This is a genomic window from Microbacterium sp. HA-8, assembly GCF_046111165.1.
Classification (GTDB): domain Bacteria; phylum Actinomycetota; class Actinomycetes; order Actinomycetales; family Microbacteriaceae; genus Microbacterium.
Window position 1 is genome coordinate 1882605 of sequence record NZ_CP162025.1, and the last position, 230686, is coordinate 2113290.

The 230686-nt window shown below is 67.0% G+C and carries 199 protein-coding genes, 3 tRNA genes, 12 pseudogenes, 1 riboswitch and 1 other annotated feature (2 of these 216 only partly in view); of the genes and pseudogenes, 132 read left to right on the forward strand and 82 right to left on the reverse strand.

The window, feature by feature from the left end:
* Positions 1-75, reverse strand: the 5' end (the start) of a protein-coding gene (locus AB2L57_RS08975) for an NADP-dependent oxidoreductase (protein WP_409046858.1). The gene continues 912 nt to the left of window position 1, outside the view; the window shows 75 of its 987 coding nt (coding positions 1-75); the start codon lies at positions 73-75; the stop codon falls past the left edge of the window.
* 472 nt (positions 76-547) lie between these two features.
* On the opposite strand from AB2L57_RS08975, the gene AB2L57_RS08980 reads away from it, so the two are divergent.
* The 3 genes from AB2L57_RS08980 (at position 548) to AB2L57_RS08990 (ending at position 5073) form a co-directional block, all read left to right on the forward strand.
* Positions 548-2122, forward strand: a complete 1575-nt coding sequence (locus tag AB2L57_RS08980; protein ID WP_409046859.1) for a glycosyltransferase family 2 protein — start codon at positions 548-550, stop codon at positions 2120-2122.
* On the forward strand, positions 2115-3590 hold the full coding sequence (locus AB2L57_RS08985; RefSeq protein ID WP_409046860.1) for a glycoside hydrolase family 26 protein: 1476 nt from the start codon (positions 2115-2117) through the stop codon (positions 3588-3590). Before AB2L57_RS08980 ends, AB2L57_RS08985 begins: the two co-directional genes overlap by 8 nt.
* 121 nt (positions 3591-3711) lie before the next feature.
* The gene (locus AB2L57_RS08990; protein ID WP_292812069.1) at positions 3712-5073 is read left to right on the forward strand and encodes a UDP-glucose/GDP-mannose dehydrogenase family protein; all 1362 of its coding nucleotides are present in this window, start codon (positions 3712-3714) and stop codon (positions 5071-5073) included.
* A 139-nt stretch (positions 5074-5212) separates the two neighbouring features.
* Here the strand turns inward: AB2L57_RS08990 and AB2L57_RS08995 are convergent, their stop codons facing one another.
* Together AB2L57_RS08995 and AB2L57_RS09000 are read right to left on the reverse strand one after the other, a co-directional pair.
* Entirely contained in the window at positions 5213-5767 is a 555-nt protein-coding gene (locus AB2L57_RS08995; protein WP_292812032.1) for a hypothetical protein, read from the reverse strand.
* A 44-nt stretch (positions 5768-5811) separates the two neighbouring features.
* Positions 5812-6627 (reverse strand): inositol monophosphatase family protein, encoded by an 816-nt coding sequence (locus AB2L57_RS09000; RefSeq protein WP_292812071.1) that lies wholly within the window; start codon positions 6625-6627, stop codon positions 5812-5814.
* 157 nt (positions 6628-6784) lie between these two features.
* On the opposite strand from AB2L57_RS09000, the gene AB2L57_RS09005 reads away from it, so the two are divergent.
* Positions 6785-6857, forward strand: a tRNA-Lys gene (locus AB2L57_RS09005).
* Between the two features lie 123 nt (positions 6858-6980).
* On the opposite strand, the gene AB2L57_RS09010 is transcribed toward AB2L57_RS09005, so the two are convergent.
* From AB2L57_RS09010 to AB2L57_RS09025, 4 genes are all read right to left on the reverse strand, one after another.
* Positions 6981-7904, reverse strand: a complete 924-nt coding sequence (locus AB2L57_RS09010) for a transposase (protein ID WP_409046861.1) — start codon at positions 7902-7904, stop codon at positions 6981-6983.
* Positions 7905-7993: 89 nt separating this feature from the next.
* Positions 7994-8491, reverse strand: a complete 498-nt coding sequence (locus tag AB2L57_RS09015; RefSeq protein WP_409046862.1) for a hypothetical protein — start codon at positions 8489-8491, stop codon at positions 7994-7996.
* A 114-nt stretch (positions 8492-8605) separates the two neighbouring features.
* On the reverse strand, positions 8606-9232 hold the full coding sequence (locus AB2L57_RS09020) for a hypothetical protein (protein WP_409046863.1): 627 nt from the start codon (positions 9230-9232) through the stop codon (positions 8606-8608).
* On the reverse strand, positions 9229-9966 hold the full coding sequence (locus AB2L57_RS09025; RefSeq protein WP_409046864.1) for a DUF6994 family protein: 738 nt from the start codon (positions 9964-9966) through the stop codon (positions 9229-9231). Before AB2L57_RS09025 ends, AB2L57_RS09020 begins: the two co-directional genes overlap by 4 nt.
* A gap of 205 nt (positions 9967-10171) precedes the next feature.
* Between AB2L57_RS09025 and AB2L57_RS09030 the strand changes: the two genes are divergently transcribed.
* Together AB2L57_RS09030 and AB2L57_RS09035 are read left to right on the forward strand one after the other, a co-directional pair.
* Complete coding sequence (locus AB2L57_RS09030; RefSeq protein WP_409046865.1) at positions 10172-10612, forward strand: 5' nucleotidase, NT5C type; 441 nt, start codon at positions 10172-10174, stop codon at positions 10610-10612.
* Positions 10609-11187 (forward strand): phosphohydrolase, encoded by a 579-nt coding sequence (locus AB2L57_RS09035; RefSeq protein WP_409046866.1) that lies wholly within the window; start codon positions 10609-10611, stop codon positions 11185-11187. Before AB2L57_RS09030 ends, AB2L57_RS09035 begins: the two co-directional genes overlap by 4 nt.
* Here AB2L57_RS09035 and AB2L57_RS09040 read toward each other — a convergent pair.
* From AB2L57_RS09040 to AB2L57_RS09050, 3 genes are all read right to left on the reverse strand, one after another.
* The gene (locus AB2L57_RS09040) at positions 11174-12088 is read right to left on the reverse strand and encodes a hypothetical protein (RefSeq protein ID WP_409046867.1); all 915 of its coding nucleotides are present in this window, start codon (positions 12086-12088) and stop codon (positions 11174-11176) included. The two genes, AB2L57_RS09035 and AB2L57_RS09040, sit on opposite strands and share 14 nt — an antisense overlap.
* A 7-nt stretch (positions 12089-12095) precedes the next feature.
* The gene (locus tag AB2L57_RS09045) at positions 12096-13511 is read right to left on the reverse strand and encodes a M48 family metallopeptidase (RefSeq protein WP_409046868.1); all 1416 of its coding nucleotides are present in this window, start codon (positions 13509-13511) and stop codon (positions 12096-12098) included.
* 399 nt (positions 13512-13910) lie between these two features.
* Complete coding sequence (locus tag AB2L57_RS09050) at positions 13911-15044, reverse strand: 3'-5' exonuclease (protein WP_409046869.1); 1134 nt, start codon at positions 15042-15044, stop codon at positions 13911-13913.
* Between the two features lie 172 nt (positions 15045-15216).
* Here AB2L57_RS09050 and AB2L57_RS09055 point away from each other — a divergent pair.
* Together AB2L57_RS09055 and AB2L57_RS09060 are read left to right on the forward strand one after the other, a co-directional pair.
* A protein-coding gene (locus AB2L57_RS09055) for an IS3 family transposase (RefSeq protein WP_409046870.1) occupies positions 15217-16481 on the forward strand; the annotation gives its coding sequence in 2 pieces (ribosomal slippage) (positions 15217-15508 and positions 15508-16481; 1266 coding nt in all).
* Positions 15501-15629: a sequence feature (AL1L pseudoknot), on the forward strand. (Overlaps the previous gene by 129 nt.)
* A gap of 14 nt (positions 16482-16495) precedes the next feature.
* Positions 16496-17524, forward strand: a pseudogene (locus AB2L57_RS09060) (IS256 family transposase); the annotation flags it as partial.
* Between the two features lie 232 nt (positions 17525-17756).
* Here the strand turns inward: AB2L57_RS09060 and ltrA (AB2L57_RS09065) are convergent.
* The 14 genes and pseudogenes from ltrA (AB2L57_RS09065) to AB2L57_RS09130 form a co-directional block, all read right to left on the reverse strand.
* Positions 17757-19124: a group II intron reverse transcriptase/maturase gene (gene ltrA / locus AB2L57_RS09065; protein ID WP_267189910.1), complete on the reverse strand. Its 1368-nt coding sequence runs from the start codon at positions 19122-19124 to the stop codon at positions 17757-17759.
* 602 nt (positions 19125-19726) lie between these two features.
* On the reverse strand, positions 19727-20215 hold the full coding sequence (locus tag AB2L57_RS09070; RefSeq protein WP_409046871.1) for an IS3 family transposase: 489 nt from the start codon (positions 20213-20215) through the stop codon (positions 19727-19729).
* Positions 20212-20505, reverse strand: a complete 294-nt coding sequence (locus AB2L57_RS09075) for a transposase (protein ID WP_409046872.1) — start codon at positions 20503-20505, stop codon at positions 20212-20214. Before AB2L57_RS09075 ends, AB2L57_RS09070 begins: the two co-directional genes overlap by 4 nt.
* Before the next feature lie 26 nt (positions 20506-20531).
* On the reverse strand, positions 20532-21176 hold the full coding sequence (locus AB2L57_RS09080; protein ID WP_409046873.1) for an IS110 family transposase: 645 nt from the start codon (positions 21174-21176) through the stop codon (positions 20532-20534).
* A 191-nt stretch (positions 21177-21367) separates the two neighbouring features.
* Positions 21368-22165: pseudogene (locus tag AB2L57_RS09085) on the reverse strand (IS256 family transposase); the annotation flags it as partial.
* A 202-nt stretch (positions 22166-22367) separates the two neighbouring features.
* On the reverse strand, positions 22368-23393 hold the full coding sequence (locus tag AB2L57_RS09090; protein WP_409046874.1) for an ABC transporter ATP-binding protein: 1026 nt from the start codon (positions 23391-23393) through the stop codon (positions 22368-22370).
* Positions 23390-24949 carry an ABC transporter permease gene (locus AB2L57_RS09095; RefSeq protein ID WP_409046875.1) on the reverse strand — a complete coding sequence of 520 codons (1560 nt, stop codon included), beginning with the start codon at positions 24947-24949 and terminating at the stop codon, positions 23390-23392. Before AB2L57_RS09095 ends, AB2L57_RS09090 begins: the two co-directional genes overlap by 4 nt.
* A gap of 56 nt (positions 24950-25005) precedes the next feature.
* The gene (locus AB2L57_RS09100) at positions 25006-26058 is read right to left on the reverse strand and encodes an iron ABC transporter substrate-binding protein (RefSeq protein ID WP_409046876.1); all 1053 of its coding nucleotides are present in this window, start codon (positions 26056-26058) and stop codon (positions 25006-25008) included.
* Positions 26059-26140: 82 nt separating this feature from the next.
* Entirely contained in the window at positions 26141-27439 is a 1299-nt protein-coding gene (gene hemL, locus AB2L57_RS09105) for a glutamate-1-semialdehyde 2,1-aminomutase (RefSeq protein ID WP_409046877.1), read from the reverse strand.
* Positions 27436-28410 (reverse strand): porphobilinogen synthase, encoded by a 975-nt coding sequence (gene hemB, locus AB2L57_RS09110; protein WP_409046878.1) that lies wholly within the window; start codon positions 28408-28410, stop codon positions 27436-27438. Before hemB ends, hemL begins: the two co-directional genes overlap by 4 nt.
* Positions 28407-29201: a uroporphyrinogen-III synthase gene (locus tag AB2L57_RS09115; protein ID WP_409046879.1), complete on the reverse strand. Its 795-nt coding sequence runs from the start codon at positions 29199-29201 to the stop codon at positions 28407-28409. Before AB2L57_RS09115 ends, hemB begins: the two co-directional genes overlap by 4 nt.
* Positions 29198-30112 (reverse strand): hydroxymethylbilane synthase, encoded by a 915-nt coding sequence (hemC, locus tag AB2L57_RS09120; RefSeq protein WP_409046880.1) that lies wholly within the window; start codon positions 30110-30112, stop codon positions 29198-29200. The genes AB2L57_RS09115 and hemC overlap by 4 nt, the downstream gene beginning before the upstream one ends.
* A complete protein-coding gene (locus tag AB2L57_RS09125) occupies positions 30109-31206 on the reverse strand; it encodes a ferrochelatase (RefSeq protein ID WP_409046881.1) in 1098 nt (365 codons plus the stop codon). The genes hemC and AB2L57_RS09125 overlap by 4 nt, the downstream gene beginning before the upstream one ends.
* A pseudogene (locus AB2L57_RS09130) lies at positions 31203-31502 on the reverse strand (chlorite dismutase family protein); the annotation flags it as partial. The pseudogene AB2L57_RS09130 and the gene AB2L57_RS09125, both read right to left, overlap by 4 nt.
* Positions 31503-31688: 186 nt before the next feature.
* Positions 31689-31796, forward strand: a riboswitch (TPP riboswitch).
* Between AB2L57_RS09130 and thiC the strand changes: the two are divergent.
* Positions 31792-33525 carry a phosphomethylpyrimidine synthase ThiC gene (gene thiC / locus AB2L57_RS09135; protein WP_409046882.1) on the forward strand — a complete coding sequence of 578 codons (1734 nt, stop codon included), beginning with the start codon at positions 31792-31794 and terminating at the stop codon, positions 33523-33525. (Overlaps the previous riboswitch by 5 nt.)
* A gap of 227 nt (positions 33526-33752) precedes the next feature.
* On the opposite strand, the gene thiE is transcribed toward thiC, so the two are convergent.
* Positions 33753-34391: a thiamine phosphate synthase gene (gene thiE, locus AB2L57_RS09140; RefSeq protein ID WP_409046883.1), complete on the reverse strand. Its 639-nt coding sequence runs from the start codon at positions 34389-34391 to the stop codon at positions 33753-33755.
* Between thiE and thiO the strand changes: the two genes are divergently transcribed.
* From thiO to AB2L57_RS09180, 8 genes are all read left to right on the forward strand, one after another.
* Positions 34376-35638, forward strand: coding sequence for a glycine oxidase ThiO (thiO, locus tag AB2L57_RS09145; RefSeq protein WP_409046884.1), 1263 nt, complete (start codon positions 34376-34378; stop codon positions 35636-35638). The genes thiE and thiO overlap by 16 nt on opposite strands.
* Positions 35635-35874, forward strand: coding sequence for a sulfur carrier protein ThiS (gene thiS / locus AB2L57_RS09150; protein ID WP_409046885.1), 240 nt, complete (start codon positions 35635-35637; stop codon positions 35872-35874). The genes thiO and thiS overlap by 4 nt, the downstream gene beginning before the upstream one ends.
* Before the next feature lie 2 nt (positions 35875-35876).
* A complete protein-coding gene (locus AB2L57_RS09155) occupies positions 35877-36650 on the forward strand; it encodes a thiazole synthase (protein WP_409046886.1) in 774 nt (257 codons plus the stop codon).
* On the forward strand, positions 36647-37825 hold the full coding sequence (gene moeB / locus AB2L57_RS09160; protein ID WP_409046887.1) for a molybdopterin-synthase adenylyltransferase MoeB: 1179 nt from the start codon (positions 36647-36649) through the stop codon (positions 37823-37825). Before AB2L57_RS09155 ends, moeB begins: the two co-directional genes overlap by 4 nt.
* A gap of 34 nt (positions 37826-37859) precedes the next feature.
* Positions 37860-38669 carry a bifunctional hydroxymethylpyrimidine kinase/phosphomethylpyrimidine kinase gene (thiD, locus tag AB2L57_RS09165; RefSeq protein ID WP_409046888.1) on the forward strand — a complete coding sequence of 270 codons (810 nt, stop codon included), beginning with the start codon at positions 37860-37862 and terminating at the stop codon, positions 38667-38669.
* Positions 38666-39313 carry a TenA family protein gene (locus tag AB2L57_RS09170; protein ID WP_409046889.1) on the forward strand — a complete coding sequence of 216 codons (648 nt, stop codon included), beginning with the start codon at positions 38666-38668 and terminating at the stop codon, positions 39311-39313. The genes thiD and AB2L57_RS09170 overlap by 4 nt, the downstream gene beginning before the upstream one ends.
* Positions 39314-39585: 272 nt before the next feature.
* Complete coding sequence (gene istA, locus AB2L57_RS09175; RefSeq protein ID WP_409046890.1) at positions 39586-40794, forward strand: IS21 family transposase; 1209 nt, start codon at positions 39586-39588, stop codon at positions 40792-40794.
* Positions 40794-41312, forward strand: coding sequence for an ATP-binding protein (locus AB2L57_RS09180; RefSeq protein ID WP_409046891.1), 519 nt, complete (start codon positions 40794-40796; stop codon positions 41310-41312). The genes istA (AB2L57_RS09175) and AB2L57_RS09180 overlap by 1 nt, the downstream gene beginning before the upstream one ends.
* 55 nt (positions 41313-41367) lie before the next feature.
* Here AB2L57_RS09180 and AB2L57_RS09185 read toward each other — a convergent pair whose 3' ends face one another.
* Both AB2L57_RS09185 and istA (AB2L57_RS09190) read right to left on the reverse strand, forming a co-directional pair.
* A complete protein-coding gene (locus AB2L57_RS09185; RefSeq protein ID WP_036301803.1) occupies positions 41368-42138 on the reverse strand; it encodes an ATP-binding protein in 771 nt (256 codons plus the stop codon).
* On the reverse strand, positions 42135-43718 hold the full coding sequence (gene istA, locus AB2L57_RS09190) for an IS21 family transposase (RefSeq protein WP_036301801.1): 1584 nt from the start codon (positions 43716-43718) through the stop codon (positions 42135-42137). Before istA (AB2L57_RS09190) ends, AB2L57_RS09185 begins: the two co-directional genes overlap by 4 nt.
* A gap of 144 nt (positions 43719-43862) precedes the next feature.
* On the opposite strand from istA (AB2L57_RS09190), the pseudogene AB2L57_RS09195 reads away from it, so the two are divergent.
* Positions 43863-44186, forward strand: a pseudogene (locus AB2L57_RS09195) (ATP-binding protein); the annotation flags it as partial.
* On the opposite strand, the gene AB2L57_RS09200 reads toward AB2L57_RS09195, so the two are convergent.
* Positions 44183-45304: a UvrD-helicase domain-containing protein gene (locus tag AB2L57_RS09200; protein ID WP_409046892.1), complete on the reverse strand. Its 1122-nt coding sequence runs from the start codon at positions 45302-45304 to the stop codon at positions 44183-44185. The pseudogene AB2L57_RS09195 and the gene AB2L57_RS09200 sit on opposite strands and share 4 nt — an antisense overlap.
* A gap of 234 nt (positions 45305-45538) precedes the next feature.
* Here AB2L57_RS09200 and AB2L57_RS09205 point away from each other — a divergent pair, with 234 nt between their 5' ends.
* The 8 genes and pseudogenes from AB2L57_RS09205 to AB2L57_RS09240 form a co-directional block, all read left to right on the forward strand.
* Positions 45539-48847 carry a hypothetical protein gene (locus AB2L57_RS09205; protein WP_409046893.1) on the forward strand — a complete coding sequence of 1103 codons (3309 nt, stop codon included), beginning with the start codon at positions 45539-45541 and terminating at the stop codon, positions 48845-48847.
* Positions 48844-52995 carry a DEAD/DEAH box helicase gene (locus tag AB2L57_RS09210; protein ID WP_409046894.1) on the forward strand — a complete coding sequence of 1384 codons (4152 nt, stop codon included), beginning with the start codon at positions 48844-48846 and terminating at the stop codon, positions 52993-52995. Before AB2L57_RS09205 ends, AB2L57_RS09210 begins: the two co-directional genes overlap by 4 nt.
* A gap of 230 nt (positions 52996-53225) precedes the next feature.
* A complete protein-coding gene (gene istA, locus AB2L57_RS09215; protein WP_409046895.1) occupies positions 53226-54788 on the forward strand; it encodes an IS21 family transposase in 1563 nt (520 codons plus the stop codon).
* The gene (locus tag AB2L57_RS09220; protein WP_409046896.1) at positions 54785-55531 is read left to right on the forward strand and encodes an ATP-binding protein; all 747 of its coding nucleotides are present in this window, start codon (positions 54785-54787) and stop codon (positions 55529-55531) included. The genes istA (AB2L57_RS09215) and AB2L57_RS09220 overlap by 4 nt, the downstream gene beginning before the upstream one ends.
* Before the next feature lie 101 nt (positions 55532-55632).
* Entirely contained in the window at positions 55633-55956 is a 324-nt protein-coding gene (locus AB2L57_RS09225) for a transposase (protein ID WP_409046897.1), read from the forward strand.
* On the forward strand, positions 55953-56438 hold the full coding sequence (locus AB2L57_RS09230) for a hypothetical protein (protein ID WP_409046898.1): 486 nt from the start codon (positions 55953-55955) through the stop codon (positions 56436-56438). Before AB2L57_RS09225 ends, AB2L57_RS09230 begins: the two co-directional genes overlap by 4 nt.
* A 602-nt stretch (positions 56439-57040) precedes the next feature.
* Entirely contained in the window at positions 57041-58408 is a 1368-nt protein-coding gene (ltrA, locus tag AB2L57_RS09235; protein WP_267189910.1) for a group II intron reverse transcriptase/maturase, read from the forward strand.
* A gap of 106 nt (positions 58409-58514) precedes the next feature.
* A pseudogene (locus AB2L57_RS09240) lies at positions 58515-58991 on the forward strand (IS3 family transposase); the annotation flags it as partial.
* Positions 58992-59017: 26 nt separating this feature from the next.
* Here the strand turns inward: AB2L57_RS09240 and AB2L57_RS09245 are convergent.
* Both AB2L57_RS09245 and AB2L57_RS09250 read right to left on the reverse strand, forming a co-directional pair.
* Positions 59018-59152: pseudogene (locus tag AB2L57_RS09245) on the reverse strand (IS3 family transposase); the annotation flags it as partial.
* A 34-nt stretch (positions 59153-59186) separates the two neighbouring features.
* A complete protein-coding gene (locus tag AB2L57_RS09250; protein ID WP_409046899.1) occupies positions 59187-59357 on the reverse strand; it encodes a hypothetical protein in 171 nt (56 codons plus the stop codon).
* Positions 59358-59530: 173 nt separating this feature from the next.
* Here AB2L57_RS09250 and AB2L57_RS09255 point away from each other — a divergent pair, with 173 nt between their 5' ends.
* Entirely contained in the window at positions 59531-59863 is a 333-nt protein-coding gene (locus AB2L57_RS09255) for a hypothetical protein (RefSeq protein WP_409046900.1), read from the forward strand.
* A gap of 33 nt (positions 59864-59896) precedes the next feature.
* Here the strand turns inward: AB2L57_RS09255 and AB2L57_RS09260 are convergent, their stop codons facing one another.
* Positions 59897-63001, reverse strand: a complete 3105-nt coding sequence (locus AB2L57_RS09260; RefSeq protein ID WP_409046901.1) for a type I restriction endonuclease subunit R — start codon at positions 62999-63001, stop codon at positions 59897-59899.
* Between the two features lie 48 nt (positions 63002-63049).
* Between AB2L57_RS09260 and AB2L57_RS09265 the strand changes: the two genes are divergently transcribed.
* On the forward strand, positions 63050-63727 hold the full coding sequence (locus tag AB2L57_RS09265; protein ID WP_409046902.1) for a DUF433 domain-containing protein: 678 nt from the start codon (positions 63050-63052) through the stop codon (positions 63725-63727).
* A 58-nt stretch (positions 63728-63785) separates the two neighbouring features.
* Entirely contained in the window at positions 63786-64139 is a 354-nt protein-coding gene (locus AB2L57_RS09270) for a hypothetical protein (protein WP_409048607.1), read from the forward strand.
* Positions 64140-64155: 16 nt separating this feature from the next.
* On the opposite strand, the gene AB2L57_RS09275 is transcribed toward AB2L57_RS09270, so the two are convergent.
* Positions 64156-65388 (reverse strand): restriction endonuclease subunit S, encoded by a 1233-nt coding sequence (locus tag AB2L57_RS09275; RefSeq protein WP_409046903.1) that lies wholly within the window; start codon positions 65386-65388, stop codon positions 64156-64158.
* Positions 65385-67436, reverse strand: coding sequence for an N-6 DNA methylase (locus AB2L57_RS09280; RefSeq protein ID WP_409046904.1), 2052 nt, complete (start codon positions 67434-67436; stop codon positions 65385-65387). The genes AB2L57_RS09275 and AB2L57_RS09280 overlap by 4 nt, the downstream gene beginning before the upstream one ends.
* Before the next feature lie 157 nt (positions 67437-67593).
* Here AB2L57_RS09280 and AB2L57_RS09285 point away from each other — a divergent pair, with 157 nt between their 5' ends.
* On the forward strand, positions 67594-68916 hold the full coding sequence (locus tag AB2L57_RS09285; protein WP_409046905.1) for a hypothetical protein: 1323 nt from the start codon (positions 67594-67596) through the stop codon (positions 68914-68916).
* A gap of 67 nt (positions 68917-68983) precedes the next feature.
* Here AB2L57_RS09285 and AB2L57_RS09290 read toward each other — a convergent pair whose 3' ends face one another.
* From AB2L57_RS09290 to AB2L57_RS09300, 3 genes are read right to left on the reverse strand one after another with little or no spacing between them, the layout of a single operon-like run.
* The gene (locus AB2L57_RS09290) at positions 68984-69892 is read right to left on the reverse strand and encodes an FRG domain-containing protein (RefSeq protein ID WP_409046906.1); all 909 of its coding nucleotides are present in this window, start codon (positions 69890-69892) and stop codon (positions 68984-68986) included.
* A 39-nt stretch (positions 69893-69931) separates the two neighbouring features.
* Positions 69932-71404 (reverse strand): ADP-ribosylglycohydrolase family protein, encoded by a 1473-nt coding sequence (locus AB2L57_RS09295; RefSeq protein ID WP_409046907.1) that lies wholly within the window; start codon positions 71402-71404, stop codon positions 69932-69934.
* A 20-nt stretch (positions 71405-71424) separates the two neighbouring features.
* Positions 71425-72318 carry an ARPP-1 family domain-containing protein gene (locus AB2L57_RS09300; RefSeq protein ID WP_409046908.1) on the reverse strand — a complete coding sequence of 298 codons (894 nt, stop codon included), beginning with the start codon at positions 72316-72318 and terminating at the stop codon, positions 71425-71427.
* Between the two features lie 82 nt (positions 72319-72400).
* Between AB2L57_RS09300 and AB2L57_RS09305 the strand changes: the two genes are divergently transcribed.
* Positions 72401-73051 carry an NUDIX hydrolase gene (locus AB2L57_RS09305; RefSeq protein ID WP_409046909.1) on the forward strand — a complete coding sequence of 217 codons (651 nt, stop codon included), beginning with the start codon at positions 72401-72403 and terminating at the stop codon, positions 73049-73051.
* Positions 73052-73298: 247 nt separating this feature from the next.
* Here AB2L57_RS09305 and AB2L57_RS09310 read toward each other — a convergent pair whose 3' ends face one another.
* On the reverse strand, positions 73299-74546 hold the full coding sequence (locus AB2L57_RS09310) for an IS256 family transposase (RefSeq protein ID WP_409046910.1): 1248 nt from the start codon (positions 74544-74546) through the stop codon (positions 73299-73301).
* Positions 74547-75008: 462 nt separating this feature from the next.
* Between AB2L57_RS09310 and AB2L57_RS09315 the strand changes: the two genes are divergently transcribed.
* The 4 genes from AB2L57_RS09315 to istB (AB2L57_RS09330) all read left to right on the forward strand — a co-directional run bounded on the left by AB2L57_RS09315 (position 75009) and on the right by istB (AB2L57_RS09330) (position 78634).
* Complete coding sequence (locus AB2L57_RS09315; RefSeq protein ID WP_409046911.1) at positions 75009-75221, forward strand: helix-turn-helix transcriptional regulator; 213 nt, start codon at positions 75009-75011, stop codon at positions 75219-75221.
* Complete coding sequence (locus AB2L57_RS09320; RefSeq protein WP_409046912.1) at positions 75214-76395, forward strand: hypothetical protein; 1182 nt, start codon at positions 75214-75216, stop codon at positions 76393-76395. The genes AB2L57_RS09315 and AB2L57_RS09320 overlap by 8 nt, the downstream gene beginning before the upstream one ends.
* A 239-nt stretch (positions 76396-76634) precedes the next feature.
* Positions 76635-77843, forward strand: coding sequence for an IS21 family transposase (gene istA, locus AB2L57_RS09325; protein WP_409046890.1), 1209 nt, complete (start codon positions 76635-76637; stop codon positions 77841-77843).
* Positions 77843-78634: an IS21-like element helper ATPase IstB gene (gene istB / locus AB2L57_RS09330; protein WP_409046913.1), complete on the forward strand. Its 792-nt coding sequence runs from the start codon at positions 77843-77845 to the stop codon at positions 78632-78634. Before istA (AB2L57_RS09325) ends, istB (AB2L57_RS09330) begins: the two co-directional genes overlap by 1 nt.
* Before the next feature lie 123 nt (positions 78635-78757).
* Here istB (AB2L57_RS09330) and AB2L57_RS09335 read toward each other — a convergent pair whose 3' ends face one another.
* From AB2L57_RS09335 to AB2L57_RS09345, 3 genes are all read right to left on the reverse strand, one after another.
* Entirely contained in the window at positions 78758-80599 is a 1842-nt protein-coding gene (locus tag AB2L57_RS09335; RefSeq protein WP_409046914.1) for a hypothetical protein, read from the reverse strand.
* A gap of 329 nt (positions 80600-80928) precedes the next feature.
* The gene (locus AB2L57_RS09340; RefSeq protein ID WP_409046915.1) at positions 80929-81387 is read right to left on the reverse strand and encodes a hypothetical protein; all 459 of its coding nucleotides are present in this window, start codon (positions 81385-81387) and stop codon (positions 80929-80931) included.
* A 149-nt stretch (positions 81388-81536) separates the two neighbouring features.
* A complete protein-coding gene (locus tag AB2L57_RS09345; protein ID WP_409046916.1) occupies positions 81537-81932 on the reverse strand; it encodes a hypothetical protein in 396 nt (131 codons plus the stop codon).
* A gap of 329 nt (positions 81933-82261) precedes the next feature.
* On the opposite strand from AB2L57_RS09345, the gene AB2L57_RS09350 reads away from it, so the two are divergent.
* A complete protein-coding gene (locus AB2L57_RS09350) occupies positions 82262-82792 on the forward strand; it encodes a hypothetical protein (RefSeq protein WP_409046917.1) in 531 nt (176 codons plus the stop codon).
* A 110-nt stretch (positions 82793-82902) separates the two neighbouring features.
* On the opposite strand, the gene AB2L57_RS09355 is transcribed toward AB2L57_RS09350, so the two are convergent.
* On the reverse strand, positions 82903-83940 hold the full coding sequence (locus AB2L57_RS09355; protein WP_409048608.1) for a DNA N-6-adenine-methyltransferase: 1038 nt from the start codon (positions 83938-83940) through the stop codon (positions 82903-82905).
* Between the two features lie 795 nt (positions 83941-84735).
* Between AB2L57_RS09355 and AB2L57_RS09360 the strand changes: the two genes are divergently transcribed.
* Both AB2L57_RS09360 and AB2L57_RS09365 read left to right on the forward strand, forming a co-directional pair.
* Complete coding sequence (locus AB2L57_RS09360) at positions 84736-85554, forward strand: hypothetical protein (protein ID WP_409046918.1); 819 nt, start codon at positions 84736-84738, stop codon at positions 85552-85554.
* Complete coding sequence (locus AB2L57_RS09365) at positions 85547-85924, forward strand: hypothetical protein (protein ID WP_409046919.1); 378 nt, start codon at positions 85547-85549, stop codon at positions 85922-85924. The genes AB2L57_RS09360 and AB2L57_RS09365 overlap by 8 nt, the downstream gene beginning before the upstream one ends.
* A 31-nt stretch (positions 85925-85955) precedes the next feature.
* Here the strand turns inward: AB2L57_RS09365 and AB2L57_RS09370 are convergent, their stop codons facing one another.
* Positions 85956-87134 carry a hypothetical protein gene (locus AB2L57_RS09370; RefSeq protein ID WP_409046920.1) on the reverse strand — a complete coding sequence of 393 codons (1179 nt, stop codon included), beginning with the start codon at positions 87132-87134 and terminating at the stop codon, positions 85956-85958.
* 1346 nt (positions 87135-88480) lie between these two features.
* Here AB2L57_RS09370 and AB2L57_RS09375 point away from each other — a divergent pair.
* From AB2L57_RS09375 to istB (AB2L57_RS09430), 12 genes and pseudogenes are all read left to right on the forward strand, one after another.
* Positions 88481-88750 carry a hypothetical protein gene (locus AB2L57_RS09375; RefSeq protein ID WP_409046921.1) on the forward strand — a complete coding sequence of 90 codons (270 nt, stop codon included), beginning with the start codon at positions 88481-88483 and terminating at the stop codon, positions 88748-88750.
* 100 nt (positions 88751-88850) lie between these two features.
* Positions 88851-89261, forward strand: coding sequence for a hypothetical protein (locus tag AB2L57_RS09380; protein ID WP_409046922.1), 411 nt, complete (start codon positions 88851-88853; stop codon positions 89259-89261).
* 369 nt (positions 89262-89630) lie between these two features.
* A pseudogene (locus AB2L57_RS09385) lies at positions 89631-89875 on the forward strand (hypothetical protein); the annotation flags it as partial.
* A gap of 404 nt (positions 89876-90279) precedes the next feature.
* Positions 90280-90624 (forward strand): hypothetical protein, encoded by a 345-nt coding sequence (locus AB2L57_RS09390; RefSeq protein WP_409046923.1) that lies wholly within the window; start codon positions 90280-90282, stop codon positions 90622-90624.
* A 726-nt stretch (positions 90625-91350) separates the two neighbouring features.
* Positions 91351-91812: a hypothetical protein gene (locus AB2L57_RS09395; RefSeq protein ID WP_409046924.1), complete on the forward strand. Its 462-nt coding sequence runs from the start codon at positions 91351-91353 to the stop codon at positions 91810-91812.
* Positions 91813-92113: 301 nt separating this feature from the next.
* Positions 92114-92317: pseudogene (locus AB2L57_RS09400) on the forward strand (transposase); the annotation flags it as partial.
* Between the two features lie 142 nt (positions 92318-92459).
* Entirely contained in the window at positions 92460-92648 is a 189-nt protein-coding gene (locus tag AB2L57_RS09405) for a hypothetical protein (RefSeq protein WP_409048682.1), read from the forward strand.
* Positions 92641-93054, forward strand: coding sequence for a DDE-type integrase/transposase/recombinase (locus tag AB2L57_RS09410; protein WP_409046925.1), 414 nt, complete (start codon positions 92641-92643; stop codon positions 93052-93054). Before AB2L57_RS09405 ends, AB2L57_RS09410 begins: the two co-directional genes overlap by 8 nt.
* The gene (locus tag AB2L57_RS09415) at positions 93020-94231 is read left to right on the forward strand and encodes an integrase (RefSeq protein ID WP_409046856.1); all 1212 of its coding nucleotides are present in this window, start codon (positions 93020-93022) and stop codon (positions 94229-94231) included. The genes AB2L57_RS09410 and AB2L57_RS09415 overlap by 35 nt, the downstream gene beginning before the upstream one ends.
* A gap of 132 nt (positions 94232-94363) precedes the next feature.
* A pseudogene (locus tag AB2L57_RS09420) lies at positions 94364-94572 on the forward strand (IS3 family transposase); the annotation flags it as partial.
* A gap of 260 nt (positions 94573-94832) precedes the next feature.
* Entirely contained in the window at positions 94833-96392 is a 1560-nt protein-coding gene (gene istA, locus AB2L57_RS09425) for an IS21 family transposase (protein ID WP_409046926.1), read from the forward strand.
* Positions 96389-97168, forward strand: a complete 780-nt coding sequence (istB, locus tag AB2L57_RS09430; protein ID WP_198159083.1) for an IS21-like element helper ATPase IstB — start codon at positions 96389-96391, stop codon at positions 97166-97168. The genes istA (AB2L57_RS09425) and istB (AB2L57_RS09430) overlap by 4 nt, the downstream gene beginning before the upstream one ends.
* Before the next feature lie 660 nt (positions 97169-97828).
* On the opposite strand, the gene AB2L57_RS09435 is transcribed toward istB (AB2L57_RS09430), so the two are convergent.
* Complete coding sequence (locus tag AB2L57_RS09435) at positions 97829-98425, reverse strand: hypothetical protein (RefSeq protein WP_409046927.1); 597 nt, start codon at positions 98423-98425, stop codon at positions 97829-97831.
* Positions 98426-98871: 446 nt separating this feature from the next.
* On the opposite strand from AB2L57_RS09435, the gene AB2L57_RS09440 reads away from it, so the two are divergent.
* The gene (locus AB2L57_RS09440) at positions 98872-98997 is read left to right on the forward strand and encodes a hypothetical protein (protein WP_409046928.1); all 126 of its coding nucleotides are present in this window, start codon (positions 98872-98874) and stop codon (positions 98995-98997) included.
* Positions 98998-99606: 609 nt separating this feature from the next.
* Here AB2L57_RS09440 and AB2L57_RS09445 read toward each other — a convergent pair.
* From AB2L57_RS09445 to AB2L57_RS09460, 4 genes are all read right to left on the reverse strand, one after another.
* The gene (locus AB2L57_RS09445) at positions 99607-99807 is read right to left on the reverse strand and encodes an integrase core domain-containing protein (protein ID WP_409048609.1); all 201 of its coding nucleotides are present in this window, start codon (positions 99805-99807) and stop codon (positions 99607-99609) included.
* A gap of 13 nt (positions 99808-99820) precedes the next feature.
* Positions 99821-100897: an IS110 family transposase gene (locus tag AB2L57_RS09450; RefSeq protein ID WP_100812876.1), complete on the reverse strand. Its 1077-nt coding sequence runs from the start codon at positions 100895-100897 to the stop codon at positions 99821-99823.
* Between the two features lie 198 nt (positions 100898-101095).
* Complete coding sequence (locus AB2L57_RS09455; RefSeq protein ID WP_409046929.1) at positions 101096-101803, reverse strand: IS3 family transposase; 708 nt, start codon at positions 101801-101803, stop codon at positions 101096-101098.
* Positions 101800-102114 carry a transposase gene (locus AB2L57_RS09460; RefSeq protein WP_409046930.1) on the reverse strand — a complete coding sequence of 105 codons (315 nt, stop codon included), beginning with the start codon at positions 102112-102114 and terminating at the stop codon, positions 101800-101802. Before AB2L57_RS09460 ends, AB2L57_RS09455 begins: the two co-directional genes overlap by 4 nt.
* Before the next feature lie 178 nt (positions 102115-102292).
* Here AB2L57_RS09460 and AB2L57_RS09465 point away from each other — a divergent pair, with 178 nt between their 5' ends.
* The 7 genes and pseudogenes from AB2L57_RS09465 (at position 102293) to AB2L57_RS09495 (ending at position 111484) form a co-directional block, all read left to right on the forward strand.
* Positions 102293-103423: a hypothetical protein gene (locus AB2L57_RS09465; protein ID WP_409046931.1), complete on the forward strand. Its 1131-nt coding sequence runs from the start codon at positions 102293-102295 to the stop codon at positions 103421-103423.
* 1367 nt (positions 103424-104790) lie between these two features.
* Positions 104791-105366 (forward strand): helix-turn-helix domain-containing protein, encoded by a 576-nt coding sequence (locus AB2L57_RS09470; RefSeq protein ID WP_409046932.1) that lies wholly within the window; start codon positions 104791-104793, stop codon positions 105364-105366.
* Positions 105367-105742: 376 nt separating this feature from the next.
* On the forward strand, positions 105743-106051 hold the full coding sequence (locus tag AB2L57_RS09475; protein WP_409046933.1) for a transposase: 309 nt from the start codon (positions 105743-105745) through the stop codon (positions 106049-106051).
* The gene (locus tag AB2L57_RS09480) at positions 106048-106533 is read left to right on the forward strand and encodes a hypothetical protein (protein WP_409046898.1); all 486 of its coding nucleotides are present in this window, start codon (positions 106048-106050) and stop codon (positions 106531-106533) included. The genes AB2L57_RS09475 and AB2L57_RS09480 overlap by 4 nt, the downstream gene beginning before the upstream one ends.
* A 602-nt stretch (positions 106534-107135) precedes the next feature.
* A complete protein-coding gene (gene ltrA, locus AB2L57_RS09485; protein WP_267189910.1) occupies positions 107136-108503 on the forward strand; it encodes a group II intron reverse transcriptase/maturase in 1368 nt (455 codons plus the stop codon).
* 106 nt (positions 108504-108609) lie between these two features.
* A pseudogene (locus tag AB2L57_RS09490) lies at positions 108610-109086 on the forward strand (IS3 family transposase); the annotation flags it as partial.
* A 757-nt stretch (positions 109087-109843) separates the two neighbouring features.
* Complete coding sequence (locus AB2L57_RS09495; RefSeq protein ID WP_409046934.1) at positions 109844-111484, forward strand: hypothetical protein; 1641 nt, start codon at positions 109844-109846, stop codon at positions 111482-111484.
* A gap of 4 nt (positions 111485-111488) precedes the next feature.
* On the opposite strand, the gene AB2L57_RS09500 is transcribed toward AB2L57_RS09495, so the two are convergent.
* The 3 genes from AB2L57_RS09500 to AB2L57_RS09510 form a co-directional block, all read right to left on the reverse strand.
* Entirely contained in the window at positions 111489-112763 is a 1275-nt protein-coding gene (locus AB2L57_RS09500; protein ID WP_409046935.1) for a hypothetical protein, read from the reverse strand.
* A gap of 755 nt (positions 112764-113518) precedes the next feature.
* The gene (locus AB2L57_RS09505; RefSeq protein ID WP_409046936.1) at positions 113519-113713 is read right to left on the reverse strand and encodes a hypothetical protein; all 195 of its coding nucleotides are present in this window, start codon (positions 113711-113713) and stop codon (positions 113519-113521) included.
* A gap of 712 nt (positions 113714-114425) precedes the next feature.
* A complete protein-coding gene (locus tag AB2L57_RS09510) occupies positions 114426-115547 on the reverse strand; it encodes a hypothetical protein (RefSeq protein WP_409046937.1) in 1122 nt (373 codons plus the stop codon).
* 883 nt (positions 115548-116430) lie between these two features.
* Here AB2L57_RS09510 and AB2L57_RS09515 point away from each other — a divergent pair.
* Together AB2L57_RS09515 and AB2L57_RS09520 are read left to right on the forward strand one after the other, a co-directional pair.
* A complete protein-coding gene (locus AB2L57_RS09515; RefSeq protein ID WP_409046938.1) occupies positions 116431-116946 on the forward strand; it encodes a hypothetical protein in 516 nt (171 codons plus the stop codon).
* A 162-nt stretch (positions 116947-117108) separates the two neighbouring features.
* Complete coding sequence (locus AB2L57_RS09520; protein WP_409046939.1) at positions 117109-117510, forward strand: hypothetical protein; 402 nt, start codon at positions 117109-117111, stop codon at positions 117508-117510.
* Here AB2L57_RS09520 and AB2L57_RS09525 read toward each other — a convergent pair.
* The 5 genes from AB2L57_RS09525 to AB2L57_RS09545 all read right to left on the reverse strand — a co-directional run bounded on the left by AB2L57_RS09525 (position 117492) and on the right by AB2L57_RS09545 (position 122076).
* Positions 117492-117752, reverse strand: coding sequence for a hypothetical protein (locus AB2L57_RS09525; protein ID WP_409046940.1), 261 nt, complete (start codon positions 117750-117752; stop codon positions 117492-117494). The two genes, AB2L57_RS09520 and AB2L57_RS09525, sit on opposite strands and share 19 nt — an antisense overlap.
* Positions 117753-117929: 177 nt before the next feature.
* The gene (locus AB2L57_RS09530; protein WP_409046941.1) at positions 117930-119441 is read right to left on the reverse strand and encodes a hypothetical protein; all 1512 of its coding nucleotides are present in this window, start codon (positions 119439-119441) and stop codon (positions 117930-117932) included.
* A gap of 90 nt (positions 119442-119531) precedes the next feature.
* Entirely contained in the window at positions 119532-120224 is a 693-nt protein-coding gene (locus tag AB2L57_RS09535) for a vWA domain-containing protein (protein WP_409046942.1), read from the reverse strand.
* A 29-nt stretch (positions 120225-120253) separates the two neighbouring features.
* A complete protein-coding gene (locus tag AB2L57_RS09540; protein WP_409046943.1) occupies positions 120254-121471 on the reverse strand; it encodes an OmpA family protein in 1218 nt (405 codons plus the stop codon).
* Between the two features lie 65 nt (positions 121472-121536).
* Positions 121537-122076, reverse strand: coding sequence for an NYN domain-containing protein (locus tag AB2L57_RS09545; protein ID WP_409046944.1), 540 nt, complete (start codon positions 122074-122076; stop codon positions 121537-121539).
* 1819 nt (positions 122077-123895) lie between these two features.
* Here AB2L57_RS09545 and AB2L57_RS09550 point away from each other — a divergent pair.
* A complete protein-coding gene (locus AB2L57_RS09550) occupies positions 123896-124432 on the forward strand; it encodes a hypothetical protein (RefSeq protein WP_409046945.1) in 537 nt (178 codons plus the stop codon).
* A 17-nt stretch (positions 124433-124449) separates the two neighbouring features.
* Here the strand turns inward: AB2L57_RS09550 and AB2L57_RS09555 are convergent, their stop codons facing one another.
* The 3 genes from AB2L57_RS09555 to AB2L57_RS09565 form a co-directional block, all read right to left on the reverse strand.
* Positions 124450-125721: an IS110 family transposase gene (locus tag AB2L57_RS09555; protein ID WP_409046946.1), complete on the reverse strand. Its 1272-nt coding sequence runs from the start codon at positions 125719-125721 to the stop codon at positions 124450-124452.
* 214 nt (positions 125722-125935) lie between these two features.
* Positions 125936-126869, reverse strand: a protein-coding gene (locus AB2L57_RS09560) for an IS5 family transposase (RefSeq protein ID WP_409046947.1) whose coding sequence is annotated in 2 segments (ribosomal slippage) — positions 125936-126493 and positions 126495-126869 — 933 coding nt in all. Because the reading frame shifts where the segments join, the coding sequence is not laid out codon by codon here.
* A 66-nt stretch (positions 126870-126935) separates the two neighbouring features.
* A complete protein-coding gene (locus AB2L57_RS09565) occupies positions 126936-127247 on the reverse strand; it encodes a hypothetical protein (RefSeq protein ID WP_196382795.1) in 312 nt (103 codons plus the stop codon).
* Positions 127248-127561: 314 nt separating this feature from the next.
* Here AB2L57_RS09565 and AB2L57_RS09570 point away from each other — a divergent pair, with 314 nt between their 5' ends.
* Both AB2L57_RS09570 and AB2L57_RS09575 read left to right on the forward strand, forming a co-directional pair.
* Positions 127562-128968 carry an IS1380 family transposase gene (locus AB2L57_RS09570; RefSeq protein WP_196382794.1) on the forward strand — a complete coding sequence of 469 codons (1407 nt, stop codon included), beginning with the start codon at positions 127562-127564 and terminating at the stop codon, positions 128966-128968.
* Between the two features lie 144 nt (positions 128969-129112).
* Positions 129113-129511 carry a hypothetical protein gene (locus AB2L57_RS09575; RefSeq protein ID WP_409046948.1) on the forward strand — a complete coding sequence of 133 codons (399 nt, stop codon included), beginning with the start codon at positions 129113-129115 and terminating at the stop codon, positions 129509-129511.
* A 468-nt stretch (positions 129512-129979) separates the two neighbouring features.
* Here AB2L57_RS09575 and AB2L57_RS09580 read toward each other — a convergent pair whose 3' ends face one another.
* Positions 129980-130261, reverse strand: coding sequence for a hypothetical protein (locus tag AB2L57_RS09580; protein ID WP_409046949.1), 282 nt, complete (start codon positions 130259-130261; stop codon positions 129980-129982).
* A 165-nt stretch (positions 130262-130426) separates the two neighbouring features.
* On the opposite strand from AB2L57_RS09580, the gene AB2L57_RS09585 reads away from it, so the two are divergent.
* Entirely contained in the window at positions 130427-130888 is a 462-nt protein-coding gene (locus AB2L57_RS09585) for a DUF5663 domain-containing protein (protein ID WP_409046950.1), read from the forward strand.
* 410 nt (positions 130889-131298) lie between these two features.
* Positions 131299-131943: a hypothetical protein gene (locus tag AB2L57_RS09590; RefSeq protein ID WP_409046951.1), complete on the forward strand. Its 645-nt coding sequence runs from the start codon at positions 131299-131301 to the stop codon at positions 131941-131943.
* 29 nt (positions 131944-131972) lie between these two features.
* Here the strand turns inward: AB2L57_RS09590 and AB2L57_RS09595 are convergent.
* Both AB2L57_RS09595 and AB2L57_RS09600 read right to left on the reverse strand, forming a co-directional pair.
* Positions 131973-133183: pseudogene (locus AB2L57_RS09595) on the reverse strand (integrase core domain-containing protein).
* Positions 133184-133674: 491 nt separating this feature from the next.
* Positions 133675-133911, reverse strand: a complete 237-nt coding sequence (locus AB2L57_RS09600; RefSeq protein ID WP_409046952.1) for a hypothetical protein — start codon at positions 133909-133911, stop codon at positions 133675-133677.
* A 54-nt stretch (positions 133912-133965) separates the two neighbouring features.
* Between AB2L57_RS09600 and AB2L57_RS09605 the strand changes: the two genes are divergently transcribed.
* From AB2L57_RS09605 to AB2L57_RS09620, 4 genes are all read left to right on the forward strand, one after another.
* Positions 133966-135075, forward strand: a complete 1110-nt coding sequence (locus AB2L57_RS09605; RefSeq protein WP_409046953.1) for a hypothetical protein — start codon at positions 133966-133968, stop codon at positions 135073-135075.
* A gap of 677 nt (positions 135076-135752) precedes the next feature.
* Positions 135753-136778 carry a hypothetical protein gene (locus tag AB2L57_RS09610; RefSeq protein WP_409046954.1) on the forward strand — a complete coding sequence of 342 codons (1026 nt, stop codon included), beginning with the start codon at positions 135753-135755 and terminating at the stop codon, positions 136776-136778.
* Between the two features lie 403 nt (positions 136779-137181).
* On the forward strand, positions 137182-138903 hold the full coding sequence (locus AB2L57_RS09615; RefSeq protein ID WP_409046955.1) for a hypothetical protein: 1722 nt from the start codon (positions 137182-137184) through the stop codon (positions 138901-138903).
* Positions 138900-140555 carry a hypothetical protein gene (locus AB2L57_RS09620; protein ID WP_409046956.1) on the forward strand — a complete coding sequence of 552 codons (1656 nt, stop codon included), beginning with the start codon at positions 138900-138902 and terminating at the stop codon, positions 140553-140555. The genes AB2L57_RS09615 and AB2L57_RS09620 overlap by 4 nt, the downstream gene beginning before the upstream one ends.
* Here AB2L57_RS09620 and AB2L57_RS09625 read toward each other — a convergent pair.
* Positions 140536-144591 (reverse strand): CHAT domain-containing protein, encoded by a 4056-nt coding sequence (locus AB2L57_RS09625; RefSeq protein WP_409046957.1) that lies wholly within the window; start codon positions 144589-144591, stop codon positions 140536-140538. The two genes, AB2L57_RS09620 and AB2L57_RS09625, sit on opposite strands and share 20 nt — an antisense overlap.
* Positions 144592-145728: 1137 nt before the next feature.
* Between AB2L57_RS09625 and AB2L57_RS09630 the strand changes: the two genes are divergently transcribed.
* The 14 genes from AB2L57_RS09630 (at position 145729) to AB2L57_RS09695 (ending at position 160689) form a co-directional block, all read left to right on the forward strand.
* On the forward strand, positions 145729-146427 hold the full coding sequence (locus AB2L57_RS09630; protein WP_409046958.1) for a hypothetical protein: 699 nt from the start codon (positions 145729-145731) through the stop codon (positions 146425-146427).
* Positions 146424-147569: an AAA family ATPase gene (locus AB2L57_RS09635; protein ID WP_409046959.1), complete on the forward strand. Its 1146-nt coding sequence runs from the start codon at positions 146424-146426 to the stop codon at positions 147567-147569. The genes AB2L57_RS09630 and AB2L57_RS09635 overlap by 4 nt, the downstream gene beginning before the upstream one ends.
* Positions 147566-148810 (forward strand): DUF2201 family putative metallopeptidase, encoded by a 1245-nt coding sequence (locus AB2L57_RS09640; RefSeq protein WP_409046960.1) that lies wholly within the window; start codon positions 147566-147568, stop codon positions 148808-148810. The genes AB2L57_RS09635 and AB2L57_RS09640 overlap by 4 nt, the downstream gene beginning before the upstream one ends.
* Positions 148811-149211: 401 nt before the next feature.
* A complete protein-coding gene (gene istA / locus AB2L57_RS09645) occupies positions 149212-150420 on the forward strand; it encodes an IS21 family transposase (RefSeq protein ID WP_409046890.1) in 1209 nt (402 codons plus the stop codon).
* Positions 150420-151211 carry an IS21-like element helper ATPase IstB gene (gene istB, locus AB2L57_RS09650; protein ID WP_409046913.1) on the forward strand — a complete coding sequence of 264 codons (792 nt, stop codon included), beginning with the start codon at positions 150420-150422 and terminating at the stop codon, positions 151209-151211. Before istA (AB2L57_RS09645) ends, istB (AB2L57_RS09650) begins: the two co-directional genes overlap by 1 nt.
* Positions 151212-151969: 758 nt before the next feature.
* Complete coding sequence (locus AB2L57_RS09655; RefSeq protein ID WP_409046961.1) at positions 151970-153172, forward strand: substrate-binding domain-containing protein; 1203 nt, start codon at positions 151970-151972, stop codon at positions 153170-153172.
* Positions 153173-153179: 7 nt separating this feature from the next.
* The gene (locus tag AB2L57_RS09660; protein WP_292812037.1) at positions 153180-153944 is read left to right on the forward strand and encodes an ABC transporter ATP-binding protein; all 765 of its coding nucleotides are present in this window, start codon (positions 153180-153182) and stop codon (positions 153942-153944) included.
* Complete coding sequence (locus AB2L57_RS09665; protein WP_292812039.1) at positions 153941-154726, forward strand: ABC transporter ATP-binding protein; 786 nt, start codon at positions 153941-153943, stop codon at positions 154724-154726. Before AB2L57_RS09660 ends, AB2L57_RS09665 begins: the two co-directional genes overlap by 4 nt.
* A complete protein-coding gene (locus AB2L57_RS09670) occupies positions 154723-155598 on the forward strand; it encodes a branched-chain amino acid ABC transporter permease (RefSeq protein ID WP_292812041.1) in 876 nt (291 codons plus the stop codon). Before AB2L57_RS09665 ends, AB2L57_RS09670 begins: the two co-directional genes overlap by 4 nt.
* Complete coding sequence (locus tag AB2L57_RS09675; protein WP_409046962.1) at positions 155595-156725, forward strand: branched-chain amino acid ABC transporter permease; 1131 nt, start codon at positions 155595-155597, stop codon at positions 156723-156725. Before AB2L57_RS09670 ends, AB2L57_RS09675 begins: the two co-directional genes overlap by 4 nt.
* Positions 156722-158320: a class I adenylate-forming enzyme family protein gene (locus tag AB2L57_RS09680; RefSeq protein ID WP_409046963.1), complete on the forward strand. Its 1599-nt coding sequence runs from the start codon at positions 156722-156724 to the stop codon at positions 158318-158320. Before AB2L57_RS09675 ends, AB2L57_RS09680 begins: the two co-directional genes overlap by 4 nt.
* Positions 158307-158987, forward strand: coding sequence for a TetR/AcrR family transcriptional regulator (locus AB2L57_RS09685; RefSeq protein WP_409046964.1), 681 nt, complete (start codon positions 158307-158309; stop codon positions 158985-158987). The genes AB2L57_RS09680 and AB2L57_RS09685 overlap by 14 nt, the downstream gene beginning before the upstream one ends.
* On the forward strand, positions 158984-159736 hold the full coding sequence (locus AB2L57_RS09690; protein ID WP_292812051.1) for a 3-hydroxybutyrate dehydrogenase: 753 nt from the start codon (positions 158984-158986) through the stop codon (positions 159734-159736). The genes AB2L57_RS09685 and AB2L57_RS09690 overlap by 4 nt, the downstream gene beginning before the upstream one ends.
* A complete protein-coding gene (locus AB2L57_RS09695) occupies positions 159733-160689 on the forward strand; it encodes an alpha/beta hydrolase (protein ID WP_409046965.1) in 957 nt (318 codons plus the stop codon). The genes AB2L57_RS09690 and AB2L57_RS09695 overlap by 4 nt, the downstream gene beginning before the upstream one ends.
* A 10-nt stretch (positions 160690-160699) precedes the next feature.
* Here AB2L57_RS09695 and AB2L57_RS09700 read toward each other — a convergent pair whose 3' ends face one another.
* On the reverse strand, positions 160700-161488 hold the full coding sequence (locus AB2L57_RS09700; protein WP_409046966.1) for an IclR family transcriptional regulator: 789 nt from the start codon (positions 161486-161488) through the stop codon (positions 160700-160702).
* Positions 161489-161591: 103 nt separating this feature from the next.
* On the opposite strand from AB2L57_RS09700, the gene AB2L57_RS09705 reads away from it, so the two are divergent.
* Genes AB2L57_RS09705 through AB2L57_RS09715 form a run of 3 tightly spaced genes read left to right on the forward strand, consistent with a single transcriptional unit; the run spans position 161592 to position 164232 of the window.
* Entirely contained in the window at positions 161592-162392 is an 801-nt protein-coding gene (locus AB2L57_RS09705; protein WP_409046967.1) for a CoA transferase subunit A, read from the forward strand.
* A 2-nt stretch (positions 162393-162394) separates the two neighbouring features.
* Positions 162395-163051 carry a CoA transferase subunit B gene (locus AB2L57_RS09710; RefSeq protein WP_409046968.1) on the forward strand — a complete coding sequence of 219 codons (657 nt, stop codon included), beginning with the start codon at positions 162395-162397 and terminating at the stop codon, positions 163049-163051.
* Positions 163048-164232: an acetyl-CoA C-acetyltransferase gene (locus AB2L57_RS09715; protein WP_409046969.1), complete on the forward strand. Its 1185-nt coding sequence runs from the start codon at positions 163048-163050 to the stop codon at positions 164230-164232. Before AB2L57_RS09710 ends, AB2L57_RS09715 begins: the two co-directional genes overlap by 4 nt.
* Positions 164233-164253: 21 nt before the next feature.
* Here AB2L57_RS09715 and AB2L57_RS09720 read toward each other — a convergent pair whose 3' ends face one another.
* The gene (locus AB2L57_RS09720; protein WP_292812062.1) at positions 164254-164505 is read right to left on the reverse strand and encodes a hypothetical protein; all 252 of its coding nucleotides are present in this window, start codon (positions 164503-164505) and stop codon (positions 164254-164256) included.
* A gap of 143 nt (positions 164506-164648) precedes the next feature.
* Here AB2L57_RS09720 and AB2L57_RS09725 point away from each other — a divergent pair, with 143 nt between their 5' ends.
* The 9 genes from AB2L57_RS09725 (at position 164649) to serA (ending at position 175060) form a co-directional block, all read left to right on the forward strand.
* Entirely contained in the window at positions 164649-166082 is a 1434-nt protein-coding gene (locus AB2L57_RS09725) for a trehalose-6-phosphate synthase (protein WP_409046970.1), read from the forward strand.
* The gene (gene otsB, locus AB2L57_RS09730) at positions 166079-166945 is read left to right on the forward strand and encodes a trehalose-phosphatase (RefSeq protein ID WP_409046971.1); all 867 of its coding nucleotides are present in this window, start codon (positions 166079-166081) and stop codon (positions 166943-166945) included. Before AB2L57_RS09725 ends, otsB begins: the two co-directional genes overlap by 4 nt.
* A gap of 9 nt (positions 166946-166954) precedes the next feature.
* Complete coding sequence (gene ilvD, locus AB2L57_RS09735) at positions 166955-168673, forward strand: dihydroxy-acid dehydratase (protein ID WP_409046972.1); 1719 nt, start codon at positions 166955-166957, stop codon at positions 168671-168673.
* Positions 168674-168754: 81 nt separating this feature from the next.
* Positions 168755-170557 (forward strand): acetolactate synthase large subunit, encoded by a 1803-nt coding sequence (locus AB2L57_RS09740; RefSeq protein WP_292813847.1) that lies wholly within the window; start codon positions 168755-168757, stop codon positions 170555-170557.
* A 2-nt stretch (positions 170558-170559) separates the two neighbouring features.
* Entirely contained in the window at positions 170560-171069 is a 510-nt protein-coding gene (ilvN, locus tag AB2L57_RS09745) for an acetolactate synthase small subunit (RefSeq protein WP_409046973.1), read from the forward strand.
* Between the two features lie 49 nt (positions 171070-171118).
* On the forward strand, positions 171119-172144 hold the full coding sequence (gene ilvC / locus AB2L57_RS09750; protein WP_409046974.1) for a ketol-acid reductoisomerase: 1026 nt from the start codon (positions 171119-171121) through the stop codon (positions 172142-172144).
* Positions 172145-172388: 244 nt separating this feature from the next.
* A complete protein-coding gene (locus AB2L57_RS09755) occupies positions 172389-172907 on the forward strand; it encodes a DNA polymerase III subunit gamma/tau (RefSeq protein ID WP_292813855.1) in 519 nt (172 codons plus the stop codon).
* Positions 172904-173269, forward strand: coding sequence for a bacitracin resistance protein (locus AB2L57_RS09760; RefSeq protein WP_292813857.1), 366 nt, complete (start codon positions 172904-172906; stop codon positions 173267-173269). Before AB2L57_RS09755 ends, AB2L57_RS09760 begins: the two co-directional genes overlap by 4 nt.
* Positions 173270-173455: 186 nt before the next feature.
* The gene (gene serA / locus AB2L57_RS09765; RefSeq protein ID WP_409046975.1) at positions 173456-175060 is read left to right on the forward strand and encodes a phosphoglycerate dehydrogenase; all 1605 of its coding nucleotides are present in this window, start codon (positions 173456-173458) and stop codon (positions 175058-175060) included.
* 206 nt (positions 175061-175266) lie between these two features.
* Here serA and AB2L57_RS09770 read toward each other — a convergent pair whose 3' ends face one another.
* On the reverse strand, positions 175267-175812 hold the full coding sequence (locus AB2L57_RS09770; RefSeq protein WP_292813863.1) for a TetR/AcrR family transcriptional regulator: 546 nt from the start codon (positions 175810-175812) through the stop codon (positions 175267-175269).
* 93 nt (positions 175813-175905) lie between these two features.
* Between AB2L57_RS09770 and AB2L57_RS09775 the strand changes: the two genes are divergently transcribed.
* From AB2L57_RS09775 to AB2L57_RS09820, 10 genes are all read left to right on the forward strand, one after another.
* Positions 175906-177501, forward strand: coding sequence for an MFS transporter (locus AB2L57_RS09775; protein ID WP_292813867.1), 1596 nt, complete (start codon positions 175906-175908; stop codon positions 177499-177501).
* Complete coding sequence (locus tag AB2L57_RS09780; RefSeq protein ID WP_292813869.1) at positions 177464-178516, forward strand: 3-isopropylmalate dehydrogenase; 1053 nt, start codon at positions 177464-177466, stop codon at positions 178514-178516. Before AB2L57_RS09775 ends, AB2L57_RS09780 begins: the two co-directional genes overlap by 38 nt.
* A 57-nt stretch (positions 178517-178573) precedes the next feature.
* Complete coding sequence (locus tag AB2L57_RS09785) at positions 178574-179680, forward strand: branched-chain amino acid aminotransferase (protein WP_409046976.1); 1107 nt, start codon at positions 178574-178576, stop codon at positions 179678-179680.
* Positions 179681-179701: 21 nt separating this feature from the next.
* Positions 179702-180466: a fumarylacetoacetate hydrolase family protein gene (locus AB2L57_RS09790; protein WP_409046977.1), complete on the forward strand. Its 765-nt coding sequence runs from the start codon at positions 179702-179704 to the stop codon at positions 180464-180466.
* A gap of 22 nt (positions 180467-180488) precedes the next feature.
* Complete coding sequence (locus AB2L57_RS09795) at positions 180489-181739, forward strand: MFS transporter (RefSeq protein ID WP_292815090.1); 1251 nt, start codon at positions 180489-180491, stop codon at positions 181737-181739.
* A 207-nt stretch (positions 181740-181946) separates the two neighbouring features.
* The gene (gltX, locus tag AB2L57_RS09800; protein ID WP_409046978.1) at positions 181947-183458 is read left to right on the forward strand and encodes a glutamate--tRNA ligase; all 1512 of its coding nucleotides are present in this window, start codon (positions 181947-181949) and stop codon (positions 183456-183458) included.
* Between the two features lie 78 nt (positions 183459-183536).
* Positions 183537-183608: transfer RNA gene (locus AB2L57_RS09805), tRNA-Gln, on the forward strand.
* A gap of 237 nt (positions 183609-183845) precedes the next feature.
* Entirely contained in the window at positions 183846-184631 is a 786-nt protein-coding gene (locus AB2L57_RS09810; protein WP_292815120.1) for a DeoR/GlpR family DNA-binding transcription regulator, read from the forward strand.
* Positions 184628-185629 (forward strand): 1-phosphofructokinase family hexose kinase, encoded by a 1002-nt coding sequence (locus AB2L57_RS09815; protein ID WP_292815122.1) that lies wholly within the window; start codon positions 184628-184630, stop codon positions 185627-185629. Before AB2L57_RS09810 ends, AB2L57_RS09815 begins: the two co-directional genes overlap by 4 nt.
* Entirely contained in the window at positions 185622-187682 is a 2061-nt protein-coding gene (locus AB2L57_RS09820) for a fructose-specific PTS transporter subunit EIIC (protein WP_409046979.1), read from the forward strand. The genes AB2L57_RS09815 and AB2L57_RS09820 overlap by 8 nt, the downstream gene beginning before the upstream one ends.
* A 77-nt stretch (positions 187683-187759) precedes the next feature.
* On the opposite strand, the gene AB2L57_RS09825 is transcribed toward AB2L57_RS09820, so the two are convergent.
* Positions 187760-188398, reverse strand: a complete 639-nt coding sequence (locus AB2L57_RS09825) for an MBL fold metallo-hydrolase (protein ID WP_409046980.1) — start codon at positions 188396-188398, stop codon at positions 187760-187762.
* A 108-nt stretch (positions 188399-188506) separates the two neighbouring features.
* On the opposite strand from AB2L57_RS09825, the gene AB2L57_RS09830 reads away from it, so the two are divergent.
* The 3 genes from AB2L57_RS09830 (at position 188507) to AB2L57_RS09840 (ending at position 191167) form a co-directional block, all read left to right on the forward strand.
* Positions 188507-188579: transfer RNA gene (locus AB2L57_RS09830), tRNA-Glu, on the forward strand.
* Between the two features lie 277 nt (positions 188580-188856).
* Entirely contained in the window at positions 188857-189435 is a 579-nt protein-coding gene (locus AB2L57_RS09835; RefSeq protein WP_292814759.1) for a PadR family transcriptional regulator, read from the forward strand.
* 37 nt (positions 189436-189472) lie between these two features.
* Positions 189473-191167, forward strand: a complete 1695-nt coding sequence (locus tag AB2L57_RS09840; RefSeq protein ID WP_292814751.1) for an AarF/ABC1/UbiB kinase family protein — start codon at positions 189473-189475, stop codon at positions 191165-191167.
* Between the two features lie 63 nt (positions 191168-191230).
* Here AB2L57_RS09840 and AB2L57_RS09845 read toward each other — a convergent pair whose 3' ends face one another.
* On the reverse strand, positions 191231-192202 hold the full coding sequence (locus tag AB2L57_RS09845; RefSeq protein WP_292814753.1) for a lytic transglycosylase domain-containing protein: 972 nt from the start codon (positions 192200-192202) through the stop codon (positions 191231-191233).
* 247 nt (positions 192203-192449) lie between these two features.
* Here AB2L57_RS09845 and AB2L57_RS09850 point away from each other — a divergent pair, with 247 nt between their 5' ends.
* On the forward strand, positions 192450-193148 hold the full coding sequence (locus tag AB2L57_RS09850; protein ID WP_409048610.1) for an NUDIX hydrolase: 699 nt from the start codon (positions 192450-192452) through the stop codon (positions 193146-193148).
* A 140-nt stretch (positions 193149-193288) separates the two neighbouring features.
* Here AB2L57_RS09850 and AB2L57_RS09855 read toward each other — a convergent pair whose 3' ends face one another.
* The 3 genes and pseudogenes from AB2L57_RS09855 to AB2L57_RS09865 all read right to left on the reverse strand — a co-directional run bounded on the left by AB2L57_RS09855 (position 193289) and on the right by AB2L57_RS09865 (position 196957).
* Positions 193289-194695: an IS1380 family transposase gene (locus tag AB2L57_RS09855; RefSeq protein WP_409046981.1), complete on the reverse strand. Its 1407-nt coding sequence runs from the start codon at positions 194693-194695 to the stop codon at positions 193289-193291.
* A gap of 1417 nt (positions 194696-196112) precedes the next feature.
* Positions 196113-196328 (reverse strand): annotated as a pseudogene (locus tag AB2L57_RS09860) (IS1380 family transposase); the annotation flags it as partial.
* 122 nt (positions 196329-196450) lie between these two features.
* Entirely contained in the window at positions 196451-196957 is a 507-nt protein-coding gene (locus AB2L57_RS09865; protein ID WP_409046982.1) for a flavodoxin family protein, read from the reverse strand.
* 166 nt (positions 196958-197123) lie between these two features.
* Between AB2L57_RS09865 and AB2L57_RS09870 the strand changes: the two genes are divergently transcribed.
* Positions 197124-197270, forward strand: coding sequence for a hypothetical protein (locus tag AB2L57_RS09870; protein WP_292814442.1), 147 nt, complete (start codon positions 197124-197126; stop codon positions 197268-197270).
* Between the two features lie 135 nt (positions 197271-197405).
* Here the strand turns inward: AB2L57_RS09870 and AB2L57_RS09875 are convergent, their stop codons facing one another.
* Complete coding sequence (locus AB2L57_RS09875) at positions 197406-198434, reverse strand: LLM class flavin-dependent oxidoreductase (RefSeq protein WP_409046983.1); 1029 nt, start codon at positions 198432-198434, stop codon at positions 197406-197408.
* Positions 198435-198521: 87 nt separating this feature from the next.
* Here AB2L57_RS09875 and AB2L57_RS09880 point away from each other — a divergent pair, with 87 nt between their 5' ends.
* A complete protein-coding gene (locus tag AB2L57_RS09880; RefSeq protein ID WP_292814448.1) occupies positions 198522-199070 on the forward strand; it encodes a hypothetical protein in 549 nt (182 codons plus the stop codon).
* On the opposite strand, the gene AB2L57_RS09885 is transcribed toward AB2L57_RS09880, so the two are convergent.
* Positions 198994-199806, reverse strand: a complete 813-nt coding sequence (locus tag AB2L57_RS09885) for an SGNH/GDSL hydrolase family protein (protein ID WP_292814451.1) — start codon at positions 199804-199806, stop codon at positions 198994-198996. The genes AB2L57_RS09880 and AB2L57_RS09885 overlap by 77 nt on opposite strands.
* A 99-nt stretch (positions 199807-199905) precedes the next feature.
* Here AB2L57_RS09885 and msrA point away from each other — a divergent pair, with 99 nt between their 5' ends.
* Positions 199906-200451: a peptide-methionine (S)-S-oxide reductase MsrA gene (gene msrA, locus AB2L57_RS09890; RefSeq protein ID WP_292814454.1), complete on the forward strand. Its 546-nt coding sequence runs from the start codon at positions 199906-199908 to the stop codon at positions 200449-200451.
* Positions 200452-200460: 9 nt separating this feature from the next.
* Here msrA and AB2L57_RS09895 read toward each other — a convergent pair whose 3' ends face one another.
* Positions 200461-201582, reverse strand: a complete 1122-nt coding sequence (locus AB2L57_RS09895) for a DUF4349 domain-containing protein (RefSeq protein ID WP_292814456.1) — start codon at positions 201580-201582, stop codon at positions 200461-200463.
* Positions 201579-202136 (reverse strand): RNA polymerase sigma factor, encoded by a 558-nt coding sequence (locus AB2L57_RS09900; protein ID WP_292814459.1) that lies wholly within the window; start codon positions 202134-202136, stop codon positions 201579-201581. The genes AB2L57_RS09895 and AB2L57_RS09900 overlap by 4 nt, the downstream gene beginning before the upstream one ends.
* A gap of 316 nt (positions 202137-202452) precedes the next feature.
* On the opposite strand from AB2L57_RS09900, the gene AB2L57_RS09905 reads away from it, so the two are divergent.
* The 7 genes from AB2L57_RS09905 (at position 202453) to AB2L57_RS09935 (ending at position 210116) form a co-directional block, all read left to right on the forward strand.
* Positions 202453-203538, forward strand: coding sequence for a TerC family protein (locus AB2L57_RS09905; RefSeq protein WP_292814462.1), 1086 nt, complete (start codon positions 202453-202455; stop codon positions 203536-203538).
* A gap of 190 nt (positions 203539-203728) precedes the next feature.
* Entirely contained in the window at positions 203729-205240 is a 1512-nt protein-coding gene (gene leuC, locus AB2L57_RS09910; protein WP_409046984.1) for a 3-isopropylmalate dehydratase large subunit, read from the forward strand.
* A gap of 1 nt (position 205241) precedes the next feature.
* On the forward strand, positions 205242-205853 hold the full coding sequence (leuD, locus tag AB2L57_RS09915) for a 3-isopropylmalate dehydratase small subunit (protein WP_292814467.1): 612 nt from the start codon (positions 205242-205244) through the stop codon (positions 205851-205853).
* An 11-nt stretch (positions 205854-205864) separates the two neighbouring features.
* On the forward strand, positions 205865-207244 hold the full coding sequence (gene murA, locus AB2L57_RS09920; protein ID WP_409046985.1) for a UDP-N-acetylglucosamine 1-carboxyvinyltransferase: 1380 nt from the start codon (positions 205865-205867) through the stop codon (positions 207242-207244).
* Positions 207241-208005, forward strand: coding sequence for a 1-acyl-sn-glycerol-3-phosphate acyltransferase (locus AB2L57_RS09925; protein ID WP_292812751.1), 765 nt, complete (start codon positions 207241-207243; stop codon positions 208003-208005). The genes murA and AB2L57_RS09925 overlap by 4 nt, the downstream gene beginning before the upstream one ends.
* Before the next feature lie 25 nt (positions 208006-208030).
* The gene (locus AB2L57_RS09930) at positions 208031-209122 is read left to right on the forward strand and encodes an NAD(P)H-dependent glycerol-3-phosphate dehydrogenase (RefSeq protein ID WP_409048611.1); all 1092 of its coding nucleotides are present in this window, start codon (positions 208031-208033) and stop codon (positions 209120-209122) included.
* On the forward strand, positions 209028-210116 hold the full coding sequence (locus AB2L57_RS09935) for a D-alanine--D-alanine ligase family protein (RefSeq protein ID WP_292812755.1): 1089 nt from the start codon (positions 209028-209030) through the stop codon (positions 210114-210116). Before AB2L57_RS09930 ends, AB2L57_RS09935 begins: the two co-directional genes overlap by 95 nt.
* Before the next feature lie 15 nt (positions 210117-210131).
* Here AB2L57_RS09935 and AB2L57_RS09940 read toward each other — a convergent pair whose 3' ends face one another.
* Positions 210132-210608 carry a DUF3515 family protein gene (locus tag AB2L57_RS09940; protein WP_292812758.1) on the reverse strand — a complete coding sequence of 159 codons (477 nt, stop codon included), beginning with the start codon at positions 210606-210608 and terminating at the stop codon, positions 210132-210134.
* 22 nt (positions 210609-210630) lie between these two features.
* On the opposite strand from AB2L57_RS09940, the gene thiL reads away from it, so the two are divergent.
* Complete coding sequence (gene thiL, locus AB2L57_RS09945; protein WP_292812760.1) at positions 210631-211641, forward strand: thiamine-phosphate kinase; 1011 nt, start codon at positions 210631-210633, stop codon at positions 211639-211641.
* Between the two features lie 41 nt (positions 211642-211682).
* On the opposite strand, the gene rsmD is transcribed toward thiL, so the two are convergent.
* Complete coding sequence (gene rsmD, locus AB2L57_RS09950) at positions 211683-212246, reverse strand: 16S rRNA (guanine(966)-N(2))-methyltransferase RsmD (RefSeq protein WP_292812762.1); 564 nt, start codon at positions 212244-212246, stop codon at positions 211683-211685.
* 75 nt (positions 212247-212321) lie between these two features.
* On the opposite strand from rsmD, the gene AB2L57_RS09955 reads away from it, so the two are divergent.
* From AB2L57_RS09955 to mutM, 6 genes are all read left to right on the forward strand, one after another.
* Positions 212322-214502, forward strand: coding sequence for an ATP-dependent DNA helicase RecG (locus tag AB2L57_RS09955; RefSeq protein WP_409046986.1), 2181 nt, complete (start codon positions 212322-212324; stop codon positions 214500-214502).
* A 73-nt stretch (positions 214503-214575) separates the two neighbouring features.
* Positions 214576-215073 carry a pantetheine-phosphate adenylyltransferase gene (coaD, locus tag AB2L57_RS09960; protein ID WP_292812766.1) on the forward strand — a complete coding sequence of 166 codons (498 nt, stop codon included), beginning with the start codon at positions 214576-214578 and terminating at the stop codon, positions 215071-215073.
* Between the two features lie 109 nt (positions 215074-215182).
* Positions 215183-215665 carry a DUF177 domain-containing protein gene (locus AB2L57_RS09965; RefSeq protein WP_292812790.1) on the forward strand — a complete coding sequence of 161 codons (483 nt, stop codon included), beginning with the start codon at positions 215183-215185 and terminating at the stop codon, positions 215663-215665.
* 25 nt (positions 215666-215690) lie between these two features.
* Complete coding sequence (rpmF, locus tag AB2L57_RS09970; RefSeq protein ID WP_248149085.1) at positions 215691-215900, forward strand: 50S ribosomal protein L32; 210 nt, start codon at positions 215691-215693, stop codon at positions 215898-215900.
* A 4-nt stretch (positions 215901-215904) separates the two neighbouring features.
* Positions 215905-216597, forward strand: a complete 693-nt coding sequence (rnc, locus tag AB2L57_RS09975; protein WP_409046987.1) for a ribonuclease III — start codon at positions 215905-215907, stop codon at positions 216595-216597.
* 46 nt (positions 216598-216643) lie between these two features.
* Positions 216644-217567 carry a bifunctional DNA-formamidopyrimidine glycosylase/DNA-(apurinic or apyrimidinic site) lyase gene (gene mutM, locus AB2L57_RS09980; protein ID WP_292812773.1) on the forward strand — a complete coding sequence of 308 codons (924 nt, stop codon included), beginning with the start codon at positions 216644-216646 and terminating at the stop codon, positions 217565-217567.
* A 4-nt stretch (positions 217568-217571) separates the two neighbouring features.
* Here mutM and AB2L57_RS09985 read toward each other — a convergent pair whose 3' ends face one another.
* From AB2L57_RS09985 to AB2L57_RS09995, 3 genes are all read right to left on the reverse strand, one after another.
* The gene (locus AB2L57_RS09985) at positions 217572-218666 is read right to left on the reverse strand and encodes a GNAT family N-acetyltransferase (protein ID WP_409046988.1); all 1095 of its coding nucleotides are present in this window, start codon (positions 218664-218666) and stop codon (positions 217572-217574) included.
* Positions 218667-218709: 43 nt separating this feature from the next.
* Complete coding sequence (locus AB2L57_RS09990; RefSeq protein WP_292812778.1) at positions 218710-218976, reverse strand: hypothetical protein; 267 nt, start codon at positions 218974-218976, stop codon at positions 218710-218712.
* 199 nt (positions 218977-219175) lie between these two features.
* Complete coding sequence (locus tag AB2L57_RS09995) at positions 219176-219304, reverse strand: hypothetical protein (RefSeq protein ID WP_292812781.1); 129 nt, start codon at positions 219302-219304, stop codon at positions 219176-219178.
* 166 nt (positions 219305-219470) lie between these two features.
* On the opposite strand from AB2L57_RS09995, the gene smc reads away from it, so the two are divergent.
* The 3 genes from smc (at position 219471) to AB2L57_RS10010 (ending at position 224487) form a co-directional block, all read left to right on the forward strand.
* Complete coding sequence (gene smc / locus AB2L57_RS10000; protein WP_409046989.1) at positions 219471-223019, forward strand: chromosome segregation protein SMC; 3549 nt, start codon at positions 219471-219473, stop codon at positions 223017-223019.
* Positions 223020-223028: 9 nt separating this feature from the next.
* A complete protein-coding gene (gene ftsY / locus AB2L57_RS10005; protein WP_292812785.1) occupies positions 223029-223901 on the forward strand; it encodes a signal recognition particle-docking protein FtsY in 873 nt (290 codons plus the stop codon).
* An 82-nt stretch (positions 223902-223983) separates the two neighbouring features.
* Entirely contained in the window at positions 223984-224487 is a 504-nt protein-coding gene (locus AB2L57_RS10010; protein ID WP_292812787.1) for a DUF2004 domain-containing protein, read from the forward strand.
* 107 nt (positions 224488-224594) lie between these two features.
* Here AB2L57_RS10010 and lipA read toward each other — a convergent pair whose 3' ends face one another.
* A complete protein-coding gene (gene lipA, locus AB2L57_RS10015) occupies positions 224595-225584 on the reverse strand; it encodes a lipoyl synthase (protein ID WP_409046990.1) in 990 nt (329 codons plus the stop codon).
* A complete protein-coding gene (lipB, locus tag AB2L57_RS10020; RefSeq protein ID WP_409046991.1) occupies positions 225581-226231 on the reverse strand; it encodes a lipoyl(octanoyl) transferase LipB in 651 nt (216 codons plus the stop codon). The genes lipA and lipB overlap by 4 nt, the downstream gene beginning before the upstream one ends.
* Before the next feature lie 85 nt (positions 226232-226316).
* On the opposite strand from lipB, the gene AB2L57_RS10025 reads away from it, so the two are divergent.
* The 3 genes from AB2L57_RS10025 to AB2L57_RS10035 all read left to right on the forward strand — a co-directional run bounded on the left by AB2L57_RS10025 (position 226317) and on the right by AB2L57_RS10035 (position 229571).
* Positions 226317-226907: a TetR/AcrR family transcriptional regulator gene (locus AB2L57_RS10025; protein ID WP_409046992.1), complete on the forward strand. Its 591-nt coding sequence runs from the start codon at positions 226317-226319 to the stop codon at positions 226905-226907.
* Positions 226908-226944: 37 nt separating this feature from the next.
* On the forward strand, positions 226945-228513 hold the full coding sequence (ffh, locus tag AB2L57_RS10030) for a signal recognition particle protein (RefSeq protein ID WP_409046993.1): 1569 nt from the start codon (positions 226945-226947) through the stop codon (positions 228511-228513).
* Positions 228514-228713: 200 nt separating this feature from the next.
* Positions 228714-229571, forward strand: coding sequence for an endonuclease domain-containing protein (locus AB2L57_RS10035; RefSeq protein WP_409046994.1), 858 nt, complete (start codon positions 228714-228716; stop codon positions 229569-229571).
* Positions 229572-229697: 126 nt separating this feature from the next.
* Here the strand turns inward: AB2L57_RS10035 and AB2L57_RS10040 are convergent, their stop codons facing one another.
* Positions 229698-230686, reverse strand: the 3' portion of a protein-coding gene (locus AB2L57_RS10040) for a glutamate--cysteine ligase (RefSeq protein ID WP_409046995.1). The gene runs 190 nt beyond the window's last position; 989 of the gene's 1179 nt are visible here — the last part of the coding sequence; the start codon falls outside the window, past its right edge — the gene reads right to left on this strand; its stop codon occupies positions 229698-229700.

Below are 230686 nucleotides of genomic sequence, written 5' to 3' on the forward strand. Positions count from 1 at the left end.
CTCCCGGAGGACGAGCACGTCCGGTTCGCCCGGATTGTCGTACTCGACGACGGTGGCGGTGGTGGGGATCTTCATGGGCCCGTCCCTTCGCTCGACGATGAGCGCTCTCATGGTACGGCCGCCGCCGGGGGTCGAGGGTCGATCGACCGCATCGCGGGCCCGCCCGAGGCTCGGGATCCGGCCGTCCGCCCGTGTCCGCCGCCCGGGGGACAGTGTCCCCCGAAGGGGAGGGATGCTGTCCCCCAAAAGGACGACAGACCCTAGTCAGGGACTGTTTCCGGCTCGGAGCGCCTCGATGACGAACAGATGAAGCCTTGCTGGGAACGCCGTGAAAGCGCGAGACCACCGATCGCTCGGAAAGGGCCGCCCGGCCTGCGAGATATATCGGGCCTGTCCGCCGGACGGTGGACGAGCGGGCAGGGTTACGGTCCTGTGAATCCTGGTCGGACGGTCTTTGCATGCGCCCCGGCGGGGTCACACTCGAGTCAACTTCACAACCCCCAGCGTCGCGGGACCCACAAGGCCATCGATCACACGAGGGGTGCGGATGTTCATCTTCCTGCTGCAGGTGCGGCACATGCTCGGGGGGTACCCCGAGCTCTACCTGTTCGCGGTGTACTCACTGCTCATCTGGGGGCTGTGGCTCACGAAGCTGCTGCTCAGCCAGCGCTACCGCCCGTACACCGAGCCCTACGCCATCGGCACGAGCGTGATCATCCCGGTCGTCGACGAACCTCTGGATCTCTTCCGTGACGTCCTGCGCCGCATCGTGGAGCAGAAGCCCGACGAGATCATCGTGGTCATCAACGGCGCCCGCAACCTCGCGCTGGAGGGTGTCTGCGCCGAGTTCGCGCCGCAGGTGCACTGGGTGCACACGCCGATCGCCGGCAAACGCAACGCGGTACGCGTGGGTGTCGAGATGTCGACGTACGACATCTCGATCCTCGTCGACTCCGACACGGTCTGGATGCCCGGCACCCTCGAGGAGCTCATCAAGCCCTTCGCGGACAGCCGTGTGGGCGGAGTCACGACGCGACAGCGGATCCTCGAGCCCGAGCGTTCGTGGATCACCCGCTGGGCGGACTGGCTCGAGAACTCGCGCTCGCTGTACGCGATGCCCGCGCAGAGCGTGCTCGGCCAGGTGGGCTGCCTTCCCGGGCGCACGATCGCGTTCCGGCGCAGCATCCTGATGCGGGTCATGGAGAAATTCATGACCGAGAAGTTCATGGGGGTTTTCCTCGAGATCTCCGACGACCGCACCCTGACCAATCTGACACTCAAAGAGGGCTACCGCACCGTCTACCAGCACACGAGCCTCGTCTACACCGACGCTCCCCTGAAGGTGAAGAAGCTGTTCAAGCAGCAGCTGCGCTGGGCTCGCGGCAGCCAGTACAACACCCTGCGGATGATGCCGTGGATGCTGGGACACGCTCCCATGCTCGCGGTGTTCATGGCGATGGACATCGTGCTGCCGTTCCTGCTCGCCGGTGTCATCGGGGGATGGATCTACCGCGCCGCAATCGGCGAGGGATACAACTTCTACGAGGCGATCCTCGAAGAGTTCGGCTTCGGATCGGGCCTGATCTGGGTCATCGCCCTCATCGTGGTCTCGTCGGTGCTGAGCATGGCGATCCGCCAGCTGCGCCACCTCGCCGAGAAGCCCGGCGACTTCCTCAGGCTGCCGGTCTTCATCATCGTCTCCACCGCCTTCCTGATGCCGATCCGCCTGATCGGGTTCTTCCGCATGGGGCACGCCGCGGGCTGGGGCACGCGAGCCGGCGCGTACGCCGGCGGCGATGCTCCGGTCACGGAGGCGGCCGCCGGTGGGACCGACCCCGAGAGCGAGCGTCTGCACCGGGAGCTCGACGGGTTCGATTCTCCGATGCGCGCCGGCGCGTCGACGGACGGCGTGGACGAGCTCTTCGGACCTCTGGCGGACGACCGCGTCGCGGGCCCCACGACCGGCACGACCCTGCTCACCCGCAGCTCGACCCGCACGATGACCCGCAAGACGGAGACGGCGCCGGCCGCCGCCCCGCGCCGACGCCTCAACCCGAAGGCGGCCTGGCCCTACGTCATCGGCTTCACCATCTTCGCTCTGGAGGCGTTCCTCATTGTCTAGGTCACACAAGAACTGGTGGGCGGACACGCCCGCCGCGGGAAAGAGAGCGGCGCTCGGCGGAGGCCTGCTGGTCGTCGCCCTCGTCGTCACCGGCGCTGCGGTCTGGGCCAGCCCCGGCGCGGCCGATCCCTTCGTGACGGTCGACCAGCAGCTCGCCGCCAGCGTCGCCGAGAACGAGGCGCTGCGTGAGGAGCTCGCCGCCGCGGAGGCGAGCGCGGAGCGCGCCCGGTCCGCTGCGAAGAAGGCCGCCGCATCCCCGAGCCCGACGCCGACCGCCACGCCCACGCCGACCCCCACCCCCACGCCCGAGCCGGTGCCCGACGACGGAGGCGAGGTGTCGGGTCCCGACACGGTCGTGGTCTACCGCGACTCGCCGGCCCAGCCGCGCCCCGCGGCGCCCTCGACGCCGGCGCCCGCCCCGGTTCCGGCGGCGGTGACCGCGCCCGCGATCGAGACCCTCATCAGTCCGAATCAGCGCTACTTCGGCATGTACACCACGCAGGCACCGTTCAACTTCGCGACGTTCGACGACGCCGCGATGAAGGCCGGCAGCCGCCAGGGCATGGTGGGGTACTTCGGCGGGTGGGACGAGCCCTTCCGAGGCGACGCCGTGACGCGTTCCTGGGAGCGGGGCCTCGTGCCCATGCTGACGTGGGAATCGCGGCCGATCGCCGCCCAGAACGACGTCGTCGTCGAGCCCGACTACTCGCTCCCGCGCATCATCGGAGACCCCGAGAACGGCGTCGCCGGAGCCTTCGACGACTACCTCCGGCAGTACGCGCGCGACATCGTCACCACCGGGCTGCCATTGGCGATCCGCCTCGACCACGAGATGAACGGCACCTGGTACCCCTGGGCCGAGACCAAGAGCGACGGCACCTCCCTCAACGGCAACAGCCCGGGCGATTTCGTCGCCATGTGGCGTCACGTGCACGACATCTTCGAAGCCGAAGGCGCCAACCAGTTCGTCATCTGGACCTGGTCGCCGAACATCGTCAACAACCTGCCTGCCCGCAACAAGTCGGTCGAGTTCCTGGCAGCGCTCTACCCCGGCGACGAATACGTCGACTGGGTGGGTGTCTCCGGGTATCTGCGCCCGAGGTTCGACAAGGCCTCGCAGACCTGGTCGTACGACGAAGGGCAGACGTGGACGTTCGACTACACCTTCGGTCGCACACTCGAGCAGCTGCGCCAGATCAGCGACAAGCCGATCATCCTCACCGAGATCGGCGCGTCCGAGATCGGTGCGCACAAGGTCGAGTGGGTCACCGACCTCTTCGATGCCTTCACCCGGCCCGAGAACGCCGACATCATCGGCTTCTCCTGGTTCAACCTGGCCGTCACGACGATCAGCAACGGTGAGCGCGTCACCAACGACTGGCGCATCGACTCCCGGGCCGACACGCGCCAGGCGTTCCAGGACGGACTCGCTGATCCCGCCGGAAACTTCGCTTTGATCCCGTATTGAGCCTCCGACGGCCGACACCGACACCGACAGCATCCCACCTCGTAAGGAGCATCCCGTGAAGAACTCCCGCCCCGCTCTCCAGCCCGCCCCGCCGCTGCCCGAAGACGGCGCCGATCAGCCGCTGCGCGTCAGCGTCGTCGGCACCGGATACCTCGGTGCCACCCACGCCGCCGCGATGGCCGAGATGGGGTTCGACGTCATCGGCATCGACACCGACCCCGCCAAGGTCGCCGCCCTCGAGCGCGGCGAGGTGCCCTTCTTCGAACCGGGGCTTCCCGAACTCATCGCCACACACGTCGCGACGGGCCGCCTGCGCTTCACCACCGACCTGCCCTCGGCGATCGCGGTCAGCGATGTGCACTTCATCTGCGTCGGCACCCCGCAGAAGGCGTCGAGCCATGCCGCCGATCTGCGATTCGTGGATGCCGCCACGCGGGCGGTCGCCGAGAACCTCACGCACGACGCCCTGATCGTCGGAAAGTCGACCGTGCCCGTCGGCACCGGTGAGCGGCTGCGCGGCATCATCGCCGAGGCGGCGCCCGCCTCGGTGCACGCCGAGCTGGTGTGGAACCCCGAGTTCCTGCGCGAGGGACTCGCCGTCGAAGACACCCTGCGTCCGGACCGCATCGTCATCGGGGGCGCCGGCCCCTGGGCCGAGGAGCGCCTGCGCCGTCTCTACGCCCCCGCGATCGCGCACGGCGCACCGGTCGTGACGTGCGACCTGCCCACGGCGGAGCTCGTCAAGGTCAGCGCCAATGCGTTCCTCGCCACGAAGATCTCGTTCATCAACGCGATCGCGGGTCTGTGCGAGAAGGCGGGCGCGGATGTCGGGGTGCTGGCGGACGCGATCGGCTACGACGCCCGCATCGGGCGCAAGTTCCTCAACGCCGGACTGGGCTTCGGCGGGGGATGCCTGCCCAAGGACATCCGTGCCCTCATGCACCGCGCGGGGGAGCTGGGTGCCTACTCGGCCGTCGGGCTCATGCAGCAGGTCGACGAGATCAACATGGAACAGCGCCAGCGGGTCATCGACCTCGCGACCGAGGGCGCCGGGGGATCCGTGCTGAACGCGCGGATCGCGGTGCTCGGCGCGGCCTTCAAACCCGACACCGACGACGTGCGCGACTCTCCCGCGCTCAACGTCGCCGCCGCGCTGCACCTGCGCGGCGCGCACGTGAGCGTCTACGACCCCGAGGCCGGCGCCACGGCCAAGAAGCTGTTCCCGACCCTGTCGTACGCAGGCTCGACGGCCGACGCGGTCAGGGACGCCGACGTCGTGCTGGTGCTGACGGAGTGGAACGAGTTCCGCACCGCCGACCCCGTGGAGATCGCGGCGCTCGTCTCGCGCCCCGTCGTGATCGACGCGCGCAACTGCCTGCCCGCCGATGCCTGGCGCGCGGCCGGCTGGGACTATCGCGGGCTCGGTCGCGCGGCGGCCGGAAAGACGGCCGAGGTCGCGGGAGCGGCGCGCGTCGCGGCATAGGCCGCAGCATCCCGTCTCTCGCGCAGCGCCGTCGGTGCCGGCGGTGCCCAGAACAGGACATGCGCCGGGGATAGGAGGATCGGACGCCGATCTGCCTGTTCTCGGCGCATCTCCTGTTGTGGCGACCGAAGGAGGCCGGTCAGGGAGTGGGCAGCACGATGACGAGCAGCCCCTCCTTGGTGTCGGAGACCGTGACCCATCCCTCGCCGAACTGCAGCGTCATGCCGTAGCCCTGCGCGTCGGTCGACACGGTGGTGTCGGGATTCTCGGTGATGAAGACGACCGCGTCCTCCTCCTCGCGCACCCAGCCGTCCGAGACCAGCGCCGACTGGGTCTCTGCGGCGGTCTCCTCGTCGATGGGCGCCCACCCGTAGATCTGCACGTTGTCGCTGGCCGCGCCGGCGAAATCTCCCCACGTGCACCAGTGCCCGCTCTCGAGCTCGATGTCGGCCACGCGGAACGGGTCGTCGCGCACCGTCCATCCCGCGGCGGTGAAGGTGTCGATGAGGTCGGCGGGAATCAGCGACTCGCAGGTCACGGCCGCCGCATCGACGGTGGGTGCGGGGCTGGGGGAGGCCGGGGCGGCGGTGGCCGTCGCGCTCGGCTCGGGAGCGGTGGATGCCGAGGGCGGCGTCGATTCGCCGGCACAGGCCGCGAGGGTGAGCGCGAGCGCGCCCACGGCGAGGCCCGACACGGCGCGCCGCCGCGGGGAGCGGGAGGGCCAGGACAGACGGGGCATCAGGCGGTGGCCGGCGTCGGGGCGGAATGCAGCAGATCGAGGAACGCCTCGTGCAGCACGCCGTTCGTGGCGAGCGAGGAGCGGGCGGCGAGCGTGTCGTCGCCGTCGAACGAGGTGAATCGTCCGCCCGCCTCGGTGACGATGGGCACCACGGCGGCGATGTCGTACTCCTTCACGTCGAACTCGGCGACGAACTCGAGCCGCCCTTCGGCGAGCAGCATGTAGGGCCAGACATCGCCGTAGCCGCGGTCGCGGCGCACCGCGCGGGTCAGAGCGATCAGGGCGTCGAGCCGCCCCGCGTCATCCCACTGGCCGATGCTCTGAAAACTCGCGCTGGCCTCGGCGATGTCGTCGACATCCGACACCCGCAGGCGGCGTTCGCCGCCGTCGGGGGTGTTCGTGAACGCGCCGAGACCCTCGGCCGCCCACCAGCGTCGCCCGATGCCCGGAACCCCGACGACGCCCACGACAGGGCGACCCTCGACCGCCAGCGCGATGAGGTTGCCCCACATCGGGATGCCGCGCATGTAGTTCGCGGTGCCGTCGATCGGGTCGATGATCCACTGCCGGGCGGCATCTCCGGTCGTGCCGAACTCCTCGCCGAAGACGCCGTCGCCGGGCCGTTCCAGGGACAGGATGTCTCGGATCGCGCGCTCGGTGGCGAGATCGGCCTCGGTCACGGGCGACGAATCGGCCTTGGTGCGGATGTCGAGGTCGGCGGCGTCGAAACGGGCCATCGATGCTGCGGCGGCAGCATCCGCCAGTCGCAGGGCGAGGGCGAGATCGTCGGCGCGCGACGTCGACGCCGAGGCGATGACGGCCGGGGACTCGGACGCGAGCGGGGGAGTCGAACCGGCGGGGAAGGTCACACGGTAAAGGATACCGGCGACCCCTGTCTCGATTGGCGGTGAGCGTCATCATGATGGTAACGTTGACCCTCGGTTCGCCCGGCTCCACCCGGGCGTTCCCTTTGCACCTCTAGCTCAATCGGCAGAGCAACTGACTCTTAATCAGTGGGTTCTCGGTTCAAGTCCGAGGGGGTGCACTGGGAAGCCCGGAAACTCTCGCCAGTTTCCGGGCTTTTCTCATGCTCAGAGCGGTCTTGACGGTCGGACGAGAGCGAGATTCCGGTTCAACTTGTCCCACTTATGTCCCCGATCGGGCGCTGTCAAGCTGCCTGGAGTCGTTCGGGCTGTGGTTCGGTGTCGGTCTTGGGCAGGTTGATGCCGACGATGCCCGCGGGCAGCGGGGTGGTCGGGCGGCGTCGGAATCGTTCGGGATGCTGCTGGTAGTAGGCCAGCTGTGTCTGCTCGCGCCTTCCCCAGGCTTGTTCCCAGGTGCCGTCGTGGACCTCGTCGGGTGAGAACAGGGCGATCCCGGAGTGTTTGTGCTCGGCGTTGTACCAGGGCACGTACCAGGCCATGAACGCTCTGGCCTGCTCGAGGTCCTCGAACGTGCCGGGGTAGTTCGGTCGATACTTCATGGTGCGGAACTCCGACTCCGAGTACGGGTTGTCGTTGGAGACCCGGGGCCGGTTGTGCGTCTGTGTGACCTTCAACTTGCCGAGGTAGTCCTTCAGGACGGTGGACCGCATTGCCGGCCCGGAGTCCGCGTGCACGACGTCGGGTCTGCCCTCGCGGGCGATCGCGGCGCGGAACATCTCGACGGCGAGGTGGTCTGCTTCGCGGTCTTCGACCCGCCAGCCGACGAGCTTGCGGGAGTAGATATCGATGATCGAGTACGCCTTGAACGCGACACCTCGCCACGGGGAGCGCAGGTCGGTGATGTCCCAACTCCAGACCTGCCCGGGGCCGGTCGCTTCCAGCACCGGTGCCTCGCGCGGCGGTCTCGTGCTGCCTCTGCGTGTCGGGGCGACCGGGCGGATGGACTGATCCTCGATGTCTGCGGCGACACGCCACCAGGAGCGGCGGGAGCCGAGCATCACCCCGGCGTCCCAGGCGTCCGCGAACGTGTGATCGACGGAGACGCCCTCGACCCAGCCGGCGGTGATCAGCTCCGCGATCTGATCCCTGTCGGCCTGGTCGATGCGAGACGGATACGCCCGGTCCTTCTGCGGGATCGGATTGGTCACGCCGGGCCGCGGGCTGCGACGGTAATGCCACGTGGACCGCGACAGGCCCGCGATCTGCAGCGCCTGACGCTGCGATCCGGTCGCGGCGGTCAGCTCTCCGACGAGGGCGTTGTCGATGTCGAGGAACCAGACCGACCGGTCTTCGGCTGGAGCGCGTCGGGCTCTTGCTCGTTCATCTGATGCAAGAGCCCGATAGCTTTTCCCAGCGCGGCGTTGGTCTCCTCAAGCTCACGGATCCGCGCCTGCAGCCTCTCCGTCTCGGCCTCGTGCTCGGCGCGTTCCGCGGCGCGCTGCTTCGCCAACTCCGTGCGCTGTTTCGGGGGCAACGTCATCCCCCTAGCCTGCCTGGGCACCAGCCCGCGGTCGAGGTTCCCGCCGAACACCGCCTTCCGCCACTTGATCACATGGTGATACCGCAACCCACGCTCCGCCAGCCACGCCGCCTTCTGCCCATGCGCCACCAGCTGATACTCATGCACGAGCTCGCGGATCTCCGCCGTCGTGAACCCCGGAGTGATCGACACCCCGCACCCCCTACCGATCGTGAACTGACTCACAACCAGCCTGGCGAAGAGGGGATACTCCAAAAACTGCACACATTGGGCGGTGGCGAAGCCCGGAGGCTCTCGCCTTCACGAGACCCGCACCGTCACCAGCCTCATGACCGCGTGCATTGCGCCAGTGGCGCTGCCGCTGCGAGGTCATTTGGTGAACTCGAACTTGACGGTGATCGCCGGGTCGACGCTGGCGATGATGCGCGAGTAAAAATCTCGAGCTGAGGCCGTCAGGGTTTCCTCGTACTTGGCGAGGTAATCGCGCTGTTCCTCCGCGTCCAGGATGCGGTTAACCATCTCGAGCTTGTCGATCCCGGGGGTGGTCCAGCTGAGCACGCCATTGTTTTCCGCGGCGACTTCAAAGCTCGGCTCGTCGTAACCAATGAAGACGAAAGCAGGAATCGACACCGTGAAAGAGTTTTCGCCTGTCTGCTCGATATCCACATCGCCGCCGTCGATCCCCAACTTCGCCTCGAATGCGTACCGGATGAATGTGACCCGCTCGGTTCCCGGTATCGCCACACCGAAAACGGTGCCGCTCTCCGCGCGGTCGACGATGCCTTCGATACCCAGACTGACGAGTGCAACTTCCTCCTGCTGCTTGACGGACTGAACGAGCTGCGAGTTCCTCTCCTCGGTATTGCTGCCGAAAAGTGGACCGAGCGCCAGGGCGTTCATTCCTCCGAACCCGAAGGCTGCAACGGTAGCCGCCAAGAAAAGAACGCTGACGAGAAGGATGGGCCACAACAGGACCTTCGCCCTGAAGAACATCACGGGGTTTCCGGCTCTCTCTCGGTTGAAATCTCGCGGCGGACACGCGCGAGTATGCGCTGGTTTCGCGCGGCGACGAATTCAAGCTGACGGTTCCGAAATTCCTCGTAGGAGGGAAGCGTGCTGGGCAGCACGGGTCCGGTGAATTCGTCGAACGGCCCGTAGAACTTCACGGTCCCGTCTTCGACGAGATCCTGCAGCAAGAAAAATTCCACGTACCCGGCAAAACTGCCGAACAAACTGAAGAAACCGCTATATGTCGCGAACGTTCCACTCAAGGGATGGGGTTCGCCCGCGTAGTGGCGCCGTATCGCTTCCAGGGTGAGATCGAATCGGTCACGGATGCGCGGATGAGTTCCGCGCGCCTGATTGATGGTCTGCTTGCCGTCTACTCGATTACGCGGAAAAACGAGCCGCCCGCCGATCGCGCCGCCGCGCAGATGCCAGAGCTGGTTCGATTCGGTACCCATGGCGGCATAGAAAGCCGGCAAGGCGCCTCGGCTCGAGTTGGCGAGGGTGTCGCTCGAAAGAACGAAGTCCCCGAGGGCAGACCGATGCCTGAGCACGCGCGCGGCACCGACCTTCTCTGGTGTGAGGTCGAAGACCTGTCCGTTCGGGAGTGGCTTGCTCCACAACCGCTGGTGATAGCTCTGCAGAAGCGGGCTGTACAGGTCTGGATCCCGGCGACCGGAGTCCTCTTGGAAGTCGGTCGTCACATCGATGGGGTCGTGGCTCACGGGCTCACGCTATCGGTTGGTTCAGACATTTCGGCGCGGCGAGTCGAACGTCCTCGTGAAGAGGCGAGCGCCCGCGACCTAGGGGCGAGCGGGCGACGATCAGGCTCTAGGAAAGTGACCATCGTCTATGCTCCCGAATATGTCTGCCACGTCGAGCGGAAGCGGAAGCGGGAGCGGAATGACGAAGAAGGTTCTGTACGTCGACATGGACAACACCCTGGTGGATTTCAGCTCAGGACTCGCTCGCATGCCCGACGCGCTGGCGCGCGACTTCGTGGGACATGAGGATGACATTCCCGGTGTCTTCGGTCTGATGGATCCGATGCCGGGCGCTATCGACTCATTTCATGCGCTTTCTGAGGTGTATGACACCTACATCCTCTCGACGGCGCCGTGGCACAATCCGACGGCGTGGAGCGACAAGATCGGCTGGGTACAGAGGTACCTCGGCGTCGACGCCGACGGTCCCGCGTACAAACGCCTGATCCTGTCGCATCACAAGCATCTGAATCGCGGTGAGTTCCTCGTCGACGACCGTCCGGGCCACAATGGAGCGGATCGCTTCGAGGGTGAGCTGATCGCTTTCGGATCCGCCGAATTCCCGGACTGGGACAGCGTCTCCGCGTACCTGCTGGATCGCGCATGACGGCGGTCATGCAGGAGGGCTGGAGTCACGGTCCTTTTGTCTCGCTCGATGAACCGGGCCGCGTCGAGCAGGTGTCTCGGGCGCAAGCGGTCGCCGTGATCGCACACCGAAGGCGCCGCGAATACGGCGAGCGCTTCATCCATCACGCCGCGAGGGTCGCTTCCGGGTTCGACCCGATGACGGAAACGTTGCAGCATTGCGCCGCCTGGCTCCACGCCGTCCTCGAGACCACCGACATCTCCGAGGAGGTGCTCTCGTTGGCCGGGGTGCATCCCGAGGTCATCGATGTCGTCCGTGTGCTGACGCGCCGGAAAGGCGAAGCGGATGACTACTACGAAAGGATCCGCAGCGATCCTGTCGCGCTCGCGGTCGCGTACGCCGCAATTGCGGACAACGCCAACCCGAGCCGTCTGGATGATCTCGACGCGGAGACCCGCGAGCGGATCAGCCACGAGTACGTCAGGGCGCTAGGGCTACTCAACCTGCCCGAGCCGGACCACTGGATGTCGGATACGGCCGGCGGGTATCAGGTCGGCAACGTCGGCAGATTCGGACCACTTTTCACCTACGGGTAGGCGACCGATTCTCGATTTCTCTGCGTAATCGGCCGACGCCGCACCGCGCGGTCGCGGCGAGCAGGGATGCCGGGCTTCCGGCGATCGGGCGTAGATCCCGACCGCCGAACAGCTCCAGGAGCTCGAAAAGGTCGAACGACTCGGCAGATCGCCTCTGTTCGACGGATCGGACGAGCACAGCCACGGCGTCGGCAAGCGACTCCGGTTCCGTCTCGTCTGAACGTGCATCGTCAAGCAGCGGGTCTCGGACGTGACGTTCGTCGCTGGGAAAGTGGATGCGTCCGCCCTCGTCAGCCACGATCGCGGGCTCCCCGTCGCGGAGGATCAGCCAAAGCGGCTCGTGCCAGAGCCCTTCCTGGCCCCGGCGGCCGGCACGGCGGGCCGTCGCGACAAGACCTTGGGCGTGCCAATCGATCGTCGGCTCGAGCGTAGGGAACTGCTCGCCGAGAGAATAGGCAGAGTGTGGGTCACTCTCTTCCGTAACGAACTTGGCGGTCGTTACGGACCACTCGTGGCCATCGGACTCCTCGATGTCGCGAGGCGCGACGACGGCGCTGATGAATGAGTAAACGGCGGACCTGGCGGTATGAAGCCCGTCCCCGGCGGCCGTCCAGGCCGCGGAGCCAGCGGAAGCGACGAGCTTGGAAAGTCCGTCGGCCTCGAGCTCGTTCCAGCTGACCGCTGTGATCCCGCCATAGGCGTCGCGCCAAACCGGACCGTCCTCGTCATCGAAGAACAGTGCCGCGCCATTCGGATCATCGTGCACGGCGAGGGTGGCGGAGCCGTCCGGCTCGACGAGAAGACTCACCGTGAGCAAGGGATACGCGCTCAAGATGCTGCCGATGAGGCGCCACGCAGACGACGCGAGTCGGGCCTCGCTCAGTCGGGGATCGATAGTCACGAAGTCCCTATCGCTGATGCGTCACGTGTGACGGAAGGGCGAGCGGGCGCCGTCCAATGTGGTCGGTGAGTCCGCGCTCGAGACTGGCAACGAGGCGCGCCCGAGATCCGCTCTGTTCGGCGAGAGCAAGGTCGAGGAATGCCTCCAGCCTCGCAGCGTCGCGACGGTGCACCCAGACCCCGCTGTGACGCTGTCGGTTCTGAACGGCGATCAGCAGAATCCTGCCTCCGTTCGCACCCGCGATCCACGTCGTGTCGTAGGTTTTCGCCCAGAGCCATTCGACTTTGCCGGTTGGCCCGGTGAAAACCGCACGCTCTGTCGTCAGGAGGAAAGCGCCGATTTCTCCCGCCGTCAGACCGGTCTCGCCTCGAACGGTTTTGGGCGAGATTCGCAGTGCGGGCATCGACACCCACAATTGTTCGCCGCGAGCCGGTGTGAAGGGGAGTGCGGACGGGAGGGGTTGGGGTTGCACCGTCCGGGCGAACTCCACGGCGCTCTGATGGTCTGCGGCTTCACGTTCCCACTGAGCGACCGCTGCCGACCGTCTGCTCTGTTCCGCTTGGGCGGGGCCGACGAGTCGTTCAAGTCTCGCAATCCGCTTCGCGGTGCTCGGATGGCTCGTAACCAGTCCTGAGTAGAAGGCGGATGCATAGGGTGGGACGATGCATCTGGCGGCCACCGTTACGGGAACGGTCCCAACCTCCCATCGTTCGCCCACCCTCGCCAGCTTTTCGAGCGCCCGCCCCAGAGCGAGGGGGTCCGGATGGGACTCGGCACAGAGTCGGTCGGCCGCATACTCGCGCGAGCGTTGCCCGGCACAGATAAGGAGGTATGCGGCGCCCGAGCCGACAGCCACGAGCCCCGCCCCGAAGGCTGCTCCGGCCTCGGCGTCGTCGCGTCGTCGCGCGCCGGCTGACAAGGCCAGGGCGCAGCCCACAGCGAAGAAGAAGAAGATCACCATCAGCGAGCGACGCACCGCGTCGAAGAAGAGCATGTACGCGACATCACGGTTCTTGATGTGACCCACTTCGTGAGCGACGACCGCGCTGAGCTCATCCTCGGTGAGAGCGTCGATCGCGCCTTGGAACACACAGATGTAGCCGCCTGCGCGATCATTACTTGCGAATGCGTTTCCGACGGGCGACGGACTGACGTAGACGTCTGGGGCGGGGATGCCCATCGTCGCGGCATATGTCTTGACCTGGGCGATCATTGTCGCGTGACGTGCCGGATCAGCGGGGCGCGCGCTCACCGGCTCCAGCGATCGCCGACGGTCGAGCAGCAGCCAGCTGAAGAAAATGATCCCCACGGGCAGGAGAAGCCACCATGGCGAGAGCGCGCCGGCGATCAGTACGAAAGTCAGCAATGCGAGGGCGATCGAGAGAATGCTGCCCGTGCCCCATCGCGCACGCACGGCGGTCACGTTGTCTCGCCGCTGCCGCTTCGGGGGGCGCGATCGTTTGATCTCCGACGGCGCCTGTTCCTGTAGGGCACGATAGTCTCGGCGGCGCATGGGCGCGTCGGCGGGTGACAGGTCCGTCGCCGCAGACGAATCGGTGCCTCCCTTGGTCGGACCGCGGCGCGCGTCCGGCGCGGGTGCGTTCATCGTTGACCCGGGAGTCGTGGTCGACTCGGCGCGCTCGATCTCGGCCCACCACCATTCGTCATGCACCCTCCCTGATTCAGAAGGGTAACGGGTGTATCGCCAAGAACCGGTGTCGGAAACTTCAAGAACCACCTGCTGTGAGGACCGCAGCTGGTTTTAGCAGCCGTGGTGGACGTGCGGCCCATCACGGCACCCGGTCCGGCCAAGGCTCGGTGATCAAGCCCCGCCGACCAGCAGCTGGGACGGCTTGCCGGCCCACGTCACGACCAGCTCGTCTCGCGCACGGCTAGCCGCGACGTACAGCAGCGACCTCTCCTGCAGAAGCTTGTCAGGCATGTCTTCCTGAGCAACGTCCTTGTAGAAGTACATGTTCGGAATTGCGCCCTCGGACACGTCGTAGAGGAGAACCCGCGAGAACTCCATTCCCTTCGCGCTGTGCATAGTCATGCACACAACCCGGCCATCCACGATGTCGTCGACGTCTTTGGCCGCAGTGGCTTTCACATCTCCCACGCTCAAAAGACGCGCAACATGATCGCGCAGCTTCTGGGAGCGGGCGAGTACAGCGATTGTTTCGGGCTTCGCACCTTCGTCGAGCCACGCGGTGACGGTGGCTTCGACGGCCGAGTCCTGGTCCGCCCGACTCTTCGAGGCCACCGCCCGCGGAGCGGGTCCCCGTCGCGACGAACGATACGCTCCACCTGACTCCACGGTCTCCTCGGCATCGACGTACTCAGCTCCAGAAAGCACCCCGAGCGCGTATCCGAGGTTCTGCTGAGTGGTGCGGTAGTTGAGCGTCAGACGCCGCGACCTACCGGTGACCTTGATGTCGTACCGGGACAGAACCACACGCTGCCCATAGATCCGCTGATGCGTGTCGTCCGCAATGAAGAGATCGTTCTGCCCATCCGGCACCAGCGCCCGCAAAAGCTGCCACTGCGAGGGGCTGAGGTCTTGGGCCTCGTCGATTAGCACGTGGTCGGCAACCTTCGCTGCGGATGCGGCGTTCAGGTAGGCGGCCGCTACCTGTGCAATTTCCGCGTAGCTCAAGCTGCCATTGCGGCGGGCAGCTTGACGATAAGCCTGCACGACCGACCAGACGGCGTCCCTCTTCCGCCTGTCGAGGGAGACACCGCGCCCAGGCCGACGCGCGGCGAAGTACTGCTCCCGAGTGTGAAGCTGGTTGGGGAGGATGATCTGCAAATATTCCGCACTCATGAACGTCACGTTGCGTGCCGCATCCGGGACATCATCGCCCGCCTGGTCCAGCGCCTCAGACCAGCCATCGTCGGTGGACGCGACGCGCTTGACAGATTCGAGGGGCGCGCCGAATACGGAGGATGCGGCCATGTTGAAGGCAGAGCCCGCGGCGGTGCGTACGGACGCCGCGATGGCGTCGATTGTGGAGTTTGGCGCTTTTTGGCGGTGTTATGTGATCGTTTCGTGTCGCTAGTTGCCGATGACAAGGATTGAATCGCCCCGGTTTTGATGGAGGGTCTGATTCCCCGAGAGGATGATGACTATGCCAGCACTGAGGAAGTATCCGCCGGAGCTTCGCGAACGTGCGATGCGGCTTGTTGCCGAGGCCAGGAAGGAAGATCCGGAGCTGTCGCTGAACGCGGCGGTGACCCGGATCGGGCAGCGTGTCGGGGTGAACCCGGATACGTTGCGGGGCTGGTGCAAGCAGGCGTCGATCGACGCGGGCGAACGCCCAGGCACGACGACGAGCGATGCTGCTCGGATCAAGCAACTGGAGGCGGAGAACCGTGAGCTCAAGCGTGCCAACGAGATTCTGTTGGCGGCGTCCTCGTTCTTCGCGCGGGAGCTCGACCCGCGACTGCCGTGGTAGTTCAGTTCATCGACGATCATCGTGACCGGTTCGGGGTCGAGCCGATCTGCCGCGTGCTCACCGAGCACGGCGTGCCGATCGCCCCGTCCGGCTACTACGCATTCAAGAAGCGCCCACCGTCCCGGCGCGCCGTGCGGGATGCGGAGTGGATCCTCGAGATCGAACGGGTGTTCTGGGACCGGTCGCTCGGTCGCGGGATTAGTGGCGCTCGTAAGATCTGGCGCCTCCTCAAACGTGAAGGTGTCATCGTGGCCCGCTGCACGGTCGAGCGCCTCATGCGTCAGCAGGGGCTGCGCGGGATCCGCCGGGGGAAGCAGTTTGTCACCACGAAGGCCGACGGTGCCGCGTTCCGGCCCGCGGATCACGTGCAACGCTGCTTCCGCGCGGATCGTCCGAACGAGCTTTGGGTGGTCGACTTCACGTATGTTCCAACGTGGTCGGGGATGGCGTTCACCGCGTTCGTGACCGACGTCTACTCCCGCCGGATCGTGGGGTGGCGCACGATGGACCGGATGCCCACCGACCTGCCCTTGGACGCGCTGGAGATGGCGCTCTGGATCCGCGACCGCGCGGGGCACGACGTCACCGGCGTCATCCAGCATTCCGATGCCGGAGCTCAATACACCGCTTTGCGCTACTCCGAGCGGCTCGCCGACGTCGGTGCGATCGCATCGATTGGAACCGTGGGTGATTCGTTCGACAACGCCCTCGCAGAGACGGTCGTGGGGCTCTACAAGACGGAGTGCGTGAAGATCGATGGCCCGTTCCGCACCGTCGATGAGCTCGAACTGGCGACGCTGTCCTGGGTCCACTGGTTCAACGAGAGCCGACTGCACTCCTCGATCGGATACCTCACGCCGGTCGAGAAGGAGAACGAGTACTACCGTGAGATGAACCCCCAGCACCAGCCGGCGCTGGGAGAACTCGCCCTCCACTAAACCCGGGGCGATTCACGATCGACGTCGCGATCCCGAAGCTACGGCAAGGCACCTACTTCCCCGAGTGGTTGCTCGAGCGCCGCAAACGCGCGGAGTCCGCGTTGATCACCGTGATCGCGGACTGCTACCTCGCCGGGGTCAGCACCCGGCGGATGGACAAACTCGTGAAGACCCTCGGCATCCATTCCCTCTCCAAATCCCAAGTGTCCCGGATGGCGGCGGACCTCGACCAGCACGTCGACCAGTTCCGCCACCGCCCCCTGGGTGACGCGGGCCCGTTCACGTTCGTCGCCGCTGACGCGCTCACCATGAAGGTCCGTGAGGGTGGCCGGGTGATAGGTGCCGTGGTGTTGATCGCGACCGGCGTCAACGCCGACGGACGCCGCGAGGTCCTTGGGCTGCGCGTGGCGACCAGTGAGACCGGGGCTGCGTGGAACAGCTTCTTCGCCGATCTCGTCGCCCGCGGACTTTCCGGAGTGCGCCTGGTCACCAGCGACGCGCACGCCGGGCTCGTCGAGGCGGCCGCCGCGAACCTGCCCGGCGCCACGTGGCAGCGATGCCGCACGCATTACGCGGCGAACTTGATGAGCGTGACACCGAAGAGCATGTGGCCGGCGGTCAAAGCGATGCTGCACTCCGTCTACGACCAGCCCGACGCGGCCGCCGTGCATGCTCAGTTCGACCGGCTGCTGGACTACGTCGACGGCAAGCTCCCCGACGCGCACGAGCACCTCGACAATGCGAGAGCGGACATCCTCGCGTTCACCGGGTTCCCCGAAGGGCTCTGGCAACAGATCTGGTCCAACAACCCCAACGAGAGGTTGAACAGGGAGATCCGCCGCCGCACGGACAGCGTCGGCATTTTTCCCAACCGCGATGCGATCACTCGGCTCGTCGGCGCCGTCCTCGCCGAGCAGACCGACGAATGGGCCGAAGGCCGCCGCTATCTCGGCCTCGACATCCTCGCCAAGTCCCGCCTCGCCCTCGTTCCCGACACCGGACCCGAGGAGGTGACCGACACCATCCTCGAACTCAGCGCCTAACCGAAATCAACATCCGAAGGATCACCGACCGCTACACCACTCCCAGGGGCTTGACCCGATACGGCCGCTGAACACGTCCTTCACCGCACACAAGTACAACTTCCCCTCCGCGGTGCGGTGCTCGGTGTAGGGTCGGCCAGCAGCGCCCTGTCTGGCTTGCGCCGGGTGGGTTTCTGCTGGCCGCCCTCCGAACCGGACGTGCCCATTCCTGAGCATCCGGCTCTCCATGCGATCACGCCGTGACGCTCGCCCAGGGGTTCGGGATGCGGGTTCCTCGGTAGCGGTAGCGGGTCACGGGGACCTGCCAGGCACGGAAGAACTCGATCCCCTCGGCGCGGATCTGCCACCGGGGCAGGTGCCGTCTGACGAGGGTGCGCATATTCAGCTTCGGGTGCCGCTTCTTCAGCCAGCCCACGATCCGCCAGAAGGCGAAGTGATCGATGACGGTGAAGACGCGTTTGACCACGCCGTGCTGGAAGTAGGCGCACCAGCCCCGCAGCGCCGGGTTGAGGCGGCGCAGCAGGTCGGCGAGCGTTCGATGGGATGCCCGGCGGGTCAGCGTCCGCACCTTGTCCCGGATGGAAGCCAGCGACTTCCGTGACGGGTAGGTGTAGATCGCGGTCTTCCCGCCATGACCTCTGATCCGGCGGCGCTGGATGCGCCACCCGAGGAAGTCGAACCCGGTGTCTATGTGCGTGACCGTCGTCTTCTCGACCGACAGGCGCAAACCCATCGGCGCGAGCACGGTGGCTGTTTCGTCCCAGAGCGCTTCGGCATCCTCGCGGGTGCCGCGGACGAGGACGACGAAGTCGTCCGCGTAGCGGACCAGCTTCATCGTCGCGCCCCCGGCGCGTTGATGCTTCGTGCGCGACCATTGCGGGCCGAGCATGTCCCACTTGCGTTGGAAGTGCTCGTCCACCACGGACAGGGCGATGTTCGCCAGCAGTGGCGACAAGATCCCGCCTTGCGGGGTGCCGGTGAACGTGTCCCTGTTCACGCCGTCCTCACTGAGGACGCCCGCTCTCAGGAACCCGCGGACCAGACGCAACACACGCTTGTCGACGACCCGCGCCCTGACGCGCTGCATGAGCGCGTCGTGGTCGATCTCGTCGAAACACGCGGTGATATCCGCTTCGAACACCTGCACGTAGCCACGTGAGGCGTAGTAGTGGATCTCCGCGATCGCGTCCTGCGCCCGCCTGCGCGGCCGGAACCCGTACGAGGACGGCTGGAAGTCGGCCTCGAAGATCGGTTCCAGCACCAGCTTCAAAGAGGCCTGAACGATCCGGTCCGTCATCGTCGGAATCCCGAGCTTGCGGACCTTGCCGTTCGCTTTCGGGATCGACTTCTGACGCACCCGCTCTGGGACGAACTCGCCGTGCTTCACGCTCTCGCGCAGCTCGGCGAGCATCCCGTGCACCTTCTCCGGCGGGACGGATCGCGGGGCGATTCCGTCGACTCCGGCGGTGCGGCCTCCCTTGTTGCCCGCCACCCGGCTCCACGCCGCAACGAGGAACCCGGGGTCATAGACCAGGTTGAACACATCATCGAAGCGACGACCGGGGTCGGTCGTCGCCCATTGGTGCAGTTTCGTCTGCATTCTCAGTACCCGCGCCCACGCCTCCTGAGTATCGGCTGGCCACGGAACATCCGCATTCACGGTTGTGTCTCCCTTACTGCTTGTCGATCCTGCGATCACACTGGACCCCTTCGCCATGCGGCCGGCTTTCCCGGCCTCGGACTACTACGGGCCCTCCGTCCCATCCCGGCCCGATCAGCAGGCCGTGCGCTCAGCCCTCGGTGTCGTCGCTGGCGGCGACGCACCTCCGGCGAGGCCGGGATAGTTCCCACGTTCACTCTCGAACCCTTCGACGGGATCGGCACCCAGTTATGCCCCAGCATCCTCGCCACGGCTACGCCGCAGGCTTTCACCGTGGCCTCCCGACCGGCGACATCACCCAGCCCAGGAGTTCCCCTCACCGCCGAAGCCGTGAAGGTGCGCGATGCAACCCGACCCGCATCCGCCAGGTTGGAGTCGGTGGTCTCGTATTGAGAGGCTTTCAGCCACTGGTTCCTATCCGTATGCCTCTCCGTCTCGCTAGCCGAGCCCGCACCATCTGGCAGTTCTGGCACGACTCGTCGTTGTCGAGGACTGCTCCACCCAACCCGCTCACGCCAACGGGCCAGATCGTCCTCCAGCTATCACACGCCTGCTGCGACAGGCGCCGAGCGGTGTCCTTTCACCACCGCAAGGTTCAAGAGCGCCTCGTGGCGCTCGATGTCGGTGAGCCACAACAGGTTCGGTGCATCGGCGGTGAAGTCCCGCATCACGTGATCATCGTGCACCGCAGGTCCCGGCCGGCGGTGCTTCTTGCGGCCTTTGCGAGGGTGCGCAGCCGAGAACATGCCTTCCTGCGAGCACACCCGCCACACCCGCCGCTCCGACACCTCCCACCCGTCATCAATGAGCTCATCCGCGATGAACCGGTACCCCTGGCAACGGTCCTCGTCCCATACATCACGGGCCGCGTTGATCAGATATGCCTCCTCAAAGTCACGATCACTGATCGGATCGCGTCGCCACTGGTAATACGCCTGCTTACTGAAGCCCAGCACCCGGCACGCCACCGTCACCGGCACGCGCACAGAGGCACCGGGTGAGGCCATCTCTTGGACGAGCGGGTAGATCATTTTGGGGACGTGATGTGAATCTGGGACAAGTACGCCGCTGCGCGCCTGAGCACCTCGTTCTCTTGCTCGAGGAGCCGGTTCCGGCGCATCAACTCACGAATCTGGGCGTCCTCGGCAGCAGACACATCACCGGCCGCGGGCAGACCCCGATCAGCCCGGTCAGCATCCGTCACCCACTTCGATAACGCTGACTTCGACACCCCAAGATCACGACACACCTCACGCTGGGACGCACCCTGACGCACCATCGAAACCGCGTCGCGCCTGAACTCTTCTGAATACCTCATCATTGATCATTCTCTCCAACCCCACCCCCTCACGAGGATGGACAGGAGTCAACCAAACCTTCAGCATTCCCCATCCTCGTGGTCTTCACTCGGGACGCGTTCGCCGGTGTCGGGTAGTCCGTGACGAACGACAGCGTGATCTGCCGGTCGACGGACGAGAACAGCCTCACCGGCGCGGGGTGGTACGCCTCGAGGATCATCCGCAGCTGACTCTCGGTCGCCTGCTGCGTTTCCAGAAGCCGGTCCCTGTCACGGGTGAGTGCTTTGATCTCCGCGAGGAGCGGCGATGGGACAGACAATGGGCGCCAGCGCGCGTGGTCGAACCGGAGCGTGTCCGCGAGCACGAACGCGTCGAACCGGTCATCCTTGACTGCGGCGACCTTGTAGCGCTCGCGCGCGCGAGCGGAGATCCGCGGGGACACGGGGAACACCGCGTGCCCGGCCGCTTGGAGATGCTCGACGAGGAGACCTTCGGAGCGTTCGATCGCGATTGGAACCTGGGCGCCGAAGCCGTTCAGATGGTGGTCGAGTTGGCGGAGTCCGTCGACGTCGTGACTGACACGAGTCTCGAGCAGCCGCTTCCCGTCTGGCGCGACAACGCAGAGTTGATGGTTGTCACCGCCCCAGTCGACGCCGGCGAACACCGGCCAAGTCCGTTGGATGGGGTCTTGCATGAGTGCTTCTCCTTCGAAGACGGGTTCACCTCGTGACGAATCCCGCTGGACGCTCACTCAGGTGCTCCCGAACTCGGGGCACGACTCCCACTAGCCAGTCGGAATCCGCCACCGCCGGGAGGGACAGGTCTGCCGCTGGACCTCGAAGGTCACGCTGCCAAGGTCCTCTCCCGACGGTGAGGATGAACCAGCGGGACGATCCCGCCACTACCTATGTTGACGAGTGATCGCTGCCAGGCAGTGCCGGGCAGGTTCGCTGCGATCGCCTCGACCAGTCCCGGGTGGGCGTCGCTGGTGACCAGGCGGGCCCCGGTGAGGCCACGGGCGACAAGGTCGGCGAAGAAGGTGTTCCAGGCTGCACCGGTCTCAGAGGTGGCAACTTTCAGGCCGAGGACTTCGCGGCGTCCGTCGTCGTTGACGCCGGTGGCCACCAGCACCACAGCATTGATCACTCGGCCGCCTTCGCGGACCTTCATCGTGAGCGCGTCGGCGGCCACGAAAGTGAACGGCCCGGCTTCATTCAGCGGGCGGTTGCGGAACTGGTCGACGTGCTCATCGAGCTCGGCCGCCATCCGAGAGACCTGCGACTTGGATAGCGCGTGAATCCCCAAGGTCTTCACGAGCTTGTCCATCCGGCGAGTCGAGACGCCAGCCAAGTAGCAGTCGGCCACGACGGTGATCAACGCCGATTCGGCACGCTTGCGGCGCTCCACCAGCCACTCCGGGAAGTAGGTGCCCTGGCGCAGCTTCGGGATCGCCACGTCGATGGTCCCGACCCGGGTATCCAGCTCGCGGTGCCGGTAGCCATTGCGCTGCGCGAGACGGCCCGGGGTGGGCTTACCCCACTCCGCACCGACCACGGCATCCACGTCGGCGGACAACAGCGCGTTGATCATCGTCTGCAGCAAGTTACGCATCAAATCCGGCGACGCATCGGTGAGGGCTTCTGCAAGCAGGCCAGCAGGGTCGACAATGTGGGGAGCGGTCATCGTGATGACTCCATTCGAGTGAGAAGTAGAGAGCTTTCTCGAAGGATCACACGGTGACCGCACTCACGACGTGAGCGACGAGCCGATCACCGGGCTACACCACGCTACGGGGCACTACTTTCATCGCCGCCATGCGAAGAAGCCGATCTTCTGCGTCGCAGCGGTATGCAGTCTTATCATCCGCGGAAAAGTCTCCACCGCGTCAGAGGTAAGCGAGGGCCGGTCGCCGTACCGAAACGCGCACACGGTCTCCGGGTTCTGGCAGGTCGGGCGCGGCCAACCGTGAGCGCACGCGAGCGCCGCCGTCGAGTTCGAGGGTCACGAGCGCGTCGTGACCCGCATAACCGATCGAGATAACGGTGGCGTTCGCGCCATCCAGATGCACTGTCAACCATTCGGGGCGCAGCACGATGCGAACCCCATCTCCATCGCTAATCCCCCCGTCGAGAAGAACCGCGTCGAGACCTCCGAGTGCGCACTGCGCCTCCCCCTCTCGCCAGTATCCCGAAAACTCGACGGTGTCGCCGACAAAGCGCGCAACCCACGGCGTGGCCGGCCGCTCGTACACCTCGACGGGCGATCCCCACTGCAGGATGCGGCCGCCCATCATCACCGCGATGTGATCCGCGAGCGACAACGCCTCCTCCTGGTCGTGGGTGACCAGCAGCGCGGTGGAGTCCTGGCTGCGCAGTAGCTCGGCGACCTCCGCACGCAGTGCCGTACGAAGCATCGGATCAAGTGCGGCGAATGGTTCGTCGAGCAGCACGACGTCTGGCCGCGGGGCCAGCGCCCGGGCGAGGGAGACACGCTGCGCCTGCCCGCCGGAGAGCTGTGAGGGAGCCCGGCCGATGTGGTCGGCGAGCCCGACGAGCTCGGCGAGCTCGGCGATGCGCTCCGTGCGAGCGCGACCCTTGGGCAACCCGAACCCGATGTTGTCGCCGACGCTCAGGTGCGGGAACAGCGAGGCGTCCTGCGGCACCCAGCCGATGCCGCGCTTCTCGGGGGCGATGCGTCTCGTTGCCGTGGAGAGTTCGCGATCGCCGACACGGATGCTGCCCCCCGCCACCGGAAGCAGCCCGGCGATGGAGCGCAGCAGCGTGGTCTTGCCGCATCCGCTCGGCCCCAGCACGGCGACGATCCCCCCGTGCGGGATCTGGAGGTCCACCCCGTCGAGCACCGTCTGGGAGCCGTAGTTGACGCGCAATCCGTCTACGGTGACCCAGCTCACTCTTCCTCCTTCGCGAAACCCCGGATGCCTGACAACACGAATGCGGGCACGGCGGCCAGCAGCACGAGCGCGGCGGCGTAGGGCGCCGCACTGCCGAACTCGAGCACTGCTGTGCGGTTCCACAGCTCAACGGCGAGGGTTGAGATCCCGGTGGGACGCAGCAACAGGGTCGCAGGCAATTCTTTCATGATCGCGATGCCGACGAGTAGCGCACCGACCCCGATCGCGGGCGCCGCTATGCGCCCGATGACGCGCCACCAGGTGGCGAGGGGCGAGAGCCCGAGCGACCGGGAGACGTCGATGAGGCCCTCCGGCACGGCCGCGAGCCCGCTGCGCGCCGAGCCGATCGCCTTCGACATGAACAGCACGCAGTAGGCGAAGACCAGCATGACGACGGTCTGGTAGAGCGTGGGCAGCACGGCGAGGGAGAAGAACACGAGGGAGAGCCCGACGACGATGCCCGGCAGCGCGTGACCGAGGTAGCCGACGGATTCGATCGCGTTCACGATCCGTCCGCGGTAGCGCGCGGCGAGCACCGCGATCGGCAGCGCGAGGATGACCGCCACGAACGCGCCGGCGACCGCGAGCCCGAGTGTCGCACCGATCGCGCCGAGCAGCCGGGGCACGTCGATGCCGCGGATCGTCTCGGCCTCGATGAGCTTCGAGACGAGTCCGGCGACGGGAACGAACACGCCGCCGACCGGTGAGGCGAGCACGAGCACCGCCACCACCGGGAGCCAGCGCCGGCGCACGGTGTGCATCGGCACGGTGCGGGTCGCCGTCGCCGTGACCTGCCCCCTGGTCTTGCGCTCCCCCGCGACGACTGTGAGGGCGAGCACGACGAGCACAAGCGCGAGCAGTGCGGCCTGATTGCGGTCGAAGCTCGCCCCGTATGCCGAGTTGATGCCCCACGTGAGCGTCTGGAAACGCAGCATCGACACGGCCCCGAAGTCGGAGAGCGTGTAGAGCGCCACGAGCAGTGCGCCCGCCGTCGCCGCGGGCCGCACACGCGGCCAGGTCGCGGCACGGAAGGCGCCGACGGGTCCGCTCCCGAGGGTGCGCGCCACCGCCTCGAGGTCTCCGGATGCGCCGCGCAGCGCCGCCGCCACCGGCAGCGCGACGTACGGCAGGCACACGGCCGTCATGACGAGCCAGCTCGCGAAAAAGCCGTTGAACGACGGGATGGCGACCATCCAGCCGTACGCGGCCAGGTATGACGGCACGGCGAGCGGCAGGGCCGTCACGAGCAGCCAGGTGGGACCTCCCGGCATCCGGATGCGGCTGATCACCCACGCGACGGCCGTGCCGAGCACGAGGCACGACGCGGTGACGGCGACCGCGAGCCCCACCGAGTTGAGGGTGAGGCGCAGCACGCGCTCTCGCAGGAGGGTGTCGACCAGTTCGGCGAGACCGGCATCCGCGGCGCGCACGACGAGGTAGACGAGCGGTATCGCGGCCACGGATGCGCAGAGCGCCGCGACCACGAGCAGCCACGGCGGCGCACCGGCAGCGGGACGGGGCGCCGTGCGCCTCCGCCCCGCCTTCAGCAGCGTCATGAGTCCACCACGGTCAGGGTGTCATGGGTCTAGCGTCATGCTGGCAGTCGTCATGGCTAGATGAGGCCGTGCTTCGCGAGCAACGCCTGGGTGGCCTCGAGGCTCTCGAGGTCGGCGAGGTCGAGGTCGGGGTTGACGAGGCTCTCGAGCGCCGGCAGGCCCTCGGGCGCGTCAACGCCGGCGACAAACGGGTACTCGAAGGTCTCCTCGACGAAGTACTTCTGGGCGTCGGCAGAGACGAGGAACTCGATGAACTCGAGCGCGTCGGCGTCGGTCGCCCCCGCGCTGAGCAGTCCGGCCCCGGTCACGTTCACGATCGAGCCGGCGTCTCCCGCCGCAGGATAGGCGAGCTGTGCGCGCATGTTCGCCTCGCCGGCTTCGGCGGCCTGCCGGAACCAGTAGTAGTGGTTGATGAGGCCGGCGTCGATCACTCCCTCGCCGACGGCGGTGAGGATCGCGCCGTTGTTCTCGAACAGCTGCGGGTCGTTGGCGACGATCCCGGCGAGCCACTCGTCGGCGGCGGCCTCGCCGTTCAGCACGCGATACGCGGTGATGAACGACTGGAAACTGGCATTCGTCGGTGCGATACCGAACCTGCCCGACCACTCGGGATCGGTGAACGCGTCGACGCTTGCGGGCATCTCCTCGGGCGTGAACTCATCGCCATCGTAGACGATGACGCGGGCGCGTCCGGTGACGCCGACCCACGAGTCGTCGGTCGAGGTGAAGCCCGCAGGCACGCGGTCGGTGATCTCTGCCGGCAACGGGGCGAACAGGCCCGCGTTGGCAAGCGCGCCGAGCGCGCCGGCATCCTGCGACAGGAAGGCGTGGGCGGGGGTGCGCTCGCCCTCCTCGAGGAGCAACGCGCCGAGCTCGGCCGTGTTGCCGTATCGCACGTCCACCGTGATGCCGGTCTGCTGCTCGAAGATGTCGATGAGCGGTTGCACGAGGGTCTCGCTGCGGCCCGAGTAGAGCGTGAACGTGCCGTCACTCACGAGCTCGTCGCCCGCGGGTTCGGGGCTGTCGGCCGGGGTGGTGCTGCATCCGGCGAGGAGGATGGCTGCGGTTGCGGTCAGCGCGATCAGACGGGTGTTGCGGGTGCGGCGCATGTGTGGCTCCGAGGAGGTCGAGGGAAAGGTGCTTAGTTAGGTTAGGCTAACATTGCCTGCTGCGCCAGTCCTGACCGGAATCTCATGCCGAGGAAGCTGCCTTCGCCGCCGCGGGGAGGGCATCGAGGATGCGGTTCACCGCAGTGTCATCGTGCGCGGCCGTGACGAACCACGCCTCGAACACCGACGGCGGGAGGCTCACTCCGGCATCGAGCATCCCGTGGAAGAACGGCGGATAACGCAACGCCGCCTGCTGCTTCACCTGCGCGTAGTCCCGCGGCGCCTCGGCCGCGAAGGCGAACGAGAAGAGTGTTCCCGCCCGCTGGACGACGTGCTCGACCCCTTCCGCCGACAGGGCGGCGGAGACCGCATCCGAGACCTCCTGCGCGACCGTCGCCAGGCGCGCATAGACGGCGTCGTCGGCCGCGCGCAGGGTGGCGATCCCGGCGGCCACCGCCACCGGGTTCCCACTGAGGGTTCCCGCCTGGTAGACCGGGCCGAGGGGGGCGAGGCGGTCCATCACGTCGGCGCGACCGCCGAGCGCAGCGAGCGGCATGCCCCCGCCGATGACCTTGCCGAAGGTGAACAGGTCGGGCGCCCAGGGCGCTCCCTCCGCGGTCTCGATGCCCCACCATCCGCTCGGCCCCGCACGGAACCCGGTGAGCACCTCATCGAGGATGAGCAGCGCGCCGTTCTCCCGGGCAAGCTGCGCGAGACTCCGGTTGAATCCGGGGTCGGGCGGGATCACGCCCATGTTCGCGGCTGCCGCCTCGGTGATGACGGCGGCGATGCGGTCGCCGTGGGTCTCGAACGCGGCCCGTGCCGCGTCGAGATCGTTGTAGGGCAGCACGAGGGTCTGGGCGGCGACGGTCGCCGGAACGCCGGCGGATCCGGGCAGCGACAGCGTCGCGAGGCCGGAGCCGGCCTCGGCCAGCAGCGAGTCGGAGTGCCCGTGATAGTGCCCGGCGAACTTCACGAGCAGATCGCGGCCGGTGAATCCGCGTGCCAGCCGGATGGCCGTCATGGTGGCCTCGGTGCCGGTCGACACGAGTCTCAGCTTCTCCACGGCGCCGACCCGGGCGCGCACCAGCTCGACGAGCTCGGTCTCCCCCACCGTCGGCGCGCCGAACGACAGTCCCTTCGCCGCGGCATCCTGCACCGCCGCGACCACCTGCGGATGCGCGTGGCCGAGCAGCGCGGGCCCCCACGACCCGACGAGGTCCACATACTCGCGGCCCTCGACATCCGTCACGTACGGCCCCCGCGCGCTCGCCACGAAGCGCGGGGTGCCGCCGACGGAGCCGAAAGCCCGCACCGGCGAGTTGGTGCCGCCAGGGATGACCGTTCGGGCGTGCTCGAATTCCTGCTCGTTCGTCGTCATCGCGTGATCGCCTCCGCCGCCTCGATGGCCCAATAGGTCAGTACGGCGTCCGCGCCCGCGCGACGGATGCCGATGATGCTCTCCATGATCGCCCGCTCGCGGTCGATCCAGCCGTGCGCCGCCGCCGCCTCGATCATCGCGTACTCGCCGCTCACCTGGTAGGCCCACACCGGCACCGGGCTCATCGCGGCGACATCGGCCAGCACGTCGAGGTAGCCCATCGCGGGCTTGACCATGATGACGTCGGCGCCCTGCTCGATGTCGAGTGCTGCCTCGCGCAGCCCCTCACGGCGATTCGCCGGATCCTGCTGGTAGGTCTTGCGGTCTCCGGCGAGCGACGAGTCGACCGCTTCACGGAACGGGCCGTAGAACGACGAGGCGTACTTCGCCGCGTAGCCGAGCACGGCAGTGTCGACGAGGCCGGCGTCATCGAGTGCCTCCCGCACGACGGCGACCTGACCGTCCATCATGCCGCTCAACCCCAGCAGTGCAGAGCCTGCGTTCGCCTGGGCGAGCGCCATCGCGCAGTAACGCTCGAGGCTCGCATCGTTGTCGACGCGCCCCTGCGCATCCAGTACCCCGCAGTGGCCGTGGTCGGTGAACTCATCGAGGCACAGGTCGGTCTGCACGACGAGCGCGTCACCCACCTCGGCGACCGCGAGGCGCGTCGCGACGTTGAGGATGCCGTTCTCATCGGTCCCGCCCGATCCGATCGCGTCCTTGTGCTCCGGCACGCCAAACAGCATGACGCCGCCGATGCCTGCGGTCGCTGCCGTGGCGAGCTCGGTCTTCAGCGAGTCGAGCGAGTGCTGCACGACACCCGGCATCGAGCCGATCGGCACCGGCTCGCTGATGCCCTCCCGCACGAACATTGGCAGGATGAGCTCGGCGGGGTGCAGCCGGGTCTCGGTGACAAGGCGCCGCATCGCGTGCGTCGTGCGCAGGCGTCGCGGTCGATCGGGGAAGCTCATGGGGTCTCCTCGGTGTTGGGGGAATCCGGGCTGTTGATGGGATCCGGGCTGTTGGGAGAACCCGAGCCGTCGATGAGGGAACGGATCATGGCGTCCACCGAGCGACGTCGGGCGACGACATCGACGCGGAGGCCGACCTCTCTGGCGTCCTCGGCGGTGCGCGGCCCGATGCACGCGACGATCGTGCCGGGAGGTATGGCTCCGAATTGCTCTGCAACCTGTCGTGCCACGCTGCCCGAGGTGACGAGAATCGCGCGCACCTCCCCCGCGCGTACGGCCTCCACGACGGCTACGTCGGCGGTGACGGGCACGGTGCGGTACGCGGTCACGATGGTGACGTGGCAGCCTCGGGCGCGCAGGCCGTCGACGAGGGTGGCGTCGGCGAGAGCGGACTGCGGCACGAGCACCCGGGCGCCGTCTGCCGGCCACTCGTCGACGAGAGCGCGGGCCGAGGCATCCACGATCGGCTGGAAGTCAACGCGGAAGCCGGCCTCTTCCAGTGCCCTGGTGGTCGCATCGCCCACCGACGCGACACGCACGGTCTCCGGCGGTCGCGGGGTGCCGATCGCTTCGACCGTGGTGGCACTCGTGACGACGAGCCAGTCGAATTCTGCCGCCTCGAGCCGCTGCATCGCGTCGGCGACCGCCGCCGGATGCTCGGGACCGGTGAAGTCGATGAGGGGGGCAATCAGTGGCTCGGCACCCTGCGCCCAGAGCCGCGCGGCGACATCGTCGCCCCAGGGCCCGCCGCGAGGGACCAACACCCGCCAGCCGTTCAGTGGGAGGGTCACGCGCCACCCAGCGGCGCCAGATCGGCGGCGCCGTTCGCGAGCAGCTCGCCGACGATGCGCGATGCCAATTCCGCCACCGGGTCTTTCGTGTCGGCCGGGTACAGCGCGTGCGAGCTCGTGAGCATCGCCGTGCCGTCGAGCGCGTAGACGCGGGCGGAGACCAACAGCAGCCCCGCGTCGACCGACGCCGTCACGCCGACCGGGGCGGCGCACCCCGCCTCGAGCTTCGCGAGCACCGCCCGCTCGGCCTCCACCAGGAGGCGGGTCGGAGCATGGTTGAGCACCGAGACCTGGCCCTCTTCGCCCGCGCGCACCTCGAGCGCGAGCGAACCCTGCCCGGGCGCGGTGGGCCAGGCGGAGAGCTCGAGCAGCTCGGTGACCTCGCCGGAGCGGCCGAGTCGATCGAGGCCGGCGGCGGCGAGCACGACCGCGTCGAGGTCTGCGGATGCGACGCGACCGAGCCGCGTGTCGACATTTCCCCGGATGTCGACGACCTCGAGGTCGGGTCGCTTCGCGAGTGCCTGTGCGCGGCGACGCGGCGATCCGGTTCCGACCCTGGCACCGTCAGGGAGGGTCGCCAGTGTGAGGCCGTCGCGTGCGCACAGGGCGTCGCGGGCATCCGCCCGCTTTGGGGTGGCCGCGATTGTCAAGCCGGGCAGGGGGGTGGTCGGCAGGTCTTTGAGCGAGTGCACGACCATGTCGCACTCTCCTGCGAGCAGCGCCTCGCGCAGTGCGGCAGCGAATACGCCCGTGCCGCCGATGGAGGCGAGCGATGCCATGTTGCGGTCGCCGTCCGAGGTGATCGGCACCAGCTCCACCTGCGCCCCGGTGCTGCGTTCGAACTGATCCGCGATCTGCCGAGTCTGCGTCATCGCGAGCGCACTCGCGCGGGTTCCAATGCGAAGGGTCACGGTGCGACCCCCGCCACGGCGGGCTTGAAGCCCGCACGCACGTTCTCGCAGCACGCGGGCCGGCAGACGTCAAACCAGGGACCGAGTTCGGTGAGCGCCGGGCGGTCGGCCTCATCGACACCGTTCATGCGCTCCTGTACGAGGTCGATGAGACCCGAAACGAATGCGGGATCGACGCCCGGGGTCGGGGTACGCACGACCCTGAAGCCGCGTTGCTCAGCCGCCTCCCTCGCCTCGGTGTCGAGGTCCCACATCACCTCCATGTGATCGCTCACAAAGCCGAGCGGCACGATAACGATCGCATCGACAGCCTCACGGTCGAGGGAATCGATCGCGTCCACGATGTCTGGTTCGAGCCAGGGCATGCTCGGTGGCCCCGAGCGGGACTGGTAGACGAGCTGCCACGCCGGTCGCGTGCGCTGCGCGGCCATCACCACCTCGGCGACCGCCCGGTGCTGCGCCGCGTATGCGCCACCAGGTCCAAAGTCAACGTCGCGCGGGCCGCTGCGTTCGGCATCCGTGATCGGGATGCTGTGGGTGGAAAACAGCACATGCACACGGCCCGGGTCGATGCCGTGGTCTTCGAGCTCGGCGAGCGCATCGCTCACGCCCGCGATGAACGGCGCGACGAAACCGGGGTGGTCGAAGAACTGGCGCACCTTGTCGATCGTGATGACGCCGGCCATGCCGGTGTCATCGAGGGCTGCGGCGAAGTCTTCTCGGTACTGGCGGCAGCTTGAGTAGGAGCTGTAGGCGCTCGTGGCGATCCCGAGCAGTCGGCGGTAGCCGCGCTCGTGAGCGTCCACGACGGCGTCTTTGAGATAGGGGGCCCAGTTACGGTTGCCCCAGAGTACGGTCAGATTGACTCCGCGCGCGGAGAGCTCAGCTTCAAGGGCGGCCTTAAGCGCGCGATTATGGTCGTTGATCGGGCTTATCCCGCCGAAGTGGCGGTAATGGGTCGCAACCTCCTCAAGTCGCTCGTCGGGGATGCCGCGACCGCGGGTGACGTTCCTCAGAAAAGGGATCACATCGTCCTGGCCTTCCGGGCCGCCGAACCCTGCCAGCAGGATGGCGTCGTAGTGCGGTGCGGTCACGCCAGCACCTCGGGCAGCTCGTCGAGCCGCACGCGACGGCCGGTGTAGAACGGGACCTCTTCGCGCACGTGCAGTCGCGCCTCGGTTGCCCGCAGGTGGCGCATGAGATCGACGAGGTCGATGAGGTCGTCCGCCTCGAGGCCGAGCATCCACTCGTAGTCGCCCAAGGCGAAACTCGCGACGGTGTTCGCGAGTACCTGCGGAAACTCGCGCCCCAGACGACCGTGGTCACCGAGCATCCGGCGACGATCCTCCTCGGGAAGGATGTACCACTCGTAGGAGCGCACGAAAGGATAGGTTTTCGGGGCAGCTGACGAGCACGGTTGAGGTCCCCTCATCGGCCTGCACCACTGCCGCCTTTGGCATCTTCAGCCTCGTCGCCTCGTCGCCTGGGCTGGTCCACCTTGGGGGTGATCAATCTCGGCCCTGCCCGTCGCGGAGTTGGGGAGGTGCTATCGACGCCAGTGGAAGTGTTATCGTTTCAGCATCCACACGGGTGCCCTTGCAGGGGCTGAGATCGGGCTGACGCAGCCTGTGACCGTTGAACCTGTCCGGGTAATGCCGGCGAAGGAAGTAGGAATCTTCATGAGCTCTGCCATGTCCTCGCACGCACTCGCGTTTCTCCACGATTCGGAGCACGAGATCTCGGTCCCTGTGACGAAGATCGCCTTGGGGGTCAGTCCTAATGGGCGAGAGAACGACGCGTTCATTTCTTACCGGACCGAAGGCCCTGGAAGCGACCCCGTCCATGGTCTCGACCCGTTCCGGGCCCCGTGGATCGAAGACCGTCAGGACACGGAGGTGTATGTGGGTCGTGAACGCAACCTTCAGGACGATGGGCGCTCTGCAGAGCGTCGAGGTGCTGCGTCCGTTGAATGGAAAGGCACGAAGCCGGTCACTCGCCGAGCCGCGGCTGGCCGCGTCGTGACGCAGATGCATTACGCCAGAAACGGTGTCGTGACCCCCGAAATGCGTTTCGTGGCGCTGCGTGAAGGCTGCGACGTCGAGCTGGTTCGGTCGGAGGTCGCGGCCGGACGCGCGATCATTCCTAGCAACATCAACCACCCCGAGTCCGAGCCGATGATCATCGGCAAAGCCTTCCTCGTGAAGATCAACGCGAACATCGGCAACTCCGCCGTCACGAGTTCGATCCAGGAGGAGGTCGACAAGCTGCAATGGGCGGCGAAATGGGGTGCGGACACTGTCATGGACCTCTCGACGGGGGACGACATCCACACCACGCGCGAGTGGATCCTGCGCAACTCGCCGGTCCCGATCGGCACGGTCCCGATCTACCAAGCCCTCGAAAAAGTCAATGGCGAGGCCAACGATCTCACCTGGGAGATCTACCGCGACACCGTCATCGAACAGTGCGAGCAAGGCGTGGACTACATGACCGTGCACGCAGGCGTCCTCCTCCGATACGTTCCTCTGACAGCCGAACGCGTCACCGGAATCGTCTCGAGAGGGGGCTCCATCATCGCCGGCTGGTGCTTGGCGCACCATGAAGAAAACTTCCTCTACACGCACTTCGATGAACTGTGCGAGATCTTCGCGCAGTACGACGTCGCCTTTTCGCTCGGCGACGGGCTCCGGCCCGGTTCGACGGCTGACGCGAACGACGCTGCACAGTTCGCGGAACTCGACACCCTGGCAGAGCTGACCAAGCGGGCATGGAAGTTCGACGTTCAGGTGATGGTGGAAGGGCCCGGCCACGTCCCGTTCCATCTGGTGCGAGAGAATGTTGAGCGTCAGCAGAAACTCTGCGACGGAGCCCCGTTCTACACCCTTGGGCCCCTCGTCACGGATGTCGCTCCGGGCTACGACCACATCACTTCCGCAATTGGAGCGACCGAGATCGCTCGCTACGGAACGGCGATGCTCTGCTATGTCACCCCGAAGGAACACCTCGGCCTGCCGAACAAGGACGACGTCAAGACGGGGGTCATCACCTACAAGATCGCCGCGCACGCCGCCGATCTCGCCAAAGGCCACCCCGGCGCCCATGAACGCGATGATGCCCTCTCGAAAGCGCGTTTCGAGTTCCGGTGGCGTGATCAATTCGCGCTTTCTCTGGACCCGGTGACGGCAGAGGAGTTCCACGACGAAACACTCCCTGCTGAGCCTGCGAAAACGGCCCACTTCTGTTCGATGTGCGGGCCTAAATTCTGCTCCATGCGGATTTCTCAGGACATCAGGGATCAGTTCGGGGGCTTGTCCAGCCAGCAGATCGCAGCCGGCATGAAGCAGAAGTCCGCTGAGTTCACGACCCTCGGTGGGAAGGTCTACCTGCCCGCACCGACCGTCGGAGAACGCTGACCGTCGGCGTGGACCACTAGCCGGCCTTTTCACACTCTCTCATCGGGCCCGCTGCTCGACCTCTCACGCGTACTCGTCGGGGTTGGGCTGTGCAGAACGATCGAAACGCGCGAAGGATACGAGGGATGACACCCGAATGCTTAGTTGGGCCATCGGCGTCGACGATTTCTGATCGATCCGACGACCGCGAACGGCAGGTCGGGGTCCTCGGCGCTGCCGTTGGAGTGTCAGGTCGTAAGAGCAGGAAGCGCTGCCCGCAGGGCCTGCGCGGCCTCGAAGGGGTCCTTGGCGTCCGTGACCGCTCGGACGACGACGACGCGTCGAGCCCCCGCCTCAACGACCTGCTCCACATTCGTCAAATCGATGCCACCGATCGCGAACCAGGTTCGGCTTCCCGGAGTGACAGAGGCCGCATAGTCCACGAGTTCGGTGCCGACCGCGTCACGTCCCGGCTTCGTCGGTGTAGCCCAGACGGGTCCCACGCAGAAATAGTCGGCTTCGGGGTCCGCACTGGCTCGGTCGACTTGGTCGGTCGTGTGAGTCGACAGCCCAAGGGTCACTCGGGAACCGAGAAGCGAGCGTGCCGCGGGAAGAGGCAGATCGTCTTGGCCGAGGTGCAGGATCGGGCTTCCCGAACCCGCCGCGACGTCGGCGCGGTCGTTGACGGCCCACAGCTTGCCGTGCCGCTCGGCGGCATCCTTCAAAACCTCCAGGACGCGCAGCTGGGGCGCCGCTTCGAGTGTTTTGTCGCGAAGCTGAATGATGTCGACACCCCCGCTGAATGCGGCGTCGACGAAGTGGGCGAAGTCGCCCTGGCGGGTACGAGCATCCGTGCAGAGATACAGCTGTGATGACATCACGTTCATATCCCGAGCCTAATCCGCAGCACACCCCGACCTCGTCGACGAAAGGCGCATCGCGCGTCGATGTCGCCGTGGTTGGTGCAGGCATCATCGGCCTCGGCATCGCGTGGTCGCTCGTCCGGAGCGGTCGGAGTGTCTGCGTCATCGACCCGGATCCGGCGATGGGGGCGACTCGTGCTGCGGCAGGAATGCTGGCCCCCGTCAGCGAATACCACCATCAAGAGGAGGAACTCCTCGGACTCACCCTCCGATCAGCGCTTCTCTACCCGGAATTCGTGCGCACCCTCGCAGATGGCGGGAGAGAGACCGGGTATCTGACGACGGAGACACTGCTCGTCGGCATCGACGCGGGCGACCGCCAAGCCCTCCGGGATCTTTACGACAAACAACTCTCGCAGGGCCTTCCCATCCTCCCCATGACGATCCGGGAACTACGAACCCAAGAGCCCTTGCTGTCTCCCCGGCTATCGGCCGGGTATCGGGCCGCCGACGACCGTCAGGTTGACCCCCGAATCCTGTCCGCATCCCTCCTCGACGCCCTGGCAGACCCTGACGCGCACTCCGGTAAAACATCCTTCGAACGACGACCCGCGAAGGGGCTCCTGCACGAGCGTGCCGACGATTCGTCGTCACGAGTGGTCGGCATCCAGTTCGACGATGGTGACACCCTCACTGCAGACGAAGTCATCGTCGCAAACGGCACCGCCGCGGGCGACCTGCACGGGCTTCCTCGAGGGTTGTCCATGCCTCTCCGTCCCGTCTTCGGCGACATCATTCGCATCACCGTCCCCGGGACCCTACGGCCTTTGCTCCATGCCACGATTCGCGCCGCTGTCCACGGCAATTCCGTCTACATTGTTCCGCGGTCCGACGGCACCGCGGTCGTCGGAGCGACGCAGCGAGAAACAGGAACAGCAGGAGTCTCGTCCCGGGGCATCTTCGAACTTCTGCGGGATGCCCAGGACGTCGTGCCGGCCGTCGCCGAGGCCGACATCGCAGAAATCATGGCTAGGGCGCGTCCCGCAACCCCCGACAACAAGCCCCTTCTCGGCCGGGTTCGCCATCCGGACGGCTCCAACATCGCAGGCCTCATCATCGCGACGGGATTCTTCCGCCACGGAGTCCTTCTCACCCCTGTCGCCGCCGAAATCTGTCAGCGCCTCGTCGAGGGACCCGACGACACGCAATGGGCACCCTTCCGGCCCGACCGGTTCCGCCTCACATCCACTTCTCCGAAGGAGCATCAGTGACTCGCATCACTATCAACGGGGAAGCCCGAACTATCCCGAGAGACACCAGCCTCGGCGACATAATCTCGGCAGAAACCGGGCGAGACCTCCGGCCCGACGGGCGACCGCACGACGGCAGCCGCCTCGGGATCGCGGCCGCGAAAAACGCGGAAGTGATCCCCCGCAGCCAGTGGTTCAGCGAAGTCCCCACCGAGGGCGACACCATCGAGCTCGTCACCGCCACTCAGGGAGGCTGACCATGGCCACCGATTCATTGACCATCGACGGCATCCAGTTCGGATCCCGACTCATCATGGGAACCGGCGGCGCACCGAGCCAGTCGGGACTCCGAGAGGCTCTTAAGGCCTCAGGCACCGAACTCACCACGGTTGCGCTCCGCCGCCATCAACCGGGACGCGGAACGTCGCTTTTCGACCTGGTCACCGACCTGGGCATTCGACTTCTCCCCAATACAGCAGGGTGCCTCACTGCTCGGGAAGCCGTCCTCACGGCCGAACTTGCCCGGGAAGCTCTCGAGACCAACTGGATCAAGCTCGAGGTGATCGCCGACGAGCGCACCCTGCTGCCGGACGCCGTCGAGCTGACTGACGCGACCGAACAACTCGTCGCCCGCGGGTTCACGGTCCTGGCCTATACGAACGATGACCCCGCACTCGCCCTACGACTGGAGGGACTCGGCGCTGCAGCTGTCATGCCTCTCGGTGCCCCCATCGGCACCGGTTTGGGGATACTGAATCCGCACAACATCTCCATGATCGTCGCCCGCGCCGCCGTCCCCGTGGTCCTGGATGCGGGGATCGGTACCGCGTCCGATGCCGCGTTCGCGATGGAACTCGGCTGCGACGCGGTCCTGCTCGCCACGGCGGTGACTCGGGCGCAAGACCCTGTCGGTATGGCAACAGCATTCCGCCATGCGGTGCTGGCCGGTCGACTCGCCCACCTCTCAGGACGCATCCCGCGCCGACACACGTCGCTGGCCTCGTCCGACATGGAAGGACGGCCCGACCTATGAGTGCCACGGACACCCCGGCGTCGCCGCCGCCTTTGGTCCAAGCAGGCGGTCCCCTCTCGGCTGCTGACAGAGAACGCTATTCACGTCACATCATGCTGCCCCCCATCGGCACGGTCGGGCAGCAGCGGATCAGGAACGCGCGCGTGCTCGTCATCGGAGCAGGAGGCCTCGGCTCACCGATCCTCCTGTATCTCGCAGCCGCCGGGATCGGAACCATTGGGATCATCGACGACGACACCGTCGAGATCAGCAACCTCCAACGCCAGATCATCCACACGACCCCGAACGTCGGCCGGCCCAAAGTTACCTCCGCCCAGGAAGCCATCCACGCCATCAACCCTGGCATCAGTGTCGTCGAGCACCGATACCGACTGACCGAGGGCAACGCACTCCGGATCATCGACGAATACGACGTCGTCATCGACGGTGCCGACAACTTCGCCACCCGGTATCTCGTCAGCGACGCGACCACCCTTCTCGGCAAACCCAGCGTCTGGGGATCCCTCCTGCAATTCGGCGCCCAGGTGAGCGTTTTCTGGAGCGCGCACGGACCGACCTATCGGGACCTCTATCCTGATCCGCCGGATCCGGGTTCCGTTCCATCCTGCGGGGAAGCTGGGGTTCTCGGCATGCTCTGCGGCATCGCCGGAGCCCTCATGGCCGCCGAAACGATCAAGGTCATCACCGGGATCGGCATCCCCCTCGTCGGCCGTGTCGCCCGCTACGACGCCCTCGACGCACGCTGGCAGGAATACCAGCTCGCGAAGGACCCCGAAACACCCGAGATCACTGCGCTAGAAGACTACGAACAGTTCTGCGGCACTGCTGAACCAGCAGAAGAGAGCATCAATCTCATCAGCGCTGATGAGCTCGGCTCGCTCCTCCGACAACGGGACGAGGGCTCCATCGCCTTCGAATTCATCGATGTGCGAGAGAAATGGGAACACGACGCGAACCCCCTTCCCGGGTCGCGCCTTCTCCCTCTCGGGCTCCTGAATCAGCTTCCCGAACTCGCCGGAACGAATAAGGAGACCCCGATCGTCCTCCACTGCCAAAGCGGCGCGCGTTCCGACCGAGCCGCACGGATCCTGAACGATGCCGGATACACGGCCCTCCGCAGTCTTGCCGGGGGTGCCGCTGCGTGGACCACGGCATTTCAAGCGAGAAAACCATGACGACCCTGCTGCGAACTCGTGAAGGGGAGCCGAGATGAGCGCTCTTATCGCTCTGAGCATCGCAGGAAGTGATCCCTCCGGAGGAGCCGGTATCCAGGCAGATCTTAAGACCTTCAGTGCCCTCGGCGTATACGGGACGGCGGTGATCACGGCATTGACCGCCCAGAATACCCGCGGCGTCTCGGGGGTCCACCCTGTTCCCGCGGATTTCGTGCTCGAGCAGCTGGAGACGCTCGTCGACGACGTCCGCATCGACGCCATCAAGATCGGAATGCTCGCAAACCGCGACATCACCGAAGCAGTCACCGACTTTCTTCGAGGCCACCGCTTCGAGCATGTCGTTCTCGACCCGGTGATGGTCGCCACCAGCGGCGACCTCCTCCTCGCGCAAGAAAGCATCGAGTCCATTCGCCGCCTTATCCCGCTGGCATCCGTCGTGACACCCAACCTCTCCGAGGCCGCCATCCTCCTCAACGCGCCCATCGCCAGCGACATCGGCACCATGCGCAAGCAAGCCCGGGAAATCCATCGGAGATGGGGAGTGCGAGCTCTCGTCAAGGGAGGACATCTCCACCCGAGCGATGACGCCCCGGACATCTTTACCGGACCCGAAGGCGAGGTCACTCTCTCAGGACCACGGATCGACACCGTGAACACCCACGGAACCGGCTGCACGCTGTCGTCGGCGCTGACCGCTCTCCGCCCCAGCCACCCCGACTGGCCCTCGACCCTCCGTGATGCCAAGAACTGGCTTTCGCGAGCCCTTCTGGCTGCCGACACCCTCGACGTCGGTCACGGACACGGCCCCGTCCACCACTTCCACGACATCTGGAGAGCCACATGACCTTCACCGACGACCTTTGGGCGGCTACGCTTCCGATCCGAAACGCAATCGACCGTCTACCGTTCGTCGTCGCCCTCGAAGACGGGACGCTCTCCGAGGACAAGTTCACGTACTACCTCGAGCAGGACGCCCTCTACCTGGGCGCCTACGCACGAGTGCTGGCCGCAGCCGGAGCGCAGTCGTCATCGCCCGACCACCTGATCTTCTGGAGCGAGCGCGCCGCCTCGGCGATCCAGGTGGAGCGCACACTCCACGAGTCGTTCGTCGACACCTCCATTCCGCGAGTGCCGTCGCCGACATGCACCGCTTACACCTCTTACCTCCTTTCCCTGGTCACGTCAGGTTCCCTAGCTGCCCTCGTCGGCGGAATCCTGCCCTGCTTCTGGATCTATGAAGACGTCGGACGACGTCTCAAAAGCCGCATCAGCGGCCTTGCCAACCACCCCTTCGAGGCCTGGATCACCACATACGACGACCCTGCCTTCACCGCCGCAGCCAACGAGGCTCGCGCCATCGTCGACGAAATAGCCGAGCAGACCGGTCCCCGCGAACAACATCTGATGCAGGACGCGTTCACGACCGCGGCCCGCTACGAATGGATGTTCTGGGACGCGGCCTGGCGAAAGGAAATCTGGCCCGTCTAGTCAACAAGCCGACCCGGCATCGGGGCCGGAAGACCATAGTGACTTAAGCGCCCTCTGGATCGGGACAAGTATTCCCATTTCGGGCAGCTATCTCCCTCGCCCAATGACCCTCCAGGCGAGATGAACGATCAAGGTCGATCATCGTGCGCGCCGACACCGCCACTCAGCGATCACAGGACACCGCCATCTACCGATCAACTCCACAGGTGTCGACGGCGCTCGAAAACTGGACAGTAGCGGCGCTTGAAAAGTGAACACTCAACGATTGGAGAGTGATCACTTTGGAGGACTGGGCGTTGATCCGGAGGCTGGCCGGCGAGGGCGTGCCGAAGGCGCATATTGCTGAGCGGTTGGGTATCTCGAGGACCACGGTCATCAAGGCGGTGAACTCGGAATCGCCGCCTCACTATGAGCGGACAGCGGCGCCGACGTCGTTCACACCGTTCGAGTCGCGGGTGCGTGCGTTGCTGCTGGAGACGCCGACGATGCCGGCGACGGTGCTCGCGGAGCGGGTCGGGTGGACGGGCTCGATCCGGTGGTTCCGTGACAACGTGAAGCGGTTGCGGCCCGAGCAGCAGCGTCTCGATCCCGCGGATCGGATCACGTGGGCGGCGGGGGACGCGGCGCAGTGCGATCTGTGGTTCCCGCCGAAGAAGATCCCGCTCGAGGACGGGACAGCGAAGCTGTTGCCGGTGCTGGTGATCACCCCGGCGCATTGCCGGTTCACGACGGGAGTGATGATCCCGACGCGGAAGACCGAGGATCTGCTGCTCGGGACCTGGCAGCTGATCGAGCAGCTCGGCCGGGTTCCGCGTCGGCTGATCTGGGACAACGAGCCCGGCATCGGGCGAGGACGCCGTCACGCGGACGGAGTCGACACGTTCATGGGAACCCTCGCGACCAAGCTCGTGCTGCTGCCGCCGCGAGATCCGGAATCGAAAGGGATCGTGGAACGCCGCAACGGTTGGTTCGAGACATCGTTCATGCCGGGCCGGTCATTCGCCTCGCCCGCGGACTTCAACGAGCAGTTCACCGACTGGCTCGGAGTCGCCAACCAGCGGAGGGTGCGCACCCTGGCCACCTCTCCGATCTCGCTGCTGCCTGCGGATCTGGCGGCGATGTTGCCGTTGCCGCCGATCCCGTTGCATCTGGGCTGGCGGAACCGGATCCGGCTCGGCCGCGACTACTACGTCCGCATCGACACGAACGACTACTCCGTCGACCCGCGCGCGATCGGCAGGATCGTCGAGGTCACCGCGGACCTGGACCGGGTCCGCGTCCGCCTCGATGGACGGATCATCGCCGACCACACCCGTGTCTGGGCGCGAGGAATGGTGATCACCGACCCCGCGCATCGAGAAGCTGCGGCCGTCCTACGACGCGAGTTCCAGCAGCCGCGACTTGTTCCAGTCGGCGACGATCTGAGTCGGGATCTCGCGGACTACGACCGCGCGTTCGGGCTCGTCGAGGGGAGCAACTGATGGCCGGCAAGACCGACGTCGCGAAGCAGATCACCTATCTCGCCGGCGCACTCAAGGCACCCCGGATCACGGAGGCCGCAGCCCGGATGGCGGACCAAGCACGCGACGCCGGGTGGTCGTTCGAGGACTACCTCGCCGCCGTCCTCGAACGCGAAGTGAGCGCCCGCAACGCTTCCGGCGCGGAGCTACGGATCAAAGCGGCCGGGTTCCCGAGCCGGAAGACCCTCGAGGACTTCGACTGGGACGCGCAACCAGCCACTCGGCAGCAGATCGCGGCGCTCGCTTCGGGAGGGTTCCTCCTCGAAGCGCAGAACGTGGTCCTGCTCGGCCCTCCCGGAACCGGGAAGACCCACCTCGCGACCGCGCTCGGGATCGTCGCTGCCCGCCACGGGCACCGGGTGTTGTTCGCGACTGCGACGGACTGGGTCACCCGCCTCACCGACGCACACCGGCAAGGAAACCTCCCCCGAGAGTGGCGCGTAGCGCTTCTTGGTAGCGCGAGTCTGGCGAGTTGGTAGCGGTGTTGGGTGGTGTTGGTAGCGGCCCGGCCGTCGCTGACCGGGCCGCTGGTCGTTACTCCCAGTAGGTCTCTTCTGTTCGGGCGTGGTCGTGGCGGAGTCTGCGCATGTCGATTTGGCCGAGGTTGATGGTTCGGGCGTGGTTCGCGAGCCGGTTCACGATCGAGTCCGCCGCGACCCGGTCGGGTAGCTCGGTGACCCAGTGGCTGGGGCCGGTCTGCGAGGCGATCACGGTGGGGAGGCGGTGTTCACGGTTCGCGAGGATCGCGAACAGGTCGCTCGCGGCGTCGCTGTCGATCCCGACGGTGAGGAAGTCGTCGAGGATGAGCAGGTCGGTTTGCGAGAGCTCGTTGAGCAGCTTCTGGTGGGCGATGCCGTCGCCGCGGGCGATGACGAGCCTGCGGGCGAGGTCGTCCATGCGGGCGTAGGTGACGGCGTGGCCGTTGTGGCAGGCGGCGATCCCGAGCGCGCAGGCGAGGTAGGTCTTCCCGCCGCCGGTCGGGGAGATGATGAGCAGGTTCATCGGGTCGGCCCGCCAGTCGTGGGCGGCGTAGCGGCGCATCCGGACGGGGGTGATCCCTCGACCGTCCCGGTAGTCGATCTCCGCGACTGTCGCGTGCGGGATCGGGAACCCGGCCTGCCGGGTCAGCTTCTCGACCTTGTGTGCCCGCCGCTGTTCGAGCGCGTCGTCGACGGCGGTGAGGAACAGCTGCTCCGGGGTGAGGGTGTCGTTGACCTCGTCGGCGATGAGTTCCTCGAGGCGGGTCGCGACGTGCGTGACCCGTAGTGCCCGGAACTTCTCGTAGTCGATGCTCGTGAACGTCACCGGTCCGCCTCCCCGCTGGTGGCGTAGTGCGACGCGTCGCGGACGAACACGTCCGGGCCGTCGGCGACGTCGCCGCCGCGTTTCCGTGTCGACGCGGCCGGTGTCGCTGGTCGGGGCTTCTTGGTGTCGCTGTCGATGCCGGCCATGATCCGCTTCAGCGTCGTGTAGGTCGCCTGACCGCCCCGGTTGATCAGCTCCTGGCAGGCAGCTTCGAGTCGTTCCCGGTTCTGTTTCCCCAGCCCGCTGAGCACGTTCTGGCAGTCGAGGTAGCCTTGCGCCTCGATCTTCTGCCGGTCCAGGATCTGCTCGATCACCTCCACTGTCGCGGGTCCGAAGCTGCGGGCCCGGTCGGTGAACCAGCGTCTGGACCACAACCCGTCGATGTTGCGGTGCTGCGGCGGGACATGCTCGGGCAGCGTCGAGTACTGCCCCTTCCGGCCGACGAGGCGACGGTGTTCGCAGACGATGTCGTGGCCGTCGAACACGGTCACCCGGGTCTGCGTGAACCGGACCCGCAGCAACTGTCCGGCCAGCCGGTAGGGGACGGAGTAGCGTTGCGAATCCGCGGTGACATGGTAGTTGCGGCCGGCCTTGAGCTCCTTCCAGGTCACTTCCTCGAACGCGGCGTCGGGCAGCGCCGCGAGCAGGTGCGCCTCCTCGGCAGTGAACCGCTCCCACCGGGTCGAGTCGTCCGCCCGGCGCAGGTCGTGATTGATCTCCCGCACCCGCTCATCGATCGCGTCGTTGAGCTCGGACAGGGTCGTAAAGACGTCGTCCTCGAGGTAGCCGATGACACGCTTGTTGACGACGTTGACCGCGTTCTCGGCCGCCGCCTTGTCTCTCGGGCGCTTCGCCCTGGCGGGGACGATCGCGGTGCCGTAATGATCGGCGAGCTGCTGATAGCGGGCGTTGACCACTCGCTCCGCGTCGCCCTTGCGCGCCTGATGCGTCGAGGTCGCCGGGTTGTCCGGCACGACGATCTGCACTACTCCGCCATAGGACGCGAACGCCCGCACGTGCGCGTCCAGCCACGCCTCCGACCGCATGTCCGCGTAGGCGCGGCAGAACAACGCGCCCGAGAACGGCAGCACCGCGACGAACAGCACCGCCCGGGTGATCTCGCCGGTGACCGCGTCGACCAGGTCGATCGTGTCACCAGCCCAGTCCACGAGCATCGCCCGCCCCGGCTCGTGATGCAGCGTCGCGACCAGATCATTGGTGCGGACGTAGTCGGCGAACAGGGCGCAGAACTGCGAGTACCCATACTTCTTCCCCGCCCCACGCGCATCGGTGTAACGACGCCACGCCTGCAGCAACGTGAAGTGCCGGTTCTGCCGCATCGACGCCAGCACCCGCGCCAGATCCGGCTGGTCGTACTCGTCCGACACCCGCCGGCGCCCGTCCGGGAACCACTCCGCCAACTCGCGATCGCTGACCGCGATCGCCGACTCGATGCCATGCTCGACGATCGCCTGCCTCACACGCGCGACATCGCGATGCGAGCACCCCACGACCTCGGCCACGTCCCGGTAGCTGCGCCGCTCCAGCAGCAACGTGAGAATCCTCCGGTAGTCCGTCATGTTCCGCCTTCCACACAAGAACGGCGACGCCCATGCGTCACCGTTCCCTCAGCAGAGCACCACACCCCAGCCCGAGCGCTACCAACTCGCCGGAAAGCCGCTACCGACTCCGTGGACTCGCGCTACCAGGAAGCGCTACGCGCCAGAGAGCTCACCCGGCTGCGCCGCTACGGGCTGATCATCGTCGACGAAGTCGGCTACCTCCCGTTCGAACAAGACGCCGCCAACCTGTTCTTCCAGCTGGTCTCGTCACGCTACGAACACGCGTCACTGATCCTGACCTCGAACCTGCCGTTCTCCAGCTGGGGCGGCGTCTTCGGCGACCAAGCCGTCGCCGCCGCGATGATCGACCGCATCGTTCACCACGCCGACGTCCTCACCCTCAAAGGCGCCAGCTACCGACTCCGCGGCAGAGGCATCGACAGCCTCCCCAGCATCCGCACCACCACCGACGAAACACCTAGCTAGACTGCCCGCAACCGTTCACTTTTCGAGCGCCGAAAGTGACCAGGATTCACCCGCCGCCGACAACAGGCGTCGATTCCTCGGACGAGGACCCCGGGCGCACCCAAAGAAGTCGCCATCGGGATGTTCGGATCTAGCCGTTCGAGATCCCGCGCCAACGCTGAAGACAGGGCAGTCGTGAACGTCGTGAGAATAACGCGAGGGGTATTCGCTCGGATCGCGAGTCGCTTCGCGCGGTGCAAGAGCACGACGGTTTTACCGGTGCCCGCTCCACCGGTCAGGCGGAATGGCCCGTTGTAGTCGCGCTCGGCGTACGTGCGCTGCTCTGGGTGTAGGAACACACGCCAGGCGCCGAAATCTTCGCTGTCGATAACCCGGCGGAGTTCTTCGTCGTCTTCGATGAAAGTGAACTGCATCTTTGTCGCGGGGTGATCGAGCGCCCTCCTGAGCTTCTCGGCCTCTGTAGCACCGTCGTCGGCAGTTGGGTCTGTGATGCCGAGCTCTGAGCGAATCTCGGCAACGTTCATTCCCGAAACCAACCCCACGATGGCAACCTTTTGCCACTCGTTTTCGAGGTCGTCGGCGAGGTCATACAGTTGCGCTTCGGTTATGGCGACGAAGGCTGCTTGAGCCACTATCGGCGCGAACCCGAGGCCCTCCGTAAGGTCTTCGAGCCTGTATCCGCGCGCCTTTAGATATGGGTCCCCGTGTGCTTGAGTACCGAGGGGCGGTTCCGACGCCGGTCGTGAACGATACGCCTTCGAGGGAGCGACGACGAGGTCCGCACCGTCAACCTCGACGACCTCGAGGATGCCGTTGATCGGGTTGACCGTCAGCTTCCGAGTTTGGGCGCGCCTCGTGCCTTCGTCGTGTTCCCACGTTCCTGCGTACGCGTACGCCGGTTCAGCAGAATCGACATCGAGCTTGTATAGCGCCGCTCGCCAATGGAGATCGACACGCCCCGTCCGAGCCCGTGAGTCAGCCGAGTGATTTATGGGCTCTATGTGAAGTCCAGGAACGGCGTCACTTCGAGACAATTTTTCGAGGAAGTTCAGGATCTTGATTTTCACCGCGTTGTCGTGCTTGGGTCCGTTGACTTTGACCCACATGATATTGACCACGCGTACTCACTTTCCGAGCGCTCGCTCACTGTCTCGTCGGCGCTTCGACCTTTGTTTGACCGCGCGCTAGCCCCTGGGCTACCGCTCTGAGCCCGCCGTCGGATCCGATCTGGTAAGCCGATCGAGATCATATCTGGCGGCCCTGCGCCCTACGCGTGTGCGCGCAACTGACGCAAACGATGTCGCTGCCTGCCGATAGTCTGCAAGGCTCTGCAGGGCGGGGGGAGAACGAGGATGGAAATCAGTGATTTTCGTGAGCAGGATCGCGAGTGGCGGGCGAGGATGCGTGGGCTCTCCCTCGTCACCGAAGCGGACTTCGATGCGGCGCAGGCGATCGAGCATCTCCGCGAGTTGGGTGACAAGTACCTCGTGCTCGCGGGACTCCGGAAACCTCGAGGGCCCCTTCTCAACCGATACTGCGCCACAGTCTTGACGGGATTGACGGCGGTGGCTTCGTCAAAATACGACGAGGGGACCTTCTGGCCTCGTGTCAGCGAAGTCACCGGCATCGAGATGGTCCAGACTCAGCAGAAGGAATTTGCGGAAGCCTTTCGGCACGGTCTTACGTTGCTCGGTCTATCGCGGTTCGATACTCCGCTGCGCAATCTCGGTGAGATTCTCATGCACGCAGGCATCCCGATATCCGGCATCGGGGACTTCCTGCGGCTTCTGCAGCGTAGAGATTCGCTGACGTATGACCTGACGGGCACGGATTTCTGCGCCTGGGCGGCCGCGATGTCTCGGGGCGTTGCCGCGAGCAAAGGGCTCGATGCTCCCACCTGGCGTTTCCTCACGCAAGCCGGTGAAGTCGCGACTGAACTTGTCGATCGATTTCTCGGCATCCTCGACGCCCTGGGCTCGGGGGTGGATGCGTCCGAGGTCTCACTTGATGCCCTCCCCGCGCATATCGCTGCCGAAGTAGGCCGCCTCCTCGTCGCGGGTGAAGTGAGCGCTGGGCGCCAGCGCCGGCGGCGAGAGCAGCGATTCGTGCCGCGGCTCGTCTACATCGACGGGGAAATACAGGTCCACTTGCCTCCGTTCGAGCATCGTTGGAAGACCGGCGTTACCTGGCAGGTCACCGTCGCGGGGGAGTCTTGGACCCGAGTAGTCTCTGCGCCGCTCCCCGGTGACTCCGTCGAACCGACTCGCGAAGTCATCCGCAGACCGGAACGGAACGCTCTGATCGCCATCGAAGGAGGCGAGCAGCAGTGGGATCTGCCGGTGGTTGATGCTGAGTCTCCAGCTCTCGTCTTCGACGCCGCCTCGCGTGCGGCACTGCCATCAAGTCATCAGCTGCCGAAGGGCCGAGCATGGATAGCCGTGCCGAACGAGAGCGACCTCGATCTCGCGGCCGTGCTGGATGTTGAGGGCACGCTCGTTGTTATAGATGTCGTCGACGCGCCGTACGGATGGGACAACTGGGCGTTCGCCCTCGTCGATCTGACAGACGTCGTGCGCCTACGGCCGCGCGGTGACGGCAGCGAGTTTCGTTGGCGCTACGTGTCCTCGATCACCCGGCCGTACCTGGAGAATGTCGAGACGCTACCCTTCGTCCGTAGCGCTGCCGGTGGACACGTGTTTGCGGAGCGACCGTCCGTGTGCCTCCCGGCAACGCCTCAGGATCCCGGAGGGCGTCTAGCAACAACAGAGTGGAACATTGCTGTTCGGGGAGCCGGGGCGGACGAGACCTATTCCGTTGTCGTCAACGTGGGCGACGAACCGATGACGTTCGACGCGTGGCCGGATTTCTGGGGCGAATCGATCGTGGGCGAATTCGAGATTCGTGCGCAAGGCCCGCTGGGCCGAGGGGCCATCTTCATGATCGCAATCGCCGAAGGTTACGCGTCCGCCGCTACCCCGGAGTTCCGTTGGCTTGCACCGGGCGGTGGTCTGGAACCATGTGAACTGGTGCTTTCGGGAGCGGACCGGGAGCACATCGTCCATCTGGCGAGCAGCGACCGAAGCGTCGGGGTGGAGCTCGTAGGCGAAGCGCGTGCAACAACGCTCGCCGTCGTGACGGACGTCGACCACATGTGGGTCAGTGCGGTGAGCTCCGAAGGCGCTTCAGCGCCAGGCATCGGCGCGGTGAATATCGAGCTCGACAGCGTCGCAACGTCGATGCTTCGCCTCAACACCCAGCCACGGCAGGGGGGAATCGTCCGTCTCGAGGCCGGGCGAACCTCGATTCAGACTGCGGATCTCCGCGCGAACCAAACGGGCATTGCAACCCTCAACCTCGCCACCTTTGCGGATACGGCAGCGCAACGTGGGGTCAGCGAACTCGTCTACGACGCTGTCGGTAGAACTGTCGTCCTCGCCAGGATCCGGCCCAAGGCACTCGTCTCCGAAATCGTCATCGACGGGGATCACCTACGAGTGGCGAAGAATGGTGAGTCCTTGGACCTGGAGCTCGGCATCTACCTCGATTTTGCTCCGTGGCGCACGCCGGAGCTTGTGCACGTACCGGCGGAGGTGAATCTGATCCCTCTGCCAGAGCCTCTCCGTGGGCGCGGACCCGCACGCATGCTCGTACGAGTTCGGGACCCGTGGTCGTTCGACCCTTGGCCTGCGCGGCTCGGTGACCCAGGCGACAACGTCCATCGCTTGGACATCCCGGCGGCTGTCGGCGACGGGGGCATGGAGGATTCGTTCATCGGATGGGTGGCGGATATCGCGCCCTGCCCCGAATCACCCGAGGCAGTCGATTATGCCGTAGATATCTATGGACTACTCCGGGCTGCCCGCGCGGTGCGCCCCCGACGTGCATTGCTCGCCGATGTTGGCCAGCTGACGCGACGATACGGGGAGCGGTTTCACGGAGCTGCTCGGGCTGCGCGGTGGTCTCGTGCCACGCACACACGGCTCGTCGTCGACGGTTGGGCAGCCACGGCACGCACGATGGACCGCGCGCTCGATACTCGTACATGGCGGATCTCCCCGTTTTTGGGATTGCTGGAATCGCTGGGTGCATGGGATGGAACGAATCCGGAACTCGCAGATTCGTTGGACAGCAACCTCGGGCCGAGTGCTCGGCAGATTCTTGAGTCGGGGACTGACGAATTTGAGTCGGTAGGTGCGTTCCGTCGTGAGGCCGAGATCATGTCAGGGATGCCGATCGACCAGTTGAATGCGCTTTGGCGCGTAGCGTCACCCATCCCGGGCTTACTGCTCGAGCGCGATCAACGAGCTCTGCACGCGCGCTCTCTTTTCGATGCCCGAGTCGATGCGCGAGTCCGTGAGACCGCGCTGGCTGCCGGCGCAATCGTCGGGGGCTGCCGCGCTCTGTTGGGGCGCGAGTTGGGCGAGCGAGCTGTTGGCCCCCTGCGCGCTCGGTCCGGCGGAGACGGATGGCCGTTGCTGCCATGTGTCTCGATCAGCCTTGCGCTCGTTGCGCGCCTGGCGGCGCGCGGCTCGCACGACGCGCTCGCCGTCTACGAGCGCAACCGCTTCGCGTACGCAGAATTAGCTGATTGCGCGCCCGACTTCATTGAACAAGATCTGGTGCTCGCCGAGCTCTGGATGACTCGCTGGGAGAACGAATGACGTCCATCAACCCACTCGCCGTCAGCGACCGTCTGTCGGATGCGTATCGACGCTACTTGGGTAGCCTGATCAGCCCGAACGACCCAGATCTCGCGGCCGCTCTCTCGGGCGAGATCAATCGCCTGGCTGGCGCGCGAGAGGGCCTGGTGAAGGGGCCCTACCTCGAACTCACGCCTGCCTACCTGCAGGGAGCGAGCGCGAGGGAACTCATCGATAGCGGGGCACTAGGTGCGGAGTTCGCTCGTCTCGAGAGCGAACATTTCAGTCTCGCGCGCCCGTGGTACTCGCATCAGGTTGCTTCCTTGGAACAGATTCGTGCTGGGCGCAATGTCGTCGTCGCCACGGGAACCGGTTCCGGCAAGACAGAAAGCTTCCTCCTCCCCATCCTGGACGGGATACTTCGAGAGCCCGAGAAATCCCTGTCGACGCCCGGGGTCCGAGCCCTTCTTCTGTACCCGATGAACGCACTGGCGAATGATCAGCTCAAGCGTTTGCGTGAAGTGCTGGCTGAAACGCCCGAAATTACCTTTGGTCGTTACACCGGGGAGACCTTGGAGCGCCGCCCGGACGCCGAGGCGAAGTTTCGAACTCAGCATCCGAACGAGCCCTTGCTCCCTAACGAATTGCTGAGCCGGGAGGGAATGCGCAAAAACCCGCCGCATCTGCTGCTCACAAACTACGCCATGCTCGAATACCTGTTGCTGCGTCCCGAGGACAGCGAGCTGTTTAGCAATCCGTCCGCCGAAGGTTGGCGATTCGTTGTGGTTGATGAGGCACACGTGTACGACGGCGCCAACGGCGCCGAGATCGGGTATCTGTTGCGGCGACTTCGAGAGCGGGTGGCGTCGGGACGCAATATCCAGGCGATAGCGACCAGCGCGACCGTCGGGTCTGACCTCGCGCGGGCCGCAAAGTTCGCCAGTGATCTGTTCGGTGCGCCCTTCGACGCCAGTCAGGGCGACGTCGTCACAGCCAGCCACAAGCAGCTCTTCCGTGAGGCGTCGTGGGGAACGTTCGACGCCGCGAGTATCTCGCCCGGCCAGACGCTTCGCGGGCTCGTCGCAGACGCACGTGCGGCTGGCGCTACAGGCGAGACCGATTTCGACGTGGTTGCGGGAGAAGAGACGGTCCGAGAGCTGCATCGGCTCGGGACGGGCAAGCCACGAACACTGAGCGATGTTCTGCCCCGACTGAGTAATCAGCAACTCACGGCCGAACAGCTCACCACGCTGGTCGATCTCGCGGCGCAAGCGAAGGATCCCGAGGGCACTCCGGCGCTCGCGGCGAAATACCACCTGTTTGCCCGCGCCACAGAGGGTGCGTTCACATGCCTCTCCGAAAGCGGCCCGCATCTTTCGCTCGCTCGGAGGGAGAACTGCCCGGACTGTGGATGGTGCGCCTTCGAGCTGGCAGCGTGCAGACGCTGCGGCGGAGTGCATCTCGTCGGTTCGGAGCGGATCATTGACGGGGTCGTTCACTTCTCGCCGAAAGCGGCGGGGGTCAACCGCACGGTGTGGATGAGTTTCGACCGGTCCGATACCGACACACTCGATGAAGACGATGTCGTGCTCGATGAGGCCGTGCTCGACGATGCGAGCGAGGTTGGTCTTTGCCTTCGGTGCGGGTCCGTGGCGTCGAAGGCGGGGGGTCTATGCGCGGCGAAGGGTTGCGGAGCTCGCACCGTGCGAACGTCGCGCGTGGCACGTAGTGGTAACTCGTCTCCCCGCTGCATGGAGTGCGGCGCTTATGGCCCGCGCACGATCCGAAGATTCGAGAGTGGCAACGACGCGTCGGTGAGCGTGCTCACCACCGCCCTGTACCAGGAGCTCCCCGGAGCCGCCTCCGGCGCGAGCTCTCACCTGCCAGGGGCGGGCCGCAAACTACTCGTCTTTAGCGATAGCCGACAGCAGGCCGCGTTCTTCGCCCCGTACCTCGAACAGAGCTATCAGCGACTCATGGAGCGCCAGATCCTCGCTCGCGCAGTGGGTGGTGCGCAGTTCGAGGGCGAGGCGGCCGCCACAGAGGACATCGCGTCGAAAGCACGGTTGATTGCGACTAGAGCAGGCTATTTTCCCGAGGCGTGGAGTTCGCTCAGAAGGCAGACGGCGGCCGAAACATGGGTTCAGGCGGAGGTGATGGCGTTGGACGACAGGCAGTCGCTCGAAGGGGTCGGGCTCGTCAAGTGGCGCATGCGAGAACCAGGCGCGACCGATTCGCTCCGACCCTTGCTGACGGCGGGGTTCACCGAGCGGGAGGCGCTCGATACTGTCCAAGCGCTCGTTCGCACGTTACGACTTCAGGGCGCGGTCGCGGCTCTCGAGAACGTGGATATAAAGGAGTCACTGTTCGAGCCCCGGCTTGGTCCGATCTACGTGCGCCGCGTGGGGGGAGATCCAAGGCGCCGTGTCCTCAGTTGGTCGCCGACATCTAGCGGCCCGATCCGTCGGAGTAACACGCGGTCTTGGTACCTGTCGCGGATCTTCGCAACGATGGGACTTGATGCCAGCGAGGCAGGCATGGCCCTGGACGGACTCTGGAATCTGCTTACAAACCCAACTGGTGAATTCTCGCTGTGGTTCGTGCATCCTCAGACCCAGGATCTCGGAGCAGTCTCACAACTAGATCCCACCGCCCTCGAGGCAACGCTGATGCGAGAAGAGGATCCTCTGTGGCGGTGCGAGAAATGCGGGGGAGTGGGGAACATCAATGTTCGAGACGTTTGCCCTCGATTCCGTTGCGACGGTTTGCTTGCGCCGTGGGCGCTCTCACGCGACGGGAAGGACGAGGGACACTACAGGCATCTCTACCGGACGCTCGAAGCGATCCCGCTTTCGGCCAGCGAGCATACGGCGCAATGGACCAGCGAAGAGGCAGCACGGATCCAGCAGGAGTTCATCGACGGGAAGATCAATGTGCTGTCTTGTTCCACGACCTTCGAGCTCGGCGTCGACGTTGGTGAGCTTCAGTCCGTTGTGCTGCGGAACGTGCCGCCGACGGTGTCGAACTACATCCAGCGGGCCGGTCGAGCTGGTCGCCGCACCGACAGCGCCGCGCTCGTTTTGACATATGCTCAGCGGCGCTCACACGACTTGACGGTGTATGCGGATCCTGCCAAACAGATAGCCGGGGCGGTCAGGACACCGGTCGTCCCAACAGGAAATCCGCGGCTCGCCGAACGGCACTTTTTTTCCGTGGCGTTGGCCGCCTATTGGCGTGACGTTTTTCAATCGAGTGCACGCCAGTTCAGGTCGGTGGAGGACTTTTTCGGCGTGGCAGACGGCGCGGCGACATCAGCCGCCGAAGAAGTGGCTGCGTGGCTCACGGCGAACAAGCCACGGCTTGACTCGTCTATCGCCAATCTCGTTCAGAGTACGGGCCTCGCCAGGGCGGACTGGGACTGGCAGAAGTGGACCGGCAACTTGACCGCTCTTCTGGCCTCGGTTCAGCGTGACTACAGAGCAGATGTGGAACTCTACGAGGACCTTCTACACACAGCGTTCGACGAGCGGAAGGGCAGTCAGGGGGACTACTACAAACGAGTGTTGAAGACGATTCGCACCCGTAGCCTTCTCGGCTTCCTCGCCAACCGCAATCTGATCCCCAAGTACGGCTTCCCCGTGGACACCGTCGAGATGAGGATTCCCGGTGGTCTGGCGGATTCGGGCAAGCTCGACCTCGCTAGGGATCTCTCCCAGGCGATCTTCGAATACGCACCTGGCACCCGCGTCGTAGCGGGCGGAAAGCTGTGGACCTCGGTGGGAATCGCGCGGCAGAAAGAACGCGAGAATCCTCCTGTCTTTTACCGCATTTGCAAAAAGTGTGACTCATATACCGAGTCCCCACAGGACAACCGGGACCCTTGTGTCGTGTGCGGGGCTGATCCGACGGGAGTGCCGCACAAGTACATCGAACCCCGATTTGGCTTTATCGCGGGTAGCGAGTCAGAACGTCCCGGCGAGTCGGCGCCCCGAGCCAGTTGGCGCGGCGAGACACGGATCGCCAAAGACGGTTCGATCGTGGATTCCGGAATCGTCGATCTTCCCCGCGGACAGATTGCGTTGCAGGTCATGGAGCGCGCTGCGATGGTCAAGATCAATGCCGGTCCGAGCGACGCCGGTTTCAAGGTGTGGGGACTGCTGCACGGATAGGTGACATCTGATCTGGCTTGCCCGGGAGGGTGGCCTGGAAGGATGGCATCGTGCCAAAGCCCTATCCTGAGTATTCGCTCTTCTGAGGGCCACCGATATTGCGGCCGAGGGCCGGTCGCGCAGTGACGGGATCGCTTCGTTGGAGGCCACCAAATATTCGGGTTCAGGGCCATCGTTTCTAGGCTCCTTCTGCCGCGCGGACCTATCGCGCGGCAGAAGGAGTAGTTCGGATGGTACGCAGGATCAAAGCGAAGCTGGTGCTGAGGCTTCGCGCAGAAGGATTCACGGGGCGGCAGATCGCCGCGCAGGGCATGTCCCGCACGAGCGTGGCGGCAGTCATCGACGCCGCTGACCGGGGAGGGATCGGCTGGGACGACGTCGCTGATCTCGACGAAGCCGAGGTGTATGCGCGGCTGTTTCCGGGGCGGGGTGAGCATGACAGTGTTCACGCGCAGCCGGACTGGGAGCGGGTGCATCGTGAGCTCGCCCGTGTCGGGGTGACGCTGAAGCTGTTGCACGGCGAGTACGTCGACGCCTGCCGCACCACGGGATCGACGGCGATGGGGTACGACCGGTTCTGCAAGACCTACCAGCAGCACGTGCTGATCGCCGGGGCCGCGTCGCGGGTCGGTCACAAGGCCGGGCAGACGGTCGAGGTCGACTGGTCGGGCAAGACGATGCAGCTGACCGACCCGGTCACCGGGAAGCAGGCGCGGGTCTACGTGTTCGTCGGCACGCTGCCGTTCTCGAGGTTCGCGTTCGTGGAGCCGACGCTGGACATGAAGCAGGACACCTGGTTGCGCGCGCACGTCGCGATGTTCGACTGGTTCGGCGGCAGTGTTCCGCGAATCGTGCCAGACAACCTGAAGACCGGGGTGCTGAAGCATCCCGCGGAGGGCGAGGTGGTGCTCAACGACGCCTATCGAGAGCTCGCGGCGCACTACTCCGCGGCGGTGCTGCCCGGCCGGGTGAGGAAGCCGAAGGACAAGGCGAGCGTCGAGAACACCGTCGGGAACATCGCGACTTGGGTGATCGCCGGACTCCGGGATCGGCAGTTCGCGACGCTGCCGGAGCTGCGGGCGGCGGTCTATGAGCGGGTGGCCGCTTTCAACGCGGAGCCGTTCCAGAAGCGCGCCGGCTCGCGGCTGGGCGTGTTCGAGGGTGAGGAGAAGCCGCTGCTGCGGCCGCTGCCGCAGGTGCCGTTCGAGATCTCGCGGTGGTTCTACGGCCGCCGGGTGCAGAAGAACGGGCACGTCGTGTTCGAGCGCAACTTCTACTCCGTCCCCTACGTGAACATCGGCCGTAGCGTCGACCTGCGCATCACCGACACCACGCTGGAGATCTTCGACGGCGATCAGCGCCTGACCAGTCATCTGCTCGCCCCGGTGGGGGCCTCGAACGAGTACCGCACCCACGACGCGGACCTGCCGGGCAGGCCCCGCTACCGGCAGTGGGACGCCGACCGGGTTCGGGAATGGGCAGCCCGGATCGGCGAGGACACCACGACGGTGGTGAACCGGATCTTCGAATCGGTGCCCGTCGACGAGCAGGGCCTCGACGCAGCCCTGGCGGTGCTACGGCTGACGCGCCGCTACTCCGCGGCCCGGGTGGAAGCAGCCGCCGGCATCGCGCTCGCATCACGGGTCCGCTCGCCGCGCTACGCGCACCTGCGGCCCATCCTCGAATCGAACCAGGATCACCCCGACGGCAGGAGCCCCTGGTCGGAACCGGCGATAGCGGAGCCCGCAGGCTACGTCCGCGGGGCGGACTACTACGCGGGAGGCGCCCGATGAGCCGGCTCGACTCCGAGACGAAGCGGAAGCTCCGGGAGATGGGCGTCGCGTCGCTGGTCGACGCGCTCGAGGTCCAGGACGACACCCTCACCCTGGGGATGGTGTTCGAGGAGCGCGTGAAACTGGCCGTCGACGACGCCCACGCCGCGTTCAGCCACGCCAAGGTCGAAGGCCTGATCCGGCGGGCGGGACTGCGCTACCCGAACGCGGACCTGCGCCGCCTCGACCTGCTCGAACAACGCGGCCTGGACCGCGGTGTGATCGCCCAGCTCGGCACCTGCCAGTTCATCACCCGTCAGCAGAACGTCGTGTTCCAAGGCTTCACCGGCTCCGGGAAGAGCTACCTCGGATCCGCGCTGGCGAAGCAGGCCTGTCAGCACCGCTACCGGGCGCACTACATCCGCATGCCCGACCTTGAAGAATCCTGGGCCACGGCGAAGGACAAGCCGGCAGGGAAGGAGAAGTGGTTGCGCAAGTACGCCGCTTTCACCCTCCTCGTGATCGACGAATGGCTCCTGGACAGCCCCGACGACAGCGTCCGCGGCATGCTGCTCGAGCTCCTCGAACGCCGCTACGACGCCTCGTCGACGGTGTTCTGCACCCAGTACGCGAAGAAGGACTGGCACCAGCGCCTCGGCTCCGGAGTCCACGCCGACGCGATCATGGACCGCATCGTCCACAACACCATCTGGATCGAGACCGGCGACGTCAACATGCGCGAACACACCGCCACGACGAACTGAGCCCAGCCGGTGAGCGCCACCACCCACCCCGGGTGGCGCTCACCGGCAATACTCACTGGCCCCGAATCCCAATATCGAATGGCCCTGAACCTCAATATCCAGTGGCTCTCAAGAGTCCAAATACTCACTATCCCACCGAGTTCCGTGACGACGTGGTCCGCGTCGCGAGGAACCGCGAGTCCGGAGTCACGATCGAGCAGATCGCGAAAGACTTCGGCGTCCACCCGATGACGTTGCAGAAGTGGCTCGGCCGCGCCGCGGTCGACGAGGGCGCCAAGCCCGGCCAGTCCCGGACCGAGGCGGCGGAGATCCGTGAACTGCGGAAGCGGAACCGGCTACTCGAGCAGGAGAACGAAGTACTCCGGCGGGCGGCGGCGTATCTGTCGCAGGCGAACCTGCCGGGAAAAGGCTCTACCCGCTCGTGACGGAGCTCGCCGCTGCAGGGATCCCTGTGACGGTGACGTGTCGGGTTTTGAAGCTCTCTCGTCAGCCCTACTACCGGTGGCTGGCCGCTCCCATCACGCCCAGTGAGGTGGTGGAGGCGTATCGTGCGAACGCGTTGTTCGACGCGCACAAGGATGACCCGGAGTTCGGTCACCGGCTGCTCGCCGACGAGGCAGCGGAGGCGGGTGAAGCGATGGCCGATCGGACCGCATGGCGGATCGCATCGAGCAATGGCTGGTGGTCCGCGTTCGGGAAGAAGCGGGGCCGCAATGGCAAGAAGCCAGGCCCGCCGGTCCACGACGATCTCTGCGCCGTCATCGACGAGGACGGCAGAACGCGACATGTGTTCGCGGCCGAGGCGCCGAACGAGCTCTGGTTGGTGGACATCGAGCGCCACGAGGCGCTCTTGAACCTTGCGGTGGTGAAAGGACACCGCTCGGCGCCTGTCGCAGCAGGCGTGTGATAGCTGGAGGACGATCTGGCCCGTTGGCGTGAGCGGGTTGGGTGGAGCAGTCCTCGACAACGACGAGTCGTGCCAGAACTGCCAGATGGTGCGGGCTCGGCTAGCGAGACGGAGAGGCATACGGATAGGAACCAGTGGCTGAAAGCCTCTCAATACGAGACCACCGACTCCAACCTGGCGGATGCGGGTCGGGTTGCATCGCGCACCTTCACGGCTTCGGCGGTGAGGGGAACTCCTGGGCTGGGTGATGTCGCCGGTCGGGAGGCCACGGTGAAAGCCTGCGGCGTAGCCGTGGCGAGGATGCTGGGGCATAACTGGGTGCCGATCCCGTCGAAGGGTTCGAGAGTGAACGTGGGAACTATCCCGGCCTCGCCGGAGGTGCGTCGCCGCCAGCGACGACACCGAGGGCTGAGCGCACGGCCTGCTGATCGGGCCGGGATGGGACGGAGGGCCCGTAGTAGTCCGAGGCCGGGAAAGCCGGCCGCATGGCGAAGGGGTCCAGTGTGATCGCAGGATCGACAAGCAGTAAGGGAGACACAACCGTGAATGCGGATGTTCCGTGGCCAGCCGATACTCAGGAGGCGTGGGCGCGGGTACTGAGAATGCAGACGAAACTGCACCAATGGGCGACGACCGACCCCGGTCGTCGCTTCGATGATGTGTTCAACCTGGTCTATGACCCCGGGTTCCTCGTTGCGGCGTGGAGCCGGGTGGCGGGCAACAAGGGAGGCCGCACCGCCGGAGTCGACGGAATCGCCCCGCGATCCGTCCCGCCGGAGAAGGTGCACGGGATGCTCGCCGAGCTGCGCGAGAGCGTGAAGCACGGCGAGTTCGTCCCAGAGCGGGTGCGTCAGAAGTCGATCCCGAAAGCGAACGGCAAGGTCCGCAAGCTCGGGATTCCGACGATGACGGACCGGATCGTTCAGGCCTCTTTGAAGCTGGTGCTGGAACCGATCTTCGAGGCCGACTTCCAGCCGTCCTCGTACGGGTTCCGGCCGCGCAGGCGGGCGCAGGACGCGATCGCGGAGATCCACTACTACGCCTCACGTGGCTACGTGCAGGTGTTCGAAGCGGATATCACCGCGTGTTTCGACGAGATCGACCACGACGCGCTCATGCAGCGCGTCAGGGCGCGGGTCGTCGACAAGCGTGTGTTGCGTCTGGTCCGCGGGTTCCTGAGAGCGGGCGTCCTCAGTGAGGACGGCGTGAACAGGGACACGTTCACCGGCACCCCGCAAGGCGGGATCTTGTCGCCACTGCTGGCGAACATCGCCCTGTCCGTGGTGGACGAGCACTTCCAACGCAAGTGGGACATGCTCGGCCCGCAATGGTCGCGCACGAAGCATCAACGCGCCGGGGGCGCGACGATGAAGCTGGTCCGCTACGCGGACGACTTCGTCGTCCTCGTCCGCGGCACCCGCGAGGATGCCGAAGCGCTCTGGGACGAAACAGCCACCGTGCTCGCGCCGATGGGTTTGCGCCTGTCGGTCGAGAAGACGACGGTCACGCACATAGACACCGGGTTCGACTTCCTCGGGTGGCGCATCCAGCGCCGCCGGATCAGAGGTCATGGCGGGAAGACCGCGATCTACACCTACCCGTCACGGAAGTCGCTGGCTTCCATCCGGGACAAGGTGCGGACGCTGACCCGCCGGGCATCCCATCGAACGCTCGCCGACCTGCTGCGCCGCCTCAACCCGGCGCTGCGGGGCTGGTGCGCCTACTTCCAGCACGGCGTGGTCAAACGCGTCTTCACCGTCATCGATCACTTCGCCTTCTGGCGGATCGTGGGCTGGCTGAAGAAGCGGCACCCGAAGCTGAATATGCGCACCCTCGTCAGACGGCACCTGCCCCGGTGGCAGATCCGCGCCGAGGGGATCGAGTTCTTCCGTGCCTGGCAGGTCCCCGTGACCCGCTACCGCTACCGAGGAACCCGCATCCCGAACCCCTGGGCGAGCGTCACGGCGTGATCGCATGGAGAGCCGGATGCTCAGGAATGGGCACGTCCGGTTCGGAGGGCGGCCAGCAGAAACCCACCCGGCGCAAGCCAGACAGGGCGCTGCTGGCCGACCCTACACGGAGCACAAGACCGCGGAAGGCAAGCTCTACTGTTGCGCGATCAAGGACGTGTTCTCCGGCCGGATCGTGGGGTACTCGATCGATTCGAGAATGAAGTCTCGTCTGGCCGTCCAAGCGCTCGAGAACGCTGTCGCCATGCGCGGCGACGTCGCCGGCTGCGTGGTTCACAGCGACCGAGGATCTCAATTTCGGAGCAGGAAATTCCTGCGCGCCCTGACCCGACACCGCATGGTCGGATCGATGGGCAGAGTCGGCTCCAGCGGAGACAACGCGGCCATGGAAAGCTTCTTCGCGCTGCTCCAGAAGAACGTCCTCGACCGCCGATCCTGGACCACGCGTGAGCAACTGCGCATCGCACTGGTGACCTGGATCGAGCGGACCTACCACCGACGCCGACGCCAACGGCGCCTGGGCCGTTTGACGCCCATCGAGTTCGAGACCATCATGAACACGACCGCCGCACTGGCGGCGTGACTACAACCTGTCACCTATCCGTGCAGCAGTCCCTCGTGGCCGACACCGACCTGGCGAGCGACGGCCGCTGACGCGGCCGTCAACGAGGGATACTCCGACCGGTGCTCACGCACCAAACGGACCGCCCGGTCACGGAGGGCGGGATCGATCTTCTTCGGCATGACATACATCCTTCCAACTCAAAAGGATGCGGCATCAAACCTGGGGCGCTTCAAGCTGCCCGACGGTGATCCGTTCTTTCGCGATCTGCACCAGCGCGGCCAGTTGCGCGTCGTCGTGCGCGGAGCCGATGTGCTCCACGATCGTGCGGACCCCACGATGCTTGCGGACGATCTGGACCGCCGTCGCGCCAGACGCGGTCCTCACCTTCCGCACAAACAACCCCACCGAGCGAGTCTAAATCGACGCGGTTAGTGCCCCGCACGGACACCAACACCCCCGGAAAATCAACGATCCCAAGCCCCCGAAACCAGAATCACGAGAAAGTGGCACGAGTCAGGGGGAGCGCTAGCACAGGGGTGAACACGAGGCCGTCGTTCATGACCGTCACGACTTGGAGTCGTGGTTTCTACTCCGGAAGGGTGGTGCTCTCCGGCCATCTGGACCTCGAGGTAGCGGTGATCCGGGTCACCCGTGGGGTAGTCCGCCGGGTGAACCAGACACCAGGGGCATGCCGATCAACCAGCGCCACCTGCGTGCGCTTCTTCGAGCGGACGTGCGTCGTGCCGCGCCTGAACGCTTCCGATGGCGCCGAGTTCGCCTTGGCGCGCTGGCTGGGTCGGCAGCTGCACCGTTTGCGGATCGGAAGCCTGGAACAGAACCGAGCAGAAGCGATCAACTGGCTGCTTCGCATGCGACAACGTGGCACCTAGGGATCCGTAGCCCTGGTCCCCACTGTCCCAGATCTACTCCCCAGGCACGCCCTTGCCCTTGAGGTACTCGTACAACATTGCAGGCAGGGCCTTGCTCAACTCGCCAAACAGGCCGGAGTCCTCCAGGAGATCATCGATGAACGCGGGCGTCTCGTCCCGCACCTCCACGACTGCCTTGGTGAATGCCTTCGGGAGCGCCGGTGACTCGGCGAACTGCTGCGGAGTGTTGACTTCGGCTTGCTTGGCGAGGTTGTAGTCGAGGGCGAGCTTGCCGACGATATGGTTCATGGTGATGTCGATGACGCCCACGCCGTATCTGTCGCCGAGGCGCTCATTGAGTGTCTGAATAATCTCCTCGAGGGCGCTGCGGTGCTTCTCGTGAATTGCTCCCGAACCGATGGCTGCAATCGGGTCCAGGCTCTGCCCCTGCTCGAGCTTCAACTGCGCCGACTCGCCCGCGCTGATGTTGTATCCGACGAGTTGCACGAGCGTGATATCCACCGGTTCCACGTAAGTCGCGGTCGACAACTGCGGCAGGATCCGGCGGAAGAAGTAGTGCCGGCGGGGGAAGTCGGTATCTTCGAGGTTGCGGGCTTGGGAGATGAAGTCGTAGAACTTCACGAACTGTCCGACGTCCGACTTGAACAGCTTCAGCTCGTCCTGCTCGGTCTTGTCGTCGTCGAGAACGGCCGCGACCCACCGCTTCTGGAACCGGTCCACCGCAGGTGCGGTCGCCGCCGACACCTTCGAGTTCGCGTTCGTCCCGCCAGCGAGGGCGGCATCGAATGCCTGCTCGACCTCGCTCATCGTGTAGATCCCGGACGAGTCGAGCTTCGTCACCAGGTCCAGGATCAGGTTCGGGTCGGTCGTCGCGGTGAGCGTCGCCTTCCGGTAGTAGGGGAGGAACGCATCGAGCACGTCCGTCGGTTCGTTTACGAAGTCGAGGACGAACGTCTTCTCCTTGCCCGGGAATGTGCGGTTCAGCCGGGACAGGGTCTGTACCGCCTGCACCCCGCCGAGATTCTTGTCGACATACACCGCGACCAGCCGTGGCTGATCGAACCCGGTCTGGAACTTCTCCGCCACGATCATGACGTTGTAGGTCCCCGGCTTGAACGCCTCCGCGAGGTCCGACTGCACTCCCGGGTTCTGTGTCCGCTCGGTGAGCCCCTCGCCCAGGAGTTCGGGGTCATCCACTGTGCCCGAGAAAGCGACCAGCGACCGCACTCCTGTCAGGCCAGTGCCTGCAATGTAGTCGTCGAGGTACTTCTTCCAGCGCACCGCTTCCAGACGAGACCCCGTAACGACCATCGCCTTCGCCTTCCCATCGAGCAGCGGCTGCACGAACGTCCGGAAGTGGTCAACGACGATCTTCGCCTTCTGACTGATGTTCGTCGAATGCAACCGCACGTACCGGACGAGCGCTTTCACCGCGGTGGACTCATCGACCTCACTGTCACCGTCGTAATCGGCGCCGGGATGCTGCAGCTTCCACGCCACCTTGTAGGGGGTGTAGTTCTGCAGCACGTCGAGGATGAACCCTTCCTCGATGGCCTGCTGCATCGAGTACAGATCAAACGGCTCCGGAAGATCCCCACCCTCGGGCACCCGTCCGAACAGCTCCAACGTCTTCGCCTTCGGTGTGGCCGTGAACGCGAAGTAGGAGATGTTCGGTGCCGACGCGGTCACTTCCATCGCCCACTGCAGATACACCTCAGAATCGACCGGCGCGCCCTCCGCTACCGCCGCCTGCTCGGCCGGGGACAACACCTTCGTCAACGCTCCCGCAGTCGATCCCGTCTGCGACGAATGAGCCTCATCCGCGACAACGGCATACCGACGCCCCTGCAACTCCGGCAACGTCTGGATCGCGGTGATCATCGCCTCGAACGACTGGATCGTCACAATCACGATGTTCTTGCCACCGGTCAACGCAGCAGAAAGCTGCTTCGACTTCGACTCACCACCATCCTTGGTGATCGACTGCACCACACCGGCCTGCTTCTCGAACTGTGCGATTGCGTCCTGCAACTGCTTATCCAGCACCGTCCGGTCCGTAACAACCAAGACCGTGTCGAACACCCGCTCGTTCTGCTCATCGTGCAACTGCGACAGCCGATGCGCGAGCCACGAGATCGAGTTCGTCTTCCCAGACCCCGCCGAATGCTGCACCAAGTACCGATTCCCTGGCCCTTCAATCCGTGCCGCCTCGACCAGCCGGCTCACCGCCCGCCACTGGTGGTAGCGCGGGAACAGGACCTTCTCGGCGCGCGTCTTCTTCCCCGTGTCTGGATTGACATCGGTTTCGATCTGCAGGTGGACGAACGAGCCCAGCAGTTGCAGCCAGGTGTCGCGCTGCAGGGTCTCTTCCCAGAAGTACGACGAGGCCGACCCGTTCGGGTTTGGCGGGTTACCCGCACCCTCGTCGTGACCCTTGTTGAACGGCAGGAACCGCGTCGCCGCACCGGCGAGCTTCGTCGTCATTTGCACCGCACTATTCGAGACCACGAAATGCACCAGCGACCGCTTCGCGAACGCGAACAACGGCTCACCCGCGGGGTTCCGGTCGAACTGATACTGCGCAACCGCGTTGCTGATCGACTGCGTGAAGTCCGTCTTCAACTCAACCGTCGCCACCGGAATGCCATTCACGAACAGCACCAGATCCAGCGCCTTGTTCGGGTGCTTCTTCGAGTAATGCACCTGACGCATCACCCGCACCCGCATCTTCGCGTACGCCTCGACCGTGTCCGGATTGTTCGTCGTCGCCGGTCGGAACTGCGCCAACTTGAACTTCACCGCACCGCCCTGCAACGGCACCATCGAGAAGCCCTCATGCAGAATCCGGATCGTCCCGCCATTCTTCAGCGGATCGTTGTCTAGCGCGTTCGCCAGACGGTTCAGGATGCTGTGCGCCGCCTCCTCGCGCTGAGCCTCGGTGTCGCCGGGACGCACGACCTTCGCGTACTCCACCGGCTGCGAGTCGGCGAGCCAGCCGAGCACATCCTCGGAGAACAGCGCGAACTCACGGTCATAGCCGGCATCGGCCGGCGAGTAAAGCCACCCGTTCGCCGCGAGATGTTCAGCGATCTCGTTCTCCAGCACCGACTCCAGATGCGCCCCCGCGATGCCTGTCATGCCCAGAGCCTATCGACCCGTGTAGGTCGCGCGGGTTACGCTGTTTGCATGCAAACGGTGCCTTCGGTCGACTCGGCTTACAGCACGCCGATCTACTCGCAGAGCGAGGCGGCCCGCATCATCCAGGCGCCAGCGAGCTCATTCGGCCGATGGGCTCAGGGCCACCGGTTCAAGCAACGGCAGGCAGGCGAATGGGGGTGGAGCCCCGCCCTGCTGACCGGCGTGCGCCCCGGTCGCGGCATCACTGTGCCGTTCAATGCATTGGCAGAGGGATTCATCATCGAGGCCTTCCGCCGAGCCGGACTGCCTCTGGCGCGTATCCGCCCTGCGGTCGACGTGCTCCGCAACGAGATCGGCCTAGAGAATGCGCTGCTCAGCGAGCGGCTGATGACCGACGGCGCAGAGATTCTCTATCGCAATGGCGAGGGCGACCTGGTTGTCGTGCGCAATCACCAAGGTGTTTTCAAAGAGGTTGTCAGCGAGTATCTGAAGAGCATCAGCTACAGCGACGGGTTCGTCAACGTGATCCACCTGCCGACCTTTGAGGTAGTCGACGTCGTGGTCGACCCGCACCGCAACTCGGGGCAGCCGACCATCGACCGTCTCGGTGTCCGTGTAGAGGACGTGATAAGCCGAGTCAGAGCCGGGGAACGTGTCGCTGAAGTCGCTGAAGACTTCGGCCTGCAGCCGAACGAGATCCGGTCGCTCATCGTACAGGCCGCGTGACGTGACTTCTCCGCGATACCTCCTCGACAGGTCACTCGGCGGTCGCAAACTGGTCACCGTGCTGCGCGACGAGGGGTGGGATGCTGTCACCCTCGCCGAGCATTTCGGGGATACGCGAGCGCAGAGGATGGCTGACGAGGAGTGGATCGGGGAAGGCACACTCGCAGGATTCGTCCTGATTGCCAAGGATCATCGCGTCGCGACCAGGCCCCTTCAAGCCCGCGCGATCTATATGCACGACGCGCGCGTCTTCGCTTTCGCCCGCGGCGATGTCACGGCCGATGAGATGGCCGGCCTGTGTCTTGCGCACGCGGAGGCAATCCATCGCGTCGCGACCGTGCACCCACCGTTTGTGTTCTCGCTCGCTCAGCACGGTCTGCGCCGGAAGCATCTCAACTGGCCGGTGAAGTAGTTTGCACGCGGCACCGTCACACGCAGGGGGCGATGTCAATCTTCCCCGTCACCGCCGCCGAGATCAGCGCGGCGCGACGCTCGCGCGCAAGCCCGATTCCTCGCGTTGCGGACGAAACTGCCTTATCGATCCCTGCGGTTTGATCCGCGATGCGGTCAGCAATCGCACGCTGCTCTTCGAGCGGAGGCACGACGACGGGAAGTCGCAGAAACGCCTCCGGGTAGAGACGAAGTCGCGAGTCGGTGATCCCTCTCGAGAAGACCGACATCTTCGCAACGTATGGCGCCGATCTGTAGATGTAGTCGAAATACCGGGGTTCGTAAGGCAGGTCACCAATACGGCGATAGACGCCGTACGCCGGACTCGCGATTCCTGGGGCACTGGCAACACCGAGCGCACCCATCCACGCCCACATCGTGTTGATGACGAGGTCGCCTGAGTGCACGAGTTTGTACCCGACGGTCGATTCCGCCTCGAACATCGTCACGTTTTTTTCCGACCGAGGCGTGACTCCCGTGATGTGAGAAACCGTGAGCAGTTCGCCCCCGCCGTCCTCGGAAAGCCCGGCACGCTCGCGGAATAGCTGCTTGTTGCGCACTCGCAACCAATGCTGCGGCGCCTGCGGTAGTGCCTCTCCGACAGCCGCGGGCGTCGCGTCGTCACCGAGCCCCGACCACACCATGCCGTTTATCGCGACCGTGCGGCGCTCGGTGAGGAGGGCGATCAGTTCCTCGTTCTTCGCGATGAACGCGTCGATCTGCGCCGTTTCCCGATCCAGATAGTCTGCAATCGCCCGCTGGTGATCAGCGCTGTGAGCGGGAACACGTATCGCTCGCACGCTTCCCGCCGCGAGGTGTTTGACAGTCGTGGACCACGTCAGATCGTTGATCTCTTTGAGGTGTGTCGGAAGAGCGTAAGCGAGGTACCGCGAGTCAACTCCTCGGTGTGGGCGGAGGAGGCACACGCGCTGGTTTAGCGCGGCTTCGCCTCGATTCCAGAGCACGGAGTTGAAGTCACCGTCCATTCCGATCAGTACGTCGCCGTCCCGAACGAGCGCGAAGCGAGGGACCTTCTCTCTGGGTACGAAGGTCTCAAAGGTAGGCGTGGTGAGATCGCGGATGCGGACAAGCGGCACCTCTGCGTCCGAACTGAAATCTGCTGAGTCGAATGGATGCCCATTGACCAGAGTGGCGAGCTGCGAGATGCGGTGACGGGGCTCGGTGCCTTCGAGCTCATGGTTGGCGCTCAATGCTCGACCTTGTCGAGCATTGAGCGGAGTTCGTCCATGACGGCCTCGAGGTCGCGGTCGATCTCTTCGAGCAGGCGCGGCGGTACGTATTGGTAGAAGTGGCGCGTGAAGGGGATCTCAGCGCCTTCCTTGGTCTTCGTGTGATCGATCCATGCGTCGGGTGCGTAGGGGAGGACTTCGCGAGTGACGTAGGCCTGGACATCCTCGTCCCAGGGCACGTTCTCGATGTCGCGGAGCGAGCCATCCGGCTCGGGATTGCCCTTGGTGTCGGTGCAGGTGTCGGCGGTGTCGTCCTGTTCGCCGAGCTCGGCGGTCACGGTCTTCAGCACCGGTGTGGGGAGCGCGAGGCCCTCGGTCTTCGCGGCATCTTTCAGCGCCTCCTGGAACTCGGTGCGGTTGCGCCAGATGGAGGGCGTTTCGTCTCGCTGGGCTCGCTCAACGTCCGAGGGGGTGGCGAGCCGCTCGAGGGTGCGGCGGAGGGCTACGGCATCCTTCTCGCTCAGCTTCTGGATCGCTTTGGCTTCGAACACGGCGTCGATGCGCTCGGGGGTGGCCTGCCAGTTGAGCTTGAGGGGCCGTTCGACGGTGATGGTGCGGTAGAGGAAGTCTTCGTTGCGGAAGATCTTCGAGTGCTCGCCGTTCTCGAATCCGGCGTACAGGCCGACGATGGTCTCAATGTTGGTCGGGGAGAGTTCGTTGCGCTTGGAGCCGAGACCCTTGCGGAGCTTGGTGAACATCTCTCGGCCGTCAATGAGCTGCACGCGGCCCTTGCGGTCGTTTTCCTTGCGGTTGGTGAGCACCCAGATGTACGTGGAGATGCCGGTGTTGTAGAACATATCCTTCGGCAGCCCGATGATCGCTTCGACGAGGTCGTTGTCGAGCAACCACTTGCGGATGTTCGACTCCCCGCCGCCAGCACCGCCGGAGAACAGGGGTGACCCGTTGAGGACTATCGCCATGCGTGAGCCGCCGTCTTCGGACTTGCGCATCTTCGACACGAGGTGCAGCAAGAACAGCATCGCCCCATCGCTGACGGAGGGTGTGCCGGGTCCGAAGCGACCGTTGAAGCCGAGCTTGGTGTGCTCGTCGTCGACGACCATCCGCTGGTCTTTCCAATCGACGCCGAAGGGCGGGTTGGAGAGCCCGTAGTCGAACTTCTTGTCGTCGAACGCGTCTTCAGTGAGGGTATCGCCGAGCGCGATGTTGTCGACGTCCTGGCCCTTGATGACCATGTCAGCCTTGCAGATCGCGTACGAGGAATCGTTGTAGTCCTGCCCATACAGACTCAGCTGAATGCCCGGGTTCATCCTCCGCAGGTACTCATCCGCGACCGACAGCATCCCGCCGGTGCCCGCGGTCGGGTCGTAGATGGATCGGACCACGCCGGACTTGGAGAGGGCGTTGTCGTCGAGCGCGAACAGCAGCTGCACCATCAGTGCGATGACCTCGCGCGGCGTGTAGTGATCGCCCGCGGTTTCATTGGAGCGCTCATTCGCCCACCGGATCAGTTCTTCGAAGATGAGACCCATTTGGAAGTTGCTGACCGTGCGGGGATGGAAGTCGGCCTGCGCGAACTTTTCGGTCACCGCGAACAACTTGTTCTTCTCCGCCAGCTTGTTCAGTGACTTGTCGAATTCGAACCGGTCGAAGATGTCACGCACGTTCTGCGAAAACCCGGCCAGGTAGGACGAGAGGTTTACCCGGAGGTCCTGCGGGTCGGCGACGAGCTTGGCGAGGTCGAAGGGCGACGTGTTGTAGAACTGGTGGCCCGATGCTGCGGTGAACTTGATCTCCTGCAGCTTCTCTGGAAGATTCGCGGTGCTCTTCGCGACGTCGAGCACTTCGGCTTTCGTATCGGCAAGGACTGCGTCGAGCCGGCGGAGCACAGTGAAAGGCAGAACCACCGAGCCGTACTCGGACGGCTTGAACGGTCCACGCAATGACTCGGCGATGTTCCAGATGAAGTTGACGTGGTTCACCACGGGTGGGCTCTCCTGATGTAACGGTCGTAGTAATGCCAGGATCGGCGTTTTCCCATCCTGGTGCATCAGACCGACACGCGAGGGTTGCCATTCCCGAGCGGCAGGGTTCCGTCACGCCGCGAGATAAGCCCGGAGCCACCCGGTGTATGTCGGCCCCCCCGGTACTCTCAAGAAGAAGGCGCTCGACGGTGTGAAATGCATCCCGCGGGCTGAAGGAGTCACTATGGGGAGCGAGATCGAGCTCGTGAGCGACGGCGACAGTCTGGCCGTCATCGGTGATCGGACGGATGTCGAGCGGTTCTTCCTCGCGACCGGCCTTGACCAGGCGTCGTCTCGGGAGCTTGACCTGCATCGTCTCTGGTCCTTCTCGGGCACGGCAGGCGCCGCCACACAGGTCGGTGCAGACGTCGCGACCAACTCTGGGCGGTGGGTGAAGCTCACTGCGGAGTCGGCCGAAGCGGTCAAGATGTTCGGACTGATGCCCACGAATACTCCGGGCGTAGACCACGCCATGATCGGCAATCCCGGCGATATCAAACGGTGGCTCCAGATCGCGCAGGCCCCGTCCGTGCTACTCAGCGGACCGTTCGCCGTGGCGGCCCTGTCCACGATGATGCAACAACGCGCGATGCAGCAGCAGATGGATGAGATCGTCGACTATCTCCAAGAGATCAACGAGAAGGTCGACGACATCCTGCGTGGACAGAAGGACGCCGTGCTCGCAGACATGATCGGCGTCGACCTCGTCATCGAGGAAGCCCTGACCGTGCGGGATCAGGTCGGGCGCGTCTCCGAGGTCACCTGGTCGAAGGTGCAGGGGACAGGGATGACACTCGCGCGCACACAGGCCTACGCGCTCCGACAGCTCGACGCGATCGCCGAGAAGCTCGAAAAGAAAGCGGACCTCGGCGAGATCGCGAAGGCAACCAAGGACGCTGAGCCGAAGGTCCGGGAATGGCTCGCGGTCATTGCCCGAACCTTTCAGCTCCAGGAAGGGTTCTCGGTGCTCGAACTCGAGCGCGTGCTCGACTCCGCGCCCGAGGAACTGGACAACCATCGACTTGGGCTGAGTTCAGCCCGCCAGAACCGGCTCGCACTCATCGGCCGCAGCACGGCACGTCTGTTGACGCAGATGGACGAGACAGTGCAGCGGGCGAACACCAAGGTGCTGCTGAACCCTTTCGACGCACCTGCGGCCGTGAAGTCGAGCAATCACGTCGCGGCCGGTCTCCACGACTTCCGCGGACGTCTCGGCCTTGAACCGGGCTCCGAGTCGAAGGACGCGAAGCGCTGGAGTGAGGCCGCCACGGAAGCTCGAGACAAAGTGCTCGCGACCGCATCCGAAGGCGTTACCGCGGCGGGACGCTTCGGGTCAGCAACCGTCGACCGGGCAACCGAGGCCTTCCGAGCCGTCGATATCGACGGCGACGGCATCCCGGACAAGCCGCGAGCAGCGGCTGCCGCTGAGGAGGCCGGCGATGCGATCAAGGGCGCCGCTGTCGGTGTCGCCGATGCCTTCGGGACCCTCTTCAAACGCAAGCGCTAGCGAGAGGTCGTATCGCACCAGCACCATGCTGTAGGCCAGGGGTTGGCGGTCGGTATTGCCCGACGACTCAGATGAGTTGCTCGGGCCACCGTTTCACGTACTCCGCCATGCCCTCGATGTCGGCGTAGACCGTAGCGAAGCGGTATCCGAAGCGCTCCTCCAGCTGCTCACGGATCTCGCTCTTGGCGCCCGGACTGATGCGGTACGTGAACACCGGCGCTTTCTTCGGCAGTCGGTCCTCGCCGACGTGTGCGAGGCGCATCGGCACTGAGGCGAAGCGTCGGAGTTCGGCGGCCGCCCAGATCGAACGCCCGTCGGGCCGTGTGCGACCCGATTCCAGCGCATCGATCGGCGCTCCGTCGAGGATGAAGGCGGCATTCTGCGCCGGTATGCGGTCGTGGAGCGCGGGCGGACGCCAGATCTTGCGACCCAGGCCCGTACCCCAGTTCACCCGACGCCTGCTCGTCTCGTCGGTCAGCCGATGCCACCGTGGTGTGTTCGAGTTCCAATTCGTGTTCAGCTGGAGCGGCCTGTTGCTGTCGGTGAAGACCAGCAGACGCGCCGGATCCTCATCGTTGATCGGGTCTCGCGCGACCGCGAACCAAGCGGCGATGAGCGGATTGAACGTGACGTCCAGCAGTCTCGTGGGCACTCCCACGTGCTGCATCTGGGCGAAGAGTTGGAGCGCAGGTATGCCGTCGAGCCGCCACTCGATGCGCGCCAGGTGGAGGAGGCGCTTCTCAGCTGCCACCAAGTCGTCCTCGGTCGGCGGGCGATCCAGCTGGGTAGTGAGTGCCCGATCCAGGGAGCTCCGGAGCCCCCAGCGGGCGTTGGCATGGCCGCGCCATACGAAGCGTTCGTTCGAATAGGTCGACGTCAGCCTGTTGACTTCTTGCTGGAATGTCTCCCAGCTGTCGATCCATCCCTCCCATGGCGCAAAGAGGTCGGTCGCGTCAGGCTCGCCCATGGAGGTCATGCGCCGATCCTGTCAGAACTCGGGCGGGTGGCGTCCGAATCAGGACGGTGCCACCCGCAGCAGCGCCTCACGGAACGCGACCCGAGGGTTCGCTCCGGGCAGCGCCACGAGCACGTCGGCGAGCGCCTTCTCCGCGTCGATCCCGAGATGCCGCACTGCATAGGCTGCAGCGACGGTGGGCGTGCGACTGTGCGCCTCGACGCAATGCAGAAGGACGACGCGTCGCTCGCTCCGCAGAACAGCGACGGCGTCGGCCGCGTGGCGCAGCGCTCCGTCGACGTCGAGGTTGTCGTCCGAATCGAGGATCCAGATCACGGCGCGATCAGAGCGGCGGACCGCCGAGGCATCCGAAACGCCCACCCGAGACAGCGACACCACGGCGTCGACGCCCTCGGGCAGGGTGTCGAGGGCGCGAAGGTCACCGAGCCAGACTCCTGCGTCGTGCGGGTGCCGCACGACCGGATGGCGCACGATACCGCGCACCTCTCGCTCGGTCGCGACTCCCGATCCCACGAAGCCTGCGTCCAGGTCAGCGGAGATGTCGGCGCGCCCGCTGTTGAAGGCGAGGCTCGCGAATCCCACGAGGTCGTCGTAACCCCAACCCGGCCATCCGTGCAGGCGGCGCTGCCAGGCGAACGGAATCGCCGACACGCCGTGCCGTGCCCCGGCCAACGCGCCCGCGATCGCGGCAACCGTGTCGGTGTCGTTGCCGCAGCGTACGGCGCGCTCGAGGGTGTCGACCAGTCCGTCGCCTCGAACGATCGCCGACCACGCCGCCTGCAGCGCCGCGACGACCCATCCGTTGGAGCCGGGGATGTCGCGCGGCTCCAGCGACTCGGCCACGTCGATGCGGGCGTGCCAGCGCTCGCGACGGTTCGCGGGGAGCGTGTCGATGGGACCGCGAATGTCGAGTTCGCCCGTGATGATCACCTGCCTGATCGCCAGCGACCAGATCACGCAGGCGTCGCCGGCGTCTTCTTCGACGTGCGTGAGGTCGCTGACGGCACGTGCCGCGGCGGCGAGACCGCGCGGGTCTTCGAGGTAGGCGAGAGCCAGGGGACCGGTCCGCATCAGCGACCCGTTGCCTCCCGACCTTCCGGTCGAATCGTGAACTTCACGTGCCGCGGTCCGCGCAAGCTCGGCCAGTGCCGCGTCGGACACCGCGTCGCCGGCGGCGCGGCGCACCCGGTCCAGCACCTTGCGGGTCTGGATGCCGACGTCCTTGGCGTCCGTCGACCACGTCAGCCACGCCCGCACCAATGCGCCGAGGGTAGCGTCATCGCCGAAATTGAGCCGCCTCGCCGCCGCATGCAGGATGGGCATCGCCATGGAAGTATCGTCGGTCCATTCGCCGAGTCCCCAGCCGCCGCCCGCTTTGAGGACGACGAGTGTCGAATCGGGCAGTGAGGGTTTGAACTCGTACGGGGCGCCCAGGGCATCGCCGCACGCGGACGCGATGACGGCGCCGACAGCGCGGTTGCGATGGTGGGATTGATTCGTGTGTGAGGGCATGGTTTCTCCGATCGTTCGGTTCACGCGCGTTGAAGTACGGCGTGCGTGCGGTTGTAGGCGGTCGCGTGCATCAGCCCGCGGCGACGGCCCTCGGCATCTGTCACCCAGTCCGTCGTGATCGCCGTGCGCTCGTCTGCCGCGGCGATTGTTCGGATGCGCGGCGTGCGGCGTTCGTCACGACGGGGCACGGAGGCCATGCGCGCCGCGAAGGCGCGTGCCTTGAAGGACGGCGTCGCCACGGGGGACATGTGCGCCGCGTCGAGCACGGCGGCGTCGACGATTCCTCGCCACCGCGAGCGCAACCCGCGGGCGCTGCCGAAGATCTCGCACGCGACGATGCGACCTGCGATACCGAACATCACGCCGCGCTGTCCGTCGATCGGACGGATCTGCTTGGCGGGGTGCGCCGCGGGCGTTCGCGCACGGTCGAGATGGGTCACGAGGTCGCTGCTGACCGTCGCGCCGAAGGTTTGCTCGAAGCGCTGGACCCGATCCCAGACCTCGCCCTGATCGGCCAGGCGCGACGTTCCGAGATGCCGCCCGTAGCGCACGGAATGGCTCGCACGAAGGGAGGATGCCTCGTGTCGGGCGGACCCCGACCAGCGACCCTGTTCGACGCAGCGCACCGGCATCACTGCTGATTGTTCCGGATCAAGCAGCATCGCCGAGGCCGCCATTCGGTTCTGCTGGCCCCCGACGAAAAGGTCCCCGTCGAGGATCGGTAGGGGAGCGGCGCCGGTGTTGCGGACGACCAGCTCGGGCACGGATGCCGAGCCAGCGCGTTCCGAGACATCCAGGTGAGTGCGTCCCCAGTCGAGGCCCGGCGTGCCAGCACCGTCGACCCAAATCGGAAAGACGGTGAGCGACTCGAGCTGCGTGCCCGAGCCGACGTGAAGGTGCGGAATGAAAGTCATGTGGTCTCCCAGGTGCAACCGATATTTGCGCGATAAGCGCGCATATGTAAGTTAGCGCGGAAAACGCGATAATGTCAATCACATGGTGGAACCAAGATCTGATCTCGGGCTGACCGGCTATCCCAGACCCTCCGTCGCGGTCGACAGTGCGGTACTCACGGTGCCCCCCGGCGGGCCGCTCTCGGTCGTGCTGACGCATGACCCGTCGGGGGACTGGCGTCTGCCCGGCACGTTCCTGCACGAGGGAGAGCGGCTGGCGGATGCCGTCGCCCGATCGCTCCGCGCGAAGACCGGGTTGACCGGGATCGAACCCCGGCAGCTCGAGGTCTTCGACGATCCGCAACGCGACGATCGTGGCTGGGTGCTGTCGGTGGCGCACATGGTGGCGGTGCCGCACGACACGGTTCGCCATGTCGGACTCCCGGGTTCGCCGGATGCGGCAGTCCGTCCCGTGGCCACAGTCGGACGACTTTCTTTCGATCACAACGCGATCCTCGACATGGCGGTCGATCGTGTTGCCCGTGAATACCGGCGGCGACCCGATCCATTCGGGATGCTGGGTCATGCGTTCACACTCCGTGAGCTTCAGCAGCTGCACGAGGCGGTCACAGGGAAAAAATGGCACCGCGACGCATTCCGGCGCCTGATGCAGGACCAGTTGCGACCGACGGGGGAGCAATCGTCGGGGTCGGTAGGCCGGCCCGCGGCGTCGTTCACCACGACGGAGAAATGAGACTGCCCACCGTCGGCCGGTAGCGCCGTGCGGTAGCCACTACACCGACTTTGTCGCTTCAGGTCGTCCGCGAGCGACGCGTACTGCGGGCGCAGTTCGGGGCGATGGCGCGTCCTCGAGCGATGTGTTGTTCGGCGTTTGCGCGTGACATAACTCCACACCTAGCCATCGGTGCGCAAGTACTCTCAGCTTCCTAGGGTCAAGCCCCAATGCGTGGTGTAGCCGTTGGTGATCCTTCTTCTGGTTGTTAGGCGCTGAGTTCGAGGATGGGGTCGGTGTTCACCTCGGTTCCGGTGTCGGGGACGAGGGTGAGGCGGCTTTTGGCGAGGATCTCGAGCCCGAGGTAGCGGCGGCCTTCGACCCATTCGTCGGTTTGCTCGGCGAGGACGGCGCCGACGAGACGGATGATCGCGTCGCGATTGGGGAAGATGCCCACGGAGTCGGTGCGGCGACGGATCTCCCTGTTGAGGCGCTCGTTGGGATTGTTGGACCAGATCTGCTGCCAGAGCCCGTCGGGGAACTGCGTGAACGCGAGGATGTCCGCTCTCGCGGTGTCGAGGTGCGCGAACGCGTCGGGGAGCTTCTCCTCGACGTAGTCCAGCAATCGCTCGAACTGGGCGTTGACGCTGGCTGCGTCGGGCTGGTCGTAGACGGAGTGCAGCATCGCTTTGACCGCCGGCCACATGCTCTTCGGGCAGACGCTCATCAGGTTCGCCGCGTAATGCGTGCGGCATCTCTGCCAGACAGCTCCGGGCAGGTTCGCCGCGATCGCTTCCACGAGCCCAGCGTGGGCGTCACTGGTGACGAGGCGGACCCCGCCGAGCCCTCGGGCGACGAGGTCAGCGAAGAACGAGTTCCACGCAGCTCCCGTCTCGCTGGTCGCGACGCGCAGTCCGAGGACTTCGCGGTGCCCGTCGCCGTTCACGCCGGTCGCGACGAGCACAACCGCGTTGATCACCCGGCCGCCCTCACGGACTTTCATCGTGAGCGCGTCGGCGGCGACGAACGTGAACGGGCCGGCGTCGTCGAGCGGGCGGTGGCGGAACTGGTCGACGTGTTCGTCGAGGTCTGCCGCCATCCGGGACACCTGCGACTTCGACAGGCTGTGGATCCCCAGGGTCTTCACGAGCTTGTCCATCCGGCGGGTCGAGACCCCGGCGAGGTAGCAGTCCGCGACGACGGTGATCAGCGCGGTCTCTGCCCGTTTGCGGCGCTCGAGCAACCATTCCGGGAAGTACGTGCCCTGGCGCAGCTTCGGGATCGCGACGTCGATCGTCCCGACGCGGGTGTCGAGGTCGCGGTGGCGGTAGCCGTTGCGTTGCGCGGTGCGGTCGGGGCTGGGCTTTCCCCATTCCGCGCCCACGACGGCATCTGCGTCGGCGGAGAGGAGCGCGTTGATCGTGGCCTGCAGCAGGCTGCGCATCAGATCGGGCGACGCGTCGGTCAGGGCTTCAGCGAGCACGCTCGCAGGGTCGACAATATGAAGTGCGGTCATCGTGATGATGCCTTTCGAGTGGAGGTAAGAGACTTCTCGAAGGATCACACGGTGACCGCGCTTACGTCAGGAACGACGAGCCGGCCACCGCGAGCTACACCACGCTACGGGGCACTACTCTTCCTAGCTTCCTAGCTTCCTAGCTTCCTAGCTTCCTAGCTTCCTAGCTTCCTAGCTTCCTAGCTTCCTAGCTTCCTAGCTTCCTAGCTTCCTAGCTTCCTAGCTTCCTAGCTTCCTAGCTTCGGTCTTCGTCGCCATGTCTCCGGATCCCGTACCAAGCGCTGACTCGCGTCAGGATGGACGTCTTCCCTCGCCCAATGAGTGGGGAGACAGCGGAAGGCGCGCAACTCCCGTGACTCCGAAGTCGGAGAGTGTCATTTAGCTGCGATCAGCACAAAGACCTGGCACGACGGTCGGCCTGGGTAGTGACGCTGATTGCAGGAGACCGCGCATAGGGACCCTATGACTACATTTACTGCGACCAATCGTCCGTTCACTTTGCCGGAGCTATTCACACAGAATGACATCGCTCACGCCTTTGGGTTGAGCCCCCGCACGCTCGAAGATTGGCGGGTCAGTGGCAACGGGCCGCCGTACCTCAAGCTCTCCTATCGCTGTGTGCGGTATGAACTCGCTGCGGTGGAGAATTGGCTGCGAGGTGCGCGACGTGGCTAGGCCGCAGCTCGCCCCCGGCACGATGGGGAAAGCAAGCCTGCGTCAACGGGGGACCACGTGGCAGGCGCGAGCGAAGGCACGCACCTACGGCGGAGACCTCATTCAGCTCACCGCGACTGGCTCCACCGAATCCGAAGCTGTCGCCGAACTCGAACGTCAGCTCCGTGGCGCAACGGTATTCATGAGCGCGGACCTTTCGGAGAACTCGACCGTGAGTCAGGCCATTGACGCCTGGCTTGAGGGGCGGCGAGCAGCCGTCGTGACGGGCGCTCTCAAGCCTCAGTCCTACGAGAAATACGTGAGCACATCCAAGGCGGTGAAGAAGCTGGTTGGAGCGTTGCCTCTGCACCAGGCTGGTCCTGCGCGTGTTCTCCCTCTCATCGAGCGCATAACCCTCGCTCATGGACCTGCTCGCGGCCGCAGCTTCCGCGTCGTTCTGCAGGGTGCGTTCTCAACCGCCGTTTCTCGCGAGGCAATGACCCGTAACCCGCTGACCGACGCCCCAAGCATTCGCAGCACGCGCCAAATCGACAGCTGGCTGTCGAAGGACCAGTTCCTTGCCATGCGAGCCAGCATCATCGCTTGGGGTGGCAGGTCGAGTCGCCGCAGCGATTGGGAGAAACTACTCGCCCTCGTTGACACGGCGATGGGCACCTCGATGCGCATCGGCGAGGTGCTTGCGTTGCGTCCCATGGACCTAGCCCTTGACGGCGCTCAGCCCTCGGCCGAGCTGACGGGGACAATCGTCGAAGTAGAGGGCAGGCTTGTTCGGCAGAATGTCCCGAAACGTCATGGTCAAGAGCGGATAATCCCACTCCCTACCGTCGTCGCGACGACGCTCCGAGCACTCACGGCGCGGGCCGAAGCTCCGGAGTCGCTCATCTTTGGGACCCGGACGGGAGCGCCGGAGGGAAATCCCGGCAGGCTCCTTGCCTCGTGGCGCAAGTCCGGCGAGGGCCGGGCGTGGATAGAAAGCGTTGGCATCCCACCCGAGCAGGTGACCTTCAAGTTGATGAGGAGAAGCGCGGCAGCGCTCGTGCGCCGCGACCTCGGGCTCGCTGCTGCTCAGGCGCTACTGGGACACCGTTACGAAAGCACCACTGAAGGGTCCTACACCCCCATGCCGATGGTGGACCCGACCACTGCGAAGACGCTCACCAAGATGTGGGAGTAGCCTGAGCGCGGTTGGCCCGGGCGCTCTGTCCCGGGCCAACCTCACCAGCGGTGCGCGCGACTCAATGAGCGACGTCCACCGAGGCGCCGGTCTGGCGAAACTCTCTTCCAGAGCTTGGTCTGCAATGCCTGAAACTTTTCCAGCTGCTACTGCGATGCCGAGTGAAGCACGACCTGTCGACGGCGCTCGAAAACTGGACAGTAGCGGCGCTTGAAAAGTGAACACTCAACGATTGGAGAGTGATCACTTTGGAGGACTGGGCGTTGATCCGGAGGCTGGCCGGCGAGGGCGTGCCGAAGGCGCATATTGCTGAGCGGTTGGGTATCTCGAGGACCACGGTCATCAAGGCGGTGAACTCGGAATCGCCGCCTCACTATGAGCGGACAGCGGCGCCGACGTCGTTCACACCGTTCGAGTCGCGGGTGCGTGCGTTGCTGCTGGAGACGCCGACGATGCCGGCGACGGTGCTCGCGGAGCGGGTCGGGTGGACGGGCTCGATCCGGTGGTTCCGTGACAACGTGAAGCGGTTGCGGCCCGAGCAGCAGCGTCTCGATCCCGCGGATCGGATCACGTGGGCGGCGGGGGACGCGGCGCAGTGCGATCTGTGGTTCCCGCCGAAGAAGATCCCGCTCGAGGACGGGACAGCGAAGCTGTTGCCGGTGCTGGTGATCACCCCGGCGCATTGCCGGTTCACGACGGGAGTGATGATCCCGACGCGGAAGACCGAGGATCTGCTGCTCGGGACCTGGCAGCTGATCGAGCAGCTCGGCCGGGTTCCGCGTCGGCTGATCTGGGACAACGAGCCCGGCATCGGGCGAGGACGCCGTCACGCGGACGGAGTCGACACGTTCATGGGAACCCTCGCGACCAAGCTCGTGCTGCTGCCGCCGCGAGATCCGGAATCGAAAGGGATCGTGGAACGCCGCAACGGTTGGTTCGAGACATCGTTCATGCCGGGCCGGTCATTCGCCTCGCCCGCGGACTTCAACGAGCAGTTCACCGACTGGCTCGGAGTCGCCAACCAGCGGAGGGTGCGCACCCTGGCCACCTCTCCGATCTCGCTGCTGCCTGCGGATCTGGCGGCGATGTTGCCGTTGCCGCCGATCCCGTTGCATCTGGGCTGGCGGAACCGGATCCGGCTCGGCCGCGACTACTACGTCCGCATCGACACGAACGACTACTCCGTCGACCCGCGCGCGATCGGCAGGATCGTCGAGGTCACCGCGGACCTGGACCGGGTCCGCGTCCGCCTCGATGGACGGATCATCGCCGACCACACCCGTGTCTGGGCGCGAGGAATGGTGATCACCGACCCCGCGCATCGAGAAGCTGCGGCCGTCCTACGACGCGAGTTCCAGCAGCCGCGACTTGTTCCAGTCGGCGACGATCTGAGTCGGGATCTCGCGGACTACGACCGCGCGTTCGGGCTCGTCGAGGGGAGCAACTGATGGCCGGCAAGACCGACGTCGCGAAGCAGATCACCTATCTCGCCGGCGCACTCAAGGCACCCCGGATCACGGAGGCCGCAGCCCGGATGGCGGACCAAGCACGCGACGCCGGGTGGTCGTTCGAGGACTACCTCGCCGCCGTCCTCGAACGCGAAGTGAGCGCCCGCAACGCTTCCGGCGCGGAGCTACGGATCAAAGCGGCCGGGTTCCCGAGCCGGAAGACCCTCGAGGACTTCGACTGGGACGCGCAACCAGCCACTCGGCAGCAGATCGCGGCGCTCGCTTCGGGAGGGTTCCTCCTCGAAGCGCAGAACGTGGTCCTGCTCGGCCCTCCCGGAACCGGGAAGACCCACCTCGCGACCGCGCTCGGGATCGTCGCTGCCCGCCACGGGCACCGGGTGTTGTTCGCGACTGCGACGGACTGGGTCACCCGCCTCACCGACGCACACCGGCAAGGAAACCTCCCCCGAGAGCTCACCCGGCTGCGCCGCTACGGGCTGATCATCGTCGACGAAGTCGGCTACCTCCCGTTCGAACAAGACGCCGCCAACCTGTTCTTCCAGCTGGTCTCGTCACGCTACGAACACGCGTCACTGATCCTGACCTCGAACCTGCCGTTCTCCAGCTGGGGCGGCGTCTTCGGCGACCAAGCCGTCGCCGCCGCGATGATCGACCGCATCGTTCACCACGCCGACGTCCTCACCCTCAAAGGCGCCAGCTACCGACTCCGCGGCAGAGGCATCGACAGCCTCCCCAGCATCCGCACCACCACCGACGAAACACCTAGCTAGACTGCCCGCAACCGTTCACTTTTCGAGCGCCGAAAGTGACCAGGATTCACCCGCCGCCGACACGACCGGCGCGCATCGCGTGCGGCGTTAGAAACAGGTGCGCCAGCTTGGGTGCGCCCGACACTAGCTGGACCCTTCGTTGTTCCATATCTCTCGCCAAGAGAGGCCAGTACGCAGTAGTTCCCGGGTGTCCTTCTCGCTTTCGATCTGCTGTCGCAGCTGCTTACCCAGAGACTGGCCGGCCGCGAATGCGCGGAGCGCGAACGTCACCGCGACCGTGGCGCGCGTTTCACCGAAAGCGAGCACCGATCGAATAGTCGCTGCCGTCACAGGGTTACCGTGGGCGATAGCGTTGCGGGCTCGGCGATGTCGGTCGTCGAGCCGTTCGAGTCGATCGGCGTGCTCTCCAGCAAGGCGTAAGTAGTGCCTGGGATCTGTCAGTCCGCGTAACAGCCGTCGGAGTCCAAGCCGCTCCACTCGAGTCATCGTCAGCGCGAGTATCTGAGGTTGCGCGTTGGCAAGCTCAATTAGGTTCACCGTGCCGGGGCCGGAATGCGACTCGAGCCTGCCGCGAATCACCTCAGCGAAGCGTGGGGCGGTGGAGTACTTGAGCAGCGCATCAACCATGGCTATGGTCTCGTCAAGCCATTGGCTATATGGAAGGAGCGCGCGGAGGTCCTCCATCAGTTGCTGCGGCGGGATATCGGCCGTGGCGGCGACGCGCTCAAACGCTTGGTCTCGAAGGATTAGCGCTGTGCGTTCATGAATCTTTTGCGCCGCACCAAGGCTTGACTCCCGCGAACTTTCGAGGCGAGCTTCCGACAGAAGTCTCACCGATTCGCGCAGATCATGGGGGATCACCCCGGGCCCGAGCACGCCATCAATTTGGGGAAGCCATTCGTCCAAACCGCTTCGTGTTTGTCCGATGCCCATCCAGTCGACGAAAGCATGCCGCCGAGGAAGTGAGTGTGAGTACGCGACGCCGCGGCCCTCGGTGCGCAAGACGGCTGGCCCTACGCGGCGCCAACGGATGCCGTCTGCCCATGTGGACGCGATCGCGAGTACAGCATCGACGTCGGCTTCGGCATCATTAAGCCCGCCCCTCCACTGGCGGCGACCGAGGTCTACCCGCGCGATAACGCTCGGGGGCGCCTCCTCGCCGATTGCCCACCACGATTCACGCTCGCGCTCCGTGATTGCCGCGTGAAGCTCCTCCTGGTGCGGCAGTTGACCCCTGGGCGCGGCCGCTGCTGTCGGGCCGCAGTTTTGGGCGTTGTAGAAGGTGATGTGTCCAACAGTGGTAACTGGCCCGCTCACTTGCGCATGGTCGTAGCGCAGCCAGGCGACACAGTCGCTGACGTGCGCTTCTCGCAAGATGACTTCAAGTGCATTAGCCACTCGCGTAGCAGCTGAATCTTCCTGATCGCGTATTGCATCTTCGGGTAGAGCCCAGCTCGGGTCACCGCGAAGACACTGAACGGCGTCGCGCAATCGCTCTTCGGCATCACCGAAACGCAGAGCGAGGCATGCCTCGAGTGACCGCACTCGCGACGCCACTGTACGGAGGTCGAGACTTGGAACCGTCGACGCATCCTCTAGGTCCTGCCAGGCCGCGCGAGAGACTTCTGGAGTACCCAGCCGGTCGCGGATGGAATCGAGTACCTCGGAGATCTGACCGGCTGTCCCTCCCGCCAGCTTCGAAAGCGAGCGCAGTTCGCGAGCGACGTGAGCACGACACCTCGGCCCGAGGTCGGAGAGGCTCCATTCGAGATCACGTTGAAGGCTGGCGCGATTGCGAACCCAGTGTTCCTGATCGCTCCTGTCCTTCCAGCCACTGATCTGCTCGATGGAGTCAGATAGAAGCAGCGGGCCATCAGACATGCGGTCGCTGAGGAGATCGGCGAGTGCCTCGGCACCATCTACCAACGCAGCGGGATCGGCAGGATTCGTCAGGTTGATTCCCACCTTCCGAGAATGTCGTGTGAGGCCCACGATTCGCTGACGACGCGCGGCAGAATCGCCGCGAAGTTCGACTGCTGCTGATATTTATCGGCGAACCGTTCGTCTGCGGCGATGCGCGTAGCGCGAGCCCGGTACCGTTGGCGCGTGACCCTCCCCAAACCGACGGTCCGAGTGACTGATGGGAGGTCATGACGTGAGCGTGGCCTGCGGCGTCGGGGAAGGCGGCGAATCCCGTCTTTCTCCAACCCAGTGAGTCGCCGTGAGGGTTCGTTCGGTAGGCAGTCGCCGGCGGCTACCGGAGTCGGGCAGCCGCCGGACACGAAATGCGTCGACTATGAGTACCGCCCGCCGGTGCGCCTGTCGAACGCTGCGCGGTTCTCTTCGTCGGTGCCCGGGCGGTCGAAGATTTCGATGAGGCGGGCGACGACGTACCCTCCGCCGATGATGAGTCGGAAGTCGGGGACCAGCGGGGACGCACCTGGCTTGCGGGTCTGCATCGCGTCGTGGATGGCTTCGTAGTCGGGTGCGTCCTTGACCGCTACGAGGACGGTGGACCAGAGCAGGCCGGTGAGCGCGAGTTCCGGTGAGATGCCCTCGAGCGAGAAGCCGTTGGCCACGGACCACTGCGTGATGACTTCCGCGGCGCCTGAGGTGTCGCCGTCCGTGATGCTGAGCACGAGGCTCTCGTCGTCGAAGACGCGGGTGTCTGTGTCGCCGTGGAAGCGATACCAGGCAGGGACCCCGTCGACCAGGCTGAGGAGCTGGGAGGAGAACAAGAGAGCGATAGACATGATGTGGTTCCATTCGTCGGTGCCGCGACTGGGTGCGCAGCGATAACTCCTCTATGCGCGGTGCCATCGCCGGGAGCGACCCATCGGCGCCGGCACCGATACGGTCAGCCACGTCTCCCCTCGAACGGGTCGCTCCCTCCGGGGCAGATTCACACGATGTCGAGCATCGCGATGTCCTTCAGGGCGACCGCGTCCCGAAGCCCGATGAGCCGGATCAGTTCGCCCTGGTCGAAGTCGTGGTCGTCTGCGGCGGTGAGCGCGATTTCCGCGATGGCCTCCGCGATGGTGTGGGGGCGGTCGGCGTCGAAGTTCCTCGAGAGGGCGGGGAGTGTGTAGTGCACGGTGACGGGGAGTTCTGTGAGATCGCTCGTCAGCTTCGCGACGAAGTTCAGTACGTAGCTGTCCTCCTCGGTCAGCGTGAAAATTCCGCTGACCTGGTGGGTCGCAGCGGCTGCGGTGGAGGCGCCCAGCAGTTCCGCCCCCATCCAGCTGCGTACGGGGGCCTCGGTTGAGAGACGGAGTGGGGTGTTGAAGGGAATGCTCATGATCTGAACCTCGATGGTGTGGTGGTGAAGGTGTTCAGCGGGGCTGGTTGCTCCCGCTACCCAGACATGCGCGGTCCAGATCCGAAACGTCGTCACTGTCGGGATCCGACGCTGAGCCCCGGCGCCATTCTCTGAACGAGGGACAGCAGGGCGGACGAGGCCGTGATCGGTCTCGTATGGACGCTGACATTCAGATGTCGTCGCGTCGCGCCGACCCGCATCGGGAACAGCGCCTTTGGCTTCGTGTCGCACTTTTGATGTGGAGACCGTGCATGGGGGTGTTACCAGGCCGAAGCGATCAGCATCGGCCGCAACGAAAGAAGCCATTCATGAACAGGCATGCCAACTCTCACAACATCCTCGTCGTCACCGAAGTCAAGAGCGACCTGCCGCGTTGCTGGACCCGTCTCCCCGGGTCCGGCCCGACCACCGTCGTTGGACACGACCTCCTGCTCAGCGCCCGCGACCTGCTCGACATCAACGCGCTCCTCAAACAACGGCTACTGGACGAGTGGGCGACGAACATGGGCTTCTCGCTGGCGGGAATCAGCCATCGAGAAGCCTGGGGGAAGATGCTCCGTGGTGTCGCCATCGATGCCTGCTTCGCTGCCGCCGGCGACCCCGAGCCGCGTGAAATTGGCGGGCTCCTCTTCGACCAGGTCCGCGACATCGTCACGTTCAAGCGCGCTCCGCGCATGCTTCCGGACCTCCTCGTGCACATGGAGGGCGGCTGCGTCGCGAGCGTCCTCATCGACACGTTCGATGGCCCGCTCAGGGGACGTGACCCCCGTCCGCACATCAACCGGCGGCTTGGAGGCCTGACGGAGGAAATGATGAAGTGGTGGCCCGCATGGCGTTGAGCTAGCGGCTCAGCCCATGAGACTTGGCGGCAAGCGGTTCAAGCGCCGCTTGCCGCCAAGGCCGCGATAAAACGACGGAGTGCCCGGCGTCGTCGAGTGACGCAATCGGGCTACTGCGCCGAGCTAGATGGTGGTAGGTGTCCGTAGCAGGAGCCGAGGGCGTCGAAGAGGTCGACGAACTCTTGTACGCGGTCGCCCAGGTAGACCAGGACGACGGCGAAGGGCGCGTCCCCGGTCGCGTCTCCAAACCTGAGCCGGCCGCGCACGAAGCAGCGGGCGTATGGTGCGAGCCGATCCATCCAGGCAGTGTTCACACGAGCAGGGAGCAGGCAAATCGCTTCCGACACGCGCCCCGTGGTGTATTCGTCGACGAGCTTCGCAACCCATGGTCCGGGAGAGCCTTGAGAGTCCCAAGGAGGGTTCAAGAACACTCGTCCGCTCCACTCGCGTGAGAGTCCGTCGTCGGCCTTCGTGTAGTAGGTGCGGGCGGTGACCCAGGGCTCGCCTTCGTTTGATGCCGGATCGAGATCGATCGCACCGAAGAGTTCGGTCACCAGGTTGAGCACGTGAGGAGGGGTGTACCACTCGGTGCTTCCGCTCGCCCGCCGCAGCCTGTGGTACTCGGCGACGAGGATCTTGTCCTTTCCGGCCGCGCGGATGAGTTCGGCGGCCGCCCGGACCGCGATCAGTCCTCGTTGGACGTCATCAACGAGTTCGGCGGGGGCATGGTCGATGACGACCTTGCCGTCCCGCACGGATCGTTCACTCACACCCAGGCGCTCCGCGGCATCACGCTGGGTCAGCAGTGCGGGGTTGCCGCCGTCGCGACGACCGCCGTGGGTGAACGTTGCGAGACGCGCTGCCACGAGTGCGCGGGCGCTTTCGCTCAAGTGCCGCCGGTGACTGTTCGTGTCGACCACGAACTCGAGCGCCTCCCGGTCCGTCCCCGCGAACTCAACGAACCTGGGTTCGACTTCCGCGATCGCGCAGGCGCGCAGTCGGTTGCGACCGTCCAGGACGGCGCCGTCAGGGCGGAGGACGACGGGTTCCCGCAGTCCGTTGCGGCGGATGGAGTCGGCGAGCTCGGTCAGCTCCGGTGTTCCCATCAGCGGGTAGATCTCCGCGATCGGGCTGACTACGTGTTCCATCACCCTCCCATCTTCGGCTGGCCGCTGCGCCGTGCCGGGAGTGACGCACCAAGTGAGGTCGAACCGCGCATGGCGTTGTCATGGATGCAGACAGCAAAACAGACTTCAGCACGGAACTGGACAAATACCGCCGCAAGTACCCCGCGCGGACGGACCAGGCGTGGGCTGAGAACGCGCAACGCGTGCACGATTTCATCGTTGAGCACGCTCGCATGCCCCGGAAGGGGGATGAGCCGCGCGACCTGGCCACATGGATGCGCACTCAACACCGCCGCATCGCGTCGTCCGCCGGTAGCCAGGACGTGGCTCGGACAGCGAAGAAGGCAGAACGCGACGCGGACCGCGTCCGGGTGCTGAACGCGATGCCGGGATGGAGTTGGGGGAGCGAGGGCCCTTCATATGCGTGCTCGCAGCGACTCGTGCAGCTGGAGGCGTTCACCCGGGAGCACCATCGGCGACCAGTTCGGTCAAGAAGAGCGCAGCGAGGTGATGGGACGGAAGCGAGTCTGGCGCGCTGGCTGGATATGACGGAGCGCACGTTGCGCGAGGCAGCGAGAGGCGAGGAAGCCCAGACGCCACCCATGGTCGGGAGCGCTCACTGGAAGCTTCGTCGGCTGTACGACTTCTCAGGCGGGTTCGCCGGGCACTTCTTGGACTGAGTGCACCCACGGTGCGCATCGAGCCGGCAGGCGACACCCTAGCCTCGTCAGTTACTTGCTTGTCCGGGCAGAGGGGGAGGTCGTCGTGGGCCGAGACCTGTGGGAAGCGAACGCCGAGCACCAACGGAATGTACGAATGCGGGAGCTTGCCACGCGAGAGACGATTGCCGAATCGTCGGAGTGGCTATTCGGCCACACCGAGGTGCTTCCGGAGCCAGTTGCTGAGCAAAGGCGCCTAGAAGGCGAACTATTCCTCGAGCTGCGGTATCTTCACGCCCCGTCGTACAGCGCGCCCGCCCGGACGGATGAATTCTCGTTCCACAGACTGCGGCCGCGGTCAGACAGCATCGAGATCATCGCTGATCGCCTCACCGCGACGCGAGCCATCATCCGTGCCCTTCCCGTGGACATCGATGAAGAGCTCTGCGGGTTACCTGGCGTGAGGCTGGCGACGACGACTGACGGCGTCGCCCTGCGGCGGCTTCGCACGAGGGGTGAGATCCGATTTCCGGCAGTTACCGAAGGAGACGTGCTCCGAGAAGTCGCCCGCAACCGTGCGTCCGGAATGACGTACCTTCAGTGGAGTTCTCCTGAGCGACTCGCGCCACGAGAGCTAGATCTGATCGAGAACTCTCGGGGACTTTCTGATCACATCGTGGACGCAGCCAGCGCGGTTGCACGCCGCGTCGGCGTCCTCATCAATCACGGGACCACGTCAATCGACATGTGGACTTCCGCAGATCCCGACCAGCTCTGCGTGGAGGCGCGGTTCGACGGCATTCAGCATCTCACCGACCAGATGCTTGAAAATTTCGCGTCGCCCGCATACGAACCGCGATTGAGTCAGCTTGTTCATGACCGCCTCTATCCGCCCGCGCATCACCCCTTCCGGATCGGTCGGGCCCTCATCGATCTCCGACTTCGAGTTCACGCTTCGGACTCAGCGCATGGATGACGGTGCCCTCATCACCTGGGTCGACGAGAGGTACCCGAGCCCGATCCAACGCATCGTCGACCGCATCTGGGTTCCATACCTTCCCGAAGTCGTCGTGGAGCACGGTTGGTGGCCGCTTCTCGTCCGACTCGATACACAGCTCGCGGCGATAGATCCGAGCTACCGTCTGCGGTTCATCCGCCCGTACAAGGCACGGCTGCAGATCGAGACCATCGACGACGGCCCCCGCAGCGAAGAGTTCGCGCGGGTGCTCCGCGCCGCGGTTAGCGAGAGCGCCCGAACCTGCGAGACCTGCGGCCAGCCAGGGCGACGTCGCCGCTTCGATGAAGTGCTCTGCGACGAGGACGCGGGCTTCTTCGATGAGCCATGATTCCGTGCTCGTCGCCCGCTGGTCTGGGCGGTCAGTAGCGCAGACGTGGGGGAATCTGTGCCGGGCCAGCCGCGCCCTTCCCGGTGGCGGGGGAGTTGGCCTTCATGGCGTCGATGACGTGGTCGAGTCCTGTGTGTGCGAGTGAGATCGCGTGGAGGTCGGGACGGCCCTCCGTGGCTCTCAGGGCGTGGTGGACGCCGCGGAGCCCGGCGGCGAGCGTGACGACAGCGTGGAGCGCCGTGGGGTCGTCCGGTGTGAAGGGAACCGACGCTGAGTCGAGTAGTCGTGCGGGCTCCCAGATGTTCCCGTTGCCACCGTGTCGCCGACCCATCCCAGTTGGGCGTTCGACGGGGAGGGTGGTGAAATCGGCGACGATTCCGCCGTCGGGGAACAGGCGATCCCAGCGGGCCACCGCGACCCGACTGGCGGTGGGGTGGAGCGCGGTGCCCGGATAGTTGATGACGGCACGTTGCACCGCCCGCTTCACCTTCCGCTCGACCTCACCAGCCTCGCCGCGAGACGCGTCCTGACGGGCTGCGCAGACGAACAAAACAGTCAAGCCCGTCGCTTCCAAGCTGCGACGGTGGAGGATCGCGACGAGCTTCTCGACTTTGTCCGCGAACGCTGATCCGCTCTTACTCGCCGTCATCTCGACCGCAACCCGAAGGCCGTCCGGTCTCACCAGAGTGAGGTCGGAACCGCCCTGCGCGCCCCGCGATGGCACCTCGGCGCCGCAACCGGAGTACGCGAGCAGATCCATTCCACTCAGGGACTCGCCTAGCACCATCGACACCTGGCCGAACTCCGCAACACGAAGACCGAACTCAGAGGCGAGGACGTTGTGTCGTGCGTATTGACGATCCGTGAAAAACCCCCGACCGGACGTGACCGAGACCCACTCGGCGTAGGACAAGTACTGCTCGAACATGTCCTTCGCCTCGGACGTGCGTGCGGGTCTCAGCAGGAGCGTGCTCCGGTCAAGCGTGCTTGCGGCCAGGTCGCTCGTCGGCGAACCTATTTCGATGAGGCCGTGCACCCACAGGGCCGTCAGCAGCGAAGTTCTCCCGTTAGTCAGCCCGGCGACGTTGGTAAGCGCTTCAACCTGCTGCACGGTCATGGTGCGCCACTGCTCAAGCGCCGCCATGACGCACAGCACGTCTTCCCACAGCCGCCCGGCGTACACCCGCCTCTTCGATTCCTCGGCACTCATGTTCAACCACGCTGGAATGCGAACAACATCAGCAGATGCGAGCGCGACGTAATCATCCCGGCTGAACCACGCCGCAGTGCTGCCGCTTCGCCAAAAGCGCGCGGCGTACGGGTCGATGCGCTGACTGGTTCGGCGCAGGCTCAATGGAGTCCGCGATGGCAGATTCCGTATTGCAACAGCACGGTGCTCGCCATCGGGCGTCTCCGCGGAAGGATGCGAGTCATTCGAAGTGGTTTCGTTCACAACCAGTACCCTGCGGCGACTGGACGCAATGCAGGAGCGGCAGGCGCCTTCGCGCTCGACGAGTCGCTCCTCACCGGATGGATGCGTGCCGGCGTTCGACGGCTGACCGCGTGTGGCGAGCGTGCGTCGCTCGGTCAGTGCGCTAGCGCTGGAGGACACCGGGCCGCGCGACAGCGCTTATGCATCGATCGAGGGCGATTCCATCCGCATAGTAAGAGAGCTCGCGCCGGAGGCGCTCGCTCCGACAAGACGGTCCGTTATGCCGCAACCAGATCCGCGCTGTCTGAGCATGTTGGGGGCTGTCCCAGACTGGATACTGCGAGGCGGACCATGGGCAATTCGGCGCACGTCGGAGACTTGACGCAACGCCAGCGCGGGACCAGTTCACGAATGAACTCAAGGCGTGTGTCGCGACCTCACCGGGCACTCCCCGTGGTGTCGCATCGCGATTGGTCTGGGTCTCGGGTGCAGATGACGAACTGCGCGTTTCGGCGAGCTCCCCGACGCGCTTCGGAGCGTTGCGGAACGAACAGGATCGAGCGTCAATGCCGGCAATCCCATCGAGTAGACGACTGCTTCCTTGGAGCGCGGGCGCGGCGGTGGAGTGCTGTCTGATAGTGATCGGTGAAATAGGGGAGAAGTTCCGGGCCGTTCGCCGACCGCGCTCGGGCGAAGTACGTGTCATTTCGGACAACGCATGGCGAGAATCGAGCCGCAAAATTCGGGCGTTCCACCAACCGACCTGCTCTACCGGTGCAGCAGCAAAGCCCTCGCGTGCGCAGTAACTCGTGCGTCGCCGAAGGCGCAGCCCGACAGTGTTCTTTCGGCGTCGGGGTGGGTCCCGCTGAAGCTCGACGAGCATCTCGGGAATGTTGGGACCGTGCTCGTGCAGTTGTCGCGATGAGTTGCGGAAAGCGAACGGAACGGCGGATTCAACCGGCTAGCGCAACGGCCACGATACAGCGGGCTAGTAACGAGGAGCTATCTCGATCCATCACCGCCGACAATCTGCTGCTGATGACGTCGAGCGCGCTTCGGCGGCAACAGGGTGGCAACAGGGTGGCAACAGATGGTGCAAATCGAACCGCGAGCGGCTGAACTGATTGAGCCTGACTTTCGTTCCGTTCTTCAAGCAAGGATGGAACACGATGAACAGGAAGTATTCGTCGGAGAGGCGTGAGCGGGCGTTGCGGATGCGTGCGGAGACGCGGCTGTCGCACCCCACGATGATGGGCGCCGTTCGCCATGTGGCCGGGCTGCTCGGGATGAGCCCGGAGACGCTGCGATTGTGGCAGCGCCGCTACGAGGTGCCGGTGTTACGAGTGCCGTTGGACGATGACGTCTTGGTGCCCCGGTCGACGCGGGACGCATAGGGGCAACGCAGATACCCCGTTCCATTCGCCGCAGCGTACAGGGCGGAGAGAAGTCCTCATTAAGAATCAACCCGCCCCAGCCGGCAGACACGGAGACATCATGATCAGCAGCATCTTCACCATCCGCAGCGGACAGAGCGCCCTCGTCGCCCTCGCCGACGCCCAGGACAGCATCGTCCGCCTCATCGAATCGAGCCCGGCATACCCCGGGTACCCTCTCGAGTACGAGTACAGCGACGGTGGAGACGGCGGCGTGGCGACGCACACCCTGACGTCGGGCACCGACCTGCAGAAGATTGCGGAGGAACTCATCGCCGAGCTCGCGGTTCAGTTCAAGCGCGATTCGAGCCCGTTCGATGCTGAGGACGGCATCGCCCCGCATGCCCGGCTGTTCATGGAGACGCCGACTCAGGCGGACGTCCTCGACGAGAACGGCGAGGAAGTGCCCTTCCCCGAGAAGGGTTTGCGGGTCATCATTCGAGTTGGACTGCAGTTCGGCGACCGCATGTGACCCCGGCCTGTCGCCGGGGTCGCGGACTATCTGGTTTCGACTGAAGGGTGATGCAGTCGCTAGGAAAAGACGAGAAGGATGGGCCACAACAGGACCTTTACTCGGTCACGTTGCGACCGCTAATGTGAGCGCAATCCGAGAGAAGGGAGCCACCATGGCTCATGCATGCGAAAAGAATGGTGCTGCGAAGTGTGCGCGGTGCGCCGAGGCAGACAAGAACAGCTTCAGCTCGCACGTCTGCTCCCATTACGGTACCTGCGACTGACATTGGCCCTGAGCCACCGGCGCGCGAAAGCCTATCACTGAGACGCATCCGCCAAGCACACGAGCGGATATGCGGAAGCGCACCGAGATCCGGCGGCTCGGCCGACTCCGAAGCAACGCGACGTAAACGTGCCCGCATTCTTCGACCGACCCGGTACCAGCAACGGCCCCACAGAGGCGATCAGCGGCGGCTCGAAATCTCCGTGGATCCGCCCTTGGCTGCCGACACCTCGCAAGATTGCATCGCCCGCAGCCCGGTCGAGCGCGGAGGATTCCGGCCATTCCTGCGCACTCTCGCTCCGCCCACGTTTCCGCCATCCGCCGGGTTTACTCCTCACACCGGCTGGTGAGATCGTCCCATCTCCCCTGCGCGCGCAGTGGGCTCGTACGACATCCCATCAGCGAATGACGTTAAGTTAGTTCGCTCTTGGCATGGCACCAGTCTCTCCGTCCGACGATCTTGGCCTGTCGTGAGTCAACCCGGTCATGGAGGTTGAGTGGGACGGGATTTCCGGCGCCCTCTCTCGAGTGGAACGAAGGGATTCCCGGCTCGTGGTGACCTGCTGGGAAACGCTAAGGTCTTCACATGATCAATCAATCCTCCGTGATTGATCTCGCATCTCTGACCACCGCATAGAGCACCTTATGACCCATCCAAGGTGCGGCGAATGCCTCGCCCTTTATATGCGAATGCCTCGTCCTTATATCCAGATGAACGATCGGGGAGTTTTCTGTGGCATTTAAGACTGACGAATTGACGATTGAGACCTCTCGGTCCGTTCCGGACCTAGGGCGAGCTCTGCAGGAAATTCTGAGTAAGGTTAAGGCGACCTCGATCGAACAGATACAAAGCTCGTCGGGGGCGCTGTCAGCCTTTGACGATCGAGCAGATATCGAGATCATCGCCCAGGGCCAAAGCCTGCTCGGTCCACAGTGGGCTGTTCAGGTATACGTGGTGGACGAGGAGGACAAGCGCGCTATCCTGCTGGTTGCTCTCGGCGAGGGCGGATTCACAAGAGCGATGAGCGGCGCGCGAAACAGCCTCTCCCTGTCGGCGAGCATCAAGAGGCGGGACGAGATCGCGGCGGCGCTCCGGTAGGAGCGCAAGAAGTCGCCGCAGAGAGTCTATTCTGTGGCATGGGTGTTGTGATGCCGAGGACCTAGCGTCGCTGGCGGGTTCGGGCACTCATCGAGATGATCGAGCACGAGCCGGATCGATCGCTGCTTCGTCTCCTCCGGAATCCTCTTCGGCATGATCAACATCAGACACCAAGACCTTCGGCGTCGACACCCTGACCGGGTCGATCCGTTCTGGAAAGCAGCACTTCCGAAAGATCCCCTGCGCGGAAGGACGGGAGGGATACCAGTGCTGCCCTGCCCAGCTTTCTGAAGACTGGCGGAGGCACGCGGTGGCCCCGCGGATTCAGCACATTTGACTACGACTGACCCGGCCCCCGTTTGCGGAAGCAGAGCGCGTGCAAGATCGCATGTCACGGTGCAACTCACCATGGACGAAACATCGCGCGATGCTGCAGCAGCCGCTCAGTACATCGGATGGCCAATTTGAAGCAGTTCCTCTTACAGACAGCCCCAAAGCCTACGAGCGAAGTCCAGCTACTGCACGCATACTCGGTCGCGCCTTAAGCGCGATGAAGCTCGACAGCTACGCCGACTCAACGTGATTCGGCCCCGAAGCCTCGAACCTGCGACTGGGAGACCCATGTTCGGATCAGCGAGATACGAAGCATCTGTTCTTGAAACGGGGCGCCTTCGCCGTTACGCGAAGAAGGTAGCGACGCAAGCGGTCTCTGGCGGTCAAGCTAGAATGAGCGACGAGTATAAGGGGCACTCCGCCTGGTATTTGGGCGCGATCCCGTCCGAAGGTGTATGGCACCGGCAGGATTTCCGGCCGCACAATCCCCGGTACGTCGAATCACACGAGGAACGCGGCCGCCTTGTCGCGTTGGCGGCCTCGGGTGATCTGATTCACGCTGAGTATGAGGTCTTCGCGGCGGTCACGACCAACGACCCCGGTCCCGCAGAATGCTGGACGTCCGCCGCCAAGGCATCCGAGCTTCGATGGATACCGATGGAAGATTCCGATCTCACGATGCTGGATCGACCCAACCTGGGAAGTTATCGCGACGCGCGGCGGCTGCCCGGTCATCACGAGATAGTGCGAATGGAATTGCGCTCTGATTACAGGGTCACCGTGCACGCACGCGGGGTAGGCCTATCTAAGGCGTTGAATCAGCTCTTTCTGGCCTCGGGCGGAGGGGTTCCCTAGCGCCAAACGGCAAACTCATGTATCAGAGTTTGACCAGGCGAGACTGCACTGCAGGTGTCGTCACTGTCAGGATCGCGATCGCAGTTCTTCTCGGTGGGTGCGCGGGCGACGTAGCGGGCGCGGCTCGCGTCAGTAAACTGCAGACGCGCGACGTCGACCTCACCCGGGACATCGGCGACGTACGGCCAGACGACATCAGTGGATGGGCTCGTGCTGTCGCGGCAGCAACAACGGGCGTGAGGAACGAATCGGTGACAACTGATCGTTAGTGCCGCGAGGCGCTGACGAGAAGGATGTCATCATGCCCGGTCCCTCTCCCCAAGAGTTCCGCGAGGACGTCGTCGCGGTCGCAAGGCGCCGTGAGAGCGGCGTCACCGTCAAGCAGATCGCCACTGACTTCGGCATCAGCGAAGCGACTCTGCAGAACTGGCTCCGCCAGGCCGATGTCGAGGAAGGCAGTCGACCTGGTCAGACCGCGGCGGAGGCCGCGGAGGCACGCGAGTTGAAGAAGCGGATCCGTTTGCTTGAGCAGGCGAGCGAGGTGTTGCGTCGTGCGACAGCGTATCTGTCGCAGGCCAACCTGAAACTTGGTGGCTCCCCGAAAATGACATACCCGCTCGTTGCTGAGCTCGCCGACTCGGGTTTCCGTGACGGTGTCGTGCCGGGTTCTCAAGCTCGCCCGCCAGTCCTACTACCGCTGGCGGAACGACCCTGTCCGCAGCGCCGACGTGCTCCGCGCGTATCGGCTCAACGCGCTCCACGACGCCCACGGCGAGGACCCGACGTTCGGCTACCGATACTTGGCGGGCGCGCCGGGCCGGGTGGCGGATGAGTAGGCGGACGGCGTGGAAGCTGTGTTCTCAGCCCGGGATTCTCTCCTCTGCGCAGCGCTGTCGGCGCGGGAAGGGGAAGAAGGCTGGGCCGCCGGTGTTCGATGATCACGTGCAGCGCCAGTTCCGTGCGGACGCCCCGAACCGAGTCTGGCTGACCGATATCACGGAGCATTGGACGAGTGATGGCAAGCTTTACTGTTGCGCGATCAAGGACGTCCATTCCAACCGGATCGTCGGCTACTCGATCTCGGATCGGATGACCCGCGAAACTCGCCGTCGAGGCGCTCCGCAAGGCCGCGACGAGACTCAGCTAAAAGGTCCGGGAAGGGCTGCGCGTGCCTCACGTAGGAATGTCCGCGTAGTTCCCTGGGGTGATGAGCAGGGAGTTGTCGATGGCGGCGCGCCGTGAGATCACGAAGAAGTTCGCCCGCGAGTATGCGAAAGCAGGCAAGGAAGAGAAGGGCCGGCTGCTGGACGAGCTTGTGCACGCGACAGGCTGGACGCGTGATCACGCGCGCCGCGCGATCCGTGCCGCGAACGCACGCAAAGGTGCCGCGCGCGATCAGCAGCGTAAGCCGCGTGAGCGGAAGTACTCCTACGATGCGCTCGTGGTGCTGCAAGAAGTCTGGCGGCTGTCCGGGCAGCCGTCGGGAAAGTACTTCGCGGCGATCATGGACGACACCCTCGAACGCCTCGTCCGCTTCCGTGAGCTCGGCAAGGTCGAGCAGCGGGTCACACCGGAGGTGCTGGACGAGTTGCGATCGATGAGCGCCGCGACGATCGACCGGTACCTGAAACCGCACAAGGACGCCGCCTACCCGGTCGCGGTCTCGGGCACGAAGCCGTCCCACATCCTGCGCTCTTCGATCCCGACGCGCACCAGCATGGACGCCCCGCTGACCGTCCCGGGGTTCCTGGAGCTGGACACCGTCGCGCACTGCGGCCACTCCCTCAAAGGCGAGTTCCTGCGCACCCTGACCGGCACCGACCCGGTCGCGGGGTGGACGATGCTGCGCACGATCCGCAACAACGCCTACGTGCACGTGCACGGCGCCCTGGAATGGATGGTGAAGAACGCGCCCGTCCCGGTCGCCGGGCTCGACTTCGACAACGGATCCGAGTTCATGAACTGGGGCGTGATCGCCTGGGCGGACAAGAAGGAGATCCCCGTCACCCGGGGGCGTCCCTACAAGCACAACGACAACGCGCACGTCGAGCAACGCAACGGCGACTGGGTCCGCAAACACGCGTTCCGCTACCGCTACGAGACCGAGGCGGAGATGACCCTGCTCAACGAGCTCTGGGATTTCGTGATGGCCCGCAAGAACCATCTGCTGCCCTGCGTGAAAGCGATCGACTGGACCCACACCGCAGCCGGCCGGAAGAAGCGCGTCTACGACAAGCCACGTACCCCCTACCAGCGGTTGCTCGACGCCGGTGTGCTCGACGAGAAGACCCGCGCCCGACTGGAGCGCGAGCATGCGAAGCTGAACCCGGCACGGATCACCCGACGGATCAACCAGATCCAGCAACAACTCATCGAACTCGCCGCCGCCCGCACCCAGGGCACCCGCCCCGCCGCCTGAGCTACGCGGACATTTCACGTGAGGCAAGCATCACTCACTCCCGGACATCTTGACGTGAGGCAAGACGGGCCGTCACCCGCGGCGGCGACGTTGCCGGATGCATCCTGCACGCCGACAGGGGCAGCCAGTTGAGACGACGCCGCGATGGAGTCGTTCTGGTCGCTGTTGCAGACAAACGTCCTCAATCACCAACGGTGGGCCACCAGGCGGGACCTGCGCCTTGCGATCTCGTCTGGATCGAGCGGAAGTATCACCGACAGCGAGCACCGGACCCCCTCGGTGGCTTGACGCCCATCGAGTTCGAAGCAAAGCTAACCGAGCCGCTTACCCTCGCGGCCTAAACCCAACCTGTCACCAGTTCGTTTCACGCCCCCGTCCAGTCGGGTCCGAGCTTCGCCAAGCGCTCCCTGTCGGTGGCCATGGAAAACTGCCCGTAGGCGGTCACGAGACCTGCCCGTAGGTGGCCAGGAGAACTGCCCGTTGGTGGCCATGAGTTCTGCCCACGTCTGATGGTTCCGCCCCGCGCGTCGTCGCGATGGTGGGGCCCCTTCCCGGTTCGATGACGGGTGCTTAGGTCGTCGTCGCCCGGGAAGGGGCTGTGTTGAAGTCTGACGGAGAAGTCATGGAGATTCTGGAAGCGTTCGATGCGACGGGGTCGTATCGGGCTGCGGGGCAGCTCGCGGGTTGCTCTCATCACACGGTCGCCGCGTATGTCGCGGCGCGGGACGCGGGCCGGCCTGTCGGCGCTGCGGCGCGCAGGCCGCGCGTCATCGACGAGTTCCTGCCGAAGGTCGAGGAGTTGGTCGAGAAGACGAAGGGCAAGGTTCGGGCCGACAAGGTCCACGAGGTGCTGACCTCGATCGGGTTCGAAGGGTCGGAGCGGTCGACCAGGCGGGCGGTCGCTGCGGTGAAGGCGTCGTGGCGGGCGGGGAACCGTCGGGTGCATCGGCCGTGGGTCACCGAGCCGGGGCTGTGGTTGCAGTACGACTTCGGCGACGGGCCCGTGGTCGGCGGGGTGAAGACGGTGCTGTTCGTCGCCTGGCTCGCGTTCAGTCGGTTCCGGGTGGTGATCCCGATCCGCGACAAGACCCTCCCGAGCGTGTTCGCCGCGTTGGATCGGACGTTCCGGGCGGTCGGGGGCGCGCCGACGTATGTCCTCACCGACAACGAGAAGACGGTCACCACGATGCATATCGCGGGGGTCCCGGTCCGCAACGCGCAGACGGTGTCGTTCGCCGCGCATTACGGGGTCACGGTGCTGACCTGTCAGCCCGCGGACCCGGCCTCGAAGGGTGGCGCGGAAGCGTCGGTGAAGCTCGCGAAAGCGGACCTGGTGCCCACCGATGCGAACCTCCGCGACCAGTACGCCTCATTCGGCGAACTCGAGGCGGCCTGCGACGCGTTCATGGACGACGTCAACGGGCGGGAGCACCGGGTGACCAAGCGGCGCCCGGTCGAGATGCTCGCTGAGGAGCAGCAGCGGCTGCACCCGGTCCCGGGTCGTGCTCACACCATCGCGTTCGGAGTGTCCCGGCGGGTCGGGGAGAACACGCCGATGGTCGCGTTCGAGAACGGGCAGTATTCCGTCCCGCACCTGCTGATGGGCGCGGAGGTGTTCGTCCGTGTCCAGGGCGCCGCTGACTCCGAGCGGGTCGTGATCGTCCACCACGGCATCGACGGGCCCGTCGAGGTCGCCCGACACGACCGCGCCCGCCCCGGGACCCCCAGGATCGACGACGCCCACTTCCCCGCCCAGCCGGGGGTGAAGGTTCCCGGCGACTACACGATCAAGGCCCGCAGCACCGAGGAGGCGGAGTTCCTCGGTATCGGTCACGGCGCCGCGGCCTGGCTGCTCGAGGCCGCAGCGGCCGGGACGCAGCGGATGAACCAGAAGATGCGGGAAGCCGTCCAGCTCGCCCGGATCCACGGGATCGAGGTCGTCGACGAAACCCTCGGCACCGCAGCCGCGTATGGCCGGTTCGATACCGGTGATCTCACGTCGATCCTCGGCAGCCGGATCACCGCGACGCCGGCGAGAGCGGCGTCGGAGACCCGGTCGCTCGCGCAGGGCACGTCCGGGTGGGCCGCGATCGGCCAGCCGCGGGGTGTGATCGTCCCCGTCGTCGAGATCATCGCGACGGACGAGGAGGACGAGCTGTGAGCGTCGCGACCCCTGCCGCCCCGCCGATCCCGGCCGAGTTGGAGCAGACCATGCGGCAGCTGAAGATGCCCTACGCCCGCGGCATCGCACCCGACGTGTTCGCGACCGCAAGGGCACAACGCTGGGAACCCGCGGAGGTTGTCAAAGCACTCCTCGACGCCGAGATCGCCGGCCGGTCCCGGTCCATGCTCGCCGCCCGCCGCAAGGCCGCCGGGTTCCCCACCGGGAAGACCTTCGACTCCTGGGACCAGTCCCTGTCGACGATCCCGGCGCCGACCCAGCAGGCGTTGCGGACCCTGGAATGGGTGCACCGGCGGGAGAACCTCGTGATCTGCGGGCCCGCCGGGACAGGGAAGACGTTCTTCCTCGAAGCGCTCGGCCAGCACGCCGTCGAACAAGGCCTCCGCGTCGCGTGGTTCCGGCTCGAGGACCTCGGCGCGCTGATCCGCGCGCACCGCGTCGACGACACCGTCACCCGCACCGTCGCCCGGATCCTCCGCGCCGACCTCGTCGTCGTTGACGACATCGGTCTACTCGGCGTCGGCGACGACGCCGCGGAAGGCCTCTACCGGCTCGTCGACGCCGCCTACGAGAAACGATCGATCGCGATCAGCTCGAACCTGCACCCCTCCGGGTTCGACGAGCTCATGCCCAAGACCCTCGCGACCGCGACCGTCGACCGGCTCCTCCACCATGCCCACCTCGCGCAGACCACCGGCGAGTCCATCCGCCTCGCGCAGGCCCTCGCCGGCACGGGGGTGACCCCCATGACCTGACCCGGCGGGACTGCCTCACGCGGCCAGGGCCACCACAACCCGGTGGGCAGAACTCCTGGCCGCGAATGGGCAGTTCCACTGGCCACCAGCGGGCACTTCCGCTGGCCGCCTATGGGCAATTCCTACTGGCCGTTGACAGCTCCCCAACCTCTAGTTCACCGAGTGCGCCGAGACACCAGAGCCCCGGGTCGAACACGCGCGACCCGGGAGCGGTCGGGGGACACCGGCCTGAGCGCTCAGGCACGCAGGAATCACTGCCGCGGCGGGGACCGATCCGACCGCGTCCGCGGGTGCAACCGCCGTCATCGGCGGCGATGGCTTCGGTTGGTGTCACTAGTCGACGTCGACCTCGTTCTCGCTTCCGAGTGACGATCAAAAGACGGGCCCTCTGCGAGACGATTGTCAACGATCCGTTACTTGGTGCCCGGGTAGGGACCGGCTTGCGGGCGGCGTCTTTCGTCAGCTGCCTCCAGCCCGGGCGGGGCGCATGACAACCGATGACCGCGTTCAACCTGTCAAGGAGCGATCGGGCGCTGCCGGTAGCTGGGAGTCCACTCCGTCTTGTAGTCCCAGACCCTAGCGCCCTTACACGAGGTAGCCGAGACGATCGGCATGTGACCACTCCAAACGCTGGGCCAAGGGAGGACCGCGCCTACCGTCCTACTCGCGGCCTATTTGGTCCTCATATGCCAGCCGTGCTAGCGCTTGAGCACGCATTCCATTGATCAACGCGAACACATTCGAGTGTTCCATCGGCATTGCTGACCGGAGGAAGGCTCGGCCTTCGGAAAGCACGACTCCGACTGTCGCGGTTGGGAAGACCGACTCAAGAGCGTCGACGATGTGGTCGGTATCGATTGGCGAAAGAAGCGTGCAATACAGCTCGTTTAGCCCATTGTCCACGAACATCTCCGCGGGTGGCCGACCCTCTACTGAGACCGAGGCTCTCCACATCGCTTTTGCGCCATCGATACGCTCATGGGAGACCACATCAGTATCAGTCTCAAGCAGCCACTCGATCAGCGAAATGGTCAGGCCCGCCTTGTTCAAGTCCGGTGCTTCACCGCCGTCGCCGCTCCCACCTCTGCGACCGCTGGTCCAGCTCTCCATGTCGACAACGTCACCGGTATTGAAGATCTCGTACAGTTCGTCCCAAGTTGAGCTGTCGGTCGGGGACCCATGCTCCAGGTGCGCAGGAAAATAGGAGACGACTCGACCGTCGGCACCCGCGATGCCCTGCCGCAATTCCGAGATCATAGTGTCACGCTCACGCTCAGCAGCGCTGTTTACGCGAGCAACACCTGCTTCAGAGAATGCCCAAACAGTAACGCTCGAACCAGTTGGCGAGGTGATGGCAGTGAGAGCATTCGAGTCGTCTCGAGTCCAAGCCATCAAGTTCGGCCCGAGCTCGAGATCAGAGGGGAGCAGACCCAGGAGCGAGACTACGTAGTTGATCACGTCGGCAGCGCTGCCGCGCGTCGTGGTCCACGTCAGCGTGGGCGCCGCATGGAGATTCGTGTGGAAATCCTGCTTCGGGTGACCTGAGGGAAGCCGCGGGTCATGGAATGGCATCTTGGACTCGATCCGACTAGGCGCTGACGATCGGTGCTGACCGACTACGGAGCACACTATAGTGCGGGCTCGCCGTCGCGACGTAGGATCGACTCCCAGACAAAAGGCCGGCTCTCACGTCCGCGCAGGGCTTGGCTACAGCACTGATCGGCGCCCGGCTTCAGGAACGGATCGCCATCCTGCTGGTGATGCTGCTGGCGACATTCCCGTCGACGGCGAAGACCGCGCGTCGGATTCTCGCCACCCTGAACAGCTGAAGCTGGCCGGCGCGACGGGCTTCGGCGGAAATGTCGGGTGCAGCCCACTTCGAGGGCGTCCTCGTCGATGAGTGCGGTCGCTCCTCGCACGCGTGCGCATCGACCCCTCATCGCACGCGGTCCGCAGGCGCACCCCCATCCGGACGCGCTTACGCCGTTCCCGTCCCGCCTCATGCGGACACTGGGCACGCGAGGGCCTCCAATCGAGCCGTTGACGTCTAACGGTTGCGGGAGCTAACAGCCTTCGACGTGACCGCCGCGCGCAAAGCGGGCCGCGTTGTGCGATCGCGAGCACCTCGCAACGCGCTTGTTGGATGACCGTGTCTACATTCCGGCGGGTGTGTAGGCGCGCCTAATCGTTGAGTTCGAACGGCTTATGACCTCAAGGTGGCAGGCCTGGGATCGGGCCCGGATCGTGTCTGATCGTCCGAGTTGCTCGTCGACGCCCCAGATTGGACTGTAGCCCGCCAAGGGATGCCACACAGTAGCCTCAATGCCGAAGGACAAGCTGTTGACGTTTGAGGAAGGTGCGGCGTGATTGCGGAGCAACTGACCGACGCGTTACTTTGCGTGAGGCTGACCCCGAATCCCGGACAGGTGGTTGGTTGGTCAGGCTGCCAGCGTGAGCTGGCGGCGTTCGTACTCTAGCGGGCTGATGTAGCCGATCGCGGAGTGGCGTCTGCGCGCGTTGTACCAGCCGTCGATCCAGGTGTAGGCGCCGCGTCGAGCGGCGTCGATCGTGGCGAACACGTGCCGGTGGTAGTACTCGTTCTTGAACGTGGACCAGAACGATTCTGCGGCGGCGTTGATGCTCCTATATCTGTCAAGCCGCGATTTGGAGGGGTGGTCGGGCTTCGCGGATGGGGCGCATCGCGGCCCAGAGTTCGCGGGCGAGAAGACGTTTCAGACACCGGATGATCTCGGACTTCGTCTTTCCTTCGGTGATCCGGCGGGCGACGTAGGCCTTAGTGGGTTCGTGGTGCTGCATGCGAACGATGACGACACGGTAGAGTGCGGCGTTTGCTTGCCGGTGACCGCCCCGATTGAGCCGGTGTCGGGTGGTCATCCCTGACGATGCAGGGATCGGGGCGACACCGCAGAGCCGGGCGAACGCGGCCTCCGAACGGATCCGTTCCGGATTGTCGCCGGCAACGATCAGCATCTCGGCCGCGGTGTCAGGACCGACCGCAAAGGCTTTCGCGAGGTCGGGAGCGATCTGCGCGGTCAGCTCTGCCAGGAGCTTCTCATGCCCGGAGATCTCGGCATCCAGTACTTCCCAGCGACGGGCGATCGATCGTAACGTGTGCTTGGTCGACGCGATGATTGTGGTCACCTGGCCCGGACGAAGCGCCGCGCAGCGATGGATGAGCGCCATCTTCGATAGCGGTTGCAGCTCCTGACGCAGATCGTCGGGGGCGTTCACGATGACCTGCTTGAGGCTGATCATCGCGGATGTTCTCGCCTTGACGGCGACGTCCTTGGCGACCTTGATCTGACGGATCATCTCCACTGTTCCATCGGCTGACTTCGGGATGGCCGTCGCCAGGCCCGCGAGGACTGCCCTGGCTGCGTTCTCGGCATCGATGGTGTCGGACTTGCCTCGTAGTCGCCTGTCGCGACGGTCCGTTCTCATCACCTCCAGCGTCCCGATTCCACGACGGCGCACTGCGCCGGCCAGGCCTGCACCATAGGAACCGGTGCCTTCGATCCCGAAGGTGAGTTTCCCGCCGAACGATTCGCCCCAGTCGATCAGCTGGCCGTAGCCACCGGAATCCGCCGCGAAAGATCGGCGATCCAGGACCGCGCCGAGCTCATCGATCGCGACGGCGACGTGGACGTGTTTGTGAGTGTCGACGCCGACAACGACTCGACGGTGAGAGGGGACTTGCTGCATGCTCATAGTGCTCGCTCCAACCAGATCAGGACAGGGTGAGTGACACTGGCCGGTCGGGTGGACGGGACTGTGATGGGACTGTTGCGATCAGGCTCCTATGAGGTCACGCCCGCCCGGCCAGCACCACGAGGGTGATGCGCCTCCTGACGGACGACAGATCAACAGCAAGGACACCCAGACTTCGAGGTCAGTCGTCAGCAAGAGTCAGGCCGCCAGGAGGTACTCGACACTCTCACAGTCCCAGCAGACCCCGGTGCGACCCATCGATCGGAGCACCCCGAGCTCGGCCGCGGCTTCCGCGAGTTGAGCGCTGGTGTACTGGGTGCCCCTATCCGCGTGGAAGACCACCTTCCGTGGCAGGTGACCGCGCAGCGCGACCGCTTGCCGGAGGGCATCCTCGACGAGGTCGGTGTGCAGGCTGTCGCCGACGGTGCGACCGAGCACCCGGCGGGTGTTCCCGTCCCGGACGACACACAGGTATGCCCAGCCCTCACCGGTATGCAGATACGTGATGTCACTGAACCAGGCGAGATCACGCGCGCCCTGATCGAACTGCCGCTCGACGAGGTCGGGGACGGGGAACGGGTCCGCACCTCGGATCGTGGTCGGCGGGTGCCAGGTCCGCGGACTGATCCCGGTGATCCCGTCGGCCTGCATGAGTTTCGCGACCGTCTTACGTGAGACGGCCACCCCAGCATCATGCAGATCTGCATGGATTCGGGGCGCCCCGTATGTCCCGTCGGACGCGGCATGAAACTCGCGGATCTGCGCGGTCAGGACCACCGCCCGCTGCTGCCGGGCCGAGGGCCCCGCGACCTGCCGGGCGCGCCACTCGTAGAACCGGCGCCGGTCGACCCCGAGCAGCAGGCACATGCGCGTAATCGTCATATTCGCCTTCTCCGCCTCGATCACCGCGAACCGCTCCTCGGGTTCTGCTTCGATGCGAAGAAGGCCGCCGCTTTTCCCAGGAACTCGTTGTCCATCCGCAGCTCCGCGACCTCGCGCCGCAACCGTTCCAGCTCGGCACGCTCCGATACCTCCAGCGGCCCGTCCGGCCCACCACCAGCCCGCGCGTGCTCCTGCTGCACCCACCGGCCCAGCAGCTGCGCCCCGACACCGATCTCGCCCGCCACAGCGACGATCGTGCGCCCCGTGTCGATCACCAGCCGCGCGGCCTCACGCCGATACTCCGGCGTATACGTCTTCCTCTTGCTCGTGCCCATCACGGACATCCTCCCCGACAGGCACGCAAACACGCGGATCCCGCCTGGTCAGTGTCCGGAATCCGGGGGCAACCTCAGCGCACGGGCGTACCTCGTGCGCGCTAGGGAGACGGGTTCGGCGCTCATCGATCTCCCCGTCTGGGCTCGCAACGCGTGGACAGGGCGAGAGTTGCTCGATGTGGGCAAGAACGAGGAAGCATTGCGTGCGCTCTGGGTCGAGATCCAGATGGGGTGCCCGTGGTACCTGATGCAGGCGAGGTTCCTCGCCGAGGCGCGTCTCGAGGGATTTCTCGGGCATCCGGGGGCCGCGATTGATCGACTCTGCATGGCCGTCCAACTACCGGCGAATGATCACTGGGACCCCGATCTTTATCTGCAGGCGATCCACGAGATCGCTTCGTTCGAGACTCATGATCCGCAGATCGAGTCTGCGATACGGCGCGCGGAGTGGGCGCAGCTCGCGTTTGAAGTCGTCGACGCACTGACGTGGTGGCAGATCGGCGCGTGGTGGGATGAGCCGAAGCAGCACCGTCTTCGCGCGACGATCGCTGCCGCTGCTGCTGAGCCCATCCTCATTGATCACGATCCGAAATCTTCCTGGTCGCGCTACATCCTTGACCTGGATCACGAGATCCGCACTCGGGATGACTGGCAGGACGAGCTCGCGGGGCTCGAAGAGTCGCTCGTCGCCGCTGTGGCGATGTCCGAATTCAACGACGCCGGGCTTCGCCGGCCCTTCGCCGACGACATCGCGGCACTGTGGCGTGAGGGAGATCCTGCTCGCACCGCCGCTGACGTGAGCGATCTCCTGCTGGATGCCTACCGCCCACGAGAGTCCGACGAGAGCGACCTGCCTGGCGAGGACGCTGCGCGGCCCTATTGGCATGACCTGTCCGCACAGACAGAGCTTGAGGCGCTTCTCGTGCGCGCGAATGTCGCGCTCGGGGATCCCGCCGCGGCTGATGCCGCGTTCGCTCGCGCTTTCGAGGGGTACAAGGAAGCGTCCGGCTGGATTATCCAGCTGGAGGCGCTCACAGACGGGCGTGTCCTGGCATCACTGGGCGAAGTCGAGCGCGCATTCGATCAACTCTGGGAGTCAGTCCGACGTTCCAACTCATCGAGGGGAGACTTCGATCTCGCCCTCGAGGCGCTCTGTGAGCTTGCCCTGCTCGAACAGCCGTCGCCGCGGCACCCGTCGCCTCGCGACTGGGCGCTCGTCTCACAGGCCATGGCCGAAGCCGATGGGATCTGGTCACCAGGCCGCTGGTACGAGTCATTTCGCACACGGATCGACTGCATTGCACGTTAGGGCCGACACATACATCGAGCGAGATCGGATGGGCCGCGACAGAGAGATCGTGGATCGCCTTGCGGAGTCCATAGCGTTGAGCCCTCCGACTGCGGCAACCAGTCGGAGCCCGATTCCGAGGAGGCGCTGATTCTGCAGCCGGTGCGCGGGAATCCACGGGATCGCGCTCGTTCCCCGTCCCACGCAACGCGCTACTAGGAATCGCACCTTCGCGAGCGGGCGGGCACGCACCACGCTCCATGGGCCAACCGGCGGCTTGCTCACTGCCCTGTGGAGATTCGCGCGACAGGCTACGTCCCACGCAAGGCGTCGTGAGCCGCCCGATACGCCGCCGTGACGGTCCGCCCGCTCGAGTGTGCCCGCCCCATCGGCAGTGGATGGCACTGAGCGTGCGAGCGTGCGAGCGGCCGCAACTCGATGTTGTCGAACTCGCGCGCTCACTCGACATCGTTCGAGCGCGATTGAATCGGGCAAGACGGAGATGTCTTCTATCTCCGGGTATGCGTTCATCTCCCCGGGTGGCCGCCATGCCTCCTCGGTGCGCGCCAGCTGGGAATGCGAATCGTCGACGGATACGCTGCACGGGGGTGTCGTCGGTGTGGATGTGCGGAATGTGATCCGCGGGGTCGGGTGCAGCAAACGAGCATCGTCGTGGGGAGAAGGGCGCGGGTTCTGGTCACGATGGATACCCTGCGGCACATCGACGCGGGCTCCAGCGGCCACTCATGACAGAGCCGAATTTCTGACGACCTTGGATCGCGCTTGCGACGTACGGCGCTGAGACACAGGTCAGCCTGGGGTGTCCTCCGGATCGATGATCCGCTACCGGCAAGGACGATCGAGATCGTTGCACGGCGTGCCGAAGACACTCCAAGCACCAACGATTGGAACAGTGTCGCCGCTGGCAAGCGATTTATCGACTCTCATCAGGGCATTGCCTGAAAATGCGGCTCGCTGCCAAGGTCCTGCCAAGGTCCTGCCAAGCAAGAAAAACGTCTTTATCCCAGGTCAGGAGTCTAAAATAAGCGACCTGCCAAGGTTGCCAAGGTGCGGGGGGTATCCATAGAGAGATTGAAGAGAGTAAGTACCCGTTTTCTATCTACTACTTACCTTTTCTTCTCATGGAATACAACTACTACTTGGCAACCTTGGCAGACCCCCATTTTTCCGCTCTATGACTGGGAAAGGTCCTGCCAAGGTGACCTTGGCAGGACCTTGGCAGCCTTGGCAGATCGGGGTCGAATCCGCCCGCAATTCGCCGATGTATCGTTCTCGATACCCTGATCGCTACGGGGTGTCGAAACCGATAACCCCGCAGCCTTTGATCGAAATCGGACGTCAAGAGTCGAATTCGATACTGTGGCGAGATGGTCACAATCGTCGAACAGGTCGCGCAGGGACGACGCCAGCGCGGAATCACCCAGGCTGCGGCGGCAGAGATCTCGGGACTCGGACGATCCAACCTCTCCGCTCTGGAGTCGGGACGACGAGACCCGAATGCGTCGACACTCGAGAAAGCGGCAGCCGGTTCCGGTCTTCGACTTCTCGCTGTTGATGTAGGTGGGATGCCGTTTGTCGCCGATGTAGCGGAGGGTATTCGCGACGCGATCGCGCTTGGCGATGAGGGAGCCGCCTTCGAGCTCCTTGTCGCGCTGAGCGGGCAGCTTCGTGACAGCGAGCCGCTTACGCAAATTCTCGTGTCGTACGCCCCGCCCCCGACGGTCACTGATCACTGGGATGCCGCGATCGCCGGCGTTGTCGAATGGCGCTTGGGTGAATCTGGAACCGCGGCGCCTTCTTGGGCGAAACAGCCCGCTCCGTCGGCAAGCGAGTGGTGGGCACCGAGCGCCGCACCGCCCGTCTCTCAGGTAGACCACGAATGGGTGCCAGCGGAGCTCATTGATCGGGGAATCTGGATCGACCGAGAAACGCTGCATCCCTAACAGGGTCGAGTCCGTACCGCCGGTTCTGGTTCGGCTGATTTCCCTCACGTCTGTGGCACGGCCTTCAATATCTTGTTGGCCGCGCCGCTCGGTCTGGCGTTGTGTCGAGCGCTGGGACGTCGAGCATGCGCGAGCGCGTCGCGCAGTGCTGGGCGCATCGAACGCCTGCCATTGCGCGGAGCTACATCGGCAGGCCAGCGACACTCGAAGCCATGTAGGTCTGCGTCTCACCATCCGACGGGGATGAACATTGCCGATTCGGTGATGAAGCTCGCCGGTCAGCGCCGTCCACGCCTGCGCGAGGGCAGGGACTGCTGCACGGATAGGTGACATCTGATCTGGCTTGCCCGGGAGGGTGGCCTGGAAGGATGGCATCGTGCCAAAGCCCTATCCCACCGAGTTCCGTGACGACGTGGTCCGCGTCGCGAGGAACCGCGAGTCCGGAGTCACGATCGAGCAGATCGCGAAAGACTTCGGCGTCCACCCGATGACGTTGCAGAAGTGGCTCGGCCGCGCCGCGGTCGACGAGGGCGCCAAGCCCGGCCAGTCCCGGACCGAGGCGGCGGAGATCCGTGAACTGCGGAAGCGGAACCGGCTACTCGAGCAGGAGAACGAAGTACTCCGGCGGGCGGCGGCGTATCTGTCGCAGGCGAACCTGCCGGGAAAAGGCTCTACCCGCTCGTGACGGAGCTCGCCGCTGCAGGGATCCCTGTGACGGTGACGTGTCGGGTTTTGAAGCTCTCTCGTCAGCCCTACTACCGGTGGCTGGCCGCTCCCATCACGCCCAGTGAGGTGGTGGAGGCGTATCGTGCGAACGCGTTGTTCGACGCGCACAAGGATGACCCGGAGTTCGGTCACCGGCTGCTCGCCGACGAGGCAGCGGAGGCGGGTGAAGCGATGGCCGATCGGACCGCATGGCGGATCGCATCGAGCAATGGCTGGTGGTCCGCGTTCGGGAAGAAGCGGGGCCGCAATGGCAAGAAGCCAGGCCCGCCGGTCCACGACGATCTCTGCGCCGTCATCGACGAGGACGGCAGAACGCGACATGTGTTCGCGGCCGAGGCGCCGAACGAGCTCTGGTTGGTGGACATCGAGCGCCACGAGGCGCTCTTGAACCTTGCGGTGGTGAAAGGACACCGCTCGGCGCCTGTCGCAGCAGGCGTGTGATAGCTGGAGGACGATCTGGCCCGTTGGCGTGAGCGGGTTGGGTGGAGCAGTCCTCGACAACGACGAGTCGTGCCAGAACTGCCAGATGGTGCGGGCTCGGCTAGCGAGACGGAGAGGCATACGGATAGGAACCAGTGGCTGAAAGCCTCTCAATACGAGACCACCGACTCCAACCTGGCGGATGCGGGTCGGGTTGCATCGCGCACCTTCACGGCTTCGGCGGTGAGGGGAACTCCTGGGCTGGGTGATGTCGCCGGTCGGGAGGCCACGGTGAAAGCCTGCGGCGTAGCCGTGGCGAGGATGCTGGGGCATAACTGGGTGCCGATCCCGTCGAAGGGTTCGAGAGTGAACGTGGGAACTATCCCGGCCTCGCCGGAGGTGCGTCGCCGCCAGCGACGACACCGAGGGCTGAGCGCACGGCCTGCTGATCGGGCCGGGATGGGACGGAGGGCCCGTAGTAGTCCGAGGCCGGGAAAGCCGGCCGCATGGCGAAGGGGTCCAGTGTGATCGCAGGATCGACAAGCAGTAAGGGAGACACAACCGTGAATGCGGATGTTCCGTGGCCAGCCGATACTCAGGAGGCGTGGGCGCGGGTACTGAGAATGCAGACGAAACTGCACCAATGGGCGACGACCGACCCCGGTCGTCGCTTCGATGATGTGTTCAACCTGGTCTATGACCCCGGGTTCCTCGTTGCGGCGTGGAGCCGGGTGGCGGGCAACAAGGGAGGCCGCACCGCCGGAGTCGACGGAATCGCCCCGCGATCCGTCCCGCCGGAGAAGGTGCACGGGATGCTCGCCGAGCTGCGCGAGAGCGTGAAGCACGGCGAGTTCGTCCCAGAGCGGGTGCGTCAGAAGTCGATCCCGAAAGCGAACGGCAAGGTCCGCAAGCTCGGGATTCCGACGATGACGGACCGGATCGTTCAGGCCTCTTTGAAGCTGGTGCTGGAACCGATCTTCGAGGCCGACTTCCAGCCGTCCTCGTACGGGTTCCGGCCGCGCAGGCGGGCGCAGGACGCGATCGCGGAGATCCACTACTACGCCTCACGTGGCTACGTGCAGGTGTTCGAAGCGGATATCACCGCGTGTTTCGACGAGATCGACCACGACGCGCTCATGCAGCGCGTCAGGGCGCGGGTCGTCGACAAGCGTGTGTTGCGTCTGGTCCGCGGGTTCCTGAGAGCGGGCGTCCTCAGTGAGGACGGCGTGAACAGGGACACGTTCACCGGCACCCCGCAAGGCGGGATCTTGTCGCCACTGCTGGCGAACATCGCCCTGTCCGTGGTGGACGAGCACTTCCAACGCAAGTGGGACATGCTCGGCCCGCAATGGTCGCGCACGAAGCATCAACGCGCCGGGGGCGCGACGATGAAGCTGGTCCGCTACGCGGACGACTTCGTCGTCCTCGTCCGCGGCACCCGCGAGGATGCCGAAGCGCTCTGGGACGAAACAGCCACCGTGCTCGCGCCGATGGGTTTGCGCCTGTCGGTCGAGAAGACGACGGTCACGCACATAGACACCGGGTTCGACTTCCTCGGGTGGCGCATCCAGCGCCGCCGGATCAGAGGTCATGGCGGGAAGACCGCGATCTACACCTACCCGTCACGGAAGTCGCTGGCTTCCATCCGGGACAAGGTGCGGACGCTGACCCGCCGGGCATCCCATCGAACGCTCGCCGACCTGCTGCGCCGCCTCAACCCGGCGCTGCGGGGCTGGTGCGCCTACTTCCAGCACGGCGTGGTCAAACGCGTCTTCACCGTCATCGATCACTTCGCCTTCTGGCGGATCGTGGGCTGGCTGAAGAAGCGGCACCCGAAGCTGAATATGCGCACCCTCGTCAGACGGCACCTGCCCCGGTGGCAGATCCGCGCCGAGGGGATCGAGTTCTTCCGTGCCTGGCAGGTCCCCGTGACCCGCTACCGCTACCGAGGAACCCGCATCCCGAACCCCTGGGCGAGCGTCACGGCGTGATCGCATGGAGAGCCGGATGCTCAGGAATGGGCACGTCCGGTTCGGAGGGCGGCCAGCAGAAACCCACCCGGCGCAAGCCAGACAGGGCGCTGCTGGCCGACCCTACACGGAGCACAAGACCGCGGAAGGCAAGCTCTACTGTTGCGCGATCAAGGACGTGTTCTCCGGCCGGATCGTGGGGTACTCGATCGATTCGAGAATGAAGTCTCGTCTGGCCGTCCAAGCGCTCGAGAACGCTGTCGCCATGCGCGGCGACGTCGCCGGCTGCGTGGTTCACAGCGACCGAGGATCTCAATTTCGGAGCAGGAAATTCCTGCGCGCCCTGACCCGACACCGCATGGTCGGATCGATGGGCAGAGTCGGCTCCAGCGGAGACAACGCGGCCATGGAAAGCTTCTTCGCGCTGCTCCAGAAGAACGTCCTCGACCGCCGATCCTGGACCACGCGTGAGCAACTGCGCATCGCACTGGTGACCTGGATCGAGCGGACCTACCACCGACGCCGACGCCAACGGCGCCTGGGCCGTTTGACGCCCATCGAGTTCGAGACCATCATGAACACGACCGCCGCACTGGCGGCGTGACTACAACCTGTCACCTATCCGTGCAGCAGTCCCGCATGGTCCCAGACGGCGGTCACCAGTCGGATCGCCAGCCGCTCGCGCAGCGCAGTCAGAGCTGTGAGGTTGTTCAGTGGGCAACTTTCGCTCCAGCTTCGTTACTGATCGCCCGAGGTGAGCGCCCCGCCGTGATCCGATCCCGAATGAGGCGCTATCGTGCTGATCAGACCGTTAGCGGGCGGCCAAGACCGGGGAGTCTGGGATGACGACAGTGACGTCTGACGACGCACGCGAGGCAGTCGCGGCGTTCCGCGACGCTGTGACCGGTGCGAGCGACGGACCGACGACCGCGCGCACGACGCTGCTGCGCTCTCTCCACGGACCGAATGGTTGGCGAGGGGACTGGCTGTGGGTGAACCGGGCGATACTGCGCTCGATGCTGGCGGGATTTGCATCCGATACGACACAGCGATTCAGCAGCGCCGCCGATGCGGCGGATGTCGCTGCACAGGTCGGTGATTACTGGGGCGTGAGACGGTACCCCGTCACTCGCCCGGGCTCTGACGGCAAGAGGATTATCGACTGGGCGACGCGCGTCTGTGAGAGCCGGCCTGCGCTTCTTGCCGCACAGCGCACGATGGAGTCGTACGCGACGGAGTGGCGCGACGCCATGCCTGCGCACCGAGCGGCCCTCGCGTGGATCTCGCACCATCCGGAAGAGTGGCCGCCGACGGGGCCGGTGCGTGCGCACTTGGTCGAAGCGGTGCGTAGCCGCGTGAGAATGCCCGCCTCACTCAGCGACTCTGAGGAGCAGTTCGTTCAAATCCTTCGGCGACGCACCGCTCAGCTGCACCACTCCTATCTCTCGGGCAATCCGGCGATCAAAACGCGGTTCTGGTACTTGCGTCACTCGATCGTGCGGCCGTGGTTCAACGAGGACCTGCTGGACCTGCGTCACGATCCCGATGACGACGATGCAGGTATCCGTCAGTCGAGTGACCCTCGGGTGCCCCGGTCGCAGGCGGCGGTATCAATGCTCATGTTCCACGCCGCGATTCGGGAGTGGGACGATGACGCGTACAAGGCAATCATCACGTCACGGCTCGCGGCCTTCAGATCGGCGGAGGAGCCGATCATCCGATACATTCGCCAGGGTTTGCATACCGCCAGCGCCCCTAGAGAGGAGCATCTCCCAGAGCCGTCGCTGTCAGGGCTCGAGCATCTGGGCGGTTCCGCGAGGGTGCACCTGCTGATGCGTGCGGTGGTAGCGTTCCGCAAGACCGCGGATCCGGGGGACGCCGCTCGATATTTCAAAGCGCGGCGCGCAATTCAGGACGACTGGACGACGAACGTCAAGCAGGACGAGCGGCGCATCGTCCTACTCGCCGACCAGGCGATGCACCTCACCGTCGTCGGCGGCGGACTCCTCGACGCCGACAGCCGCACGGAGATCAGTCGCTTCCTCGCCGAGTCAGCCGAGGATCGGCTCGAGTACCGTGCCTTCGTTTGGCGCGACGCCGCGCTACAGGAATCGAAGGCGAAGCGGCTCGATCGCGCCATGTCGGCGGGGGAGGAGGGCCGACGCGTCCTGAAAAGGCACTCGTCGGACGCCGACTTCCGCTCAGGCGAGCGGGTATTGGTCGAGGTGGAGCATCAGATGAACCTTCTGATGGCTGGTAATGCCGTCAAGATCGTCGAAGCCATGATGGCGCGCAGCACCGTGACTCGCCGCACCGCCCGCGACGCAGACGAGGTGATCCGCGCGCGCGCGGCCGCCGCAGTCGGGTGGGCGTCACTCGCGATGGATTCGGTGCACCGCCTCGAAGCGGAGGGATGGCTCCCTTCCGAGCGCTATGGCGATGGCCACCTCGCGGAGGCGTCGTGGCGCACGCAAACCCGAATCATCTGGCATCGGTGTTTGTGCGCCGCTTTCACGATGATGCAGGCGTACAGCCTGAGACCACACGGGCACTACCGATTGAATCCCTGGATGAATGCGGTCACGACCGCAGATCCTCTCGCCGACGTCGGCACCGACACTCTCGACAAGGCATACATCGAGATGACGAGTATGTCGCTGCTGAGCCCTGGGCAGCATCTCAACATCGCGCAAGCAACACTGTGGCACTCCTTTCTGCGAGGTCGGCGCGTATCGTTCGACATGTCCCGGCTGAGCGACGCGCTGACCGAGTCCGACTATCTGACACCCGCACGCGCGCCCGAACGCGAGTGGGTGTCGCTGAGTGCCGATCGTGCGCTCGTCGCCACGGGTCACCTCCTCGTCGCACGTTACGACTTCGGTGCCATCGAGTTCACGCCGCGCGGCTCGATCGTTTGGAAGGCCCTGGAACGACTCTCGTCCGGCAGCTACAAAGAGTGGCGCGACACGATCGCCACTCTTCGTGATCGGACCGGCGCCTGACACCTCACGGCTGGGTCTGATCGACCGCCGAGCACGCCTTACCCGCTATGGCCTCGAGCGTTTCTACAACCACGCGTCGCGCTATACGCGGGGACGACGCGCCAGCCGCGACGGCGGCGGCACCCAGGTGGCGAATGAGCTGTTCGCGATCGGATAGCTCGTCGACTGTGGTGTCACCGAGGCGCGCCCGCTCGATGATGTGACCCAGCTCCGCGAGGACGGCTGCATGATCGAGAGAGGACCGAGTACCGATATCGAAGGCGGCGTCCATCAGTCGGGCAAGCATCAGCTGTGCGTCGAGGCGTCCGTCTACGCGGGCGACCAGCGCCTGCGACTCTCTTTCGCTGGCGCCGAACGCGAGTTGGTCCGGGGTCAGACCGGTGCCCGAGCTCGCCCAATCAAGGCTGATCGCGCGGTGGCCCACCCGATCGCGCCCCCTGGCCTGGAGGTCGGCATTCTTCTGCTTCATCTGCCCGACCATGAGAGGCACGAATGTCTCAACCGTCGGAGCCTCGCCTTTACGGAACAGACGCTCGAGCGCGCTCTGGAACACGTCGTCGCCGTCGTCGGAGGAGCCAGTGATGCGCTTCGCCGCTCGACGGAGCACGACTTGGCTGTCGTGCACGAGCGCCGCCCACGCCGCGCGGGTGCTCGCCGTCGACTCCGTGACGGGCGGCTCGGAGCCGTTCTCGCGGCGGCGCGCCTCGAGCCAGCTCGTATTCCAACGCTCTCCTCCCGCCTTAGCCGCTCCCGCCGCGACGCGGGCCACGAGCTCGTTTGTCAGCGGCCCATGAGCATCCAGCAAGTCGGGCCGCTCGCATAGGATCTCTGAGACTTCCAGCAGTAGCCTGCTCATCACCCGCGACTTGAAGTTGTTGCGCTCGTCCGAGTCGCAGGCGCGTCCGGCAAGGCGCTCCTGCGCGCCGTACGCCAGCACCTTCGCGCGGGGGTAGGCGGCGTTGGCGGCACGCGCCGCAGGGGCGAGCTCGCAAGCCACCTGGTAGATCGCGGAACCGAGCGCAGGGTCGATTCCCTGGATGAGGGGCACAGTGTTGGCGGCGGCAAGCTGGTAAGCGTCGATTCGAGCACGCGCCGCCGCCTCGATGAACAGCGGCGTGGCCGCGCGTGGCCGACCGCGCTTGGCGACCGGCGCGCCGGCCGCGTAGAGCGACTTCAGCGCGTCGAAGGTCGCCGCCGGGGTCGAATCAATTGACGAGGCAATGTCCGCGGCTGCGGCCCTGATGGCTTCGGCCCGGGAGGTGAACATTCCGGTGTGCATGGCTTCTCCTTCGGCGGTGGTGTCACGCGATTGCGTGAGCGCCACTCAAGCGAGCGAGAAGCTCTGGCGACGTTGATCGCGAAAATCGGAGACGCCCCGTGCGCGGAACGCCGAACGCCGAACGCGGAACGCGGAATGCCTTGGCTGAGGTGAGAGCTGAATGTGGAATAACTGCGCGAAAGTCGACCGACCTGACCCACGGGATCTTCCAGACCCTTGACATAGAACTTCGTCGACTCACGCACGCAGCGATCTCGTACGTAGGTCAGTTCCCGAAGCCGCGCACCGCCCTCCTGCTCAGCAGATCATGAGCAAAAGCCACCCGGTCGCAGCGTCGAGGGCGCCGAGCTTGAAGAGCGCGAGGTCGGCGCCATCCTGGCCAGCGCGCACGCGCCAACAAACGGTCTCGCGCAATGGAGTCTGGATACCGACCCACACCGTGGCGCCGCTGACGACGGATACGACCTAATCGCTGGGCGCGTGCCGGGGTGCAGCGCCGTGGGATGTGGTGCACGCCGGTACTCCTTGAGCCAAACCGCCTCCAGCGGGGACGCTCGCGAAGTCGACCATCTGCAGGCGGCGAGTTTGTGAGTCGCGGTGATCCCAGGCGGTGGGCAGGCTGACAGCGGCGACAGCTCCCAAACCGATCGCGGCTCCACTCCTGAAGAGGCGGAAAAACCGCCGTCGGGTGCGCATCGTCCTTGCGGAAGGCGAACGCGGGCGGGTGTCGACATCAGCCTTGTCCGCATCGCGTCTCAGGCGCGTTGGAGACGTATCAGTTCGTCGACAGCCCCGCGCAGGAGGTACTCGAGTTGGCGCAATTGCGCTTCGCGAGATCGATCGGCGGCCGCCCCGTGCGCACCAGCCGTGCGCAGCCGGTCGATATCTCGACGGATGTGGTCCACTCTCTCTTGCTGCGCACGGATGCGCCGCAGCTGGTCGTCGGTCATGTGGTTCCCTTCCGGGCGAAATGGTGGGGGGCGGGCCATCGCCCGCCCCCGGACGGGTGAGCAGCTAGAGTTCGCGGCCGCACTGAATGCACTGCTTGTTATTGGCGTTGTTGCTCGTATCGCAGAAGCCGCAAGTGCGCGCTTCCTTCTTCGTGTCCTGCATGGTCCACCTCCCTTCGTCATCGACGCTTACAACTTCTCTACCGATCCCGGCACGACACCGGGTCAGGACCATGACCGGGCGAGATCGGTCGGCGAAGAGGGAGCATCCTCGACCAGTTCTGCTCCGATCCCTTGCGCCGACCACGACCGGGGACATCGGGAAAGTGCGGCCGCGCGTCATCGACGTCGCCGACCACTCCCGCATATTCCTCTCGAATCCGGACCTTCCGCGTCGGAAGTGCTCCACGAGCCGAGGCTCCCGATTCGTGGGTCGGGCTGACATGTGCCGTCTCACTACCGTGCGGGTGGACTGCTCAGGACAGAACAGCATCCGAATCCGTCGGTGTTGAAGATCAGCGTGGCGTCGGCGGTGCGCACGTCACGGTGCGGCGTCGTGAAATCCGAGGCCTCCTACGCCAGCGCGGGGCGCCGCTTCGTCCTGGATTGCGTATGTGTTCGGTCCCCGCTACAAAACCAAGCCATCCCGAATGTTGACGAACGCGACCCAAGATCCCTTTCGAGTGTCGGCATCACTGCAGACGGGGTGGTGTTATCCGTGATGCAGGAGAACGGCCACGGCGTCGACGAGGAGTCGGCGGGCTGATCGGATTGCAGACAGGGTCTCCTGGAGGAGGTACTCCGCGTTTTGTGGTCGGTCGCCCCAGTCCGCGCCGAATCCCACCGCGTCGACGCTGAGTCCGTGGGGCAGGTAGAGCCGCCTGAGTCCGTCGAAACGCTGGAAAGGAACGAAAACTTGTGTGGTCACGACGAGGACGCGTTGCCCGGGTGTGGGGTCTGCGTACCGAGCCCACAGTGCGAACGTGTCCGAAGTGTCCGGCCGGTACGGGGGCCGACTGGTACTCGCCGAGATGGCCGAACCGCGTGTGCGCCCATCACTGAGAGCGAGACTGGTCGAGCGCTCGTGTGTGTATTCGGAGGGGACTTCGGCGGCACCGGGCTCTTTACTGTGCCGCCAACTCGGGCAAATCTCCGAAACGGAGGCGCAGCCGCACAAGAACTTCACGGGTTGTGGGGATAAATCGAACTCGCTGCTTGCTGCCGCCACCATCAGATCGAACTCGTCGGCTGCGTCAGGAGCGTATCCAGAGGTCACCGGCCTTTCGGCGGGTTCGCTCGTGATGAGGAATCGTGGGCTGCCGAGGAGGTACAGCCTGCCCAGGCCAATACCTTGCCGCTCGAGAAGCGCGGCATACCTGGTCCGCAGCAGCGGCGAACGGAATCCTCCGCCGAGAATGAGGGTCATGTCATACGCGTCGAGTGCGGGCCGCTTCGGTTCGATGAGTCCGAGTGTCGCGGTGCACTCCACGATGCGGGCACGGGTCGCGTCGTCGAAGTCGGCCTGGACTGCCTCGGAACGTTCGCGATACGTGCTGCTATCCCGGCTGCGAAAGTTGAAACTGTCGGCGGCTCGTTGCTCGAGTGCGATCAGGCTCGCGACAAGCCGGATGGTCGGATCCGAGCTTGCGCGCTCCTTGTCGGCCAGCAGATCGACGAGCCATAGGGGGAGTTGCTCGTTCAAATGCAGCCACGGCATGTCCTCGTTGGGCCGAATGTTCTGGACAAGTGCCAGAAGTGCCGTCATCGCGTCGCTCTCGGCCCACGAGCGAACTTCGTCGACGACGTTCCGGGCTCGCGCGATCTCGACACTCACAACACGACACTAACCTCGACGTTCGATCGGACGCTCGTCACGATTGCTCGAACCTCTCGATCGATGTGTCCCGTGTGTTTTATTGTGTGGGCGTTGCTGGGGGAAGTATGGAGCGTCCGGGCTGCACTCCGCGCGGGAGCCAACGATGAGCTCGGTGACGCGTTCATCGCCGCACCCACTGAAGCCGGAGGTTTCCGTAACAGGCAGCGAGCGAAGGATGTCACGACTCGTGGCGCGCTAGTCCGAGATCGGGTGATGAGCAAAAGAAGGGGGTCTAGAGCAACAGCCGTTAAGTAGCGTTTACTCAGACTTGTTCACGATCGAACGTCTGAAAAGGAGAAATTTGCTATGGCTCACGCGTGCGAGAAGTCTGGGGCAGGTAAATGCGCCTGGTGCAAGGAGGCCGACGCGAATAAGTACTCGTCGCACACGTGCTCGTCCAACGGAACCTGTGACTGATCTAGACCGTTCTGGCCGCGTACGTCGACGCCTGACTGGTTGGTCAGTGTTGTAGCAGCGAACTCGGTGCGGTGGAAAGACGCCGTCCGATCGGCGGGGCACCTCAGCAGTCACCCAAACTGCGATCGAAGGACTCGAATGGGGGAGAGCTGGGGGAATCAGGTTGGCCGAGCCTTTTCGGCAGGTCGAAACTCGGGGTAGAGGCCGCGGGTCTTTCCCATGACCGCTGCCGGAAAGCGGTACGTGCCGGCCGCCGCAGGAGCCGGGATCGGTCAATTGGAGGACACGGTCATCTGCGAAAGGCGCCGAAATGTTTGATCTCCTCTTGAGTCCGTACCGTCGTCTGCGCACGCGGACACGGTCCACCATCTATTCGGCGTCGATTGATCTGGCGGGTCGCGGGCTGTTTTGGCCCATCCTGTTCGTGGCTGTCGCAGCGCTTGCGACGACGCTTTTCGTCGGCTGGACGCCGCTGACGATGTTTGTCTACGGACTCCTCGAGCCGTGGTGGGTGTGGATCTACGTCGGCGTGCTCGCCTTCGCCGCGATCTTGTTCAGGATCCGTCGCACGGCCCTCTGGGCGGTACTACTTGAATGGATGTTGTTCTACGGCGTGATTGGACTCCCGACGCTCATCTGGGCGAGTTATCCGGGCTTGGGAGGCGGCGTCCAGGAACTCGCGTTCTGGATCGTGCTGTTCGGTGTGGCTGTCGCACTCGTTGCGCGAGCGTTGGGGCTGGGCCGGGTAGACGACGTCGGGCTCGGGGCGACCACCCCGGCCGCTCTAACTGGCTACGTCGTCGGCGCAATCGCGTTCACGATCTACCATGTTGCAGTCCGTCATCCCGTTCCCGGTGACTGGTGGACAGCCCCGCTCTGCTCGTCCCTCGCGGTCGTGATCGCCCTGGTCTTCCTGGGCCGCTCCAAGACAAACGGATGATCGGCATGCCAGCGTCGCTGTAGCCGCAGACGTTCTTCGTTTCAGCGGTAGCGCTCCTCGCGAAGACTCTCCGCGTAACGGTCTCGAAGGGCATTCGCTGTTCCACTGTGCTCGCTGCGTCGGGAAGCGCGGCTCACCCGTTCGATCGCTCGGATCTCCTCGATGGCCTCCGCCGCGGCAGCGTCAATGCGGGCCATCCGGAGCCAATGCCCCAAACGACCCGTCCGCCGTGCCGGGTCAGATTTCGTCATTCATCCGTCGATGCGTCAGCTGAATCGTCTCGAGGATCAGCTCTCCCGCGAACGCGTCGCCGTCGGCTGCTTCCCTTCCGACGGCGACGATCTCGGCGGTGTTGCGAACCGCTCGCTCGCCCCGCTCGGCAATCTGGTTCTGTCGAACCAACGCCGCGCGGTGGGCGAGCTGGGCGCGATGCAGCCCACCCGCGGCGACGGACTTCTCCGCACTCGTCTGGCGCGCGAGCGCGCGCCGATCGCGACGAGCGAATGCGCCCTCTTCCGCGCCGTCCAGAAATTTGTCGAGCTGACTCATCGGTTCTCTCCTTGATCGTCGGTATCCACCACGAGCAGTTCCAGCGGAGCATGGTCGTGGCGCGGAGTGAGGAAGTTGCCCAGGCGGTTGCGCCGGGTGGCCTCGTCTCGCATCGCCGCACGTTCGGCGACAGCGTGCTTGAGCGCGCGCTCATGGGCCTCGGCTTCGCGTGCCTTGCCCTCGTGCTGTCGAGCGCGGCTCTTCTCGATGTCCGCGATGAGTTCGAGCTCCTCGAAGTTGTCGTCCTGGGCGGTCATCGTGCTCTCCTTAACTCTTCCTGCTTAGAACCACCGATCCCGGTGCGTGGTCGTGACGCCATGTAATCGGCCGTACGTATCTGCATTGTGAGGAGGAACCGTGGATTGGCGGGCGATGACTCAGATCGCACCTTCTGTTCCGCGACGGTGTGGGAACTCGATGACATCGTGGCGCTCTTATCTCGCCCCGATACTCGCCAGGCTTTCTGCGTCCGGAGTGTGGGCGCCCACGACTTGTGCATCGTCGAACTCAGCCGCCGACGCTCCAGACACATCAAGGTCCTCAGCCGCCCACGCGTCGCCCGCGTCGTCGAACTCAGCCGACGAAGCTTCACCCGCATCGAGGTCCTGAGCCCCGGGGCGCCCCATGCCCGGTTCTCCTGCCTTGACCACGCGTGCGACCGCAGTCTTGCTCGCGTCACCGTGTGGGTTGTGGATGCGGAGTATCTCGATGTCGACCTCGAGTTCGGTGGTAAGCCACCGCATGATGGGAGTGGTGAGCGAACGATGCTGGGTGAGTATCGGCACAGCGAACTCGAGGTTTGGGTCGGCGGTGCGCGTGGCTGATTCCACCGTGCCCTGCGTACCCGCCCGCGTCGCGGACACCAGTGGGGCGATGGCGCCGATGGCGTTGCTGCGGGCGTACCCGTCGGTGAGTAGCTGTTCGAATAGGACGATGGACTGGTTGGCATCCTGCAGGATGCGGACCACGCGCCATTTGAGTGCGAGCCACGCGCTGGTCAGTCCAGAGCGGGCTTGCAGCACGCCGCGTTCGAGTTCATCGTGCCGCTTCTGGTTGCGAGTGAAGATCGTCAGGGTCTTGCGGTCGTGCTCCAGTACGACGTCGCGTGAGGCGGCGTCGATGAGTAGGGCAACGATCGGGAGGACTCCGTAGCCGACGGCGAGCGCCCAGGTTGGGAAACTCAGTCCCGCATCGCTCGCGGCGGTGCCGAATCGGTGGATTGCCATGACGAAGAAGAACGCACCGATCAGGAGAGCCGCGAGGACGTAGACGATTCCCATGGGCCATCCGGCCCATGACTTTGCGTAGTCAGTGATCTTCACGCCGAAGATCTGCTCTGCGCGTTCGGGGTGCATCCTGTGCGCGCGGACACGTCCCAGGCTCTTGCCTCCGAACTCGGCGAGGGCGATGACGACGGCGGGAAACAGCATGGGCAGGGTGAGGGCGACGGCCCATTCGCCAAGTTGCGCGATCGCGAACGTCTCTACCGACAGCATGAACAGGTCACGGTAGACGGCGAACATGAAACCGAAGTCAGCGACCGCGACGATCAAGGCGATGGTCCAGACGATCGCGCGCGGTACCCGAACGTCGATGAAGTGCTTCTTTCCGCTTGCCTCGTAAGTGCGCGCGATCTTCGCCTGTTCGGCGACCGCCACGACCGCGGGGTCGGCGTCGAAGCTCGCCAGCGCGAGAGTGGACGCTGCGTGCTTGTCAAATGAGGTGACGACGTCGCGCCGCAGCTTCGCCCGGACGCGGCGGGTCCGCACGACCAAGGTGTGCAGTGTGTTCGTCGCGAGAGTGGACAGCGAGGCGATGAGATTTGTCACCTCGCCCGACCGGTGGGAGGCGGTGGCGGCGCCCAGTCGAGCGCTAACTCCTGACCGGGAGGGGCCGGTGAGTGCGTTCCTCAGGCCGGTGAACAAGTCGGTGATTTTGTGCCACATAGTGGGTCCTCTCAGAAGGCGTGGGGCGAGTGGTGCGGATAGAGCGGGAATCCCGTCAGGGACATAGACCGATCCCGAAAGATGGAGGGGTTACCGCTCCACGAGCAGCTGATCGGTGGTCGCGGCGATGGCCTCGGCGACAGCACGTCCCGTCTGTGCCGTGCTTTGTGGATCAGCGTGGAACTGCAGCGAGTACGGAAAGACGTCCATCCACGTGGCGGGGGCGCTGGACCCGTTGGGCAGGATGATCGCGACGCGGTCAAACCCTGACGCGCGCAATGTTTCCTCGATGCCGGAGGTGTCGGTGCCGATGATCCCATCGGAGATCGCCACGATCGCCGAACGGCATGGAGTGGTCGGCAACGCTGGGAGGAGGTCAACGGCCGGCCCGATGTCGGACCCGCCGCTGCCGGGTTGTCCGAGACTGGTGGGCAGGTTCGCGCCGGCACTCAGGGGGATCGGTGCAAGCGCCACAGTGGCGCCGTCGTCCCACACGATAACGGCGAATTCGTCGTCGTCGCGGAGGTTTGCGGGCGCCCATCGGGCGACCTCTGCCAGCGCTGTTGTCCGCACCTGCTCGAATTGCGTCATCGACCCGCTAACGTCGGGGGCGACGACGATCCGTACGCATGCCGGCCCGCGCATGCCCGTCAACGTCAGGTCGGCGAGGTCGTCAGATCGCGGATGCGGCAGCAATCCCAGCAGGACAGCTCCTAGGCCCAGGAGCAACAGCAGCAGCCACCAGTACTTCCGCCGGGTCGGCGTCTCCCGCAGCGCGCCCACGTCATGGAGTGTTCCGGCCTGCGGCATCATCAGCAACCCCCGTCGATGACGAACTCCACGCGCCGATTCTGGGCAGGCGCCCCGCCCGGCACCGGCTGCGTGTCGCCGAAACCGACCGCCGACACCTCACCCACACCGCCCGCGAGGTCAAGGACGCGAGCCTTCGCTGCCTCGGCCCGCTGGCTCGACAGCTGCTCCGCGAAGCCTTCGGGAGCCGACGCGTCGTAAGCGGCGTGTCCGCGCACCTCGATCCGCGCCCCGGACCGCACACATTGCACAACCTCGGCAAGGACCGTGTCGGCGTCCGTGGCGAGGGCGGGCGAGTTTGGGGCGAACAGCAGCGAGCCGGGCACGACGATGGTGCTCCCGGCATCCGTGCGCACTCCGGTGATAGCCGCAAGCTGCAGGTCAGCATCCTCGGGAGCATTGGAGCGCTCGCTCTCTCCACCGACAGCGATGGCCTGATCGGTGATCGGCACAGAGCACGTCGTCGCACCCGACCGCTCGCAGAGAGCCTGGTACAGACTGCGCAGCCAGTCGGCGTGGGCGGGGGCGACGATCACTCCAAACGAGCGTGCGACTCCGGTGACAGTGACGGACGCGCCATCGAACCGGGGGTTCCAGCCGACCGCATCGAGCCCGGAGACTACGTCCGCGACGGTCACGTCGTTGACCGTGCCGGTGACGTTCAGGGCACCCGTGTTGGCGAAGCCGTCGGTTTCGACGACGTAGGTGGTCACCCCCGCGGTCGCGCCGTGCTCCGCCGCAGCGCGGATGGCCTCCGCGATGTCGCTCCCGGGCGCAGTCGGTGTTTGCGCAGCGAGCGCACGCTCAATGCAAGGGACGCTCCGGGTGACCGCGGTCTTGTACACCGCGGTGTCGGTGCCGGCATCTGCCCGGTTCAACGCGACATCCGAGAGCACCCAATAGGGCTTCGCGCCTTCGCCGTCAACGAGAAGCACGGAGATCGATCCCTTCTCGGCGGACAGAGCACGAATGCTCTCCGCAGCCTCCGCGGAGAGCCCCCCGCTCGGGCGACTGCGGCTCGCATCGAACACCAGCACCCCTGCAGGCGCGGCGTCCGCGATCGCGGATCCGAAGAGGCGATCGCATTCTTCCGCGGTCGGCCCCTCATGCGCTTGTTCCCCGCAGGCCGCGAGCGAGAAGGCCAGGAAGAGTGCAAGCAACGCTGCCACAGTGCGGATTACGGCAGCGCCAGCGGTGCGGGTGATCGTGAGGTGATTCATGGTGGTGCTCCTGTCGGTTCGAGTGGGTGTGATGTGGCTTGCGAAAGAGATTCCGATCCCGTCGTTCATGCGGCGACCGCCTCTGGTGTGACGGTTGCCATGCCGGATGCCGCCGGTGCGCCGAGGCGCATCGTCGTGTGGGTCTGGCACGCGTTCCACAGCCTCCGCGAGGGCCGACCGCGGCCGATGATCTGGTGCGTCGACATCCCGAGTTCTCGAGCACGCTCGGTCTGTTCCGTGAAGATCCCATCGCCGCTCGCGATAACGAAGGTCGAACGGCGTCGCGCCTCGTGTGCGAGGTCGGAGAAGTCCAGAAGCGCGTGGTCGGCGCCGTCGGGGCCGTCCTGCCAGCGCCACTGCAGCGGAAACCCGGCGAGCGCGGGCATGATCCGCTTGGCGACGAAGCGGCTCGAAGCCACGACGATGAGATCACCGGGGCGGACGCGGATCGAATCGCGCAACAGGATACGCATCACCCGCGCGTATTCCTCGACCGGCTGGAGCGGTCCGCCTGCGAGGTTCTCGATGTCGCACTTGATGAACTTGCGGTCGACGCGCTCGAAACTGTCCCGACGTGCGGAGTGAGTTTTGCTGTGGGTGCCCATGTTGTCCTCCTCGGCGGGGGTGCCCATCACCCCTCGCAAACTGATACCAATCCCGGTGGCTCGAGCAGGCTCGACCCGAGTGGGTCAAGAGCGGTGTGGGGTGCGGCGCCTTCCGACGCGTTCCCGTCACCTGCGCCGGGATCGGTACTGCCGGGAGTGAGCGTGACTCGCACGCTCCGGGAAAGGAAGGCATCCATGCACGGGATCGACGAGACTTTTCTCGATGAATGTGGACTGGCGGCGTTGTCCGCCCGGATCGTAGGAGTCTCATCGCCCGCGTCCACGAGCAACTCGAAAGCACAGCGAGACGGCGCGGCGCCGGCGAAAACATGTACCGTCGAGTTGTGACCCGCGCCGGCAGTCCACGCGAGTTAGAAGAACGCGGCCGGGCGCGTCACGAGATTTCGCACGCAGCCATTGCACACATACACGGCGCCCGGCTGTCGTCAGTCGACATCAGAGTGTCCGGACATGTCGGGGGCACCTGCGAGTACGCCCTGCCTAAAGACGTCCCAGCTCATGATCAACTTTGGATCGCAGCGCAAGTGAGCCTCGCCGGAACGTTGTCTGACGTTCGGGATGCGCGTCCAAGTACGGCGTCCTACTTCGACCGGATGTCGACCACGCGGTCACTCACGGCCATCGTTCGAGGCGCAGTTCGCCCAAGCGGATATTCGGGCGCACTAGACAGGGAATCGCTCGCCTCCGCGGCCCGGTCCAACGTGCTCCACCTTTTGGGTGAACACTCCCGTGTCATTGTCCAGGCGAGCGAACTACTGGCTAACGTTGGCTCCCTCTCAGGGAATCAACTAGATCGCCTTCTTGGTCGAAGTATTGGCGCTCTACCCCCGCGCTACGGTATCAATGACTGACCAGCGGGCAGGAAAATGGGAAGCCATCGAGGTGGCGAAACTGCTCGAGCGCCTAGATCGCGATAGCTAAACGACAAGAGAGGGACTTAACCCCGATCCACCGATGACCGTGGGTGCTGGGCAGCTAACGCGACTCGGAAATGTCCCTCTGACCGGGAAGGATGGAGCATCCCTGTGGTCCTATTCATCCAACCCTGACAGTCATCTCGTAGATGCAGCGCAAACAAGCCCCGGCGTCGGTGCCCGTAGCGTTGAGCGATCCGGACAAGGACGCGAACTGCAGGCTCCTGCGAAGATCCGTCGTTTCATGTGTTCCTCTCAAGTTGCCCCGCGAGCGCGAGACATCTTGAGAAAGTATCAATCCGGAATGCGCTTGCCTAGAGCGTGTCTCCCAATAGGCGCTGCCAGGTGAGGATGGCGCAGTCCCACTCGTGTAACAGCCCCCCCTATCGGCACAGGCGCTACCAACCTAAGCTCGCAATTGAGCGGCAACCTTGGTCGCGGGATGAGAAATGACATGAAAACCAGAATCGCCTCCGGGCTGGTCGGCCTCACGATGGTCGCAGTCGCAGTCTTCAGTGCGTACCCGGCGCAAGCATCCACGAACGCAAGCGTCGTTGGTGGAGTGTCGAGCGCATCACAGCTGACCGTTGTTCCCTTCCGCGAACCGACTCCGGCGTGTGGCGACCAGGTGCAGCTAGTGCGCAACGGAAGCCAGATTCGTGCGGTTGGCGTTGGCGTCACCGTCTTTCCACCCAGCTATCCGTACGGACTGATTAACGTGTACGGACCGAACGGGTCGCTGTTGGCCCAGGGGAATGCCTCAAATAGTGGCGGTGCTAACGTTCCGTTCACTGCCGTCTCATCGGGCACTGCAACTTACCGAGTTGTTCTCAGCAACCCGGCCAATACGTACAGCTACTGTGCGGGCTATTACTCCAAATAACATGAAGGGCTACCACCCGCCAACGTATCCGCTTCTTGAGGCGCGATTTCATCGTTCCGAGAACGACACTGTGCGGTGGCTGTATGGCTGGAATGGACCGGTCACTGAGGCTGCCCGGGATGTCACCCTGGCAGCCTCAGCCCCCGCGGGACGTGCGTTGGTCACATCAGGTATATGGGTAGATGAGCGAGACGTTCAGTTATCCGCACTCTTGGCTGCGAATTCGCTGGAGCAGGCGCGGTTGTTTCCAAGTGCCGGTATCGATACGGCCATCGAGGGCATGCTTTGGTTACCGGCACCACTCACGATCAACGGCGAATCTACGCAGGTCCTGATGGGTCAAATCGGCGAATGCACAGTCGCATATGAAATTAATACTCCGACACAGTTTGCCGCCGCGTGGGCAAAAGGCAGTGAGCTCGAATCGCTCAGCACGATCGACGCGACGGGTTACCTCATCAATCCGCTAGAAATGCACTCCTATCCGTCGCTCAACGAGCAGACAACCAGAGTGATGTCCGTCGTCGATTTCTATTGAGGATGCTCCTATTGCTGTCAAGCGGCCAGTGGTGGGCTGATCTGCTCCAGGATGGCGGTCGCTCGGGCCTCGAGTTCAGGGTCGGCGCGAGTGCCGATCTCGAGTCGTCGGAGCCGCTGGTAGGGGACGCCGAGAGTGGCGGCGAGAACGCTGATCGGGATGCCTTTCGCTTGTCGGCGTGCTCGGAGTTCGCGCCCGACGGGATTGTCGGTGGCGGGATTGAGCAGAGCGGCATAGATCTCGTTCGCGACGTGTCGTTTGAGGCAGCGCATGATGTCACGGTCGGTGAGTTGCTCCGAACGACGCCTCTCGAAGTAGGCCATCGTCCGAGGCTCGCGATGCCGCATGCGCAACAGCACAATCCGGTGCAGCGCGGCGTTCGCGTGCCGGTTCCCGCCGCGAGAGAGTCGATGCCGTGTGCGTTGTCCGGAGGAGGCGGGGATCGGGGCGACACCGGCGAGAGCGGCGAAGCTGGCGCGGGTTCCGAGCCGCTCGGGGTTGTCGCCCGCGGCGACCAGGAGCGTCGCTGCGGTGACAGGACCGACTCCGCTCAGGGACAGCAGCGTGGGGTTGACCTGCCGGACGAGCATCTCCAACTGTTGTTCTATCAGGTCGATCTCGGCTTGCATCGTGAGGTGTCGGACCGCGAACCGTCGCAGTGTCTGCCGGGCGACGACCGCGGGATCGGGGGACGTGATTGTTCCGGGCCGAGTCTTGGCGAGCGTGTTCACCAGACGCTGCCCGCTGAGAGCGCGGAACGCCTGTCGCACGAGCTCGGGTGCGGTGATCAGCAGCGCGTGGATCTGGTTCATCACTTGCGCTCTGGCCTTGGCCGCCGAGCGCCGCTCTGCGAGGAGGATCCGCATCGACTCGACCGCGCCATCACCAGACTTTGGGATCGCGGTGTCCGTTCCTGAGAGGACAGCGACCGCTGCCTGGTGGGCGTCGAGGGGGTCGGACTTGCCGCGACGACGGCGGGCTTGCCGGTCCTGTCGCGCGACTTCGATGACGGTCAGCCCCGCCGTGGTCAGCGCGCGTGCGAGGCCAGCCCCGTACGACCCCGTTCCCTCCACCCCGATACGGACGACATCACCGTGCGCGTGGAGGAACGCGACGATCTGCGCGTAACCGCGACCGTCGGCACGGAACTCTCGGTCCGCGACAGGTCGGCCCACGAGATCGAGGATCGCGACGTGATGCGTGTTCTTGTGCGTGTCGACCCCGGCGACCAACTCGGAGCCTGGTGGCAACGGGTTGGTCAGCGGCGGGTCGAGTGTCATGCTCGTCATTGACGGGATTCCCTTCCAATGGTGATGAACGTCACCGCGGGTCGGGTGAGTGCAGACAGCACAAAGGTGAGACGACTTTCCGGTCAGGCTCCTATCAAGTCATGTGCCCGCCCGGCCCGCAGCGACCCCGGCGTCGACGGACAGATCCACAAAAAGACAGCCGCGAACGGCGTCCGTGTAATTTCGGGTCACGCCGGCGCCGGAGCCGAATCCATCATCTCTGTGTATCTTCCAGTAGCCGAACCCAGGTGAGGATGCTGCAGAGCGTGACGCCGGCGCGGTAGGTGATCGCGAGCTTGTCGTATCGGGTGGCGATCCCGCGCCACTGCTTGGCGAGGGCGAAAAACCGCTCGATCACGTTCCGTCCGCGGTAGGCGGCTGCGTCGAGGCCATAGGGGCGTCCGCCGCGGCTGCCGCGCCGATTGCGCGCGGCGATCTGGTCCTTCTTGTCCGGGATGACGGTCTTGATCCCTCGACGGCGCAGCTCCTTGCGGATGACGCCGGTCGCGTAGGCGCGATCGGCGATCACAGCGTCGGGGCGGGTACGCGCCCGACCTGGACCAACCCTGGGGACGTAGAGTTCCGCGAGCACCTCGGTGATCATCGCGCCGTCGTTGCGCTGCCCGCCGGTGACGACCAGCGCCAACGGTCTCCCGCGACCGTCGACGGCCTGGTGGATCTTCGTCGTCAACCCGCCACGGGAGCGGCCGATGCCGTGACCGGGCGGCTCAACATCCTGCCAAGGCAGATTCTTGTGATTCGATCCCGCCCCCTGTGTCCTGCTCTGGGCGGGTCGTGTTCGTCGCGTGCTGATGCGCACGCGCGATCGTCGCGTCCACCGACACAGCCCAGTCGACCTTCCCAGCCGCATCCGCCTCCGCCAGGATCTGAGTCAACACGCGATCCCACGTCCCGTCGCCGGCATACCGGCGATGCCGTTTCCACACCGTCTGCCACGGACCGAACTGCTCGCGAGGCAGATCACGCCACGGGATCCCGGTCCGGAACCGGTAGGCGATGCCCTCCACGACCCGCCGATGCTCGCCGAACGGGTGACCGCGCCGCCTAGAGTTCGAGGGCAGCAACGGTTCGATCCGCTCCCACTGCTCGTCCGTGAACACCCGATACCGTGAACGCGTCGACCTCACCTAGCCAGCATCCCGCGAGCCTCACCTAACATATGGGAGACACGCCCTAGATGCTCCTGCATACATTTACGCCGCAGGGACCAAGAACGCGACGACTACGACGCCGACTCCACTCGCCACGATGATCGCTGCTACCCCGAGCGCCGACGAGAATCGTGGCGTGGGCCGACGTGTGAGCAACAGTGTCAGCAGCACGGCAAGGATGGAAACGAGCCCGGCGCCGACATATGCGATGGTTGCCTGCAGGGCGTAGTCCGGGGGCGGCGGTGCGGGATCCACGAGTGGTCGGGCGTAGCGGAAGCTCGCAACGTATATGAGCCCTAACACGACGAGCGCGGTGACGACCGACTCGAACACCCACACGGACCGGTTGCTCATCGACCCCTGCGCTTTCATCACAACCCTTTCTAACAGCTCAACACGGTTCTCGGTCTGGCAAGCGATCGATCAGGGTAGCCCCCTCCGCTGGAGCGGGATGCGGGGCTCGCATCGGCATGTCCCGACGCGCCACAGACCAGGGCAGAATCCATCGCGCGATCAAGCTCCATCAGTAAGCTCCTGAGCGCACCCTCGATTCACCGATGAATCGCAGTATTGAATGGGTGGGAGCATTGACCGGAAATGCCCCTCGGATCAGGGAAAATAGAGCTTGTCTAAGGTTCCAATTCCCAGAAACGAGAGGCATCTCGTAGATGCAATTCAAGCACGCTCCTGCCGCGGTGTCAGCGGTGTTCGATGATCCGAATCTCGTGTCGGCCGCGGGGCTGGTGCCGATGCTGCGACTCGCGCGTTCCGCGGGGCTGGACGAGCTCGCGCGTGAGCGGTTGAGCGTCCCGACGGACAAGGGCGCGAACGCGGGCGCGAAGGTGATGTCGCTGGTGGCGGGGATGCTCGCCGGGGCGGACTCGATCGACGACATGAATCTGCTCCGCCACGGCGGGATGGGCCGGTTGTTCGATCGGACGTATGCGCCATCGACGCTGGGATCGTTCCTTCGCGAGTTCCGGTTCGGACACGTCCGGCAGCTCGATGCGGTCGCCTCCCGCGTCCTGGCGAACCTCGCTTCGGCTGCGCCGCTGCTGCGGGTGCGGGCTGGTGAGCGGGTGATGGTGGATCTGGACGACACGATCATCGAGGTCCACGGATACCAGAAGCAGGGCGCCTCGTTCGGGTACTCCGGTGTCCGCGGTTTGAACGCACTGATCGCCACGGCATCGACGTCGGCATCGGCGCCGGTGATCCTCGGGCAGCGGCTGCGGCAGGGGAAGACCGGATCCCCGAAAGGCGCCGCACGGATCGTCGGTGACGCCCTCGCCACCCTGCGCCGCACCGGCGTCGCCGCAGGGGCTCGGCCGTTGCTGCGGGCGGATTCCGCGTTCTACGGCCACGCCACGATCGGCACCGCGATCAAAGCCGGCGCCGACGTGTCGGTGACCGTCCGGATGGACCCGGCGGTGAAGGCCGCGATCGCGACCATCCCGGATGACGCGTGGGAGATGATCGAGTACACCGACTCAATCCGTGACGAAGCCACAGGCCAGTTGATCTCCAAAGCCGAGGTCGCCGAGATCGACTTCACCGCGTTCCGCTCCCGCAAGAAAGCCGAACGCGTCGCGGGACGGCTGGTGGTCCGCCGGATCCCCGACCTGAACCCGGCACAGGCGGAGCAACCGACACTGTTCGACACCTGGCGGCACCACGCGTTCTTCACCACGACCAACACGGACGACATGGACACCGTGGTGGCGGACAAGACCCACCGCGCTCACGCGATCATCGAGCAAGTCCACGCCGACCTCAAAGCCGGGCCGCTCGCGCACCTGCCCTGCGGAGTGTTCACCGCGAACAGCGCCTGGCTCGTCCTCGCCGTGATCGCGTTCAACCTCACCCGGACTGCCGGAATCATCGCCGATCGGGTGGGACGGCTCGCGAGAGCGACGACCGCGACGATCCGCCGCACCCTGATCCACGTCCCGGCGCGGCTGGCGCGCTCCGCGCGCCGGATCACGCTGCACCTACCTGAGGCCTGGCCCTGGCAGAACGCGTTCACCCAGCTATTCACGATCACGCACGCGCCGCCACCAGTCGCGGCCGTCTGACCATGGCCGCGACCGCGGCACGACCGAGGAGCCAGTGGACGACCGGGATGCGACGCCCGGAGCTCAACCCTGCCCACGACACGCCACCGCACACCGACCACGCCAGCCCGGCCCACCCAAAGCTCATCGGTGGATCGAGGCTTAATGGCAACCGATAACGTCGCGGTCACCTTAGAATTTCCGGGGGTCTCCGCTGAGGCCCTCCGCAACGCAGCCCTCGGGGTCTTCGCTGAGGATGTATTTACGGGGCAACCCGGTTGGCACCCGCCTATCGAGAGCGCGTGGCGGTCGATCGAATCAATCTTTTCCCTCCCGCATGAGAAGGACTACCCGGTTCTAAACCTCGAGGCCGGCGGCAAGAACACTCGCGAGCCTTACCAGGCGGGCAGTTACCTGATTCGAATCTTCGAAACGGATGCAGGCACTCGGCTCTGGGTGGACTATCGATCATTCAGCGATGCCTGGGGCAGGGAAAAGAAGCTCAAGAAGATGCGTGAAGTGTTCCCAACGCTGATAGACGCGGCGTTGCGCAAACGGCTGTAAGCCCGTCATAGAGCCGCACAACGCATCGGTCCCGATCCAACGACGCATCGGGCTGCTGGCCGAGCCGACCTGCAAGCAGGCCACCGTTCTACGCAACGCTTGCGGCTGGTCGGAGCGGTCGGTCCGCGTTCCGGCTTTGCTCCCTTCCGGACACGGGTTGACGGTCGGCATCCAGTCAGACCAGTTAGACACTGTGAGCTGTAATGATGTGGGCGGGCCACCATATCCAGTCGTCACGAGGGGCAGCTGCCAGCGGGTTGGGATGGACCGCTCTCGAGTCGGACCGCTAGAGCTGCCGCTGAAAATCGCGGATGCGCTGCTCGTTCGCCGAGATGGCCAACTTCAGCCCCCTGATCTCGTTCTCGCAGCGCGCCCACGATGGCGAGGGCGGTGGTGAACAGCGTTTGGTCACGGCGAGGCAGTAACCTCACGTTATTGTCGGCCGCTCCTCGCTGGAGCCCGGCGGCTTCAGGCCCCAGTTACTTCCTGGATCGATGAGGGAATGATCCGCTTAGCAACGAAGCGGCTCGCTGCGACGACGACGAGGTCACCGGGGCGGACGCGGATCGAGTCGCGCGGCAGGACACGCATCACCCGCGCGTATTCCTCGACCGGCTGGAGCGGTCCGCCTGCGAGGTTCTCGATGTCGCACTTGATGAACTTGCGATCGACGCGCTCGAGATTGTGCCGACGTGCGGCGTGAGTCTTGCTGTGGGTACCCATGCTGTCCTCCTCGGCGGGGGTGCCCATCACCCCTCGAAACGCATACCGATCCCGGCGGCTCGGGCTATCTCGGCCTGCTCGGGACAGGTACAGGGCGGTGCGCGGTCGCTGGTGTCGTTGTTCCCGCCACAGGCGTCGGGATCGGTACTCCGGGAAGCGAGCGTGACGCGCGCTCCGGAAAGGAACTCATCCATGCAGGGGATCGACGAGGCATTCCTCGATGAATGTGGCCTGTCGGCGTTGTCCGGTTCAGATCGCCGGAGTCTCCTCGCCCGCATCCACGAGCAACTCGAGCTCAGTGTCGGGCAGCAGCTCTCCCGCGGGATGAGCGCGGACCAGATCGAGGAATTCGAGCGGATCATCGATCAAGACGCGGTCACCGTCTCGGGTTGGGTCAGCGCGCACCGCCCCGATTACGCGGCCGACGCGCTATTCCAAAAGGTGCGGGCGCAGCTGGATCCCGCGACGCCCGCCGAGCGGGTGTTGGCCGAGTACGCCGCCACGGCGTGGCTGCACGCCAATCGTCCCGATTACCCTGAGGCGGTGGCAACGGTAGTCAGCGACCTCCGGGCCGAGTTGCGCGCGCACGCGCCAGCAATTCTCCACCGCCTGACAACGACCGAACCACCGAGTGTGAATGCGCCCTTTCGCTAGGCCTCGAGATCGCCTTGGAGCACATCTGCGCGTAGAGGACATACGCGACGGCGACGGCGACGGCGGCTGCGTAGCGACGCGCTCCAGACCGTGTGGAGCCAGCCTGACCTTGCTTCCGCTCGCCGGGGATGTCCTGTAGATCTCTCGCATACGCGACTCGTTCTTTGGGGTACATCTCCACCTCCTTTGCGAATTCTTGATCGATTGACAAGGTGACCGATCCCGGCGGTGGCGTCGCATCTCCGTTGAGGCGGCGGACGCTAGCCCAGGATCCCCTGCTGATCGATCACTGACGAGGTGACCAATCCCGGCTGTCGCGCGCCGCCGTGCCCGAGCGTGGGGCCCGACGTGGTTCCGGGATCGGTGGTCCTTCTACGAGTCGCACTTTGCGATCGAGGACGGGAGACACTGTGGAACACTTCGCCGAAATCCAGATGCCGCGGGCCGCCTCTGCGCCGATCGACCGCATCGATGCGCTCGTCGTCGAGTCTCTCGTGCGTGCCGGATCGCCTGAGGTGAGGTCGGCGCTCGCGGAGCGGCGACTCGTGCGCACGGTGGCGGAGTGGGCGCCGGGCACCGGGATCGACGTGGTGTTGCGGGCAGCTGCCCGTGGTGGCCGTGTCCACGCAGAGATCCGCCCGCTCGGTGAGGTCCACCCCGGTTGGCGGCGTGACGTCGCCGGGGCACTCGAGGGCCTCGCCACTCTCGAACGTCGCCGCCTCCCAGTGGGGGGCGGGGGCCCGCGTCAGCTCGCTGAGCTTGAGCGGGATCCCGCCCGCGCGCGGCGTCGGACCGAGGACGTCATCCCTCTGCGTGAAACGCAGCCCCTGGGAGCAGCCGATGTCGTCTGGCCCACTGCTTCCCGAGACGCCTCCCTTGAGCTGATCTCGGTGCTGCGGAGCGCGCCCGGCAGCTTTGTGCGGGTGCTTATGGCGCCGCCGAGTGACTTCGAGAGGCGGATGCTGATCGAAGAGATGAGCGCGACGTGGGACCGACTCAGCCACCCCGATTTCGACACCTACCTCGGCTCGCCGGTCCTGGCAAGGACCTTGTGATGTCTCAGGACATGGGTGACGGTTCTGCATCAGGACATCGGTGACACTTCTTGTATCAGGACATCGGTGGCAGTTCTTTGGGTTTGGGTCCGCGGGGCCTGCCGTTGCCGACGTAGCGGATGCCGGGTGGTGGCCAGAGGTGTTCGACGATGAGGGTGCCGCGTTCGTCGAAGACCATGATCCCGGCGGGCTCGTAGAGGACGAACACGTCCTGTCCGCGCATCGGGTAGCTGATGTTGAAGATGCAGCCGCGGACCTTGATTGATCCGTTCGGATGGACTGTCGCGACGCGGATCCCGTCGAGCACCCGACCGTTCGGCGAGGGTGCCGGCGGGAGCGGATCGTTCGGCTTGCGTTTGATGGTTCGAGGTCTGGGCGGGGTCGCTTTCTGTGTCGCTTCCCACGCCTGCAACGGTGTGATCCGGCCGGGCAACGCCTGATGCGGGCGTTCGGTGTTGTAGATGTGGTCGAACCGGTCGACCTGAGCCTGCAGTTCTCGGAGGTTGCCGGCGATGGGCTGCTTGTCGAGGTAGCGGAACAAGGTCTGGTGGAACCGCTCGTTCTTGCCTTGCGTGGTCGGCTTGTAGGGCTTCCCGGTGATCGGTTCGACGCCGAGCCGGGACACATACTCGACGAGCTGCCCGATGATTCCGCGGCGTGAGGGGTTCAGTGCGATGCCGTTGTCCGACAGCAGCCGCTGAGGAACACCGTGACGTTTGATCGCCTTGCGGACCACCCGGATCGCGTCTCTGGAGGTCTCGCCGACGGCGGCGTGGGACGCGACGGCGTAGCGGGAGTGGTCGTCTATGAGCTGGAAGATCACGCATTTGCGGCCGCCGGCGAGGACGTACTCGGTCGCGTCGAGCTGCCAGCATGCGTTGGGCGCCGGATACACGAACCGGCGATACGCGGCCCGCGGCTTCTTCCTCGGCTCGACTCGGGCGACACCGGCCTCCCGGAAGATCCGCGCCAGAGCAGCGATCGACGGCACCGGTGCCATCCCCAGGGCGATCATCTTGTCGTGCACGCTGATCGGCCCGTGATCCAGCCCGGACTCCTCCAGCGCGCGCCGCACCCCCACTGCCTGAACCTTGACGTCGTCGGCGATGGCCGTCGGGCTGGACTTCGGTCGCCGGCTCCGCGGCTCGAGCGCCGCGGCCTGCCCCTCGACGAGGGCGCGATTGCGGATCGCGTAGAACGTCTTCCGCGAGATCGAATGCTCCGCGCAGAACGTCGTCACTACCCCACGCGGCGCATCCGGCGGCCACTGCGCGATCGCGAGACGGACACGAGGATCGACAGGCTCAACACGGCTCATCCCTCACAAATAGAGGAGAAGTGTCACCACCAAACAGCCCCGAACTGTCACCGATGTCCTGATGCAGACTCGTCACCGATGTCGTGAGACATGACATCCTGGCAAGGACCTTCGTCGGCACGAATGGCGAGGAGGCTGGGCTCGCTGCGCTTCGGGCGACGGTGCGAGGGTGGGGTGCCGGGCTGGTGCTGCGCGAGGTCAGCGTGGATGAGTGTGCCCGAGCGGGGGCACTCTCCGTCAGCGACCTCGCGGGACACATCCGCCCTGAGGGTTGGGCGGTTTCCGCGTTGCGGCTGCCGGCGGTAGGACCGCAACCCACGCTGGGGATCGCATCCCATCCACGTCCCGTTGGTGAGCGTCCCGTGTCGCACGTCCCGCCGCGCACCGCGACCAGCATCGTCCTCGGCACGGCCCTAACGGAACTCGGCCGACGCGTGCCCGTCACGGTTGAGGCAGTCGACCTGTGTCGTCACGTGTTCGTCGAAGGCCGCAGCGGATCCGGGAAGACCACCTTCGTGACCGCCCTCGTCGCCGAACTCTCCCGCAAGGGAATCGGATGCACCCTGCTCGAGCACCACGGCACGGGTGTCGACCAGGCGCTTCGGGCTCTCGACCCGCGGGCCGCTGACCGTGCGATCGTCGTGCGACACGGTGATGCCTCCGCACCGGCCGGCGTCAACCTCTTCGACGAGAGCGACCGTGACGTGCGGGAGCAGATGACGGCGGAATTCATCGAGCTCGTGCAGGCCATCTTCGACCCGCGGAACGAAGGAATCGTCGGGCCCCGCTGGCGGCGTTGGTTCTCGCTGCTCTGCGACGCGGTCGCCGCATACTTCGGTTCCGATGCGACGTTGCTGCACCTGCTCGCCGTCGCCTCAGACCCCGCGCTGGTCAAGAAGCTCGCCTTGCGGGTGGCGAAGACCGACCGCGATCTGGGGCTTCGGCTGCACAACGAGGTGGGCTCGCTATCCGGAGACGAAGCATCGAACCTGCCAGCGTGGGCGATCTCCAAGTTCCAACCACTCGTGGGGCAGCGGCGGATGCGCGAAATCCTTGGCCGCCCGCGTGACGCCGTCGACGTCACTCGACTCATTGACGAGGGAGGAACACTCCTTGTTGATCTCGCGGGCAGCGCCCTTGGAACCGGATCCGCGCGCATGCTCGGATCACTCTGGTTACTGAAGCACTGGGTGGCCATGGGGCGTCGTGCAGACCAGAGCCGCCCCCACGTCATCATCGTGGACGAGGCGCACCTGATGACCTTTGGGGCGCTACCCGCGATGCTCGCCGAAGCGCGCAAGTTTGGTATCGGGGTCGTGGTTGTCAGTCAGAGCATCGAGAGCCTTTCGCCCGCACTGCAGAGCGCAATCGAAGCCAACGTCGGCACGTTCTTCTCCTACCGACTGGGCCTCAACACCGCCGGACGCGCGTCAGCGCGATTTGAGGGATGGCCCGCGCAGGAGCTCGTGCGGCTTCCCGACCTCCGTGCAGCCACGACGCTGACACGCGGAGGTCTGCAAACCGAACCGTTCCTTCTCACCACAACACGACCCGCAATCGATGACGCGGACGCATACGCCCAAGCGGCGGCCGTCGACGCGCGGTGCGCCGCTACCTGGAGTTCCCTCGCGGGACAGACCGTCAGCGACGCGGACGTTGCCTCAGCACTTGCGTCCCCGCAAACGCCCCGACCCGAGGCGACTGTTTCGGTACCGAGCGACACCGGCCGGCCCTCATTCCTCCAGGACTGGCTCACAGCGCGCGTTTCCCACTCCGCCGGGCACGACTCCCCGGTCGATTCGTCGAGCCATTGAAGGCCGACCTGGGGACACCGTCGCTCCTGGGTTTGTGCATGACGCGCCCAGCCGCTGCCGCAACGGTTAGAGCTTCCCGCACGGGGGTCTGCTATGGCCGCGCGATGGCTGGTGTTTTGCCGACTCTGAGCGGCGAGGGCTCGGTCGAAAGCCCGTGTGATCGCGTTCGCGAGAAGCTCCTGCGGCGCGGGCTTCGGGAGAGCTGCTTCGAGTTCGGTGATTAGTGAGTCGCCGACCCCGCTCAGGGTGCCGCCCACCTGGGTCCCGCCGCCTAGTCGTCGATCGACCAGTGAGACCATGCGGTGGTGTCGCCGAAGTCCGTCGCCCTTCCACAGGACGACCGGTGCCGTATGGTCCCGATACACCACCTCAATCGGCCTCCTAGCCTTCGCGCTGGGGCCGCGGACGCTGCTGAGGATCTCGTGACCTCCGTCGTATGTAAGTGTGCCGATCCAGATGCCGACCCGACGCGGGGACGAAGCAACGGTTGATCTGCACGCGCTCAGGGCGGCTGCGAGAGTTCGGTACGATCGACCGACAACTCTGGGGCCAGCTGCGGAGCAGCCAATTCCCCTGTGAGAAAGCGAGTGTCCGACGTGCCTCACTCGCTGCCGACGGACGACAGGCGAGCGGCCATGCTGCTCGATACCGAGAACATCTTCCATCGACGCGATCATGTGCTCGACGTCATGCGCGAGCGGGCCATACTCCGTTCCTTGGTACTCATGGCCGAGTGGCTTCACGGACGTACGCGATCACCGGTCGGGTCCGTTCGAAGTTACGGAAAGACGGTCGATCCGGCAGTGAGGGCGTTGCTAACACTGCTGCAGACGCGCGGCCGCAATGCGATATCGACCCCACGGTCGGCGACCTTCTCGATGACCGACCGTGGGAAACGCTGGCAGTTGCTGGACTTCTCAGGGACGCTGGTGCTGCACCCCGATGTCGAGACAGACGTCGTGCACACCGACGTCACATGGGGAAAGGATCGCGGTGAGCGGCGGCTCATCCGCGACGATGAGAATCGTCGCAATACGGAGTCAGACTTTGCGCTGAAGCTCATCGGGGGAGGGGACAAGCTCCTCGTCGGATACGTCGACCAGATCGAGGATGACGACGAGCGCTGCCGCTACTACCTCGTGATTCCTCCGTCGTCGTCGGGGACGCGCGCGGCCATCGGCTCGCCCGGGGGGTTCTCCCGGCTCTCTCCCGCTCAAGTGACTGGACTGGAGGACCTAGTGAACAGGGCGGCACGACAGGCGCAGGATGCCATGGCACCACCCGTGTCACGACCGCGGCCCGAGTCGACCCGTGTCGTCAAACCGGTAGAGTCCCCTGTGGCCGAGCTCGGTCGCGTCGCGTGGGATTCGCTCGTGGGGGTATTGCCGGCACAGGCGGAGTGGACGGAGAGGCTCGGCGTGCAGATCGCCTCGGCCGCTCGGCGTGGACTCGCCGAACCTTCTCTCCGGGAGCGACTTTCGCGCACCCAATCCACTACAGGAGGCGCGACCGTGTCCCGGCTGGAGAATGGGTCCGCCAGCCGATCTGAACTCCAAGCAGTCATCTCGGCCGCGGTGCTCTTCGACGTCGCCAGAGAGGCGGACGATCGGGTAGCGATTCGAAGGGAGATCTTTAGCTACCGCTCGCTCGGCTTCCTCAGGCCCGCCTGGGAACGCATTCAGCCGCTCCTCGGCGAGGCGTAATGACAGCCAGTGGGTGTCATCCCGACGCCCGACTATACAGCGGGTGGTGAACCGCAGAGAGTTCCCTCGTTGCTGATGATCTGTACCACGCGGCGCGGTCGTCGTCGGCAGCGCGACCCCTATGAGGCTTAACTCGTCGAAGGTGTCACGGTTGCTCATCGGTGATCCTCCTGAAGGACGAGAGCCTCTTCGCGCTCCGTACGTCGTGGGTGCATCGGGATCGGCGATCTTGATAAATGGCCGATATCGATCGAGGAAGTCAGTGCCAATTGATATGAATGCCGCGTCGAGTTCGCGGGAGCAGCCTACGACTTCGGTACGATCGGGACGGGAATGTCAGGGCCCGCGATGGGTGAGGCTCGCACATCCAGGGAGCAGGTGCGGTGTGCCTCTGAGTGCTGTCGTGATCGTCGAGGCGTGGGCTGCGCTGGGCGTGCAAGCCCGCGATTACCGACCGATGACGAGCGGCGGAGTGCCGACCGATCGTGTGAAACGCACGCTGTTCACACGGATCTTTGATAGGGAGATCAAAGCCGAGTTACAGCGCGCCGAGGTATCTCATGTCATCGCGGATGAGGCGGCTCGACAACTGATCGCCGTATCCGACCGTCTCGACCGTACGGCTCGCTGGCATAAGGCCCTGCGTGATGCCTATTACCTTCTGCCGAAGGACGAACGGTTCCTCCCCGACGCCGTGGAGGGCCTCTTCGTTCCTGCTTGGGAGGAATCGGACAGCCCGAATGCGCCCGACGAGGAGTCAGCGCAGGAAGTCATCGCGCGACTGACTCTACGCACCGGCAATTTCTCGGTGTTCCAGATCGATCGTCTGCTTGCGGACCCGGGGGTGCGAGAGGATCTGGAGCGCATCCTGGACCAGGCGTGGGACGGCGCCGCAGAGCACGAAGAACTCGGCGGCGCGGACGCGCGCGATGTGCAGCGTCAGTTGGCCGCATTCTGCGCAGATCTCGTGCCCGTTCGCGACCACTTTTCCACCGAGGTCATCGAGGCGTGGACTCGCCTATCCCAGGATCCTCGACTTCCACGCTCGATCGGCCCGCGCGGCATTCAACTCACTCTGGGGGCATCGCCCGCACAGCCGGCGCTCGACCGTGCCGAGGACTCCGCGGCTGACGAGGCGCACTGGTCGCTCGCGGCATCTGCATATCGCCCGCTCGATGACACATTGCGCGGACGGCTGGGCAAAGTCCTCCGGAAGCCGCCGCATCCATTCGATCTGACTCCTACTGCGTGGGACGGGCTCGAGCGCGCGGCGCGCGTCTCGGCTCAAACCTTCGGCCTGGGGAGCGACGCGGCGCGATCTGCACTCACAATCGGAGCCTTTGCATACCTGGGGGTCACCGTCGATCGACGCGGAAACTCGGGAAAGCTGCCGCCGGGTGCAATTGCGTACCTCGCGACCTGCTGGCGCAATGCTGGAGCCGTGTCCGCGCAGGTCGCTCGCAACGGTGCCGTCGCATTTTCCGATGCGCAGGACTTTATCGAGAACCCACATGAGTACCTCGTGGGGCGGCTGTGGGTACGGCTGTCACGTACCGATTACGACGGTCACATGGTCGCGACGCCCGCAGAGTTGTGGTGGCACGTGGTCAAGGCGCTGCAGTCGTCGGCGAATCATGTCAGTGAACTCGGCATGCGCATCGCGCGCGAGGGTATGGGCTTCGTCTCTACCGACAACCTCGAACACGCGGGAGAGGAGATCCAGGAAGAGCACGACTTGCGCGCTGGCCTGTCGGGCGAACCCCGGGGGAGCATGAGTGTTGTGCTGCGGTTCGGCGCGGCACGCGCGGGCGTGCAGCGCGTGGAAGCCGTGGTCGCGGCGATGACTGGTCGCGGTGTAGACGCGACCCTGGAGGCCGAACCTGCGGACGTGTGGGAGAGCTGGGTCCTAGGGGTCGCGGCGCTCCGGGCGGCTCGCCGGGAGTCAGAAGAGGGACCGTTCGATGCCTCGCAAGCTCGCGCCGTGCGGACGGAGGAAATTGGAAAACTACCGACGTATGCTCAAGCGCGAGAACAAGTCCGCGCACGCAGGAAAAGTCGCCAGGATCGCGCGCAAGGCGTAGTGGAGAAGCCACGCGGAACCGAGACACGGGAGGAGGCATCATGATTGTCCGCAGCGTCGTCGTCGGGCGTGGTGAGCAAGGTGGACTGCGGATTGCGCCCGACAATTTTGTACCCGGCGGAGGCGTCCTGAGCCAGGTCCTCCCCGTAGCTGGCGGCCTCATCGAGGTCAATGTGGGAGCGCCCGACTTGGGGCTCGCCGCCCTGATATCTGATCTCGATGCGTCCGCCTGGTGGGTGCCGTTCGTGTTCGGCGACGACGTGGCCGCGGCCCTTGCCCTGATCGATGAGGACGACAATGCAGAGGCACGTATCGTGGCGGTCTCGCCTCGCGACGAGGAGCTCGTCGAAGCTGCCCTGCGTCTCGTTTACGGATTCTGGCTTCGCAGGTGGGCGCCCCCCGGTGTGTACGGCGGACCAATTCAAGAGTGGCTCGTAGACGCAGAGCTGGGTGCACTGGCGGCGCGCGCCGAAGTACTTTTCGGCAGCGATGACGTCGCTGTCGCCCTCCTGAAAGGCAAGCATGAGCGCCTGGCCGCCGCCCTTGCCGACATCGTGCGGTCTACCGACCCGGCCGAACTGGCTGCCGTATTCACGGCCGGTACGGTCGCCGGTGTTGTGCAGCGCGCGGCGTTCGCCGCGGCGGACCTTATGGATCCGGACGCGCCCGGCGGGGACGTTCTGGCGAGTTCGGTCGATGCGCTTCGCTCCGCTCTGCGGACCGTGCCCCCCGACTCGACGAGTCCTGTCGCCTCGGATGTCGAATTGGCGGTCCACGACGCGGTGGAGCGCTCCCTCGCTGATCTCAAGGAGAGCCTGCGTGGCTTTCGTCAGGAGGTCTTCGCGCTCACGACGAGTGCAGTCCACGGTCCCACCGAGGGCAGTGGACCCGTTGACTGGACGGCTGTGCACCCACGCCAGCTCTCCAACGGCGAGGACAGCATCAGCTGGGCGGTCGACGTTTCACACGACGAGCCCGTCGTAATCGTCACGGCCGCCGCTCCTGCCGCGTTGGTCACCATCCCGATCGAACCGGGCGAACTCTATGCCAGGGTGGACGTCGACGGCGAGATCCGTGTTGCGGCTTTCGAATACGACCCGGTCGATGAGTTCTTCGTCGCTCGTTGTGCTGTCGCCAGCGGAATCGGCGCCCTCGTATCCGTCTACTCAGACCTCTACGGGTCCGGCGGACGCAGCGCCCTGGATGCGGACCAGGTGCGATCTGTGAGGGCGGTCGTCTATGCCGTGTCGTCGAGGCGCGCCCGGGATATCCGAGAGGAATCTGCTTTGATACTCCCGTTCGCCTTCGAACGGCTGGCCGTCGGGCTCGATCAGGACGCACGGGCGGAGCGGGCGGTCGCCACGGCAGTTGATGAGATTGATCTAGAGTGGCTAGTTCTCTCGGAGTCGACGAGTACGCTCAGGGGCGGTCCGACGCCGAGTGCTGCCGCGTCCTTCGCGGGAAGGGACCCTCGCCTTGCGATCCGCGCGACGGTGACGAGGCTCAAGGGAACGTGGCGTGTGCGCCTCATCTCTCTGGGCCATGAAGGCCCCGTCATGGTCCTTGTCCGATTCGAATCGGGAGAGGTGTATTCGCAACTGGTCGACCTACCCGGCGATGGAGAAGCGTTGATCGAGATGCCCGCCTCATCTGGAGACCTGCCGGTCGCAATGCGGCTCACAGCGATCGATCGGTGAAATACCATCGCTCGGGACGAGTCTGAGGATCGATGCCCGTTGCTTCGTAGACGCTGAGCGCGGCTGAATGTGATAGCGACGTCAGCGGGGGGATTCCCGTGTGTTCCCAGCCCGGATGATCCAGCTCGAGCATAAGAGCGAGGGGTTCTGACCGCCTCGTGTCGCGTCCGGTGAGCGCTCTGCTCACCCTCGCTGTCGTCCCCGGACGTCGGAGCAACGCGGCAGCGACATGATCCACGTTGAGCACTTGATGGTGATGGACGAGAGCGATCCTGGATGCTTCGGCAAGAACCGCGAGGGTCTCGGCGTCGATCCCCGCGAGGGGCCCGCTGACCGGCCGGTTGAGCGCGCGGCCGACGCGGAGGCGGAGGAACATGTGGAGTCCGAGGCGGCGCCACGGAGAGCGCGCACGTACCCATAAGGCGTCCCACCCCCAAGCGTGCACGGCATCCCAGAGATCACGGACAGTGATCGCGTCCTCTCGGCGGTACGAGGCGATGTGCGCTGCGTTGTCCAAAAGCTTAAAGACGGAAGAGTCCACCCAGCTGCGCACGGAGCGTTCAGTGTGGGCTGCCATCATCGGACGCGCAGCGAAGCTCCCGATGCCGATGTGACCGGCCCACTCCCCGGGGGCACCTCTCTCACCCCGGGTCTCACGCCACTCGGCGAGTTGTGCGAGCTGGGCGTGGCGCAGGGCGCGATGAACAGGCGTTGTTCCGAGGTTCTCCACCAGCCGCCGATCTGCTGCGGCGCTGTCCACGATCGGGAACGATGTCACGACCGCGCGGGTCGCCCCCGACCAGAGCACGCCGGGGCCCAGGGTCGACCACTCCCCGGCTGTGGTGTTCTGCAGATCGCCGCTGCCGCAGGCGAGGAGCAGTGTTGTGCGCGGGAAGACAGGACCCCCTGACGGCGCATCAAGAGCAATCACCTTGTCCGGTCTGAACTCGTCCGGGCCTCCTAGCGACAGTGCCGCACGAGCGTCGTCTGTTCGGACGATCGTCGTGTGACCGGCGAAGACGAAGGTGCTGTCGCCCGGGACACGGTCCATCAGGGAGGTCACATCGCCGATGGAGGGATCGTCCGCAGAGGTCAGGACCCGTGCATCGGAAGGAAAGGAGTCGACGATCATCCGTGCCTGCGGGAGATCGCCGCCGGGGTCGATGACCGCTCCTCGGACCGGTGCCGCCGGAGCCTCTGCATCGCTCCCGGCTATGGCCTCAACTGTCAGCTCCGTGACGGCGAAGCGCGCCGCGATATCCGCCAGGAGAGCGATCGGCGGGGCTATCGCGATTCGGGCGCTCTCTACAAGCCTGAGATCGCCGCCGTCAATGACGACGGCCGCCCAGGGGACGTGACCGTACTCCACGGCTGGCGCGATGACCAGGTTGACCGGGGCCGCGCGCTCGATCGCCTCGCGCACAGGGAGCGGAATCAGGGCACCGAGCCGGCGCATGAGGTCTCGTTCGTGTGCTATCGGTCCAGTGAGGAAGACGCTCTCCGCTGTGCGCACGGCGAAGTCGTCCGGGTCCTCGCCCGGGAGAGGGATTGGAAGGGCGTCCCGCAGAGCGGCGAGTGCGGCGGAAATCGCCCCTAACGTTTCCCTCCCGCCCATGACGGGCTTTCCAGGCCGTACCAGCGTCCAGTACATGAAGCCCTGCGCACTCCAGGAAGACCACCACCATGAACCTGGACCGAGGACTGTGGAAGCGCCGGCTTCGAGATCGTAAATGAGCGGCACGGTGTCGGGCCGTTGCCAGAAGCTCTCCTCCAACGCAGAATGTCCCGCGACCCGCACGTAGGGCGGAGTGCTTCCAGTCGCCGCTCCGCGCGGGTCGCCCTGAACCCGAGCGGATTCAATGAGCTCGGCGAGGAGCCTCCAATCCTTGCCGTGAAACGCGTCGGTCATCGTCTGATGAAGCGCGGGCGCGTACACCCTCCACCAGGCCACTCGGTCAGATCGCAGGGCCATGTCGTGTCGGGTTGAGTTCAACGTGGCAAGGGCATCGACACGGCAATCCAGCGACGCCCGTCGATACTCCGGTCGATCTCGTAGGGCGTCGGCCATGGCCGACATCTCGACGGCAACTTCGAGCGGACTGCCCACCCTGAACAACGCCTCGCATCCGATCCGCCACTGTTCGAAATCCTGCGCCGGAAGCGAGTTCGAGGCAAGGAACGCGCAGCGCCGCATGGCGACGTCAGCGCGCGCCGCCTCGATTTCTGGCACCTGGGGGGTGCCGCCTCGCTCGACGAGCGTTCCCTCGGAAATGCTCCGGCGGGAAGTGGTTCCGAGAATCGCGGCGGACGTCAGTAGCCTGTCGGCGAGCGCTGGATTCTCGTCGATCAGGCTGGAGCCAGCGAGCCTGAGCAGCCGGATAGCGGGCACCAGTGCGCGTCTGCTCGGGGCTGTCGGGATGAGACCGACGATTCCGACAGGCCGCCCGGCTTTAGCATCGACTTCCGCGAGGAAAAGTGCGATATTCGTGCGGAGCGCAGGGTTGGCTTTCGCTATCCCTTCGATGAGCTTCTTGGCGCCGAGCTGCGCTCCCTCCACATTCTCGAGCTGATGAAAGGCCCGGGCGACGACGAGGGTGCGCAATAGCGGTTCGTTGGGAGGAAACTCATCGCGGAGCTCTAACGCGGCAGCGGCGCGCCCCGCCTCGAGCAGCGCCCAGGCGCGCAGCATCTGTACGCCCGCGGCGCGAGTGCGCTGGCCCTCCGAGAGCGACGCGATCCACGCATCGAGCATGCGCGAGGCAGTGGCTGCCTGCCCGAGTTGAACGAGGCGACGTGCGCGCAGGACGACGAGGGCTCCCGAGAGCGGCCGCACGCCAGGGAAGGAGACCGGGGCGGCAACCGGAAGGGGAGTGATGCGTCGCAGGTACACGCTGAGGAGGCGTGCCGCGACTCCCACGACGATTGTGAGGACGGGAAGGGTCGGAGCGATGCCGAAGACGATGACGAGGGCCGCCGCGTAGAGGACTCCGGTAAAGGTCCGCCCGAGTGCGACGAGGACATAGAGTGCGGCGAAAGCAGGCCATGCCGGAGATACCTCGGCGACACCCAAGAAGATTGGGATGCCTATCGCGAGCAATGCGATCATTCGCAGCGTCCGATCCCGGATCGGATATCGCATCGGCAGCCGGAGGGCGCGGATATAGGCGTGGCGCGCGTCGCCGCTTCGTTTCATCGCCGGCCCATAGGCGCGAGCAGATCTGGCCTGTATGTCCTCGCCCACGATTGCCACGACCTCAAGGACCACGTGCGACAGCACGAGGAGCTCCGCGACGGGCCAGAGTCGGAACAGAGACGCCACGCTGGCCAGGATGATGAGGTTCGGCCAGCGACTTCGCAAGCCTAGGGGGAGACGAGTGATCCCCGGAGCGTCGACGAGCGCGCTGTCACGCAGGGGGACCAGCACTGCGAACGCGATGGGCCACGCGACGAACGCGCCGGATCGAGCAGCAAGTGTCGCCAGAGCGATGCAGAGGGCGATTCGAAGAACGGGATCGACCCAGGGCGCGATGAGCTGCATCCGGTACCAGGGTTCGACGTAGCCGAAGGAAATCTCTCCCTCGTGCGCGTCCGCTGTCGCTGCGAGCTCCATCTCCTCTAGGTATCGATTCAGAATGGAGGGCGAGCCCTCAAGCTCCGCCAGATGAAATGCCTCCGTGACTACCCCGACGCAGCGCGAGACCGCGTCGGCGGCCTGCCGGGACGACACAGCGAGAGCGACCGCGATGTGCGCAACCGTCACCATGTCCGCCCCATACGCGCGTGCCACTGTCTGGGCGACCCCACATACGTGCGCAAGATCGTGCGGTGTCGTGAATTGCCCGGACCAGCGGAGACCCTCTAGCTCAGACGCCTCCAGTTTTACCTCGACACGAGACCATTCGGTATGGGCTTGAAGCCCGAGCGCCGCGATGAGGCGCGCGCGCTCCCGGGTGCGAATCGGCAGCTGGTCGACGACAGACAGGAGCCTGGTCGTGTCCTCGCTATGCGGGAGGTGGGCGGGCGCGGTCGATTCCACAGATTCTCCTCCCTCGCCACATGATCATAGAGGCATGCTCACCACGCACCGGGGTCGGGGCAGCTAGCCACCTCGGGGCACGCAAGTTCGGCATCGGGGGTCGTGATCGTCCGAGCGCCTTTCGCCTGCACTGAGAGCGCGACCGAACCGAACGCCGGTGCTGTCCGTTCGTTCAAGCTGGGCCTCAAAACCGCCGCATACGCGTCAGCACGACTTGAGCTGGCCCGCTCAGGAGCTGGTGCGGCTCCCGGACCTCCGTGCCGCGACGACGGTGACGCACGGTGCGCTGCAAAGCGATCCGTTTCTCACTGCAACCCGACCCGCGATCGATGACGCGGGCGCACGCTCATGCCACGGCAATCGACTCACGGTGCACGGCCCCTGGCGCTCCCTGAGGAATGAGGTCCGGTCGGTACCTGAGCGTTACCGGCCGGACCTCATTTCTCAGGGATTGGTTCACAGGGCGCTTCACAGCAAGCCGACCCAGACGGACTGCGGGGTGCGGCCGGGTTCGCGTCGGCAGCATGACGGCGGAGCCGCTTGCCGGGATCGGTCCTCCCCATGTCGGAGACGCCGACTACGGTGCAAGGCAGGGGTCGGATGAACGGACGCGAGCTCGACGCCGCATTTGCTCCCGCACCGGGAGGTCGACCGCTAGCGTTCGCCATCGAATGCCGCACAAGCCGTGTGGCAAATCGCGGCGGGACACATCCGGTTACGATTCGGTCAGACTGGACCGTCGAGACTCCCCACGACCTGGACGCCGAACGTATCGCGATGGCCTTCGGGGGGTACACATCGTGCCTGGACCTCGTGGACGCTACGATCCCAGCCGTTCGGGAGGCTCTGGGGGCAGTTGTCCGTCGTGCCCGTTCGCCGTTGCGGCGCGACAAGCGCGGCGACTGGCGACTGGCGACTGCATCGCAGGTATCCGATTGCTGTCGATCGCGAGCGTTTCCGACCGCCGCCGCTGCGGCCACGCACGCGAGATCAACTGCGCACCTTGCACGCCTATACGGCGCACCGCATTGGCAGCTCGCCGCTGTCATCGCTGCGGCCGGGCAGGCTTGGATCGCGATCGACTCGCCGGTCGCTTCGCACCCGGCCGCCAACAGTCTCGTCCGAGAAGCCGGAGGGGTGTCGGAACTCTGGCTCGCCGGCATCCATCCCAGGGAACTTCCCGTCCTGGCGGCTGCTGCAGAAATCGTGCGCGGACCACTGCCGACTGAGTACTTCCTCGGGGTGGTATACGGCAACACAGATCTGGCGTGGATCGCCAGCGTGCTGCATCACAGACCGGATGCGGACACCGCAGCATGGCTCGCGTGGGTCGACCGCTCTGGTCGATCGACTGATCCGCGCGAATGGGGCGAATGGCTTGATCTCGGGCTTCCCAAACATGACGTGCTTACGGCCCTCGACGCAGGCATCTCTGCGACTACGGTGCCGCTGGCCGCCGCCGCGCTGAAGCGGCCAGTACGAGCGACGGGAGCCGCGATCGCGGCATGGGCGTCGGTGGGCTGCGAGCCCACGACAGCCCACTTCCAGGTGATCGCACGACACGGCGTCGAGTATACGAAACCGTCAGGGCCCGCAATCGATGCCCTGGTCGCCGCCGCTAACCGCGCGGGTGTGAGGTCCGTCGACCGTACAGAGCTTGGCGTGCTCCTCATCATCCTGGGGACGAGGGTTGCAGTGCTTCGCGCCCTATCCGATGGCATCACCACGGTCGCCGAGCTCACTGATCGGGATGCAGACCCGAGGGCAACGGAGCGTCGCGAGGGGACCCCGCCACACCGACCCGACACCATACGACGAGACAGGAACACCGCATGAGCCTCCACACACGCACCGACTACGACAATGCGCTCGAGGCGCTTGGGATCTGCGTTAGTGCGCGCATCCCGGTGCTTTTGTGGGGAAATCCTGGCGAGGGCAAGACGGCCGTTGTCGAATCCGCCGTCCAGCAGGGCTGGCATGTCGAGACGGTGATCATCACGCACAGTGAACCCTCAGACTTCGCCGGGCTTCCTGTGGTCGGATCAGACGGCTCTGTGACACTTGCCCCGCCCGCTTGGGCGAAACGCCTCGCAGCACACCCGGGGCGCTCGATCGCATTTTTCGATGAGTTCTCGACCGCGTCACCATCGCTGCAGGCCGCGGCGTTGCGCCCTCTCACCCACTACGAGGTTGGGTCGCTTCAGCTTCCGCGGTCCGTATCGTTTGTGGCTGCTGCGAACCCCGCGGACGTCGCAGCGGCGGGGTGGGAGCTCGCGGCTCCGACAGCGTCACGTTTCGTCCATCTGGACTGGGGGATGCCCCTTGATGTTTTCGCCGAGGGCATGGTGACCGGCCACTGGCCGGCACTCCCGGTTCACGCGCCGACGTTGGATCTTGACCGTCTGCTCGGTGAGGAGCGTGTGCGCGTCGCGGGTTTCCTTCGCGTGCGCGAGTCGCAACTGAGCGTCATCCCCAGCTCGGCGACGGACCGCGGCCGCGCCTTTCCTACGCCCCGGACATGGGACTACGCGGCTCGTCTCGCCGCTTTTGCGCGCGCCGTCGGCGCCAATGACGAGGTAAGGCGGATCCTCGTCGCGGGGTGCGTCGGCGACGCCGCAGCGCACGAGTACCGCCGGTGGTCGGCAGCAAACGATCTCGTTGATCCGGAGGAACTGCTTGATGATCCGTCCCTGGCTTCTTTCGAGGATGTGCGGGTCGACCGGGTGTACGTCGTACTGCAGTCCGTGCTCGCCGCGTACTCGCGACACCCGACCGTGGAGCGCTGGGAGGCGGCGATCCAGGTCGCGGCCAAGGCGGCGGAGCAGGTGGGCATCGATCCGGCGGTACCGGTCGTGCGTGCGCTCATGCGGCCCACCCTGCGCCCGGCGGGTGCCGCCGTGCCCTCGAGCGTTGCGGTCTTCGCCCCCGCGCTCGCCCTCGCCGGGCTACTTCCGACTTCGTCGGGTATGGGTCGATGAACTTGGAGAAGCTCTCGGCCGCGAAGCTGTGGCTCATCAGCGAAGTACCGCACGGTGCCAGCGACGGCGGTCCCCGCGATCTGCCTTACCTCGCTCACGCCCTCTACTCCCTTATCCCGGTGCCCGATAGTGAGGTCGAGCGCCTCACATGCGATCGCTGGTGGCGCATCTACATCAACCCGGGGTGGCTCGCGGAGTCTTCGGTGCGCGTGGTGGCCGCCGAGCTCGCACATGTGTGCTGGCACCTGCTCGCCGACCACGCCGCACGCGCACGCGACCAGAGAGTCGATCGAGCGAGCTTCTCTGCCTGGGCTCAGGCGACCGACGCGACCGTGTCACATACCCTCGCACCCGACCAGATCAATCCGACAAGACTCGTCACGGCGGTTGACCTTCGCATGCCAGCCGGGCTCTCCGCCGAGGAATACTTCGCCAAGCTGTCGGGTCTGCCAGTCGGGAGCGACGAGCCCCAGGGCGAACTCGATCCGGATGACGGTTGCGGTAGCGGCGCAGACGGGCTGCCGCGGCGCCATGAGCTGCCCGCAGACGCGGACGTGGGTGCGGTCGGCGGGTTCGACGCCGCCGAGATCCGACGGAAAGTCGCCATCGACTATCGCGCGCACTTGCGCCGGCGCGGCGATCAACCCGGAGACGCGCTTCGGTGGATCAGCTCGACCCTCGAACCTCGCGTGCCGTGGGAGCCTTTGCTCGCTGGCGCGGTGCGCCGCGCCATCGGGTGGGCAGCCGGGCGCGGAGACTTCACCTATCGGCGGCCGTCACGCCGTGCATCGAGCGTGCAAGGAATCGTGCTGCCGGGCCAGCATCGACCCGTGCCGCGACTCTCCATCATCGTCGACACGTCAGGCAGCGTCGACGACGGTCTGCTCGCGCTAGCGCTTGGCGAGGTCGACGGCGCGATCGCCGCCCTCGGCGTACCCGACGCGAACGTCACCGTCTACTCCGTCGACGCGGCCGTGCATACCGTGCAGCGGGTCCGACGCGCGCGGGACGCACGACTCGTCGGCGCGGGTGGAACCGACCTGCGGATCGGTCTGCGAGCCGTGGAAACCGAGCGACCCCGACCTGACGTGGTTGTCGTCTTCACAGACGGTGACACGCCATGGACGACCGGACCACCTTCCGGAACGGCGGTGATCGGCGCGATCCTGGGCCGGCACGGTCGACCGTTGCCCAGCACACCGCCATGGGTTATTCGCGTTGAATGTCATCTGGGCGACTGATCGGTGTGCGCGGTCAGTTGATACGAATGCCGCACACTGGGCATTTGCGGAAGCTCGCTGGCGTGGTGATGGACGTGCCGCACCCTCGACAAACGTACGCGCGGCCGATGAAGCGAAAGTTTCGGATGGTCATTAGGACTCCTCATTGGTCTCGCGGCGGTGCCGCGCATTGGGATGACCGATCCCGGCCGAAACGTCATCTACTTCCCCGCCTGGCATGGCCATAGATCGGCTGGCGCGGCTTGGACGGCGTCAACTTCTGGTTCTTCCAGGGCATCCCCCGCAGACCCAGAGCGGACCGCTCGAGCCGCGGGGATTCGCACAGTTGACGTTGATTGTCGACGGCGCTCGAAAACTGGACAGTAGCGGCGCTTGAAAAGTGAACACTCAACGATTGGAGAGTGATCACTTTGGAGGACTGGGCGTTGATCCGGAGGCTGGCCGGCGAGGGCGTGCCGAAGGCGCATATTGCTGAGCGGTTGGGTATCTCGAGGACCACGGTCATCAAGGCGGTGAACTCGGAATCGCCGCCTCACTATGAGCGGACAGCGGCGCCGACGTCGTTCACACCGTTCGAGTCGCGGGTGCGTGCGTTGCTGCTGGAGACGCCGACGATGCCGGCGACGGTGCTCGCGGAGCGGGTCGGGTGGACGGGCTCGATCCGGTGGTTCCGTGACAACGTGAAGCGGTTGCGGCCCGAGCAGCAGCGTCTCGATCCCGCGGATCGGATCACGTGGGCGGCGGGGGACGCGGCGCAGTGCGATCTGTGGTTCCCGCCGAAGAAGATCCCGCTCGAGGACGGGACAGCGAAGCTGTTGCCGGTGCTGGTGATCACCCCGGCGCATTGCCGGTTCACGACGGGAGTGATGATCCCGACGCGGAAGACCGAGGATCTGCTGCTCGGGACCTGGCAGCTGATCGAGCAGCTCGGCCGGGTTCCGCGTCGGCTGATCTGGGACAACGAGCCCGGCATCGGGCGAGGACGCCGTCACGCGGACGGAGTCGACACGTTCATGGGAACCCTCGCGACCAAGCTCGTGCTGCTGCCGCCGCGAGATCCGGAATCGAAAGGGATCGTGGAACGCCGCAACGGTTGGTTCGAGACATCGTTCATGCCGGGCCGGTCATTCGCCTCGCCCGCGGACTTCAACGAGCAGTTCACCGACTGGCTCGGAGTCGCCAACCAGCGGAGGGTGCGCACCCTGGCCACCTCTCCGATCTCGCTGCTGCCTGCGGATCTGGCGGCGATGTTGCCGTTGCCGCCGATCCCGTTGCATCTGGGCTGGCGGAACCGGATCCGGCTCGGCCGCGACTACTACGTCCGCATCGACACGAACGACTACTCCGTCGACCCGCGCGCGATCGGCAGGATCGTCGAGGTCACCGCGGACCTGGACCGGGTCCGCGTCCGCCTCGATGGACGGATCATCGCCGACCACACCCGTGTCTGGGCGCGAGGAATGGTGATCACCGACCCCGCGCATCGAGAAGCTGCGGCCGTCCTACGACGCGAGTTCCAGCAGCCGCGACTTGTTCCAGTCGGCGACGATCTGAGTCGGGATCTCGCGGACTACGACCGCGCGTTCGGGCTCGTCGAGGGGAGCAACTGATGGCCGGCAAGACCGACGTCGCGAAGCAGATCACCTATCTCGCCGGCGCACTCAAGGCACCCCGGATCACGGAGGCCGCAGCCCGGATGGCGGACCAAGCACGCGACGCCGGGTGGTCGTTCGAGGACTACCTCGCCGCCGTCCTCGAACGCGAAGTGAGCGCCCGCAACGCTTCCGGCGCGGAGCTACGGATCAAAGCGGCCGGGTTCCCGAGCCGGAAGACCCTCGAGGACTTCGACTGGGACGCGCAACCAGCCACTCGGCAGCAGATCGCGGCGCTCGCTTCGGGAGGGTTCCTCCTCGAAGCGCAGAACGTGGTCCTGCTCGGCCCTCCCGGAACCGGGAAGACCCACCTCGCGACCGCGCTCGGGATCGTCGCTGCCCGCCACGGGCACCGGGTGTTGTTCGCGACTGCGACGGACTGGGTCACCCGCCTCACCGACGCACACCGGCAAGGAAACCTCCCCCGAGAGCTCACCCGGCTGCGCCGCTACGGGCTGATCATCGTCGACGAAGTCGGCTACCTCCCGTTCGAACAAGACGCCGCCAACCTGTTCTTCCAGCTGGTCTCGTCACGCTACGAACACGCGTCACTGATCCTGACCTCGAACCTGCCGTTCTCCAGCTGGGGCGGCGTCTTCGGCGACCAAGCCGTCGCCGCCGCGATGATCGACCGCATCGTTCACCACGCCGACGTCCTCACCCTCAAAGGCGCCAGCTACCGACTCCGCGGCAGAGGCATCGACAGCCTCCCCAGCATCCGCACCACCACCGACGAAACACCTAGCTAGACTGCCCGCAACCGTTCACTTTTCGAGCGCCGAAAGTGACCAGGATTCACCCGCCGCCGACATTGATGAGTCGATCGCCGACCTGGTCCGATCAGACTGACAGCCACCCGCGTCGTCGTCGTTCAATTCTGACGCGCTCCGACAAGCTGGTGCTCCCTCAACCGCGGCGCACTCAAAGCCGCACGACGACGCCGGTGCTTAGAGGTCGCCGGAGCCGTTGCGTGGACGGGCAACTCGATACCCAACTGTGTGAGGGAGTCCTCGATTGTCGTCGTGTCTCGACTCGACGATTTGGAGTCTCGTCGGGGTGCGGAGGCTATAAGCCAGACGGAGGCCTTGCGAGGTGCCGACACCGGACGTGAGACTGGAGACTCTGCTCCAGGCAATCGCGGACACTGTCCGGGATACGTTCGTCCAGAACGCACGACCTGGGTTTGCGGGCACTCTGCGGAGCTGTTCTGTCCACGAAACCCCCCGAATCACCCCGTAGAACTTCACCCCGCGAAGCAGCGCAGATCCGCGCCAACACAGGGAACTCGGCTCCGCCGGAACTCATATTTGCCAGGCGACACGGGAACAGTGGGTTCTCGGTTCAAGTCCGAGGGGGTGCACCAGGAAGGCCTTGGAACTCTCGCCAGTTCCAGGGCCTTTCGTCGTTCGCGGCCTGTTGACACGTCCGCGCCCCGCGATCTACGCTTTCGCCATAACCTGAATCGGGTTTCAGGTACCTGCACCTCTCAATGGCGAAAGGCACGCACATGCGCGTTACGAAGAAGTTGCTCTGGGGTTCGGCGGCGGCAGCCGCGGCCCTCTTCCTATCGGCGTGCGCGCCGCAGGCCGGCACCGACGGAGGCGAGGGAACGGACGGCGAAGCCGCCGAATCGGTCACCGTCGGCGTCATCACGAGCGAGACGGGGCCGCTGGCGGGCTACGGGGAGCAGTACCTCGAGGGATTCCGAGCGGGCTTGGACTACGCGACCGACGGCACCGGCGAGGTCGACGGGACGACCATCGAGGTCGACTACCGCGACGACGCCGGCAACCCCGACACCGCGGTGACGATCGCGAAGGAGCTTATCGGCGAGGGCGTGCAGATCCTCGCCGGCAGCGCCTCGTCGGGTGTCGCCCTCGCGGTGGCCGAGCAGGCCGCGCAGAACCAGGTGCTCTTCATCTCGGGCCCGGCCGCTGCCGACGCCCTCACGGGCATCAACGAGTACACGTTCCGCTCCGGACGCCAGAGCGCGCAGGACGTCGCCACGGCGGGTACGTTCCTCGACGACATCGAGGGGCGCAAGATCACGGTCTTCGCACAGAACAACGCCTTCGGTCAGGGCAACCAGGCCGCCGTCGAGGCGATCCTCGGCGCTCAGGGCGCCACGGTCGATGCGGTGCTCGTCGCCGAGGACGTCACGGAGTTCACGCCGTTCGCGCAGCAGGTCGTCGCGGGCGAACCGGACCTCGTGTTCGTGGCATGGGCGGGAGCGACGTCCGGCGCCATGTGGCAGGCGATGAGCCAGCAGGGCGTCCTCGACGCGGTGCCCGTCGTCACGGGCCTGGGCGATGCCGCGACCTTCGGCGCATACGGTGAGGCGTCCGAGCAGATCAGCTTCCTCAACCACTACTTCGCGGGCGCGAACGACTCCGAGGTCAACACCGCGATGATCGAGGCCGTCGAAGAGGCGGGCGGCACACCCGACCTGTTCACCCCCGATGGATTCACCGCCGCGCTGATGATCGTGCAGGCGATCCGCAAGGGCGAGGGCACCGTCGACGGCATGATCGAAGCCCTCGAGGGCTACGAGTTCGAGGGCCCGAAGGGCACCACGACGGTGCGGGCCGGCGACCACGCCCTCATCCAGGAGATGTACCAGGTGCGCCTCGTCGCCGACGGTGGCTCGTTCGTGCCCGAACTGGTCGACACCGCCGACGCCGAAGCGGTCGCCCCGGCAGAGGCGGAGTGATCGGGCGATGACGACCCCAGCCCCGCCCGCGCTCGAGATCTCGGGCCTGGGCCTGCAGATCGGCGGCGCGAGAATCCTCGAGGACGTCGACCTCGTGATCGCCCCGGGTTCGCTCGTCGGCGTGATCGGGCCCAACGGAGCCGGCAAGACCACACTGTTCAACGTGATCTCCGGCCTCGTTCGGCCGACGGCGGGCCGCATCCTCATGGACGGTGCCGACATCACGACGCTGTCGGTACCCCGCCGGGCGCGGGCGGGGCTCGGGCGCACCTTCCAGACATCCAGCCTGTTCCCCCGATTGAGCGTGCTCGAGAATGTGCGGCTCGCCGCGCAGGCGAAGCAGGGCGGCAACTACTCCCTGTTGACCTTTCCCCGGCCGACGGATGCTGCCACCCGTACGGCTCGGCAGACCCTCGATCGTGTCGGCCTCTCGCACAAGGCCGACGCCGCGGCGGGCGACATCTCGCACGGTGACAAGCGCAAGCTCGAGATCGCCGTGCTACTGGTCGCGGGCGCGCGCACCGTGCTGCTGGACGAGCCGATGGCCGGCGTCGCCTCCGGTGACGTCGCGGGCCTCGTCGAGAACATCCGCGACATGCAGCGCGAGTCGGGAGCGACGGTCGTCATGGTCGAGCACCACATCGATGTGCTGATGGGGCTCGTCGACCGCGTCGCGGTGATGTACTCCGGCAGCATCCTCGCCTTCGACACTCCGCAGAAGGTCATGGCCGACCCGCTCGTGCAGAGCGCCTATCTGGGGACGGCGGCATGAGCGCGGCGCACCCGGCTGCTGCCGGCACCGCGGCGGCGACACTGCCCGAGCCGATCCTCACCGTCACCCATCTGAAGGCCACGATCGCGGGTCAGCAGGTCGTGGAGGACGTCTCGTTCGCCGTCGCGGCGACCGGGATCACGGCCGTGCTCGGTCGCAACGGCGTCGGCAAGACCTCCACGCTGCGCGCGATCCTGGGGCTCATCCACCGTCGCGGCGAGGTGCGACTGGCGGGGGAGCGGATCGACGCCCTTCCGACACATCGCATCGTGCAGCGGGGCGTCGGCTACGTGCCCGAGGACCGCGAGGTGTTCGCGGGACTCACCGTGGCCGAGAACCTCGCCCTCGCCGAGCGCCGTTCGCGGCGCGGCGCGGCGGATGCCGACCGGCTCGAAGAGCGGCGCGAACTGGTCGCACAGCTCTTTCCCGACCTCGTCACGCGACGGGGCCAGGCGGCCGGCACGCTCTCGGGAGGGCAGCAGCAGATGGTCTCGGTGGCACGGGCGCTGCTCAACGACAACCGGCTCCTGCTCGTCGACGAGCCCACCAAGGGCCTCGCGCCGCGGATCGTGGGCGAGGTCGCCGATGCGCTCCGCGAGGCCTCTCGCCTCGTGCCGATCCTGCTCGTCGAGCAGAACCTCGAGGTCGTCCGCGCCCTGGCGGGAGATGCGATCGTCATCGAGAGCGGACGTGTCGTGCACACGGGCTCGGCCACCGGCATCCTCGACGACGAGGAGCTCACCCGGCGGCTGCTCGGCGTGCACGCGGAGGCGGCCGCATGAGTGCCCTCGTCCTCGTGCTGCTGACCGGCATCGGCCTCGGCGCCCTGTACTTCCTGATCGCGTCCGGCCTCAGCCTGATCTACGGGCTGATGCACGTGCTCAACTTCGCGCACGGCGCATTCCTCACCCTCAGCGCGTTCCTCGGCTGGGAGGTCGCACGGCGTCTGGACACCGCGTCGTGGGGAGGGTTCCTCCTCTCGGTGCTGGTGGGCGCCGCGATCGGTGCGATCTTCGCGACCGTGACCGAACTGGCCCTCATCCGCCCGCTCTACGAAAGACACATCGAACAGGTGCTCGTCACCGTGGGGCTCTCGTTCGCCGCGGTCGCCCTGTTCGAGGGCATCTGGGGCACCGATCCGATCTACATCGCGGGCCCGTCGTGGCTGCGCGACACGACCGAGGTGCTCGGCGCCCGCATCCCGAACACCTACTGGGTGCTGATCGCCGCCGCGATCCTCGTGCTCGCCGCCCTCGTGATCTTCCTGCGCCGCACCCGCTACGGCATGATCATCCGCGCGGGCGTCGAGAACCGCTCGATGGTCACCGCGCTCGGCATCGACGTGCGCCGCTCCTTCACCCTCGTGTTCGCGATCGGGGGCGCGGCCGCCGGAATCGGGGGTGTGCTCGCCGCCCATTACACGGGCTACGTCTCGGCGCACCTCGGGCAGACCCTGCTGATCTTCGCGTTCATCGTCACGGTCATCGGCGGTCTCGGCTCCCTCATCGGGGCGGCGATCGCCTCGGTCCTCGTGGCGGTGCTGCAGCAGTTCGCCAACTTCTATCTCGGCGGCACGGGCGATTTCATCGTCGTGGCGCTGCTCGCGGTCGTGCTGCTCGTGCGCCCGCGCGGACTCCTCGGGAGGAAGGCATGAGCGACACCCGCACCCCGCGATGGGCCCTGCGTCCCCTGCTGCCGATCGCCGCGGGCGTGGCCGGGCTCGTCGTCCTGGCGATCCTGCCGCTGCTGAACCTCAGCATCCCGGGCGTCCTTCCGGGGCCCACGTACACACCGGGCAGCCTCGCCCTGCTCTCGCTCTGCATGGTCTTCGCGGCCCTCGCGCTCTCGTACAACCTGCTGCTGGGCACGTCCGGGATGCTGTCTTTCGGTCATGCCCTCTACTTCGGTGCCGGCGCGTACGGTCTCGGCATCGTGCTCGAGCAGACGGGCATGGCGCTCTGGCCCGGGATCCTCGTCGCCCTGATCGGCGGACTCGTGATCGCGCTGGTGACCGGCGCGGTGAGCATGCGTGTCTCCGGCATCCCGTTCGCGATGGTCACCCTCGCCTTCGCTCAGGCGGGGTCCGTGCTCGTGCGCCGCAACCAGCAGCTCACCGGCGGCGAGGAGGGCCTCGGGCTCGAGACCGACTCGGTGCCCGGCTTTCTCGTCGGCGTCATCAACGCGCGCAACCTCTACTGGCTGAGCCTTGTCGTGCTGGTGCTCGTGTACCTCGTGGTGCTGTGGGTCGATCGATCACGCCTGGGCCACCTCACCCGCGCCGTGCGGGAGAACGAGGTGCGCGTGCGGGTGCTCGGACTCTCGCCCTACGCGGCCAAGCTCACCGTCTTCGTCGTTGCGGCCGGTTGCGCGTCGCTCGCGGGCGTCGCGTACATGCTGCTGCAGTCCGGCACGGCGCCGCGTTCGGTGTCGGCCGATCTCACGATCACAGTGCTCGTGATGGTGGTGCTCGGCGGTGTCGGGTTCCGGTGGGGGGCGATCGTCGGCGGGGTGCTCTACACGCTGCTGGATCAGCGTCTGACGGTTCTCGCGGGCTCCGAGGCGGTCGCGGGTCTTCCCGACGTGCTGCGGGTGCCTCTGTCGGAGCCGCTGTTCATCCTCGGCGTGCTCTTCATCCTCGTCGTGATGTTCCTGCCGGGCGGAGTCGCCGGAACGGTCGACGCCTGGGCGCGGCGGCGACGCGGTGGGCGTCGCGCGACGGCGCTCGGACGCCTGGACGCCGACGACGCGCAGGCCGAAGAGCCCGTGGAGGTGAAGGCGTGATCGCGGCGCCGGGATCCGAGGCCGACACGCGCGCGCAGGACGAGCCGCACACGATCGGGCGCTGGCTCACCGATCGCGCGGCTCACGCCCCGGACCGGGTCGCGATCGACGATCGCGGCGTCACGATCGGCTACGGCAGGCTGGCCGCGCGCGCGAGGCAGCTCTCCGCGCGCCTGCGTACGGCCGGGTACGGGCCCGGCGCGCGCATCGCGACGATCTCGGGCAATTCGATCGACCACGTCGTGGCGTTCTTCGCCTGCGCGCTCGCGGGCGTGGCGTTCGTTCCGCTGTCGTGGCGGCTGACACCCGGCGAGATCGCCGACCTTCTGCGTCGCAGCGATCCCGCGCTCGTCCTGGTCGACGACGAGTACGACGCGCTCGCCGCGGCCGCGCTGCGCGCGGAAGCGGGCGATGCGGGGCCGATCCGCGCCGTGCGGCAGCTGGGCACCACGGGTGCGGAGATCTCCGTGCCGCCGTTCGCGCGGGCGAGCGCGGCGGGCGACGCGCCCGTGCGCGACGACGATCCGCTGCTGGTGATCTTCACCTCCGGCAGCGAGGCGGCACCGAAGGGCGTGGTGCTCACCCACGCCAACTGCTTCTGGAACAATCTCGCCCTCTCGGGGGCGCTGCCCGTGCGCGAAGACGACGTGGTGCTGGCCATGCTGCCCCAGCATCACGTCGCGGCCTGGAACGTGCAGCCGCTGCTGGCGTGGTGGGTGGGGGCGACGGTCGTGCTCGAGCGGTCGTTCCAGCCGCGCCGCGTGCTGCAGCTGATCCGTGAGCGGGGCGTGACCTGCATGATGGGCGTCCCCACGCAGTACCGGATGCTGGCGGACGACGACTCCTTCCGCGCCGCCGATCTGCACTCCGTGCGTCTGGCTCTGGTCGGGGGCGCGACGATGCCCCCCGACCTGCACGAGGAGTGGGCCACGCATGGAGTCGCCCTGACCCAGGGCTACGGCCTGACCGAGGCCGCCCCGAACGTGCTGCACCTGCCCGCGGACGAGGTCGCCGCCCGGCCCGGCGCTGTCGGCCGGCCCTATCCGCACGTGGACGTGCGGATCACCGACCCGCGCTCAGGGCTGGAGCTCGCAGGGATCGCGACCGGCGAGCTGCAGGTTCGCGGTCCCAGCGTCTTCGCCGGATACCTGGGTGATGCCACCGCAACCGCGCGTGCCCTCGCGGACGGCTGGCTGCGCACCGGCGACCTGGTGCATCGCGACGCCGACGGGGTGTACGCGGTGGTGGACAGGCTGAAGAACATCTACATCTCGGGCGGTGAGAACGTCGCGCCCGCCGAGGTGGAGCGGGTGCTCGCGCGTCATCCGCTGGTCGGCGAGGTGGCGGTGGTCGGCGCGCCCGATCGGGTATGGGGCGAGCGGGGTGTCGCGTTCGTCGTGCCGAGACCCGGCGCCACACTGTCGGAGGACGAACTGCTCACGCACGCCCGACGCCATCTTGCGGCGTTCAAGGTGCCGGTCCACGCGGTCCTCGTTGCGGAACTGCCGCGATCGGGGATCGACAAGATCGCCCGCGCGAGGCTGCGGGAGCGGGCCGCTCGGCTCATGGAGGAGGAGACGCATGACCCTGCATGACCACCACATCGAGGAGGCGCCCGAGCCGGTGTCGCAGGCGACGGGCCGGCCGCTGACGAAACGGGGCGAGGCCACGCGCGCGCGGCTGCTGGAGGCCGCCGAGCACGTCTTCGCCGACGCCGGCTACCACGAGGCCTCCATCGTGCGGATCACGGAGCGGGCGGGCATCGGGCTCGGCACCTTCTACCTCTACTTCGACAGCAAGCAGTCCATCTTCGAGGCCCTCGTGCTCGATCTGAACCGCCGCGTACGTCACTCGATGGCCGAGGCCATGCAGGGCGCGTCGTCCCGCCTCGAGGCCGAGCGGGCGGGATTTGCCGGCTTCTTCCGGTTCACGGCCGCGCACCCGGCGCTGTACCGCGTGGTGCGTGAGGCGGAGTTCGTCTCTCCCGAGACGCTGCGGCTGCACTACACGCGCATCGTCGAGGGGTACGAGGCGGGGCTCCGCGCGGCGCAGCGCGCGGGCGATGTCGATCCCGGCCTCGATCCGCAGGTCACGGCCTGGTCGCTGATGGGCATCGGCGAGCTGATCGGGATGCGATTCCTGCTGTGGGAGCGAGACGCGGCGGGGGATCCGCCGCGTCAGCTGCAGCCGGAGATCTTCGACGCGATGATGCGCGTCATCGACAACGCCCTCGCGCCCGGGCACAGGAAGGAGCTCTCATGAGCGAGCAGAACCTCGAAGGACGGCGCGCGATCGTCACGGGCGCGGCGAGCGGTATCGGCCGCGCGTGCGCGCGACTGCTCTCGGCGCGCGGTGCCCATGTCATCGTGGCCGATGTCGACGGCGAGGCCGCCGAGGATGCGGCCCGCGAGATCGGCGGCGAGGCGTGGCAGATCGACCTCTCGGCGACGACGTCGTGGCAGGACGTCCCGCTCGAGGCCGACATCCTCGTCAACAACGCGGGCATCCAGCGGGTGGCGCCGCTGCACGAGTTCGCGCCCGAGGACTTCCGGCTCATGCAGCGACTCATGGTCGAGGCGCCGTTCCTGCTGATCCGCGCCGTCCTGCCGGGCATGTACCGCCGAGGCTGGGGACGCGTCGTCAACATCTCGAGCGTGCACGGGCTGCGCGCGAGCCCCTTCAAATCGGCGTACGTCGCGTCCAAACACGCACTCGAGGGTCTCTCCAAGGTCACCGCGCTCGAGGGTGGAGCGCACGGCGTCACCAGCAACTGCATCAATCCCGGCTACGTCCGCACGCCTCTGGTCGAGAAGCAGATCGCCGACCAGGCGCGCATGCACGGCATCGACGAGTCCGAGGTGGTCGCGCGGGTGATGCTCGCCGAGAGCGCGATCAAGCGCCTCGTCGAACCCGACGAGGTCGCCGATCTCGCCGGGTGGCTCGTGTCGGACGCGGCGGGTATGGTCACCGGCGCGTCGTACACGATGGACGGCGGATGGAGCGCCCGGTGACCGCGGGCGGCGACGCGGCGACGGGGGCCGCCGCCGCGGACGCGGGGGCGCGGGCGGGTGCTGCGGCGGGGGCGTCGCGGCACCCGTACCGCACGATGAACGTGCCCGTGGCCGGTGGCGCGCTGCGGGTCGGCATCTGGGATGCCGTCGGCCCGCACACCGCCGACGTGCTGCTCGTGCACGGGATCACCTCGTCGCACCTCGCCTGGCCCTTTGTCGTGGACGCCCTCCCCGACGGTGTTCGCGCGATCGCACCGGACCTGCGCGGACGCGGCGCCAGCCGCGACGTGCAGGGCCCCGCGGGGATGGCCGCCCACGCGGACGACCTCGTCGCCGTGCTCGACGCCCTCGGCATCGGCAGCTCCGTCGTGGTCGGACACTCCATGGGGGCGTTCGTGAGTGTCGTGCTCGCCGCCCGGCACCCTGCGCGCGTCTCGCGCCTCCTGCTCGTCGACGGCGGACTGCCGCTGGACGTACCCCCGGGGCTCACCCCCGACGAGGTCGTGCAGAGCGTTCTGGGGGCGACCGCCGATCGCCTGCACATGAGGTTCGCCGACGTCGCGGAGTACCTCGCATTCTGGCGGGCGCATCCCGCGTTCGCGGCCGACTGGTCGGAGCCGCTGGAGCGCTACCTCGCGTACGATCTCGTGCCCGAGGGCGGTGCGCTGCGTCCGGCGACGTCGTACGCCACGACGGTCGAGGACACGATCGACCTCAACACGGGCACCGCGATCGGCGATGCGCTGGCGCGACTGGCCCACCCGGCGGTGCTGTTGACGGCGCCGAGGGGGCTGCGCGACGAGCAGCCGGGGCTGTACGAGGAGGGTCATCTCGCGGGGCTGCTGGCCCAGCATCCCGAGATCCGCCACGAGCGGATGTCGGGCGTGAACCACTACACGATCGTGCTCGCGCCCGAGGGGGCCGCCCGCGTCGCCGCGCTCGCCGCCGGCTGAGCGGCGATGCTCACCGCGGCAGCGGGCGGGTCAGGCGCGTCGTGAGCTGGTGGGCGTGCGCCAGCAGCGTGCGCCCGAGCGTCGGGAGGCGGTCGGGATCGAAGCGGAACTGCACGCCGGTGAGGCTGAGGGCCCATTCGGGCCGCCCCGCCCGGTCGAACACCGCCGCGCCGATGCCCCAGCTGCCCGCCACGATCAGGCCGGGATTGACGGCGTAGCCGCGGTCGCGCGTCTCTGCCACGCGGGTGCGCAGCCGCGCCACATCGTGGGATGCACCCCAGCGCTCCGCGAGCTCGGGGTGGCGCTGGAGGTAGGCGTCGATCTCGTCGGGCGGGAGGAAGGCGAGGATCGCGAGCCCCGCCGAGGCGACGCCGAGCGGAAAGCGCACCCCCTCGCTCAGGACGAACGAGCGGATCGGGAACGAGCCCTCCTCGCGCAGCAGACACACGGTCTCATCCCCGCGGCGCACCGAGAGGAAGGCGCTCTCCTCCGTGCGCACCGCGAGCGAACGCACGATGTCGCGCGCCTGGGCGGTGATGTCGTACCGGGATGCCGCCACCTGGCCCATCAGGAAGAGCTCGGGCCCCGGCATCCATCGCGCCTTCGCCTCGTCGTGATCGACCAGACCCTCGGCGCGCAACGCGGTGAGCAGACGGTAGGCGGTGGATCGGGTCAGGCCGGCGGTGCGGGCGAGGTCCTGCACCGCGGCACCCTCCTCGCCCGCCGCGGTCACGAGCCGCAGCAGCGCCGCGGCGCGGGCGATCGCCTGCGCGCCCGGCACGACTCCAGCCTGTCCCACGATATGGATACTAGGCGTGCATGCGACCACATCGCAAGCGCACGGTTGGCGCAACGGCACCGACAGGAGCACGCTGGATGAACCGCACACGAAGGAGTGACGAGTGATCGACAAGCAGGTTGCCACCGCCGACGAGGCCGTCGCCGACATCCCGGACGGCGCGACGCTGGCGGTGGGGGGATTCGGGCTCTCGGGCAACCCCATCGCCCTCATCGAGGCCCTGCTCGCGCAGGGCACCACCGACCTCAGCATCGTCAGCAACAACTGCGGCGTCGACGACTGGGGCCTCGGCGTGCTGCTGGGTGCCCGGCGGATCCGCAAGATGACGTCGTCGTACGTGGGGGAGAACAAGGAGTTCGAGCGCCAGTTCCTCTCCGGCGAGCTCGAGGTCGAGTTGACGCCGCAGGGCACGCTCGCCGAGAAGCTGCGCGCCGGCGGGTCGGGCATCGCCGCGTTCTACACCCAGACCGGCGTCGGCACGCAGGTCGCCGAGGGCGGGCTGCCGCAGCGCTACGACGGCGCGGGAGGTGTCGCGCTCGCCTCGCCGCCCAAGCACGTCCGCACCTTCGAGCGGGACGGTCGCTCCCGCGAATTCGTGCTGGAGGAGAGCATCACCACCGACTTCGCGCTTGTCCACGCCGTGCGGGGCGACCGTCACGGCAACCTCGTCTTCAACAAGGCCGCGCGCAATTTCAACCCCCTCGCCGCGATGGCGGGGCGCGTGTGCATCGCCCAGGTCGAAGAACTCGTGGAGCCGGGCGAACTCGATGCCGACGGCATCCACCTGCCGGGGATCTTCGTGCACCGCGTCGTCGAGGTCGGCACCGGCATCGAGAAGCGGATCGAGCGACGCACCGTGTCGCCGCCGCGCGAGCCCTCGCCGGGCTCGGGAACAGGAGAATGACCATGGCACTCACCCGCGATGAGATGGCCGCGCGCGCGGCCGCCGAGCTCTCGGACGGCTCGTACGTCAACCTCGGCATCGGCCTGCCGACGCTCGTGCCCAATCACGTGCCCGAGGGGATCACCGTGGTGCTGCAGTCCGAGAACGGCATCCTCGGCGTGGGTCCGTACCCGAGCGAGGCCGCCGTCGATCCCGACCTGATCAACGCCGGCAAAGAGACCGTCACGACCCTGCCCGGGGCCTCCTACTTCGACTCGGCCACGAGCTTCGGGATGATCCGCGGCGGCAAGATCGACGCGGCCATCCTCGGCGCGATGCAGGTCTCGCGCGGGGGAGACCTCGCCAACTGGATGATCCCCGGAAAGATGGTCAAGGGGCCGGGCGGCGCGATGGATCTCGTGCACGGCGCGGCGAGTGTCATCGTGCTGATGGAACACGTCGCGAAGGACGGGTCGGCCAAGATCGTCGACGAATGCTCGCTGCCGCTCACGGGGCGCGGCGTCGTCGACCGCATCATCACGGATCTCGCCGTCATCGACGTCACGGACGAGGGGCTCGTGCTCGTCGAAACGGCCCCGGGCGTCACCGTCGACGAGGTCATCGCGGCGACCGAGCCGCGGCTGACGATCTCGCCGGCACTGCGGGCGGCGACGGTATGAACACCGCCGACATCGTCATCGTCGCCGCCGCGCGCACACCGCAGGGGCGTCTGAAGGGCCGACTCGCGCCGTTCACCGCCGTCCAGCTAGGCTCGCTCGCGATCAAAGGCGCCCTCGAGCGCGGCGGAGTTCCGGCGGATGCGGTCGACGCCGTCATCGTCGGCCAGGTGCTGCAGGCGGGAGCCGGTCAGAATCCGGCGCGGCAGGCGGCGATCGGCGCGGGGCTCGGCTGGGACGTGCACGCCGTCGCGGTGAACAAGGTGTGCCTGTCGGGTCTCACGGCGGTCATCGACGCGGCGCGCATGATCGCGACCGGCGACGCGACCGTCGTGGTCGCCGCGGGCATGGAGTCCATGACGCGTGCCCCGCACCTGCTGATGGATTCCCGCGAGGGCTGGGCGTACGGCAGCGTCGAGGTGCTCGACCACATGGCGCACGACGGTCTCACCGACGCCTACGACCGCGACAGCATGGGAGCGTCGACCGAGAGACACAACCCGCGTTTCGAGATCACGCGTGCAGAGCAGGATGACATCGCCGCCCGCTCGCATCAGCGCGCGGCCGCCGCTCGTGATGCGGGAATCTTCGACGCCGAGATCGTGCCCGTCGAAGTGCCGCAGCGCCGGGGCGAGCCCCTCGTGCTGACGGCCGATGAGGGCATCCGCGACGACACCACGGCGGACACGCTCGCGCGGCTGCGTCCCGCGTTCGCCGAGGGCGGTTCGATCACGGCGGGCAACGCGTCGCAGATCTCCGACGGGGCGGCGGCCGTCGTCGTCACGACGCGCGCGCACGCCGACGACAACGGCTGGCGGGTGCTGGCGGCGGTGGGCGCCTCCGGTCAGGTCGCCGGACCCGACAACTCGCTGCAGGCGCAGCCCGCTCGGGCCATCGAGCGCGCGTGCGCGAAGCAGGGCCTCGACCCGCGAGATCTCGACCTGGTCGAGATCAACGAGGCGTTCGGTGCCGTGGTGGCAGCATCCCAGCGCCATCTGGGCCTGGACGACGACGTCGTGAACATCCACGGCGGCGGCATCGCGCTCGGTCACCCCATCGGTGCGTCGGGTGCGCGGCTCGTCGTGCACGCCGTGCACGAGCTGGTCCGCCGTGGGACCGGCACGGCGGCGGTGGGCCTGTGCGGCGGGGGCGGGCAGGGCGAGGCGCTGATTCTCACGCGCTGAGCACGGCGTGAGGCGGCCTGCTCAGGAGCGCAGGCGCTTCTTCAGCAGCTTCTGCTCCTTGCCGTGCACGGGGGAGTCGTCGGCGATCGGGCGGCCGCGGGTCGCGCGCCGGGTGTCGACGATCGAGCCGATCGCGAGTGAGAGCGAGATACCCCAGCTGAGCCACGCCAGGGCGGTGCGCCAGGTGAACTCGCCCTCGCGCGCGGAGCGCAGCAGGGTGATCCCGCCCGTGAAGGCCGTGATGATGCCGGTGCCGAAGAGGTACTTGCGCATGGCCCCACGCTACTGCGTCACCCGCGGGCTGCAGCAGCCTTGACAATCGCCGGCCGGGGGCGCAAGTCCCCTCGGGTCCTCGGCGGCTCCGGGTAGCCTGGAAAGGCCCCATCGCCCGACCCGACGCCCCGTGAGAGGCCCCCGTGAGCACCGACAGTCTTCCCGATCGCGCCGAATTCGTCGTCGTGGCCAACCGGCTCCCCGTCGATCGCGCCGAAGGGGACGGCGAGTGGCGCCGGTCGCCCGGGGGTCTGGTGACCGCCCTCGAGCCGGTGATGAAGCGCGCCGACGGCGCATGGGTCGGGTGGGCAGGAAAGCCCGATCTCGAACTGGAGCCCTTCGATTTCGAGGGCACGCACCTCGTGCCGATCACGCTCACCGCCGACGACGTCGAGCTCTACTACGAGGGCTTCTCGAACGACACGATCTGGCCGCTCTACCACGACGTCATCGCCGCCCCGCGCTATCGCCGCGTGTGGTGGGAGGCGTACGTCAGCGTCAATCAGCGCTTCGCCGAGGCCGCGGCCGCGGTGGTCGCCGAGGGCGGCACCGTCTGGGTGCAGGACTACCAGCTGCAGCTCGTGCCCAAGATGGTGCGCGAGCTGCGCCCCGATGTGACGATCGGCTACTTCCACCACATTCCCTTTCCGGCATACGGTCTGTACTCGCAGCTGCCCTGGCGGCGGCAAGTGCTCGAGGGGCTGCTCGGCGCCGACGTCATCGGATTCCAGCGGGTGGCGGATGCCGGAAACTTCGCCCGCGCGGTGCGCCGCCAGCAGCGCTACGACACCAAGGCGTCGGGCATCACCGTGCCCGTGCCCGGCGGCGGTACCCGCACAGCGCTCGCGAAGGCGTTCCCCATCTCGATCGACGCCGAGTCCTACGCCGAGATCGCCCGTCGACCGGAGGTGCAGGCGCGAGCGAGGGAGATCCGCGAGGGGCTCGGCAATCCTCGCAAGATCCTTCTGGGCGTCGACCGGCTCGACTACACCAAGGGCATCCGCCACCGCATGAAGGCGTTCGGCGAGCTGCTCGAGGACGGCCGCCTCGACGTCAGCGACGTCACCCTCGTGCAGGTCGCGAGCCCGAGCCGCGAGCGCGTCGAGGCCTATGCGCAGCTGCGTGACGAGATCGAGCTGACGGTCGGCCGCATCAACGGCACGTTCGACAGCGTCGGGCACACGGCGATCAGATACCTCCACCACGGCTATCCGCGCGAGGAGATGGTCGCCCTGTTCCTCGCCGCCGACGTCATGCTCGTCACCGCCCTGCGCGATGGCATGAACCTCGTCGCCAAGGAGTATCTGGCCGCGCGCCTGGACAACCGCGGCGTGCTCGTCCTCAGCGAGTTCGCGGGTGCCGCCGATGAGCTCGGCAGCGCGCTGCTGATCAACCCGCACGACATCGGCGGGCTCAAGGACACGATCATGCGGGCGATCGAGATGCCCGGTGCCGAGCAGGGCAGACGCATGCGATCCCTGCGCCGCCGGGTGTTCGAGCACGACGTGGACGCCTGGTCGCGCAGCTTCCTCGCCGCCCTCGATCAGGCGCGCACCCGGGCGGAGGCGACCGCGTGAGCCACGACCACGCCTCCTTGCCCGATGACATCGCGGTCGCCCTCGAGAAGGTCGCCGGCGCGGAGCGGCTGCTCATCGCCCTCGACTTCGACGGCACGCTCGCGCCCCTGACCGACGAGCCGATGTCGGCGCGCGCGCTTCCCGAGTCCGCGACCGCCGTCCGCGAGCTCGCCGCGGCTCCCGACACCGTGGTCGCCTTCGTCTCCGGGCGCACCCTCGCCGACCTCGCGGTGATCGCGGAGTACGAGCCGGGGTCGCCCGTGCACCTCGCGGGATCCCACGGCGCGGAGTTCCGGCATCCCGAGGGTTTCGACGCCGACGCGGCGGGGTCCCAGGCGAGGACTTCGGCGCGGCACGAGGACTCCGGGACGGCCGAGGCCCTCGCGTCGAGCGAGAATCCTCACGCCGGGGACTCCGAGGCGCTGCGCGCGGCGGCCGAGCGCGCCGTCGAGCACATCGAGGGCGCGTGGATCGAGCACAAGGCCTTCGGCTTCGGGCTGCACACCCGATTGTGTTCCCCGACGGATGCCGCCGCCGCGGCCGCCGCGGTCGACGACATCGTCGCGCGGCATGCACCGGACTGGCGGCGCCGCTCGGGTCGCGACATCCTCGAATTCGCGTGGCGGCACGAGGGCAAGGACTCCGCAGTCGCGCAGCTGCGCGAGCAGACGGGGGCCACGGCGGTCGTCTTCGCGGGGGACGACGTCACGGACGAGGACGCTCTGGCGAGCCTCGGTGACGCGGACCTCGGCATCCGAGTGGGCGAGGGTGAGACCGCGGCGACTCTCCGCGTGGCCGACGCCAAAGAACTCGCCGGTGTGTTGTCCGCACTCGCGCGGTTGCGCATCGCCGCTCGGTCATAGACTCGGGGCATGGCCAGCACCGACCCGTCATCCAGCGCGCCCGTCGACATCAAGCCCCGCAGCCGGGTTGTGACAGACGGCATCGAAGCCACCACCTCCCGCGGCATGCTCCGCGCCGTCGGCATGGGCGACGCGGACTGGGAGAAGCCCCAGATCGGCATCGCGTCGAGCTGGAACGAGATCACCCCCTGCAACCTCAGCCTCGACCGCCTCGCGCAAGGCGCCAAAGAGGGTGTGCACTCGGGCGGCGGGTATCCGCTGCAGTTCGGCACGATCTCGGTGTCGGACGGCATCTCCATGGGGCACGAAGGTATGCACTTCTCGCTCGTCTCGCGGGAGGTGATCGCCGACTCCGTCGAGACGGTGGTGCAGGCCGAGCGGCTCGATGGCACCGTCCTCCTGGCGGGCTGCGACAAGTCGATCCCGGGCATGCTCATGGCGAGCGCGCGCCTGGGTCTGTCCAGTGTGTTCCTCTACGCCGGATCCATCGCCCCGGGCTGGGTCAAGCTCTCGGACGGCACCGAGAAGGACATCACGATCGTCGACTCGTTCGAGGGCGTCGGCGCGTGCCTGTCAGGGAAGATGTCGGAGGCCGACCTCAAGCGCATCGAGTGCGCGTTCGCGCCGGGCGAGGGCGCCTGCGGAGGCATGTACACCGCCAACACGATGGCGTCCGTCGCCGAGGCGCTGGGGCTGAGCCTGCCGGGCTCCGCCGCGCCGCCGTCGGCAGACCGCCGCCGCGACTACTTCGCTCACCGCTCCGGCGAGGCCGTGGTCAATCTTCTCCGCCGGGGCATCACGACCCGCGACATCCTCACCAAGGAGTCGTTCGAGAACGCCATCGCGCTGGCGATGGCCCTCGGCGGTTCGACCAACGTCGTCCTGCACCTGCTGGCGATCGCCCACGAGGCCGAGATCGACCTCGACCTGCACGACTTCAACCGCATCGGCGACAAGGTGCCGCACGTGGCCGACATGAAGCCGTTCGGAAAGTACGTCATGAACGACGTCGACCGTCACGGCGGCATCCCGGTCATCATGAAGGCGATGCTCGACGAGGGTCTGCTGCACGGCGACGCCCTCACCGTGACGGGCAAGACGGTCGCCGAGAACCTCGCCGAGATCGACCCCGACCCGATCGACGGCACCGTGATCCACACCTTCGACAACCCGATCCACGCGACCGGCGGCATCACGATCCTGCATGGCTCGCTCGCGCCCGAGGGCGCCGTGGTCAAGACCGCCGGCTTCGACGCCGCCGTCTTCGAGGGTCCCGCCCGCGTGTTCGAGCGCGAGCGGGCGGCCATGGATGCGCTGGAGGCGGGCGTGATCGCCGCGGGGGATGTCGTCGTGATCCGCTACGAGGGTCCCAAGGGCGGGCCCGGAATGCGCGAGATGCTCGCGATCACCGCGGCGATCAAGGGCGCGGGTCTCGGAAAAGATGTACTACTCTTGACGGACGGACGATTCTCAGGCGGCACAACCGGCCTCTGCATCGGCCACATAGCACCCGAAGCGGTGGACGCAGGTCCTATCGCCTTCGTGCGCGATGGTGATCTGATACGGGTCGATATCGCGGCTCGCACTCTCGACCTACTCGTCGATGACGCAGAGCTGAGCTCCCGCCGCTCGGGCTGGGAGCCCCTGCCCCCGCGCTACACCCGAGGCGTTCTGGCCAAGTACTCCAAGCTCGTGCGCTCCGCTGCGGAGGGCGCGGTCACGGGGTAGTCCGCGTCCCTCGCGGGTCGCGGCATCCGTCGGTCCTCCCGACGCACAGACAACCGCTATCGACACACAAGGATCCTCACCATGCCCGCCGAAACCGCAACGGCCGTGCCTCGGCCGCCCGCTCGCACCGCGTCCGCGCCTGTGCTCTCGGGGGCCCAGGCGGTCGTCCGCTCGCTCGAGCTGCTCGGAGTGACCGATGTCTTCGGCCTGCCGGGTGGCGCGATCCTTCCGGTCTACGACCCGCTCATGGACTCCACCGCCCTGCGTCACATCCTGGTGCGACACGAGCAGGGCGCCGGACACGCCGCGGAGGGATACGCCGCGGCATCCGGAAAGATCGGGGTCGCCATCGCGACCTCCGGTCCCGGCGCGACCAACCTCGTCACCGCGATCGCCGACGCCTACATGGACTCGATGCCCATCGTCGCGATCACGGGGCAGGTGTTCAGCACGCTGATGGGCACGGACGCGTTCCAGGAGGCCGACATCGTCGGTATCACGATGCCGATCACGAAGCACTCGTTCCTGGTCAAGCGCGCCGAAGACATCCCGGGTGCGATCGCCGCGGCATTCGAGGTCGCCGGCACCGGCCGGCCCGGACCGGTTCTCGTGGACATCACCAAGGATGCGCAGCAGGCCGAGGCGCCTTTCATCTGGCCGCCCAAGATCGACCTGCCCGGCTACCGCCCGGTCACCAAGGCGCACGGCAAGCAGATCCAGGCCGCGGCCCAGATGCTGACCGAGGCGCAGAAGCCCGTCCTGTATGTCGGCGGCGGGGTCGTGCGGGCACGCGCCGCGGCGGAGCTGCGCCGCCTCGCGGAGTCCACCGGCGCGCCCGTCGTGACGACGCTCATGGCCCGTGGCGCGTTCCCCGACTCGCACCCGCAGCATCTGGGCATGCCCGGCATGCACGGTACGGTTCCGGCGGTGCTCGCTCTGCAGGAGTCCGACCTCATCGTGTCGCTCGGCGCCCGCTTCGATGACCGCGTCACCGGCAAGGCCGCGCTGTTCGCCCCGAACGCGCGGGTCGTGCACGTCGACATCGACCCGGCCGAGATCTCGAAGATCCGCGCGGCCGACGTGCCGATCGTGGGCGACCTCAAGGACGTGCTCGTCGACCTCGACGCGGCGTTCTCGGGCGTCACGGGGGCAGCCAAGCCCGACATCTCGGACTGGTGGTCCTTCCTCGACGGGCTGCGCGATGAGTTCCCGCTCGGCTACACGGAGCCGAGCGACGGCCTGCTCGCACCGCAGTACGTCATCCAGCGCATCGGCGAGCTCACCGGCCCCGAGGGCGTCTTCGCCGCGGGCGTGGGTCAGCACCAGATGTGGGCGGCGCAGTTCATCAAGTACGAGCGCCCCAATGCCTGGCTGAACTCCGGCGGCGCGGGCACGATGGGCTACGCCGTGCCGGCGGCGATGGGGGCCAAGGTCGCCGAACCCGAGCGCGTCGTCTGGGCGATCGACGGCGACGGCTGCTTCCAGATGACCAATCAGGAGCTCGCAACCTGCACGATCAACAACATCCCGATCAAGGTCGCGATCATCAACAACTCCTCGCTGGGCATGGTGCGCCAGTGGCAGACGCTGTTCTACGACGGCCGCTACTCCAACACCGACCTCAACACGGGCCACGCCAGCGCACGCATCCCCGACTTCGTCAAGCTCGCGGAGGCCTACGGCGCCCTCGCGATCCGGGTAGAGAAGCCCGAAGAGGTGGATGCTGCCATCAGGCTCGCCCTCGAGACCAACGATCGACCGGTGGTCATCGACTTCGTGGTGAGTGCGGACTCCATGGTGTGGCCGATGGTGCCGCAGGGCGTCAGCAACAGCTACATCCAGTACGCGCGTGAGCACGCGCCGGCGTTCGAGCAGGAGGACTGATCATGAGCAAGCACGTTCTCAGCCTGCTCGTCGAAGACAAGCCCGGCCTGCTGACGCGCGTCGCGGGACTCTTCGCGCGGCGCGGGTTCAACATCGAATCCCTCGCCGTCGGTGTGACCGAGGTGCCCGGCCTCTCCCGCATCACCGTCGTGGTCGACGTCGACGAACTGCCCCTCGAGCAGGTGACCAAACAGCTGAACAAGCTCATCAACGTCATCAAGATCGTCGAGCTGGACTTCTCGACATCCGTCCAGCGCGAGCACATGCTCGTCAAGGTCCGCGCCGACAACGCGACACGATCGAACGTGATCGAGGTCGTCAACCTCTTTCGCGCCTCGGTCGTCGACTACTCCACCGACGCGCTCGTGATCGAGGTGACGGGCGATCACGGAAAGATCGACGCGTTCCTCCGGGCGGTCGAGCCGTTCGGCGTCAAGGAACTGGCCCAGTCGGGCCTGCTCGCCATCGGCCGCGGCGGCAAGAGCATCACCGAACGCGTGCTGCGCGGCTGAGCGCGGCTCCACAACCCCAAGATCCGCAAACAAGGAGAACCACGGAATAATGGCAGAGATCTTCTACGACGCAGACGCCGACCTCGCGCTCATCCAGGGCAAGAAGGTCGCGATCGTCGGCTACGGTTCGCAGGGCCACGCCCACGCGCAGAACCTGCGCGACTCGGGTGTCGAGGTCGCCATCGCCCTCAAGGAGGGCTCGAGGTCGATCGCGAAGGCCGAGGAGGACGGCTTCGCCGTCAAGTCCGTCGCGGACGCCGCCGAGTGGGCCGACCTGATCATGATCCTCGCGCCCGACCAGCACCAGCGCTCGATCTACGCCGACCAGATCAAGGACAAGCTCACCCCGGGCAAGACCCTCGCGTTCGCGCACGGCTTCAACATCCGCTTCGGCTACATCCAGGCGCCCGAGGGCGTCGACGTCATCCTCGTCGCGCCGAAGGCCCCGGGCCACACCGTGCGTCGCGAGTTCGTCGCGGGCCGCGGCATCCCCGACATCATCGCCGTCGAGCAGGACGCGTCCGGCCAGGCCTGGGACATCGCCAAGTCATACGCGAAGGCGATCGGCGGAACCCGCGCGGGTGTCATCAAGACGACCTTCACCGAAGAGACCGAGACCGACCTGTTCGGCGAGCAGGCCGTGCTCTGCGGTGGTGTCTCACAGCTCGTCCAGTACGGTTTCGAGACCCTGACCGAGGCCGGCTACCAGCCGCAGATCGCGTACTTCGAGGTGCTGCACGAGCTCAAGCTCATCGTCGACCTCATGTGGGAGGGCGGCATCGCGAAGCAGCGCTGGTCGGTCTCCGACACGGCCGAGTACGGCGACTACGTCTCGGGCCCCCGCGTGATCGACCCGCACGTGAAGGAGAACATGGCCGGCGTCCTCGCCGACATCCGCTCCGGCGCGTTCGCGGAGCGCTTCATCGGCGACCAGGATGCCGGGGCTCCCGAGTTCCTCGCCCTGCGCGAGAAGGGTGCCCAGCACCCCATCGAGGAGGTCGGTCGTGAGCTGCGCGCCCTCTTCGCCTGGAAGCAGCAGGACGCCGATTACACCGAGGGCAGCGCTGCGCGCTGACCTCGGCGTGTCCACCGGCACCCGATGGTGATCGCTTTCGCGATCACGGAGGGCAGCGCTGCGCGCTGACCTCGGCGTGTCCACCGGCACCCGATGGTGATCGCTTTCGCGATCACGGAGGGCAGCGCTGCGCGCTGACCCCACAGACCGCCGTCCGCACCACAGGCACGGCTCATGCCCGGTCGTCGCGGCCCCCACCCGGGGCGGCGGCGGCCGGGTCTTCGTTTCGGCGTACGCTGGAGCGGTGAGCACCCCCCGCGACGACGACGCCCTGAGCTGGGGCGACGATGACCCGACGCTCGTGACGGGTGGCCCCGACACCGCAGAAGCCCCCGCCCGGGAGGCCCGCTCCGAACGCCTCCCGGAGGGCTGGAACGCCGTGGGAAGGGGTAGCGACGGGGACGGACACGTCACGCCTGCGCCGGATGCGGACCCCGTCGAGACCGACGACGAGGACGCCCGTCCCGCCGCCGGCAGCGCCGCGCTCGTCGCCGTCGGCGTGCTCGGCGGCATCTATCTGCTCTACGCCATCGGCTGGCTCATCGGGGGCCTCCGCCTGCAGGGGCGCTACCAGGTGCTCGTCACCGACGCGATGTATCAGGGCGCACTGTGGGTCGCCACGGCCGCGCCGCTGATCTGGTTCGGCACCGTCCTGTTCGCCACGAGAGGCTCGCGGGCCTGGGTGCGCGGCCTCTGGCTCGTCGCGGGTGTGCTGCTGCTCGTGCCGTGGCCCTTCATCATGATCGGAGCGGTGGGCGCATGACCACGGCCGACGCCGGACCCCCGGCATCCCGTCCCTCGACGCCCGTTCCCGTGCTCGCGGGCATCGGAGGCGTCTTCGCCCTGTTCTACGCGTACGCGATCTGGCAGGCGATCGGCAATCTGGCCGGCTCCGTGCAGGCGGCGTCGGCGGTGGATGTCTCGCTCAACGCCCTCGGCTGGTTCATCTGGATCTTCGCGATCGTCTTCCCCGCCCTCGTCTTCGGCGCGGCGTTCGCGCTGTCCTGGCGGCGGGGGAGCGCGACCTACGCGCTCGTGCTCCTCGCGGGCCTCGGGCTGGTGGGCGTGTTCTGGCTCAATGTCGTCGCCTACACGAGCCTGAACACGGCGGCGGTCATCGGCTGACAGCATCCATCGCCCCCGCGAGCGTGAGTGGATGCTGTCGCACGCCGTCATGCGGCGCCGGGTCGGCGCGGTGAGCCGATAGGCTTTCAAAGCCTCGCCCCCACGGTGTGCGGCGCGGCGATCTCCCGCACCGCCCTGCGCCGCGACGCCTCGTTCGCCCGGCCGCGTTACCCGAAGGACCGCTCCGTGACGAAGCCCGTCGTCCTCATCGCCGAAGAACTCTCTCCCGCCACGATCGACGCTCTCGGGCCCGACTTCGATGTCCGCAACGTCGATGGCACCGACAGGCCCGCGCTGCTTGCCGCCCTCGCCGACGCGCAGGCCGTGCTCGTGCGCTCGGCCACCAAGATCGATGCCGAGGCCCTCGCCGCGGCGCCCTCGCTGAAGGTGGTCGCCCGCGCCGGCGTCGGACTCGACAACGTCGACATCAAGGCCGCGACGACCGCCGGCGTCATGGTCGTCAACGCCCCCACATCGAATGTCATCTCGGCGGCCGAGCTGACCGTGGGGCACATCCTGAGCCTCGCCCGGCACATCCCCGCCGCGCACGCCTCGCTGGCGGGCGGCGCGTGGAAGCGCAGCTCGTTCACGGGCACCGAGCTGTACGAGAAGACCGTCGGCATCGTCGGCCTCGGACGCATCGGCGCGCTCGTGGCCGAGCGGCTGCGCGCCTTCGGCGTGCGCGTCGTGGGATTCGACCCCTACGTCACCCCGGCGCGGGCGCAGCACCTGCAGGTCGAGCTGCTCTCGCTCGACGACCTCGTCCGCGAGAGCGACTTCATCACGGTCCACATGCCCAAGACGCCCGAGACGGCCGGCATGATCGGCGCCGCGCAGCTGTCGGCCATGAAGCCCACCGCCTTCGTCGTGAACGTCGCGCGCGGCGGCCTCGTCGACGAGGACGCGCTCTACATGGCCCTGACGACCGGCGAGATCGCGGGCGCCGGTCTGGACGTGTTCTCGAGCGAGCCGCCGACCGAGGACTCGCCCGCCCGGCGCCTGCTGGATCTGCCGAACGTCGTCGTCACACCGCACCTCGGCGCGAGCACCGAGGAGGCGCAGGAGAAGGCCGGCGTGTCCGTCGCCCGCTCGGTCAAGCTCGCGCTCGAGGGCGACCTCGTGCCCGACGCGGTCAACGTCGCCGGCGGCGTCATCGATCCCTTCGTGCGCCCCGGAATCGCCCTCGTCGAGCAGCTGGGCCAGTTCTTCGCCGCGCTCGCCCCGAGCGCCCTCACGAGCCTCGACATCGAGGTGCGCGGCGAGCTCGCCGCGTACGACGTGAGCGTCTACCGGCTGGCGGCCCTCAAGGGGATCTTCACGAACATCGTCAGCGAGAACGTCTCGTACGTCAACGCGCCTCTCTTCGCGGAGCAGCGCGGCATCGAGACCCGCATGATCGTCGAAGCCGACAGCCCGTTGTACCGCAACATCACCATCCTGCGCGGCTCGCTCTCCGACGGCAGCGTCCTGACCGTCGCCGGCACGCTCGCGGGCACCCGGATGGTGCCCAAGGTCGTCGCGATCGACGGTTACGAGATCGAGGTGCCGATCGCCCGCCACCACGTCGTGATGCGCTACGCCGACCGCCCCGGGATCGTCGCGATCTACGGCAAGAAGCTCGGCGACGCGCAGATCAACATCGAAAGCCTTCAGGTCGCGCACCCCGACGCGACGGGTCGCGCACTCTCGGTGCTCACGGTCGACAAGCAGGTTCCCGACGAGATCCTGCAGGAGCTGCACCGCACGGTGGGGGCCGACCTGTTCCAGCGGATCGAGATCACCGAGGCCTGACCGGCGCGAGCCGATCCCGCGGGCGTCGCCGTCCCGCGGGTGTCGCCGGCGCCGTTCTAGCCGCGAACCACCACTTTTGCAGCGAGCCACCACACGACGCGTGGTGGCTCGCTGCAAGAAGTGGGTCTCGGCGTCGCGCGGCGCGGCGTGGTGCGCCGCCGTGGCCCCGCGCGGCCGCACCGCCGAGCGAGCCGGGATGCCGGGGCTCAGCGCCCCGTCGAGGATTCCACGAGCGCGATGAGCGCGTTCAGCTCCTCGCCCTCGGGCACGGGGCCCGACACGGACCCCACCGTGAGGGCGTTGTTGAAATACAGCCCGTCACTGACGAGCATGATCAGCTGGAGGGCGGTCTCGTCGCGCGCGTGCGGGCGGAGGGCGTCCTCCCACAGGATGCGCAGCTCGCGGATCGCGGCGCCGGCCGAGGGGTGACCGTTCTGCGCCAGGCGCGACACGGCGACGATCGCACGGTCCAGAGGCGATCCGGTCATGATCGACGTGCGCATGAAGGCCGCGACGGGACCCTCCGGCGAGCTCTTGATCTGCTCGATGTCGTCGGCCGAGAGTGCGCGCAGTCGCTGCAGGAGCCCCTCCACGAGCGCCTCCTTCGAGGCGAAGTGGTACAGGAGTCCGCCCTTGGAGACGCCGGCGGCGCGGGCGGTCGCGTCGAGCGTCGCCGAGCGCTCGCCCTCGTCGATCACGAGGGACTCGAAGGCGTCGAGCACGCTCTCGCGGGCACGGGGAGGGCGACTCATGGGGTCGATCGTATCTGGGACGGCGCGGGTGGACCGGATGGCAGCATCCTGTTACTATACCGACTGGACGGTTTAGGAACGAACGACGGAATCATGGCACTGCACACTCTCGACACCCCCCGCATCACCCCTCGCGACGAGCGGGTCGGCTGGCGTGCCTGGGCCGCGCTCGCGGTGCTGATGCTGCCGGTGCTGCTGGTCTCGGTCGACAACACGGTGTTGAGCTTCGCGCTGCCGCAGATCGCCCTCGACCTGGCGCCGACGAGCGCGCAGCAGCTGTGGATCATCGACGCCTATCCCCTCGTGCTGGCGAGCCTGCTCGTGACGATGGGCACCCTCGGCGACCGCTTCGGTCGACGGCGCCTGCTGCTGATCGGGGCGACGGGGTTCGGGATGCTGTCGATCCTCGCCGCGTTCGCCCCCACCGCCGAGCTCCTCATCGCCGCCCGCGCGGGGCTCGGTGTCTTCGGCGCGATGCTGATGCCGTCGACGCTGTCGCTGCTGCGCAGCATCTTCCGCGATCGAGAGCAGCGGCGCCTGGCGATCGCGGTCTGGGCCGCGGGCTTCAGCGCAGGCATGGCGCTCGGCCCGATCGTCGGAGGTTTCCTGCTCGAGCACTTCGCGTGGGGATCCGTCTTCCTGCTCGCCGTGCCCGTGCTCATCCCGCTGCTCATCGCGGCACCGCTGCTGATCCCCGAGAGCCGCGACCCTCGTCCGGGCCGCATCGACCCGGTCTCGATCGCTCTCTCGCTGGCCACGATGGTTCCCCTCGTCTACGCGATCAAATCGCTCGCGGTCGACGGTTTCGAGGGACCCGCGCTCTGGCTGCTCGGCGCCTCCGTGCTCGGCGGCGTCCTCTTCGTCCGACGTCAGCTGCGCGCTCCGAGCCCCATGCTCGACATGGCGCTCTTCCGCCGTGGCACGTTCAGCGGGGCCGTGCTGGTCAATCTGCTCAGCGTCATCGGGCTCGTCGGGTTCCTCTACTTCGTGGCGCAGCACCTCCAGCTCGTGCTCGGGCTGAGCCCGATGGACGCCGGTATCGCGCTGCTGCCAGGACTTGCGGTGATGATCACCGCGGGCCTGGTCGTGGTGCCGATCGCTCGCCGTGTGCCCGCGCGGGTGCTCGTGCCCGCGGCACTCTCGCTGTCGATCGCCGGGTACCTGATCGTCGCCCTCACGACCGACGCGCAGAGCCTCGGGATGCTGATCCTCGCGTTCATGGCGCTCGGCGCCGGTATCGGCATGGCCGAGACCGTCTCGAACGAGCTCATCCTCTCGAGCGCGCCCGCCGACAAGGCGGGAGCGGCGAGCGCCGTCTCAGAGACCGCATACGAGATGGGAGCGGTGCTCGGCACGGCCGTCATGGGCGGCATCCTGACCGCGTTCTACCGCGCGACGCTCGAGCTTCCCGCGGGGCTGCCGGAGTCGGCATCCCTCGCCGCACGCGAGACGCTCGCCGGGGCGATGAACGCCGCCGAGGGACTCGAGCCCGCGGTCGGTCAGGCCCTGCGCGAGGCCGCGGCGCACGCCTTCGACGGGGGAGTGGTGATCACGTCGCTCATCGGCGCCGCCCTCATCGTGCTCGCGGCGGTCATCGCGGCCACTACTCTGGGGGGATCCCATCGGATCCATCCCCAGGAGCTGCAGCACAATGTCGCGCGTCGTCAAACTGGCCGTCATTCCGGGTGACGGCATCGGTCCCGAGGTCATCGCCGAAGCGCAGAAGGTGCTGGATGCCGCCGTCGCGACCTCTGCGGTGAGTGTCGAGAGCACGCAGTTCTCTCTCGGCGCGGGGCGCTTCCTCGAGACGGGGGAGACTCTCACCGATGCCGATCTCGACGCCATCAAAGAGCACGACGCCATCCTCCTCGGCGCGGTCGGCGGGATTCCCGGCGACCCACGGTTGAAGGACGCGAACATCGAGCGCGGGCTGCTGCTGAAGCTGCGGTTCGAGCTCGACCACTACGTCAATCTGCGCCCGTCGAAGCTGTATCCCTCGGTGCCGGGCCCGCTCTCCGACGCCGGCGAGATCGATTTCATCGTCGTGCGCGAGGGGACCGAGGGCCCCTACGTCGGCAACGGCGGCGCGCTGCGACGCGGCACGCCGCACGAGGTCGCCACCGAGGTGTCGGTCAACACCGCGTTCGGCATCGAACGGGTCGTCCGTCACGCGTTCGACCTGGCCGAGAAGCGCTCGAAGCGGCTGACGTGGGTGCACAAGACCAATGTGCTCGTGCACGCGGGGGCCATCTGGCAGCGGATCGTCGGCGCCGTGTCGCAGGAGCACCCGGACGTGGCCGTAGACTACCTCCACGTCGACGCGGCCACGATTTTCCTGGTGACGAACCCGTCTCGCTTCGACGTGATCGTCACCGACAACCTCTTCGGCGACATCCTGACCGATCTGGCCGGTGCGATCACCGGAGGAATCGGACTTGCGGCCTCGGGCAACATCAATCCCGGCGGCGCTTTCCCCTCGATGTTCGAGCCGGTGCACGGATCGGCTCCCGACATCGCCGGGCAGCAGAAAGCCGACCCGACGGCGGCGATCCTCTCCGTCGCGCTGCTGCTCGATCACCTCGGCCTCGCCGAGGAGGCCTCCCGCGTCACCCGAGCGGTCGAGGCCGACATCGCGGAGCGCACCGGCTCCGTCCGCACGACGAGCGCCGTCGGCGACGCGATCGCCGCGAGGCTGCAGGCGTAACCTGGAGCCCGCGGGCGGCGCGGCGGCGTCCCCACCTCTTCTACCGGCAGGACTGACATGACCCTCATCGACTCCGATCCCGACGCCGGACTCGCGCCCCTCGAGTTCGCCGTCGCGAAGAACCTCGCGGCCAAGAGCCCGGCCGCCCGTGCCGAGATCCTCGCCAGCCCCGGCTTCGGCACGAGCTTCACCGACCACATGGTCGACATCTGCTGGTCGGTCGGCGGTGGCTGGCATCGCCCGCGCGTGCAGCCCTACGGCCCGATCAGTCTCGACCCGGCGGCGGCGGTGCTGCACTACGGGCAGGAGATCTTCGAGGGCATCAAGGCCTACCGTCACGCCGACGGCTCGATCCACACGTTCCGCCCCGACCAGAACGGCCGGCGCCTGCAGCGGTCGGCCAGGCGCCTGGCGCTGCCCGAGCTGCCCGTGGAGTACTTCATCGAGTCGCTGCGCGCACTCATCGCGGTGGACGGCGACTGGGTGCCCTCAGGCGCCGACCAGAGCCTGTACCTGCGGCCGTTCATGTTCGCGAAAGAGGCGTTCCTCGGCGTACGCCCCGCGCACAAGGTCGCGTACTACGTCATCGCCTCGCCCGCCGGCGCCTACTTCAAGGGCGGCGTGCAGCCGGTGTCGATCTGGCTGAGCGAGGACTACGCCCGAGCCGGCAAGGGCGGCACGGGGGCGGCCAAGACCGGCGGCAACTACGCCGCTTCGCTGCTGCCGCAGTCCGAGGCCTACGAGAACGAGTGCGACCAGGTGGTGTTCCTCGACGCCGACGGCAATGTGGAGGAGCTTGGCGGCATGAACGTCGTCTTCGTCTATAAGGACGGCACTCTGGTGACCCCCGAGTCGCCGTCGATCCTCGAGGGGATCACGCGCGATTCGATCCTGCAGCTCGCCCGCGACCGCGGGCACAGGGTCGAGGGGCGCGCGGTGTCGCTCGGCGAGTGGCGCGAGGGAGTCGCCTCGGGCGACATCGTCGAGGTGTTCGCCTGCGGCACGGCCGCCGTGGTCACCCCGATCGGTCTGCTCAAGGGCAAGGACTTCTTCGACGAGCAGCCGACGGGCGACCTCGCCCTGTCGTTGCGCGAAGAGCTCACGGACATCCAGTACGGGCGCCGTGAGGACACCCACAACTGGCTGCTGCGCCTCGACGCCTGACCGGCGCCGTAGGGTGAACGGGTGAAGATCGCACGGTTCAGCCATCACGACAGCATCCGATTCGGCATCGTCGACGACACCGACCTCGTCGTCCTCTCGGGCGACCCGCTGTTCGCGGGGCTCGAGACGACCGGCGAACGTGTTCCGCTGTCTCAGGCGGCGCTGCTGGCGCCCGTGATCCCGCGCTCCAAGATCATGTGCGTCGGGCGCAACTACCACGACCACGCGGCCGAGTTCGGCAACGAGGCGCCGGCCGAGCCGCTGCTGTTCCTCAAGCCCAACACCGCGGTGATCGGGCCCGGCGACGCGATCGTGCGCCCGTCGCAGTCGCGGCGCACGGACTTCGAGGGGGAGCTCGCGGTCGTCATCGGCAGGGTCGGCAAGAACGTGCCCGTCGAGCGCGCGCTCGATCACGTCTTCGGCTACACGATCGCCAACGACGTCACGGCCCGCGACCTGCAGCGCAGCGACGGTCAGTGGGCGCGCGCCAAGGGCTTCGACACCTTCTGCCCGCTGGGCCCCGCCATCGAGACCGAGTTCGACCTCGACGGTGCGCGGCTCACCTCGCGTCTGAACGGAACGATCACGCAGGACGCGCCCCTCACGGACATGGTCCACTCGGTCGCCGACATCATCGCCTACGCCTCGGCGGCGTTCACGCTGCTGCCGGGTGACGTGATCCTCACCGGCACCCCGGCCGGCGTCGGCCCGTTCGAGGCCGGCGACCAGATCGAGATCGAGATCACAGGCCTCGGCACCCTGCGCAACTCGGTGCGGAACGCCTGATGCGCCCCGTCGGCGTCGCGCGATGACGATCGCCGCGGGCGCGCCCGCCGACATCGCGCGCATCCAGCGCCGCACGGTGCTCGTGCTCTCCGCCGGGCAGGTGCTGGGCGGACTGGCCGCGGGCACGACGATCTCGCTGGGAGCGCTCCTGGCCGCCGCAGTCTCGGGGGACGACGCGCTCTCGGGCCTTGCGACCGCCGCTCTCACGCTGGGATCCGCGGCCGTTGCCGTACCCCTCGCGGCGCTCGCGCGCCGCCGGGGCAGGCGCATCTCGCTCACCACCGGCATGCTGATGGCCCTCGCGGGCGTGTTCGTCGTGATCGGCGGGGCGGCGACGTCCCTGTTCCCGGTGCTCTTGCTGGGCTTCCTGCTGGTCGGATCCGGCACCGCGGTCAATCTGCAGTCCCGGTTCGCCGCCGCCGACCTCGCCACCGACCGCACCCGAGGCCGCGACCTCTCGCTCGTGGTCTGGGCGACGACGATCGGTGCGGTGCTCGGGCCCAACCTCGTGGGGCCCGGCGAGGCGATCGGGCGGGCTCTGGGCATGCCGACGCTCACCGGCCCCTACGTCTTCACGATCGTCGCCCAGGTCGCGGCGGTCGCGCTGTACCTCGGGATGCTGCGCCCCGATCCTCTGGTGCTCGCCGACCGCCTCGGGCGCGAGGCGCGGGGCGGGGGAGCGGCCCCCATCGCGCACGATGATCGCCCCCGCGTCGCGCTGTTCGCCATCATCGCGATCGCGGCGAGCCACGGCGTCATGGTGGCCGTCATGGCGATGACGCCCGTGCACCTGCAGCATCACGGCGCCTCGCTGACCGTGATCGGGCTGACGATCAGCCTGCACATCGCGGGCATGTATGCGCTCAGCCCGGTGTTCGGCATCCTCGCGGACAAGCTCGGCCGTGTGCGGGTGATCCTGCTCGGCCAGGCGATTCTGCTCGCCTCCCTCCTCGTGGCCTGGCTCGGCGCCGACGCGCCGTTCGCGGTCGGGATCGCCCTCGTGCTGCTGGGGCTCGGCTGGAGCGCCGCGACGGTCGCGGGATCCGCGTTGCTGACCGAGGCATCCGCCGAGCGCCTGCGCACACGTCGCCAGGGCCGCAGCGACCTCATCATGAACCTCGTCGGCGGCGTCGGGGCGATCGGCGCGGGCTTCGTCCTCGGAGCGATCGGGTACGGCGGGCTGGCGGTGGTGGCGATGGCCGCCGTGCTTGTCGTCGTGGCCCTGCTGCCTCTGACGCGCCCGACCGCCCGGCCCCCGGCATCCACCCCCTGACCGCCTCTCACCCGGCCGCCCGGCCGGCCGTGCGACTCCGGGCGTGCACAACTGCGGACCGGGGGCGTGACACGCCGGTGAGTGCGGCCCACCTGCGGCGTGTCGAGCGATTCTGTCCGCAGATGTGTACGCGGCTGCCGCGCGCGCGAGGCGGCGGGGATGCCGCGACCGGGCGGAGCGGGGCGCCACAACTAGACTGAGCCCTGTATGTCTGAGACCTCGTATCCCACCACGACCGCGACCGGCGCCGATGTGCGCGTGCGGTTCTGCCCCTCGCCGACGGGTCTGCCCCACGTCGGCCTCGTGCGCACGGCGCTGTTCAACTGGGCGTACGCGCGCCACCACGGCGGCACCATGGTGTTCCGCATCGAGGACACGGATGCTGCCCGCGACAGCGAAGAGAGCTACCGCCAGCTGCTGGACGCCCTGACCTGGCTCGAGATCGACTGGGACGAGGGTGTCGAGAAGGGCGGCCCGCACGAGCCGTACCGGCAGTCGCAGCGGCACGACATCTACGCCGGCGTGCTCGAGAAGCTCATCGCGGCGGGCGCCGTGTACGAGAGCTACTCCACCGCCGCCGAGATCGATGCGCGCAACGAGGCCGCCGGGCGCGCCAAGCAGCTGGGATACGACAACCACGACCGTCACCTCACCGACGAGCAGAAGGCCGCGTTCCGCGCCGAGGGGCGGGAGCCGGCCTGGCGGCTGCGTGTGCCCGACGAGGACGTCACCTACACCGACCTGATCCGCGGCGAGGTCACCTTTCCCGCCGGGTCGTTCCCCGACTTCGTGATCGTGCGGGCCGGGGGAGTGCCGCTGTACACCTTCGTCAACCCCGTCGACGACGCGCTCATGGGTATCACGCATGTGCTGCGTGGCGAGGACCTCATGCCCTCGACGGCGCGTCAGCTGGCCCTCTACCGTGCCCTCATCGAGGCCGGGGTGACGAGCTTCATCCCCCGGTTCGGGCACATGCCGCTCGTACTCGGCGACGGCACGAAGAAGCTCTCCAAGCGCGACCCGCGCGCAGACCTCTTCCTGCAGCGGGAGAAGGGCTTCGTTCCCGAAGGGCTGCTGAACTACCTCGCGCTCCTCGGCTGGTCGATCGCTCCCGATCGCGACGTCTTCTCGCTCCAGGAGTTCATCGCCGCGTTCGACATCGTCGACGTCAACCCGAACCCCGCCCGCTTCGACCAGAAGAAGGCGGAGTCGATCAACGGCGATCACATCCGGATGCTGCAGCCCGCCGATTTCGCGGCGCGTATCGCGCCCTACCTGGCCGAGGCCGGGTTCATCGCCCAGCCCCCGACCGAGGCTCAGCTCGCGACGATCGCCGCCTCGGCTCCGCTCGTGCAGGAGCGCGTGCAGATGCTCGGCGAGGTTCCGGGCATGCTCGGCTTCCTCTTCGTGGACGACGTCGTCTACGACGAGGACGCGCTGCAGGGGCTTCCCGCGAACGCGGGTGAGGTGCTCGTCGCATCGGTCGGCGCGATCGAGGTCGTGCCCGATTCCGAGTTCACGGCCGCGGCGATCCAGGCCGCCCTCGCCTCCGCGCTCGTCGACGACCTCGGCCTCAAGCCGCGAATCGCCTATGGGCCGCCGCGTGTCGCGATCACGGGCCGCCGCGTGTCGCCGCCGCTCTTCGAGTCGATGGAGCTGCTCGGCAAGGCCGAGTCGGTGCGTCGGCTCGGGGCCCTGGTCGACCACCTCGCGGGCTGAGGCGGGCCGGGTCGGTTTGGCCGATGCCGTGAGCATCGTCTAGACTTGACCCTTGGTACGGCTTCGGTCGACACCCCATGGGGTATGGTGTAATTGGCAACACGGCGGTTTCTGGTTCCGTTGTTCTTGGTTCGAGTCCAGGTACCCCAGCAAGTAAGACCCTCGAGATCCGGGGGTCTTTTTTGTTGTCTCCTTTTCGGGTGTCGCCTCCTCCCGGCTGCGGCCGGTTCCCGCGCGGTACGTCGGACGCCTTCGTTCCTGTCCGCCGACGCCGCGGGACTGGCGGTGATCGTCTGACTGATGCTCGGGCAGTCGGCCGCGCGGTCGAGTGTTGTTTTCTGTTGATCTCTGTTGTAACGTGTGGGCAATCCTTGAGGAAGAGGCCACATGTACGCAACGGAGCGCCAGGGCGCGATCGAGCGCCAGCTGACATCACGCGGCCGGGTCTCGGTCGTCGAGCTCGCCCGTGAGTTCGGCGTCACCACCGAGACGGTGCGCCGCGACCTCGACTCCCTCGAACGTTCCGGGGCATTGCGGCGCGTGCACGGCGGCGCCGTCGCGGCGGGTCGTGCCAGCACCGTCGAGACCGCCGTGGGAGAGCGCGACATGGTGCGCAGCACCGAGAAGCAGCGCATCGCCGCCCGCGCGCTCGAGGCCCTGCCGGACGGTTTCGAAGGATCCATCTACATCGACGCCGGCACCACGACCGCCGCCCTCGCCCGTGAGCTGGCCGCACACCTCGGCCAAGAGGGCGGGCGGGTCGAGGTGGTCACCCACTCGGTTCCGATCGCGTTCGAGCTCGGTGCGCGCGAGGACCTGCCCGTGACGATCGTCGGAGGACGCGTGCGGGGCCTCACCGCCGCCGCGGTCGGATCGAGCACCGTGCGGGCTATCGAGGGACTTCGTCCCGACATCGCCTTCCTCGGCACGAACGGATTCTCGGCGCAGTTCGGGCTGAGTACGCCCGACCCCGAAGAGGCGGCCGTCAAGCATGCGATCGTCTCGGCCGCCCGTCGGGTGATCGTCCTCGCCGATGCCACCAAGGCCGACGACGAGTACCTCGTCCAGTTCGCGCGCATCGCCGACGTCGACGTCGTCGTCACGGACGCCCCGCTGCCGCCGTCGCTCATCGAGGCGCTCGACGCCGCCGACGTGGAGGTCTGGACCGCATGATTGTCACCCTCACGGCCAACCCCTCCCTCGACCGCACGATCGCGCTCGAGGCGCCGCTCGCTCCGGGCGAGGTGCAGCAGGCGCTCTCGCTGCGAGAGGATGCCGGGGGCAAAGGAATCAACGTCTCGCGAGCGGTCGCGGCGGCCGGTGTCGCGACGACCGCCGTCCTGCCGCTCGCCGACGACGACCCGTACGTCGCGGCACTGCGGGCGGCGCGGATCCCGCACCTCGCGGTGCCGATCGCGGGACATAGCCGCGCGAACATCGCCATCACCGACCCCGCGGGAACCACCACGAAGCTCAATCTGCCGGGCGCGATGCTCTCGGCGACCGACACGACCGACATCATCGCGGCGGTCGTCGATTCCTGCGCAGGTGCCCACTGGCTCGTGCTCGCGGGGTCCCTGCCTCCCGGTCCCGGTGCCGACTTCTACGTCGACGTCATCCGCGCCGTGCGCGCGCGCTGGGGCGACCGATCGCCCCGCGTCGCGGTCGACACCTCCGGCGCGCCGCTGCGCGCCGTCGTCGAGCACGGCGCGCCCGACCTGATCAAGCCCAACGACGAGGAACTCGCCGAACTCGCCGGCGCGACCCTCGACGACGGCACGGACCTCCGCGCGCAGGTGCTGCGCATCGCCGGCGCGATCGTTCCCGCGAAGGTCGGCGCCGCCCTGGTGACCCTGGGCGCCGAGGGCGCGGTGCTCGCCACCTCCGACGGCGCGTGGGTCGGCATCCCGCCCCGCATCCGCGTCGCGAGCACCGTCGGGGCGGGCGACAGCTCGCTCGCGGGCTACCTGCTCGCCGATCTCGCGTCGGATGCGACACCCGAATCGCGTCTGCGATCGTCGATCCGCTACGGCGCGGCTGCGGCATCCCTGCCCGGCACCCAGATCCCCACACCCGACGACCTGCCCGCGGGCACCGTCGCCGTCACCCCGCTCGCCGACGCCGGCGTGCGGGCCGGAACACCACGACCAGAGGAGGTCGACCGTGTCTAACACCATCACCCCGCAGCTCGTCAGTCTGGACGAGCCGCTCGGCACCGACAAGCAGGCGGTCATCCGTGCGCTCGCCGAGCGGGTGGTCGCGCAGGGCCGCGCGACCGATGCCGCCCAGCTCTACGCCGATGCGTGGGCGCGGGAGGAGAAGGATGAGACCGGGCTGCCCGGCGGCATCGCGATCCCGCACGCCAAGAGCGCGTCCGTGACCGAGCCTTCGCTCGCGTTCGCACGGCTCTCGCCCGGTGTCGCGTTCGGCGCCGACGACGGCCCGGCCGACCTCGTGTTCCTGATCGCGGCTCCGGATACGGCCGCCGAGGCGCACCTTGCCGTCCTGTCCAAGCTCGCCCGCAGCCTGATGGACGACGATTTCACCGCCGCCCTACGCGCCGCGACCACGACCGACGAGGCGGTCGCCGTGGTGCGCGGGGCGATCGGCGAAGGGGATGCTGTGCCGACAGCATCCGCCCCCGCCGCTGCCGCGGACCCTGCACCCGCCGCGACGGTCCCGGCCGACGCGGGGGAGCGGACCCGCATCGTCGCCGTCACCGCGTGCGCCACCGGCATCGCCCACACCTTCATGGCCGCGGACGCGCTGACCGCCGCGGGCAAGAAGAGCGGGGTGGACCTCGTGGTCGAGCCCCAGGGTTCGAGCGGATACCAGGCGCTGCCCGCCGACGTCATCGCCGCGGCCGACGCCGTGATCTTCGCGGTCGACGTCGACGTACGGGAGCCGCAGCGCTTCGCCGGCAAGCCGGTCGTGCGCACGAGCGTCAAGCGGGGCATCGACTCGCCCGACAAGTTGATCGCCGAGGCCGTCGCAGCCGCGAAGGATCCGAAGGCCGAGCGCGTCTCCGGCACGGCACAGGCCGCCACGAGCGCCGCCGCGACCGAATCGGTGGGCGCGCGCATCAAGCGCTGGCTGCTCACGGGCGTGTCGTACATGATCCCGTTCGTCGCCGGCGGCGGACTGCTGATCGCGCTCGGCTTCCTGCTCGGCGGCTACGAGGTCACCGCGAACGCGGCGACCGTGATCATCCAGAATTCGCTGTGGGACCTGCCCACCGAGGACATCACCTCGCCGCTCGGGCCGCTGGGGCAGTATCTGGGCTCGGTGGCCTTCATGATCGGCGCCACATCGATGGGGTTCCTCGTGCCGGTGCTCGCGGGCTTCATCGCCTTCGCGATCGCCGACCGGCCGGGTATCGCGCCGGGTTTCGTCGCGGGTGCGGTGGCCGTGCTCATGAACGCGGGCTTCATCGGCGGCCTCATCGGCGGTGTGCTCGCCGGCTTCATCGCCTGGTGGCTGGGGCGCCTGCCCGCCCCGCGCTGGCTGCGCGGCCTGATGCCGGTCGTCATCATCCCGCTGATCGGATCGATCGTCGCGTCGGGCCTGATGATCCTCTTCCTCGGCCGTCCGATCGCGCAGCTCATGGTGGGCCTGACCGACTGGCTGAACAGCCTGACGGGCGCGTCGATCATCGGACTGGGCGTGATCCTCGGCCTCATGATGTGCTTCGACCTCGGCGGACCGGTCAACAAGGTGGCCTACACCTTCGCCACGACGGGTCTGGCCGCCGCCTCGACGAGCGACATCTACGGCACGCCCTTCCTCATCATGGCCGCGGTCATGGCCGCCGGCATGGTGCCCCCGTTGGCGATGGCACTCGCGTCCACCGTCATGGCGCGCGGCCTGTTCAACCCCGTCGAGCGTGAGAACGGCAAGGCCGCATGGCTGCTGGGCGCCGCGTTCATCTCGGAGGGCGCGATCCCGTTCGCGGCGGTCGACCCGCTGCGCGTCATCCCCGCCTCGATGGTGGGCGGTGCCGTCACCGGCGCGCTCAGCATGGCCTTCGGCGTCTCGTCCCTGGCCCCGCACGGCGGCATCTTCGTGTTCTTCGCGATCAATCCGTTCTGGGGCTTCGTCGTCTCGATCGTCGCGGGCGTCGTCGTCTCGGCCCTCGTGGTCGTCGCCCTCAAGAAGTGGGTGCACAAGAAGGGCGCGGCCGAAGAGGCGTCGCTGACACCGGCCGGCGTGCCCGTCGCCGCCTGAGCGACAACGACGAAGAGTGGATGCTGCGGACCCGTGCGGGCTGCGGCATCCACTCTTGTGCGTGTGCGGTGCGCGGCTCAGATGTCGAGCGTGTCCATCGGGTCGAGAGGGATGAACTCGCCGCCGCCCTGCGCCGTGGCCCACTGCAGGCGCGCGCGGTGCATGTCGCGGCCGATGACGGACACCGTCATATCGTGCGTGCCGAAGGCGCGGCGGGGCGCGACGGCGAGGACGAAGTCCATCGCGTCGCCGATCTTGAGCCAGGGGGCCCCGAGGGGTGCGGCCAGGACGTTGACCTCGACGCCCTCGGGGACGGTGTAGGAGTCCCCCGGGTAATAGAGGGTGTCGTTGACGAGCACGCCGACGTTCTGCACCTGCGGCAGGGACTCGTGGATGATCGCGTGCTCGCCGCCGAAGAAGCGCAGCGTGAAGGGCCCGATCTCGACCGTGTCGCCCGACTCGACGACGGTGACGCCGTAGTCCGACGCCGCCCCGGCCACCCCCGCGGGACCGTAGATCGGCACATCGGGCGAGGCGCGTCGGATGCGATCGAGCTGCTCGGGTGTCCAGTGATCGGGGTGCTCGTGAGTGAGGACGACGGCCACGACGTGCGACATCTCGGGGAACGGGGTGCTGAAGGCGCCCGGGTCGATGATGAGCCCTTTGCCTTCGTGCTCGAGGAGGAGGGCGGCGTGTTCGTGCTTGGTCAGGCGCATGAATGAAGTCAATCGCCCGGACAGGGCGTCGGCAAGCCGACCGCCGCGGACCGGCGCCGATTTGTCGAGTGCTCCGAGGTCATGGCATACTTGAACGGTTGTCGACGCGGCCCCATCGTATAGCGGCCTAGTACGCCGCCCTCTCACGGCGGTAACGCGGGTTCGAATCCCGCTGGGGTCACAACACATGAAAAGCCCATCCTTTCGGATGGGCTTTTCGCATTCCGCGGGCGTGCGCCCCGCCCGGCGCCGGTCCCGCTATCCGGGTCGCAGGCGACGCGAACCCACATTTTTGCAGCGAGCCACCACGCGACGAATGGTGGCTCGCTGAAAAAAGGTGGGTTCGGTGAATCAGGCGCGGCCGAACGAAGCGCAAGCCTGGGAATTCCCCGCGAGCGACCCTCAACGACATATCGGTGAGTATCGTTGACGTCATCTCGACCGATGAGGAGATCATCATGAACGGATCGTTCGACGCATTCAACGGGTTCGGCTTCGGCCAAGGCGGCGGAAAGCCCGGCGCCGGAATCTGGGAGGCGATGGAACAGCTGCGCGACGAGTTCGAGCGCCGAGTCGGCCCCAAGGTCGGCGTCCGCATGGGCCGCGGTGACGTGCGTGCGGCCGTGCTCGCCCTGCTCGCCGAGTCGCCGATGCACGGCTACCAGATCATCCACGAGATCGAGGAGCGCAGCGGCGGATCGTGGAAGCCGAGCCCCGGTTCCGTGTACCCGACGCTGCAGCTGCTCGCCGACGAGGGTCTCATCACGGCCGAAGAGGCGAACGGGCGCAAGACCTACGCGCTCACCGAGGCGGGCCAGGCCGAAGTCGATGCATCGGCCGACAAGCCTGCGCCGTGGCAGAGCGGCGCGCGCCCCGACACCGCCGGCCGGATGGCCGCGCTGCCCAAGGCTGGTGTCGAGCTCGCGCAGGCCGCCGCCCAGGTCGCCCGCACGGGCACGCCGGAGCAGGTGCAGGAGGCCGTCGCCGTGCTCGATGAGGCGCGCCGCCGGCTGTACTCGATCCTCGCCCAAGACTGACCCGGTGCCCCCGGCACGTCGGCGTCGCGGAGACAGGATGCCCGACGCCCGCAACACGCGCGCCCGCTACCGTCGTATCCTGCGCTTCGCCGCCCGCTACCTGGTGCAGACGTGGTGGTTCGAGATCGTCCTGCCTCGGTTCGGGCTCGCGAGGGTCGCCGAGCGCACGCGCAGCCGCCGCATGCGGCGGTTCGCACGCCGGTTCCACGTTCTCGCCGTCGACCTCGGTGGCCTGATGATCAAGGTCGGGCAGTTCATGTCCTCGCGCCTGGATGTCCTTCCGCCCGAGATCACGAAAGAGCTCGAGGGCCTGCAGGACGAGGTGCCGCCGGTGCCGTTCGCGGCCATCAAGGCCGCCGCGGAGTCCGAGTTGGGGGTGCCGCTCGAGCGCGCGTACGCGTGGTTCGATCAGACGCCCGTGGCGGCGGCATCCCTCGGCCAGGCGCACCGCGCGCGCCTGATCGAGGCGGACGCGACGCAGACCGGGTTGGATGCCGTCGTCGTCAAGGTGCAGCGTCCCGGTATCCAGCAGATCGTGGACGTCGACCTCGCGGCTCTGCGCCGCGTCGGCGGATGGCTCAGCCGCATCCGGCTCGTGTACACGCGAGTGGATGCTCCGGGGCTCGTGGAAGAGTTCGCGGCGACGAGCCTCGAGGAGATCGACTACCTGCACGAGGCCGGCAACGCCGAGCGGTTCGGCCGCGACTTCGCCGATGATCCCCGGGTCGCGGTTCCCGAGGTCGTCTGGGAACGCACGACCCGCCGCGTGCTCACGCTGCAGGACGTCACCGCGATCAAGGTGACCGATCACGAGGGGCTCCGCGCCGCCGGCATCGACCCGGACGACGTCGCACGCGCCTTCGCCGCCGTCATGTTCGACCAGCTGTTCGATCACGGCTTCTTCCACGCCGATCCCCATCCCGGCAACGTCTTCGTGACGCTGCTGCCCGGGGAGAGTGAGGGGGGCGGCCCGGCGTGGCGGTTCACCTTCATCGATTTCGGAATGATGGGCGAGGTGCCGGGCGGCATCCGTCGCGGCCTTCGCCAGGCGCTCATCGCCGTCGCGACCCGGGACGGGCGCGGGCTGGTCGACGCGATCCGCGAGGTGGGGGTGCTGCTGCCCTCGGCCGACACGGCGGAGCTCGAGCGCGCGATGACCCAGTTGTTCGCACGGTTCGGTGGCATGGGATTCGCCGAACTCGCCCAGGTCGACCCGCGAGAGTTCCGCGACTTCGCCATCCAGTTCGGCGATGTCGTGCGTTCGCTCCCGTTCCAGCTGCCCGAGAACTTCCTGCTCATCATCCGCGCCTCGTCACTGACCTCGGGGGTGTGCAGCGCGTTGAACCCCGCATTCAATCTGTGGGATTCGGTCGAGCCCTACGCGGCGGGGCTCATGCGCGACGAGCGCGGCACCATCGCTCAGGCATTCGGCAAGGAGGCCGTCGAGATCCTCGGTGTCGCCGCGCGTCTTCCGCGGCGGCTCGACGACCTCGTCACCCGGTTCGACGACGGACGGGTCGCGGTCGACACTCCGCGGCTTGATCGGCGTATCGCGCGGCTGGAGGCGGTGACACGCCGTGTCGTGTCGGCCGTGCTCTTCGCGGGCCTCTTCATCGGGGGCGCCGTGCTGCACGCGCAGGCGCCGGTGCTCGGCGTGGTGCTGATCGCCGTCTCGGCGGTTCCGCTGCTGCACGCCGCGTTCGGCGGCCTCGCGGGCCGCGGCCGCGGCTGACGCGAAAGCGCGGGGCGGCAGCATCCATCGTCAGGATGCCGCCGCCCCGCGCTTCGCGAGGTGTCAGTACCAGCCGACCGACTGCGAGTGCGACCAGGCGCCGCAGGGGCTGCCGTAGCGGCCCGAGATGTACCCGAGGCCCCAGGCGATCTGCGTCGCGGGGTTGGTCTGCCAGTCCGCGCCGGCCGAGGCCATCTTGCTGCCCGGGAGGGCCTGGGGGATTCCCGTCGCGCCGCTGGAGGCGTTGTAGGCGTTGTAGCGCCAGCCCGATTCCTTGTGCCACAGCGACACCAGGCACGAGAACTGGTCATCGCCCCAGCCGTAGCCGCCCAGCATGCCGCGCGCCGTGGCTTGCGCGTCGGCGGGGCTCGTGCCGCCGACCGCCCCGCCCGTGGCGTAGACGGGGGCGGGGGCGGATGCTGTCGATGACGACTTTGCGGCTGCCTCGGCCTCGGCGGCGGCCTGTGCGGCGGCTGCGGCGGCCGCTTCCTCTTCGGCCTTCTTGGCCAGCGCTGCGTCGAGGCTGCCGCGCAGGCTCGCGACGCGCTCGTCGACGACGGCCACGAGCGCGGTCACGTCGTCGGTGAGGTCGGGAACGAAGGGGGCGGGCAACACGTCGGCCTTCTCGAGCCGATCGGCGGCGCTCTCGAGGGCTGCCGTGTCGACGCTCGTGTCGGGCTGTCCGATGTCGAGGCCGGCGCCGGAGATGTCGGCCTGAACGCTCGCCGCCGCCGCGACCGAGGCCTCGGCGGCGGCGAGGGCCTCGCGAGCGCCGGTCGAGATCTCATCCGTGCCGCCGTCGGTCACGACGGCCGTGGGCTGTGCGGGCACGACGAAAGAGGCCAGGGCGACGCTCGACGTCGTCGCGGAGGCATCCGCCTGCGAGGCGGGGGTCGCGGTCAGACCCACCGCGGCGACAAGGCCCAGCGCCACCGCCGACGTGAGGATGGCGGGGCGGCGGGCGAGGCGCCGACGGCGCCGCTCGTCGAGGCGTCGTGAGCGGCGGTCGGGGGACGAAGACGTGAAAGAGCGCATGCGTAACCGGGTTCCGTATCGAGGTTCTGCGCCTTCGGGTGGCGCGGGGTGTCCGCGCAGGCGAACACAAAGCGCCGAGTCTTGCAGGTCTCACCTGAGTGCTTCCGGTGTGTTCCCTGGACGTGACGTGCGATCGAACGCTGGGGAAAGCCCTGATCCTGACCCCGCGGGCATCCGGGGCGGCCCTGTTCGGAGACGGGCGTACGCTGAACCCGTGCCCGCAGATCCGTCGCGCCAAGCCGCGCGTATGCAGCTCGCGAGCCTCACCGCCGAACCGCAGAACTCCCGCGCCGCCGCCGCGCTCTCCGCGCGATTCGGCCCCGCGCGCCCGGTGGGCGCGCGCCCCGCGGCGGTGCTGATGCTCTTCGGCGTGCTCGATTCACTGGCGAGCGATCACCGCGCGGCATCAGCCTCGGTCTCGCGTGATCTCGACGTGCTCCTGCTCGCGCGGGCCTCGACGCTGCGCGCGCATCCGGGCCAGGTCGCCTTCCCGGGTGGACGCATCGATCCGGGGGACGAGGGTGCGGTGGGGGCCGCCGTGCGGGAGGCGCGCGAAGAGACGGGCCTTGACCCCGCCGGTGTGGAGGTGCTGGGCACGCTCGCCGAGGTCCCGTTGGCGTACTCGGGTCATGTCGTCACACCCGTGCTCGCCTGGTGGCAGCATCCCTCGCCCGTTCGGGTGGTCGATGCGGGGGAGTCGGCCGATGTCTTCCGCGCGCCCGTCGCCGATCTGCTCGACCCCGCCAATCGCGGCGTGACCGTCCTCCGGAGAGAGGGCCAGGAATGGCGCGGGCCGGGCTTCCTCGTGCCGCGGGGGGACGGCGAGCACCTCGTCTGGGGCTTCACCGGGATGCTGCTCGACGGCCTCTTCGAGTTGCTCGGCTGGTCGGAGCCCTGGGATCGCTCGCGGGTGCTGCCTCTCGCGGACCCGCGGGTGGGTTCCTAAGCCTCGATCCACCGATGAGCCCTGGGGGGCCGGGGGTGGCGTGATCGCCGCGTGGTGACATAGCGGGGGCAGCACTAAGTTCCGGGCGTCGCATCCCGGTCGTCCACTGGGTCTCGGTCGTGCCGCGGTTGCGGCGGTGGTCAGGCGGTCGCCGGTGGCGGTGGTGCGTGCGTGATGGCGAAGAGTCGAGCGAACGCGTTCTGCCAGGGCCAGGCCTCGGGCAGGTGCAGCGTGACACGGCGCGCGGAGCGCGCCAGCCGCGCCGGGACGTGAATCAGGGTGCGGCGGATCGTCGCGGTCGTCGCTCTCGCCAACTGTCCGGCCCTGTCGGCGATCAGACCGGCCGTGCGGGTGAGGTTCAACGCGATCACGGCGAGCACCAGCCAGGCGCTGTTCGCGGTGAACACCCCGGAAGGCAGGTGCGCGAGCGGCCCGTTCTTCAGGTCGGCGTGGACTTGCTCGACGACCGCGTGGCCGCGGTGGGTCTTGTCCGCGACGACGGTGTCCATGTCGTCCGTGCTGGTGGTGGTGAAGAACGCGTGGTGCCGGTAGACGTCGAACAGCGTCGGCTGCTCCAGCTGCCGCGGGTTCAGGTCAGGGATGCGCCGCACCACCAGCCGCCCTTCGACGCGTTCTGCCTTCTTCCTGGACCGGAACGCGGTGAACGGGACCTCGGCGACCTCAGCTTTCGAGATCCAAGCCCCGGTGGTCTCGTCGCGGATCGCATTCGGGTACTCGATCATCGTCCACGCATCATCCGGGATGGTGGCGATCGTGGTCTTCACCGCCGGATCCATCCGGACGGTGACCGACACGTCGGCGCCGGCGTTGATCGCGGTGCCGATCGTGGCGTGCCCGTAGAACGCGGAGTCCGCGCGCAACAACGGCCGGACCCCGGTCACGACACCGGTGCGGCGCAGGACGGCGAGGGCGTCGCCGACGATCCGGGCGGCGCCCTTCGGGGAACCGGTCTTCCCCTGCCGCAGCCGCTGGCCGAGGATCACCGGCGCCGACGAGCTCGTCGATGCCGTGGCGAGCAGCGCGTTCAGACCGCGGACGCCGGAGTACCCGAACCCGGCGCCCTGCTTCTGATACCCGTGGACCTCGATGATCGTGTCGTCCAGATCGACCATCACCCGCTCACCTTCTCGAGCCCGCACCACCGGCGCCCGCGCGGTGAGGTTCCGGAGGACCCGGGAGGCGACGGCGTCGAGCTGGCGGACGTGCCCGAAGGTGAACTGCCGCAGGAACGATCCCAGCGTCGACGGCGCATAGGTCCTTACGAACAGTCGCCCCATGCCGCCGTGGCGGAGCAGGTTCATGTCATCGATCGAGTCCGCTCCGGCGAGCATCCCCGCCACCGGCGCCATCACCTTCGCGCCGGCGTTGGAGCCCTTGTCCGTCGGGACGCTCAGCCGAGACTGGGCGAGCTCGTCCAGCCCCGCGGAGCGGGCAAGACGGAGTATCGGCACCACACCGGCGGCCGACACAAGATTCGGATCATCGAAAGCCGCGGACACCGCGGCAGGAGCGTGCTTGAATTGCATCTACGAGATGCCTCTCGGATCAGGCGAATAGAACCTTCGACAAGCTCTATTCTTCCTGATCAGAGAGGCATTTCTGCGTCACGACGCCCCACTCATCCCATCAAGGTGTCAGACCAACCGGTCACAACTAGATCCATTGTGAAGACCGCGACTACCGGTTCGCTATTCGCCTTTTCGCGCGCACGACGGGCGTACGGCCATGCAGCGGCATCTTCACGGCCGAGACAAGCACGTAGTTAGTGGACGTGTCCCCTACGCGAAACCGCGAGGGAAAGTGACCGTCGATATCCCACCGAACTCTCCACTCAGTCCCCGATCCTCCAATCCGCCTGGAATCCACGGTGACATCATCGGGGTATCTCGAAGCAACGCGCTCGCACCGGAGATCCATCATGAAAACTTCCGCGCCTGTGCTCGGCAAGAGTAGATCTTCACCTCTCTGTCCCGATCGCCAGGCCTCCTCAAACCGCTTGATTGAATCTTGGTATTCGCGGTCGTATGTCCGCGTGTCCGCATTTCTAACCGCGTCGGCGATGACGATCTGTCCTGTCTCTCGACGGAAAGCTCGTACCCGCACAATGAGCCCATTGCCTAGCGTGATCCGCGACACCTGTCCCGCCCCCTACCTCGAGATTGCATTGGAGGGAGCCCGGGCAGTGCTGCCGCCCGGGCTCCCGTCAGTCGCTCACGGTTCCTGTCAGTACGTCGCCGCCCAAGCGGAAGCAGTGTCCCTCGTCGTCGAGCCGACGAAGAACGTTGCGTAACCCTCTACCCGCCACTTGTGCGGCATGACCCCCGTTTGCAGCGGAAGGTTGGCGTAGGTCGTGGAGTACCCCACGTAATTGCTAGGACCGCTTTGCCACGCACCTCCGGTTGCGCCCGGCGCGTTGGTTCGCCAGATGAGGTTTACGTTCTTATTTTTCGCGTACGGAAGGCCAGCCGCTGTGACCTTGATGTTCCACGAACCCTGTGTGCAACCACACGGTCCAGTGATCGGATTCGCCGTTGCCTTGATCGTGAGATAGGTGCCGTATCCGGAGCGTGTGTCGAGTGTGGACACTCGGTCGAGAGAATCGCAGTAGCTGCGAACGGTCGCGGTGGCCTGAGCCAGTTCCTGCGCGCTGAGCGCCTGTCCGGACGGTTTCACTGTATTCAGTTGCTCGGACTTGCAGACGGTGATTACACCGCTGGTCTCCCCTGTCGCCGCGTTCGCCGCAGGTGCCGCAACCACCGACGCGATGAGGAGCAAGGACCCGACGATCGAAACAAGAGCACGCTTCCTCACAGAACAACACCCTCCAAGTAGGTACTCGGCGTTCTCGCCGATTGGGACCCAATCTAGGTGCGGCCGAAGTTTGTGTATGTCATCTCTTCGGGGGACAAGTTTCGTGTAGCGGACCACTAGATCGTTGGATCTGCTCCTGAGACCTGCTCGGCTAGGCGCCACCGGCGCCATCACCTTCGCGCCGGCGTTGGAGCCCTTGTCCGTCGGGACGCTCAGCCGAGACTGGGCGAGCTCGTCCAGCCCCGCGGAGCGGGCAAGACGGAGTATCGGCACCACACCGGCGGCCGACACAAGATTCGGATCATCGAAAGCCGCGGACACCGCGGCAGGAGCGTGCTTGAATTGCATCTACGAGATGCCTCTCGGATCAGGCGAATAGAACCTTCGACAAGCTCTATTCTTCCTGATCAGAGAGGCATTTCTGCGTCACGACGCCCCACTCAACACCCTGGCTCATCGGTGGATCGAGGCTAAGCGCTCTCGCCACGCGCGTCGAGAAGGCCCTTCGCCCATTCGGTGGCGCGGTCGGTCTCACCCGGGAGCACGGGCCCCTCGTAGTCGGCGACGCGGAAGCTCGCCGTGTCGAGCACAGGGAAGCCGAGTTTGCGCGCGGCTTTCGCCGCGCTGCGTGATGCGGCACCCGGCAGGAGAGGCACGTCCACGCGTGTGTCGAACGAGGCGAAGTGAGGGCGGGATCCCGCGCCGAGCTCGTGCAGCCATTCACGGATGCCGCCCGCCAGATCGGTGCTCGCGGCGCCGCGTCGCACCGCGTCCTCGCGGGTGCCGTGCCGAGACATCGAGAACGCATGCGTCGGCCCGCCGACGACCAACAGATCGATGTCGTCCGGCACGGCGCGGGGCGCCTCGGCGACGTCGGTCAGGGTGACGCTCGCGGCGGGGGACAGGCCGTCGCGGATCGCCTCGGCGATCTGGCGGGTGTTGCCGAACATGCTCTCGTAGACGATGAGTGCTTTCACGACGAACCTCCGGTGAGACGGTGAACGGGTGCGTCGCCAGTCTCTGCTTCTGTGCGCGCGCCGTCCAGGCCTGCGCCTGTGTGCTGTCAACCCCGTCGCACTCGGCCCCGCGGAGTCCTACGGTGCAATCGAGGCCCGAACCGCGGGCCGGATGAGGAGGCGCACGATGACAGAGCACCACGGCGGCACCCACAACACCGACGGCTCATCGGATGCCGACGTCGAGGCCGACACGGCTTCGGGCGGCGCTCCCGAGGAGCCCGACACGACCGAAGACGACGGCACACCGGTGGAGAACCCCTCCGGCGGCTGAGGCTTTCTCTGCCGAGCAGAGGGTGGATGCCGGGGCGAGGGCATGTTCCCGGTTGTCGATCCTCTGCTCGGCAACGACCCTCTGCGGATCAGAGGGTGCGGGGCTCCGCACGTGTCGACCCCCCGCCGAGATGCGTCAGACGCGGGCGCCTCGCCATCCGAGAGCGGGCGCGACGTGCTTAGCGAACGACTCGACGATGCGCAGGTTGAACTCCACGCCCAGCTGGCTGGGGATCGTGAGCATCAGCGTGTCGGCGCTGCGGATCGCGGCATCGTCCATCAGCTGTTCGACGAGGATGTCGGGCTCGGCCGCGTACGTCTTTCCGAAGGTGGAGCGGATGCCGTCGATCACACCGACCTGGTCGCCGCCGCCGCTTCCGCCGAAGTACATCCGGTCCTCTGCCGTGGTGATGGGAAAGATGCTGCGACTGACCGAGACGCGCGGTTCGCCCGGGTGCCCGGCATCGCGCCACGCCGCGCGGAACGCGTCGATCTGCTGAGCCTGCAGCTCGTCGAAGGGCAGCCCGCGGTCCTCGGTCAGCAGGGTCGAGGACATCAGGTTCACGCCGACGCGACCCGCCCACTCCGCGCTCTCGCGGTTTCCGGCTCCCCACCACACGCGGGAGCGCAGGCCGGGGGAGTGTGGCTCGATCATCTGGGCCCCGCTGCCGCCGCCGAACGGGCTCAGGGGGTCGCGCTCGGCCAGGCCTTCGCCGTCGATGGCTCGCAGAAACAGGTCGAAGTGCTCGCGAGCGAGATCGCCGCCGCGCGGGTCGGTCGACCCGGTGTAGCCGAAGGCCTCGTAGCCGCGGACGACCGTCTCGGGTGAACCGCGGCTGACGCCGAGTGCGAGGCGGCCACCGCTGATCAGATCGAGCGCCGCGGCCTCCTCGGCGAGGTAGAGCGGATTCTCGTATCGCATGTCGATCACGCCCGTGCCCACCTCGATGTGCCGGGTGCGCGCGGCGATGGCGCTCAGCAGCGGCATCGGAGATGCCTGCTGGCGGGCGAAGTGATGCACCCGGAAGTAGGTGCCATCCACACCCAGATCGTCCATGCCCTGCGCGAGATCGATCGCCTGCAGCATCGAGTCCCGCGCAGTGAGGATGCGGCCGCCGCCGAGAGGACCGTAGTGGCCGAACGAGAGGGTTCCGAAGCGCTGCATGACCTCTCCAACCACCGACCGCGCGGATCCATTCCGGCGCATGCGTCGCCGGCGCGTTAGCGTGGAAGGCCCCGACGAGAGGTGACCATGACCGATCCGCAGCCCGCCTGGTACCCCGATCCGAACGATCCCTCGCGTGCGGGCACGCCGTGGATCTGGGTCGTCGTGCTGCTCCCGCTCGTGCCGGTCGCGGCCCTCGGGCTCGTGGACTGGCGGGCATACCTCGAGCAGACGCTCGCCATCTCCATGATGGATCCCACATCTCCCGGGTATCTCATGCAGATCATGTTCCCGGGAGGCACCGGCTGGCTCGTGCTGCTGGGGCTCGCCGTCAACGCGGCGGTGCTGCTGTTCGCCTGGCTCGATTGGCGGGTGCTGGTCAGCCGCGGCATCCATCGTCCCTTCCACTGGGGATGGGCGGCGCTGGCGCTCGTCGTCAGCAACGGTGTCTACGTGATCGGGCGCGGGGTCGTGCTCCGGCGCCGGACGGGCTCCGGGCTCGCACCGGTGTGGGTGTGGATCGCCGTTCAGGTCGTCGGGCTGATCGTCGCCGCCTTCTTCACGGTGTGGATTCTGGGGTTGACCTTCGACGTGCTCTTCGAGCAGATGCCTCCGCTGCAGACCACCTCCGCGTGAGAGCGGCGCAGCGGGCGTCGATCGCCTCGTGGAAGGCCGAGGCCCACACCCGGTAGCCGATGTCGTTGGGGTGGAAGTAGTCGTCCTTGAACTGGGTCAGCACCGCCCAGAGCCCCTGGCGTCTCATCGTGTCGTAGAGGGGCGCCACGGTCAGTCCCCGGTCGGCCGCGATCGTGCGCAGGATCGGACCCGCAAGACGGACTCGCCGCTCGGCAGGCACGATGTAGAAGTGCGGGAGGTCCGCCATGATCGCGTGATCGGGCAGGGCGTCGACGATGGCGCGCACGGATCGCTCGAAACCGCGGGGATCGAAGGCGGCCATGTCGTTCGCCCCGATCGCCACCGTCACGACGTCGGGCTCGAGGCGCGCCAGCCGGGGCAGCTGCTTCTCGACCAGCAGGCTCGTCGTTGCGCCGCTGACCGAGAGATTCACCACGCGCACCCGGCGGCCCGTGCGCCGAGAGATGCGGCGCGCCAGCAGCCCGACGTACCCCCGATCTGGCCGGCTCGCTCCGATGCCCTGCGCGGCCGAGTCCCCGAGCGCGACGTAGAGCAGGTCGCCGTCCTGCCTCGCGCGCTCGCGCCAGTAGATGCGGTGATGCTCCAGCACGCCCGTGATGCCCAGGATGCCGCGCCGACGGCGCCGCGCGACGTACAGCACCGCACCACCCAGCACGCCGAAGACCGCGACGCCCGTACCCAGCGACAGCGTGAGACGCGACGACGAGCGGGCCATCCGTCCAGGGTATGAGGAACAGGAACACCGTGACCGCCGTTGCACGGTGTGGAGGCCGGATCCGGCCCCACGACCCGCACAGAGAGGTACGCTCGGCCCATGATCGACACCGGCGACATCACCCGCACCCCCGGAACCGAGACCGCCGTCCTCGCGGGCGGATGCTTCTGGGGTATGGAAGACCTCATCCGGCGCCAGCCGGGTGTGCTCGACACCCGCGTCGGGTACACGGGGGGCACCAACTCGCACGCGACCTATCGCAACCACCCCGGTCACGCGGAGGCGGTCGAGATCGTGTTCGATCCGACGAAGACGACGTATCGCGACATCCTCGCCTTCTTCTTCCAGATCCACGACCCGTCCACGCTCAACAGGCAGGGCAACGACATCGGCACGAGCTACCGGTCGGCGATCTTCCCGCTCAGCCCCGAGCAGGAGCGCGTCGCCCGCGACACCATCGCCGACGTCGACGCGTCCGGGCTGTGGCCGGGCAAGGCGGTCACGACGATCGAGCCCGCGGGGCCGTTCTGGCAGGCCGAGCCCGAGCACCAGGACTACCTCCTGCGCATCCCGAACGGCTACACGTGCCACTTCGTGCGTCCCGGCTGGGTGCTCCCGCGCCGCGACGCGACCGCCGGCGTCTGATCCGCGCGATCAGTCGTCGAGGACCGTTGCGGCCCGGCGCGCGCGCCGTACGCGCCGTGCCCGGGTGATCCACCACACGAGGGCGCCGGCGACGCCGAGGACCACGAGCCAGGGCAGCAGGAATCCCAGCGCGACGACGACGCCGTTGAGCGTCGCGACGAGGCCGTTCCAGCCCGCGGCCAGTCCGTCGCCGAATCCCGCGGGGTCCGCCGCGACGGGCTCGCCGCGGGCGGCATTCAACTGCACCGTCAGGCTCGACAGCGCCACCTGGCCCTCGAGCATGTCGAGCTGCTGTTGGTAGGACTCCAGGGTTGCCTGTCGCTCCGACAGCGCGGACTCCGCCGCGATGAGGTCGGCGACCGAACCGCTCTGCGCCATCAGATCCGTCAGACGGGCGACGGATGCCTCGGCCGCGGTGATCCGCGCGCGCAGGTCGACGGCCTGGTCGGTGACGTCCTGCCGCGACACCGACGATGAGGTCACCTCGCCGAGGCCGCCCAGGGCGCTCATCGTGTCGGTGAGCTGATCGGCGGGCACACGGATCTGCACCCACGCCCCCTCACGCAGCATCGGCATCGAGGTATCGGTCATCACGCCGCCCTGCATGCCCTGCATCTCGGGGGCGATCACCCCGTCCGCACCCACACTCATGCTCTCCACGAACCCGCCGCGGGCCTCGGCCTCCGAGGCCACGCCGGACGCGGCCTCGGCGACGTCGTCCACGGTGAGCGTCAGCGAGCCCGAGGCGATGAGTTCGCGCTCGCCGCTCTCGGCCGCACCGGCGGCGGCCCCGGACTCGGTGCGGCCGTCCGCCGTGGTGCCCGTGATCATGTCGGGCACGGCCGCGCCGTCGGATCCGATCTCAAAGCCGCCCGCGTCCGTGGCCGGAGCCACGGCCGAGCCCGCCTCGTTGCTCGCGACCCCGCCCGCGATGCCGCCGAGAACTGCGGGGGAGATGACCGCCGCGACCACGACGACGGCGGCCGCGGCCGCCACGCCCAGCCACACTCGGCCGCGGCGTGCGCGCGTCCGTTCGCGCTGCTGATGGATGTCGGCGAAGACGCCGCGCTCGATGCGCGAGATCGTCGCGTCCGAGACATCGGGCAGGGTATCGGGCTGGGTCGTGTTCATGATGTCTCCGTGAGGGCGGTCCGCAGGCGCGTGCGGATGCGGGAGAGACGGTTGCGGACGACGCCGTGCGGCACGCCCAACTGCTCCGCGGCGGCGAGATACGACATCCCCTGTGCGGCGCAGAGGACGAAGATCTCGCGATCGACCGGTGACAGGCCCTCCACCTCTCGGAGGATCCGTTCGGCGAGGTGCGCGTCGATGACCTGCTGCTCGACGTCGATCGCGGCCGGCACGGACTCATCGACCGTCCCCGCCGTGTGCTCGCGGTCGCGACGACGTGCCCTCAGCCGGTTCGCGGCCTGGAACCGGCAGATCGTGCACAGCCAGGGCAGCAGCGAATCCGAGGCGAGTTCGAAACCGGGCAGCTTCCGCCACGCCGTGACGAATGTCTCCTGCGCGATGTCCTCGGCGTCCGCCGCGTCGCCGAGCAGCCCGAAGGCCACCCAGTACACGGGGCGGGCGTAGGCCCGGTACAGGGTGCGGAAGGCGTGCTCGCTTCCCGCTGCGGCCTGCGCCACGAGCGTGCGGTCGTCCACGTCCACCGGTTCGGCCACGCGTCACCCCTTCGGCATCCGGGAGCGTGGCTCCCGGCATCCTCACCTCGATTGTCTCTCACAGGGGGAGTGTCGAGACAGCCGGGATCGTCTCGCAGAACCACCGACGTGCCGCGCCTGCGACGGCGAAGCACGCGGACGGCGTGCCTGTAGACTCGGGCCCGCGAGAGGGAGTATCCCGACAGCGTGCACCCGTCATCACGGGCCCCGATCACGTGGCCCCGGGTGGCGCCGCGGTGGCCGGCTCAGGCCCGTGGGGAGAGACTTTCGGGCTTCGCCGACCCTCGACATCCACACCCCTTTCGAAAGGCCCTGCATGGACCTCGGTCTCCCCATCTGGTTCGAAGTCGGCTCGCTCATCGTGCTGACGCTGATCCTCATCGGCGATCTGCTGCTCATCCTCAAGCGTCCGCACATCCCCTCGACCAAGGAGTCGACCCTCTGGGTTGTCTTCTACGTCACGCTCGCGCTGATCTTCGCGGCGCTGATGTGGTACTTCGCCGGCGGCGAGTACGCGGGTCAGTTCGTGGCGGGATGGCTGACCGAGTACAGCCTCTCGATCGACAACCTCTTCGTCTTCGTGCTGATCATGACCCAGTTCTCGGTGCCCCGGCGGTACCAGCAGGAGGTGCTGATGGTAGGCATCATCATCGCCCTCGTGCTTCGCGGCCTGTTCATCCTCGTCGGCGCCGCGGTCATCGAGAACTTCAGCCCGATCTTCTACATCTTCGGCGCGTTCCTGATCTACACGGCCATCAAGCAGGCCTTCCCGGGCGGCGACCACGATGACGACGTCAAGCAGGAGAGCTTCATCGTGCGGACGCTGCGCCGCACGATCGACATCAGCGAGACCTACGACGGCGCGAAGATCCGCACCGTCGTGGACGGCAAGAAGATGTGGACGCCGATGATCATCGTCTTCGTGGCGATCGGCGTGACCGACCTGCTGTTCGCGGTCGACTCGATCCCCGCGATCTTCGGCATCACGCAGAGCCCCTTCATCGTGTTCACCGCGAACATCTTCGCGCTGATGGGTCTGCGCCAGCTGTACTTCCTGCTCGGCGACCTGCTCGATCGCCTGCGCTACCTGCACTACGGCATCGCGTTCATCCTCGCCTTCATCGGCGTCAAGCTCATCTTCCACGCGATGCACGAGAACGAGCTGCCCTTCATCAACGGCGGCGAGCACATCGAGTGGGTTCCCGTGATCTCCACGTGGATGTCGCTCGCTGTCATCATCGGATCGATGGCGGTCGCGACGATCGCGAGTCTGCTCGCGTCGGCCCGCGAGCGTCGCGCCGTCAATGAGCGCGAGGCGGCGGCCACGGTCGCGGCCGAGAAGGGCACGCCGGCACCGGTCGAGCAGCCCTCGTCGAGCGAGGCCAAGCCCGACGCGCGCTGACGGACCCGCGCCCGCGGCGCCGTCGCGGCGTCGGCCGCCGACGCGCGGCCCCGGGATGCGATGCTACCCTGGGCCCGTGCGGATCGCTCGCCTCCTCCTTAGCGGCCGCGACGAGTCCTAGACCCCAGGCCTCACTCGTCGCGGAGTTTCTCGCGGGCTTGATCCCCCTCACAGGAGAGAACCACTGAGCATGAGCACACCGCATATCACCGCGTCCGACATCCCGGATCGCCCGCGCACCCTGGCCGAGAAGGTCTGGGACGACCATCTCGTCGTCAAGGGCGAGGACGGCCAGCCCGATCTGATCTACATCGACCTGCACCTCGTGCACGAGGTCACGAGCCCCCAGGCCTTCGACGGCCTGCGCGCCGAGGGACGGCCCCTGCGTCGCCTGGATCTGACGATCGCGACCGAGGACCACAACACTCCGACGCTCGACATCGACAAGCCGATCGCCGATCTCACGAGCCGCACGCAGATCGAGACGCTTCGTCGCAACGCCGAGGAGTTCGGCGTGCGCCTGCACTCGCTGGGCGACAAGGAGCAGGGCATCGTGCACGTCGTCGGCCCGCAGCTGGGCCTGACGATGCCCGGCATCACCGTCGTCTGCGGCGACAGCCACACCTCCACGCACGGAGCGTTCGGCGCGATGGCCTTCGGCATCGGCACGAGCGAGGTCGAGCACGTCATGGCGACGCAGACCCTCCCCCTCGAGCCCTTCAAGACCATGGCGATCACGGTCGAGGGCGAGCTGAAGCCGGGGGTCACGGCGAAGGACATCATCCTCGCCGTCATCGCCAAGATCGGCACGAACGGCGGTCAGGGCTACGTGCTCGAGTACCGCGGCAGCGCGATCCGCGCCCTCTCGATGGAGGGGCGCATGACGATCTGCAACATGTCGATCGAGGCGGGCGCACGCGCCGGAATGGTCGCGCCCGACGAGACGACGTTCGCCTACGTCCAGGGCCGCGACCACGCGCCGCAGGGTCAGGACTGGGAGGACGCGGTCGCCTATTGGCGCACGCTTCCCTCCGACGAGGGCGCGGTCTACGACGCCGAGGTCTTCCTCGACGCGAACGAGCTGGAGCCCTTCGTCACCTGGGGCACCAACCCCGGGCAGGGCGTGTCACTGAGCGATGTCGTGCCCACGCCGTCGGAGATCGCCGATCCGAACGAGCGGGCCGCCGCCGAGCGGGCGCTCGAATACATGGATCTGCAGGCGGGGACGCCGATGAAAGACGTCGCGGTCGATGCCGTCTTCATGGGCTCGTGCACGAACAGCCGCATCGAGGATCTGCGGCAGTTCGCCTCGATCATCAAGGGTCGGACGAAGGCGCCGGGTGTACGCGTGATGGTCGTGCCCGGTTCCGCGCGCGTTCGTCTCGAGGCCGAGGCCGAGGGCCTCGACAAGGTGTTCACCGACTTCGGTGCCGAGTGGCGGTTCGCCGGCTGCTCGATGTGCCTGGGCATGAACCCCGACCAGCTCGCGCCCGGAGAGCGCTGCGCCTCGACGAGCAACCGCAACTTCGAGGGACGCCAGGGCAAGGGCGGGCGCACACACCTGGTCTCGCCGCTGGTCGCCGCCGCGACTGCAGTGCGCGGCACACTCTCGAGTCCGAGCGATCTCGACGCGGACGGCGTCTCGCCCCGCTTCGCCCGCTCATCGACCGGGTTCTCGGCGAAAGAGGGGGCGCAGGCCTGACATGGAGAAGTTCATCACCCACACCGGCATCGCCGCGCCGCTCAAGCGCTCCGCGGTCGACACCGACCAGATCATCCCGGCCGTGTACCTCAAGCGGGTCACCAAGACGGGCTTCGACGACGCCCTGTTCGCCAGCTGGCGCCAGGATCCCGATTTCGTGCTGAATCAGCCCGTCTACCAGGGGGCCAGCGTGCTCGTCGCCGGTCCCGACTTCGGCACCGGATCCAGCCGCGAGCACGCCGTGTGGGCGCTGCGCGACTTCGGCTTCAAGGCGGTGCTCAGCCCTCGTTTCGCCGACATCTTCCGCGGAAACGCGGGCAAGCAGGGGCTGGTCACGGGCATCATCTCCGAGGCGGACCTCGAGCGCATCTGGGCGGCTCTGGATGCCGAGCCCGGAACTCGCATGACGGTCGACCTCGAGGCGCGCGAGGCGCGCGTCGCGGATATCCGGGTTCCTTTCGAGATCGACGATTACACTAGGTGGCGGCTCCTGGAGGGACTCGACGACATCGGGCTCACCCTCAGGAATGAAGACAAGATCGCCGCCTACGAGGCGCGACGAGAATCCTGGAGGCCGCGCACCCTGCCGGTCCCTCCGCTCCACGCACAGTAAGGCCGCACCGCATGACGACTCTCCTGAACGACACGGCGGACGGCAAGCGGACCGGGCGCGGCGGGCAGGGGAGGAGTGGCGAGATCCTCGCGATCCGCGGCGGACGGCCCCTGCGCGGCACGATCGAGGTCAAGGGCGCCAAGAACCTCGTCACCAAAGCCATGGTGGCGGCGCTCCTCGGCGAGACCCCCAGCATCCTGCGGGATGTGCCGGAGCTCAGCGACGTCGCGGTCGTGCGCTCCCTTCTCGAGGTGCACGGCGTCACTGTCGCCGACGGCGACGAGCCGGGCAGCCTCGTGTTCGATCCGAGCGGGGCGGCGTCGGCGCACTTCGAAGAGATCGATGCGCACGCGGGCGCGTCGCGCATTCCGATCCTCTTCTGCGGACCGCTGCTGCATCTGCTGGGCGAGGCTCTGATCCCCGACCTCGGCGGCTGCCGCATCGGCGACCGGCCGATCAACTTCCACATGGACGCGCTGCGCGCCTTCGGGGCGATCGTCGACAAGAGCTACGAGGGCATCCGCATCACGGCACCCGACGGCCTCCACGGTGCGAACATCGAGCTGCCCTACCCGAGCGTCGGCGCGACCGAGCAGGTTCTGCTGACCGCCGTGAAGGCCAAGGGCGTGACGGAGCTGAAGAACGCGGCCATCGAGCCCGAGATCATGGACCTGATCGCGGTGCTGCAGAAGATGGGCGCCATCATCTCCTACGAGCCCAACCGAGTGATCCTCATCGAAGGCGTCGAGTCTCTTCGCGGCTACGACCACCGCTCGATCTTCGACCGCAACGAGGCCGTGTCGTGGGCGTGCGCAGCTCTTGCGACCGACGGCGAGATCTTCGTCGACGGCGCCAAGCAGCAGGAGATGCTGACCTTCCTGAACGTCTTCCGCAAGGCGGGCGGATGGTTCGACGTCCAGGAGCACGGGATCCTCTTCCGCCGCGGCGGTCCCATCAAGCCGGTCGTGGTCGAGACCGACGTGCATCCCGGTTACATGACCGATTGGCAGCAGCCGCTCATCGTCGCGCTGACGCAGGCCGAGGGCGAGTCGATCGTGCACGAGACGGTGTACGAGAACCGCCTCGGCTTCACCCAGGCGCTCGTGAAGATGGGTGCCGACATCGTCGTGCACCCCCACGGTCTCGAGGGCGGAGCGCGGCGCGTGCCCCGCCGGGCGCTCGAGCAGGCAGCCGTCATCAACGGACCCACGCCGCTGCACGGCGCCGACATCGAGGTGCCCGACCTTCGTGGCGGGTTCTCCTACGTCGTGGCCGCGCTCGCCGCCGAGGGGGAGTCCACCGTCTCGGGCGTGGGCATCATCAGCCGCGGATACGAGAAGTTCTTCGACAAGCTCGACGCGCTCGGCGCCGATTTCGACATCGTCGGATGAGCGCCCGCACTCCCGCGTCCCCCGAGAAGACGCGACCGAGCGTCTTCTGGCTGCTCGGGGCGGTCGTGGTTCCGCTCGTGGGGCTTCTGGCCCGCATCGAGATCGTCGGCGGCGAGAAGGTGCCGCGCAGGGGCGCCTTCGTGCTTGCGCCCAATCACTACAGCGAGATCGACCCGCTGATCGTCGCGGTGATCGTCTGGCGCCTCGGTCGCGCGCCGCGCTTCATGGCCAAGGAGAGCCTGTTCCGGGTGCCGGTGCTGGGCTGGGCGCTGCGAGCCACCGGCATGGTACCCGTGGCACGGTCCTCGTCGTCGTCCGCGGCCAAGGAGACCCTCGCGGCTGCCGAGCAGCTCGTCGAGCACGGCCGCGGGGTGATCGTGTATCCGGAGGGTACGCTGACCCGCGATCCCGGTATGTGGCCGATGCGCGGCAAGACCGGCGCGGTGCGGCTCGCCCTCGAGGGCGATCTCCCCGTGATCCCGATGGCGCACTGGGGCGTCCAGCAGATCATGGGCAGGTACCAGAAGAAGATCAGTCTGTGGCCCCCGCGCAAGCGGGTGCGCGTGGTGATCGGCGACCCGGTCGACCTCGTCGAGTTCCGCGGCCGGGGCTCGCAGCCGGCGTCGCTGTCGGCAGCGACCACCCGCGTGATGGATGCGATCACGGCGCTGCTCGCCGGCATCCGGGGCGAAGAGGCTCCCGAGGTGCGCTGGAACCCCGCCCAGCACGCGCAGAAGGAGACGGGGCGCTTTGAGTCGTAGGCCGGTCGAGGGGCCCCGCGTCGCCGTGATCGGCGCGGGCAGCTGGGGAACGACGTTCGGCAAGATCCTCGCCGACGGCGGCGCGCAGGTCACCATGTGGGCGCGGCGTCCCGAACTTGCGCAGGAGATCGCCGAGGGCAAGCGCAACAGCCAGTACCTGCCCGGCATCAACCTGCCGCGAGGGATGACGGCGACCCATCACCTCTCCGAGGCGCTCGAGGGCGCCGAACAGGTCTACCTCTCGATTCCGAGCCAGGCCGTGCGGCAGAACCTCAAGGCGCTGCGGCCGCTCGTGGCTCCGACATCCGTTCCTCTCGTCAGCCTGATGAAGGGCGTCGAGCGCCGCTCGGGTCTGCGCATGAGCCAGGTCATCGAGCAGGAGCTCGAGTGCGATCCCGGCCGCATCGCCGTGGCGTCCGGACCCAACCTCGCCCTCGAGATCGCGCGCGAGCAGCCCACGGCCGCCGTCATCTCGTCGACGAGTCAGGAGACGGCGGATGCTGTGGCCCGTCGTGCCCGCAACGCCTACTTCCGCTCCTTCGTGAACACGGACGTCATCGGCACGGAGTTCGGCGGCGTGCTGAAGAACCTCATCGCCGTGGCGATCGGCATCGTCGACGGCGTCGGGTACGGCGAGAACACGAAGGCGTCCATCATCACCCGCGGGCTCGTCGAGATGACCGACTTCGCCGTCGCGTACGGCGCCCAGCCCGAGACCCTGCAGGGACTCGCGGGACTCGGCGACCTGATCGCGACCTGCCAGTCGCCGCTGTCGCGCAACAACACCGCGGGACGCCTGCTCGGCCAGGGGTACAGCTTCCAGGACGTGGTCAAGCAGATGGAGCAGACCGCCGAGGGACTGGCATCCGTCGCACCCGTGCTGCAGCTGGCCAAGGAGGTCGGCGTCGAGATGCCGATCGTCGAGCAGGTCAAGCGCGTGCTCGATGGCACCATGAACCCGCGCGACATCGCGCCCCACCTGACGACGGACGACGACACCCCGCGGGGCGAGAGGACGCAGAATGGACAAGCCGGCGGTGGCGGTGCTCTTCGGAGGGCGCTCCAGCGAGCACTCGATCAGTTCCGCGACGGCGGGCGGGGTGCTGCGCGCGATTGACCGCGACCGCTTCCGGGTGATCCCGGTGGGCATCACCCGCGAGGGCGTCTTCGTCCTCGAGCAGGACGACCCCGATCGCTTCGCCCTCGATGCGGCCCGGATGCCCGAGGTCCTCGACAACGGCACCCGGATCCTCTGGCCGGAGGGTGGCGCCGACCGCGAACTGCGCGTTCGGAACGCCGCCGGCGAGGTCTCCGTTCTCGGCCCCGTCGACGTGGTGCTCCCGATCCTGCATGGACAGCACGGCGAAGACGGCACCGTGCAGGGCTTCTTCGACACCCTGCGGATCCCCTGCGCCGGCGGCGGGGTGCTCGATTCGGCGCTCTGCATGGACAAGCACTTCATGAAGATCGCCCTCGAGGCGGCGGGTGTGCCCGTCGCGCCGTGGGTGACGGTGCGGTCGTCGAGGTGGGCAGGGGACTCCGAGGGCGTGCGGGCGGATGCGGCCGAACTCGGCTATCCGCTCTTCGTCAAGCCCGCCCGGGCCGGTTCGAGCGTGGGCGTCTCGAAGGCGCACGACGCCTCCGAACTCGACGAGGCGATGCGGATCGCGTTCGCCGAGGACGACAAGGTGCTGATCGAGCGTGGAATGTCGGGGCGCGAGATCGAAGTCGCGATCCTCGAAGGCAGCGACGGTGCCGTGCGGGCTTCGCTGCCCGGCGAGATCGTCCTGACCACGCGCGAGTTCTACGACTTCGAGGGCAAGTACCTCGGGGGCGACGGCGTCGACGTCGTCTGTCCCGCGGATGTGACGGATGCCGAGGCCGACGCGATCCGCGAGATCGGTGTGCGCGCGTTCCAGGCCGTCGATGGGCGCGGGCTCGCACGGGTGGACTTCTTCCTCACCGCCCACGGGCTGGTCGTCAACGAGTTGAACACGATGCCCGGATTCACGCCGATCTCGATGTTCCCGAAGTGCTGGATCGCCACGGGGATGACGTACGCGGAGCTGATCTCCGAGCTCATCGACACCGCTCTGGTCCGCGCCGCCTAGGCGGGGCGCACCGGCTCAGCCGGCCGGTCGGTCGGTGCAGACCCCGTCCACGGGCAGGGTCGCCACGGCGGGCGAGATGGCCTCGAGCACGGCGGCGCTCGAGACGCCGGTCTCGGCGTCGTTGTCGAGATAGATCTCGACGGCCGGTGTGCGTCCGAAGCTGGTCACCAGGTACCGCGGCGCGTCGGCGTCGTCGATGATCCAGTCCACGCCGTCCACGCTCTGGCACGGCAGGGTGGTCGGTCCGGGCGGCTCGACACCGCACGTGACGATCACGGCGGTGGGCGAGCCCCAGGCGCCGGTGGCCTGGGCATCCGTCCAGCGGCGCTCCTTGCCGTCGACCACCGCGGGCAGCCGCACCGAGACCTCGGCGCACAGCGGGTCGTCGGCTTCGGGAGCGGCCTCGAGCGAGACGGTCTGGCCGCAGGCGGTCAGCCCCAGGGAGAGCGTGAGCACGGCGATCGCGAGCGGAGCGCGGCGAGGGCGGGGCATCGCTCCAGGCTACCGTGGAGGGGTGACACAGCCTCCCGATCCGCCCCGCGTCGGCGATACGCCCGAGGGTGAGATCCTGCGCCGCATCCTCGCCGTGCTCGGGCCGACCCCGGGCGTGACGATCGGGCCGGGCGACGACGCCGCCGTGCTTCCCGGCGCCGGCCCGGTCGTCGTCACGACCGACACGCTCGTGCACGGACCCGACTTCCGCCTGTCGTGGTCGTCGGGCTTCGACCTCGGCTTCAAATCCGCTGCGGTCAACCTCGCCGACATCGCTGCGATGGGCGCGCGTCCGACGGCCCTCCTCGTGGCGCTCGCGATGCCTGCCGAGACCACCCTGGATTTCGTCGAGGACCTCGCCCGCGGGCTGCGCACGGCGTGCGAGCAGCTCGCCCCGGAGTGCGGGGTGGCCGGCGGCGACCTGACCATCTCACCGACCCTCACCATCGCCGTGACCGCCCTGGGCGCACTCGAAGGCCCTCCGGTGCTGCGCTCGGGCGCCCGGGCGGGCGACGTCGTCGCGCTCGCGGGCGAGGCGGGAGCCGCGGCCCGCGGGCTCTCGGTGCTGTTCGAGCGCTTCACGGATGCCGAGGGCCGCGCCCTCGCGATCGATCGATCCTCGCTCAGCCCGCTCGAGGCGGCATGCGTGGACGCGCAGCTGCGACCGCGCCCGCCGATCGCGCTCGGAGCGGCCGCCGCGCGAGGCGGGGCCAGCGCCATGATGGACGTCTCGGACGGTCTCGCGCTCGACGCGGGCCGCCTCGCGGACGCGTCCGGTGTGCGGATCGAGCTCGCCTCCGCGCTGCTCGGGCCTCATCTCCCGTGGGCCGTCGCCGGTGGGGAGGACCACGCGCTGCTGGCCACCTTCCCGGCCGATCGAGACCTGCCCGAGGGCTTCCGCGTCATCGGCCGTGCGGGTGCGGTCGACGACCCCGGAGGTGCCCGTGTGTGCGTCGACGGCGAGTCTGCGAGCGGCGGGTGGGACCCCTACCGGGATTGGGATCGCCGCGGCGATGCCGCCCCGGCATCCTGATTCAGATCTCTGTGTCCTGACTCGGACCTCTGTGTCCTGACTCAGACGTCTGTGCGTCGCAGCCACCACAGCGTCGTGTCGCCGTAGCGGCGGTCGCGCGTGTGCTCGAGGCCCGCCGGAGGCGTCGGGGCGTCGGAGCGACGCGAGCGCTCGACGACGACGACGGCATCGGGGGCGAGTGCCGGCACGAGCGCATCGAGAACCTGCGCGAGCGTCGTGTCGGGCAGGTCGTAGGGCGGATCGATGAGTACGAGGTCGTACGGGCCGCGCGTGCCCTGCACGAACGTCTCGGCCGCCGCGCGGTGGACTCGCGCGGGCACGCCGCCGATCGCGCGAGCCACCCGCTGGGCGTTGCGCTGCGCGACGGCGGCGGCACGAGCCGCCTTCTCGATGAGGTCGACGGAGGCAGCCCCCCGGCTCTGCGCCTCGAGCCCGAGGGCGCCGGATCCGGCGTACAGGTCCAGCACGCGTGCCCCTTCGACGGCGCCGGCGGATTCGAGCGCCGCGAACAGGGACTCGCGGACGCGGTCGCTCGTGGGGCGCGTCCCCGCGTCGGGGACGTCGAGGGCGATCGAGCCGGCACGACCCGAGATGATGCGTGTCACCGCCCCACGATAACCGTGGCGCGGCAGCCCCACGCGGCCGAGATGGATGTCGGGAGCCCCGCCTAGACTCGTCGCATGCCGTCGCTGAGCCTCGAATCGCGCCTGGACGGCGCCGTCGGGGGCAAGACCGCGGCGGCGCTGGGTCGTGCGTTCGGCATGAAGACGGTCGGTGACCTGCTCTCGCACTATCCGCGCCGCTACGCCCAGCGGGGAGAGCTGACGCCGATCGCTTCGCTGCCGCTGGGCGAGTCGGTGACGATCATCGCCCAGGTGACGCGCGTGGGCGAGCGCAGCATGCGCGCACGTCGCGGTTCCCTCCTCGAGGTGGTCATCAGCGACGGGCGCGGCGAAGTGACGCTGACGTTCTTCAATCAGCCGTGGCGCCTGGCAGATCTTCGGCCGGGCAGGCGCGGGATCTTCGCGGGCAAGGTGGGGGAGTACCGCGGCGGACGTCAGTTCGCTCACCCGGACTACGAGCTCTTCGACGACGACGATGCGCAGGCGGCCGCGCGCAGCGCCCAGGCCTGGGCGCGGGCACTCATTCCGATCTACCCCGCCACCGCGTCGGTTGCGAGCTGGCAGATCAAGAAGATCATCGACCTCGTGCTCGACGGGCTCGCACCGATCGATGATCCTCTGCCGGACGCGCTGAGGGATCGGCTCGGGCTGCTCTCGGCCAGCGAAGCACTGTTCCAGATCCACCGACCCGAGAACGAGGATGAAGCCGACCTCGCGCGTGCGACGCTGGGCATGCACGAGGCGCTCGTGCTGCAGACGGCGCTCCTGCAGCAGCGTCAGTTCGTCCGCGCGCTGTCGGCCACGCCGCGCCCGGCGCTGCCCGGCGGTCTGCTCGAGCGGTTCGACGACGTGCTGCCGTTCGAGCGCACGCCGGATCAGGTCGAGGTCGGCGCGCGGATCGGGGCAGACCTCGTCGCACCCTGGCCGATGAACCGCCTCGTGCAGGGCGAGGTCGGCTCCGGAAAGACGCTCGTCGCGCTGCGGGCGATGCTGCAGGTGGCCGAGTCCGGCGGACAGGCGGCGCTCATCGCCCCGACCGAGGTGCTCGCGGGGCAGCACCTGCGATCGATGGCACGCATGCTCGGCCCACAGCTGGCCCCTGAGCTCATGCCCACCCTCCTGACGGGTCAGATGCCCGCGGCCGAGCGGCGCAAGGCCGCGCTGCGGGTGGCGTCGGGACAGGCGCGGATCGTCATCGGCACCCACGCCCTGCTGAGCGATTCCACGACCTTCGCCGATCTTGCTCTCGTCGTCGTCGACGAGCAGCACCGCTTCGGAGTCGAGCAACGCGAGGCGCTGAGGGCCAAAGGTTCGAGCCCCCACGCTCTTGTCCTGACCGCCACCCCCATCCCCCGCACGGTCGCGATGACGGTCTTCGGAGACCTCGACGTCTCCACGATCCGCACGATGCCGGCCGGTCGACCGGGCATCGAATCGTTCGTGGCTCCCGTCGCCGAGAAGCCGGGCTGGTTCGCACGGGTCTGGCAGCGTGCGGCCGAGGAGGTGCAGAAGGGCCATCAGGTCTTCGTCGTGTGCCCGGCGATCGATGCCGAAGCTCCCCCGAAGGGCAAAGCTGCAGACGAGGCTCCGCTCGCTCCCGAGGTCGAGGGGGAGGCGAGCCGCGTGCGGTGGGGGGTGGTGCAGGTCGCGGAGATGCTCGCGGTCCACCCTCTCTATGCCGAGCTTCGGGTCGCCACGCTGCACGGCCGGATGAGCGGCGAGGAGAAGGACGCCATCATGCGTGCTTTCGCCGACGGACAGATCGACGTCCTCATCGCCACCACCGTCATCGAGGTCGGGGTCGATGTGCCGAACGCCTCGACGATGGTGATCCTCGAAGCCGACCGGTTCGGCGTGTCGCAGCTGCACCAGCTGCGCGGCAGGGTGGGCCGCGGGTCGGTTCCGGGGCTCTGTCTGCTCGTGACCGAGAGCGCGCCGCGCACGGATGCGCGCTCCCGGGTCGAGGCTGTCGCGCGCACACTCGACGGCTTCGCGCTCGCCGAGGTCGACCTCGAGCTGCGCGGCGAGGGAGATGTGCTGGGTGACGCGCAGTCCGGGGCGCGTTCCTCGCTGCGGCTGCTGCGGGTGGTCAGCGATGCCCACGTCATATCGCGGGCGCGCGAAGAGGCCGAGGCGATCCTCGAGACCGATCCCGCGCTGCGGCAGCACACGGGGCTGGCGGCGGCCATCGAACGTCGGCTCGACGTGACCGAACGCGCCGCCATGGCCAAGAACTGACCCGGATGCGCCCTATCGCGCGGATCCGATCGGGCTCGGCATCCCGCGCGTGGGTGCCCGGTAGGCTGGCGAGGTGAGCAACCGGATCGCCGTCGTGCCGGGATCGTTCGATCCTCCCACCCTCGGTCATCTCGACGTCATCCGTCGTGCGGCTTCGCTGTACGACACCCTTCATGTGCTGGTAGTGCACAACCCCGGCAAAGAGGCGATGCTGCCCATCGCGCAGCGTCTCGCCCTTCTCGAGCAGTCGATCGCCGAGAGCGACATCGAGGGTGAGATCGTCGTGGCCTCGTGGAGCATGGGTCTGCTCGTCGACTACGCGACCGATGTCGGGGCGGGTGTGCTCGTGAAGGGCATCCGCTCGCAGGTCGATGTCGCCTATGAGACGCCCATGGCGATCGTCAATCGCGATCTTGCGCACATCGAGACCGTCTTCCTGCTCCCTGATCCCGCGCACACGCTCGTCTCGAGTTCGCTTGTTCGTCAGGTGGCGGGACTGGGGGGCGACGTGTCGCCCTACGTTCCCGGCGCGGTGGCGCGCTTCCTCGACACCGGCGCCCGCGGGCTCTGATCCCGGCCCGACGCGCCCGGCGGCGCGGGTAGGCTGGTCGACCGTGAGAACCCGCAGACCAGGACCATTCAGCATCGGCGTGCGCGACATCGTCCACAGACCCGGAGAGATGCGCGAACACTCGTTCGAGGTGACTCTCGCCGAGCGATGGGGTGAGGGTCTGGTGCAGGTCGAGACGGGCGCCGAGGTCGACGTCGACGTACGTCTGGAGTCCGTGCACGAGGGGATCCTCGCCAGTGGAACGGCGGACGCCGAGTACACGGGGGTGTGCGGGCGATGCCTGATCGATATCGCCGCGCCCGTCGAAGTCGAGTTCCAGGAGCTTTTCGCGTATCCTGGGCAGGAAACATCCGACTTCGAGGTTCAAGACGACCACGTGGATCTTGAAACTCTGGTCAGAGATGCGATCGTGCTGTCGCTTCCGTTTCAACCGGTCTGCCAACCGGATTGCCCCGGGCTCGACCCGGAAACAGGCGAACGGCGGGCCGACACACCCGGCGCACCGTCACGCGCAGCCCTCGATCCTCGCTGGGCCGCGCTGACGGATTACGGCTCCGACGGATCCCCGTCCGACGCCGACAACACACCTTAGATCTCGGAACGAAAGAAGAAGAGCCATGGCAGGTAACCCTCCCAAGCGCAAGGTCTCGCGCTCGAACACCCGCTCGCGCCGCGCGCAGTGGAAGGCGGAGGCGACCCCTCTGGTCAAGACCGTCGAGAACGGCAAGGTCGTCTACAGCCGCCCTCACCAGGCGAAGGTCGTCACCGACTCGCAGGGCACCGAGCTGTTCCTCGAGTACAAGGGCCGCAAGGTCGCAGACGTCTGAGTCGATGACGGACGTCCCGGGGGGGAGGCGGCCACTCATCGACACGCTCGGGATCGTCATCGACCCCGATCTGCTGTCTCTCGCCCTCACGCATCGCTCGTACGCGTACGAGAACGGCGGCACTCCGCACAACGAACGCCTCGAGTTCCTGGGGGATTCGGTGCTCGGCCAGGCTGTCACGGTCACGCTGTTCACCCGGCATCCCGAACTGGATGAGGGGTCGCTCGCCAAGCGGCGCGCGAGCGTCGTCTCGACCGTCGCCCTCGCCGAGGTCGCTCGCCGCATCGGCCTCGGCGACCACGTCCTGCTCGGGCGCGGCGAGGAGCAGACGGGTGGGCGCGACAAGGACTCGATCCTCGCCGACACGACCGAGGCCATCATCGGCGCGACATATCTGTCCGCCGGCCAGGATGCTGCCACGTCGCTCGTCCTGAGGCTGATCGAGCCGCTGCTGGCCGACCCCGACCGCTACGGGGCCGCCATGGACCCCAAGACGAGCCTGCAAGAGCTCGCCGCCCGCCGGCAGGCGACGCCTCCGGAGTACTCGATCGAGGCCGAGGGACCGGATCACAATCGGGTCTTCACCGCCACGGTGCGCGTCGGAGAGGTCAGCGCGACGGGCATCGGCACCAGCAAGAAGACGGCCGAGATGGCCGCGGCGCTCGAGGCGTGGCACACGCTCAGCGACGATGACTGACGCGCGCCGCTGCGCGCGGACCACCCCGATCCGAATCCACTGAGCCGTGCCCGAGCTTCCCGAGGTCGAGGTCGTGCGGCACGGGCTCGCCCCCGCTGTCACCGGCGCGCGCGTCGAGTCCGTGCAGGTGCACGACACCCGCGCGCTCACCCGTCACGCCGGCGGCGCGGCCGACTTCGAGGCGCGGCTCGCAGGTCGACGGATGCTGGGCGCCGCGCGCCGCGGCAAGTTCCTGTGGCTGCCCCTCGGTGCGCCCGCCGCCGCGGGAGCCGCGGCCGAGGTGGTGCCGGAGGCGCTTCTTGTCCACCTCGGCATGAGCGGGCAGATGTTGCTGCGTGAGTCCGGCGCGCCGGCCGAGCGCCACGAGCGGGTCCGCCTTCAGGTGGAACATCCCCTGCACGGATCGCTGGACATCCTCTTCTGCGACCAGCGGACGTTCGGCTCGCTCGCGATCGACCGGCTGCGAGAGACATCGGATGGACAGCCCGCCGGGCGCGGGGCCGCCGACGCTCTGGTTCCCGCACAGGTCGCGCATATCGCCCGCGATCCGCTCGATCCCGCGTTCGGCGATCGCGTCTTCATCGCTGCGCTCGCGCGCAAAGGGTCCGGCATCAAGCGCGTGCTGCTGGATCAGACCGTGCTCAGCGGGGTGGGCAACATCTACGCCGACGAGGCGCTGTGGGCCGCGCGCATCCATCCCGAGACACCCGCGCGGGAGCTGTCGTCCCGCGCGGGTGCCCGGATCCTCGCCGAGATCCGTGCGGTCCTGCACAGGGCTCTGGCCGAAGGCGGCACGAGCTTCGACGCCCAGTACGTGAACGTCAACGGTCAGGCGGGCTACTTCGCGCACAGTCTCCACGCCTACGGGCGTCAGGGTCTGCCCTGCCCGCGATGCGGCCGGTCCATCGCCCGCGCGCAGTTCATGAACCGATCGAGCCACTTCTGCCCGTCGTGTCAGCGCCGGCGCTGACTCTTCATCCTCCGTCGCTCAGCACCTTCTTCCAGGCTCCCTCGTACGAAATCGGCGCGAAGCCGATCGCCTCGTTGATGTCGAGCATCGGGCGGTTCTCCTCGGCGTTGAAGGTGATCACCCGGGGAGACTCGGGTGCCACCTCGCGCCAGGTGAGCAGGCCCGCGCACTTGACGAGCATGCCCAACCGATGGTCGCGGTGTTCGCGCAGCACGAGGGTGTCCTCCTGGTGCGAGGCGAGGGTGCGGTCCACGCCGATGACGAGTTCGTTGAAGGCGCAGAGCTCGCCCGTGCCGATGTGCTGCGCGGCGGTCACCTGCACGAGCTGATCGGCCTGCAGATAACGATCGTCGTGCAGGGCGACGCGCGCGGCATCCCACCGCTCCTCGTCGAACTGCATGGCGGCGGAGGGCGCGTCGGTCACCATCCGGGACTTCATCCACGCATATCCGTCGACATACTCCGGCGGTGTGGGGCCGACCCACTGCACGACGCGATACCCCTCGGCGGCGTCACGGGCCGCTGCGAGCAGTCGCTGCACGTCGTCGCCGCTCGCGCGCAGATCCAGCGCGCTGCACCGCTCGATCTGCTCGAGCGTGAATCCGTGCCGGGTGAGGAATCGCGCGGCCGGGTCGTCGGCGGGGACGCTGCCGAAACCGGTCGGCGGTTCGAGGCGGGGCCCCGGACGATCGGGGTGCTCGGTCCAGGACTGCAGGATGGAGCGCCCGTTCGCGCGCGCGACCGCTTCGAGCAGGTCCAGGCCGCCCGTGCCGATGCCACGGCCCCAGACCTCGGGCAGCAGCTCGACCAGGAGGAAGGCGACGACCGACGCCGACTCGATCGGCAGGTCGAGGCCGAGGCGCCCGACCGGCCGTCCGCGCTCGAGGACGAGCCACGACATCCGACGCTCGTACTCGTCGGGACGATAGTGCGGCAGGAGGGCGGCCGCGGTCATGGCGTGGTCGTCGTGTCCGGAGACATGACGGTAGATCGCGTTTCGCACGTCGGCCATGGCGCGGAAGTCGGCGGCGTCGGCGGCGTCGATGTTCTCGGGAATGGTCATCGGCCGGAACTCGATGCCGGTGAGAGTGATGCTCATGATGGTTCTCTTCTTGTCGGAGTGGGTCGGGGATGCACGGCGCTCACGCGCCGTGCATCCAGAGCCGGGTAGCCATCGCGGCCTCGGCGTCGCGGCGCTCGCGCTCCGCGAGCAGGAACTCCCGCTGCCGGTGACGGTCGACGGCGTCCGTGTCGGCGACGGGACGCGAGCCCCACAGCAAGAGCCAGAGGCCGATGCGCATGGCCGCGCGATCGATCAGCGAAGCGCGGGGTACGCGTGTCGTCTCGGGAGGCAGGACCGAGAGAGGTTCGGGCGGGACGGGGTGCCGCGTGGTGAGCAGCGTGTTCATTGGTGTCTTCCTCGTGTGGATCGAACAGAAAGGCGGGAGGTGGGATGCCGAGATCGGCCGTCGCGAGAGGCGAGCGCCGATGGCGCGGAGAGTCGGCGGTCGATCGGGCCGGGGGAGAGAGCGCGGCAGCTCGACAGATGCCTGGGCGTTCAGACGCGGAGGGCGAGCCCGAAGCGGGCAGAGTTCTCCCCTGCGCCGGTCAGATGCCGGTGTGGGCGCGACCGCCCAGGGATGCGCGGAGGGATGCGGTCACCGGACGCAGCGATGCGACTCCTGCGAGCGCGGCACGAATCGGCGTGATGCCGGTGCGGATGCTGTTCATCATCATGGTGACCTCCTCTCAACCTCTGACGCGAAGAGAGACGTTAGCGCGGTCCTGATGCCGACGTCAAGCGAATTCACAGAAATCATCGTCGCCCGGGCGTTGCCCGCGGGCGACGGGGCCCCGCTCGGGTAGCGTATGCGGGTAGTCGAGGCGGGCCGGAGGCGGAACCATGCACCTGAAGAGCGTCACGCTCAAGGGGTTCAAGTCGTTCGCGCAGCCGACGACCTTCGCGCTCGAGCCGGGCGTCACCGCCATCGTCGGCCCGAACGGATCGGGCAAATCCAACGTCGTCGACGCACTCGCCTGGGTGATGGGGGAGCAGGGGGCGAAGACGCTGCGCGGCGGCAAGATGGAGGACGTCATCTTCGCCGGCACCTCGACGCGAGGGCCGCTGGGCCGCGCCGAGGTGCAGCTCACGATCGACAACGCCGACGGCGCGCTCCCGATCGAGTACGCCGAGGTCACGATCAGCCGCACACTCTTCCGCAACGGCGCGAGCGAGTACGCGATCAACGGCGGCTCCTGCCGCCTGCTCGATGTGCAGGAGCTGCTCAGCGATTCGGGACTCGGCCGCGAGATGCACGTGATCGTCGGCCAGGGGCGCCTGGACACCGTGCTGCAGGCGTCGCCGGAGGATCGCCGCGGCTTCATCGAAGAGGCCGCCGGGATTCTGAAGCACCGCAGGCGCAAGGAGAAGACCCTGCGCAAACTCGACGCCATGGAGGCCAACCTCACGCGTCTCAGCGACCTCGCGGGCGAGATCCGCCGTCAGCTCAAGCCCCTCGGCCGCCAGGCCGAGATCGCGCGCGAGGCCCAGACGATCGCCGCCGTCGTGCGGGATGCGAAGGCGCGCCTGTATGCCGACGAACTGGTGGGCTTGCGCCGATCGCTCGCCGAGCACACACGCGGCGAGCAGGAACGCCACGCCGAGCGCGTCGTGCTGCAGGAGCGCGCCGACGAGGTGCGACGCAGGGTCGAGAAGCTCGACGCGGAGCGCGGCGGGGATTCCGTGGATTCGGCCCGCAGCGTTCTGTTCGGCCTCGAGCAGGTGCAGGAGCGACTGCGTGGCCTGTTCACGCTGGCGAACCAGCGGCTCGCCCTTCTCGGGTCGGAGGACGATGACCGCCCGGCAGGCGTCACCGTGTCGCAGGCCGACATCGACGCCGCGCGAGCCGAGATCGGCGTCATCACCGACGCCGTGGGCGCGGCGACCGATACCGCCGCCGCGGCCGCGCGGGAGGTGGTCCACGTGCGCGCCGAGCTCGACGCGCTCGACACCGACATCGCCGCGCAGAGCGCGCTCGTCTCGGAGCACGATCTGCGCATCGCCCGCCTCCGCGCGGCGGCCGACGCGGCAGCATCCGCCCTCGCCGCGGTGCGCGGCGCGGTCCTGCGCCAGCAGAACGCCCTCGACGCAGCCCTCGTCCGGCGGGATGAGGCGGCCCAGGCGCTCGAGCAGCTCGAGCCCGAGACCGGCGAGGCCGAGGACTCGGGTGAGCACGCCGAGGCTTACGACCGTGCGCAGCGGGAGATCGGCGATGCGGAGGCCGATGTGTCCCGCCTGCGCGACCGTCTGCACGCGGCGGAACGCGAGTCCGGTGCTCTCACGGCGCAGACGGCAGCCCTCAGCCGTGCACTCGAGGTCAAGAACGGCGCCGCCGCACTGATCGCAGGCGGTCAGCCCGGCGTGCGCGGGCTCGTCGGCGACGCGGTGCAGGTGCGTCCCGGATATGAGGCGGCGATCGCGGCCGTGCTCGGTCCGCTCGCCGAGGGGGTCCTGGCGGAGGGCAGGGACGAGGCGTTCGCGGTGCTGGCCGAGGCCGAGCGGGCCGAACTCGGCGCGGTCGAGGTCGTGATCGCCGATGCCGATGCGGGAAGCGCCCCTCCGCCGCACGCCGTCGGCATCGTGTCGGCCCTCGATGTCGTCGAGGCGCCCCCTGGGGTGCTCGGGATGCTGCGGCACGTCGTGATCGCCGACGATCTGGCCGCCGCGCGCGCGGTCTGGCCGGCTCTGGCCGCGCACCCGCACGCCGTGACGGTCGTGACGCGTGCCGGTGAAGTGGCCACAGCCCACCTGCTGCGCGGGGGTTCGGGCGGATCGCCCTCACGTCTGGCCCTTCTCGCCGAGCGGGACTCGGCCGCGGAACGACTCACCGAGACGACGGCCGAGGCGGAGGACCTGCGAGGGCGACTCGCCACGGCGCAGGCGACGCTCACGCTACGCCGCCGCGCGGCGGCCGAGGCGCTCACCGCGTTGCGGGAGCACGACGCGGCCCTGGCGGCACGCGCGGAGCAGTCGAACCGGATCACCGTGCGCCACGAGGCGGCGGTCGCGGAGTGCGACCGCCTGCGATCGGGGCTCGCACAGGCGGAGGCTGCCGTCGACGATGCGGAGAGCGCGGCGCGCCGGGCCGCTGCCGAGCTGCAGACGGCGCACGAGACGCCTCGGCCGATTCTCGATGCGTCCGCGCGAGAGGGTGTTCTCGCCGAGCTCGAGCAGGCCCGTGAGGCCGAGATGCGTGCGCGGCTCGAGGTCGAGACCCTGCGCGAGCGCGTCCGCGCCCAGCAGGCACGGGTCGCCGGGCTCGAGCGCACGCGCGACGCCGAGCGGGCCGCGGCTGAGGAGGCCGCTCGGCGCGCGGTGGTGCGTCGGGCGCAGCGCGAATCGGCAGCATCCGTCATCGCCGAGGTGCCCCGCGTGCTCGACTCGATCGACCGTTCGGTGTCCGAGGCGCGTCTCGCGCTGGCCGAAGCGGAGCGGGAGCGCGCGGCGCAGAACGCCGAGCTCACCCAGCTCCGTTCGCAGGATGCCGCGATGCGCGAGCGCCTCGCCGCGCTCACCGAGGGCGTGCACTCGCTCGAACTGCAGATCCACGAGAAGAAGCTGCACGTATCGGGACTGCTCGATCGGGTGCGATCCGAGTTGGGTCTGGACGAGGATATTCTCATTTCGGAATACGGTCCCGATCAGGTCGTACCTCCGGATGGTGGAGTCCCCTCCGGCCACGAGGAGCGAAGCGAGCGCGGCGAAGAGACGCCCGCGGCCGAGACCTTCGACCGCGCTCGACAGCAGCGGCGCCTGCAGGACGCGGAGCGCAAACTCGGTCAGCTCGGTCGCGTGAATCCGCTCGCCCTCGAGGAATTCGCGGCTCTCGAGCAGCGGCACGCGTTCCTCACCGAGCAGCTGGCCGACCTCACTCAGACCCGCAAGGACCTGATGACGATCATCGCCGAGCTCGACGAGCGGATGCAGACGATCTTCGAGGCGGCCTTCGACGACACGAAAGCGGCCTTCGCCGAGGTGTTCCCGATCCTGTTCCCGGGCGGTACGGGAAGCATTTCCCTCACCGACCCGGACAACCTCTTGACCACCGGCATCGACGTCTCGGTGCGCCCGGTCGGCAAGAAGATCGAGCGACTGTCGCTGCTCTCGGGCGGCGAGCGGTCGCTCGCGGCCGTCGCGCTGCTGACGGCGATCTTCAAGGCGCGCCCGAGCCCGTTCTACATCCTCGACGAGGTCGAGGCCGCCCTCGACGACGCCAACCTCGGACGCCTCCTCGGCGTCTTCGAGCAGCTGCGCGCATCGAGTCAGCTGATCGTCATCACCCATCAGAAGCGCACGATGGAGATCGCCGACGCCTTGTACGGCGTCTCGATGCGTCAGGACGGGGTGTCGGCGGTCGTCGGGCAGCGCATCGTCGAACGCGCGGCGTCCTAGGCTGGAGCCATGGCGGAGAATTCCTGGTCGCTCGGTCGCGCGCTGCGCGGCATGTTCGTCAAGCCGACCATCGACGAGACGACGTGGGACGACCTCGAGACCGCCCTCATCCAGGCCGACTTCGGGCCAGACATCACCGAGCGCATCGTCGACGAGCTGCGTGAGAAGGTCGAGCGGTTCCGCACGACCGATCCCAAGGATCTGCAGCGGATGCTGCGCGAGACGCTCGAGGAGCACTTCGCGCGTTTCGACACCACCCTCCGGTTGACCGAGCGACCCGCCGTCGTGCTCGTCGTGGGGGTCAACGGCGTAGGCAAGACGACGACGATCGGCAAGTTCGCGAAGTTCCTGCAGCGGTACGGCCGCTCCGTCGTCGTCGGAGCCGCAGACACCTTCCGCGCGGCCGCCGTCGACCAGCTCGCGACGTGGGCCGAGCGTGGCGGAGCCGCGATCGTGCGCCCGCAGCAGCAGGGTCAGGATCCGGCATCCGTCGCTTTCCAGACCATCGAGTACGCCCAGCGCACGGGCACCGAGATCGTGCTGGTCGACACGGCGGGGCGACTGCACACCAAGGGCGGTTTGATGGACGAGCTCGGCAAGATCCGGCGCGTCATCGAGAAGCAGGCACCGATCAGCGAGGTGCTGCTCGTGCTTGATGCGACGACGGGCCAGAACGGCGTGATGCAGGCGCAGGCGTTCCTCGAGCACGCGGGGGTGACGGGTCTGGTGATCACCAAGCTCGATGGCTCGGCCAAGGGCGGGTTCGTGCTCGCGGTGCAGGAGCGCACCGGGATTCCCGTGAAGCTGCTCGGCCAGGGCGAGGGCATCGGAGATCTCACGGGCTTCACCCCGCACGTCTTCGCCCAGGCCCTGGTCGGCTGAGCGCCCCCGATCCGCGGGCGCAATCGCGCCGCGCCGCGCGGCGGGCTACCGCGAGGCGCCCCGACGGTGGTTGCATGGAGTCATGACGATCGAGCACGACTTCTTCGGACTCCTCGAGTCCGGGCCCGATGGGTCGATCTTCTGGTCCGAGAACATCGAGTTCGGAGACCAGTCGGTGACCGTCGATCTGACCGCGCCCGATCAGGACGATGTGTCCTCGGCGGCTCTCGACGTCGCCGCGGCGATGGTGTCGGCGCTCGAGAACATCGATCGTCGCGCGCGAGATGCGATGCTCGCCCAGTTCGACGACCGCACGAGCGAGGTCACCGAATACGTGCTTCACCAGCAGCAGACACTCGGCGCCGACGAGCTCGAGGAGATGCTTGCCGATGTGTCGGGCGACATCGCGGTCGACGTCATCCGCTCGCTGCAGCTGATGAGCATGACGATCCTCGCCGACGAGCTCGGCAGCGGTGATCCTTTCGCCGTGCTCGAGTACGCGCTCGACCCGGACGCCACCGATGACGTGCTGCTGGTCAATCTCGCGAGCGATGGCGAGATCCAGTCGGTGACCAGCGCGGAGTAGCGCCGTCACGCGCGCTAACGGAGGAGATCCCGGGTTCGGAGGATGCTGCGGCGCATTGCGATCCTCCGAAGTGGAGATCTCCTCCCGAGCGGGGAACCGAGCCGATCTCAGACCGCCTGCGCGAAGCCCTGGTCGACACCCTCGGCGATGTGTGACAGGTGCGCGGGGATCTCGCGTCCCTTCGAGACCATCGACTGCGCCCAGAGGCGCCCCGCACGATAGGACGAACGCACGAGGGGCCCGGCGAGCACGCCGAGGAAGCCGATGCGCTCCGCCTCATCCTTGAACTCCACGAACTCCTCGGGCTTGACCCAGCGGGCCACCGGCAGATGCCGAGGGGTCGGGCGCAGATACTGCGTGATCGTGATGATGTCGGTCCCCGCGTCGTGCAGGTCCTGCAGCGCCTGCACGACCTCCTCCGGCTCCTCGCCCATGCCGAGGATGAGGTTGGACTTGGTGATCAGGCCCGCCGCGCGCGCCTGGGTCAGCACGTCTAGGGAGCGCTCGTAGCGGAATGCGGGACGGATCCGCTTGAAGATGCGGGGCACCGTCTCGACGTTGTGCGCGAACACCTCGGGGCGGGAAGAGAACACCTCGGCGAGCAGGTCGGGATTGCCGCTGAAGTCGGTTGCGAGGATCTCGACGCCCGTGTTCGGGTTCATCTCGTGGATCCTGCGGACCGTCTCGGCATGCAGCCAGGCGCCTTCATCGGGCAGGTCGTCGCGGGCGACGCCGGTCACCGTCGCATAGCGCAGGTTCATGCGCACGACGCTCTCGGCGACGCGACGCGGCTCGTCCGTGTCGTAGTCCGCCGGTTTCCCGGTGTCGATCTGGCAGAAGTCGCAGCGGCGCGTGCACTGGGAGCCGCCGATGAGGAATGTGGCCTCGCGGTCCTCCCAGCACTCGAAGATGTTGGGGCAGCCCGCCTCCTGGCACACCGTGTGCAGGTCCTCGGTCTTGACCAGGGAGTGCAGGGCCGTGTACTCGGGTCCCATCTTGGCCTTGGTCTTGATCCACTCGGGCTTGCGCTCGATCGGCGTCTCGGCGTTGCGCACCTCGAGACGAAGCAGCTTGCGACCCTCCGGGACGGCGCTCATGCGGCCATTCCCGCGGGGGTGCCGGCGTAGGCGGCGTCGAAGGCCGCGGCGACCTCGTCGACGATGGCGGTCGGCGAGACATCCGCGCCGAGGATCTCGCTGAGCGTCGTGACCCCCGCATCCGCGATCCCGCAGGGGATGATCTGGCGAAAGCCCGCCAGGGAGTTGTCGCAGTTCAGCGCGAAGCCGTGCATCGTCACGCCGCGCTGCACGCGCACGCCGATCGCGGCGACCTTGTCTTCGGAGAGGGGGCGGCGCACCCACACGCCGCTGCGACCGTCCACGCGATACCCGTCGACTCCCCGCTCCCGGAGGACGTCGATGAGGATGCCCTCGAGCCGCCGCACGTGGGCGACGACGTCGACCGGCTCCGGCAGTCGCACGATGGGATAGCCCACCAGCTGACCCGGGCCGTGCCAGGTGATCTTGCCGCCGCGGTCGACGTCGACGACGGGCGTGCCGTCGACGGGGCGTTCGGCGGGTTCGGTGCGTTTGCCGGCCGTATAGACCGCCTCGTGCTCGAGGAGCAGCAGGGTGTCGGGGCGCTCGCCTCCGACGACCTCGCTGTGGATGCGCCGCTGCAGCTCCCACCCCTCGAGGTAGGGGACGTAGTCGGGGCTGAGGCCGACCTTCTGGATCTCGAGCACGTGCGCTCCTCGCTTGTGGCGACTTGATGGACCGCGTCCAACAATACGCCCGCGCGGGCGTGTACGGCGTCGTAGGGTGTGTGACATGTCGACGGATGCTGCCGCTGGGCGCTCGGGCAGGCCACGGGCGTCCTCGCGCGAGGTCCTGGCCGAGGCCGCGTGCGAGCTCTTCCTCGAGCGGGGCTACGAGGCCACCTCGATCGCCGACATCACGCGCCGCGCGGGCGTGAGCCGCTCGAGCTTCTTCAACTACTTCACCTCGAAGGCCGATGTGCTCTGGGGTGGGCTGGACGAGCGCATCGAGGCGTTCGTGACATGCCTGGCCACGGCGCACACGGCCGACGCCGACGCCGATGTGCGCTCCGCGCTCGTCGCGATGGCGGAGGGCTTCGCGCCCGACAGCCTGGCGCTCGCGCTGCTCAACGCCCGACAGATGGGGCTGAGTGACGAGCTCGCGCGCGAGGCGTCCGTGCGTCACGCGCGGATCGCCCGACCCGTCGCGACGCGACTGCGCGCGGCGGGGGCCGACGATCTGCGCGCCGCGGTCGTCGCCGCGGCATACGGGGGTGCCGTGCTCGCGGCCATCGAGGAATGGGCGCGGCACGAGCCGGGTCGCACGCCGCTCGTCGTGGTCCTCGGCCGGGCCCTCGATGTGCTGGGCTTCTCCGCGGGCTGATCGGCGACAGCATCCGCTCGCGTAAACTCGGGGGATCATGGCTACCTTCGGCACCCTCTCCGATCGTCTCACCGAGACCTTCCGCAACCTTCGCAAGAAGGGCCAGCTCACCCCCGCGGATGTCGACGGCACCGTCCGCGAGATCCGGCGCGCACTGCTCGACGCCGACGTTGCGCTGACGGTCGTCAAGGAGTTCACCGGCCGGGTGCGCGAGCGTGCACTGGGCGACGAGGTCAACCGCGCCCTCAACCCCGCGCAGCAGGTCGTGCAGATCGTCAACGAGGAGCTCGTGGGTATCCTCGGGGGTCAGCAGCGTCGTCTGCAGTTCGCCAAGACCGCCCCGACGGTGATCATGCTCGCGGGCCTGCAGGGCTCGGGAAAGACGACCTTCGCCGGCAAGCTCGCCAAGCAGCTCGAGAAGGAGGGGCACACGCCCCTGCTCGTCGCCGCCGACCTGCAGCGACCCAACGCCGTGAACCAGCTGCAGGTCGTCGCCCAGCAGGCCGGTGCCGCGATCTACGCCCCCCAGCCGGGCAACGGCACCGGCGACCCCGTCCGCGTCGCCCGCGACGGCGTCGAGACGGCGCGCCGGCAGCAGCACGACGTGGTGATCATCGACACGGCCGGTCGCCTGGGTGTGGATGCCGAACTCATGAAGCAGGCCGCCGACATCCGCCGCGCGACCGACCCCGACGAGGTGCTCTTCGTCATCGACGCGATGATCGGCCAGGACGCCGTCAACACGGCCAAGGCGTTCCAGGAGGGTGTGGATTTCACAGGCGTCGTGCTGTCCAAGCTCGACGGCGATGCCCGAGGCGGCGCCGCGCTCTCGGTCGCCTCCGTCACCGGCCGGCCCATCATCTACGCCTCCACGGGTGAGGGCCTCGACGACCTCGAGCCCTTCCACCCCGACCGCATGGCTTCACGGATCCTCGACCTCGGCGACATCCTGACCCTCATCGAGCAGGCGCAGCAGGCGTTCGACGAGCAGGAGGCGATGAAGGTCGCTGAGAAGCTCGCGACCGAGAGCTTCACGCTCGAGGACTTCCTCGAGCAGATGCAGCAGATGAAGAAGATGGGCTCGATGAAGAAGATGCTCGGCATGCTGCCGGGCATGGGCCAGATGAAGCAGCAGCTGGAGAACTTCGACGAGCGCGAGATCGATCGCACCGAGGCGATCATCCGGTCGATGACACCGGGGGAGCGTCGCAACCCGAAGGTGCTCAACGGATCGCGGCGCCTGCGCATCGCCCGCGGCTCGGGCATGACCGTCACCGACGTCAACCAGCTCGTGCAGCGGTTCGATCAGGCGGCCAAGATGATGAAGACCGTCGCACGCGGCGGCATGCCGCAGATCCCGGGAATGGGTCCCGTCGCCGGCGGGCACGGCGGCGGCAAGCGCGGCAAGCAGCAGAAGGCCAAGGCAGGCTCTCGGTCGGGCAACCCCGCCAAGCGCGCCGCCGAGAACTCCGGCATCGCGGCCAAGGCACCCAGCGCTCCCACGGGCTCGGGGTTCGGCCTCGGCGGTGCGCTGCCCGGCGGCGACGCGTCGCAGCCGAGTGAGGCAGATCTGGCGCAGATCCAGAAGCTCTTCGGCAAGGGCTGAGCGACAGCATCCCGCGTCTTCTCCGGCACGTGTGCCGCGAGAACAGGAGGCGGGGCGAGAACAGGACGACCTGAGCTCGATCATCCTGTTCCGGGCTCATCGCCTGTCGCGGGCCCTCCCCACCCCGCGGATTTCGGATGCGCTCCACTGATCCGCGATCGGCGCACGGGCAGACGCAACGCCGCCGGCACTGTGGCCGGATGATGTCGGTCCAGAGCGCCCCCGCAGATTTTCTCGATTGGCTCCGTGTGCGGGGAGGTGTCGCGCATTCACGGGATGCTGTCGCCGCAGGCTACTCCGGCCGCCAGATGGCCGCGGCGGTCGCGGGCGGCGCGGCGGTGCGCGTGCGACGGTCGTGGCTGCTCCTGCCCGGCACGGACCCCGGGGTGCGACGCGCGGTCGCGGCGGGTGGACGACTGACCTGCGTCTCCGCGGCGGCCAAGAGTGGCCTCTGGGTGCCTGCCCACGACACCACTCACGTCGCTGTCGACGCGCGCTCCTCGCGCCATGACCGCACCGACCTCGTGCTGCACTGGAGCTCCGGCCCGGTGCCGACGGGCGCGACTCAGAGTGAGGATCCCATCGTCAATGTGCTGTTCCACATCGCCCGCTGCCTGCCCGCGGCGGGCGCCCTCACCGTCTGGGAGTCGGCGATCCGCAACAAGGTTGTGAGCGTGGGCCACCTGCGGCGCGTCAGATGGGGCAGCACCCGCGCGCGGGTGGTGTGCGCAGCGGCATCGTCACTGTCGGACTCCGGCATCGAGACGATCTTCGTCGCGATCATGCGGGCGGTGGGCGTACGGGTCGTTCAGCAGGTGCGCATCGAGGGGCATGCGGTCGATGGGCTGATCGGCGAGCGGCTCGTCATCCAGATCGACGGGTTCGCCCATCACCGCGGGGCTCCCGACCGCCGGCGCGACATCGCGCACGACGCGCGCCTCGCGCTGCGCGGATATACCGTGCTCCGGTTCGACTACGCCCAGGTGATGTTCGAACCGGAGTACGTGCGCGACACGGTGCTCGCGGCGATCGCTCAGGGCCTGCATCTGGGCCGGTGAGGGCCCGTGCCGAAACCCTCGCGGAGGGACGTCACGAGAACAGGCGACGGGCCGAGAACAGGACCGGTCGCGCGCAGGGACCCTGTTTTCGGCGCCGCTCCTGTACTCAGCACGCCGCTGCTGTGTTCAGGCCGCCGGGATGCCGTCTCCCACGCCCGCGAGGTGTTCGCGCAGGGTCGGGCCCGCACGGAACTCGCGGATCAGGTGCTGCACGACGGCCCGGAGATCGCCATCCGCGGCGTCGGCGACGAGGAGCTGACGGGTGGAGCTGGCCCCCTGCTCGAGGATCGTCTGCAGCCCCGCGAACTCCCGTGCGCAGTGCAGCTCGGCCGCGATCGGCGCCAGGCGCTCGATCGTCTGCGCCAGATGCTCGCTGACCGGCACCTGGGTGCCCTCGCGGTCGGTGATGACCCTCGCGCCCAGACCGTACCGGGCGGCACGCCACTTGTTCTCGCGCACGAACCACGGCTGGATCGTGGGCAGCTCACGCCCGGCGTCCAGTTCGCGGGAGAAATGCTCGACGAGCGTCTGCGTGAGCGCCGCCACCGCCGCGAGCTCGGGGAGGGTCGACATCCCGTCGCACGCGCGCACCTCGATCGTGCCCCAGCGCGGTGCGGGACGGATGTCCCAGCGCACCTCGGTCGCGTCCTCCATCACACCCGTCCGCACCATGTCCTCGAGGTAGTCCTCGTACTCCGCCCAGGTCTGCAGCGGCCAGGGCAGGCCCGCCGTCGGCAGCTGCTGGAACACCAGCGCCCTGTTGGACGCGTAGCCCGTACGCTCTCCGGCCCAGTAGGGGCTGGACGCCGAAAGCGCCTGCAGATGCGGAAGGTAGACGGCGAGGGCGTTGACGATCGGGAGCACCTTGTCGACGTCTTCGACGCCGATGTGGACGTGGATGCCCCAGATCATCATGTTGCGTCCCCACCACTGGGTGCGCTCGATGAGGGTGTGGTAGCGGGTCTTGTCGGTCACGCTCTGCTCGTACCACTGCGCGAAAGGGTGACTGCCCGCGCACAGCAGCTCGATGCCGAGGGGGTCGGTGACGGTACGCACCGCGCGGATCGCGTCGGCGATGTCATCGACCGCGGCCTCGACGGTGTCGCCGACGCCGC

Bases quoted from the DNA above. Each gene is read 5' to 3' on its own strand.
- AB2L57_RS09940 (WP_292812758.1), bottom strand. From the start codon at position 210,608: ATGCCCCGCCCTCGCCGCGCTCCGCTCGCGATCGCCGTGCTCACGCTC.
- AB2L57_RS09835 (WP_292814759.1), top strand. From the start codon at position 188,857: ATGAACGGATCGTTCGACGCATTCAACGGGTTCGGCTTCGGCCAAGGC.
- AB2L57_RS09715 (WP_409046969.1), top strand. From the start codon at position 163,048: ATGAACACCGCCGACATCGTCATCGTCGCCGCCGCGCGCACACCGCAG.
- AB2L57_RS09155 (WP_409046886.1), top strand. From the start codon at position 35,877: ATGGCCACCGATTCATTGACCATCGACGGCATCCAGTTCGGATCCCGA.
- AB2L57_RS09815 (WP_292815122.1), top strand. From the start codon at position 184,628: ATGATTGTCACCCTCACGGCCAACCCCTCCCTCGACCGCACGATCGCG.
- AB2L57_RS09295 (WP_409046907.1), bottom strand. From the start codon at position 71,404: ATGCCCTCACACACGAATCAATCCCACCATCGCAACCGCGCTGTCGGC.
- AB2L57_RS09955 (WP_409046986.1), top strand. From the start codon at position 212,322: ATGCCGTCGCTGAGCCTCGAATCGCGCCTGGACGGCGCCGTCGGGGGC.
- hemL (WP_409046877.1), bottom strand. From the start codon at position 27,439: ATGACGACGAACGAGCAGGAATTCGAGCACGCCCGAACGGTCATCCCT.
- AB2L57_RS09180 (WP_409046891.1), top strand. From the start codon at position 40,794: ATGGCCGGCAAGACCGACGTCGCGAAGCAGATCACCTATCTCGCCGGC.
- ilvC (WP_409046974.1), top strand. From the start codon at position 171,119: ATGGCAGAGATCTTCTACGACGCAGACGCCGACCTCGCGCTCATCCAG.
- thiC (WP_409046882.1), top strand. From the start codon at position 31,792: ATGAGCTCTGCCATGTCCTCGCACGCACTCGCGTTTCTCCACGATTCG.
- AB2L57_RS09265 (WP_409046902.1), top strand. From the start codon at position 63,050: ATGCAAACGGTGCCTTCGGTCGACTCGGCTTACAGCACGCCGATCTAC.
- AB2L57_RS09525 (WP_409046940.1), bottom strand. From the start codon at position 117,752: ATGACCGCCCAGGACGACAACTTCGAGGAGCTCGAACTCATCGCGGAC.
- AB2L57_RS09080 (WP_409046873.1), bottom strand. From the start codon at position 21,176: ATGCAAGACCCCATCCAACGGACTTGGCCGGTGTTCGCCGGCGTCGAC.
- AB2L57_RS09550 (WP_409046945.1), top strand. From the start codon at position 123,896: ATGAAGGGCTACCACCCGCCAACGTATCCGCTTCTTGAGGCGCGATTT.
- AB2L57_RS09990 (WP_292812778.1), bottom strand. From the start codon at position 218,976: ATGAACACGCTGCTCACCACGCGGCACCCCGTCCCGCCCGAACCTCTC.
- istA (WP_036301801.1), bottom strand. From the start codon at position 43,718: ATGACGGACTACCGGAGGATTCTCACGTTGCTGCTGGAGCGGCGCAGC.
- AB2L57_RS09365 (WP_409046919.1), top strand. From the start codon at position 85,547: ATGGATGACGGTGCCCTCATCACCTGGGTCGACGAGAGGTACCCGAGC.
- AB2L57_RS09030 (WP_409046865.1), top strand. From the start codon at position 10,172: ATGGACAACACCCTGGTGGATTTCAGCTCAGGACTCGCTCGCATGCCC.
- AB2L57_RS09780 (WP_292813869.1), top strand. From the start codon at position 177,464: ATGTCGCGCGTCGTCAAACTGGCCGTCATTCCGGGTGACGGCATCGGT.
- AB2L57_RS09850 (WP_409048610.1), top strand. From the start codon at position 192,450: ATGCAGCTCGCGAGCCTCACCGCCGAACCGCAGAACTCCCGCGCCGCC.
- AB2L57_RS09350 (WP_409046917.1), top strand. From the start codon at position 82,262: ATGAACAGGCATGCCAACTCTCACAACATCCTCGTCGTCACCGAAGTC.
- istA (WP_409046895.1), top strand. From the start codon at position 53,226: ATGGTACGCAGGATCAAAGCGAAGCTGGTGCTGAGGCTTCGCGCAGAA.
- AB2L57_RS09895 (WP_292814456.1), bottom strand. From the start codon at position 201,582: ATGAACACGACCCAGCCCGATACCCTGCCCGATGTCTCGGACGCGACG.
- AB2L57_RS09825 (WP_409046980.1), bottom strand. From the start codon at position 188,398: ATGCGCCTGACCAAGCACGAACACGCCGCCCTCCTCCTCGAGCACGAA.
- rpmF (WP_248149085.1), top strand. From the start codon at position 215,691: ATGGCAGGTAACCCTCCCAAGCGCAAGGTCTCGCGCTCGAACACCCGC.
- AB2L57_RS09545 (WP_409046944.1), bottom strand. From the start codon at position 122,076: ATGGGCACCCACAGCAAAACTCACTCCGCACGTCGGGACAGTTTCGAG.
- ltrA (WP_267189910.1), top strand. From the start codon at position 107,136: ATGCAGACGAAACTGCACCAATGGGCGACGACCGACCCCGGTCGTCGC.
- AB2L57_RS09685 (WP_409046964.1), top strand. From the start codon at position 158,307: ATGACCCTGCATGACCACCACATCGAGGAGGCGCCCGAGCCGGTGTCG.
- AB2L57_RS09450 (WP_100812876.1), bottom strand. From the start codon at position 100,897: ATGAGCATGCAGCAAGTCCCCTCTCACCGTCGAGTCGTTGTCGGCGTC.
- AB2L57_RS09395 (WP_409046924.1), top strand. From the start codon at position 91,351: ATGAGCGACGAGTATAAGGGGCACTCCGCCTGGTATTTGGGCGCGATC.
- AB2L57_RS09640 (WP_409046960.1), top strand. From the start codon at position 147,566: ATGAACTTGGAGAAGCTCTCGGCCGCGAAGCTGTGGCTCATCAGCGAA.
- thiD (WP_409046888.1), top strand. From the start codon at position 37,860: ATGAGCGCTCTTATCGCTCTGAGCATCGCAGGAAGTGATCCCTCCGGA.
- smc (WP_409046989.1), top strand. From the start codon at position 219,471: ATGCACCTGAAGAGCGTCACGCTCAAGGGGTTCAAGTCGTTCGCGCAG.
- AB2L57_RS10010 (WP_292812787.1), top strand. From the start codon at position 223,984: ATGACGATCGAGCACGACTTCTTCGGACTCCTCGAGTCCGGGCCCGAT.
- AB2L57_RS09300 (WP_409046908.1), bottom strand. From the start codon at position 72,318: ATGACTTTCATTCCGCACCTTCACGTCGGCTCGGGCACGCAGCTCGAG.
- moeB (WP_409046887.1), top strand. From the start codon at position 36,647: ATGAGTGCCACGGACACCCCGGCGTCGCCGCCGCCTTTGGTCCAAGCA.
- AB2L57_RS08980 (WP_409046859.1), top strand. From the start codon at position 548: ATGTTCATCTTCCTGCTGCAGGTGCGGCACATGCTCGGGGGGTACCCC.
- AB2L57_RS09855 (WP_409046981.1), bottom strand. From the start codon at position 194,695: ATGCAATTCAAGCACGCTCCTGCCGCGGTGTCCGCGGCTTTCGATGAT.
- AB2L57_RS09775 (WP_292813867.1), top strand. From the start codon at position 175,906: ATGGCACTGCACACTCTCGACACCCCCCGCATCACCCCTCGCGACGAG.
- AB2L57_RS09675 (WP_409046962.1), top strand. From the start codon at position 155,595: ATGAGCGACACCCGCACCCCGCGATGGGCCCTGCGTCCCCTGCTGCCG.
- AB2L57_RS09315 (WP_409046911.1), top strand. From the start codon at position 75,009: ATGACTACATTTACTGCGACCAATCGTCCGTTCACTTTGCCGGAGCTA.
- hemB (WP_409046878.1), bottom strand. From the start codon at position 28,410: ATGAGCTTCCCCGATCGACCGCGACGCCTGCGCACGACGCACGCGATG.
- AB2L57_RS09260 (WP_409046901.1), bottom strand. From the start codon at position 63,001: ATGACAGGCATCGCGGGGGCGCATCTGGAGTCGGTGCTGGAGAACGAG.
- AB2L57_RS09530 (WP_409046941.1), bottom strand. From the start codon at position 119,441: ATGTGGCACAAAATCACCGACTTGTTCACCGGCCTGAGGAACGCACTC.
- AB2L57_RS09410 (WP_409046925.1), top strand. From the start codon at position 92,641: ATGAGTAGGCGGACGGCGTGGAAGCTGTGTTCTCAGCCCGGGATTCTC.
- AB2L57_RS09100 (WP_409046876.1), bottom strand. From the start codon at position 26,058: ATGCGCCGCACCCGCAACACCCGTCTGATCGCGCTGACCGCAACCGCA.
- AB2L57_RS09070 (WP_409046871.1), bottom strand. From the start codon at position 20,215: ATGATCTACCCGCTCGTCCAAGAGATGGCCTCACCCGGTGCCTCTGTG.
- leuC (WP_409046984.1), top strand. From the start codon at position 203,729: ATGAGCACACCGCATATCACCGCGTCCGACATCCCGGATCGCCCGCGC.
- AB2L57_RS09845 (WP_292814753.1), bottom strand. From the start codon at position 192,202: ATGCGCTCTTTCACGTCTTCGTCCCCCGACCGCCGCTCACGACGCCTC.
- murA (WP_409046985.1), top strand. From the start codon at position 205,865: ATGACGACTCTCCTGAACGACACGGCGGACGGCAAGCGGACCGGGCGC.
- AB2L57_RS09875 (WP_409046983.1), bottom strand. From the start codon at position 198,434: ATGCAGCGCTTCGGAACCCTCTCGTTCGGCCACTACGGTCCTCTCGGC.
- AB2L57_RS09795 (WP_292815090.1), top strand. From the start codon at position 180,489: ATGACGATCGCCGCGGGCGCGCCCGCCGACATCGCGCGCATCCAGCGC.
- ftsY (WP_292812785.1), top strand. From the start codon at position 223,029: ATGGCGGAGAATTCCTGGTCGCTCGGTCGCGCGCTGCGCGGCATGTTC.
- AB2L57_RS09620 (WP_409046956.1), top strand. From the start codon at position 138,900: ATGATTGTCCGCAGCGTCGTCGTCGGGCGTGGTGAGCAAGGTGGACTG.
- AB2L57_RS09690 (WP_292812051.1), top strand. From the start codon at position 158,984: ATGAGCGAGCAGAACCTCGAAGGACGGCGCGCGATCGTCACGGGCGCG.
- AB2L57_RS09075 (WP_409046872.1), bottom strand. From the start codon at position 20,505: ATGATGAGGTATTCAGAAGAGTTCAGGCGCGACGCGGTTTCGATGGTG.
- istB (WP_409046913.1), top strand. From the start codon at position 77,843: ATGGCCGGCAAGACCGACGTCGCGAAGCAGATCACCTATCTCGCCGGC.
- AB2L57_RS09050 (WP_409046869.1), bottom strand. From the start codon at position 15,044: ATGGCCGCATCCTCCGTATTCGGCGCGCCCCTCGAATCTGTCAAGCGC.
- AB2L57_RS09095 (WP_409046875.1), bottom strand. From the start codon at position 24,949: ATGACGCTGCTGAAGGCGGGGCGGAGGCGCACGGCGCCCCGTCCCGCT.
- AB2L57_RS09720 (WP_292812062.1), bottom strand. From the start codon at position 164,505: ATGCGCAAGTACCTCTTCGGCACCGGCATCATCACGGCCTTCACGGGC.
- AB2L57_RS09995 (WP_292812781.1), bottom strand. From the start codon at position 219,304: ATGATGATGAACAGCATCCGCACCGGCATCACGCCGATTCGTGCCGCG.
- AB2L57_RS09870 (WP_292814442.1), top strand. From the start codon at position 197,124: ATGACAGAGCACCACGGCGGCACCCACAACACCGACGGCTCATCGGAT.
- AB2L57_RS09570 (WP_196382794.1), top strand. From the start codon at position 127,562: ATGCAATTCAAGCACGCTCCTGCCGCGGTGTCAGCGGTGTTCGATGAT.
- AB2L57_RS09965 (WP_292812790.1), top strand. From the start codon at position 215,183: ATGCGCGAACACTCGTTCGAGGTGACTCTCGCCGAGCGATGGGGTGAG.
- lipA (WP_409046990.1), bottom strand. From the start codon at position 225,584: ATGAGCGCCGTCCCGGAGGGTCGCAAGCTGCTTCGTCTCGAGGTGCGC.
- AB2L57_RS09575 (WP_409046948.1), top strand. From the start codon at position 129,113: ATGGCAACCGATAACGTCGCGGTCACCTTAGAATTTCCGGGGGTCTCC.
- AB2L57_RS09565 (WP_196382795.1), bottom strand. From the start codon at position 127,247: ATGAGCAACCGGTCCGTGTGGGTGTTCGAGTCGGTCGTCACCGCGCTC.
- AB2L57_RS09280 (WP_409046904.1), bottom strand. From the start codon at position 67,436: ATGCACCAGGATGGGAAAACGCCGATCCTGGCATTACTACGACCGTTA.
- AB2L57_RS09355 (WP_409048608.1), bottom strand. From the start codon at position 83,940: ATGGAACACGTAGTCAGCCCGATCGCGGAGATCTACCCGCTGATGGGA.
- AB2L57_RS09520 (WP_409046939.1), top strand. From the start codon at position 117,109: ATGGCCTCCGCCGCGGCAGCGTCAATGCGGGCCATCCGGAGCCAATGC.
- gltX (WP_409046978.1), top strand. From the start codon at position 181,947: ATGTCTGAGACCTCGTATCCCACCACGACCGCGACCGGCGCCGATGTG.
- ilvD (WP_409046972.1), top strand. From the start codon at position 166,955: ATGGCCAGCACCGACCCGTCATCCAGCGCGCCCGTCGACATCAAGCCC.
- AB2L57_RS09205 (WP_409046893.1), top strand. From the start codon at position 45,539: ATGGAAATCAGTGATTTTCGTGAGCAGGATCGCGAGTGGCGGGCGAGG.
- AB2L57_RS10035 (WP_409046994.1), top strand. From the start codon at position 228,714: ATGATGTCGGTCCAGAGCGCCCCCGCAGATTTTCTCGATTGGCTCCGT.
- AB2L57_RS09785 (WP_409046976.1), top strand. From the start codon at position 178,574: ATGACCCTCATCGACTCCGATCCCGACGCCGGACTCGCGCCCCTCGAG.
- AB2L57_RS09285 (WP_409046905.1), top strand. From the start codon at position 67,594: ATGGGGAGCGAGATCGAGCTCGTGAGCGACGGCGACAGTCTGGCCGTC.
- AB2L57_RS09505 (WP_409046936.1), bottom strand. From the start codon at position 113,713: ATGACCGACGACCAGCTGCGGCGCATCCGTGCGCAGCAAGAGAGAGTG.
- AB2L57_RS09460 (WP_409046930.1), bottom strand. From the start codon at position 102,114: ATGGGCACGAGCAAGAGGAAGACGTATACGCCGGAGTATCGGCGTGAG.
- AB2L57_RS09170 (WP_409046889.1), top strand. From the start codon at position 38,666: ATGACCTTCACCGACGACCTTTGGGCGGCTACGCTTCCGATCCGAAAC.
- AB2L57_RS09985 (WP_409046988.1), bottom strand. From the start codon at position 218,666: ATGAGCATCACTCTCACCGGCATCGAGTTCCGGCCGATGACCATTCCC.
- AB2L57_RS09925 (WP_292812751.1), top strand. From the start codon at position 207,241: ATGAGCGCCCGCACTCCCGCGTCCCCCGAGAAGACGCGACCGAGCGTC.
- AB2L57_RS10025 (WP_409046992.1), top strand. From the start codon at position 226,317: ATGTCGACGGATGCTGCCGCTGGGCGCTCGGGCAGGCCACGGGCGTCC.
- ltrA (WP_267189910.1), bottom strand. From the start codon at position 19,124: ATGCAGACGAAACTGCACCAATGGGCGACGACCGACCCCGGTCGTCGC.
- ffh (WP_409046993.1), top strand. From the start codon at position 226,945: ATGGCTACCTTCGGCACCCTCTCCGATCGTCTCACCGAGACCTTCCGC.
- AB2L57_RS09740 (WP_292813847.1), top strand. From the start codon at position 168,755: ATGCCCGCCGAAACCGCAACGGCCGTGCCTCGGCCGCCCGCTCGCACC.
- ltrA (WP_267189910.1), top strand. From the start codon at position 57,041: ATGCAGACGAAACTGCACCAATGGGCGACGACCGACCCCGGTCGTCGC.
- AB2L57_RS09840 (WP_292814751.1), top strand. From the start codon at position 189,473: ATGCCCGACGCCCGCAACACGCGCGCCCGCTACCGTCGTATCCTGCGC.
- rnc (WP_409046987.1), top strand. From the start codon at position 215,905: ATGACGGACGTCCCGGGGGGGAGGCGGCCACTCATCGACACGCTCGGG.
- AB2L57_RS09210 (WP_409046894.1), top strand. From the start codon at position 48,844: ATGACGTCCATCAACCCACTCGCCGTCAGCGACCGTCTGTCGGATGCG.
- AB2L57_RS09655 (WP_409046961.1), top strand. From the start codon at position 151,970: ATGCGCGTTACGAAGAAGTTGCTCTGGGGTTCGGCGGCGGCAGCCGCG.
- AB2L57_RS09660 (WP_292812037.1), top strand. From the start codon at position 153,180: ATGACGACCCCAGCCCCGCCCGCGCTCGAGATCTCGGGCCTGGGCCTG.
- AB2L57_RS09310 (WP_409046910.1), bottom strand. From the start codon at position 74,546: ATGACCGCACTTCATATTGTCGACCCTGCGAGCGTGCTCGCTGAAGCC.
- ilvN (WP_409046973.1), top strand. From the start codon at position 170,560: ATGAGCAAGCACGTTCTCAGCCTGCTCGTCGAAGACAAGCCCGGCCTG.
- AB2L57_RS09305 (WP_409046909.1), top strand. From the start codon at position 72,401: ATGGTGGAACCAAGATCTGATCTCGGGCTGACCGGCTATCCCAGACCC.
- AB2L57_RS09290 (WP_409046906.1), bottom strand. From the start codon at position 69,892: ATGACCTCCATGGGCGAGCCTGACGCGACCGACCTCTTTGCGCCATGG.
- AB2L57_RS09340 (WP_409046915.1), bottom strand. From the start codon at position 81,387: ATGTCTATCGCTCTCTTGTTCTCCTCCCAGCTCCTCAGCCTGGTCGAC.
- thiE (WP_409046883.1), bottom strand. From the start codon at position 34,391: ATGAACGTGATGTCATCACAGCTGTATCTCTGCACGGATGCTCGTACC.
- AB2L57_RS09580 (WP_409046949.1), bottom strand. From the start codon at position 130,261: ATGGGCACCCCCGCCGAGGAGGACAGCATGGGTACCCACAGCAAGACT.
- AB2L57_RS09345 (WP_409046916.1), bottom strand. From the start codon at position 81,932: ATGAGCATTCCCTTCAACACCCCACTCCGTCTCTCAACCGAGGCCCCC.
- AB2L57_RS09665 (WP_292812039.1), top strand. From the start codon at position 153,941: ATGAGCGCGGCGCACCCGGCTGCTGCCGGCACCGCGGCGGCGACACTG.
- AB2L57_RS09905 (WP_292814462.1), top strand. From the start codon at position 202,453: ATGGACCTCGGTCTCCCCATCTGGTTCGAAGTCGGCTCGCTCATCGTG.
- AB2L57_RS09935 (WP_292812755.1), top strand. From the start codon at position 209,028: ATGGACAAGCCGGCGGTGGCGGTGCTCTTCGGAGGGCGCTCCAGCGAG.
- AB2L57_RS09555 (WP_409046946.1), bottom strand. From the start codon at position 125,721: ATGACGAGCATGACACTCGACCCGCCGCTGACCAACCCGTTGCCACCA.
- AB2L57_RS09885 (WP_292814451.1), bottom strand. From the start codon at position 199,806: ATGGCCCGCTCGTCGTCGCGTCTCACGCTGTCGCTGGGTACGGGCGTC.
- AB2L57_RS09635 (WP_409046959.1), top strand. From the start codon at position 146,424: ATGAGCCTCCACACACGCACCGACTACGACAATGCGCTCGAGGCGCTT.
- AB2L57_RS09540 (WP_409046943.1), bottom strand. From the start codon at position 121,471: ATGAATCACCTCACGATCACCCGCACCGCTGGCGCTGCCGTAATCCGC.
- AB2L57_RS09770 (WP_292813863.1), bottom strand. From the start codon at position 175,812: ATGAGTCGCCCTCCCCGTGCCCGCGAGAGCGTGCTCGACGCCTTCGAG.
- AB2L57_RS09035 (WP_409046866.1), top strand. From the start codon at position 10,609: ATGACGGCGGTCATGCAGGAGGGCTGGAGTCACGGTCCTTTTGTCTCG.
- AB2L57_RS09415 (WP_409046856.1), top strand. From the start codon at position 93,020: ATGAGCAGGGAGTTGTCGATGGCGGCGCGCCGTGAGATCACGAAGAAG.
- AB2L57_RS09500 (WP_409046935.1), bottom strand. From the start codon at position 112,763: ATGCACACCGGAATGTTCACCTCCCGGGCCGAAGCCATCAGGGCCGCA.
- AB2L57_RS09220 (WP_409046896.1), top strand. From the start codon at position 54,785: ATGAGCCGGCTCGACTCCGAGACGAAGCGGAAGCTCCGGGAGATGGGC.
- AB2L57_RS09810 (WP_292815120.1), top strand. From the start codon at position 183,846: ATGTACGCAACGGAGCGCCAGGGCGCGATCGAGCGCCAGCTGACATCA.
- leuD (WP_292814467.1), top strand. From the start codon at position 205,242: ATGGAGAAGTTCATCACCCACACCGGCATCGCCGCGCCGCTCAAGCGC.
- istB (WP_409046913.1), top strand. From the start codon at position 150,420: ATGGCCGGCAAGACCGACGTCGCGAAGCAGATCACCTATCTCGCCGGC.
- AB2L57_RS09585 (WP_409046950.1), top strand. From the start codon at position 130,427: ATGCAGGGGATCGACGAGGCATTCCTCGATGAATGTGGCCTGTCGGCG.
- AB2L57_RS09495 (WP_409046934.1), top strand. From the start codon at position 109,844: ATGCCCGCCTCACTCAGCGACTCTGAGGAGCAGTTCGTTCAAATCCTT.
- thiO (WP_409046884.1), top strand. From the start codon at position 34,376: ATGACATCACGTTCATATCCCGAGCCTAATCCGCAGCACACCCCGACC.
- AB2L57_RS09470 (WP_409046932.1), top strand. From the start codon at position 104,791: ATGGTCACAATCGTCGAACAGGTCGCGCAGGGACGACGCCAGCGCGGA.
- msrA (WP_292814454.1), top strand. From the start codon at position 199,906: ATGATCGACACCGGCGACATCACCCGCACCCCCGGAACCGAGACCGCC.
- AB2L57_RS09880 (WP_292814448.1), top strand. From the start codon at position 198,522: ATGACCGATCCGCAGCCCGCCTGGTACCCCGATCCGAACGATCCCTCG.
- AB2L57_RS09360 (WP_409046918.1), top strand. From the start codon at position 84,736: ATGCGGGAGCTTGCCACGCGAGAGACGATTGCCGAATCGTCGGAGTGG.
- AB2L57_RS09255 (WP_409046900.1), top strand. From the start codon at position 59,531: ATGACCGTCACGACTTGGAGTCGTGGTTTCTACTCCGGAAGGGTGGTG.
- AB2L57_RS09380 (WP_409046922.1), top strand. From the start codon at position 88,851: ATGATCAGCAGCATCTTCACCATCCGCAGCGGACAGAGCGCCCTCGTC.
- AB2L57_RS09760 (WP_292813857.1), top strand. From the start codon at position 172,904: ATGACCACGGCCGACGCCGGACCCCCGGCATCCCGTCCCTCGACGCCC.
- AB2L57_RS09370 (WP_409046920.1), bottom strand. From the start codon at position 87,134: ATGAGTGCCGAGGAATCGAAGAGGCGGGTGTACGCCGGGCGGCTGTGG.
- AB2L57_RS09435 (WP_409046927.1), bottom strand. From the start codon at position 98,425: ATGATCTCGGAATTGCGGCAGGGCATCGCGGGTGCCGACGGTCGAGTC.
- AB2L57_RS09670 (WP_292812041.1), top strand. From the start codon at position 154,723: ATGAGTGCCCTCGTCCTCGTGCTGCTGACCGGCATCGGCCTCGGCGCC.
- AB2L57_RS09710 (WP_409046968.1), top strand. From the start codon at position 162,395: ATGGCACTCACCCGCGATGAGATGGCCGCGCGCGCGGCCGCCGAGCTC.